The organism is Pseudomonas sp. B6002, assembly GCF_013385985.1.
GTDB lineage: Bacteria > Pseudomonadota > Gammaproteobacteria > Pseudomonadales > Pseudomonadaceae > Aquipseudomonas.
On the sequence record NZ_JACAOY010000007.1, the window covers coordinates 1 to 230,089 of the forward strand.

The window sequence follows — 230,089 nt, forward strand, 5'->3', positions numbered from 1 at the left end:
GACCCGCTGTAAGAGCGGAACCCTAAGCAGCCGTTACCGCAGCAACGGATATGTACACAGAGTCAAACCCCAAACCGCCCCCGCTCCGACTCATAAAGCGGCCGCACCAAAGCAAACTCATGATCAATCTGATCCACCAAATCCCCCAGGTCCGCCGCAGCCCCCGCCGACTCAGCCTCCAACCGCTGACACAACTGCGCCAACCGCACCGCCCCCAGGTTGCCACTGCTGCCCTTGAAGCTATGGGCAATCCGCCCCAACGCCTTGGCATCATCCCGCGCCTTGCGCAGCGCCTCGATACGTTTTTGCGAATCATCAAGAAAGGTATCGAGCAACTTGGGGTACTCGCCTTCCATGACTTCCTGCAAACCCGAAAGCACGTCCGGGTCCAGATGAATCTCAGCCACTTGCTCGCTCCTTGATCAAGAATCGGCGGATTATGCCAGAGCCCCCCAGCAAAACTCCACGCAGACACTGCGCCCACCATCGGACCAGCGTACATCGCTGCTCAGTTGACGCACCAGGCTCAAGCCCCGGCCTGACAAACGGTCAACATCCAGCGGCCGGGCCAGTACCTGTTCCACATCGAACCCGGGGCCGCTGTCTTCGATGCGCAGCGACATCCTGCCGCCCGTGGCGGTCGGCACGACCTGCACATGCACCCGCACATAACCGCTGTCCAGTTGCGCCAGCCGTTCATTGCGCTGGCGATAATAGTGGGCAAACCCCTGGGCATCGCGCTTGAGCCGGGAGTCCAGGCCCAGCACGCCGTGCTCCAGCGCATTGGAATACAACTCGGCCATGACGCTGTAGAGCGCCCCGCTCTGCTCGCGCAGGCCATGGATCTCCAGCAACAGTTGCAGCAGGTACGGCAGCGGGTTGTAGCTTTTGAGGGTCTGCCCGCGGAATTCGAAACTCACCGACCAGTCCAGCGGGCACGACTGACCGCTGTCGGCATACAACGGTTGCGCCGTGCGCAACGACTGGCCGGGCTGCAAGGTGATCTCGACCAGACTGACGTCATCGCGCACTTCACCGCGAAACGCGGCCAATGCCTGCTCGATGTCTTCGAACAGCCGGTCGGGCTCACGATTGGCGGCAAACACTTGCTGCAAGCGCTCGACACCAAACAACTGATCATTGGCGTCGGCAGTATCCAGCACGCCGTCAGACAGCAAAAACACCCGGTCGCCCAACGCCATGGGCCACACCTCGGTGCTGTCATCAAACGCTTGCGCCGACAACACCCCCAACGGCAAATGCCGCGACTCCAGCGGCGTGCGCTTGCCGGTGGCGACCTCATGCACATAGCCTTCGGGCATGCCGCCGTTCCATACCTCCACCACACGGCGCTGCACACTCAGGCATAACAGCGTGGCGCAGCAGAACATGTCCACCGGCAGGATGCGCTTGAGCTTGGCGTTCATCTCACGCAGGGTCTGCGCCAGGCCGTAGCCCTTGGCGGTCATGCCGTAGAACACTTCGGCCAAGGGCATGGCGCCGACGGCTGCCGGCAAGCCGTGGCCGGTGAAGTCGCCGAGCAATACGTGCATGTCACCGGACGGCGTATAGGCCGCCAGCAACAGGTCGCCGTTGAACAGCGCATAGGGCGATTGCAGGTAACGGATATTCGGCGCCGCGTTGATGCAGCCCGAGTGCGCGACCTTGTCGAACACTGCCTTGGCCACGCGCTGCTCGTGCAGGAGATAGTCATGGTGCTTGGCGATCAGGTCACGCTGCTGCAACACCGTGGCCTGCAAGCGCCGCAGGCGGTCCATGGCGTTGATCTTCGCCGCCAGGATCAGTTGGTTGTAGGGCTTGGGCAAGAAGTCATCGCCGCCCGCATCGAGGCAGCGGGCCAGGGCTTCGCTTTCGCGCAAGGAGGTCAGAAAAATCAGCGGCACCAGCTCTTCGCCTGCCAACTGCTTGATCCGGCGGGCCGCCTCGAAGCCGTCCATCACCGGCATCAACGCATCCATCAACACCAGTTGCGGACGCTCGCGGGTAAACACCTCTATCGCCTCAAGGCCATTGGTGGCCGTGAGCACCTGGTGGCCCTGGCGCCGCACAATCGTCGACAGCAACAGCAGGTCCGCCGCGCTGTCTTCGGCGATCAGGATCGTGAGCGGTTCCGGGACGGGGGCCAGGGCGCTCAACTGATGTCGAACAGTTTGTCGAAGTTGGAAATGGCGAGGATCTTGCGCACATCGGAATTGCTGTTGACCACCCGCACTTCCGAATCATCCCCACCCGCGTGGTCACGCAGCAGCAGGAGCATGCCCAGCGCCGAGCTGTCCATGTAGGTGGTTTCTTTCAAATCGACGACGTACAACTCCGGCACTTTGTAGAAGCGCTCGTAGGAATCGCGAAACGTCTGGTGGCTGCCGAAATCGAACCGCCCCTTGATCGCGATCGTCAACTTCTTCCCGTCCAGGGATACTTCTGATTCGACTGACATGCGACTGCTCCTTGTCATTGGCAATGACACAAGGTTTAGCAGGCGAACCGCATCTGAGCAACACAACAAATCAACTGTAGGAGCCGGCTTGCCGGCGATGGCGGTCTATCGGCCGGCTCATCAGCGCCTGATAAACCGTTATCGCCGGCAAGCCAGCTCCCACAGGTGATGGTCAGAACTGGGATTGGCGCGGGAGGCGCTGGGAGAGTTCGTCGAGCAGCTTTTGCTCGCGCTTGTCTTCGATGGCGCGGGCTTCGTCGATGTAGCGCTGCACTAATTTGCGCAGCCCTTCGACGCGGGCAAACGCGGCTTGCCAGCTTTCACGGGCTTTATCGAGGTTGTTCTGGTGCCAGGCCAGGCTCTGGCGCTGCTGGCCGACTGCGGTTTCCAGCTGATTGAGAAAGCCCTGGTAGCCCATCAACCACTGGCCGGACACGCCTTTGCTGCCGCGCTCGATCCACTGCTGCTGGTACTCGCCGCGAAAACGTTCCAGATCGCCCAGCTTGCTTTCGGCCAGGCGGACCTGACCCTGGAAATACCCCAGGCGTTGCACAGCGGTTTTCTCGGCCTTTTCGGCCATGTCCACCACTGGGGCCAGACGCGACGAACGGGTACTGGCCATGGCTTAGCCGCCTGGCGCCGGGGCGAAGATCGTACCCAGGTGCGCTTCGCTCTCGCCCATGCTGATCTTGTCGTTGAGGCCCTGGCGCAGATAGGTCACCAACTGCGGTTGCAGGGCAATCGCCAGGTCAGTCTCGCGGTCACCACCGGCCACGTAGGCGCCGACGCTGATCAAATCGCGGCTCTGCTGGTAACGCGACCACAATTGCTTGAAGTGCTGGGCACGGGTCATATGCTCCGGCGTGACCACAGCCGGCATCACCCGGCTGATGGAGGCTTCGATATCGATGGCCGGGTAGTGCCCTTCTTCAGCCAGGCGCCGCGACAGCACGATGTGGCCGTCGAGCACGCCCCGCGCCGAGTCGGCAATCGGGTCTTGCTGGTCGTCGCCCTCAGACAATACGGTGTAGAACGCGGTGATCGAGCCGCCGCCAGCCTCGGCATTACCGGCACGTTCCACCAGCTTGGGCAGCTTGGCGAACACCGACGGTGGATAGCCCTTGGTGGCGGGCGGCTCGCCGATGGCCAGGGCGATTTCCCGCTGGGCCTGGGCGAAACGGGTGAGCGAATCCATCAGCAACAGGACGTTCTTGCCCTTGTCGCGAAAATATTCGGCGATGCGCGTGCAATACATGGCAGCGCGCAGACGCATCAGCGGCGCATCATCCGCTGGCGAGGCCACCACCACCGAGCGCTTGAGGCCTTCCTCACCCAGGCTGTGCTCGATGAATTCCTTCACCTCACGGCCCCGCTCGCCGATCAGCCCCACCACGATGATGTCGGCCTCGGTAAAGCGGGTCATCATGCCCAGCAACACCGATTTACCCACGCCGGTACCGGCGAACAGGCCCAAACGCTGGCCACGGCCGACCGTCAACAATCCGTTGATGCTGCGAATGCCCACGTCCAGCGGCACGCTGATGGGGTTGCGGTTGAGCGGGTTGATGGTGGGGCCGTCCATCGGCACCCAGTCTTCGGCCTTCATGCCGCCCTTGCCGTCCAGCGCACGGCCAGCGCCGTCGAGCACGCGGCCGAGCATGCTCATACCCATCGGCAAACGGCCGGTGTCGGCCAACGGCACCACGCGCGCACCGGGGGCAATGCCCGCCAGGCTGCCCACGGGCATCAGGAAAATCTTGCTGCCGGAAAAGCCCATCACCTCGGCCTCGACCTGCACCGGGTGATAGCTGTCGTCGTTGATCACCATGCAGCGGCTGCCCATGGCGGCTCGCAGGCCTTCGGCTTCGAGGGTCAGGCCGACCATGCGCAACAGGCGCCCTTCGAGGATCGGTTGGCCGGGCAGCTCGGTGGCCTCGGCGTAACCGCTCAGGCGCTTGGCGAAACTGGTGCGATCAAGGCGCATCGGGGGCGTCCAGCTCAACGCTCAGGTCAGGCTCGGCCGGGTGCAGGGCCTGTTCGTGAAGTTGATCGAACAGCTTGGCCATGATCTGGCTGATGCGGGTTTCCACCGTGGCATCGATGCGGCTGTGTTCGGTCTCGACGCGGCAACCACCGGGCTGCAGCGAGGCGTCTTCGACGATGCGCCAGGTTTCTTCATGGCGCTCGCGCAGGGCTTTGACCTGTTCGAAATCCTGGGGGTTGATGTACAAGCGCACATTGCCGACGCCCAGGGGCAGCAGCTTGAGGGCTTCGCGCATCACGCTTTCGATATGGCTGGAATCCAGCACCAGTTCGCGCTGGATGACTTGGCGGGCGATATGCTCCACCAGGCCGACCATGGCTTTTTCGATCTGCGAATCCTGCTCGGCAATCGGGTCGAACAGCGTGCCCATCAAGCGCTCCAGGCTGGCCAGCTTGACGCTCAGCGCGGCTTCGGCCTCCTGGCGGACCTTGAGGGTGGTGCTGCGAAAACCGTCCTTTTCACCGGCAGCGAAGCCTTCGTTGTAGGCCTCCTGACGGATGGCCTCCACCTCTTCGAGGGTCAGTGGCTGGACTTCGTCCAGCGGCACTTCCTCGGACTCCGCCGGCAGCTCGGGCTCGGGTTCCGGCTCGGGTTCCGGCACATGGGGATCGAAGCTGGGCAACGACCAGATGTCGAACCCGCCGACATCCCGCGCGCGAATCAGATCGCTGGGCGCCTCATCTTTGTTCGACATCAGGGGCGCCTTAGATCATTTCTTCGCCGCCCTTCCCGCCGAGAACGATTTCTCCGGCTTCGGCCATACGGCGGGCAATGGTGAGGATTTCTTTCTGCGCGGTTTCCACGTCGCTGACGCGTACCGGGCCTTTGGCTTCCAGGTCGTCGCGCAACAGTTCCGAGGCACGCTTGGACATGTTCTTGAAGATCTTCTCTTTGACGTTTTCGTCCGACCCCTTGAGGGCCAGCACCAGCACGTCCGAGGACACTTCGCGCAGCAGCGCCTGGATGCCACGGTCGTCGACGTCGGAAAGGTTGTTGAACACGAACATGAGGTCTTCGATCTGGGTGGACAGGGTGTCGTCGATCTCGCGGATCGAGTCCATCAACTGGCCTTCGACCGAGCTGTCGAGGAAGTTCATGATGTCGGCCGCACGCTTGATACCGCCCAGGGTGGTGCGCGACGCGTTCGAGTTGCCGGAGAACTGCTTCTCCAGAATGGTGTTCAATTCTTTCAGCGCCGCCGGTTGCACGGTGTTCAACGACGAGACGCGCAGGATGATGTCCAGGCGCACCTTGTGGTCGAAATGGCCGAGCACTTCGCCGGCCTGGTCCGGGTCGAGGTACGCCACCACGATCGCCTGGATCTGCGGGTGCTCGTAGCGGATCACGTCGGCCACGGCACGCGGTTCCATCCACTTGAGGCTGTCCAGGCCGCTGGTGTTGCCACCCAGCAGGATGCGGTCGATCAGGCCGTTGGCCTTGTCTTCGCCCAGGGCCGAAGTGAGCATCTTGCGGATGTAGCTGTCGGAGCCGACGCCCAGGCTGGTCTGGTCGCCGACGATCTCGACGAACTCACTCATCACCTGCTCGACTTGCTCGCGGTGCACATTGCGCATTTGCGCCATGGCCACGCCCACCCGTTGAACCTCTTTGGGGCCCATGTGGCGCAGCACTTGGGCGGCGTCGGTTTCACCCAGGGACAGCAGCAATACAGCGGCTTTGTCGACCTTGGTGAGCTTGGCAACAGCGGCTCGATTATCACTCATCTGCGTTGATCCACTCTTTCACGACCTGGGCCACACGGCCCGGGTCTTCTGCCACCAGACTCTTGATTGCGTTCAGCTGAGCGTCATAGCCTTCGCTCGGGCTTGGCAACAGGATGCTTTGCGGGCCGCCGAGGCTGACGCGGTCGTTGGCCAGTTCGCCGTCCAGGCCGCCCATGCCACCCAACTCGACATCGCCACCTGCCAGGGCAAGCTGTTTCTTGCCGTTGCCGGTGATGTTGTTGAGCACCGGGCGCAGCACACCGAACACCAGCACCAGGATGAACAACACACCCAGCACTTGCTTGACGATGTCCCAGAACCACGGCTGGGTGTAGAACGCCGGGTCGGCGATCACTTCGCCACGCTCGGCGGAGAATGGCATGTTGATCACGCTGACGCTGTCGCCACGGCTGGCGTCGAAACCGACGGCGTCCTGCACCAGGCGGGTGAAGCGCGCCAATTCATCGGCGCTCCACGGCGCACGGGTAACCGCGCCGTCAGCCGGGTTGACCTTGACCTGGTCATCCACCACCACCGACACCGACAGGCGATTGATCTTGCCCTGTTGTTGCTTGGTGTGGCTGATGGAACGGTCGAGCTCGAAGTTCTTGGTCGACTGGTTACGCTTGTCCGACGGGTACGGCGCGAGCATTGGCTGGCCGGTGGCCGGGTCCATGATCTGCTGGCCGTTGGCGTCCAACAGTGGCTGGCCAGGCTGTACTGCACCGGCCGAAGCGGTAGCGCCACCGGTGGTCTGTGGCGCTGAAGCCGGCGACGGCGGCTGGTTGCTCAGGGCACCCGGCACACCTTGCGGGCCATTGCTGGCGGTGCGTTGTTCGTTGGTCGACTGCTCGCTGCGCAGGGCTGGCTGGTCGGGGTTGAACTGTTCGGAGGTCGACTCTACGGCGCTGAAGTCCACGTCGGCGGAGACTTCGGCTTTGTAGCGGTCGTTGCCCAACACCGGTTGCAGGATGTTATGCACGCGCTGGGTCAGCATGCTTTCCATGCGGCGGCTGTAGTCGAACTGTTTGCCGGCCTGGGTCAGTGCGGAGTTCTCGGCCTGGTCGGAGAGCAGGTTGCCCTTCTGGTCCACCACGGTAATTTGCGACTTGCTCAACTCGGGCACGCTGGTGGCGACCAGATTGATGATCGCCAATACCTGGCCAGGCTCCAGGGAGCGGCCGGCAAACAGCTCGACCAACACCGAGGCGCTTGGCTTGCGTTCGTCACGCACGAACACCGAGCTTTTCGGAATGGCCAGGTGCACGCGGGCACCCTTGACGTTGTTGAGGCTGGAGATGGTGCGCGCCAGTTCGCCTTCCAGGCCACGACGGTAGCGGGTGGCTTCCATGAACTGGCTGGTGCCCAGGCCCTGGTCCTTGTCGAGGATTTCAAAGCCGATGTTGGCATCGGACGGCGTCACGCCGGCAGCGGCCAGCTTCATGCGCGCACGGGCCACGTCGTCGGCCTTGACCAGCAACGCGCCAGAATTGGGTTCTACGGTATAGGCGATGTCGGCGGCGGCGAGGGTTTCCATGATCTGCTTGGAATCCATGCCCGCTAGGCTGCCGTACAGCGGCCGGTAATCGGGTTGCTGCGACCACAACACCACGGCAAAACCAATCGCCACGCTCGCAGCCAGGCCGACCATCAGGCCCACCTGACGCAACATGGTCATTTCGGAGAGGTTTTCCAGGAACGACAGGCCAAACAGCGGCGGCTTGCCGTCTGCCTTGGCGGGTGCGTTGTCCACGACTGCTTCTGCCATGACTTAAATCTCGTCCTTAAACCGGCATCTGCATGATGTCTTGATAAGCCTGAACCAGCTTGTTACGCACTTGCGTCAACGCCTGGAAGGAGACGCTGGCCTTTTGCGAAGCGACCATCACGTCGGTGAGGTCCACGCCGCTTTTACCGATCTCGAAGGCGGTGGCCAACTGATTGGACGCTTGCTGAGTGTCACTGACTTTATTGATTGCCTGACCGAGCATGTCGGCAAAACTGCTTTGGCCCAATTCCGGCGCTGGCGCGACGGATTTCGGTTGAGCCATGGCATCCATTTGCATGGAGCGCATATCCAACATCAACCGATTGAACTCAATACCCTGGCTCATGACCTTCTCTCTCCGACGACCCGCAATTTTTTGACACTACGCAGCGGTTACTAGGGGTGGTAGCAACAAGGGTGCCAGATCCGTGGCGACTCGTAAGAAAAGCCGACAAACCCTGTCGGCTTAAGTATTTGTCAGGTGGCGAAAAGGTAGGCTTCCACATCCATCCCCGCATCGCGCATCTGCGCCAGCTTGTAGCGCAAGGTGCGCGGGCTGATGCCCAGGCGTTCGGCGGCTTCTTTGCGGCGCCCGCGTTCGGCGCGCAGGGTGTCGATGATCATCTGGAATTCGCGGCGACGCAGGTCATCGCCCAAGGCACCGGCAGACTCGGCTTCGGCGACGACCGGCGCAGGCGCGAGGCTCGGCAACGGTGCAGCGCCGCTGCCCATGGCCAGGCAGAAGTCCTGGGGCTGGATCAGCCCGCCCTGCTGCAGAATCAGTGCGCGCTGGATCGCATTGTCCAGTTCCCGCACGTTGCCCGGCCACGGGTAGCTGATCAGGCACGCCTGGGCCTCGGCCGACAGCCGCGCCTGAGCGTGCTTCATTTTTTTGACGTGGTTGTTCAGCAGACGCTCGGCCAGCGGAATGATGTCGGCCGGCCGCTCGCGCAACGGGCGCCAGGCCAGGGGGAATACCGAGAGGCGGTAGAACAAATCTTCGCGGAAGCGCCCCGCCGCCACTTCGCCCGCCAGATCGCGGTTGGTGGTGGCGACCACGCGGATATCCAACTGGATCGGCTTGCGCGCCCCCACGCGCTCCACTTCACGCTCCTGGAGCACACGCAACAGCTTGGCTTGCAGGCCCAGAGGCATTTCAGAAATTTCGTCGAGCAGGATGGTGCCGCCGTCGGCCTGTTCGAACTTGCCGGCCTGGGCCGCGATGGCGCCGGTGAACGAACCCTTCTCGTGACCGAACAGCGTGGCTTCGAGCATGTTGTCGGGGATGGCCGCGCAGTTGATCGCGATGAACGGCTGCTTGGCGCGGCTGGATTGCTGGTGGATATAACGGGCCAGCACTTCCTTGCCGGTGCCGGACTCGCCGGAGATCAGCACCGTGGAATCACTGCGCGCAACGCGAGCGGCCAGTTCCAACAGTTGCGCACTGGCCGGCTCGAAGGCGATCGGGCCTTCGCCCTCGACGGCCGGCACCACGCCAAGGGCATGGCGGGCCACCAGTTCGATCAAGGCCTTGGGTTCGAACGGCTTGACCAGGTAATCGGCAGCGCCTTGGCGCATGGCATCTACCGCCCGCTCGACCGCACCGTGGGCGGTCATCAGCAACACCGGCAGTTGAGGCTGGCGCGCCCGCAGCAGGCCGAGCAACTGGTGACCGTCCATACCCGGCATGTTCACGTCGCTGACCACCAGGCTGAACGCCTCGTGCTCGACAGCCTCCAAGGCTTCTTCGGCAGAACCGACCGCCCGGTAGTCATGGCCCGCCAACAGCAGCGTGTCAGCCAATGCTTCACGCAGGGCGCGATCGTCTTCCACCAACAAAACCTTGATAGCCATATTCCTTTACTCCGCGCTTGCCGCGCCGGAAAACAGCGGCAAGGTCATCAATGCACAGGTGCCACGCCCCAACCGGGAATGCAGCTGCAATTCTCCCTGATGGGCACGCGCCACTGCCTTGACCACGGTCAGGCCGAGGCCGGTACCGTTGGTCTTGGTGGTGAAAAAGGGTTCGCCCAGGCGCTGCAGTACCACCGGCTCGATGCCGCTGCCGCTGTCGCTGATGCACAGGCGCAGGGTTTGCTCGCGGCTGTACAGATGCACCTTGAGGCGCGCGCCCGGGCCGCTGGCCTGGGTGGCGTTTTCGATAAGGTTGAGCAAGGCGCCGACCAACGTATCGCGATTGCACAGCAGTTCGCCGAGGTGGCTGTCGCACTGCCAGCGCACGCTGACGTCCTGGATGTGGGTGGCGGCGGCGGCCTGCAACGACTGCATCAATTCGGCCGGGGTGACGCGATCGGTCAGCGGCAATTCGCCCCGGGCGAACACCAGCATGTCGCGCACCTGATGCTCCAGTTCATGCAGGCGCTCCTTGAGGCGACCGGCAAAACGCTGGTGGGTGGCGGCTGGCAGTTGCTCATCAGTCAAATGACTGGCGTAGATCAACGCGGCCGACAGCGGCGTGCGGATCTGATGCGCCAAAGAAGCGACCATCCGGCCCAGCGACGACAAACGCTCATGGCGCGCCAGCTGGTCCTGGAGGTGACGGGTTTCAGTCAGGTCGTTGAGCAACACCAGTTGGCCGGGCTCGGCGTCCAGGGAACGGGTGGCGATGGACAGGCGGCGCCCGTCCTTGAGGGAGATTTCATGGCCGTCGTCTTCACGCGGGGCGAAGCAACGTGCGATCACGTGGCGCCACAGCTCGCCTTCCAGCGGCAGGCCGAGCATGTCGCAGGCGGCCGGGTTGGCTTCGCGCACGCGGCCCTGGTCGTCGATGACAATCACGCCACCGGGCAACAACGACAACAGGTTCTGCAGACGGTTAGCCAGGCGCTCTTTCTCGGCCAGCTCTTCCATGCGCTGGGCACTGACCACCGCCAGCTCGCCTTTGAGCTCGGAAACCCGGGCTTCCAGCAGGCTGTAGGAGTCAGTCAATTGGCTCGACATCTGGTTGAACAGCGAAAAGGCCTGTTCCAGGCCTTGGCGGCTTTGCTGCTCTACGGACGGAACGAGCCCCGAAATAGCAGGGCTGGAAGATTGCTGGGCGGCGTGGGGCATCATGCTCTCTCGCTTGGCTGACCGTCAGTTAAACGGAACGTTGCGAGGGCTGTAGCAATACTTGTGCCGAAAAAAAACCGCTGACGAATCAGCGGCTTGGAAAACAGGCGTCAATCATCCGCCTGTTCATCACCTTCTTTGCGGCTCATGCCGTACTTGCGCATCTTCTCCACCAGAGTGGTGCGACGGATGCGCAGGCGCTCGGCTGCACGGGCGACGATGCCGTTGGCGTCGTCCAGGGCCTGTTGAATCAGACCTTGTTCCAGGTTGCCGAGGTAGTCCTTCAGGTCCAGGCCTTCGGGCGGCAGCATGGCGGTGGAGCCGAAGTCCGGCGTATGGCCGTTGATGGCCACGCGTTCTTCCATGTCGCTGCGCAGGCTGTCGACCAGTTGCTCGTCTTCGTCGTCGACGTAGCGGAATTTCTTCGGCAGCTCGACCACGCCGATCACACCGTAGGGGTGCATGATTGCCATGCGCTCCACCAGGTTGGCCAGCTCGCGGACGTTGCCCGGCCAGCCATGACGGCACAGGGACATGATGGCGGCGGAGTTGAAACGGATCGAGCCGCGCTTTTCGTGTTCCATGCGCGAGATCAGTTCGTTCATCAGCAGCGGGATGTCTTCGACGCGCTCACGCAGCGGGGCCATCTCGATTGGGAACACGTTGAGGCGGTAGTACAGGTCTTCGCGGAAGCTGCCCACCTCAATCATGCTTTCGAGGTTCTTGTGGGTGGCCGCGATGATGCGCACGTCGACGCTCTGGGTCTTGTTGCTGCCCACGCGTTCGAAGGTACGCTCTTGCAGCACGCGCAGCAGCTTGACTTGCATCGGCAGCGGCATGTCGCCGATTTCATCAAGGAACAGCGTGCCGCCGTTGGCCAGCTCGAAACGCCCGGCACGGCTGGTGATCGCCCCGGTGAAGGCGCCCTTCTCGTGGCCGAACAGTTCGCTTTCGAGCAGCTCTGCCGGGATCGCCCCGCAGTTGACCGGCACAAAAGGCCCGTCGCGACGCTTGGAGTGGTAGTGCAGGTTGCGCGCGACCACTTCCTTGCCGGTACCGGACTCGCCGAGGATCAGCACGCTGGCATCGGTGTCGGCCACTTGCTGCATCATCTGGCGCACGTGCTGAATCGCACGGCTGGTGCCGACGAGGCTGCGGAACAGGTTGGGTTCGCGGTGACGTCCACGCTCGCGAGCCTGGTCGTACATCTCGCGATAGACCTGGGCACGGTGCAGGGAGTCGAGCAATTTGCTGTAGCTGGGCGGCATTTCCAGGGTGGAAAGCACGCGGCGGCGCTGGTCTTCCGGCAGGTCGATGGAAGAAATATCGCCCATTAGCAACACCGGAAGGAACTCATCCCAGGTCGACAGTGTCTTTAACAGGCCCAGAACTGCGCCAGGAGCGTTTACCGTCCCGATCAGCACACAAATGATTTCACGGCTCGACGACAATGAGCTGACCGCCTGCTGCCAATCATGGCTACCGCAGGGCAAATTTTCTTCACCGAGAAAATTTAAAATCACCGCTAAATCGCGGCGGCGGACGCTATCGTCATCAATCAGCAGAATTTTGGTTTCACGCCACATGCAATAGCAACTTCCCTAGTTAACTCAAATGCCCTCGAGTAGGGGCAATCTAGAAGGTCGTAGGCATTTTCTGCGTTACAACCGTCTGAAATCTGAAAACAGCACTAGTTAAGTCAAAAAATCGCGCGCAGTCAAATTTATGACGCGCATTCGGATTAACTGAGCCAGTTCAGCCGAACAGATGGTAAACCTTTGACGCACTTTCCGCTCGATTGATCTGCGACATCTCTTCGAAAATCGCCTGGCGCTCGCCGGTCGTCACTTCAAGCAACTGCTGATAAACCGCCAGCAGGCTTTCCAGTTTTTCCCGTAGCGCATCCTCGTCCACCGGCGCATTGGCCAGTGCTTCGTCGATCACCGCACGACAGCCCATATCCAGCTCGCCGATCGCGTCCCAGTTACGTTGGGCCAAGGCGTCGACCAACGCTTCGCGGGTCTCGTCAATCCGTTGCAGGGCGTGGCTCATAACATGATCCTCAGGCCGACAGGCCTACAGTGGTGCAATACCGTCCCAACCTTCCTTGAGCGTAATCATCAGGCCGGCAACTTCGTCAATCATGGCAACATCGCTTTTGCTGTTGGCTTCCAGCAGACGCGTGGTCATGTAGGCATACAGGTTATCCAACTGCTGCAACGCTGCCGGATCATCGGTCTTTTCCGGGTTCAGGCCGTCGCGCAGGCCGATCAGGATGTCGATCGCCTTGCCCAGCAGCAGGCCCTTTTGCGCGATATCACCACGAGCCATGGCACCCTTGGCCTGTGCCATGCGATCCAGCGCACCTTCCATCAACATCTGGACCAGACGGTGCGGGCTCGCCTCGGAGACCTGAGCGTGGGAATTGACCTTCTGGTATTGGCGAAGGGCTCGCATGGGATTCATGTTTCTACCTCGTGACAGGCAACAGCAAAATTGGATGGGCTCTGACTAATATGTCGACGGGCTCACAAAAAACTTTAACCCGACGATCTGCTGAAGGCCGCGCCCGGCGCAGAATCACCGGGCGGCTTCATGGCGGATCAACTGTCCGAATTGCTCTTGTTCAGCGCGTTCAGGGTGCTCATGACACTGGAGCGCTGGCTGGTGAGCTGGGCCACCAGGTTGTTCATCGTGGTGTACTTGGCGGTCAGGCTGGTTTTCAGGGCAGCCATACGCGCGGTCAAGTCGTTCTGCTGGGTTTGCAGATCCTTGAGGTTGTTGGTCAACGTCGTCGAGCGCGAAGCCAGCACGCCGGTGTTGCTCAACGCGTAGCTGTCGGTCGCCGACTTCATGCGCGCCAACAGGCCCGTGTCACCGTTGAAGATCCCGCCGATGTCGGTGGGGTTGGTGAGAATGGCGGCACCAAATATTTTGTCGTCGATGCTCAGCTTGCCGGTGGTCGAGTCGGTGTTCACACCAAATTGAGCCAGCGACTTCAACGTGCCCGACCCACCCAATGCGTTCAGCTCACTGCGCAGCGCCTGCTGCAACGAGCGCATGGTGGCATCGCCGGTCAGTGCAGAGGGCGTCGTGCTGCCGTCCGCATTTGTGGTGACTTTGGTCTCGGTACCAATCGCCGTCATCAAGGCGTTGTACGTGTCGACGAAACCTTTTACCGAGCTCTTGAGGGTGTCGTTGCTGCGGGTGACGGTGATGGTCGAGGCCACACGAGGAGCATCTTGGTCAGTGACACCCGACGGCAGAGGCGAAATCGCCGTCAACTTGATGCTCACACCAGAGATCGCATCGCTCAAGGTATTGCTCTTGGATTCCTGCGCCGCACCGTCAATGGTGTATTTGGCATTGACCGGCGCTCCGCCAACCACGGACGTATTGGCTTGAAGGCCGCTGTTGCCGCCCAGGGTAATGTCCGTACCAGCACCGGTATTGGATGACGTCACGACCAGGCGCGAACCATTGGAGTCAGTCAGGATGTTGGCACTCAGGCCGACGCTGCTGTATTGCGCGTTGATGGAATCACGCACTTGTTGCAGCGTGGCGCCCGGCGGAACACTGACACCATAGCTCTGACCCGACTGGGAAATTTCCAGGGTCGTCGCGGTGGTACCGCTGTTGACCACACTTTTGGCCCCAGCGGCATAGTTCTGCGTGGAGATCTTCGACGCTGTCGCCAACTGAGTCACGATCAACTGATAGCTACCGGCCGAAGCGCCGGCGCCCAGGGTGACCGTGGACACGTTGTTATCCGAAGTCGTCGCAGTCAGGCCGCCGATGCTGGCGTCCTTGGCCATGTTGTCCATGGCGCCGCGGAACGCATCGAGTGCCGCTTGAATCTTGCCGATCGAGGATAGCTGGGCGGTCTGCGTCTGCGTCTGCTTGTTGATCTGCGACTGCTTGGGCGCCTGCTCAGCGTTCACCAAGGCGGTAACGATAGACTGGGTATCGATGCCCGTTACCGGGCCGCTGACGGATATATCACCCATGATTCTTCTCCTGATCGGGGCTGGCGCTTTCTTGACGGACTACGTCTCAGACAGCTACAGCAACAAAATTCATGCCAGCTCAGACTTTGGCGTCAAATAACAAGCTGCTGGCATCATGAAGGCTTTGTGCGAGTTTCAAGGCGGTTTCCGAAGGGATCTGACGGATCACCTCGCCGCTTTCGGTCGCAATCACCTTGACCACCACCTGATGGGTGGAGTCATCAATCGAAAAATCCAGGTTGCGCTGGGCAGCCTGGACGAATTTGCGAATATCCGTGACCGCCTGTTCCAGGTCGGATGGTTTCGAGTCTTGCTGGGGTTGAGCCGCCACAGGCACAGGATCGACCTTGGCCTTCTGCGGGTCATTGCTCACGGGAGCAGGTGCGCTCTGCGGCGCCACTGCAGGATAAGACAGGTTCAACTTCACACTCATGTCCATGTCCAATCTCCTCATCACGCAAAAGACAAAAGGGCACGTAAACGCGCCCTTCCGTCATTCATCTACCGATGGCTATTACTGAAGCAGCTTCAGTACAGCGGACGGCAGTTGGTTGGCCTGGGACAGGATCGCAGTGGAAGCCTGTTGCAGGGTTTGTTGCTTGGTCAGCTGAGCAGTTTCAGCAGCGTAGTCAACGTCCTGGATCTGACCGCGAGCGGCGCTGGAGTTGTCTGCAATGCTCTGCAGGTTGGCAACGGTGTTGTCGAAACGGTTTTGAACAGCACCCAGACCAGCACGTTGGGAGTCGATGTCGGAGATCGCTTGAGTGATCACGTCGATCGAGTTCTGTGCGTTGGCAGCAGTGGTGATATCAGTGTTGTTAACGGTGGTTTTGGTGGAGTTGGCAGCAGTACCAGTCGCTGCGAACAGGCCAGTCACACCGGCGCCGCTCAGGGAGTAGCTGCTGGAGGAGTTCAGGGAAACTGCACCGGTAGCGATGATGGCAGTAGCAGCCAGAGCAACAGCAGTACCCGCGGTACCAGTACCGTCCAGAGTAGCAACCTTGACGCCTGCGATAGCACCGGCGTCGCCAGCGTTGAAGGTCAGGTTCTCACCGGTGTCGGACTTGACCGACAGCGCTTGAGTGGTCGAATCGTAGTTAACGCTGATGCCCAGTTTGGCAGCGTTGGACTTCAGTTGGTCAGCCAGGTCGGAAGTGCTGGTCACGCCGGTGAACTGCACTGCGGTACCGCTGCCTACTTGCAGGGTGAAGTTAGCGCTTGCTGGGGTTGCAGCAGCGATGGCAGCCGAGTCAACGGTGAACTGAGCAGTGGTGCTGGCAGTAGCAGCCAGGCCGCCTACAGCGCCGTTCATCTGAGCAGCGATCTGCTTGGCCGAAGCGCCAGCAGCGATGGTCACGCTCTTCGATTGGCCACCGCCGGTAACAGCGATCGCGCCGCCAGCAACGCCCGTTGCGCTTGGAGTAAGGCCTTGGCTCTTCAGTTGCTGCGAACCAATGTTGTTGGCTGCAACGTTACCGATGCTCATGTCGATAGTCTGGTTGGCGTTGGCGCCGACCTGGAAGGAAGTAGTACCGAAAGAACCGTCCAGCAGGTTCTTGCCACCGAAGGTGGTGGTGGTAGCGATACGAGTCAATTCAGCAGTCAGTGCTGCGTATTGAGCTTGGTTCGACTTACGGTCTTCAGCGCTTGGCGAGCCGTTAGCCGATTGCAGAGCCAGGGTACGCATGCTTTGCAGGATGTTGGTGGACTGCTGCATTGCGCCTTCAGCGGTCTGAGCAATCGAGCTACCGTCGTTGGCGTTTTTGATCGCAACGCCCAGGCCGTTGATCTGGCTGGTCAGACGGTTGGAGATTTGCAGGCCGGCCGCATCGTCTTTGGCGCTGTTGATACGCAGGCCGGAAGACAGACGCTGCATGGAAGTTTGCAGTGCGCCGGAGGCCTTGTTCAGGTTGTTCTGAACGGTCAACGAAGCAAGGTTAGTGTTTACTGTTAATGCCATGACGAAATCCTCGTGGGTGGTGTACTGCGGCTTCCGGCCCTGGCAACCGCCGGGTGTGGCCTAGAGAACCTTCGTAATAGTTATCGTCGTGAATGCACGTTGCTTGAGGACTTTTTTGAATATTTTTACTAGCACCGTGCCACCCCTTGTAATTCAAGCATTTACGATAGCCCAAAACCCCGCAATTGCTGGGTTTTTTGGCGCCAAATAAAAAACGCCCATGATTTTTCAATCATGGGCGTTTTTGTGTGCGTCACTCTTTGGGCATCACGGGCGATAGAGAATCGCCGAACCCCACGACAGGCCCACGCCAAATCCGCTGATAGCCACACGCTTCCAGTCGGCGTCCATCATGTGCTTTTCCAACAGCAGCGGAATGCTCGACGACACGGTGTTGCCGGTCTCGACCATGTCCTTGATGAACTTCTCCACCGGCGCCTCTTCGAAACGCCGGGCCACGGCGTCGACAATCGCCGCACTGCCCTGGTGGATGCAGAACGCGTCGATCTGGTCAGCCTTGAGGTCCGACTCATTGAGCAGCTCGTGCAAATGTGCCGGCACCTTGAGCAAGGCAAAGTTGAACACCTGGCGGCCGTTCATGAAAAACACACCATCGCTGACCTTCAAGTGCGGCGCGCCGGAACCGTCGGTGCCGAACTTCGACTTGCCAAGCAACCACGGCGCGTCTTCGCCCATCCAGGTGGCGGTGGCGGCATCGCCAAAGAGCATGGTGGTGTTGCGGTCTTCCGGGTCGACGATCTTGGAGTACGGGTCTGCGGTGATCAGCAGGCCGTTTTTCAGGCCGGTGGCTTCCATGAAGCCCTTCATCGCGTAGATCCCGTAGACGTAGCCGGAGCAGCCCAGGGAGATGTCGAACGCGGCCACGTGGGTCGGCAGGCCCAGTTTGTCCTGAACGATGGCGGCGGTATGCGGCAAGCCTTCTTCATCACCGTTCTGGGTCACGACGATCACGGCGTCGATGGACTCGCGCTTCAACTCGGGGTTGTTGGCAAACAAGGCGTTGACCGCCTCGACGCACAGATCGGAGGTTTCCTGCGCAGCATCCTTGCGCGGCAGGAACGCCGAACCGATCTTGCCGATGATGAATTCTTCATCCTTGGCGAATTTGGCACCCTGGGCGTAGTTGTCGACCCCGTCTGCCGGCACGTAACTGGCGATGCTTTTTATGCCAATCATTGTGGCTTCCCAATACTAAATAGCTGGAGAACACCCCTCGGGCTACGCCGGGGATGCTGACAATAAAAGGGGATAACCCCGTAAAAATCTCGCTGAAAGCCGCCCCGCAAGGACCCTGTGACGACTTATCCTTTTCACACGATACAGTGAAGATGCGCTTTATGACTCACAGGTCACTCAATTTTGTGCGCTTTATGCAAAACCCTGCAACATTCCTGGCGCCAGAAACGACAACGGCCCACCCTGTTGCCAGGGTGGGCCGCTTGGTTGTGCGCCCTTTACATGCGGCTGAACAGGCTCAACTGGGAGATTTTCACGAAGGCCAGCTGCGAGGCTTGCAGCATGGTTTGCTGCAAGGTCAGGTCGATAGCCGCCTGCCCCATGTCCACGTTCGCCAGTGACGACATGGTGGAGGTGTTGGCCAGGCCCAGGCTGGTGTTCTCCTGGCTCTGCACATCCAGGGCGTTCTGCCGCGCCCCGATCGAGCCGCGCACCTGATCGATCTGCGCCGTGGCATTACCCAGGTTGGCGACGGAGGTGTTCAACACGTCCTTGAGGTTGTTCTTGGCAACCTGGTCGCCATCGGCCGGTGTCAGCAGGGCCTTGCGCAAATTGCCCAGGGTATCCAGGGCATTCATGTTCTTGTTGCTGGTGGCGCCGACCGAGAATTGGTCGCCCGCCCCCGGCGTGCCGCTGATGCCGAAGGTGACGCCGGCCGTGGTGATCGACGTCGCGCCCGCCGCGATGGTGCCGCTGGCAATCGCCTTGCTGTTGGCGCTGTAAGGCTGGGCGAACACCTGGTAATCGGTGCCGCTGGTGAACTTGATGACCGCACCCGAGTTCGGGAAGGTGCTGGAGTACGCCGCCTGGTCCGTCACGCTGCCACCGGTCAACTGCGCCGTCGACGCATTGCTGGCCGTGCGCGAGACGCTGAAGCTGTCCGGCTTGCTTTCCAGCGTGAATTCCCTGCCCGCCACCAAGGCATCGGAAGGCGCGCCCGTCGAGACATTCGACCCCAGGTTCAGGGTGATATCGAACTTGACCCCGCGCAGGTTGACGCTGGAAGCGCCCTCCTTGGTGGCATCGAACGTACCGTTGCCGGTGATCTCGGAGGTCACGTCGTTGCCGTCTTTGTCGGTGACGCTGTATTGGGTGCTGCTGGCGAACGTCAGCTTGTAAGGCTGGCCATCGGCAAAATTCTTGGTGTACGCCGTGCCGGAGGTGACCAGGCCCGCCGAGATCGAGACCTTGCCGTCATTGACCGTGGGCGGAATCACCGTCGCCTGGGTGCGCCCAGCGTTGGTGGAACTCTCCAGCAACGTCTTGCCGGTGTCGCCTGCGGTGATCGACAGGTTGCTGCCCACTTGCAGGCTCAGCGGCGTCTCGTCGCCCTGATAGCTGTAGGTGCCGTCATTGTTGCGGGTGTACGGCGGCGTATCGGTCTTGGTGCCCGAGAACATGTAGTTGCCGTTGGAATCCTTGGAGTTGAGCAAGCCCAACACCTGATCCTCAATCGCGCCGACCTGGGCTGCAATTGCCTTGCGGTCATCATTGCTGAGCTGCATGTTACCAGCTTGCAACGCCAGGCCCTGGGCCGTTTGCATGGCGGTATTGATGCTTTGCAGCACGCTCTCTTCGTTGGTCAGCGAGTTTTGCAGGCTGGTGATGTTGCCGGTGTACTGGCCCAGCATGTCTTTTTGCTGTTGCAGCAACAGCAACTGAGCGGCCGCCACAGGATCGTCCGCGGCGGTCTGTACACGCACGCCGGTCGTCGCCTGGTTCTGGGCCGCGACCACGCCAGAATAGTTCTTCTGATAATCGCTGGAGCTGGTGCTGAAATATTGCTCTGTAGAGATACGCATCGTTCCAGACTCCTTTAAAGGGCGTTGATCAGTGTGCTGAAGGTTTCTTGCGCGGCCTTGATGATCTGCGACGACGCGGTGTAGTACTGCTGGAACTTGATCATGTCGCCCGCCTCCTCATCCAGGTTGACCTGGGACACGGAGTTGCTGGCCGCCTTGTTCGCCGCCAGCAACGCGCCGGTGGCCGTGCTGTCAGTGTTGGCCTGGGCCGCCTTGGAGCCCACCTGCGACACCAGTCGGCTGTTGGCGCTGACTAGGCTCATGCCCGCATTGCCATCCACCGCACCCACGGTCGCCTTGGTCTGCAGCCCCAGCAGTTCCTGGGCGTTACGGCCATCGGAGGTGGCGCCGCTGTTGAACGAGAAGGTGGTGCTGTCGTCCTTGGCTGGCGAACCGCCCACCGAGGTATCGAAACTGAAGCTCTTGCCCGGGATCAGCGCGCCGGACGCATCACGCATCGGCACGTTGATGGTGATCTTGTTGGCCTGCCCCGGGATGATGCTGCCGGTGCCGATCGGGTTGCCCTGAGCGTCGCTGATTTTGTACGACTGCGTACCATCGGCGGCCACGGCGCCATAGACCATTTTTACCGGCATCGAGTTTTCGATCCCGGTGCGCAACTGCGCGGTATCGGCGCCGCCGTTGATATCGATCGGCAGCGTCAAGGTCGGCGGCGTGAACGTGCCCGTGCCGGTGTTGGTCTTGCTGGCGTTGCCGGCCAGTGCCCCGGCGTACGCGATTTTGTTCGGGTCCTTGAGCTCAACACTGATATTGCTGGCCCCGGTGGCCGTCGGGCTGACCTTGAAGCTGTCACCAGCCGCCATTGGGCCTTTGCCATCGAGCGCCAATGTGAAACCGTCGATCACGGGTGGCGGCGTGGTCGTGGTGTCGAACGACCCCATGGCCTTGCCGTCGGAACGCACGACGTTGTATTGGTTGCCACTGGTGAAAGTGACCTTGTAGTCGAAGGTCGACAGCTTGCTGCTGTCGGCAATCGTCACGTTCAGGTTGCCGGAGCCTGCGCTGTTACCCGCGGCCGCCTGGCTGCGCTGGGAGATCGCTGCCGCACTGTTGATATCACCGAACAACGAACTGCCGAAGTCACTGTTCAGGTCCAGGCCCTGGCCCAGCTGGCGGTTGACGGTGTCAGCGGTGGCAATGGCGATGCGGCCCAAGTCGTTGATCGCCGGCATCAGCACGTCGCTGCGATAACGCAACAGGCCGCCAATGCTGCCACCGGTGACCACCGAACCGATGTCCATCGCGGTGTCGCCCATGTTCAGCTGAATGGTGTACTGGCTGTTGTCGGTCTTGCTCGGCACCGCCGAAATCGGGTTGGAAATACCACCCTCAACCAGCGACTGGCCGGTACCGGTGGTGATGCTCAGTTGGCCGTTTTTCTCGGTGGCCGTCACGCCGATCAATTCATTGAGCGAGCGCACCGCTTCGTTGCGCGCATCCAGCAGGTTGTTCGGCGCACTGTTGGAGGTACCGCTCGCCTGGGCGATCTGGTTGTTCAGCGAGGCAATCGACGACGTCAGCGAATTGACCTGATCGCTCATGGTCTTGAGCTGGCTGTTGATCGTTTCTTTCTGCTGGGTCAGCTGCGTGGAAATCGAGTTGAAACGGTTGCTCAAGGTCTGCGCGCTGGTCAGCAGCAATTGCCGGGCGGAAATGTCCGAAGGGTTGGCGGCGGACGTTTGCAGCGCTGAGAAAAACGCACTGAGGGCCGGGGACATGCCGGTGGACTTGTCCGACAGGGTCTTGTCGACCGCAGCAGCCTGGCCCGCATAGGCGGTGGCGTCGCTGTTGAGCGCGGTACTGCTCTGGTAGGCAGCACCGAGGAAATCGTTATAAATGCGGCGCACATCCGCCAGGGTCGTACCGCTGCCGATGTAGACACCGCCGTACTGGTTCGACGCACTGGTGTTCTGGGTGGTCTGCTGGCGCGAGTATCCCGGGGTGTTGACGTTGGCAATGTTGTTACTCAGGACCGACAGCGATCCTTGAGCGGCGTTGAGCCCCGACATCCCGATATTGAGCAAACTCATGATTCAGACCTTATAAATGAGTGGATGCGCCCGCGGCAGCGTAGTTCTGGTAGCTGTTCATCGTTTTTGCGATCTGCGAAATCTTGCTGGCGTAGTCCGGGTCGGTTGCATAACCGGCTTTTTGCAACTCGCGTACAAACTGTTCCGGGTTGTCGGCCGATTTCACAACTTCTTTATAGCGATCATTGCTTTGCAGCAACGTCACCAAGTCGTGGAAGCTGTCCTGATAGGAGTTGTAGGAACGGAACTGCGCCGTCTCCTTGACCATCGCCCCATCGCGAAACTCGCTGGTGATCGCGCGGGCCTGGCCGCCCTGCCAGCTCTGCCCGGCCTTGATGCCGAACAGGTTGTGGCTGCTGCTGCCATCTTCGGCACGCATCACCGATTTGCCCCAACCGGTTTCCAGGGCCGCCTGGGCCACCAGGTACTTCGGATCGACGCCGATGCGCGCCGCCGCGGCCTTGGCCATCGGCAACATGGTGGCGACGAATTCATCCTGCGAGCTGAACGCCTTCTTCGCTGGCGCCAGCGGTGGCTGGGCAATGGCGCGGCCGTAGACCTGCATCTGGCCTTTTGGCGCGACGGCAAACCCGCGCGCGGCACTGTTGATCACGTTGTCGGCCGCCGCGCTGTTACGCAGCGGCACGGCGTTGTTGACCGTGGTGGCGTCGGTGTTCGGCACGATGCCGGCCAACAGCCGATCGGTCAGCTTGCTCGGCAAGGAGATACGCCGCTGGTTCATCAGCGCCACATCGTTGATATGGGACACGCCCCCCTCGGGCACCGCCACGCGGTACGCCCACAGCGGGCGCTGGCCATTGGAGCGACCCAACGGGCCATCAGCTTTGGTGCCTGCGGCAATCGCGGTCGGCACGTCGACTTTCTTCGCCGGCTCCGCCGTTGCGGGGCCTTGCAAAGTGGCGGCCTGAGGGTCCACCGGTTTGTTCTTCTGCATCTGGCGCATCAACACGTCAGCCAGGCCGATACCGCCGCCCTCGCGTGACATGGAGACCGCCAGTTGCTGGTCGTACATTTCCTGGTACTGCTTGGCCGCCGGGGTGTTCAGCGGGTTGTCCTTGCCCAGCGCTTCGGTGGCCGAGCGCGCTGACTTGAGCATCTCGCTCAAGAACAACGATTCGAACTCCTGCGCCACCTTGCGCATGTTCGCGTCGCTGTTCTTGTCGGCACCGACCTTGAGCTGGTTCAGCCGGTTCAGGTCGGAGTAAGACCCCGAGTCCGCCGTGCTGGTCAGCCCGCTTTTGCGCATATCCATAGCCATGGCCTTAGATCACGATCAGGTCGGCTTGCAGGGCGCCGGCCTGTTTCAAGGCTTCAAGGATCGCCATCAAGTCGCCGGGCGCTGCGCCCACCTGGTTCACCGCACGGACAATCTCATCCAGGGTGGTGCCGGGGCCGAACTTGAACATCGGCTTGGCTTCTTGCTGGGCATTGACCCGTGAGCGCGGTACCACGGCAGTCTGGCCATTGGACAACGGGCCAGGCTGGCTGACGATCGGGTCTTCGGTGATGGTCACCGTCAGGCTGCCGTGGGTCACCGCGGCCGGCGACACCTTGACGTTCTGGCCGATCACGATGGTGCCGGTGCGCGAATTGATGATGACCTTGGCCACCGCTTGGCCCGGGTCGACCTCAAGGTTTTCCAGGATCGACAGGTAGTCGACACGCTGGCTTGGGTCCAGCGGTGCTGTTACGCGGATCGAACCGCCGTCGATGGCTTGCGCCACGCCAGGGCCGAGCATGTCGTTGATCTTGTCGACCACACGCTTGGCGGTGGTGAAGTCCGAACGGTTGAGGTTCAGGGTCAGGCTGTTGCCCTGGTTGAAACCGCTCGGCACGGTGCGTTCAACGGTGGCGCCGCCCGGAATACGACCGGCCGACGGCACGTTGACGGTGATCTTCGAGCCGTCACGGCCCTCGGCGTCAAAGCCGCCCACCACCAGGTTGCCCTGGGCGATGGCGTAGACGTTGCCGTCGATACCCTTGAGCGGCGTCATCAGCAAGGTGCCGCCACGCAGGCTCTTGGAGTTACCGATGGACGACACGGTAATGTCCACCACCTGACCCGGCTTGGAGAATGCCGGCAAATCAGCACTGATCGACACGGCAGCGACGTTTTTCAACTGCACGTTGCCCGATCCCGGCGGCACCTTGATGCCGAACTGCGACAGCATGTTGTTGAAGGTCTGCAAGGTGAACGGGGTCTGGGTGGTCTGGTCACCCGTACCGTTGAGCCCCACCACCAGGCCGTAGCCGATCAACTGGTTGGAGCGCACGCCCGAGATGCTGGCGATGTCTTTCAGGCGCTCGGCCTGGGCGACTGCGCTCAGGGACAACAGCAATGCCGCTGCCATCAGCTGTTTGAGGTTCAAGATGATCACCTAGAAAGGGAACAGCGGGCTAAGGAAGAAACGGTCGAACCAGCCCGGCTGACTCGCATCAGCAAACGAACCCGTACCCGAGTAGGTAATGCGCGCATCGGCAATCCGCGTGGACGGCACGGTGTTGTCGGTGGCGATGTCATCGGCGCGGACCATGCCGGCGATGCGCACCAACTCGTCGCCGGTGTTGAGGGTCATCCACTTTTCACCACGCACCGCGATGATGCCGTTGGGCAGCACGTCGGCCACGGTCACGGTGATCGAACCGGTCAAGGTGTTGCCCTGCGCCGCCGCGCTCTTGCCGTTGGTGGCACGGTCGCCGCTGTAGCCGGCGCTCAGGCTCAGATCACCGCTGCCCAACGGGTTGTTGGTGTTGGGCACGGCGCCAAACAGCGAGGTCAGGCCGATGCCGGTCTTGCTGGTCTTGTCGATCTGCGAGTTGGCGTTCTTGCTGGCCTGGGTCTTCTCGTTCAGGGTGATGGTGATGATGTCACCGACCCTGAACGCCTTGCGGTCGCTGTACAGGTTCTGTTCGAAACCGGCCTGGTAGATCGAGCCATTGTTGGCCGCCGCCGGCAACGGTGTGCGTGGCAACACCGGCGCGTAGTACGGGTCATTGGGTTTCGGCGTCGGGGCGACACAGCCCGCGAGCACGGCGATCCCACTCAATGCCAGAACAGAAACATAGCGATTCATGACCCTTACCTCACGGTGTTGCAGGCGCCAGAAAAGGCGCCCCATAGACTTGATTACAGATTCTGCGTTACGAACGAAAGCATCTGGTCGGCGGTGGAGATCACCTTGGAGTTCATCTCGTAGGCGCGCTGGGTGGTGATCATGTTGACCATCTCCTCAACCGTGCTCACGTTGGAGGTTTCCAGGGTGCTTTGCAGCGTGGTGCCGAAACCGTTCAGGCCCGGGGTGCCGATTTGCGGCGCGCCGCTGGAAGCGGTTTCGAGGAACAGGTTGTTACCGATGGCTTGCAGGCCGGCCGGGTTGATGAAGTCGGCGGTCTGCAGGTTGCCGATCACTTGCGAAGCCGGGTTGCCGGCAACGGTGATGGACACGGTGCCGTCGTTGCCGACGGTAAAGGTCTGGGCGTTGTTCGGCACGACAATGGCCGGTTCCAGGGCGAACCCGTTGGCGGTCACGACTTGGCCGTTGGCGTCCAGGTGGAAGGTACCGTCACGGGTGTAAGTGGTGGTGCCGTCCGGCTGCAGGATCTGGAAGAAGCCCTTGCCGTTGATGGCCATGTCCAGCGGCTGGCCGGTCTGTTGCAGGTTACCGGCGCTGAAGTTCTTCTGGGTGCCGACGATCTGCACGCCGGTACCCAATTGCAGGCCCGACGGCAGTTCGCTGTCCTGGGTCGATTGGGCGCCCGGCTGCTTCTTGATCTGATAGAGCAAGTCCTGGAACTCGGCACGGTCACGTTTGAAACCCGTGGTGGACACGTTGGCCAAGTTGTTGGAAATGGTGGTCAGGTTGGTGTCCTGGGCGGACAAACCGGTTTTGGCAACCCATAGAGCCGGAAGCATGCTGTTCTCCTTCGTGCGCCTGTTTGTTGGCGCTGCGCTGCAAAATTAGTGGTTCAACGAGGCCGCAATCAGCTCATCGACAGAACGCGGGTCATGGCCTGGTCGTCTTCTTTAGCGCTGTTCATCATCTTGATGTGCAGCTCAAATTGCTTGGAAAGCGCCAGTACCGCTGTCATCTCTTCAACCGCGTTCACGTTGCTCGCCTGCAGGAAACCCGAGGTCAACCGCACGTTCGCGTCGGCTTGGGCAGGCTGGCCATCCTTGGTGTGGATGGTGCCGTCCAGGCCTTTATTCAGATTCTTGGGGTCGGGCTGGACCAGCTTGATGCGGTCCACTTCAGCCATCACCCGTGGGCCTTCGCCCATGGCGCGGATGCTGACGGTGCCGTCGGCGCCCACTTCGATTTTCTGCTGGGGCGGCACGGCAATCGGGCCACCGTTGCCCATGATCGGCATGCCGTTGCCGGCCCGCAGCACGCCCAGTGCATCCACGTTCATGCTGGCGCTGCGTACGTAGGCTTCGCCGCCGTCGGGGGTTTGCACCGCCATCCAGCCATCGCCGTTGACCGCCACGTCGAGGTCGCGGCCGGTTTCAATCATCGCGCCAGGAGCAAAGTCGGTGGCCGGCCGTTCGGTCATGGCAAACGCCCGCGCCGGAAAGCTGTCACCGAACACCGGCATCGAACGCGCCTGTTCCAGGTCGCGTTGAAAACCGTTGGTGGAAATGTTCGCCAGGTTGTTGGCATGGGCCTTCTGCGCCAGAGCATTCTGGCTGGCGCCGGTCATTGCCACATAAAGGTACTTGTCCACGCTCTTTCCTCTTTCTGACGGACGCTTGCCGCCCACCGCTGTACTGAGGAGGCTTAAGCAATTTGCGAACCAACTTTTTAAAAGGCGGAGAAGTCCAGGCGGGGCGGGGGTTTGCGGGCGGGTGTGAAGATCTGATGGTCGAACGAGAGTCGAAAAAACGGCGGACTCCTGCCGCCTGCGGCAAGCCCCGTCCTTGAAAACGACAAAGATCAACTGTGGGAGCTGGCTTGCCTGCGATGGCGGTCAGTCAGTGAAGCATGCGGGGACTGACACACCGCCATCGCAGGCAAGCCAGCTCCCACAGTTTTTAACCGCGCTCAGACTTGAGGATTTCGTAATCACGCAGCTTGTTGGCGATGGTGGTGTGGGAGACCCCCAGGCGCTTGCCCAGCTGTCGGCTGCTGGGATGCTCGGCATACAAACTTTCCAGAACAGCCTTTTCGAACCGCCCGACAATCTCTTCCAATCCACCCTCAAGCGAGAAATCGCCAAGCGGCTGACGCACGCCATAATCCGGCAGGCGAATATGCTCAGCCTTGACGGTACCGCCGTCACACAGCGACACCGCCTGGAACAGCACGTTTTCCAGCTGCCGCACATTACCCGGCCAATGGTAGTGACTGAGACGCTCCATCGCCGCAGGGGCCAGCTTGGGCAGCGGGCAGCCGATCTGGCGGCTGGCCTGATCGAGGAAGTGCTCGACCAGCGGCGCCAGGCCATCCAGGCATTCGCGCAGTGGCGGGATGTGCAGCGACAGCACGTTCAGACGGTGATACAGGTCCTGGCGAAACTCACCGCGAGCGCATAGCTCAGACAAATCCATCTGAGTCGCACAAATCACCCGCACATCCAGGTACACCTCTTCATCACTGCCGACGCGGCGGAAGCAACCGTCCTGCAGAAAGCGCAGCAACTTCACCTGCAAACGCGCACTCATTTCGCCGACGCCATCGAGAAACAGCGTACCGCCTGCCGTCAGCTCCAGCAGCCCGAGCTTGCCTTCGGCCCGGGCACCTTCAAATGCACCCGGGCCATAGCCGAACAATTCGGTCTCGGCCATCGACTCCGGCAGGCCCGCGCAGTTGAGCGCCATCAGCGGCGACTGCCCACGCGGGCTGGCCAGGTGACACGCCCGCGCCAACAGTTCCTTGCCGGTGCCGGTTTCGCCTTCTATTAATAGCGGCGCATCCAGCGGTGCCATGCGCCGCGCTTCACGGACCACGGCCGCCATGACCTTGGAACTCTGGAAGATACTGTCGAAGCCGCGCAGCTCCTGCTTGCGCACGTTGTAGATACGCTCACCGACGCGGTCGGCACGGTGCAGGGTCAGTACGGCGCCGGCCATGGCTTCACTGTCATCGTGTTCGGAGGATTGCAGCGGCGCGATGTCCGCCAGGAATACGTCACCCTTGACCTTGACCCGCAGGCCGTTGATCCGCGATTTACTGGCACGTACCAGCTCGGGCAAGTCGAAATCCTCGGCGTAGCGCGACAACGGAATGCCCGGCACCTCGTCGACCCGCACGCCGAGCAACTGTGCCGCCGCACGGTTGGCAGCGACGATGGAGCCACCCATGTCGATCGACAACACCGGAAACTCCAGGGCACCGAGCAACGCATTGAGCTCCATGTGCCGCCGCTCGCTGGGCATCAGCCCTACCCGCTTGACGCCAAACACCCCGGCAATCGCCTCGAATTGCGGGCGCAACGCCTGGAACTGCATGTTCACCAGGTTCGGGCAGAACAGATAGATGGCATTGCCATGCTCGCCCCCCACCTCGCCCTTGGCGACGTTGACGCCGTACTCCACCAGCAGGTTGAGGATGTCCCGCAGGATGCCGATGCGGTTCTGGCAGTGCACTTTGATACGCATGAAAAGGCCCGAAAAGTGGGAAGGCGCCGCGTCTTTTTGCCGCTGGGCGCAGATAGTCGTCAAGATTATGTGACAGCTTGTGTGCTTTTCCCAGCCCAATCCAACGACGAGCGCCACAAACGTAACGAAAACTTTACGAATATCGGTAACTTTTCCTACGGACACACGCGGCAGGTAGATGGAATCTCTCCCACCAAGGGGTATCAATACGCTCATAGCAGGACATAACAAGAACGAATGCCTAGCAGGAGAGCCGTATGAAGCAGACGCAGTACGTGGCCCGCGAGCCCGATGCGCAAGGTTTTATCCACTACCCGCCGGAAGAACATGCGGTGTGGAACACCCTGATCACTCGCCAGTTGAAAGTGATCGAGGGACGCGCCTGCCAGGAATACCTGGACGGCATCGACAAGCTGGGCCTGCCCCTGGATCGCATCCCGCAACTGGGTGAAATCAACCAAGTGCTGGCCGAGACCACCGGCTGGCAAGTGGCCCGCGTGCCGGCGCTGATCCCCTTCCAGACCTTCTTCGAATTGCTCGCCAGCAAGCAGTTTCCGGTGGCGACCTTTATTCGCACTCGCGAGGAATTGGACTACCTGCAAGAGCCGGACATTTTCCACGAGATCTTTGGCCACTGCCCGCTGCTGACCAACCCCTGGTTCGCCGAATTCACCCACACCTACGGCAAGCTCGGCTTGGCGGCGACCAAGGAGCAACGGGTGTACCTGGCGCGCCTGTACTGGATGACCATCGAATTTGGCCTGGTGGACACGCCCCAGGGCCGGCGCATCTATGGGGGCGGCATCCTGTCGTCGCCCAAGGAGACGGTGTACAGCCTGTCGTCCGAGCCCGAGCACCAATCCTTCGACCCGCTGGAGGCGATGCGCACGCCGTATCGCATCGACATCCTGCAGCCCCTGTACTTTGTCCTGCCTGAACTCAAGCGCCTGTTCGACGTGGCGCAGGAAGACATCATGGGCATGGTGGAACGCGGCATGCATCTGGGTTTGCACGCACCAAAATTCCCGCCCAAACCCAAAGCTGCGTGAACCTTACGTTTTGCGGCCAGGTGAGTCTGTTCCCTGGCCGCGCGTTGCTTTAGGGTGACGCTACTGATCTTCATACATTCGAATTCAGGACACCTACATGACCACCTTGAACCAAGCCCACTGCGAAGCCTGCCGCGCCGACGCCCCACAAGTCAGCGATGAAGAGTTGCCGGTACTGATCAAGCAGATCCCCGACTGGAACATCGAAGTACGCGATGGCGTGATGCAGCTGGAAAAGGTTTTCCTGTTCAAGAACTTCAAGTTCGCCCTGGCCTTCACCAATGCCATGGGTGAGATCTCCGAAGCCGAAGGCCATCACCCAGGCCTGCTCACCGAATGGGGCAAGGTCACCGTGACCTGGTGGAGCCACTCCATCAAGGGCCTGCACCGCAACGACTTCATCATGGCCGCGCGCACCGACGACGTGGCCAAGGACGCCGAGGGCCGCAAGTAATGCATTTTGATGCCATTGGCCGTGTGCCCGGCGACCCGATCCTGGGCTTGATGGACCTGTATGCCCAGGACAAAAACCCGAACAAGTTCGACCTGGGCGTGGGCGTCTACAAGGACGACCAGGGCCTGACGCCTATCCCCCGCTCGGTGAAGCTCGCCGAGCAGCGCCTGGTGGACACGCAAACCACCAAGACCTACATCGGCGGCCACGGCAACGCGGCCTTCGGCTCGCTGATCAGCCAACTGGTACTGGGCGCCGATTCGCCGCTGATCCGCGACCGCCGTGCCGGTGCCAGCCAGACCCCGGGCGGCACCGGGGCCCTGCGCCTGAGTGCCGACTTCATCGCCCAGCACCTGCCGGGCCGTGGCGTGTGGTTGAGCAACCCAACGTGGCCGATCCACGAAACCATCTTTGCCAAGGCCGGGCTCAAGGTCAGCCATTACCCCTACGTGGGCACTGACAACCGCCTGGATGTGCAGGCGATGCTGGCCACGCTGTCCAAGGTGCCAGAGGGCGATGTAGTGCTGCTGCACGCCTGCTGCCATAACCCGACCGGTTTCGACCTGTCCCAGGACGACTGGCGCCAGGTGCTGCAGATCGTGCGCGAGCGCCGACTGCTGCCGCTGATCGACTTTGCCTACCAGGGCTTTGGCGACGGCCTGGAGCGGGATGCGTGGGCGGTGCGTTTGTTCGCGGCAGAATTGCCGGAAGTGCTGGTCACCAGTTCGTGCTCGAAGAATTTCGGGCTGTACAGCGACCGCGTTGGCGCGTTGATCGTGTGTGCGGCGAATGCCGAGAAGCTGACGGATGTGCGCAGCCAACTGGCAAACATCGCGCGCAACCTGTGGTCGACGCCGCCGGACCATGGCGCGGCTGTGGTCGCGACCATCCTCGGCGATGCCGAGCTCAAGGCGTTGTGGAGTGGTGAAGTCGAAGCCATGCGTTCGCGGATCGCGCAGTTGCGCTCCGGGCTGGTGGAGGCGTTGGCGCCACACGGGCTGGCCGAGCAGTTCGCACACATTGGTGCGCAACGCGGAATGTTTTCCTATACCGGCCTGAGTGCCGAACAGGTCAAGCAACTGCGTGAAAAGCACAGCGTGTACATGGTGAGTTCGGGCCGGGCCAACGTGGCAGGGGCTGATGCCACGCGGCTGGCGTTGCTGGCCGAGGCCATTGCTGACGTCTGCAACTGACGAAACTCAATCTAAATGTGGGAGCTGGCTTGCCTGCGATAGCGGTGTTTCAGTCGACATCTCTGTTGGATGTGACACCGTTATCGCAGGCAAGCCAGCTCCCACATTTTTGTCCGTGTGAATCCTTCAGCCTGTGACCATCTCGGCTTTGAGCTGCGCCTCTTTCGCCTGGGCATCCGCCAATCGATACAACTCGATACTGCCATCCCAGTGTTCGATCAACGCCGTGCACGACTCCACCCAGTCCCCGCAATTGAGGTAATCCACCTCGCCCACCTTGCGAATCTCTGCATGGTGGATATGCCCGCACACCACGCCATGCAGTTCACGCTTGGTCACTTCGTGGGCGATGGCTTCTTCGAAGTCGCTGATGAAACTCACCGCCGTCTTGACCTTGTGCTTGAGGTAAGCCGACAGCGACCAGTAACCGTAGCCATAGCGTGCGCGCCAGTGATTGAGCCAGCGATTGAGCGTGAGGGTGAACTCGTAGGCCGAGTCGCCGAGGAACGCGAGCCAACGGTGGTAGCGCGTGATGACATCGAACTGATCACCGTGGATCACCAACAGATGCCGACCATCGGCAGTCACGTGCACCGCTTCGTCCACCAACTGGATATTGCCCAGGATCAGCTTGGAATAGCGGCGCAGGAATTCGTCATGGTTGCCGGTGACGTAGATCACTTCGGTACCGCGCTTGGCCATGGTCAGCAGGCGGCGGATCACGTTGGTGTGGGCCTGGGGCCAATACATGCCGCCGCGCATTTTCCAGCCATCGATGATGTCGCCCACCAAGTACACCTTATCGGCATGGTAGCCCTTGAGGAAATGCGACAAATGTTCGGCCTGGCAATCCCGGGTGCCCAGGTGCACGTCGGAAATCCACAGGGTACGAACCCGTTGTTTGCGGCTGGGCTTGGCGAACTCGGCACTGGTCATGGGCATCCCTCGACGGTGTTTTCGCGAGCTTGCGCCACGGCGATTAATAGCCCATGACAACTGTGCGTCAGTCTGATGACAGCGCCCGGCGCCCGCGAAGCGTTGTAGACTGCGCAGATGCTGCCCAGGAGACCGTGATGGGACCGACGCTCACACTACGCCACTACATCGAAGCTCCCCTCGCCCACAGCCATGACCATGCGCAGTTGGTGTTCGGCTTGTCCGGCCACCTGGACCTGGAAGTGGACGGCCGGGGCAGCCAGGTGCACGAAAGCAGCGTGATGGTGCTGCCCTTCTCCGCTCACCATGCCTGCGGCAGCCGCGATGGCAGCCGTTGCCTAGTGCTGGATGTGCCCACCGAACACTGGGTGTTGCAATCGCTGGGTGACCACGCCGATGCCAGCCGCCGCCTGCTCGACGAACCCGCACGCCTGACCCTCGACACTCGACAAAGCCAACTGGTGCAATGGCTGGCCCACAGCCCGGTGGATGACCCGCTGATTGTCCAGCAAGGCGCGGTGCTGTTGCTCGCCAGCCTTAATCACCCGCTGGCCCAACCGGTGCAGGGTCGGCGCTTGCCCTATGCCGCGTTCAACGCCCACATCGAACGGCATGTCGCGCACCCGCTGCAAGTGGCTGACCTGGCGCGCATCGCCGACCTGTCGGTCGCACGCCTGCACGCGCGGTTTATCGTCGAATGCGGGCAGACGCCGATGGACTATATCCGCAGCCGTCGCCTGCAGATGGCCTTGAAGCTGCTGCGCGAGACGGCGTTGCCCATCGGCGAAGTCGCCGACCGCGTCGGGTACAGCTCACAGAGTGCGTTCGCAGCGGCGATGCTGCGGGAGTTCGGTGCATCACCGGGGGCGTTGCGCCGCTCACTGTAGGAAGAGTCTCGCGACAATCGGCGCGAGCCGAACGACAGACACGCCCGTTTGCAACCCTCTACACTGCGCTTCGATAAACCCGTTGGTTCAAGGATCGCAATGACTCCCCGCTCAGCCCTCGGCGCCCTGCATATCGGCGCATTGATGTTTGGCCTCACTGGCGTGTTCGGTAAGCTGGCAGCCGCCTCGCCCGCCATCATCGTGTTTGGCCGCGCCGCTTTCGCCGTGCTGGCCCTCGCGGTGTTCGCGCGCTTTGCCAGCAACACCACCTGGAAAACCCTCGAACTGCGCGACTGGCGCCGGCTGCTCATCAGCGGCGTGCTGCTCGCTGCGCACTGGGTGACCTTCTTCATTGCGGTCAAAGTGGCCGGCGTGGCCGTGGCGACCCTGGGGTTTACGGCCTTTCCGGCGTTTACGGTGATCCTTGAAGGGCTGATCTTCCGCGAGCGTATCCGCGCCAATGAAGTGGTGCTGGTGACACTTGTCAGTGTCGGCCTGGTGCTGGTGACGCCCGATTTCAACCTGGCGAGCGAAGCCACCGGCGGCTTGCTGTGGGGCATCGCGTCGGGGCTGCTGTTTTCGCTGTTGTCCCTGAACAACCGTGCCAGCTCCGGGCGCATCCCGGCCGTGCAGGCGGCGCTGTGCCAGAACGTCGTGGTTGCGGCATGCCTGCTGCCGGTGGCGGCGCCTGGTTTGGCCGATGTGCGTGCCATTGACTGGCTGTGGATTGGCCTGCTCGGCGTGTTCTGCACGGGCCTGGCCCACAGCCTGTTCGTGGCCAGCCTGGCGGTGATCAAGGCGCGCACCGCGTCGGTGGTGTTTGCCATGGAACCGGTCTACGGCATCACCGTGGCCTGGCTGCTGTTTGCCGAAACCCCGACCCTGCGCATGTTGCTGGGCGGCGCCTTGATCATCGTCGCCATCGTGCTGTCCGGCCTGATGGGCAGCGCCAGCCAGGCCAAACAGCCCGCAGCAGCGGCCTGATCTATACTTCGCGCATCCGCAACAGTCTGTCGTCGTTCAACGGATAAGGCCCCTCGACGACAGCCCTGCCTTTTGAAGTGGCTGCAAGCGAGTGGTCACTCCCATAACGCTATGCAGGGGTTTCATCATGGAAATGCTCATTAGCTTGCTGGTTCAAATCATCAGCGGTGCCGTCGGCGGAAACGTCGCCGGCATGACCAAGCAGAGCCTGGGGACCGGGCTCAATACGCTGCTCGGCGGTATTGGCGGCCTGGTCCTGGGCCAGGTTGTCGCGCAGTTCACCGGAACATCTGGCGGTGAAGCACTGGATGTGGCGGCAGTCGGCAGCAATATCGTGGGCGGCGGCGTAGGTGGCCTGGTACTCACCTGGGTCGTCGGGTTTATCAAACAAAAGATGGCGGCCAAATAGCCTTACCGGTCACCGCTGCTCTATGGCGGTGACCGTCATTGCGTCCGATCGTTGTGGCCCAGGTCGCGCGCTGGGTCGATCTGGTCGCGCACGCGCTGCTTGAGCACCTTGGCTTCCGGAAAGCCGCCATCGGCCTTGCGCTCCCAGATCTGCACGCCATCGCAGGTGATGCGAAACGCCCCGCCGGTGGCCGGCTCCAGTGCCACGCGCCCCAGGTCGTCGCAGAACGTACTCAACAGCTCCTGGGCCAACCACGCGGCACGCAGCAACCACTGGCACTGGGTGCAATAGGTAATGACGATCTCGGGTTTGTTCGTGGACATAATTTGAGAGGTTCCTGGCGTAACGGGCTCGGAGGATCGAGTGGCTATAATACCGGCCTTTACCGCCCAGCCTCGAGATTGATGATGCGCCGCCTGCTGTCCTGCCTGCTCCTGTGCCTTGTCCCCCTGCTTGCCGACGCCGTCGAGCCTCCACGGCCCAAAGTCGGCCTGGTGCTTTCCGGCGGCGCCGCCCGTGGCCTGGCCCATATCGGCGTGCTCAAGGCCCTGGAAGAACAAGGCATTCACATCGACGCCATCGCCGGCACCAGCATGGGCGCGGTGATCGGCGGGCTGTATGCCTCGGGCTACAAGATCGATGAACTGGAAAAGCTGGCACTGAGTATCGACTGGCAACAGGCCCTGTCCGATGCACCGCCCCGGGAGGACGTGCCGTTTCGACGCAAGCAGGATGACCGGGACTTCCTGGTGAAACAGAAACTCAGCTTCCGCGATGACGGCAGCCTGGGCCTGCCACTGGGCGTGATCCAGGGCCAGAACCTCGCGCTGCTGCTGGAAAGCATGTTCGCCCACAACAGCAACACGCGTAATTTCGACAAGTTGCCGATCCCGTTCCGCGCCGTGGCCACCGACATCACCACCGGCGAGAAAGTGGTATTCAGCAAGGGGCACCTGCCCCAGGTGATCCGCGCCAGCATGTCGATTCCTGCGGTCTTCGCGCCGGTAGAAATCGACGGCCGGCTGCTGGTGGACGGTGGCATGACCGACAACATCCCGCTGGATGTGGCGCGGGAGATGGGCGTGGACATTGCCATTGTGGTCGACATCGGCACCCCGCTGCGCTCGCGCAAGCAACTGGCCACGGTGGTCGATGTGCTCAACCAGTCCATCACCCTGATGACCCGGCGCAATTCCGAAGAACAACTCAAGGCCCTGCACCCCAAGGACGTGCTGATCCAGCCGCCCCTGGCCGCCTATGGCGTGACCGATTTCGGCCGCGCCAAAGACATGATCGACGCCGGCTACCGTGCCACCCGTGCACTGGACGTGCGCCTGGCCCATTTGCGCCCTACTGAGCCTGTGGACCCACAATTGGTGGCTGCCCGCACGCCAGGGGAACGGACCCCGGTGATCACCGCAATCAAGGTGGAGAACGATTCGAAAGTCAGCGAAGACGTGATCCGCTACTACATTCGCCAACCCCTGGGTGAGCCGCTGAACCTAAGTCGCCTGCAGACCGACATGGGCACGCTGTACGGCCTGGATTACTTCGAGCAGGTGCAATACCGCGTGGTGAAGAAGGGCCAGGACAACACCCTGGTGATCAGCGCGCGCGGCAAACGCGCCGGCACCGACTACCTGCGCCTGGGCCTGAACCTGTCGGATGACATGCGCGGCGACAGCGCCTTCAACCTCGGCGCCAGCTACCGCATCAACGGCATCAACCGCCTTGGTGCGGAATGGCTGACGCGGGTGCAGATCGGCGATCGCCAAGAGCTGTACAGCGAGTTCTACCAGCCGATGGACACCGGCTCACGCTACTTCGTCGCGCCCTATATCAGTGCCCAGGCGCAGAACGTTGAACTGATTCTGGACAACGACCCGATCTCCGAATACCGCCTGGAACGCTACGGTTTCGGGCTAAATGTGGGGCGCCAGATCGGCAACAGCGGCGAGATCCGCTTCGGCGTCGGCGAGGCCTGGGGCAAGGCCGACGTGCGCATCGGCGACCGCGACTCGCCGAGCGTGAGCTTCAGCGAAGGCTTCTACGAACTGAAGTACTCCTTCGACTCCCTGGACAACGTGTATTTCCCCCATGCCGGTGAGGATATCGGCCTGGCCTACCGGGAATTCGAACCGGGGCTGGGTTCGGACCAACGCTACCGCCAGTGGGAGTTCAAGCTGGACAAGGCCATGAGCAACGGCCCGGACACCCTGGTACTGGGCGGGCGCTACGGGCGCACAGTGGATAAGTCTGACGTGGTGATTTCCAGCTTCCTGCTCGGCGGGGCGCGGCAGTTGTCGGGCTTTCGCGAGGACGCGATCTCGGGCCAGAACATCAGCCTGATGCGGGCGGTGTACTACCGTCGCCTCACGCCGCGCTCCTATCTGCCGCTGGACTTCCCGCTGTACCTGGGGGCCTCGCTGGAGCGGGGTCGGGCGTGGAACAACGACAATGAGTTCGACAGCGGGTATATCAATGCCGCGAGTATTTTCCTGGGGTTCGATACGCCGCTGGGGCCGCTGAACTTCAGCTATGGCTTCAATGATGACAACCAGCAGGCGGTGTACCTCAACCTGGGCCAGACGTTCTAGAACGCCGAGTACAAGACCCAATGTGGGAGCAACTGTCTTGATGGTTTTCAAAAAACATCATCAAGACAGCCATAAAAACTCCCACAGTTGACCGAGTACACCTGCTGATCTGTCCTCACTGTAGGAGCCGGCTTGCCGGCGATAGCGATCCATCAGTGAACAGCGTTGCAGCTGACCCACCGCCATCGCTGGCAAGCCAGCTCCTACAGGTTGATCTTTGGCGTGCTTGGGGTCAGGACTTTTCCAGGTTCGCCAGGATGTGCCCATGTACACGCATGCACACGCTCAAATCGGCTTCGTCTACGCCCACAAACAGCTCATGGCGCAGGGCCGTGGCGATGGTTTCGATCTGTTCGATCAACGGACGGGCTGTGTCACACAGCAAGATGCGCTTGGCACGGCGGTCTTCCACCACGGCCTGGCGTTGCACCAGGCCTTGGCCTTCCAGGCTGTCGAGCAGCCGCGCCAGCGTCGGCCCTTCTACACCGACACTCTGTGCCAGTTCGCGCTGGGTGGGCGCCTCTTCGAAACGGGCCAGGTGCAACAGCACCAGCCAACGCGCCTGGGACAAGCCCAGCCCCGCCAAACGGCGGTCCAGTTCGGCGCGCCAACCTCGGGACATTTGCGCCAACTGCATGCCAAAGCGGTGTTGATCGGTTAACGGCATAAAAAACTCATGGTTTAGACTGAAAATAAAGTGTGGCTAATTATTAGTCAGCTAAGCATGAGCCATGCCAGTAGGCAAGAGTTGCTATGTACTGATTCGTTACATTGTCGTAATTGGCGCACTAAATTTCGAATTCAGACTGCAAAGCCGCCCTTACACAGTACAAAACGCCCTCAGGAACACGACCGGTGAACAGTGGTGCAATCTCGGCAACCGGTGGCAATTCGCCTTCTCCGTCAAGGAAGGCGTCCTGGATTTCACCGAGCAAATCCTCCGGCAAATCAAGGGCCTGTTCCAGGGAGAGCTGCTGCTTGCCGATGGATTCGGCCAACAGGGTGTAGACGTTTTTTTCCGAGCATTGCAGCTGGCCGGCGATCTGGATCGGGGTCATGCCAGCGCGCGCCAGGCTGATCAGTTCGTGGCGGATATCGGCGACTTCCTTCGGCGCTTCGGCCTGGCCGCCGAGCACCTCGAGAAACGCCTGGCCGTAGCGCTCCAGTTTGCGTGCACCCACGCCGCTGACCCGGGCCATCTCGGCCATGGTGGTGGGCTGCTCACGCAGCATTTCGAGCAAGGTGGAGTCCGGGAAAATAACGTAAGGCGGCACGCTGTGTTCCTGCGCCAGTTTGCGCCGCAGGGTGCGCAAGGCTTCCCACTGTTCGCGCTCTTCGCCTCGTACCAACTGGCTGGCCTGGCTGGTGCTGCTCTTGACGGTGGTTTGCGGCTTGAGGTCGCGGCGCAGTTCAAGACTCACTTCGCCCTTGAGCAACGGCCGGCAACTGTCGTTCAAGCGCAGCCCGCCATAACCTTCGATGTCAATGTCGACCAGATTGCGTGCAACCATCTGCCGGAACAACGAACGCCACTCGCCTTCCGCACGGGCTTTGCCAATGCCATAGACCGAGAGTTTTTCGTGGCCAAAACTGCGAATTTTTTCGTTGTCCTTGCCCAGCAACACATCCACCAGATGGCCCACCCCATAGCGCTGGCCGGTGCGGTGAATGGTCGACAACGCCTGGCGCGCCGGTTCGGTGGCGTCCCAGGTCTGCACGCCATCGGTACAGTTGTCGCAATGCCCGCAAGGCTCGGGCATGTCTTCGTCGAAATACGCCAGCAAGGTCTGGCGGCGGCAACGAGTCTCTTCACACAACGACAGCATGGCATCGAGCTTGTGCTGCTCCAGGCGCTTGTGGCGCTCGTCGCCTTCGGAGTTCTGCAGCATCTGCTTGAGCATCACCACGTCCTGCAGGCCGTAGACCATCCAGGCATCCGCCGGCAGGCCGTCACGGCCGGCACGACCGGTTTCCTGGTAGTAGGCCTCAAGGGACTTGGGCAGGTCCATGTGGGCCACAAAACGCACGTTGGACTTGTCGATCCCCATGCCGAACGCAATGGTGGCAACCATGATCAGGCCTTCCTCGTTGAGGAAACGCTTCTGATGGTAGGCCCGCAGGTCATTCGGCAAACCTGCGTGATACGGCAACGCCGGGTAGCCCTGTTCGCAGAGGAAGGCTGCTACTTCATCGACCTTTTTACGCGACAGGCAATAGACGATGCCCGCATCGCTGCGCCGTTCGGACAGGAACGCCAGCAACTGCTTGCGTGGCTGCTCCTTGGGCACGATGCGGTAGAAAATGTTCGGCCGGTCGAAGCTCGACAGAAAGCGCTCGGCATTCTGCAAATGCAGGCGCTCGACGATTTCCTCGCGGGTGCGCTTGTCGGCGGTGGCGGTCAGGGCAATACGCGGCACATCGGGAAACAGCTCCGCTAATTGCCCGAGTTGCAGGTACTCGCGACGGAAGTCATGGCCCCATTGCGAAACACAGTGGGCTTCATCAATGGCGAACAGCGCGATTTCCAGGCTCTGCAGGAACGCCAGCATGCGTGGCTGCACCAGACGCTCGGGGGCCAGGTACAGCATCTTCACTTCGCCACGCTTGATCCGTGCGGCCAGGTCGCGCTGTTGCTCCGGGCTGAGGGTGGAGTTCAAGGAGGCTGCCGCAACACCAAGCTCTTCAAGGGTGGCCACCTGGTCGTCCATCAACGCGATCAGTGGCGACACCACCACGGCCAGGCCGTTGCGCAACAGGGCCGGCACCTGGAAGCACAAGGACTTGCCGCCACCGGTAGGCATCAGTACCAGGGCATCGCCGCCACTGGCCACGCGCTCAATGATCGCACCCTGGCGGCCACGAAAACTGTCGTAGCCGAAGATGTCCTTGAGGACGCGTTGAGCCTGCTCGAGCATGTAAAACTCCAAAATGGTGCCGAAATCCCACTGTACAGGCTGGCCGAGAAAACGCGCTTTCACGGGAAATAATCCGTAAGCGAAGTTTTCCCGGTTTGGCGCGTGGCCTGCCGGGGCATCACAAAACGCGGCAGTATACCCGAGCGACACCCGGCAAAGGGCGCCGCTGACGAATAGCGACCCCTCTCTAAAACCTGGCAAATATGCAGTGCGGCTGGCCTGGACGCTCAAGAAAGCCTAGAATTCAGCATCGTTTATTCCCAAGGTAGTCCTTCAATGTCCTTCGCTGAGCAACTAACCCGCCTGCAAGCCTTCCTCGACGCCGATGAGCTGCATGACGAGGCGCTGGACTACGTGGCCGCCCACGGCTACCTGACCGCCCTGTCGATCTGCTCCGAAATCGTGCCCGACCGTGAATGGATCGACGCGCTGTTCGCCGAAGAACCACACTACACCGACGCCGCCCAGCGTGAAGAAATCGAATCCACCCTGCTCGCCCTCAAGGCCCACATCGGTCGCCAGCTGGCTTCCGACGAGGAATTCGAGCTGCCATGCGAGCTGGACCTGGGTGATGAGCCGGATGATTCCGACCTGCGCGGCTGGTGCATCGGCTTCATGGAAGGTGTGTTCCTGCGCGAGGCCGCCTGGTTCGAAACCGCCGAGGAAGAAGTCAGCGAAATGCTGCTGCCGATCATGGTCGGCTCGGGCTTGTTCGACGACCAGCCGGAGTTCTCCGACATCGCCGCCGACGCCAACCTGATGGACGACATGATCGTTCAGATCCCGGAAGCGCTGACCGCCCTGTACCTGCTGTGCAACGCTCCTGACGAAAAGCCGGCGATCCTCAAGCCTCGTCACCACTGAGTCAATTGCCCGTGACACCCATGGGCAACCGTCCTCTGCTCCTGCGTTACGCCCTGCTGGCCATTGGCTGGCTGAGCGTGGCGCTGGGGGTGATCGGCATTTTCCTGCCGGTATTGCCGACCACGCCCTTCCTGCTGCTTGCTGCCGCCTGCTTCGCCCGAAGCTCTCCGCGCTTCTACCACTGGCTGGTGGAACACCCGCGCCTGGGGCCGTGGATTCGTGATTACCTGGACGGCAACGGCATCCCCCTCAAAGGCAAGGTCTACGCTATCGGCTTGATGTGGCTGAGCATCGGCCTATCCTGCTATCTGGTGCCACTCCCCTGGGCCCGCGGCTTCATGCTGACCAGTGCGGTGCTGGTGACCATCTACATCCTGCGCCAGAAAACCCTGCCACCCCGCCAACGGTAGACACCGGCTTTCGCAGGAACTGGCTTGTGTGGGAGCTGGCTTGCCTGCGATAGCATCACCGCGGTGTAACTGCGACACCGTGCCGATGCTATCGCGGGCAAGCCCGGCTCCCACACAAGCCCTGCACACGACCTTGGTCGACACTGACTAACCCCAAGCATCATGCGAGACTGTGCAACCGGGCCTGGAATGCCTGGGTGTTTTTATGCTCGGAGTTACCATGACGCTGTCCAGCGGGCTGATCGCCGCCGTTGCCCTGGCCTATATGGCCATTATGTTTGCCATCGCCTTCTACGGTGACCGCCGCCGTGCGCCGCTGCCACCGCGTATGCGTGCCTGGGTGTACAGCCTGTCGCTGGCGGTCTACTGCACCAGCTGGACTTTCTTCGGCGCCGTAGGCCAGGCCGCCGAACAGCTGTGGGCATTTTTACCGATCTACCTCGGACCCGTGCTGTTACTGGTGTTGGCACCCTGGGTGCTGCAGAAGATGATTCTGATCAGCAAGCAGGAAAACATCACCTCCATCGCCGACTTTATCGCCGCGCGCTACGGCAAGTCCCAGTCCCTGGCCGTGGTGGTGGCGCTGATCTGCCTGGTCGGCGTGCTTCCGTATATTGCCCTGCAGCTCAAAGGCATCGTGCTGGGCGTGAACCTGTTGATCGGCTCCGGCCCCGACACCACCGGCACCCGCGCCCAGGACACCGCGCTGATCGTGTCGCTGGTGCTGGCGCTGTTCACCATTGTGTTCGGTACGCGCAACCTTGACGCCACGGAACACCACCGCGGCATGGTGCTGGCCATCGCGTTTGAATCCCTGGTCAAGCTGTTCGCGTTTCTCGCCGTCGGCGCGTTTGTGACCTACGGCCTCTATGACGGTTTCGGCGACCTGTTCAGCCAGGCCATGCTCGCACCTCGGCTGGAGGAATACTGGAAAGAGACCATCAACTGGCCCTCGATGGTGGTACAGACCGGCGTGGCGATGATGGCGATCATCTGCCTGCCCCGGCAGTTCCATGTGACGGTGGTCGAGAACATCGACCCACAGGACCTGCGCCTGGCCAAGTGGGTGTTCCCGGCGTACCTGATCCTCGCCGCACTCTTTGTGATCCCCATCGCCCTCGGCGGCAAGATGATGCTGCCGGGCTCGGTACTGCCGGACTCCTACGTGATCAGCCTGCCCATGGCCGAAGCGCACCCGGCACTCGCGGTGCTGGCGTTTATCGGCGGCGCCTCGGCGGCCACCGGCATGGTGATCGTGGCAAGCATCGCCTTGTCCACCATGGTGTCCAACGACATGCTGCTGCCGTGGCTGCTGCGCCGCTCCAGCGCCGAGCGGCCGTTCGAGGTGTTCCGCCACTGGATGCTGTCGGTACGCCGGGTCAGCATCGTGATCATCCTGCTGCTGGCCTATGTGAGTTACCGCCTGCTCGGTTCCACGGCAAGCCTGGCAACCATCGGCCAGATCGCCTTTGCCGCCGTGACCCAACTGGCGCCGGCGATGCTCGGCGCGCTGTACTGGAAGCAGGCCAACCGACGCGGCGTGTTTGCCGGGCTGGCTGCGGGAACATTCCTGTGGTTCTACACATTGGTCCTACCGGTGACGGCGAAAAGCCTGGGATGGTCTCTGAGCCTTTTCCCAGGGCTGACGTGGATGCATTCGCACCCGCTGGGCTTGTCCGTCACCTCGCTGACGCTGGGCACGGTGTTCTCCCTGGCGGGCAACTTCACGCTGTTCGTATGGGTGTCGATGCTGTCGCGCACACGGGTGTCCGAACACTGGCAGGCCGGGCGCTTCATTGGCCAGGAAATCAGCCAGCGCGCCAGTGCCCGTTCGATGTTGTCGGTGCAAATCAGCGACCTGCTCAGTCTGGCTGCCCGCTTCGTTGGCGAGGAGCGCGCCCAACAGAGCTTTATCCGTTTCGCCTATCGCCAGGGCAAAGGTTTTAACCCCAACCAGAATGCCGATAACGATTGGATCGCCCACACCGAACGCTTGCTGGCGGGTGTGCTCGGTGCGTCCTCGACCCGGGCCGTGGTGAAAGCCGCCATTGAAGGGCGGGAAATGCAGCTGGAGGACGTAGTCCGCATTGCCGACGAAGCGTCGGAAGTACTCCAGTTCAACCGCGCATTGCTGCAAGGCGCCATCGAGAACATCACCCAAGGCATCAGCGTGGTCGACCAGTCTCTCAAGCTGGTGGCGTGGAACCGCCGTTACCTGGAGCTGTTCAACTACCCCGAAGGCCTGATCAGCGTCGGCCGGCCGATTGCCGACATCATTCGCTACAACGCCGAACGTGGCCTGTGCGGGCCGGGCGAAGCCGAAGTGCATGTGGCGCGGCGCCTGCACTGGATGCGCCAGGGCCGTGCGCATACTTCCGAGCGTCTGTTTCCCAATGGCCGGGTGATCGAGCTGATTGGCAACCCGATGCCGGGCGGCGGTTTTGTCATGAGCTTCACCGACATCACCGCGTTCCGCGAAGCTGAGCAGGCACTCACCGAGGCCAACGAAGGCCTTGAGCAACGGGTGACCGAGCGCACGCACGAGCTATCGCAGCTCAATGTGGCACTCACTGACGCCAAGGGCGTGGCCGAGTCCGCCAGCCAATCCAAGACCCGTTTTCTGGCGGCCGTCAGCCATGACTTGATGCAACCGCTGAACGCGGCCCGGTTGTTCTCCGCCGCCCTCTCCCACCAGAACGACGGGATGTCCAGCGAGGCCCGGCAACTGGTGCAGCACCTGGACAGCTCGCTGCGCTCGGCCGAGGACCTGATCAGCGACCTGCTGGACATCTCACGCCTGGAGAACGGCAAGATCAATCCGCAACGCCAGCCCTTTGTGCTCAACGAGCTGTTCGACACCCTGGGCGCAGAGTTCAAGGCGCTGGCCCAGGAGCAAGGCCTGCGCTTCCGCCTGCGTGGCAGCCGCTTGCGGGTGGACAGTGACATCAAGTTGTTGCGTCGGATTCTGCAGAATTTTCTCACCAACGCCTTCCGCTATGCCGACGGCCCAGTGTTACTCGGCGTACGTCGGCGCAAGGGCGAGCTGTGCCTGGAGGTGTGGGACCGCGGCCCAGGCATCCCGCTGGATAAACAGAAGGTGATCTTCGAAGAATTCAAGCGCCTGGACAGCCACCAGACCCGTGCCGAGAAAGGCCTGGGGCTGGGTTTGGCGATTGCCGACGGCCTGTGTCGGGTGCTCGGCCATCGCTTGAGCGTACGTTCCTGGCCGGGCAAAGGCAGCGTGTTCAGCGTGCGCGTGCCGCTGGCGCGCAACCAGGCGAATCTGCAGGTCAAGGCAGCACAGGAAAACGGCCTGCCCTTGAGCGGCGCACAGGTGCTGTGCGTGGATAACGAAGAAAGTATCCTCATCGGCATGCGCAGCCTGCTCACCCGCTGGGGCTGCGAGGTCTGGACTGCCACCGACCAGGCGCAATGCGCGGCGCTGCTGGCCGAGGGTATGCGCCCACAATTGGCGCTGGTGGATTACCACCTGGACCACGGTGAGACCGGTACTGAATTGATGGGTTGGCTGCGTGCGCAACTGGCGGAGCCGATTCCGGGCGTGGTGATCAGTGCCGACGGCCGCCCGGAAATGGTCGCTGAAGTGCACGCCGCAGGTTTGGATTACCTCGCCAAGCCCGTCAAACCCGCGGCGTTGCGTGCGTTGTTGAGTCGGCATTTACCCCTATAGGCCGGTCCGAATCGGTCAAATGTGGGAGCTGGCTTGCCTGCGATAGCGGTCGTGACAGATCCACCGCTATCGCAGGCAAGCCAGCTCCCACATCGACCGCATTGTTTATTCGGGGAGATGGGCGACGCCGTCGGCGTCGGTCATGGCACGTTCCAGCAGATCGGCGGGAAGGCTTTTGCTGGCACGGGCGCCCAGCAAGCGCAATTGCTCGGTGCGACTGACCAGGTTTCCGCGCCCATCTGTCAGCTTGTTTCGCGCAGCGCTGTAGGCCTTGTCCAACTGCTGCAGGCGGTTGCCCACTTCATCCAGATCCTGGATAAACAGCACGAACTTGTCATACAGCCAGCCGGCACGCTCGGCAATTTCGCGGGCATTCTGGCTTTGGCGCTCCTGCTTCCACAGGCTGTCGATTACCCGTAGCGTGGCGAGCAAGGTGGTGGGGCTGACGATCACGATGTGGCGGTCGAACGCTTCCTGGAACAGATTGGGCTCGGCTTGCAACGCAGCGGAGAACGCAGCCTCGATAGGCACGAACAGCAACACGAAATCCAGGCTGTGCAGGCCTTCCAGGCGTTTGTAATCCTTGCCGGCCAGGCCTTTGACGTGATTGCGCAGGGACAGGACGTGCTGCTTGAGCGCTGCCTGGCCAATCACCTCATCGTCTGCCCCTACATACTGTTGATAGGCCGTGAGGCTGACCTTGGAGTCGACCACCACCTGCTTGTCGCCCGGCAGCATGATCAGCACATCCGGCTGGAAACGCTCGCCATCCGGGCCCTTGAGGCTGACCTGGGTCTGGTACTCGCGGCCCTTCTCCAGGCCGGCGTGCTCCAGCACGCGCTCAAGGATCAGCTCGCCCCAGTTGCCCTGGGTTTTCTGGCCCTTGAGGGCACGGGTCAGGTTGGTGGCTTCGTCCGACAGGCGCAGGTTCAGTTGTTGCAGGCGTTCAAGTTCCTTGGCCAGGGAAAAGCGCTCGCGGGCTTCGTTCTGATAGCTCTCTTCGACGCGCTTTTCAAAGGATTGAATGCGCTCCTTCAGAGGGTCCAACAACTGCCCGAGGCGTTCCTGGCTGGTTTCGGCGAAACGCTGCTCGCGCTCATCGAAGATCTTGCCGGCCAGTTCAGCGAACTGCGCGCGCAGCTCGTCCCGTGAACCTTGCAGGTCGGCGAGGCGTTGTTGATGGCTTTCCTGCTGCTCGCGCAGTTCGGCGCTCAGGGCCGCGGCCAGCGCGTCGAGGCGGCGCAGTTCGATGTCCTTGGCGCTGCGGTCGAGGTTCCAGGCATGGGCGGCGTCGCGGGCGTTATCGCGGTCGATCTGCAACAGCTCGACCTCGCGGCGCACAGCGGCCAGGTCAGCCTGCTTGGCGGCATTGGCCTGGCTCAGGTCGCTGATCTCGTCACGGCTGGCATCCAACTGGGCCGCCAGCCCTTCCTGGGCCATTTGCGCCATGGCCAGACGCTCTTCGAGCAACTCCCAACCGCTCATGCGTGCGCTCAGGCGTTGCTGGAGCTGCCAGCACAGGGCCAACAACGGCACCGCTGCGCCAGCAAGACCCAAGGCAATACTGGTCCAGTCAAAAGCCATAGCCATTTCTGCCATTACCGAAAAAGTGCAAGGTTAACCAAGCGCGGGGCGGGAGGACAGCTCAGTCTTCGACTTGGCCCAGCTCGCGTTGGGCGCGGCGATCACCGGCGCGGGCGGCCAGGCGCAGCAGGTCGTGGCCGATGCGGCGGTCGCGGGCGTTGCCGCATTCACGGCACATCAATTGGCCCAGGCGGCTTTGGGCTGCCACCACGCCTTCACGGGCCGGCTGCTTGAGCAAGCGCCCGGCGAAGTGTTTGACGTTGGGGTTATGGCCCAGGCGCGGGCTGTCGAGCAACCACAAGGCAACTTTCAAGGAGAATCGCTTGGGGGCGGTAACAGTTTGAGGAGTGTCGGTAACAGAAGGTGATACTGAGCGAAACTTCATAAAGCACTGTGGGACAGAACGGAAGGCGCGCCACTCTACTCTTTTTTTCGTACAGGTAAAGCTGAAAAAACCCTGCACGCCCGTTCTAGAGCAAGCGCTCGGGACAATCCACAGAAGCTGTGGATAACTCAGTGGACAACCCCCCTTTAACTCTCGCAAAGGCCCATGGAATGGGGGCCGCAGTCAAACTGACGATTTTTTCACCAATAAAAAAAAGCGAGATTTTTCATTGACTTAAATTTCCATTGCAGGCAATTGGCGGCACTTCATCGCACTTGACAGCTTGGTTACACACGCCGCAACTAATGTGCACAAGTACCCACCTGATGGTTATATCGTCGGCGTTTTTTGATCCGACACGGTGGAAAAATGTTACCGGCGGACCAAACCGAGGTGCTTTTCAAATTCGCGCCGGCTCGCCACACTGCTTCACCCACCACACAACCCTGTGCGACTCAATGAAAGGAATTCTGCTATTCGCCCTGCTGCTGCTGGCGGTCTGTGTGATCTCGCTGGGCATCAATGCCGTGCTGCCTTCCCCGGACGGCGCATTGTTCGCCATCGCCATCCTGCTGTCGGCGGCCTTTACTGCCGTGAGCCTGTGCATCGAGCTGGGTGAAGGCAGGATCAACGACATGCGCGATGTGATGAAGGTGGTCGAAACCGGCCAATCCCTGCGCCTGACCCTGGCCGCCTACGGGCTGGGTTGCTCGTTGGCCGCGGCGATCACGGTACTGGTCTATCGCGGGTTGCTGGGCGCCTGATTGAATTATTTTGACTACCACACTTCCTTTCCTTGTTTCAATCCGTTACCATCCGCCGCGTTAGTACCAAGCTGAAAGTCAATTCTGGTCGAACAAGTCCCCTGAACAACACGGGATCGACCACCTCGATGGTTTCCAGGTATGCCTTGCGACGACACAGCCTTTGAACAAGCAAAGGGTGTCGCGAAGTCTCAATACTCTGACCGAACCAACCTGCAAATTGATCAGGATCTTCACCCCGGGCCCAGAACCTTTGCCCCTGTTGTGTTGCCTGCCCTCCTAAGTACCTACCTGCCAGCCCAAGCGCGCCTAACTTATCAGCGCTTCAAACTGGCTGCTTTGTTCCAGTCGGGTTCTTCGTTTGATCAATGGTGATCAACGTTACTGGAACGTTTTAACGTTGCACGGTTCTTAATCCGTGTCATTTGTAGGAACACCCATAACATGAACGCTCAAATCCACACTCAGGATGCCATTCGCACCCTCACCAACGCTTTTGCACCAATGAACTGCCTGATCATGGCCGCTCGCAAAGGCTGCTTCAGCTTCACCCTGGTCAACGAACACGGCATCGCTCGTCACAGCGAACGCCTGTACCCCGATCAATACTCCAGCGCAGAACCGCTGCAGGCCGTGATCGAGCGTACCCGTCAGGCCCTGACTGCCTGACTGACCCGAGTCGCTGAAACCCAAAAACCCTGCCTGAAAAGCAGGGTTTTTTATTGCCCAGAATTCAAGGTTTGAGTTTCTTTACTAAGGCCAAATAGATATAAACGTTATAACTAAATGAAGAAGATGTTTTAAAAACAGTCCTTTACATCGCAAATATGACACTACACTTCAACTCAAGCGGCATGATCCGCTTGCGACGGGCCTGAGATCCGATCCACTGCTGCCAAGCCCCCTCTCTCAGGCCTCGTCGACCACTTTCACGGATTGAGGCTTGTATGGGTATCGCTGCCAGCGAATTGTGTCGTTATGTGATCAGGCCCACGCTGAAGTACCTGGGTCGGGATGATCAAGCGGCCGAATCCTTGCTGCTGGGCATTGCTGCCAGCCAATCGGAACTGGGCTCGGCCCTGCACGATCGGCGCGGCCATGGCCTGTACAGCATCACCGAACCTCGTCACCGCGCACTCTGGGACGACTACCTGGCCCTGGACCCCGAACGCGCCAGCCTGGTGCGGGGGCTGGCCAGCCAGCATGCCTTTCTCAGCGCGCCGCAACTTGAGCTCACCGTCAACCTGCGTTACGCCACCGCCATCGCCTGGCTGCTGGTCGAACAGCACACACGTGCATTGCCTGCGCCTGGAGATGTTCTGGCGATGGCGCGTATCTGGAAAGAAATTTTTCATCCACAAGGAAGGCTGCGCGATTTCACTCAAGCCTGGCAAACCTGTGTTTCACCCATGAATCAGGTCACTTGTTGATCAGGCGTTTTGCAAGATTCGGCTAAAAACGTTGATTTTGGTCGGATTGTCCTACAAAACCGCTCTATCTCCTGCATTACAGCCTATAGCGCGAACTTAAATTTATTGTTACTTTCCGCAGCGGTGATCACCACGGAGTTCTAATAATGAAAAAAGTAATGCTCAAGACCACACTTAGCCTCGCCGTTACCATGGCATCCTCCCAACTGTTCGCGAGCGGCTTTGCCCTCAACGAACAAGATGTCGCCGGTATGGGTACGGGTTTCGCAGGCCGCTCTTCTTCTGCCGATAACGCAAGCACTGTCTACGGTAACCCTGCCGGTATGGCTCGCCTGGAAGGCCAGCAAATCACTGGTGGTGTTGCAGCGATCGACGCCAGCACCGACATCAAAGACGCCAGTGGCCGTTCGGCCGGTACCAACAAAGGCGACATGGTGCCCTTCACTGCCGTTCCTTTTGCCTTCTACACCAACAAGCTCAACGACCAGTGGGCTGTCGGTTTCGGCTTCTACGCCCCGTTCGGCTTGAAGACCGACTACGAACGTGGCTTCCAGGGCCGAGCTTTTGGCAGCAAGAGCGAAGTTGCGGTCATGACCTTCCAGCCAACGGTCAGCTACGCATTCAATGACAAGGTTTCCATCGGTTTTGGCCCGACCATCAACCGCATCGCCGGCACCCTGGAATCGCAGCCAAACCTGGGTTTGCTGCCGCTTCCTGGCCTCGCTGGCACCGGTGACAACAAAGTCAAAGTCAAAGGCGACGACACCGCACTCGGCTTCAACGCCGGTATCCTGGTGCAAGCCACCGACACCACCCGCGTCGGCCTGACTTATCACTCGAAAGTGAAGTACAAGCTTGAAGGCCACACCGAAGTAACCCCGGCAGCCAACGTGCCTGCAGGTTACCTCAAGCCTGGCCGCTATGACGCGTCGCTGAAAGTTGACACCCCTGAATCCTGGGACGCCTCGGTCACTCAAGACATGAACGACGCCTGGAAACTCTACGCGGGTGCAACCTGGACTCGCTGGAGCCGCTTGAAAGACATTACCGTCAACAACGAAGGCGTTACCGCAGCCGGTGGTGGTGCACTCGCACCTAGCATCGTGAGCAAGATTCAGGAGCCACAAAACTGGCACGACACCTGGGCCTACGCTGTAGGTACCTCGTACCAGCTCACCAAGCAAGTGGTGCTGCGTACCGGTCTGACCTTCGACCAGTCGCCGACCAACAACACTGACCGCTCGCCACGTATCCCTACCGGCGACCGGACCATCTTCAGTGTCGGCCTGGGCTACGCAGTGATGGATAACATGACCGTCGACCTGGCTTACTCCTACCTCAAGGAAGAGCCGGTCAAGGTCAACAAGTCCAACGCACTGGGGCAGACTTACGCCTCCAAGTACGAAAACAGCGCCAACGGTTTCGGCCTGGGCGTGACGTACAAGTTCTGATCCCTGCCGCATAAAAAAGCCCCGCTTTCCTGCAAAGGAAGCGGGGCTTTTTAGTGGCCGCTGATCAGGGTTTTGAAGCCAACGCCTGCTCAACCGCCTTGATCAGCTCCGGGCTGTCCGGCTTGGTCAGGCTGGAGAAATTGGCAATCACCTTGCCCTGGCGATCCACCACGTACTTGTAGAAATTCCACTTCGGCGCACTGGTCTGCTGCGCCAGCACCTTGAACAGGTGCACCGCATCCGGCCCCTTGACCCTCTGCGGCTCCGTCATGGTGAAGGTCACGCCGTAGTTCACGTAACAGACCTTGGCCGTCTCTTCGCCGGTCTTGGCTTCCTGCTTGAAGTCATCGGACGGCACGCCAATCACTTCCAGCCCCTGGCTCTTGTAGCGTTGGTAGAGGGCTTCGAGGCCTTTGAACTGCGGCGCGAAACCACAGAAGCTGGCGGTATTGACGATCACCAGCGGCTTGCCGGCGAAGCGCTGGCACAGGTCGATGGATTCCTTGGCGCGTAACTTGGGCAGTTGGCCTTCCAGCAAAGGCGGGCAGTCGGCCGCCATCGCGACTCCGCCAAACGCAGCCATCAGGACGGGTACAGCGAGCCAACGCTTCAGCATGTGGGATGTCCTTGCAAGAGTTCAGGCAACGAACTTAACAGATCGACATACCCAGTTGCATCAACGCCAACCCACCGTGCTGCCAGCCCCACCAAGCGAGGAGCAGCAAGAGCACGGCCGCCACCGGCAGCAGGAACCGCAACGCTACACTCATGCCGCCTCCAGTTGGGTTTGCAAACGCGCCACCGGCCGCTCACGCACCGGCCAGTTCAACGCAGCAGCGAGCAGGCTCAGCAGGATCGCCACCTGCCAGATCAGATCGTAGTTGCCGGTTCGATCATAGACCACCCCACCCAACCAGCCGCCGAGGAACGAACCCAACTGGTGGAACAGGAACACGATCCCCCCGAGCATCGAGAGGTTTCGTACACCAAACAACGTCGCAACCGTACCGTTGGTCAGCGGCACGGTGGACAGCCACAGGAAGCCCATGGCCATGCCAAACAGGTAGGCCGTGACTTCGGTCACCGGGGCCCACAGGAACAACACAATCACCACCGCGCGCAGCAGGTACAACCCGGTCAGCAAGCGCGGCTTGGACATGCGCCCGCCCAGCCAGCCGGCGGTGTAGGTGCCGAACACGTTGAACAGGCCGATCAATGCCAACACCGTGGTGCCGACAGTCGCGGGCAGGTGTTGGTCAACCAGGTACGCTGGCAGGTGCACGCCGATAAACACCACCTGGAAACCACACACGAAAAAGCCGAAGGCCAGCAGCCAGAACCCGGAATGGGAGCAGGCTTCCTTCAAGGCTTCGCGCATCGTCTGCTGACCGACCACCGCCGGCAGCGGCCGGTCCTTGAGCATGGCCACCAACGGCAGGATCAGCGCGACCATCATGCCCAGCGCCAACAGCGCCGCCGACCAGCCCAGCCAGCCGATCAAACCGAGGGTGCCCGGCACCATGGCGAACTGGCCGAAAGAACCGGCTGCGCTGGCAATACCCATGGCCATGCTGCGTTTTTCAGGAGGCACGGCGCGCCCCACCACGCCCAGAATGACCGAGAACGATGTGCCGGAAAGGCCGATACCGATCAACAAGCCGGCACTCAGGGACAACGACCACGCCGAGTCGGACATGCCCATCAACACCAGGCCTGCGGCGTACAGCACGCCCCCGACAAACACCGCCTTGGTCGCGCCAAAGCGGTCGGCCAGGGCTCCGGTGAACGGCTGCGCCAGGCCCCAGATCAGGTTCTGCAAGGCGATAGCGAAAGCAAAGGTTTCGCGGCCCCAGCCAAATTCGCTGCTCATCGGTGCCAGGAACAGGCCGAAGCCGTGCCGCACACCCAAGGACAGCGCCAGGATCAGCGCACTCCCCAAAAGAACCCAGCCACTGGTGCGCCACATCGAGGTCATTTCTTATTCTCCGCCGCGGGTATATACCCGCTTGTGTTCGAACAAACCCGCCTTCAAGCGAGTTCGTCCAGCAAGGCCAACAGGGTTTCGCGCTTTTCCGCGCCCAGTTGATCGATCAATTTCTGCTGCGCCGTTTCCCACGCCGGCAATGCCGCCGCCAGCCGTTCGATGCCAGCGTCCGTCAACAACACCAGACGGTTGCGCAAGTCATCACCTTCAACCATCTGCACCAAGCCCTCACCTTCCAGCACCCGCAGGTTTCGCCCCAGGGTGCTGCGGTCCAGGCCCATGGCTTCGGCCAGGCTGGAAATACTCGGCTGGTCGAGGCGTTGCAAGTTGCACAGCAAAGAATACTGGGCAACGTTGATCCCGAAGCCGTCGAGAGCGCCGTCGTAATGCCTGCTGACGCCACGGGCGGCGCGACGCAGGTTTGTGCATAAACATTGGGAGGCAAGCATGGAGCGTGTATATACCCGGGATTAAGGAAATGCAAGAAAGTGTTACAAGGCCAAGCCGACCAGCACCGCCACTTCCAGCAGCTCCAGCAGCGCGCCGGCTGTGTCGCCGGTGGTGCCGCCGAGGCGATTGACCATCAACTGACGCAGCCCCATGAAGCATATGGCAGCGAGCAGCACGGCGATTCCGCCACTGAAACCACCGATCAGAATGCACGCCAGGCCGCTGAGGATCAGCACCTGTTGACCGACAAGCCTGGGTAAATGATCCGACAGCGCCTGACCCAATCCGCCGGCGCGCACATAGCGTGTGGTGAGGAACAGCGCCAGCAACGATGCCCGCCCGATCAGCGGAGCCAGGATCAAAGCCGCGCCGTTGTGTTGCTCGATCAACGCCACCAACGCGGTGAATTTGAGCAGCAACACCAACCCCAGGGTGACCACAGCGATCGGGCCGCTGCGCGGGTCCTTCATGATCGTGAGCGTACGCTCGCGGTCACCGAAGCCGCCGAGCCAGGCGTCGGCGCTGTCGGCCAAACCGTCCAGGTGCAAACCACCGCTGAGCAACACCCAGGCAGTCAGCAGCAGCGCCGCGTGCAATAACAGCGGCGCGCCCATCAGCGCCGTATTCAGCCCCCACAGCAACACACCGAACAGCAAGCCGACCACCGGATAAAACAGCAGTGAACGCCCCATTTCCTGAGGCTGCGGCATGCCCGGCAGACGAATCGGCAGGCTGCTGAGAAATTGCAAGGCGATCCAGAACGGCAGCATGTCTACTCCACTTCCTTGAGTTGACCGCCTGCCGTGACCTGCAGGCGGAACAACCCACCGTGGCCGACTTCAACATTCAGCAACTGCTCACGAGGCAAACCCCGCGCCTGCGCCAACAGCAAACGCATGACTCCACCATGGCTGATCAACAACACACGCTGCCCGGCGTAGGCCTGATGCAAGCGTGCGACGGCGCCCAGAACCCGATGGGAAAAGTCACGCACCGGCTCCCCATCAGGCGGCGTGAAGCCATAAGGATCGGCCCAGAACAGCCCGAGCCCTTCAGCATCAATTTCCATCAACGCCGCAGCACTCTGCCCTTCCCAGGCGCCGAAGTGCAGCTCTTGCAGGTCCTTATCCAGACTCACCGGCAGGTTCAGGCGTTCGCCCAATTCCTCGGCGAAACGCGCACAGCGTTGCAGCGGCGAGCTGACCAAACGGTCCCACGGCCCTTGCTGCAACACGGCAGCACGCATCTGCGCCCAACCGGTGGCCGTCAACGCATCGTCCAGGCTGCCACGCAGGCCGCCACCCAATTCGGTTTCGCCGTGACGCAGCAGGTCCAGGTGCAAGGTCATGCCGGGCGGTCTGCCACGGCGGCTTCGGCGAAGGTCGCCATCTGCCCGTGCAACGCACACGCCAGGCGCAACAACGGTACCGCCAGCGCCGCACCGCTGCCTTCACCCAGGCGCAGGCCCAGGTCCAGCAGTGGCGCCGCCTCAAGGCTTTGCAGCACATGACGATGGCCCGGTTCGGCCCCACGATGGCCAAACACCAGCCACTCGCGACACGCCGGGTTCAGGCGAGTAGCGACCAACGCCGCCACGCTGCAGATAAACCCGTCCACCAGCACGACGATGCCCTCCTGGGCACAGGCCAGGTAAGCGCCAACCAACGCGGCGATTTCAAAACCGCCCAGGTTGAAGAGGGTCTGCAACGCATCGCCGCGCTGCCCCGCATGCAGGGCCAGCGCACGCTCGATCACCGCCACCTTGTGGCTCACGCCCTGGGCGTTCAAGCCGGTGCCCGGGCCTGTCAGGTCGCTGACCTGGCAGGCCAGCAATGCACAGGCCAGCGCGCTTGCCGCCGTGGTGTTGCCGATCCCCATCTCACCGCCAATAAACAGCTGGGCGCCGCTTTCCAGCGCACGGCGTGCGCTGTCGCGGCCGGCTTGCAGGGCGAGCCGTCCTTGAGCCTCGGTCATTGCCGGGCCGTTGACGAAATTGGCAGTGCCCGCACCGATGTTCAGGTGGCGCACGCCCGGCAGGTTCAGCGCAGGCGTTACCGTGCCCAGGTCGACCACTTCCAATTGCGCATCCAGTTGCCGCGCCAATACGCTGATGGCCGCACCGCCGGTGACAAAGTTGTGCAGCATCTGCCCGGTGACTTCCTGCGGGAAAGCCGACACGCCCTCCGCCACCACCCCGTGGTCACCGGCAAAGATCGCGATCCACAGTGAATCCACCGACGGCTTGACCGTGCCCTGCAAGCCGGCCAATTGCACCGCCAAGGCTTCCAGTTGGCCGAGGGAGCCGGCCGGTTTGGTCAATTGCTGCTGGCGCGCCAGCGCTTGAGCGTGCGCCGAGGCGTCGATGGTTTTGCAGGGGTTGAGCCACCAGGTGTCAGTCATAACGCAGTACCTTTCAAAGTCAGGGGCAGGCCGGCGACCGTCAGGACAACGCGCTGACACCGCTCGGCCAAGGCTTGATGCAGCCAACCGGCTTCATCCACATAGCGGCGAGTCAATTCGCCCAGCGGCACGACACCCAGACCGGTCTCGTTGCTGACAAAAATGATTTCACCCGGCAACGACGCCAGGGTGTCCAGCAGTTGGTCGCGCTCGATCGCCAGGCGCTCGCCGTCTTCGAGCATCAGCAGGTTGGTCAGCCACAGGGTCAGGCAGTCCACCAGCAGGCATTGCCCAGCGGCTGCGTTTTCCCGCAGGACGCGCGCCAGTTCAAGCGGTTCTTCGATCAGGCCCCAGTGGTCGGGGCGACGTTGGCGGTGCAGGGCGACACGCGCATTCATCTCACCATCCAGCGGCTCGCTGGTGGCGATGTAGGTGACCGGCAGGCCACTGTCGCTGGCGAGTTTTTCGGCCAGGCGGCTTTTGCCGGAGCGGGCACCACCCAAAATCAGTTGATGCATGCTGCAAACCTGTAGGAGCCGGCTTGCCGGCGATGATCGTCAACGTTAATGCACGAGGAGGTTCGCAGACGCATGGTCAGATTCCACATAGCGTGCGCAGCAACTCGGTATCCAGATGGTTTTCCACCAGGTCCGCCAGGCGCTCGATATCACGTTCGCGCAGCGCGTGGTAATCCACCTCCTGCACATCCACCAACCCGGCCCAGCGCAGCAAGGCGCTGCACGCAGCGGGCGTTTCAAACAGCCCGTGAAGGTAGGTGCCGAGGATTTGCCCGTCCGCGCTCCTGGCGCCGTCACTGCGGCCATCGTCCAGTTGCACGGCGGCGTGCAACAGGGCATCGCCCGTCGTAACGCCGGCGTGAATCTCATAGCCGCTGACCTCGGCGTCTTCAAGCAGCAAACGGCCACGAACGTTGCGCAGCTGTTTTTCTTCTTCGAGGGTCGTGCTGAACGCCAGCAGCCCCAGCCCTTCGCTGGAACCGGCAGGCCCTTCCAGGCCCAGCGGGTCGTGCACTTGCTCACCGAGCATCTGCAAGCCGCCGCAGATGCCGAGCACCTTGCCGCCGTAGCGCAGATGCCGCGCCACGGCGTTGTCCCAGCCATTGGCACGCAGATACGCCAAGTCGGCGCGCACGCTTTTGGAGCCCGGCAAAATAATCAGGTCGGCAGCCGGAATCGGCTGGCCCGGGCCGACGAACTGCAAGTCCACTTGGGGATGCAGGCGCAGCGGGTCGAAATCCGTGTGGTTGCTGATACGCGGCAACACCGGCACCACCACCTTGAGCACCTGCGCCGCCTTGTCGATCTGGCGCCGGTCGATACCGTCTTCGGCTTCCAGGTGCAGGTCCATCACATAGGGCAACACGCCCACCACCGGTTTGCCGGTGCGGGCCTCGAGCCAATCCAGGCCCGGCTGCAACAAGGCGATATCGCCACGAAAACGGTTGATGATGAAGCCCTTGACCCGCGCTTGCTCGGTGGGCGACAGCAACTCCAGCGTGCCAACCAAGTGGGCAAACACGCCGCCGCGATTGATGTCGGCGATGAGCAGCACCGGGCAGTCCACGGCTTCGGCGAAGCCCATGTTGGCGATGTCATTGGCGCGCAGGTTGATCTCTGCCGGGGAACCGGCGCCTTCCACCATCACCACCGGGTAGGCTTGGCTCAACCGCGCGTGCGAGGCCAGCACCGCCTGCATCGCGATGGCTTTGTAGTCGTGATAGGCGACCGCGTTCATGCTGGTGACCGCGCGGCCGTGGATGATCACCTGGGAGCCCGTATCGCTGTTGGGCTTGAGCAACACCGGATTCATGTCGGTGTGGGGCGCCAGGTGGGCGGCCTGGGCCTGAACGGCCTGGGCGCGGCCGATTTCACCGCCCTCGGCGGTCACCGCACTGTTGAGCGCCATGTTCTGCGGTTTGAACGGCGCGACCGCCACCCCTTGGCGGACCAGCCAGCGGCACAGGGCGGTCACCAGGGTGCTTTTACCGGCGTCGGACGTGGTGCCCTGCACCATCAATGTACTCATGAAGCTTCCTTGTAGGCGGCCAGGGCCTCGTCGAGGCGCAACCAGTCGGCCTCGGTGTCGGGCAAGCCGAAGCGCAGGCTGCTGTCATGGACAAACAGCCGCAGCAGAATGCCGCGCTGGGCCATGAATTCGTGCATGCGTTCAGCGTGAGGCGTGATCAGCCATTGAAACAACGCACAGCCGCCCTGGGGCTGGAAGCCGTGGCATTCCAGCAAGGCAAACAGACGCCGGCCCGCCTCGATGCAACGCGTGCGTTGCCGCGCCTGACCGGCAGTGTCGCGCAGGCACACCTGACCCAACACGCGCGTCGGCCCGCTGACTGCCCAGGGGCCGACCTGTTCGGCCAGCAACTTGAGCAGCTTGCGCTCGGCCAGCACAAAGCCCAGCCGCACCCCGGCCAGGCCGAAGAATTTGCCAAACGAGCGCAACACGATCAGGCCAACCTGGTGGGCCTGGCCCGCCAGGCTCAATTGAGGGGTGACGTCCATGAACGCTTCGTCCACCACCAGCCAGCCGCCGCGCTGGGCCAATCGCGAATGCCAGTCCAGCAGGCGTTGCGGGGTCAGGCTCAGGCCGGTGGGGTTGTTAGGATTGACCACCACCAACACGTCGAGGCCATCGAGAAAGAAGTCGACTTCCTGCTCCTGCACCTCGCGCACCACATAGCCGGCGCGACGCCAGGCTTCGGCGTGTTCGGCATAGCACGGCGACAACACGCCGACTTTGCCGGCACGGCGCAGGCGTGGCAGCAACTGGATGGCCGCCTGGGAACCGGGCACCGGCAACAGGTGCGCGGCGCCGTAGTATTCGCTGGCGGCCTGCTCCAGGCCGTCATCGGTTTCGGGCAAGCGGGCCCAGGCGCGCAACGGGATCTCCGGGATCGGCCACGGCCAGGGCGCGAGGCCGCTGGACAGGTCGAGCCAATCGGCCTCGGCAATCCCGTACTGAATCGCTGCCTTGCGCAGCCGGCCACCGTGTTCAAGCATAGAATTGCGCCCCCGCGCACAGGATCAGCAGCCACAACCATACGCCGCGCTGCACCAGTTGCCAGCCCCGGTCGATGGAATCGGCATCCGCCGCCGGGCCTTCGCCCAATTGCGGGCGATGGTGCACTTCACCGTGGTAGATCGCAGCGCCGCCCAACTCCACCCCCAAGGCGCCAGCACCCGCCGCCATGACCGGGCCGGCGTTGGGGCTGTCCCAGGTCGGGCCCTGGGTGCGCCAACATTTGAGGGCCAGGCGGGTCTTGCCGAGCACGGCGTAGGTCAACGCCACCAGGCGTGCGGGAATGTAGTTGAGCACGTCGTCGATCTTGGCCGCAGCCCAGCCGAAACGTTCGAAGCGTTCGTTGCGATAACCCCACATGGCATCGAGGGTGTTGCTCAAGCGGTAGAGCACCACGCCCGGCACCCCGGCCACCACAAACCAGAACAGCGCGGCAAACACCGCGTCGCTGCCGTTCTCCAGCACCGATTCGGTGGCGGCGCGGGCGACTTCGGTGCTGTCCAGCTCGCTGGTCTGGCGGCTCACCAGGTAGCTCACGCGTTTGCGTGCTTCGTCCAGGTCATCGCTGCGCAAGGCTTGCGCTACCGGAATCACATGCTCGCCGAGGCTGCGCATGCCGAGGGCGCAGTACAGCGCGAGGATTTCCAGTACCCAACCGATATACGGCGCCCACGACAGTGCAGTGGCCAGCAGGGTCAGCGGCACCACTGCGATAAACCACGCGGTCACGCCATGGCTGCGCCAACCGCGCCCACCAGTGTTGAAACGCTGCTCGATGCGCCCGGCGAAATTGCCGAACGCCACCAGCGGATGCCAGCGCCTGGGCTCGCCCAGCAGCGCATCCAGCGCCACCGCAGCGACACACAGCAAGGCCACACTCATTGACTCACTCCCCACGCATTCTCATACAACATGTCACTCAGCGGCCGAGGCTCGGTCCAGCCTTCGAGCTGCAACATCGGTGCCGGATAGAATTCGGCCACCGGCCCCAGGCACAGCACCGCCAAAGGTTTTGCGCCAGGCGGCAAGCCCAGCAGATCGGCCAGGGCCTGGGGTTCAAACAGCGAGACCCAGCCCATGCCCAAGCCTTCGGCGCGGGCGGCGAGCCACAGGTTCTGGATGGCACAGGACAGCGAGGCCATGTCCATTTCCGGCAAAGTGCGACGGCCGAAGATGTGGCGCTCGCGGTCATCCATCAACGCCGCGACCAGCACTTCGGCGCAGTCGTGAATGCCTTCGACCTTGAGCTTCATGAACTCATCGGAGCGTTCGCCCAATGCCTCGGCGGTGCGTACGCGCTCTTCTTCCACCAGTTGTTGAATCTGCCCACGCAGTTGGCGGTCGCTGATACGGATAAAGCGCCAGGGTTGCATCAGGCCGACGCTAGGGGCCTGGTGGGCGGCCTGGAGCAAACGGTGCAGCAATTCAGGGGCGACGGTGCCGCCGCTGAAATGGCGCATGTCGCGGCGTTCGGCGATGGCGCGGTAGATGGCATCGCGGTCGGCTTCGGGGAAGGCGTTGTCAGTCATGGCCTCTTCGCGGGCAAGCCCGCTCCCACATTGGATGGGGTTTCAACTCGGTACATTGTGGGAGCTGGCTTGCCTGCGATAGCAGCCTCCCGGTCTGGCGCAAACAATGCCGCAACTGCCACGGGATTGGATGGAAAATAGAAATGTACGTAAGACGCCGTCATGCGGCCTTGCCGGTAGACCGCCTCGGCACCACGCCCACCATTGGGGCTCAGGCCACGGGCAATCGGCTGCCACTCGGTGGTCGTGAGGGAGTGGTGATAGGTATGCCCACGCAGCGTGCCTTCGGGCAGCTCGACATTTTGCAGCGCCAAGGCCGCGAGTTTCTTCTGCATCACGGCATCGCCTTGCAGCAGGCCCACCAGTTCGGCGCGGGTGCCCTCGACATCGGTCAGCGAATCGAGCAGGTACAGCATGCCGCCGCACTCGGCGAGCAAGGGTTTGCCGGCTGCATGATGAGCGCGGATGGCGTCGAGCATCGGGGTGTTTTGCGACAGCGCCTGATGGTGCAACTCCGGATAGCCACCCGGCAGGTAGAGGCTGTCGGCATCAGGCAATTGGCGGTCATGGATCGGCGAGAAGAAGTGCAACTCGGCACCCATCGCGCGTAGCAGGTCGAGACTGGCGCCGTAGGTAAAGGCGAAGGCTTCGTCGCGGGCCACAGCAATACGCACACCTTCGAGCAACGGCTCGGCCACGATCACTTCGGGCGCGGCAAAGGTGACCGGAGGCGGTAAGGCGACTTCGCAGCTGCTGCCCAGTGCTTGAGCGGCGGCATCCAGGCGCACATCGAGGTCATTCAATTCGCTGGCTTGTACCAGCCCCAGGTGTCGGCTGGGCAGTTCGATGCCAGTTTCGCGGGACAAGGCGCCATACCAGCGCAGGCCTTCAGTCAGGCTACCTTCCAGCAGCTGCGCGTGACGCAAGGTGCCGACACGGTTGGCCAGCACACCGGCAAACGGCAGGTCCGGCTGATAACGCGCCAGGCCCAGGGCCAGGGCGCCGAAGGTCTGGGCCATGGCGGTGCCGTCGATCACGCCCAGCACCGGCACACCGAAGTGCCGCGCAAGGTCGGCGCTGGAGGGGGTGCCGTCGAACAGGCCCATCACGCCTTCGATGAGGATCAGGTCGGCCTCACCGGCCGCTTCCCACAATAGGCGGCGACTTTCCTGCTCGCCCACCATCCACATGTCCAGCTGATAAACCGGCGCACCACTGGCACGTTCGTGGATCATCGGATCGAGGAAGTCCGGACCGCATTTGAACACACGCACCTTGCGCCCCAGGTTGCGGTGCAAACGGGCCAGCGCGGCGGTGACGGTGGTTTTGCCCTGGCCGGACGCCGGTGCGGCGATCAAGACGGCCGGGCAATGACGGGGCTGATTCAAAGTTCGACGCCCTTCTGTGCCTTGATACCGGCCTGGAACGCGTGCTTGAGCATGCCCATTTCGGTGACGGTGTCGCCCATTTCGATCAATTCAGGCTTGGCGCCACGGCCGGTGACCACCACGTGTTGCATCGGCGGGCGGCCTTGCAGGTCGCTGAGCACCTGGTCCAGGTCGAGATAGCCGTGCTTGAGAGCGATATTCAGCTCATCCAGCACCACCAGGCCGATGGCCGGGTCTTGCAGCAGTTCGCGGGACACCGCCCAAGCGGCTTCGGCGGCGGCGATGTCGCGCTGGCGGTCCTGGGTTTCCCAGGTGAAGCCTTCGCCCATGACGTGGAAACGCACTTGCTCGGGGAAGCGGCGGAAGAACAACTCTTCACCGGTGCTGTTACGCCCTTTGATGAACTGCACCACGCCGCACTGCATGCCGTGGCCCATGGCCCGGGCCAGCATGCCGAATGCCGAGCTGCTCTTGCCTTTGCCGTTGCCGGTCAATACCAGCAGCAAACCACATTCATTGGGGGAGTTGGCGATGCGCTCGTCGATCACGGCTTTTTTGCGCAGCATGCGCGCCAGGTGGCGTTCGTCGCGGTCGGGGGAATCGGTCATGGCAGCTCTCCGTTGGGGCTGGACAAAAACGGCGGGCAGGAAAAAGAAAATACAGACAGCCAAGCATCGCCCACCGTGATGCTGTTGGATGCTCCGGGCCGGTCTCCGGGCTCATGAGTGGCGCCCTGCCCTGATGAAAAGAGCGAGCAGGCCGACGTTGCGCCTTCCCATATCGCGCGCGATACAGTGGCAAAAGGCAGCGTCTTGACTCATTTACCGTTGCGGGGGCAGCGCCGGAATCGCGGCAGCACTGTGTACAAGTGCGCTCACTCACCGGCTTCCCTGTTTCACCCTGTCGACGCATGCGCCACAGAGCACCTGGAACAAGCCGCGAAGGTTAGTGGGTTGGGGGTGGAGCGTCAATTAAAGCTGCCCTCGCACTTGAACCATCGGACCGCCGTACTCCTCTACCCTTACAGGTATTCAGGAGAACACCATGCATAAAACCAGACTCGCCTTGCTGATCATGCTCGCAGGCACCCTCGCCGCCTGCGGTGAAAGCTCAACGTTGCAGGTGTCCGACGGCACCGGCCCTTCGCCCAAGTTGCCCGAACCGAACAAGACACTGATCCCGACCGTCAACATCGCCCCGGCGATCGGCTGGCCTGATGGCGCAAAACCAACGGCGGCCGCTGGCACCCAGGTGGCCGCGTTCGCCGAAGGGCTGGACCACCCGCGCTGGCTGTATGTGCTGCCCAACGGCGATGTGCTGGTGGCCGAAACCAATGCACCGCCCAAACCGGATGACGCCAAGGGGATTCGCGGCTGGGTCATGGAGAAGGTCATGGGCCGCGCCGGTGCCGGTGTGCCGAGCCCGAACCGCATCACACTGCTGCGCGATGCCGACCACGACGGCGTTGCCGAGACGCGCACGGTGTTCCTGGAGAACCTGAACTCGCCGTTCGGCATGACCCTGGTCGGCGACGATTTGTACGTGGCGGACTCGGACCAACTGCTGCGCTTCCCCTATCAACCGGGCGAAACCGCGATCAAGGCAGCCGGCACCAAGGTGGTCGACTTGCCAGGCGGCAGCATCAACCATCACTGGACCAAGAACGTGGTGGCGAGCAAAGACGGCAGCAAGCTGTATGTGAGCGTTGGCTCCAATAGCAACGTCGGCGAAAACGGCCTGGAAGCGGAAGAAGGCCGAGCGGCGATCTGGGAAGTGGATCGCGCCTCGGGCCAGCACCGCATCTTCGCCTCCGGCCTGCGCAATCCGAATGGCATGGCGTGGGAGCCGCAGACGGGCACGTTGTGGACGGCAGTGAATGAGCGCGACGAGATTGGCAGCGATCTGGTGCCGGATTACATCACGTCGGTCAAGGATGGCGCTTTCTACGGCTGGCCTTTCAGTTATTACGGGCAGCACGTGGATGTGCGCGTTTCGCCGCAGAACCTGGACCTGGTGGCCAAGGCCATTGCACCGGACTATGCCGTGGGCCCACATACGGCATCGTTGGGGCTGACCTTCGCCGAAGGTAATAAACTACCGTCGCAGTTCAGCAACGGGGCGTTTATCGGCCAGCACGGGTCGTGGAACCGCAAGCCGCACAGTGGCTACAAGGTGATCTTCGTGCCGTTCGAGGGTGGACATCCCAAAGGGCAACCGCTGGACGTACTGACCGGGTTTCTCGATAAAGACGAGAAGGCCATGGGTCGACCGGTGGGTGTGGTAATTGATCAGCAGGGGGACTTGCTGGTGGCCGATGATGTGGGGAACAAGGTGTGGCGGGTGTCGGCCGCGAAGTGAACTGTAGGAGCCGGCTTGCCAGCGATGGCGCCCTCAAGGGCCTCATCGCCGGCAAGCCGGCTCCTACAGTTTTTTGTCAGGGGTTGCGAGCCAGGTTTGCTGGCAACACGCGCTTGGCGCTCAGGTAGGCATTCTGCCAATACGCCTTGGACAAGGTGTCCAGCTTGACCGTACCGCCGGTTTGCGGCGCATGCACAAAACGCCCTTCCCCCACGTAGATTCCGGCATGGCTGACCTGTGAACCGCCACCGGTGGCGAAGAACAGCAAGTCGCCGGTCTGCAGGTTCTCTTCGCTGACGTCCTGGGCACGCATCACGATCAGCTCGCGGGTGGTGCGCGGCAACGAGATACCTGCCGCATCGCGGTAGACGAAGCCGATCAAGCCACTGCAATCGAAACCGGAGTCCGGTGTGTTGCCGCCCCAGCGGTAGGGCGTGCCAACCAGACCCAGCGCACGGAAGAGCACGTCTTCGGCAGCAGGCGAGAAGCTCTGGCTGGAATAGTTGAACACTGGCTTGGGCTTGGCCGCCACGAACGCAGGGGGCGGTGGACGGCTTGCGCAGGCGCTGAGGAGCGCGGCGCAAACGAGAAGAATGAGGCGGGCTGAGGTCGACATGGGCAGAACAATCCTGGTCTGGATGCGGCTTTTCGCTGCCGAACGCTGAAAACCAGAACGCGCAAGCAAAGCTCGCGCGAACGGATTCCAACAATATCCAAGGATTCTAGCGGTTACACGTCAAACTTCAAGTATCACTTTAAGTTTACTTGCTAGCGGTAACCGTCGTCGGGGCCATGGCGAGTGCGCGCTTGGCTTCGATGAAGGTTCTGCTCCAGTAGCTGTCACCCAGGTTGTCGACTCGAACACCGCCACTGCGACGGCTGCTGGAGTGGATAAACTGGTTGTCGCCCAGGTAGATACCGGCATGGCTCACACGGCCACGGCCAGCAGTACTAAAGAAAAGCAGATCACCCGGCTTGAGGTTGTTGCGCGCGACCAACGGTGCATCCACGTTGATCATTTCGCGGGTGGAGCGTGGCAGGTTCATGCCCGCTTCTTCGCGAAACAGGTAGCCGATGAAGCCGCTGCAGTCGAAACCGGCTTCAGAGGTACCGCCGAAACGGTAACGGGTACCGATCAGGGACATGCCGCGTTCAAGAATGCTGTCGGCCAGAACTGGAAGCTGATAAGGCTTGTTGCCGGCGAAGTCGGCCAGTTCCTTCTCGGTTGCAACTTCTTCCTCATAAACAGTGGAAGACTGCGATGCAACGAATTTTGCCTGGGACTGCTGTTGGGTTTTCTGCTGCTCTGCCACTTGTTGAGGGTGGGAGGCGCAACCAAACAACAGGGTAACGAGTGCGAGGGGCACGAGGGGTGCGAAGCGATTTAGCATGGGCACGACCGTGGCTGATATGTAAAGAAGTCGAGACTATGCCCGCTATCAGATCGATTTGCAAATTCAATCGTGATCTATGTGACTTCTTGTTTGGACTATGACATCTAAGCCCTTAACACCCTATACGTGCCTTTTGCGTGGCCAAACCGGCCCAAACGCAGGTTTTCTGGCGCCTGTAATTTGCCAGGAGCCGCGAAACACAAGGGTTGGCTACCAGCCGAGGGTTTCCTTAAGGAAGGGAATGGTGAGCTTGCGCTGGGCCTGCAAAGAGGCCTGGTCGAGTTGCTCGAGCAAGTCGAACAACGCACTCATGCTTCGGGTGCCACGCGTGAGGATAAAGTGCCCCACTTCATCAGTGAGGTGCAGGCCGCGACGGGAAGCGCGCAGCTGCAAGGCACGCAATTTGTCCTCGTCGGACAACGGGCGCATCTGGAAGATCAGCGCCAGGGTCATGCGCGACTTGAGGTCGGCCAACTTGATCGGCAACTCGCGTGGCGAGGTGGATGCCGCGATCAACAGACGCCGCCCACTGTCACGCAGGCGGTTGAACAGGTGAAACAACGCCTCTTCCCATTCGGCCTTGCCGGCGATCGCTTGCAGATCATCCAGGCACACCAGCTCGTATTGTTCGAGATGGTCGAAGATACCGATACCGCGGTCCATCAACTCCGCCAGGGGCAGGTATACCGCCGGCTCGCCCATCTGCTCGAAGCGCAGGCACGCGGCCTGCAACAGGTGGGTACGCCCCACGCCGTGCTTGCCCCACAGGTAGATCAGGCTTTCAGTCCACCCGGCGTCGGCTTCGCAAAGCCGCTCGACATAGCCGAGTGCAGCGGCATTGGCGCCTGGGTAGTAGTTGATAAAGGTGGCGTCGTCACGCAGACGCACACCCAAGGGCAGCTGAATCGGTTTCATGCTGACTGAACGGCTCCAAACGAACCGTTAGTGGCCTCTGTGTAAAGTTTGCAAAGTTTATACCCGTGACGCCGGGCGCACAATGCAGCAGACCACAAGCAAAATCAAAGGTTTGCGTTAACTTGGGCGATTTGCGCAAATTGTTTGACGCAGTTCCCCCATAAACAACAAACCCGGCCTGGGCCGGGTTTGTGACGAAGGGGTTACAGGTCGGGGTCTTCGACCCCCGTGTATACATCCGAATCCTTGTACAGATCATGCACATGGCGCACCAGCACCATGATCACCGCCGCCACCGGCAGCGCCAGCAGGATGCCGGTAAAGCCGAACAGCTCACCGCCCGCCAGGATCGCGAAAATCACGGCCACCGGATGCAGACCGATCCGGTCGCCCACCAGCAACGGCGTCAGCACCATGCCCTCCAACGCCTGCCCCACCATGAACACCGCAACGATGCCCAGCATCGGATACAGGTCGCCACCAAACTGGAACAACCCCGCCACCAGCGCCGCGCCGATACCGATCACAAAGCCCATGTACGGCACGATAGCGGCCAGGCCGGCGATCAGACCGATCAACAGGCCCAGCTCCAGGCCGATCGCCATCAGGCCCGCTGCGTAGATAATCCCCAGCGCCAGCATCACCAGTAACTGGCCACGTACAAACGCCCCCAGCACTTCATGACACTCCTCGGCGAGAGAGACAATGCGCTCTTCACGATTGCGCGGCAGCAGGCTGCGGATCTTGGCCATCATGATGTCCCAGTCACGCAGCAGGTAGAACGCCACCACCGGGATCAGCACCAGGTTGGTCAGCCAGCCGATCAGCGCCAGGCTGGACGCCGTGGCCTGGCTGAGCACCACACCGACAATATCGGTGGTCTGGCCCATGTGTTCGCTGATGGCCGCCTTGACCTTGTCGAACTTCCAGAACCCATCCGACAGCCCCAGCTTGGCCTGGGCCCACGGCATCGCTGTGTGCTGCAGCCAGTCGAGCATCTGCGGCGCCAGTTCATAGAGGCGAAACAACTGCTTGGCCAGCATCGGCACCAGGACCAGCACCAATGCCGTGATGATCAAGGTGAACAAGGCGAACACCGCCACCACGCCCCAGGTGCGCGACAGGCCGACTTTCTCCAGGCGATCCACCACCGGATCGAACAGATAAGCCAGCAGCAACGCAACCAGGAACGGCGTCAGGATCGAATGCAGCAAAAACACAAAACCGCACAGCAGGACAATCCCGCCAAGCCACACCCAACGACGCGTATCCGCCATAAACCACTCCATCTCTAGCTGCTTCTATATAAGGAAGAACATTTACCAACGAAAACGCAGTTGCGCCTGAGGCTCGGGAGCAGGGGCCGGTTGAGTGCCCTCCACTGCCGGCTGCTGTGCAGGTGCCTCACCCGCAGGCACTTCCTGCAACTTGGCCAGGCTCAACTGGGTGCGCAACTGATCGGCACTGCCATTGACGCGATACACAATGCGATTGCCATCGACCAACTGCGGCTGCCCACCAAACGGCTCAAGCAGATGACCCAACGCGGCATACCGCTCAAGGGTCATGCCCTGCACTTCCAGCAGTTGTTCAGTACTCACGCCCGGCTTGACCGCGAAGCGTGGCGCGAGCTTCTGACTGACCGCCAGCATCACCGCATCAGCGACCGCGCCGGTATCAGCGCCTTGGGCGGTGCCCTGCTCGCTCTTGTCACCCAGCCACAAGCGCCACTTGGCTTGCCATTGGCTGCCTTCCTGGCGCGCATGCACCGCCAGCAACGCATCGGCGCCGTAACGCTCGGACGCGGCGCGCAAGGGCGTGGCATCGGCGCTTTCCAGGTTAGGCCCAGTGGCGACCACTTGCTCATCCAGGTCACCCAACGGCAGGCGCAGCGGCAAGCCACGATGTTGTGCGGCTCGGCGCAAAGCCTGGGCAACCGCCTGGCCGTCACCGACCAGGCTGCTGCCTTCGGTAGAGTCATTCAGCCACCAACCAAGGATCGACGGCCGATTGCTGCCCCAGATCGACAGGCCCGCCTCACGCAAGGCGCGGTCGGTGCTCACCGGATCGAAATCCACTTGCAGGCTTTCGGGAGGGCCGGCGTCGTAGCCGTACTGACTGATGATTTGTTGCGGATCTTTACGGACGGCCGCCAGGCCCGAGCCTTCGGCAGCCTTGGCGTCGCCGGTCAGGCGGATCACCAGGGTTTGCACGGCGCGCTGAGTGGCCTGGTCGCGCTCTTGGGGCGACTGGCTGCTAACCGGTTCAAGTACTTGGTAAAGACCATTGAGGGTTTCGGCATGACTCGCCAGGCTGACCAACGACAAGCAGCCTACAAAGAAGAATTTGCACAGACGCATGAAAGATTCCCGAACGACAAAATTAGCGGCTGGAACAGACCGTATGAATGCGGTTTGCCAAGGCTGTGACCACAGCGACTGGTAAAACATTCACAGGGTCTTGGTAAGTTTTCGTACTGTCATAACGATAGCGGGTTCAAGGCTATACCTTAATACTCGCCTTCGCAGACCCGGTCAGCATTTTTAACCGGCTTTTTTCACGGATATGGCCCTGCCCGTCGGCCCGAGGATGGCCGCTGCCCCTCAAGCCTGATAAAATCGCGCGCCTTCGCAGACCGTCAACGGCTGGGCCTTTTACAAAAAGCGCCTGCCCGCTCGGTCGTTACCCAGAAATCCCCCCTAAAGGCCTGGATCATGAGCAAGCAACCCTCCCTGAGCTACAAGGACGCCGGTGTAGACATCGACGCCGGTGAAGCATTGGTCGAACGCATCAAGAGCGTCGCCAAGCGCACTGCGCGCCCCGAAGTCATGGGCGGCCTGGGCGGTTTTGGCGCCCTCTGCGAAATCCCGGCCGGCTACAAGCAGCCTGTACTGGTCTCCGGCACCGACGGCGTGGGCACCAAGCTGCGCCTGGCACTGAACCTGAACAAACACGAGAGCATCGGCATCGACCTGGTTGCCATGTGCGTCAACGACCTGGTGGTATGCGGCGCCGAGCCGCTGTTCTTCCTGGACTACTACGCCACCGGCAAGCTGAACGTGGACACCGCGGCACAAGTGGTCACCGGTATCGGCGCTGGCTGCGAACTGTCGGGTTGCTCCCTGGTGGGCGGCGAAACCGCTGAAATGCCGGGCATGTACGAAGGCGAAGACTACGACCTGGCCGGCTTCTGCGTTGGCGTTGTAGAAAAAGCCGAAATCATCGACGGTTCCAAAGTAGCTGCGGGCGACGCCCTGCTGGCCCTGCCGTCCTCCGGCCCGCACTCCAACGGTTACTCGCTGATCCGCAAGATCATCGAAGTGTCCGGCGCCGACATCGAGAACACCCAGCTCGACGGCAAGCCGCTGACCGACCTGCTGATGGCCCCGACGCGCATCTACGTCAAGCCACTGCTCAAGCTGATCAAGGACACCGGCGCTGTCAAAGCCATGGCCCACATCACCGGTGGCGGCCTGCTGGACAACATCCCGCGCGTCCTGCCAAAAGGCGCCCAGGCCATCGTCGACGTGGCCAGCTGGCAGCGTCCTGCAGTCTTCGACTGGCTGCAAGAGAAAGGCAACGTCAACGAAACCGAGATGCACCGCGTGCTGAACTGCGGCGTGGGCATGGTGATCTGCGTGGCACAAGAACACGTTGAAACCGCGCTGAACGTGCTGCGTGAAGCGGGCGAGCAGCCTTGGGTCATCGGTCAGATCGCCACCGCCCCGGAAGGCGCAGCCCAGGTTGAACTGAAGAACCTCAAGGCTCATTAATGTCTCAGACCTGTGATGTCGTGGTGCTGCTTTCCGGCACCGGCAGTAACTTGCAGGCCCTGATCGACAGCACGCGCACCGGCGACAGCCCGGTGCGCATTGCTGCGGTGATCTCCAACCGCAGCGACGCCTACGGCCTGCAACGCGCCAGGGACGCGGGTATCGAAACCCGTTCGCTGGATCACAAGGCTTTCGAGGGCCGCGAGGCCTTCGACAGCGCCTTGGTCGAACTGATCGACGCCTTCAACCCCAAACTCGTGGTACTCGCCGGTTTCATGCGCATCCTCAGCGCTGACTTCGTGCGCCACTATGAAGGGCGCCTGCTCAACATCCACCCTTCCCTGCTCCCCAAGTACAAAGGCATGCACACGCACCAGCGTGCGCTCGATGCCGGCGACAGCGAGCACGGCTGCAGCGTGCACTTTGTCACCGAGGAACTCGATGGCGGGCCTCTGGTCGTACAGGCAGTGGTTCCGGTAGAGTCTGCAGACTCGGCGCAGACGCTTGCGCAACGGGTTCACACCCAGGAACACAGGATTTATCCGCTGGCTGTTCGCTGGTTTGCCGAGGGGCGGTTGATTCTTGGTGAACAGGGTGCATTATTGGACGGTCAGTTACTCGCGGCCAGCGGCCACTTGATTCGAACCTAGGAGATTTTATGCGTCGCGCCTTGCTCTTCGCTTTTGCGCTGTTCGCCTTGCCTGCCGTGCAAGCAGCAGACCTTCACCCTTTCTCCGCCAGCTACACCGCCGACTGGAAACAGTTGCCCATGAGTGGTTCGGCTGAACGCAGCCTGACCAAGAATGACAATGGCTCCTGGACCTTGAACTTCAAGGCTTCCATGATGATCGCCAGCCTCACCGAAACCAGCGTGATCCAGTTCGATAAGGACGCCCTGCAACCGAAGAGCTACACCTTCGAACGCGGCGGCCTGGGCAAGGCGAAGAAGATCAACCTGGACTTCGACCACTCGACCAACAAGGTCACCGGTTTCGAAAACAAGGACCCGGTCAACGTCACCCTCGAAAGTGGCATGCTCGACAAGTCGACCTACCAGCTCGCCCTGCAACGTGACGTGGCGGCCGGCAAGAAGAGCATGAGCTACCGCGTGGTCGAAGGCACCGACGTCGACACCTACGACTTCCGCGTGATCGGCCCGGAAAAGGTCCAGACCAAAGCCGGCTCCATCGATGCGATCAAGGTCGAGCGTGTACGCGACCCGTCGCAGAGCAAGCGCATCACCCAGATGTGGTTTGCCAAGGACTGGGGCGGCATCCTGGTCGCCCTGCGCCAGGTTGAAACCGACGGCAAGGAATACAACATCATGCTGCTCGACGGTACCGTTGACGGCAAAGCTGTCAAAGGCAGCTGATGGGCTGCTGAATCAAAGAAGAGCCTCGCGGAATGCGGGGCTTTTTTTCGCCTGGAGGTTTTGCGCTAGGGCCGCTAACGCTATCGCTGGCAAGCCAGCTCCTACAGGGAATGTGTTCCAAATGTAGGAGCCGGCTTGCCGGCGATGGCGTCAGCATGGCCAATACAGCCCCATAAGCCTGACCCGAACATGAAACTTCTGTCATAAAACTCAATGACCTGCGACGCAATGTCACGGTTTACGTGGCCTGCAGGATAGTTGCGTTTTATGCAAAGAATTGTTGCGCGGAAAATCGGTTTACTTAGCAAGCTAACAAAACATATAAAAGAGGCCTGCGACGACTTGCCGCAGATCAACCAGAGATTGGAGCAAGCAGATGACTGTAAAAGTAACTGAACGCGACGACGAACATATGTCCCACGAAGCAGTAGCCCACGGGATTCATATCTGGGATGTACATCAGCAAGATCAGCTGGTCGGCATGTTTCACAACGAGAACGAAGCCCACAATTATAAAAACGAGCTCGAAACTCTCGAACTGAAACGCCTGGCGCAAAGCTCCTGAGTATTCGCACGGTTCGGGTCCCTGGCCCACGCAGCCTTGATGCCTGAAAACACAAAACCCGCCTTTTGAGCGGGTTTTGTATTTAGGGGGGCCGCTATGCAGCCCGGCGCGGGGCAAGCCCGCTCACTACAACAAACCCCGCCATTGACGGGGTTTGTTGTTTTTACGGGCTTACCACATCAGATCGTCCGGGATCTGGTAGGCGGCGTATGGATCATCCTCATCCGGCACCTGGCTTTCGGTGAGGACATTGAGCTGCACGATACGCTCCGGTGCACGCTCCTGGATCTTCAGCGCCGCTTCACGCGGGATCACTTCATAGCCGCCACCGTGATGCACGATCGCCAGGGAGCCGTTGCTCAGCTTGTTGCGCATCAAGGTGTTGACCGACAGGCGCTTGACCTTCTTGTCGTCCACGAAGTTGTAGTAGTCCTCGGTGGTCAGCTTGGGCAGGCGCGAGGTCTCGATCAGTTGCTTGACCTGCGCAGTACGAGCCTTGGCCTCGGCCTTTTCCTGCTGTTGGCGGTTCAGCTCCTGGTCGCGCTTGACCTTCTCGGCCTGCGCTTCCTGGGCCAGGCGCGCCTGGGTGTCATCGGCTTCGATCTGACCTTTGTGGACCAGACGTTGCTGCTTCTGTTTCTCTTTGCCGACCTGCTTGGCCTGCTTTTGGTTGACCAGACCTGCTTTGAGCAACTGGTCGCGAAGGGAAAGGCTCATGGTGCTTACTCACTTAGGCAACTGCTCAACCGCAGCTGGACACATTCTTTTCCTGACGTTTGGCTTCACCCCACAGGGCGTCCAACTCTTCGAGGGTGCAATCTTCTATGGGTTTGTGCGTATCGCGCAACGCCTGTTCGATAAATCGGAAACGTCGTTCGAACTTGGCATTGGCGCCACGCAGCGCGGTTTCCGGGTCGACCTTGAGGTGGCGGGCCAGGTTGACGGCGGCAAACAGCAGGTCGCCGACCTCATCAGCGATGGCCGCAGAATCGTTATCAGCCATGGCTTCGAGCACTTCATCCAGCTCTTCGCGCACGTTGTCCACCACCGGCAGCGCGGATGGCCAGTCGAAACCGACCTGGCTGGCGCGCTTCTGCAATTTGGCGGCACGGGACAACGACGGCAAGGCAGTGGGCACATCATCAAGCAGGGACAATTGCTCCGGCGCGTCGGATTTTTCCGCACGCTCCTCGGCCTTGATCTGCTCCCAGCGCTCCTTGACCTGTTCCTCGCTCAATTGCGGGACGTCCAACGGCGCATACAGATCGCCCGTCGGGAACACGTGAGGGTGACGTCGGATCAGCTTGCGGGTGATGCTGTCGATCACGCCGGCGAACTCGAAACGTCCCTCCTCCCGCGCCAGCTGGCTGTAATACACCACCTGGAACAACAGGTCGCCCAACTCACCTTGCAGGTGATCGAAATCACCGCGCTCAATGGCATCGGCAACCTCGTAGGCTTCTTCCAGGGTATGGGGCACGATGGTGGCGTAGGTTTGCTTGATGTCCCACGGGCACCCGTATTGCGGGTCGCGCAGGCGGTTCATCAGGTGTAGCAGGTCTTCAAGCGAATACATCATTCAATCTCTGCGCATATTTCCAGAACACTGAAAATCAACTGTGGGAGCTGGCTTGCCTGCGATGCTGACAACTCGGTCCATCAAGCAGATCGAGGCGATGCTATCGCAGGCAAGCCAGCTCCCACACAAGCCCGGTTCCCACGGGTTGTACCGCATCAAGGGGTGCGGTTACGCCGCGTCTCGATGATGTTCGGCAACTGGGAAATGCGCCCCAGCAACCGCCCCAATGCGTCCAGCCCCGGAATCTCGATGGTCAGGGACATCAACGCGGTGTTGTCCTCTTTGTTCGAGCGGGTGTTGACCGCCAGCACGTTGATCCGCTCATTGAGCAGCACTTGCGAGACGTCACGCAGCAAACCGGAACGGTCGTAGGCGCGAATGACGATGTCCACCGGGTAGGTGAGCACCGGTACCGGCCCCCAACTGACCTGGATGATCCGCTCCGGCTCACGCCCGCCCAGCTGCAGCACCGAGGCGCAGTCCTGGCGGTGAATGCTCACGCCCCGGCCCTGGGTGATGTAGCCGACGATGGCGTCGCCCGGCAACGGCTGGCAGCAACCGGCCATTTGCGTCATCAGGTTGCCCACGCCCTGGATCTGGATGTCGCCGCGCTTGCCCGGCTTGTAGCCCGTGGCCTTGCGTGGGATCAGTTCCAACTGTTCGCTGCCGCGCTCCGGCTCGACCAGTTGCTGGGCCAGGTTGACCAGTTGCGCCAGGCGCAGGTCGCCGGCACCCAGCGCCGCGAACATGTCTTCGGCGATCTTCATGTTGGCCTTTTCGGCCAGCTTGTCGAAGTCCACCTGCGGCAGGCCCAGGCGCGCCAATTCGCGCTCGAGCAAGGTTTTGCCGGCTGCGACGTTCTGGTCGCGGGCCTGCAACTTGAACCAGTGGACGATCTTCGCCCGTGCCCGCGACGTGGTGATGTAACCCAGGTTCGGGTTCAGCCAGTCGCGGCTCGGCGTGCCGTGCTTGCTGGTGATGATCTCGACCTGCTCACCGGTTTGCAGGCTGTAGTTGAGCGGCACGATGCGCCCGTTGATCTTGGCGCCCCGGCAGTTGTGGCCGATCTCGGTGTGCACGCGGTAGGCAAAATCCAGCGGCGTGGCGCCCTTCGGCAAGTCGATGGCATGACCGTCGGGGGTAAAGATGTAGACCCGGTCCGGCTCGATATCCACGCGCAACTGTTCGGCCAGGCCACCGATGTCGCCCAGCTCTTCGTGCCATTCCAGCACTTGGCGCAGCCAGGAGATTTTCTCTTCGTACTGGTTGGACCCGGCCTTGACGTCGGTGCCCTTGTAGCGCCAATGCGCGCACACACCCAGCTCGGCCTCTTCGTGCATGGCGTGGGTGCGGATCTGCACTTCCAGTACCTTGCCTTCGGGGCCGATCACGGCGGTATGCAACGAGCGGTAGCCGTTCTCCTTGGGGTTGGCGATGTAGTCGTCAAACTCCTTGGGAATGTGCCGCCACAGGGTGTGGACGATGCCCAGCGCGGTGTAGCAGTCGCGCATTTCCGGCACCAGCACGCGCACCGCACGCACGTCGTAGATCTGGCTGAAGGCCAGGCCCTTGCGCTGCATTTTGCGCCAGATGGAATAGATGTGTTTGGCACGGCCGCTGATGTCGGCTTCAACGCCGGTGGCCTGCAATTCGGAGCGCAGCTGGTTCATCACGTCGGTGATAAAGCGCTCGCGATCCAGGCGCCGTTCATGCAGCAGCGTAGCGATCTGTTTGTATTGGTCGGGCTCAAGGTAGCGGAAGGACAGGTCCTCCAGCTCCCACTTGATGTGGCCGATACCCAGGCGGTGCGCCAGCGGCGCGTAGATATCGAAGACTTCGCGGGCAACGCGATTGCGTTTTTCGTCGTCGGCGGTCTTCACCGCACGGATCGCGCAGGTGCGCTCGGCCAGCTTGATCAGTGCAACGCGCACGTCATCGACCATGGCCACGAGCATCTTGCGCAGGTTCTCGACCTGGCCCTGGGTGCCCAGCACCATGGATTGACGCGGGCTGAGGCTGGCACTGATGGCGGCCATGCGCAGCACGCCGTCGATCAGCTTGGCCACCACGGCGCCGAAACGCTGGCTGACCAGCGGCAACGCGATATGCCCTTCACGCACACCGCGATAGAGCACGGCGGCGATCAGCGAATCCTGGTCCAACTTGAGATCGGCGAGGATCTCGGCGATTTCCAACCCGGTGCGAAAGCTTGAAGTGCCTTCGGCCCACAGGTTCTTGGCCGCATTGTTTTGCTGCTCCGACTCACGAGCGAACTCGCAAGCGGCCTTCAAGGCTTCACGGTCCAGTGCCGGGTCGACACTGACGGCATGATCCAGCCATGCCTCGAGATTGATACTGCCGTCGGTGTTGATCGGCTGGTGTGCTCTCACCTGTACCATCTTGCTTACCTTCCCTACGACGCACCTTCGATGCGCCAAAAATCATCGCTGACCTGCTTTAACTATTAAAGCTTACACACGCTCCCTGGCAGGTCACGGCCCTGGAGAATGCAGGCCAGTCGGATTAAACGGGCATCCTAGCCCGCTTCAAATAACGCCATGGCCTCGACATGCGCTGTCTGCGGAAACATGTCGAGGATCCCGGCACGCTTTAGCCGGTAGCCTTGCTTGACCAACTCAACCGTGTCCCGCGCCAGCGTGGCCGGGTTGCAGGACACATACACCAGGCGCTTGGCCTTGAGGGTCGCCAGCTTGCGCACGACCTCCAGGGCACCATCGCGAGGTGGGTCCAAGAGTACCGCAGAAAAGCCCTGTTTGGCCCATTCTGCGTCGGTCAAAGGCTGGGACAAATCGGCCTGAAAAAACTGCGCATTATGCAAATTGTTGCTGACGGCATTGAGCGCCGCCCGGTCGACCATGGTCTGTACGCCCTCCACCGCCACCACTTCACGCACCTTTTGGGCCAGTGGCAGGGCAAAGTTGCCCAGGCCGCAGAACAGGTCCAGCACGCGCTCATCGGGTAGTGGCGCCAGCCATTCCAGGGCCTGGGCGACCATCGCCTCGTTGACGCCAGCGTTGACTTGCACGAAGTCGCCCGGGCGGTAAGCCAACTCCAGATTCCACTGCTCCAACCGGAAGCCCAGCACCGCGTCGGCTTCGACCGGCTCTGGTTGCCCCTCGCCATGCAGCCACAGCTGGGCTTCATGGAAGGCACAGAATTCTTTCAACACCGCCAGGTCTGCGTCGGACAACGGCGCCATATGCCGCAGCAACACGGCGATGGACGTGCCACTGAACAACTCCACGTGCCCCAGGGCCTGTGGTTTGCTCAGGCGCCACAACATGTTTGGCAAGCGCTGCATGATCGGTTGCAAGGCCTGTACCAGCACCGGGCAATCGTCGATGGCCACAATGTCCTGGCTGGCCACGGCGCGGAAACCCACCTCCAGATGTTTGGCCTTGGCGTCCCAACGCACCGCCACACGGGCGCGGCGACGGTAGCCAAATTCCGGCCCACTGAGTGGGGCCGCCCATTCTTGCGGCTCGACACCCGCCACACGGGACAATTGTTCGGCGAGCATGCGCTGTTTCAGGGCAAGTTGTTCGGCATGGGGCAAATGCTGCACGCTGCAGCCGCCACAACGGCCGACATGGGCACACGGCGCCGGCCGGCGCAATTCACTGGCCTTGAACACCCGCTCGGTACGCGCCTCGACGATTTTGCCGTGAGCGCCCAACACCCGCGCCTCGACTTCTTCGCCGGCGAGCGCACCGTTCACAAACCAGGTACGGCCTTCGAAGAACACGATGCCCCGGCCATCATTGGCCAGGCGCTCGATGGTCAGTTTTTGCTTCTTGCCTACAGGGATCTGCGGGGCCCGGCTGCCGCCCGTCGGTTGGAAGCGCAGGCCTCTCTCGTGCTTGGCCATCAGTTGGGTTCGTCGAAGATGCCGGTCGACAGGTAGCGGTCGCCTCGGTCACAGATGATCGCGACGATCACCGCGTTTTCCACTTCTTTGGACAAACGCAACATGCCGGCCACGGCGCCGCCCGAGGACACGCCGCAGAAGATGCCTTCTTCACGCGCCAGGCGGCGGGTGGTGTCTTCGGCTTCACGCTGGGCCATGTCGATGATGCGGTCCACGCGGGTCGCGTTGTAGATCTTCGGCAGATACTCCTCGGGCCAGCGGCGGATACCGGGGATGGCCGCGCCTTCCATCGGTTGCAGACCAACGATCTGGACCGCCGGGTTCTGCTCCTTGAGGTAGCGCGAGTTACCCATGATGGTGCCGGTGGTGCCCATGGAGCTGACAAAATGGGTGATGGTGCCCCCGGTCTGGCGCCAGATTTCCGGGCCAGTGGTGGTGTAGTGCGCCTCGGGGTTATCACCGTTGGCGAACTGGTCCAGCACCAGGCCACGGCCTTCGGCGGCCAGGCGCTCGGCCAGATCACGCGCGCCTTCCATGCCTTCTTCCTGGGTGACCAGAATCAACTGGGCGCCATAGGCGGTCATCGCCGCCTTGCGTTCGGCGCTGCCGTTGTCGGGCATGATCAAAATCATCTTGTAACCCTTGATCGCGGCGGCCATGGCCAGGGCGATCCCGGTATTGCCCGAGGTGGCTTCGATCAAGGTGTCGCCGGGCTTGATCTGCCCGCGCAATTCGGCGCGGGTGATCATCGACAGCGCCGGGCGGTCCTTCACGGAACCGGCCGGGTTGTTCCCTTCGAGCTTGAGCAACAGGGTGTTGCTGGTTTCACCCGCCATGCGTTGCAAGCGGACCAGGGGCGTGTTGCCGACGCAATCGGCGATTGTAGGGTACTGCAAGGTCATGGCGTATTCGCAATCCAGACTGCGGGGCGCACATCATACCGGGAAAGGCCGGCGGGCCATATCACGCAAAGTGCGGTGCTTATGGCTTAAAGGAATAAGCCGGTCATGGGCCGGCAGGGCCATCGCCATGGTTTCTTTGAAACACCTCATCCCCCATCGCCACAATCTGGCCCTCGATCAACGCCTCGAACGGTTTGAGCAACGCTTCAAACGATCGTGGCACTTCCAATACCTGTAATGCCTGCGCAATCGCTTCAATGGTGGACAAGGCCCCCGGTGCCGGCGCCTTGCGCAGCCGATAGCGGGAAACACCGCCCTCGGCCAGGGTGACCCGAGGCAATGCGGCCAGCAGCGGGTTGAGGTGCAACATTTTGCGCGCCTTGCGCCAGGTGCCGTCGGGGACCACCAGCAGCAGCGGCTGATCGGAAGATGCGTAGGCCTGCAATGGCTGGGCATCATCGGCCGGAAACAACAGTCGCGCCTGATAGCCCGGTGGGTTGAGCAAGCTGGGCAAGTCCTCAAACACCTCGCCCACCACCAACAGCGCATTGTTCAACCCCAGCGCCGCCAACCGCGCAGTGTTGAGCGCATGGTTGACCTCGCTCGGGTGCTGCAACAGCAACACGCGGGTGCGGCTGTCGAGGCTGGGGATCAGCGGGCACAGGCAGTGGGTAACGGGCCGCAGGCAGCGGGAGCATTGGGGTCTGGACATGGTTTATCAGGCCTGGTTGAGCTGAGCTTTGAGCAAGTCGCGGAAGGTCTGGATCAGCGGCTCGCGGCTGCGGCCACGGCGCATGATCATCGAGAACGGCGCCTGGTAGCCAAAGGTCGCCGGCAGCAACACGCGCAGGTCGCCCTTGTCGGCCCACGCCTGGGCGTAGTGCTCCGGCAGGTAGCCGATATAGGCGCCGGACAGCACCAGGATCAGCTGCGCCTCCATACTTTCCACCGTGGCGGCGCTGTGCTTGAAGCCGTGGCGCGCGAGTTCTGCCTGGCTCCAGTAACCGCGCCCGACCATGCGTTGCTGGGTGATCACTTGCTCGGGGATACGCCGCTCGTTGAATAACGGATGGCGCGTGCTGCAATACAACCAGTGCTGTTCGCGGTACAGCGGCATATAGATCAGGCCGCTCATGCGGTTGGAAAAGGCGCCGATGGCCAGGTCCAGGCGATTGTCCTGCACGCCCAGCTGCAGCTCGTAAGGGCTCATTACCGACAGGTGCAGGTGAACGGCCGGGTGCTCCAGGCTGTAGGCACCGATCACTTCAGCAAAGGGCAAAGCCTTGTCGCTGACGGTGGAGTCGAGCACGCCCAGCTTGAGGGTGCCGCGCAGTTCGCCCTTGAGCGCGGCGGCGTACTGCTCGAAACCCTCAAGCTCACCCAGCAATCGCAGGGTTTCCTGATGAAACAACTCGCCCTTGCTGGTGAGGCTGAACCCACCCCGGCCGCGATGGCACAGCACCAGGCCCAACGCCGATTCCAGTTGGCTCATGTAGGTACTGATGGCCGACGTGGACAGGTTGAGTTCGTGCTGGGCGTTGGCGAACCCCTGGTGCCGCACGACGCTGACGAAGATGCGCAGGAGTTTCAGGTCGGGCAAGGCGTTGGCCATGGGGTCTCCGAAGGCACACACATAATCCTGTGGGAGCGGGCTTGCCCGCGATGGCGGTGTATCAGCAATACAGGTGCAAGCCGGCCTATCGCTATCGCAGGCAAGCCAGCTCCCACATTTGAACGGAGTTTACCTCAGGCATTAGTTTAGAAAAATCTGAACTAAGTATTTGCCCCTGCCGATTCTTTCGTATCGGCGTATTTCGCATTATCGGCCCCTAATAAACAAAACAACGATGAGGCACTCCCGTGGACAAGATTTTCCACCAACCACTGGGCGGCAACGAAATGCCGCGCTTCGCCGGCATCGCCACCATGATGCGCCTGCCCCACCTGCAAACGGCCAAGGGCCTGGACGCCGCCTTTATCGGCGTGCCCCTGGACATCGGCACCTCCCTGCGCGCCGGCACCCGCTTCGGGCCCCGTGAAATCCGCGCCGAATCCGTGATGATCCGCCCGTACAACATGGCCACCGGCGCTGCACCGTTCGACTCGCTGTCGGTGGCCGACATCGGTGACGTGGCGATCAACACCTTCAACCTGCTCGACGCCGTGCGCATCATCGAAGAAGCCTACGACGAGATCCTCGAGCACGATGTGATCCCCCTGACCCTGGGTGGCGACCACACCATCACCCTGCCGATCCTGCGGGCGATCCACAAGAAACACGGCAAGGTCGGGCTGGTGCACATCGATGCCCACGCCGACGTCAACGACCACATGTTCGGCGAGAAAATCGCCCACGGCACCACCTTCCGCCGCGCGGTGGAAGAAGGCTTGCTGGACTGCGACCGCGTCGTGCAGATCGGCCTGCGTGCCCAGGGCTACACCGCCGAAGACTTCAACTGGAGCCGCAAACAGGGCTTCCGAGTGGTCCAGGCCGAAGAATGCTGGCACCACTCGCTCGCGCCGCTGATGGCAGAAGTGCGTGAAAAAGTCGGCGGCGGCCCGGTGTACCTGAGCTTTGATATCGACGGTATCGACCCCGCGTGGGCCCCCGGCACCGGCACCCCGGAAATCGGTGGGCTGACCACCATCCAGGCCATCGAGATCATTCGTGGCTGCCAGGGCCTCGACCTGATTGGTTGTGATCTGGTAGAAGTTTCGCCGCCGTACGACACCACCGGCAACACCTCGCTGCTCGGCGCCAACCTGCTGTACGAGATGCTCTGCGTACTGCCCGGCGTGGCCCACCGCTGATGAGCGCCCACGACGTACTGAAAGCCGCGGCCGACCTGGTGTCGGCCTTCGCCCGCAATGACCGCGCCGCCTACTTCGGCGCGTTCACGGCCGATGCCAGCTTTGTGTTCTACACCCTCCCCCAGCCGCTGCTCAGCCGCGACGCCTACCAGGCGTTGTGGGACAGCTGGCGCCAGGACGAGGGGTTCGAGGTGCTGTCCTGCACCTCGAGCAATGCCGTGGTCAGCCTGCAGGGCGACGTGGCGATTTTTATTCATGACGTGGCCACCGAGCTGCGCATGAACGGGGAGCAATTTTTTAGCCAGGAACGCGAGACCATTGTCTTCAAGCGACAAGGGACGAGCGAACAACAAGAACAAGGCCTGTGGCTGGCCTGTCACGAACATTTGTCCGCAATGCCGGAAGGGCTGCCGCCCCCTTAGCCAATGTGATCGGAGCTGATCATGAATAATAAAAACAACGAAAACAGTATTCGCAAAATAGAAACCAACGGGGTCGAACAGATCCCGGACCACGAACGCACTGCCGGGCCCAAGGATCTGTTCCGACTGATCTTCGGCGGTGCCAATACCTTTGCCACCGCCGTGCTGGGTTCCTTCCCGGTGTTGTTCGGCTTGTCGTTCCAGGCCGGTGTCTGGGCGATTGTGCTGGGCGTGCTGGTGGGTGCGCTGATCCTGGCACCCATGGGCCTGTTCGGGCCGATCAACGGCACCAACAACGCCGTGTCTTCCGGTGCGCACTTTGGCGTGCACGGGCGGATTGTCGGCTCTTTCCTGTCATTGCTGACGGCGATTGCCTTCTTCTCACTGTCGGTGTGGAGTTCAGGTGACGCGCTGGTAGGCGGTGCGAAACGTCTGGTAGGCCTGCCGGAAACCGACCTGACCCTGGGCCTGGCCTATGGCCTGTTCGCCCTGCTCGTGCTCACGGTGTGCATCTACGGCTTTCGCTTCATGCTATGGGTCAACCGCATTGCGGTGTGGGCCGCGAGCCTGTTGTTCCTGCTGGGCATCTTTGCCTTCGCACCGGCGTTCGACAGCCACTTCGCCGGCACCGTCGCACTGGGCCAGACCGGCTTCTGGGCGGCGTTTATCGGTGCCGCGCTGGTGGCCATGAGCAACCCGATTTCCTTCGGGGCGTTCCTCGGTGACTGGTCGCGCTACATCCCACGTGAAACGCCGAAAATGCGCATCATGCTGGCGGTGGTGCTGGCGCAGATCGCCACCTTGATCCCGTTCCTGTTCGGCCTGGCCACCGCGACCATCGTGGCGATCAAGGCGCCGGACTACATCGCGGCCAACAACTACGTCGGCGGTTTGCTCGCCGTGGCACCGAGCTGGTTCTTCCTGCCGGTGTGCCTGATCGCGGTGATCGGCGGCATGTCCACCGGCACCACCTCGCTGTATGGCACGGGCTTGGACATGTCCAGCGTGTTCCCGCGCCTGCTGTCGCGGGTCAAGGCCACGTTGCTGATCGGGGTGATGTCGATTGCCTTCATCTTCATCGGACGTTTCGCCGCCAACCTGGTGCAGAGCGTGTCGACCTTCGCCGTACTGATCATCACCTGCACTACACCGTGGATGGTGATGATGATCATCGGCCTGATCGTGCGCCGTGGTTACTACTGCCCGGATGACCTGCAGGTGTTCACCCGTGGCGAAACCGGTGGTCGCTACTGGTTCAGCCATGGCTGGAACTGGCGCGGGCTGGGGGCCTGGATCCCGAGTGCGCTGGTGGGCCTGTGCTTCGTCAACCTGCCGGGGCAGTTTGTCGGGCCGCTGGGCAACCTCGCCGACGGCATCGACATCAGCCTGCCGGTGACGCTGGGACTGGCGTCGGTGGTGTACCTGACCTTGCTTCGCGTGTTTCCGGAACCGGCCGCTGTCTACGGCCCGGCGGACCCTCGCAGCAAGCGCACGGATGCGCGCGTTAAACCGGCGCTGCAACACGCCGCCTGATCGCTCATAAAAAAGATAATCGGAGACCCGCCGTCATGGCTTTGGATTTATTCGTCGTACTCATCTACGCCGCCGGCATGCTCGTGCTCGGCTATTACGGCATGCGCCGCGCCAAGACCCACGAAGACTACCTGGTAGCCGGTCGCAACCTGGGCCCTTCGCTGTACATGGGCACCATGGCCGCCACGGTACTGGGCGGTGCGTCCACCGTCGGCACCGTGCGCCTGGGTTATGTGCACGGCATCTCCGGCTTCTGGCTGTGCGCCGCGCTGGGCATGGGGATCATTGCGCTGAACCTGTTCCTGGCCAAGCCGCTGCTGAAGCTGAAAATCTTCACCGTGACCCAGGTGCTGGAAAAGCGTTACAACCCCATGGCCCGCCAAGCGAGTGCGGTGATCATGCTGGCCTACGCCTTGATGATCGGCGTGACCTCGATCCTGGCAATCGGCACCGTGCTGCAAGTGTTGTTCGGCCTGCCGTTCTGGATCTCGGTGCTGCTGGGCGGTGGCGTGGTGGTGGTGTATTCGACCATCGGCGGCATGTGGTCGCTGACCCTCACCGACATCGTGCAGTTCGTGATCAAGACCGTTGGCCTGATGTTTATCCTGCTGCCGATCTGCCTGTACCGCGTCGGCGGCTGGGATGAGCTGGTGGCCAAGCTGCCGGCGTCGAATTTCAGCTTCACCGAAATCGGCTGGGACACGATCATCACCTACTTCATGATCTACTTCTTCGGCATCCTGATCGGCCAGGACATCTGGCAGCGCGTGTTCACTGCCCGTGATGAAAAGGTCGCCAAGTACGCGGGCACCTTCGCCGGCTTCTACTGCATTCTCTACGGCCTGGCCTGCGCATTGATCGGCATGGCAGCGCATGTGTTGATCCCCAACCTGGACAACGTCAACAACGCCTTCGCCGCCATCGTCAAACTGTCGCTGCCGGACGGCATCCGTGGCCTGGTGATTGCGGCGGCCCTGGCCGCGATGATGTCCACCGCCAGCGCTGGCCTGTTGGCCGCCTCCACTGTCCTGACCGAAGACCTGCTGCCACGCCTGCGCGGCGGCAAGCAGTCGAGCCTGGCGATCAACCGCCTGTTCACGATGTTGACCGGTATCGCCGTACTGGGTATCGCGCTGGTGGTGAACGACGTGATCAGCGCCCTGACCCTGGCCTACAACCTGTTGGTGGGCGGCATGCTGATCCCGCTGATCGGCGCGATCTTCTGGAAGCGGGCAACCACCTCCGGCGCAATCACCTCCATGACCCTGGGCTTTGTGACCGCACTGGTGTTCATGTTCAAGGATGGCCTGGATGCGAACACGCCGATCTATTACAGCCTGGCAGTCGGGCTGGTGAGCTTCGTGCTGGTGAGCCTGTTGTCGCGCAAGCCGGAGGCAATGGCGGCGCGGGCGGTTTGATATGTAACAGGATTTAGAGCGGTTTCTTCAGCGGGCACGACGTCGGATGTCGTGCCCGTTTTTTTTGTTCTGTTGAAACGCCTCAATTCGCCTGGATGATTTCCTGGACCAGCGAGGCCCACACCAAGCCCTGGGTTGTGCCTGCGGCGTAGGTTCCACCGGCTACGATGCGATGGTGGGCAGAGCAATAGACTATCGATAGCCCATCCTGAGTGCCGGGCCTGGCACATTCGATAATATCCAAGTCGCCAATTTCGATAGCCCTGCGATAGGAGTTCGGAAAGTGCCGAGCAACCGCCATCAGACATGCAGTCAATATTTCTTCCTTGTGCTCTGACGTTGAGCCGGGCACTACTTGCCCGCCAGAGACAAGAATATAGTCCCCGTCCAAACGGCAATTCATGACGCCTATTGGCAGATCGTACTGCAACTTGAACCCACGCATTTCGGCACCTTCATTACCAACCGCGCGCAGCTTGAAAAACCAGCCAATAATCGCGACGACCTCTGGCTCCTCCACTCCCATGGCAGTGACGACGAAGACGTCCTGGCTTAATTCGGCGATTTGAGAAGTGTTCAAATGCTGGGGTACAAACTGAACTCCGGAGCCCTGCAAAAGCGCCTCGACCTCTCCCATTAAATGGACAAACTCCAAGTCGTAGCCCGACACCTCGATCGCTCGGCCAACTCCGCAGACTCCATAGCGTCCTTGGAATTGCAGTGGCGCAATATCTGTTAGTTCACCTCCTGGCTTACCACTCGGCCAAGTCCTGTTTTCAATATCGCATTGCTCACGAATCGCTCTCTCTGCGCCTGTGTCCTCGTCCCTATAGGCTCGTACAACCCGTGCCTTTGCGAATCGCGCCAGCGACGGATTGTCCGCCAGAAGCTTTTCAAACAACTCGATGCCTGCACGATTGCACTCAATGGCCAAACGCTGATTGCCAGGCAATAAATAGTCGTTTTCCAGGGGCTTTGCGGTGGTCTCCGTTGCTGACATATGGCGCATGTTTATACGCTTGTGACTGGCTCCATCGCCCTGCTGATGTCCGCCATACACCGTGACCTGATAATTCGCGAGGCGCAGCATGACCGCTTGGAGCAAGCCGTTGATGCCCCTACCGATGATTGCCACGTGCGGCGCACCGGCATCGGCAGGCCGTGGGGGGATCGTCAGTGATTGTGCGAGCTTGCGCCTGACCAAGCCGCGCAAGGCCATCAGACTCAGTTGCACCGAAACCGCATAGTCGAGGTCGCAATGGCAGCCTTCGGTCGTTGCCGCCTGAATCGTAAGTGTCGCGGGCTTGCACCACGTGCAGAGACTGCAGCCCAGTGTTTGTGTACGTATCCGAAATGCCTCCAGTGTCGTCGGCCCATAGTCCAGCACCAGTTGAACACCTTGAGCTGCCGCCAGAGTCAGTAAAGCGTCATCGCTGAAGACGTCCGGTTTAGCCACACAAACCAGGCGAGCGCTTTTGTGCAGGCATTGAATGAGGGCTCGATCAATGCGATGAATGGACTCATCGTTCAACGACAAACAGATGGCGACGGCATAAGCACCCTCCAGTGCTTCCTGCCAGTCCGTGACAAATATCACTCGGCTGTCAGAACTCGGCGCCTGATCGTGCCGAACCAACACCTTGATCCGAATATTCGGGGTTCGATCCAGTAACAACTTTACAAGCGCTTTCCCCACATTGCCGTATCCCAGCACGCTGATATCACGGGGGATGGAGCCGTCTCCTACTGTCAGCCAATGCGCAATATAGGCCGCAACGTGTGGTGCATTAACGCCGGGTAAGTTGATGACTCGAATGCTGTTGGACTCGCATAGCGCCAATGCCACCTTGTCCAAGCTCGTGCCTCTGCGAACCAAATAGAGATCGCCAAACGGGTGTGAAATACGCCATTGGGCAATGACGTCTGCATCGATCACTTGATCCCCGACGATGATCGCTGATGGATGCAAGAGTGCGATCTGTATGAGCAAGGATTGCTTGGTTAATGTCGGCGGAAAAAAGACTACGTTTTGGGGTGCGTCGGTCTTCCAGGATTTGGACACTGGCGCGATATGTAGAACAGTTTCATAAGTGGCAATCAGTGACGCGGCGACCGGCGGAACGCGAGAGGGGCGCATGGCTTTGTCTCCAACAATTCTGGCTGACCAACGCCCCAAAAACACACTCGATAAAGTTGGGCCACTAAAGAAATGCGCTTAGGTTCTACTCGGTCTTTAAAGGGCGTCAGGGCGGACCTTTCCTGGCAGAGTTCAACCTAGGCGCATCGATGGGATTAAATAAGTGCCCTGCTTCTGACAATGAGGTAGTCCGTTTCTGACGCTAAAACGTCAAGTCCGGGCGGGCCCGCGCTAAGGCATGCCCCCTCCAAACAGGTCGTCGCACGTCGTGCAGCCAAAATACTGCTGTACCCCCGGGCAGACGATTTCGCCCGTGTGTCCTGCGCGTACGTGCCAGGTACAGGCCTTTCCCTGATACGTCAGGGTGCCCTCAAGGTGACAAGGCGCCCAATTGTATTCGTCATGCAGCGTGCGCCCATCAATGCGCTCGGCACGCTTGAAGAAAGAGGCGATTTGCCGCTCATCGAGTGCAACGTCCGATGCTCGGCACGACTCAGGCTCCGTGGATTCAAAACGCGTAATCGACACGTCGCTGACAGGCGAACAGCCCACGAGTAACACCGCAAACGTCCCTGGCCAAAACCTCATTGCCACACCGCACTGCCGGCTTCACCCAGATGTTTATACGAAATTTGCGGGTGGGTGTAGACGTCCTTCGACGTCAGGTTGAAATGACCGTATAGCTCAGCGACCAACCATTGCAGCGATTGATTTTGCAACGCCGTCACCTTCTCGTAATGTGTTTTGTCCAAGTGTTTTCCGACCAGCTCGATGCCTAATGAATCGGCATTCATGGGGTAACGCTCAGGGTAGTTCTTGGTGCGTTCATACCGATCCAACGCGCGGAACTGCAACTCCCAGGTGAGTGATTTAATAGCCTTCATCTGAACAGCGTCACACGTTGACTCATCCACCGCCTCGCACTTGGAGCGCAGTAGTCTCCCGACGTGATAACAGCGTTTTTTCAGGCTGGCCGTCTGGTAGATCACACCGTCCTTTTCGATCAGAAAATGCGCGCCGTTGCCCTTATTTCGGTAAGTATTGAACGTGTGCTGCGCCGTCGGGGCGTCAGTCTGGTGGACCACCAGAGCGTGCACACTACGCAGATCCCCCTGCTCGATCGCTGGAAAACGGCGGAGTTCGACCTTGCTGGAAATCAACATGCCTTCGTTATCAATGCTCGACATTCCGATGCCTTTTCATCCTTGTGAAGACGAAAATATAGAGGCTGAAATGGGGAAAAGGCGTGGATGACGGGATAAGCAGAAGGGTCTGACGATGGCACGTGCATCGTCAGACGATAAACGGGGGGAGGTGTTGCGAAAAAAGGAGGTGCGCTCAGATCACAGGGAACCGGAACTGCCCTGAAACACTACCTGTAGCATCAGCGCCCGCACGTTCAATGTCTGATCGTTTGAGCGCTTTACGCTTACCTGCGGCGTGGTCGGCGCTGCTCGTCATCCGTACGGATTGGCACCGGTTGCAGCGGAGGCTCGATCAAGCCCAGCGCAACGCCAAGGTCATGGAGCCAGTTTTGAATTTTCTCTTTCATGGTTGCCCCCTTTGAGGGTGATGCGAGCCGGCGAGATACCTGTCGACTTTTCCTACACTGATAGTAGCCCTAAGTCCTACGCAATGCTTGAACGAAACCACAACGAACTGTTACCAGATTGATGTGAATCCTGACGGATCGCTCAAGCAATCGCACGGGTGTCTTGCAGGAATTCGGCCTTGCCTTCTTGCTGCAGGTCGATCCATGCGTTGAGGTTAGCGCCGAGCATACCCTTTCGCCACATCAACCAAGTGGTCGCCATGGCATATGGCCCTGTCAGGGGATGAACGGACACGCTGTCCTTGCCCGGCAGGCTGTCGAGCATCGACTCGGACATCAACGCCACCCCGGAACCGGCAATTACACAGGCGAGCATGCCCTGGTAGGACTCGATCTCGATCGCCCGCCCCATCGCCACGTGCTCATGGGAAAACCAGGTCTCCAGCCGCGTGCGGTAAGCGCAACTGCGGCGGAACGTGAACACCGAACGCCCGGCGACATCCTGCGGGCCGCGCACCGGTGGGTGATCAGCCTCGCAAATCAGCACCAGCCGCTCTTCGCATAACGGCACGCCGTCCAGGGAAGCAATGGTGATCGGGCCATCCACAAAGGCCGCGTCGAGACGACCGGTGATCAGGCCTTCGAGCAATTCGCCGCTGGGGGCCGATTGCACCTGCAAGTTCACCATCGGGTAAGCCTTGTGATAACGCGCCAGCAACTTCGGCAAATGGACGGCCGCCGTGCTGTACATGCTGCCCAGCACAAATTCACCGGCCGGCTGCCCGCCTTGAACCGCGCCATGGGCTTCGTCGTGCAGGGCCAACAGGCGCGTGCTGTAGTCCAGCAGCACTTTACCGGCAGGAGAAAGCTGTAGCCGCTGGCGTTCACGTACGAACAGTTCAACGCCGAGCTGCTCTTCCATTTGCTTGAGGCGTGTCGACAGGTTCGAAGGCACGCGATGCAGGCGATCGGCCGCGCGGGTAATGGAGCCCTCTTCCGCCACGGCCTGGAAAATGCGCAATTGACTGAACTCCATACCTTTCTCCAAAACTGAACAAGTTACTCACTATTATTCATTTTTACAGAAAGTCAATCGGCTTTAGCCTGAAGGTCATTCGCTTACCAGCAGGAACTTGACCATGTCACCCCGGATTCGCTTACTCGCCAGCTTTATCGCCCTGATGATGGCCATGGGCATTGGCCGCTTCGCCCTCACCCCGCAAATGCCCCATCTGCTCAGCGAGGGGCAGATTGACCTGACCGGCGCGGGTCTGATTGCTGCCGCCAATTACTTGGGCTACTTCGTCGGCGCGGTGGATTCGATCTTCGCCCGCAGCCATCACCACGTGCGCGGCCGTATGTACGGTGGGCTGTGGCTGTGCGTGCTGCTGACCCTGGCTTCGTACTGGGCCCACGGATTCTGGCCACATTTATTGCTGCGCTTTGGTACCGGCGTCGCCAGTGCCTGGGCGTTGGTGATGATCACCAGTTTGAGTCAGCCGCTGGCGATGAGCATCGGCCGCCCGCGCCTCGGCGCCCTGATATTTGCAGGGCCGGGGCTGGGGATTTTGTTGACCGGGCTGTTGGCCTTGGGCTCCAACCTGATGGGGCAAAGCTCAGCGACACTGTGGTTGGTGTATAGCGTGGTAGCACTGGTGATGCTGCTGGCGGTCCTGCCGTTCCTGCCGCAGCCAAGCGCGGCGGCCACTCACGCGACCCACGTGGGCAACAATGAAAGCATCGCGCACCTGTGCTGGATCTACTTCCTGTACGGCCTGGGTTACATCATCCCGGCCACCTTCCTGTCGCAGATGGCCAGTGCGCAATTTAAGGGCGCCTGGCAAGCCGACCTGTTCTGGCCGTGCTTTGGCCTGGGGGCAGCGCTGGGCGTGGTGGTGGCGAGCCTGCGCCGCAAGGACCCGCAGACCACGCGCCGTTGGCTGATGACCACACTGTGGCTGCAAGCGGCCGGAGTATTCGCCTGCCTGTTGGGCAACGGCTGGGGCTTGGCGCTGGGCGTATTGCTGTGCGGCGCGCCGTTCCTGGCGTGCATGCAACTGGTGATGGCGCGCTTGCGTGATGTGGCGCCTCACGGCTACCAGCGCAGCACCGGCCTGCTCACCGCCAGCTTTGCCATCGGCCAATTGAGCGGGCCGCTGCTGGCCTCGGTGAGCAGCCACTTGAGCGGTGGGCTGCAGCCAGCGTTGATAGTGGCCGGCTGCGGGTTGGTGTTGGCGGGTGCGGTGCTGGTCAACCGGCAACCAGCGGCGCGGGCAGACGCACTTGCTCTCGCCGAGCAAGCACCAGGAAAAACAGCCCTCCCAGGAAACACCCGGTAAACCAGGCAAAGTTGGCCATGCCCTGCAACGCCGGTGTGAAGGTAATGGCGACGCCCACCAGCGTCGCCGGCACCAGCGCCTTGACCGCCGTCCAGTTCACGCCGCCGTCGAAGTAGTAACGCCCACTTGGGCTGTCATCGAACAAGGCGTCCACGTCGATCTTCTGCTTTTTGATCAGGTAGAAGTCCACCAGCAGGATCCCGAACAGCGGCCCGATGAAGGCGGCGAGGATATCCAGGGTGTAGTGGATCATCAGCGGGTTGTTGAACAGGTTCCATGGGGTGATGAAGATGGAGGCCACGGCAGCGATCATCCCGCCGGCGCGCCAGCTGATCTTGCTCGGCGCGACATTGGCGAAGTCAAAGGCGGGCGAGACGAAGTTGGCCACGATATTGATGCCGATGGTGGCGGTGACGAAGGCAAAGGCGCCAAGCAATACGGCCATGCTGTTGTCGATGCGCGACACCGTGGCGATCGGGTCGTGGAGCATTTCGCCGAACACCGGCAAGGTGCCCGAGACGATCACCACGGTGACCAGCGAGAACGCCAGGAAATTCACCGGCAGCCCCCAGAAGTTGCCGCGTCGCACGTCCTGCATACTGCGGCAGTACCGGCTGAAATCACCGAAATTCAGCGTCGGGCCAGAGAAGTACGACACCACCAACGCAGTCGCCACGATCACTTGGCCGAACGCTTGCCAACCCGACAAGGATTTTTCCGCCAGGGTGAAGCTGATGTTGGCCCAACCCGCCTTCCACACGATCCAGCCCGCCAAGGCAAACATGACCGCGTAGACCACCGGACCCGCCCAATCGATAAAACGGCGGATGGACTCCATGCCCGCCCAGAACACCGCAGCCTGCAATACCCACAGGCTGAGGAAACCAAACCAGCCCAGGTAGGAAAGGCCAGCGAAATGCGGCTCGGCATACACCGCCATCTGTGGGAAAAACCGCAGCACCACAATGATCAAGGCACTCGACGCCAGATACGTCTGAATCCCATACCAGGCCACGGCGATCAAGCCGCGAATCACCGCAGGAATATTCGCCCCGAACACCCCAAAGGCCAGTCGGCAAATCACCGGGTAGGGCACCGCGGCCTGCTGGCTCGGCTTGGCCACGAGGTTGGCGATCAATTGCACGATGCAGATGCCGGCGAGCAACGCGATCAGTACCTGCCAACTGGCCAGCCCAAGGGCAAACAGGCTGGCGGCGAATACATAGCCCCCGACGCTGTGCACGTCGCTCATCCAGAAGGCGAAGATGTTGTACCAGGTCCATTTCTGCGGCAGTGGCCCCAGGTCCTTGTTGTACAGGCGCGGGCTGTAGCCTTTGGGCAATTGTTCGGTCATCGCTGGGCTCCTCGAAATACCGGCCTGCCCCGCCGTAGCAGTGTGCATACGGGAGGCGGCAGAGTTTGTATACGAGGCATTCAGCAGATTGCGTGCCAATAGCACACAATCCCCAATGGCACGGCGTTTCAAAGCAGGCTATAGCGCTTTAAATATGGGAGATATGCTCAGCAACGGTGCATACAAATCCTGTACACAATCAACCTTGCACTCGTTGTGCACACAGATAGCCAACCGTGCAACAGACCGCGGTGAGGAACGTGCCCCATGCCATGTCCATGACGGCCAGCCCGCTGGACCAACCGTGCAGGGTGGCCCAGTTGCTCAGGTCGTAAGTGCCATAGGCGACCAAGCCCAGCAAGGCACCCAGGCGAGCCGCGCGTTGCCAGCTGGCGCTGGGCAACACCACGAACACCACGCAACCGAGGGCATATAGGAGATAAAACAGAATGGCGGGCAAAAGCCGTGGCTGATCAAGCATCAGCGGCCCGAGCAGGGCTTTGTAGGTAGGCCCCATGAGGACGCCCAGCCAGAGCCCGTCGAGCACCAGGAAGGCGAGCAGTGTGCCTAGGTAGGTGTAAATAACTTTCCTGGACATGGCACACCCTCTGTAGGAGCCGGCTTGCCGGCGATGAGGCCTACGGCTTTGGCGGTGCTCTCGAGAACACCATCACCGGCAAGTCGGCTCCTACAGAAGAGCAAAGCGTGGTCAGCTTAGTTCAATGCGATCGGCATGAATCACAATCTGGCCCTGCTTGTAGAGCGCACCAATGGCCTTCTTGAAGTTGCCCTTGCTCACGCCGAACAAGTTGCTGATCACGGCGGGGTCGCTCTTGTCGCTGACCGGCAGAGTGCCGTTGTTTTCGCGCAACTTGGCAAGGATCTTCGAGTTGAGGCTGGAGGCCGCTTCCTGGCCGACCGGTTGCAGGCTCAGGCTGATGTTGCCATCGGCGCGGATCTCTTTGATAAAGCCCTTCTCTTCCTTGCCTGGGCGCAGGAACTTGAACACTTCGTTCTTGTGGATCAGGCCCCAGTGCTTGTTGTTGATGATCGCCTTGAAGCCCATGTCCGTGGCCTCGGCCACCAACAGGTCGACTTCCTGGCCCACCTGGTAGTTGGCCGGGGTCTTGTCCAGGTAGCGGTCCAGGCGCGCGGTGGCGGTGATGCGCTTGGTGTGCTTGTCGAGGTAGACGTGCACCACGCAGTATTCACCGGCGCTCAACTGGCGCTTCTCTTCCGAGTACGGCAGCAACAGGTCCTTGGGCAGGCCCCAGTCGAGGAATACACCAATACTGTTGACTTCCACTACTTTCAAACTGGCAAATTCGCCCACTTGAACTTTGGGCTTTTCAGTCGTCGCGATAAGTTTGTCATCGCTGTCCAAATAAATGAAAACGTTAAGCCAGTCTTCATCTTCACTGGGAATATCTTTGGGGATATACCGATTAGGCAAGAGGATTTCACCGTCTTGCGCACCGTCCAGGTACAAACCAAAGTTAGTATGTTTAACCACTTGCAAGCTGTTGTAGCGACCGACTAAAGCCATTTCCAGATACCCTCGTTACGTGGGCGGCATTCTACCCGAGTTGCGCCCGGTACGCGCGTGCGCCTGAAAAATCGCGGGCCGGCGTGGCGTTTTACTAGCACCGCCCCGCTCGTCCGATCATCTGGCCCAATTGCACGACGACAAAACCGCCGAATGCCCCCATGGTTTCGAGTTAAAACAGTAAGTTAGGGGCTTATTTCAAAGATGAACTTGGGTTATTTCCAACGCCGCGCGTTATTCCCCGGGGATATTTACCAAGCAATTGTCAAGTCATTCCTGTACGATGCCTGGCCAAGTTAATTTTCTACAGGTTAGTGGCCGCCATGCGCGTAAAAGCATCCAACAGCAAAGCAAAGCCAGCTCCCGCCGTTGAAACCAGCGAATCGATCAACAGCCAGATCGCTGCTTTCCTCAAGTCCGGCGGCGAAATCCAGCAAATTGCCAAGGGCGTGAGCGGCCAGACTTTCGGCCCGTCCAAGCAGATCAGCCTGGGCAAAAAGTAATACCTGCGCATTGCACCTGGTCCCTAAGCGCCTTGCCTTCAAGGCGCTAGGACTAGAGCCCGAAACACCCTCCTGCTTAATCCCCTGGATGCACTAATCGACGAACGGGCCTCAACGCTACGCATTCGCCGGTATGCTTGCACACGTCTAGCACGGGCATCTGCTCGATTTCCTCCGTTACTGCTCCTCGCTTTTTCATGGAGTGAAGCATGTTCAAACCCTGCATTTTCCTGGTCACTGCCCTGGCAGCCAGCCCCCTCGCCGAAGCGCAGATTTTCCAGCGTGAACTGGGTGACTTCGACCTGAAATTGGGTACCACCCCAAGCCGTAGCATGGCCCAAGGCCTGGTCAAACCCACTTCGCCGGGCAGCGATTCATTCCATGGCGGGCTGGACCTGAGCCACGACAGCGGCCTGTACATCGGCCAGTTTTCGCCGAACATGGGGTTGTCTTCCACCAGCAACCTGGAAGTCGACTCGTACATGGGCTTCAAACATCCCTTCGACCAGACCCTGGGCTATGAAGTCGGGTTGATTCACTACAGCTACCCCAAGCTCAGCCCCCTCGACAGCCAGGAGTTCTACGGCGGCCTCAACCTGCTGGGCAATCGTTTCGGCGCCTCATTCAGCAACGACCCGGATCGCCAGGACAGCACCCTGTTTGCCGACTTAGGCGGCACTCAGCCATTCGGCATCGGCGTCAGCATGAAGTACACCACCCATCAGTTGGGCACCCCGGTTTCGGTAGACGGCGGCTCCATTCGCAGCTTCAGCGACTGGTCGGTGCAGTTCTCCCGGGAGTGGATGGGCGTAGACCTGAACCTGATCTACAGCGACTCCAGCCTCAGCGGCGGCGACTGCTCGGCCTACTCCGGACACAATTCGCAATGCGATGGGCTGTTGACCCTGAAGGCCGCACGGTCGTTTTATTGAGGATCTGAACTGTCGCGCCCGACGCGGGTTCACATGCATTAACTTCCTCTGCGCAAGGACCCGCTCATGCTGCGTCGGCTCAAACTACTGGTGATCTTGCTGACCCTGAGCCTGGCGCTCACCGCCTGCAGCCGCGTGGGCCTGGCTTACCGCAACCTCGATGTGATCATCCCCTGGACCCTCAGCGACTACCTGGACATGCATGCCGGGCAGAAGAGCTGGTTCAACGACAAACTCAAGGAACACCTCGCCTGGCATTGCACCACGCAATTGCCGGGCTACCTGGACTGGCTCGACCGCCTGCAACAGATGGTCGATGACAACCAGGTCACTGATGCAGCCTTGCAGACCCGCACCGCCGAAGCCAAGCAAGCCATTGCCGACGTCGCCCGTGAAATTACCCCGTCGGCCATTGAGTTGTTGCAGGGGCTGGACGATCAGCAGGTCAAGGAAATGAACGAAGCGCTGGCCAAGGACCTACGCAAGCGCCAGGACGAATACCTCAAGCCTCCGCTGGCCAAACAGGTCCAGGAACGCGCCGAGCGCATGAATAAACGCCTGGACGCGTGGATGGGGCCGTTGAGCGACAGCCAGAAAAACCGTGTCACAGCCTGGTCCATCAGCCTGGGAGAACAAAACCAGCAATGGATCGGCAACCGCGCCCGCTGGCAGGCGCAATTCATCGACGCAGTGAAACAGCGTAAGAGCGCGGACTTCCCGCAGAAAATGCAGCAATTGCTGGTGGATCGTGAAAGCCTCTGGACGCCGGAATACAAAATCGCCTATGCACAAACCGAGGCGGCGGCGCGCAGCTTGATCGTGGACCTGATGGCCGAAAGCACCGCACAACAGCGCGTGAAACTGACGCAGAAAATCGACGGTGTGCGCAGCGACTTCAAGGCACTCAAGTGTATGAGGCCCACGACTGATGGCGCAATTATCAACGCCGGGCCCAAATAAACATTCTGTATAAAAATAAAGCAAACTGAATCACGTTTAATCATGTTTATGCGAAAGGTGCGAAGTACATTTCCTCGAAAAACAACAAGAGGAATGCTTCATGCCCCCCCGCCCCCTGCTGATCATCACCACCGCGCTCCTAAGCCTTCAGGCAGCGGCCACGCCCGTCCTCCTCAAGGACATCAGTTCCTTTCACATCGGAGGTCAAACCGTCTCGCTCGAAGGGCTCCCGGTGTCACAAATATCAGCCATTGCAGGCACACAACGTACTTCGAACCCCAACGGTGACTACCAGGTAGGCCAGATGTATGTTCAGTCTTATCAACTTGAAGAGCCGCGGGCGCGCTATCCCTTACTGATGTGGCACGGTGGGGGGCTGACAGGCGTTACTTGGGAAACCCGCCCGGATGGCCAACCCGGGTGGCAGAATTTCTTTATGCGCCGCGGCCATTCGACCTATGTGTCCGATGCCTATGAACGAGGTCGCGCCTCCTGGCCGCGCACCCCAGAGCTGATCGACACTGAACCTGAACATCGCACACTGAACCAGGCCTGGTCGATGTTTCGCTTTGGCCCTGACAACGCCTATCCACAGCGGCGAACCTTCCCCGGCGCCCAATTCCCTGTCGATCATGCTGACCAGTTTGCCAAGCAATTTGTCGCTCGCTGGGCATCGCCCCAAGCCACTCAACGTGCCCAGGCCGCCTACGACCAATTGGTGGAGAAAGTCTGCCCGTGCGTAATCCTTGCCCATAGCCAGGGTAACGTCTTTGCTTTCAACGCGGCGTTGAAGTATCCCGATAAGATCAAGGCCATCGTTGCCTTGGAGCCCGCCGCCGGGCCGGACCCGTTGCGGGTTGATATCACCCCCGCAACAAAGGTTCCTCACTTGGTAATCTGGGGCGACTTCATCGATCAGTCCCCCTTATGGCAACGGTATCGAGCCCAATCCAACACCTTCCTCAACGCAGTACGGGACGCAGGCGGACAAGTGGACCTGATTGATCTGCCACAGCAGGGTATCCGGGGCAATTCCCATATGGCGATGATGGAAAAAAACGCGGACCAGGTTGCAGCCATGATTCAACAATGGTTCGATTCGAACGGCCTCATGCTGCCAATAGCCCGCTGATGAACAACCCGCATTGGCGCTGTTTCCGGCGAGCGGCCATCGCCAATGCGGGCAGATACCTCAGGCAATTTGCGCCTTCTTGGCCAACGCCTTGAATGTTTCCGGGTCCAGCGCATCCGCCTGTTCATCCAGCACCTGACGCGGGTGATCATTGCCGGGAATCGAGCTGTCGATCAGCGCCAACAATTGCGCACCGAGTGCCGTCAGGATGAAATTCTCGCCATTGCCGCCCTCTTCCTCGGGCCGCGACTCGATGAAGCCGCGCTTGAACAGCAGCGCTTCATAATCCGCAGCGGTCTTCTTGAGCGCGTCCAGGTTACCGGTGGACTCTCCCGCCGTGGCCTTCTCGGCCGCTTCCTGCTCGGCGTATTTGCGCGGCGCAAAGCTGCCTTCGCCGTTCTGCACTTCATGCAACAGTCGTTCGATCAGATCCCAGTTGTAAGTCGTCATCCTGATTCCTCCTGCAGGCCGATGGAAAAGTGGCCCGTCAAAGGGTGGACAGGCTACGTCGCTGGCCGTTCAGCCGAATAGACGGACGTCATTTCTCTGAACTTTCCAGACGTTCGCGGCCTCAACAGCACATAACCGCCAAGGAGGTCTGCCAATGAAAACCCTGATGAACCTGGCCATCATCGCCACGCTAACCGCCGCCCTGCCCGCTTGGGCCTGCACGCCCGATGAGGCGACGGCCAAGCGCGAGGAGCTGGCCCAGGAAGTGGCGAAGCTGACCGAACAGAACCCGACCAAGGCCAAGGAGATGAACGACGAACTGCAGAAGATGGACCTGGACACCGAAAGCGCGGAGTTCCCCGACAAGTGCCAGCTGATCGACGCACGCCTGAAAGAACTCAAGGAAGCAGCGGCCAAGGCCAAAAGCTGAGGCCATAAAAAAACCGGACAATCGTCCGGTTTTTTTATTTCACCCCTGCCTTACTCGGCAGCGGGTGCCTCTGGCTTGCGGCGCTTGAGCGGGGCCATGCCGTCCTTGCTGACGAGCGACAGGTTGTCGGTCTTCGGACGGTTGGCGATCTTGCGCTTGGTCGGCGACTTGGCGCCGGTTTTCTTCTTGTCACCCTTGGCGTCGGTCTTTTTCTTCTTCACGCCAACGGCCTTGCCCGATGCCTTGACCTTCTTCGGCCCGGTGTAGGTGCCTTTGACTTCCTTGATGGTGCGGCGCTCGAACGACTGCTTGAGGTAGCGCTCGATGCTCGACATCAGGTTCCAGTCGCCGTGGCAGATCAGCGAGATGGCCAGGCCATCGTTGCCGGCACGCCCGGTACGGCCGATACGGTGCACGTATTCGTCACCGCTGCGGGGCATGTCGAAGTTGATCACCAGGTCCAGGCCATCAACGTCCAGGCCACGCGCAGCCACGTCGGTGGCCACCAGGATCTTCACGCCACCGGCCTTCAGGCGGTCGATGGCCAGCTTGCGATCCTTTTGGTCTTTCTCGCCGTGCAGCACGAACGCCTTGTATTCCTGGGCCACGAGGCGGCCGTAGATGCGGTCGGCGGCAGCGCGGGTGTTGGTGAACACGATGGCCTTCTGATAGGTCTCGTTGGCCAACAGCCAGTTGAGGATCTGCTCTTTGTGCACGTTGTGGTCGGCGGTCACGATCTGCTGACGCGTGGTCTCGTTCAGGTCGCTGACGTTGTTGACCTGCAAGTGCTCAGGGTTGTTCAGGACCTTGGCGACCATGTCGCGCAGGGTCGAGCCACCGGTGGTGGCGGAGAACAGCATGGTCTGCTGGCGGTTGACGCATTCGCCCACCAGGCGCTGCACGTCGTCGGCAAAGCCCATGTCGAGCATCCGGTCGGCTTCGTCGAGCACCAGCACTTCGACTTCCTTGAGGTCCAGGTTGCCGGCGTTGAGCTGCTCGATCATGCGGCCCGGGGTGCCGATCAGGATGTCCGGCACTTTGCGCAGCATGGCCGCCTGCACCTTGAAGTCTTCACCGCCGGTGATGATGCCGGACTTGATGAAGGTGAACTGAGAGAAACGCTCGACTTCCTTCAGGGTCTGCTGGGCCAGCTCGCGGGTCGGCAGCAGGATCAGGGTCTTGATGCTGACACGAACCTTGGCCGGGCCGATCAGGCGGTTCAGCACAGGCAGGACGAAAGCCGCCGTCTTGCCGCTACCGGTTTGAGCTGTCACCCGCAGGTCACGCCCTTGGAGCGCGAGCGGGATGGCCGCTGCTTGCACAGGCGTAGGCTCGACAAATTTAAGCTCGGCCACGGCTTTGAGCAGGCGTTCGTGCAGGGCGAATTGGGAAAACACGGGTGCTACCTCGAAGAAATACAAAATATCAGCGGCATAGGTTACCGGTTTCGGGCGTTCAAACCGAGTTTCTTTACGCGAACGGTGCTAATCAGCTGCTTTTTTGTCAGTGCATTTGTCCTCAGCATCAACTTTGTTGCACTTAAATGCTCTAATCGCCCCGTCTTGTCCTACAGAAGAATCGGTTTCACCCATGGATATCAAACAGCTCTGGCTCAACGTCCAAGACCTCTGGGGCGCCCTCGATGAACACCCCCTGCTGCATTCCAGCCTGGGCTTGCTGGTGTTGCTGGTGGTGGCGCTGCTGCTCGGACGGGTAGCGCGCTACCTCATTCTCCACGCCGTCAAACTGCTCGGCCGGCAACCGCCCCTGCACTGGCTCAACGACCTGCGGCACAACAAGGTGTTTCACCGCCTGGCGCAGATGACGCCATCCCTGGTGATTCAATTCGGCCTGTACCTTGTGCCGGACCTGAGCAAGACCGCCACCCTGTTCATCGGCAACGTGGCCCTGGCGTTCACCATCCTGTTCATGACCCTGGCCGTGAGCGCCCTGCTCAATGCCCTGCTGGACATCTACGCGCGTACCGAACACGCACGCACGCGCTCGATCAAGGGCTACGTGCAACTGGCCAAAATGGTGCTGTTCGTGTTTGCCGCGATCATCATCGTTGCCACCCTGATCGACCGCTCACCGCTGTTGCTGCTGTCGGGCCTGGGTGCGATGTCGGCGGTGATTTTGTTGGTGTACAAGGACACCCTGTTGTCGTTCGTCGCCAGCGTGCAGCTGACCAGCAACGACATGCTGCGGGTGGGCGACTGGATCGAAATGCACCAGGTCGGCGCCGATGGCGATGTGGTGGACATCACCCTGCACACGGTCAAGGTGCAGAACTTCGACAAGACCATCGTCTCCATCCCCACCTGGCGCCTGATGTCTGAGTCGTTCAAGAACTGGCGCGGCATGCAGGCCTCGGGCGGGCGACGGATCAAGCGCAGCCTGTTCATCGACGCCAGTGGCGTGCGCTTTCTGCGCGACGATGAAGAACTGCGCATGACCCAGGTGCACCTGCTCACCGACTACATCGGGCGCAAGCAGGCCGAACTCAAGGCCTGGAACGAAGCCCAGGGCCACAGTGCGCAACTGTCGGCCAACCGCCGCCGCATGACCAACCTCGGCACCTTCCGCGCCTACGCCCTGGCCTACCTGAAGAGCCATCCGGACATCCAGCCGAACATGACCTGCATGGTGCGCCAGATGCAAACCACCGCCCAGGGCGTGCCGCTGGAGATCTACTGCTTCACGCGCACCACCGCCTGGGCCGATTACGAGCGCATTCAGGGGGATATTTTTGACTATCTGCTGGCGGTGTTGCCGGAGTTTGGCTTGAGCTTGTATCAGCAGCCGAGTGGCAATGATTGGCGTGCGGGGGTGTTGCCCGCGGTATTGGGCGCCAGCCATTTGCCGTCCCTGGAAAACAAATCAGCCTGACGCCACCAAGCCCACTGTCGGCGCGGGCTTGTGTGGGAGCGGCGGTGCGACGGTTCGACTTGCCCGCGAAGGCGGTGTATCAGTCAGCACATCCTTCTCTGACATACCGCATTCGCGAGCAAGCCCGCTCCCACAGGGGGTCAGTGTGGCGCTGGCTGCTTGCGTGCACCCAACCGACTGATCCACACCGCCCCCACAATCACCAACCCGCCCAATGCCAATCTCCCCAACGGCTCATGCTGGTTCCAGATCAGCAGGTTCAGCAGCAACCCCACCGGCACATGCAGGTTGTTCATCACCGCCAGGGTGCCGCCTTGCACCAGGCACGCGCCTTTGTTCCACCAGTACATGCCCAGCGCAGTGCTGACCAAGCCGAGGAACACCAGCACGCCCCATTGCAACGGGGCTTCGGGCAGGAAGTTGGCTTTGCCGAACATCAGGAATGCCGGCAGCACCACGATCAAGGCGCCCAGGTAGAAATAGCCGAAGCGCCGATAATGCGGCAGGTCGCTCGGGTAACGCGCCACCAGGTGCTTGTACATCACCTGGCCTGCGGCATAGGTGAAGTTGGCCAGTTGCAGCAGCAGGAAGCCGCCGAGGAAGTTCGGGGTGATCTGGTCGAAGCGAATCACTGCCGCCCCCGTGACGGCCACCAGTGCTGCCACCAGCGCCCAGGGGTTGAAGCGCCGGTTGAGGGCGTCTTCGATCAGCGTCACGTGCAACGGCGTGAGGATGGTGAACAGCAACACCTCCGGCACCGTCAACACGCGAAAGCTCAGGTACAGGCACACATAGGTCACGCCAAATTGCAGCGCGCCGATCATCAGCATGCCGCGCATGAAGGCCGGTTCCACCGAACGCCAACGGGTCAGGGGGATAAATACCAGGCCGGCCAGCACCACGCGCACCAGCACGGCGAAGTAACTGTCGACGTGACCGGCGAGGTATTCGCCGATCAAGCTGAAGGAAAATGCCTGAATCAGGGTGACAACCAGTAGATAGCCCATGCGCGCCTCGTTTCGAATGGGCGGGACATTAAAGGTTTTCGGCGTTGCACGAAACTCGGGGCAAAAAAAACCCGACCTCGCTATAGCGTCAGTCGGGCAGGAGCACTCAGGAGCAACAAGTGCAAAGGGAGGTTCTTACGCGTACTTGAAGGGTTTGCGTGGGCTTAGATAAACACCGCGCGATTATCTGACGATTAAAGGATCACGCGACCTGCGCCAACAGTGCCTTGGCGTGGTTGATGCCCTTCTCCTGGAAGTCGCCGCTCAGGTTCACCCCTTCGGCGTGAATGAAGGTGACGTCGTGAATACCGATAAAGGCCATGACCTGGCGCAGGTACGGTTCCTGGTGATCGGAGCTGGCGCCGGTGTGGATGCCGCCGCGAGCTGTCAGCACGATGGCACGCTTGCCGGTGAGCAAGCCCTGGGGCCCGGTGGCGGTGTATTTGAAGGTGACGCCGGCGCGCAAAACGTGGTCCAGCCAGGCCTTGAGGGTGCTGGGAATGGCGAAGTTGTACATCGGCGCCGCCATCACCAGCACGTCGGCAGCCAGCAGCTCGTCGGTCAATTCGTTGGAGCGGTCCAGGGAAGCCTGTTCCACAGCGCTGCGCTGTTCAGTCGGTTTCATCCAGCCGCCGAGCAGGTTGGCGTCCAGGTGTGGAACCGGGTTGAGGGCCACGTCACGCACGGTGATCTGATCCGCCGGGTGGGCGACCTGCCATTGGCTGATGAACTGCTGGGTCAGTTGGCGGGAGATCGAATCCTGCTGGCGGGCGCTGCTTTCGATGATCAGAACGTTGGACATGGCTACGTAGGCTCCATCTGTAATTGCTGTAAGTCGATGGAGAAAAGATTAACCAGGGCCTATTCGATAAAAAAGCGCAAAGAACTGCTATAACCCATCTATAAATTTGTTTATAAGCGGAGTATTGCTGTAGGCATGCTCCGCCATTGCTTTATTTCGGTGCGCAGGCCAGGGCGATCCGCATCTTGATAATGGCGCGGCTGAACTTGACCGTGGTGTTGGTGCTTTTACCGGCGGGCACCGTGACCTTGCGGTTACGTGGCGACTCCGGGCCATTGGTGAAGGTTACCGAGCACACCGCATCGTTGGTGCCGTAGTTATTGAGCTGGATCGAGCTGATGTCGCCGTCCACGTCGGAAGCGGTGTAGTCCACTTTCACGCCGTCGATCTTTTTCGTCACGTCGATGGGGTAGGCAAAGGCGCTCAGCGGCAGCATCGCCAGCAACACACAACAGAATTTTCTCATTCGGCAGTCTCCAATAAGGACCGCCAGCTTAGGACAAGAGGAGCTCATCTTGAAAGCGCCCCGCGTTACCCTTGATCAATGGCGCACGCTGCAAGCCGTGGTCGACCACGGTGGCTTCGCCCAGGCGGCCGAAGCGCTGCACCGTTCGCAGTCCTCGGTGAGCTACACCGTGGCCCGCATGCAAGACCAGCTCGGCGTGCCGCTACTGCGCATCGACGGGCGCAAGGCCGTGCTGACCGATGCCGGTGAGGTGCTGTTGCGCCGCTCCCGGCAACTGGTGAAGAACGCCAGCCAGCTGGAAGACCTTGCCCACCATATGGAACAAGGCTGGGAGGCCGAAGTACGCCTGGTGGTGGACGCCGCCTATCCCAACGCACGCCTGGTGCGCGCGCTCACCGCCTTCATGCCGCAAAGCCGGGGCTGCCGTGTGCGCTTGCGTGAAGAGGTGCTGTCGGGTGTCGAGGAGTTGTTGCTCGATGGCATGGCCGACCTGGCCATTAGCGGGTTCATCATCCCGGGTTACCTGGGCACGGAAATGAGCGATGTGGAATTTATCGCCGTGGCCCATCCCGACCATTCGTTGCACCGCCTGAACCGCGAGCTGAGCTTCCAGGACCTGGAAAGCCAGATGCAGGTGGTGATCCGTGACTCCGGCCGCCAGCAGCCGCGCGATGTAGGCTGGCTCGGCGCCGAGCAACGCTGGACCGTCGGCAGCCTGCCCACCGCCGCCACGTTCGTCAGCAGCGGCCTGGGCTTTGCCTGGTTGCCCCGGCACATGATCGAGCGCGAACTCCGCGAGGGCCTGCTCAAGCAGCTACCCTTGGAAAAGGGCGGCAGCCGCAACCCGACCTTCTACCTGTATTCGAACAAGGACAAACCCCTGGGCCCGGCCACGCAGATCCTGATCGATCTGCTGCGCACCTTTGACACCGCGCCCCTGGATGCACCTTTCGCCGCGCCACAACAAGCCTGAAACGGAGTTCACCCATGGCCTGGTTCGACCATGAAGGCTGCAGCCTGCACTACGAGGAATACGGCCACGGCACACCGCTGATCCTGATCCACGGCCTGGGCTCCAGCAGCCAGGACTGGGAACTGCAGATCCCCGTACTGGCCAGGCACTACCGCCTGATCGTGGTGGACGTGCGTGGCCATGGGCGCTCCGACAAACCCCGCGAACGCTACAGCATCCAGGGTTTTACCTTTGACCTGCTCGCGCTGATCGAACACCTGAACCTGCCGCCCGCCCATGTGGTGGGCTTGTCCATGGGCGGCATGATCGCCTTCCAGTTGGCGGTGGACGAACCGAGCCAGGTCAAGAGCCTGTGCATCGTCAACAGCGCCCCCGAGGTCAAGGTGCGCAGCGCCGATGATTATTGGCAATGGGCCAAGCGTTGGAGCCTGGCACGGCTGCTCAGCCTGGCCACCATTGGCAAGGCTCTGGGCGATCGGCTATTTCCCAAACCCGAGCAGGCCGACCTGCGCCGCAAGATGGCCGAACGCTGGGCAAAAAACGACAAACGTGCTTATCTCGCCAGCTTCGATGCGATTGTGGGCTGGGGCGTGCAGGAACAACTTTCCCGAATTGCCTGTCCTACGCTGGTCATCAGCGCCGACCACGACTACACCCCCGTGGCGCAGAAAGAAAACTATGTAAAACTGCTGCCCGATGCGCGGCTGGTGGTCATCGAGGATTCCCGCCATGCCACACCCTTGGATCAACCCGAAGTCTTTAACGCTACCCTGCTCGATTTTCTAAAGACAGTCGAAACCACTACCCAGGATCACTGACCCATGTTGAAAAAAATCGCCTTCTTTGCCGGTTCCGTTCTGTTCGCTGCCAACCTGATGGCGGCCGAGCCAGCCAAGGCTCAGCACGTGCTGATCAGCACCACCAACGGTGACATCGAAATCGAACTGGACCCGGTCAAGGCGCCGATCAGCACCAAGAACTTCCTGGCCTACGTCGACAAGGGCTTTTACACCAACACGATTTTCCACCGTGTGATCCCGGGCTTCATGGTCCAGGGCGGCGGTTTCACCGCGCAGATGTCGCAAAAGCCGACCGATGCGCCGATCAAGAACGAGGCCAGCAACGGCCTGCATAACGTGCGTGGCACCCTGTCCATGGCGCGCACCAATGACCCGAACTCGGCCACCAGCCAGTTCTTCATCAACGTGGCTGACAATGCCTTCCTCGACCCGGGCCGCGACGCCGGCTATGCCGTGTTCGCCAAGGTTGTCAAAGGCATGGACGTGGTCGACATCATCGTCAACTCCCAGACCACCACCAAGCAGGGCATGCAGAACGTGCCAATCGATCCTGTCGTGATCAAGTCGGCCAAGCGCATCGACTGAGGTCTGCAGGTAGCTTCGCGTGGTGCCCACAAGGCACCGCGCGCATTTGAACAGGAGAGCCCGCCAGGCGGGCGTCAACCCTAATGCTCTATCGTCGTTTTGAACAACTGATCGATATCTTCCGCGACGCTCCCAGCGCGGCCCCTCCCGATAAAGTCCTGCCCTTCTACCTCTACTACCTGCGCCAGGTGTGGCCACATTTTGCCGCCTTGCTGGTGGTGGGCCTGATCGGCGCGCTGATCGAAGTGGCGCTGTTCAGCTACCTGAGCCGCATCATCGACCTGGCCCAGGGCACGCCGCCCGCAGACTTTTTCCAGATCCACAGCGGCGAGCTGATCTGGATGGCCGTGGTCGCCCTGTTGTTGCGCCCGATCTTCGGCGCCCTGCACGACCTGCTGGTGCACCAGACCATCAGCCCGGGCATGACCAGCCTGATTCGTTGGCAAAACCACAGTTACGTGCTCAAGCAGAGCCTGAATTTCTTCCAGAATGACTTCGCCGGGCGTATCGCCCAGCGAATCATGCAAACCGGCAACTCCCTGCGCGATTCTGCCGTGGCGGCCGTGGACGCGATCTGGCACGTGGCGATCTACGCCATCAGCGCCCTTGTGCTGTTTGCCGAAGCCGATTGGCGCCTGATGATCCCGCTGGTGACCTGGATCATCTGCTACAGCCTGGCGCTGCGTTACTTCGTGCCACGGGTGAAGGAACGCTCGGTGATTTCCTCCGAGGCGCGTTCCAAGCTGATGGGCCGCATCGTCGACGGCTACACCAACATCACCACCCTGAAGCTGTTTGCTCATACGAGCTACGAGCAGGAGTACGCCAAGGAAGCGATCGTCGAACAGACCGAGAAAACCCAGTTGGCCAGCCGCGTGGTGACCAGCATGGACATTGTGATCACCAGCATGAACGGCCTGCTGATCGTGACTACTACCGGCCTGGCCCTGTGGTTGTGGACGCAGTCGCTGATCTCCGTGGGCGCCATCGCCCTGGCCACCGGCTTGGTGATTCGTATCGTCAACATGTCCGGCTGGATCATGTGGGTGGTCAACGGCATTTTCGAAAACATCGGCCAGGTGCAGGACGGCCTGAAAACCATCGCCCAGCCGTTGGCCGTGATCGACCGCGAGAACGCCCCGCGCCTGAGTGTGCCCCACGGCGAAGTGCGTTTTGAGCAGGTGGATTTCCACTACGGCAAGAAGAGCGGGATCATTGGCGGCCTGAACCTTGAGATCAAGGCCGGCGAAAAGATCGGCTTGATCGGCCCGTCGGGCGCCGGTAAATCAACCCTGGTCAACCTGCTGCTGCGCCTTTACGACCTGCAAGGCGGGCGTATCCTGATCGACGGCCAGAACATTGTCGAAGTCGCCCAGGAGTCGTTGCGCGAACAGATCGGCATGATCACCCAGGACACCTCGCTGCTGCACCGTTCAATCCGCGACAACCTGTTGTACGGCAAGCCGGACGCCACCGACGAAGAGCTTTGGGCTGCCGTGCACAAGGCGCGGGCCGATGAGTTCATCCCCTTGCTGTCGGACGCCGAAGGCCGCACCGGGCTGGACGCGCATGTGGGAGAGCGCGGGGTGAAACTCTCCGGCGGGCAACGCCAACGCATCGCCATCGCCCGCGTGCTGCTCAAGGACGCGCCGATCCTGATCATGGACGAAGCCACCTCGGCCCTGGACTCGGAAGTGGAAGCGGCGATCCAGGAGAGCCTGGAAACCCTGATGCAAGGCAAGACGGTGATTGCGATTGCGCACCGGTTGTCGACCATTGCGCGCATGGACCGCCTGGTGGTGCTGGAGAAAGGCCAGATCGCCGAGAGTGGCAGCCATGCCGAGCTGCTGGCCCATGGCGGGCTGTATGCGCGGTTGTGGCATCACCAGACCGGGGGGTTCGTCGGTATCGACTGACCCAACACCGCCCCCACTGTGGGAGCCGGCTTGCCGGCGATGAGGCCCGGAAGATCACCGCATTGTTCCAGGCCGCCATCGCCGGCAAGCCGGCTCCTACAGTTTGAATAGCGCCAGGTCCCGATTTTAAAGGGGCCTGGCGCTTTTTTATGGCCTGGAATTGTGGCGCAACCGTGCTGTACTCACAGCAGTGCCCAGACGGGCGCTGTAGTAAATCTGCAGGGAGCATCACTGATTTACTGATTCGGTAGAGCGATCTATCAAGGACGGGCTTCATGTCTTTGTTCAAACGTTCAGTGACGGAGGGGTTAGGTACGTTTTGGCTGGTGTTGGGCGGTTGCGGGAGCGCGGTGTTGGCCGCAGCATTCCCCGCAGTCGGGATCGGGTTGCTGGGTGTGGCCCTGGCGTTCGGGCTCACGGTGCTGACCATGGCGTTTGCCATCGGCCATATCAGCGGTTGTCACCTCAACCCGGCGGTCTCGGTGGGGCTGGTCGTGGGCGGAAGGTTTCCGGCCAGGGAGTTACCGGCGTACATCATCGCGCAGGTCATCGGCGGCACCGTCGCTGCTGCGCTGCTGTACTTCATCGCCAGCGGCAAACCAGGCTTCGAACTGGCGAGCGGCCTGGCGTCCAACGGCTACGGCGAGCATTCGCCGGGAGGTTATTCCCTGGCAGCGGGGTTTGTCTGTGAGCTGGTGATGACGGCGATGTTCGTGCTGATCATCCTCGGCGCCACCGACCGTCGTGCCCCACCGGGCCTAGCGCCCATCGCCATCGGCCTGGCCCTCACGTTGATCCACCTGATCTCCATTCCCGTGACCAACACCTCAGTCAACCCGGCCCGCAGTACGGGCCCGGCGCTGATCGTCGGCGGGTGGGCGATCCAGCAGTTGTGGATGTTCTGGCTCGCGCCGATCCTGGGCGCGGTGATTGGCGGCGTGACCTATCGATGGCTCGGCAAGGAGGAGCCGGCCTGAGCGAGACGGGTTCAGCCCTGCCGCTACGGCAGGGCTGCCTTCAATGGGGCCTGGTTCAGCCTTGATGAGCCTGCATGTACTGACGCAATAGCTGATTGATTCGCGTCTGGTAGCCAGTCCCTTGACCTTTGAACCACTCCAGAACATCCGCATCAAGCCGAATAGTCACCGCCTGCTTCACTGGAACACGCAGTTCGGCACGCCGGAAGAACTCGGCATCCAACTCAGGAATATCGCTGGTATCAATCTCTTCATCATTCATCTTGGCCAAGCGCTCCCAATCAGTTTTCGATGTTTGCGTCATAGTATTTGGCCTCCTTCTTGGTTGCTTTGCGGGCGGAGATGATACGGATCACATCACCACTCCGTTCGGTGTATACGACCACACCCATTAACAATTTGATCCAGCCAATACTGACCCATCGTTCTTCGTCATAATCCGCTCGATCATCGCGCATGGCCAGCATTGGGTGCCGAAAGATATCTGGAACGTCATTAAAATCGATGCCGTGCTTAACAATATTGGCCTTATTTTTGGATTCATCCCACTCAAATAGCATGGCACATCCTGTATGTACTTTTGTACATACAGGATAGCGATTCAAGTGTGTCTTGCCCGGGTTGCCAGACCGGCGGTTCAGCCCTGTCGGTAGGGCAGCGCTGCCCGCGCCTCTTCGGCATAGGCCTGAATGCCCACGCGTTCACGCTCGAGAAAATCCTCCACGGCATTCTTCAACCCGGGATGGCGCAGGTAATGCCACGAACGAGTGATCACCGGTTCGAACCCGCGAATCAACTTGTGCTCGCCCTGGGCCCCGGCGTCGAAGCGCTGCAAGCCTTCGGCGATGGCGTAGTCCATGCCCTGGTAGAAACAGGTTTCGAAATGCAGGCGGTCAAACTCCGCCAGGCAACCCCAATAGCGGCCGTAGAAGCTGTCGCCACCGATCAGGCTGAACGCCATCGCCACCGGGCGTGAGCCTTGTTTGGCCAGCACCACGCGGATCGCTTCGGGCATGCGCTCGGCCAGCAGGCTGAAAAACGCGCGGGTCAGGTAGGGAGACTGGCGACGTACCGCGTAGGTATTGGCGTAGCAGGCGTAGACAAAGTCCCATTGCGCCTCGCTCAGTTCATGGCCTTGCAGCCATTCGAACGCGATGCCCTGCCCCGCCACTTGCTCGCGCTCTTTGCGCATCTGTTTGCGCTTGCGTGAACTCAAGGCGTCGAGAAAATCCTGAAAGTCGCGATACCCACGGTTCTGCCAGTGAAACTGACAACCCAGGCGCTGCAACCAGCCCGGCTGTTGTGCCAGCGCTTCGTCGGCCAATGGATCGGTGAAGTTGATATGAGCGCTGGAAAGCCCTTCGATTTCCAGGTAGCCCGGCAACGCCTTGAGCAACTCGAAACCGTCCTGAGCATTCGCCGCCAGCAGACGCGGCCCGCTGACCGGGCTGAACGGCACCGCCGTGAGCAGCTTGGGGTAGTAGTCGATACCGGCGCGCTCACAGGCGTCCGCCCAGCCATGGTCGAACACGTACTCGCCATAGGAATGCCACTTGCGGTAACTGGGCAACGCCGCCACCAGGCGTTCGCCCTCCCAATGCAGCAAATGCTCCGGCTGCCAGCCCGATTGCGGGCCCAGGCTGGCGCTGTCTTCCAGCGCGCTCAGGAACGCATGCCGCACAAACGGCTGGGCCTGCGGCACCAGGGCATCCCAGGCCTGCGGGGCGATTTCGGACAGGCTGTCCAGGCGTTGCAACGGCATCGGCATCCTCACTACGTCGGGGCGTGAAAGCCTGGCGAGTATCGCTTATCGCCGAACTTCGCACACCTTCAAATGCCGCGACAAAACCCATGCCAGTTAGTTCCTTCTTAAATTATTTGTCATCTACATGACATCACTTAGCCACTGCTCCGTCATAAACGATCGTGATACTGACGCCTGTTTTTAGAGCGCCCGGTTATACCGAGCGGCTACTTGTCCGTCCGAAATCGGTCGGTTGTGTCCTGGATGGTTTGCCATCCCTCCTCACTTTCGGAGATTGATATGCGTCTTGCTTCCACTAAAACTGCGGCGCTCCTGTGTGGCGGCCTGCTACTGGCCCTGAGCATTCCGGCCAACGCCGCAGTCGACGCTAAATTGCTCGACATGCTCAAGGCCAACGGCCAGATCACCGCTTCGCAGTACACCGAGCTGCAAGCGGAATTGGCCAAAGACCAGAAAGAAAAGCAGATCGCACAGCAAGCTCAACAAGAGACCAACGAGCAGATCGCGGCCACCGCGAAGAAAACCACCGAGCTGAGCAGCTTCGACCAGAAGCTTGCCTGGGCTGCCAAGACTCAGTTCAAGGGCGACGTTCGCGTACGTCACGAAACCGTGAAGATCGACGGCGAACAAGGCGTCAATGGCGGGCGTGACAAGGACCGTGACCGTATCCGTGCGCGTCTGGGGGCTTACACCGAGATCAACTCACAAGTGGACACCGGCATCCGCATCGCCACCGGCGGCAGCGACGACGCGCGTTCCACCAACCAGGACCAGGATAACTACTTCGACAAGAAGCAAATCTGGCTGGACCTCGGTTACATCGACTACCACCCCGACCAAATCAAGAACCTGCACGTGATCGGCGGCAAGATGCTGCAACCCTGGGTGAGCATGGGCGACGTGATCTGGGATAGCGACATCAACCCGGAAGGTCTGGCAGTAACTTACAAATACCCATTGGGTGGCAGCGCCGAGCTGTTTGGTAGCCTCGGTAACTACAACCTCAAGGACAACGTCGACGGCGACGGCGTGCAATTTCGTCACGACCTGCGCCTGACTTCTGGCCAGTTGGGTACTCGCTTCTCCGTCACCGACAACCTGAAACTGACCCTGGGCGGTAGCGTCTACGCCTACCAGAACGACAAGGACAGCCGTTGCCCAACCAGCGGTACCGTGACTACGCCGTGTGCACTGGCGGTCAACGGCAACTCGGCTGACAACCAGTTCCGCCTGTATGAAGGCTTTGCCCAGGCTGACATCGGTGGCCTGGCCGTACCGCTGGCGTTCTACGGCCAGTACGTGAAGAACAACGACGCCGTGACCGACCAGGACACCGCCTGGTTGGTGGGCGCCAAGTCCAAAGTGTTCGGTTTCAACCTGGACTACAACTACCGCGATATTCAACGTAACGCGGTCGTGGGTGCCTTCACCGACTCGGACTTCGCCAACGGCACCACCGGTTCCCGTGGCCACAAGTTCAAAGTGGGTTACGACATCGACAAGAACTTCGCCCTGGGCGCCACGTACTTCCTGACCAAGGCTGACTTCTCCAGCCGTACTCAACGCGACGCCAACACCAACACCCTGCAGTTGGATGCTGAAGCCAAGTTCTGATTCAGCACGTAATACGCCTTGGGCCAGGACGGCCCGAGGCGCCTTTCACAGCCTCGCGTGGGTGAGTCGGTCCCCATCATCCGTTCGACTCAATCACGCGAGTCTGCCTTTACCCCGCCTTTACTGATCCTTCAGTCGTTCCGCCGCCAGGCGTTCAGCCAGCGCATCCACATCCTTGAGCGGTTCCTCCGGCATGATCTTCAGCGTCGCCTGCATCAGGCGCATCTGGCGGATAAAACGCCGGCAGTTGGGGCAGAACATCAAATGATGACGCACCAGCAAACGCTCGCGAAAGGTCAATTGCCCGTCGAGATAATCACTGGACCGCGCCACTTGTTCTTTACAGGTCAACATTCGCCCGTTTCCTCAAAATGCTCCACCGTGGCGAAGACTTTAAGCCGTGCTCGATGCAACAGCACACGGACATTGGAGAGCGAGAGCGTCAGAAGATTACAGATTTCTTCCAATTCCAGCCCCTGGCGTTCACGCAACACCAGCACGCTACTTTGCAATTCGGACAAACTCAGAATCGTATGTTCCAGGCATTTGCGCAGTTCATCTTCGGTCAACAGGGCTTCGGGCGTGTCCTGGTGCCAGGCATACGGGGCGACCGCCCAATGGCCATCGTCCGGCACGAAGCGGTCATCGCCGATGGTGCCGTGGGGCGACGGCAAGTCATCAAGCAGCACTTCGCGCCGGTTCTGCTTGTAGCGGCCCTTGGCGGAGTTGGCGGTGATGGTCAGCAGCCAGGTCTTGAGGCTGGAACGCCCTTCGAACTTGGCCAGGTTGCGCACCACCGACAGCCAGGCGTCCTGCACCACTTCATCGGCATGGCGCTGGCCGACGATGGCGTAGGCCACTGCACGCATGGCGCTTTGGTAGGTGGTGACCAGCTCCTTGTAGGCGCGTTGCTCACCCTTGAGCAGCCGTTCAAGCAGGTGCGTGTCGTCCGCTGCTGCCATTGTCTACCTCAATCCCACAGTGGAAATCCGATACCTGTCTGTGGGAGCTGGCTTGCCTGCGATAGCGGCGGTGAATTCACCCTCGTCATCGCAGGCAAGCCAGCTCCCACATTGGCCAGCAGATCAGCGTTTGCGCAGGATCACGCTACCGATCGAATAACCCGCACCGAAGGAGCTCAGTACCGCGACGGAGCCCTTGGGCAGGTCGTCCTGGTAGGTGTGGAAGGCAATCACCGAACCGGCCGAGCTGGTATTGGCGTAAGTATCGAGAATCACCGGCGCTTCTTCCACTGTGGCTTCGCGACCCAGCAGTTTCTTCACAATCAGGTGGTTCATGCTCAGGTTGGCCTGGTGCAGCCAGAAGCGCTTCACGTCGGCCACGTTCAGCTGGTTTTCCGCCAGGTGCACGCCGATCAGTTCGGCCACCATCGGGCACACGTCGCGGAAAACTTTGCGGCCTTCCTGCACGAACAGCTTGTCGGGCGCGCCGATGCCCTCTTCCGCGGTGCGGTTGAGGAAGCCGAAGTTGTTGCGGATGTTATTGGAGAACTTGGTCAGCAGCTTGGTGCTTACCACGTCGAACTGGTGCTCGGAGGTCGCCAGGTCGGCACGCTCCAGGACCACGGCGGTGGCCGCGTCGCCAAAGATGAAATGGCTGTCGCGGTCGCGGAAGTTCAAGTGGCCGGTGCAGACTTCCGGGTTGACCATCAGGATCGCCCGGGCCTGGCCCAGCTGGATGCTGTTGGCGGCGTTCTGGATGCCGAAGGTGGCCGACGAGCACGCCACGTTCATGTCGAAGCCGAAGCCTTCGATGCCCAGGGCTTCCTGGACTTCAATGGCGATGGCCGGGTAGGCACGCTGCAGGTTGGAGCAGGCGACGATCACGCCGTCGATGTCGGCCGCGGTCTTGCCGGCACGTTGCAGGGCCTGTTCGGCAGCGCCGACGGCCATCTGGCAGAGCACCGACCACTCGTCGTTGCTGCGCTCGGGCAGGCGCGGGGCCATGCGCTGCGGGTCGAGAATGCCGTCCTTGTCCATCACGAAGCGGCTCTTGATACCCGATGCTTTTTCAATGAACGCCGCGCTGGATTCGGTCAGCGCCTGCACATCACCGCGCTCGATGGCGGCGGCGTTGTCGCTGTTGAACTGTTGCACGTAAGCATTGAAAGACTGCACCAGCTCTTCGTTGGAGATGCTGTTGGCCGGGGTGTACAGGCCGGTGCCGCTGATGACGACGTTATGCACGGTCGTTCCTCTAAATCTGTCAGGCAGAAGATATTGGTACCGTCGTACCAAACTTTAAGTCGTTCGATGCCGTCCAGCGGGCATCAAACTGGCAACGCTTTATTCCATCGCGCCGTGGCTGCGCACCAGCCTGTCACGACGATCCCGGCATTTATAGGCGCGAAGTTTGCCACAAACCTCGATATTTGGCGCTATCTGCGGACAAACACCGGTTTGCCTTGGAATGCATTCAAAATGTGGGAGCTGGCTTGTGTGGGAGCTGGCTTGCCTGCGATAGCATCACCGCGGTGTGACCAACACACCGAGGTGTCTGCATCGCGGGCAAGCCCGGCTCCCACACAAGCCGGCGCCTACAGGGGATGTATCAGGCTTCGACCAAAGACCATTGCTTGCTCAGGCGCTTGTCGGAAATCGGCACTTTGGTGCCCAACTGCTGGGCAAACAACGACACCCGGTATTCCTCCAGCCACCAGCGGTACAGCTCCAGCTGGGGGTCGCGCTTACCTTCCTGGGCATGCTTTTTCAGGCGGTTTTCGTACTGGGTCCACAGGCCCGCCAGCTCTGCGCTCCACACCCGGTCCTTTTGCACCTGGCTCGGCAGCTTCTCCAGGCGCAGTTCGATGGCCTTGAGAAAGCGCGGCAATTCCTTGAACCATTGTGCCGGGGTTTCCCGCACAAAACCGGGATAGACCAGGTGGCTGAGCTGCTGCTTGATATCGTTCAAGGCCACGGCCTGGGCCAGGTCGATCTTGCCCTTGAAGCGTTTTTGCAGGCCATGCCAGAGTTTCAGCACCTCCAGGGTCAGGCGCGCCAGGCGCTCGGCGTGTTCGGTCCAGCTGCCGCGCTTGCGCTCGGCCAACGCCGCCAAACCGGCGCCATCACGTGGCAGGCTGGCTTCGCCCTCGAGCACGCAGGTGTCGAGGCTGGCCAGCAGGATGTCCTCCACCAGCGCATCAATGCGCCCCAGTTCGCGGTACATCAGGCCAAGTTCGGTCAAGCCCGGCAACTTGCCGCGCAGGAATTTGGCCGGTTCCGCCAGTTGCTGCATCAACAAACGTTGCAACGCACGACGGTGCTGGAACTCGGCCTCGGCGGCCGTAGAGAAACGCCCTTCCTTGACCGTGCCGTTTTCTTCAACCAATGCCGGGTACACCGTCATCGACAGGCCGGCGATCTTTTGCTGGGTCTTCTCGGCCACTGCCGCGAACACCTTGGCCTCCACCGGTTGCTGGCTCTTTGCGGTTTGCGGCACGGCCAACGCAGCCTGGCTGGCCTCGGCGAACCGCGCGGTCAGCTCGGCCAGGTCGCGGCCTTCGCCGAGGAACTTGCCCTGGCCGTCGACCACTTCCAGGTTCATCTTCAGGTGGTTTTCCACCTGTTGCGCCGCCTCGGCCCAGGCTTCATCGCTGACCCGAGCGCCAGTCATGCGCAATAACTCGCGACCCAGTGCCTGGGGCAGCGAGCCCTGGCCGAATTCGATGCGTTGCAGCGCAGCCTTGACGAAGTCCGGCACCGGCACGAAGTTCTTGCGTAGGGCCTTGGGCAAGTTGCGCACCAGGGCGATGCACTTGGCTTCGATCACCCCGGGCACCAACCATTCGAGGCGCTCTGGCGGCAAGGCTGGCAGGAGGGGCGCCGGCACGCGCAAGGTCACACCATCGCGGGGGTGGTTGGGTTCGAAGTGGTAACTCAACGCCAGTTCCAGGTCACCCAAGTGCAGGGTGTCCGGGTAATGCAGGGCAGTGACTTCACTGGCCTCGCGGGCCAACACGTCTTCTTCGCGCATGATCAACAGCTGCGGGTTCTTCTGGCTGTTGACCTTGTACCAGCTGTCGAACGTGGCGGTCTGGTGGATCTCGGCCGGCAGCCGCGCGTCGTAGAAGGCGTAGAGGGTTTCTTCGTCGGCCAGGATGTCGCGGCGGCGCGCCTTGGCTTCCAGCTCATCCAGCTGTTCCAGCAGTTGCTGGTTGGCCGTCAGGCACTTGGCGCGGGACTGAATCTCACCCCGCACCAGGCCTTCACGGATAAACAACTCGCGGGACACCACCGGGTCGACCGGCCCGTAATGCACCGGCCGGCGCCCGACCACAATCAACCCGAACAAGGTGATCTGTTCAAACGCCACGACCTGGCCGCGCTTCTTCTCCCAGTGGGGCTCGAAGTGGTTTTTCTTGATCAGGTGCCCGGCCAGCGGTTCGATCCAGTCGGCATCGATCTTGGCCACCATGCGCGCATAGAGCTTGGTGGTTTCCACCAGTTCGGCGGTCATCAGCCATTGCGGACGCTTCTTGCCGATGCCCGACGACGGGTGAATCCAGAAGCGCCGCTGACGCGCGCCCAGGTAGTCACCGTCTTCGGCTTTCTGGCCGATCTGGCTGAGCAGGCCGGAGAGCACCGCCTTGTGCAGTTTCGGGTAGTCGGCCGGGTCTTTGTTGATCGCAAGCTGCATGTCACGGCAGATCAGGCTCAACTGACGATGGGAGTCACGCCATTCGCGCAGGCGCAAATAGTTGAGGAAGTTCTTGCGGCACCAATTGCGCAGCGGGCTGGCGGTCAACGCCTGGCGTTGTTCTTCAAAACCGCGCCACAAATTGACCAGCCCGGCGAAGTCCGAGTCTGCGTCTTTCCACTGCGCGTGGGCCTGGTCGGCGGCCTGTTGACGCTCCGGTGGGCGCTCGCGCGGATCCTGAATCGACATGGCACTGGCCACGATCAGCACTTCCTGCAAGCTGCCGAGCTTGGCCGCTTCGAGCAGCATGCGGCCCATGCGCGGGTCCACCGGCAGGCGCGCCAGTTGGCGGCCCAACGGCGTGAGCTGGCTGTTGCGGTCAACGGCTGACAGCTCTTGCAGCAGGTTGAAACCGTCGCTGATGGCCTTGCCATCCGGTGGTTCGATAAACGGGAAGTCGGTGATCTCGCCGAGGCGCAAATGGAGCATCTGCAGGATTACGGCGGCGAGGTTGGTGCGCAGGATCTCGGGGTCGGTGAATTCAGGGCGCCCGATAAAATCCTCTTCGCTGTACAGGCGCACGCAGATGCCCGGCTCAACCCGGCCACAACGGCCTTTACGCTGGTTGGCACTGGCCTGGGAAATCGCCTCGATCGGCAGGCGCTGCACCTTGGCGCGGTAGCTGTAGCGGCTGATGCGCGCGGTACCGCTGTCGATCACATAACGAATGCCCGGCACCGTCAGCGAGGTTTCCGCAACGTTGGTGGCCAGCACCACACGGCGGCCCGGGTGGGATTGGAAAATGCGCTGCTGTTCGGCCGGCGACAGGCGTGCGTACAGCGGCAAAATTTCGGTGTGCTTGAGCTGGGCCTTGCGCAGCATGTCGGCGGCGTCGCGGATCTCGCGCTCGCCGGGCAGGAACACCAACACGTCACCGGGGCTGCGCCGTTCGCTGCGCTCATAGGCGGCGATTTCATCAAGGGTGGCGAGGATCGCCTGGTCGACGGTGAGGTCGTCCTCGACACGGTTGCCCTCCTCATCCTGTTCCAGGGTCAGCGGGCGGTACCAGGTGTCGACCGGGAAGGTACGGCCCGACACTTCGACAATCGGCGCATCGTCAAAATGCTTGGAGAAGCGCTCCAGGTCGATGGTCGCCGAGGTGATGATGACTTTGAGGTCCGGGCGACGCGGCAGCAGGGTCTTCAGGTAGCCCAGCAGGAAGTCGATGTTCAGGCTGCGTTCGTGGGCTTCGTCAACGATGATCGTGTCGTAGCGTTCCAGGTAGCGGTCGTTCTGGGTTTCCGCCAGCAGGATGCCGTCGGTCATCAGCTTGATCAGCGTGTTGGAATCGCTCTGGTCTTCGAAGCGCACCTGGTAGCCGACCAGCGCGCCCAGCGGCGTGCCCAGTTCTTCGGCGACCCGGCTGGCCACGCTGCGCGCCGCGATCCGGCGTGGCTGGGTGTGGCCGATCAGGCCGAACTGGCCGCGACCGATTTCCAGGCAGATCTTCGGCAACTGGGTGGTTTTGCCCGAGCCGGTTTCGCCGGCAATGATCAGCACCTGGTGCTTGTTCAAGGCTTCTTTGATTTCATCGCGCTTGGCGGCAATCGGCAGGCTGTCGTCATAACGGATCACCGGCAGGCTGGCACGCCGCGCCGTAACCTGGGCGCAGGAGGCCTGCATGCGCGCCACCCATTGCGCCAACTTGTCCTCGTCGGGCTTTTTGCGCAGCTCAAGCAATTGCCGCCGCAAGCGGTGGCGGTCGGCGAGCATGGCGTGATCGAGGGTTTTGAGCAGTTGGTCGATAGTGGGCGCTTGGTCAGTCATCAGCTACTTGACGGTCATCTGTATAGGCACGGCCGGCAAGTGTGGCAGAAAAGCGTCTCGTCTGGCAGGCGGCTGAGTGGCATCAAGGATAAACCCAATCAAATGTGGGAGCGGGCTTGCCCGCGATTACGATCTGTCAGCAACACCTCTACCGCCTGATACACCGCTATCGCGGGCAAGCCCGCTCCCACACAAGCCCTCCCACAAGGAGCAGGCGTTAGAGCGGGTCTTTGCGCCGGTATGGGAACACATCGATGACCTTGCCGGCGCGAATCGCCTCCTGCAGGCCCTTCCAGTAGTCCGCGTTGTACAACTCGCCGTGCAGCTCATCGAACAGCTGGCGCTGGCTGGCGTCGGCGAACAGGAACGGCGGGAATTCCTCGGGGAACACGTCCAGCGGGCCAATGGAGTACCAGGGCTCGGAGGCCATTTCGTCCTCGGGGGTGCGCGGCGCGGGGATATGGCGGAAGTTGGCCTCGGTCAGAAAGCAGATTTCGTCGTAGTCGTAGAACACCACGCGACCGTGGCGGGTGACGCCGAAGTTTTTCAGCAGCATGTCACCGGGAAAGATATTCGCCGCCGCCAGCTGCTTGATGGCCTGGCCATAGTCTTCCAGGGCTTCGCGCACCTGGGCGGGGTTGGCGTTATCGAGGTAGAGGTTGAGCGGGGTCATGCGCCGCTCGGTCCAGCAGTGGCGGATAAGCACCGTATCGCCTTCCACTTCGACGGTGCCGGCCGCGACTTCCAACAGTTCTGCCAGGCAGTCGGGTTCGAACTTGCTCAGGGGGAAACGAAAATCGGCGAACTCCTGGGTATCGGCCATGCGCCCGACCCTGTCGACGCTTTTGACCAGCCGGTACTTCTCGATCACCGTGGCGCGGTTGACGTTTTTTGACGGCGAAAAGCGGTCCTTGATGATCTTGAACACGGTGTTGAAGCCCGGCAGGGTAAACACGCTCATGACCATGCCACGCACGCCCGGGGCCATGATGAAGCGATCATCGGTGGTGGCCAGGTGGTTAATCAGCGCGCGATAGAACTCCGACTTGCCGTGCTTGTAGAAGCCGATGGAGGTGTACAGCTCGGCGATGTGCTTGCCCGGCAGGATGCGCCTGAGAAAGCCGATGAATTCCGCCGGCACCGGCACGTCGACCATGAAGTAGGAACGGGTGAACGAGAAGATGATCGACACGTCGGCTTCGTCGGTGATCAGCGCATCGATCTGGATGCCGCGCCCCTCGCGGTGCAGCAACGGGATCGCCAGCGGCCACTGTTCGTCGCGGGTGTAGAGGCGGCCCACGAGGTAGGCGCCTTTGTTGCGATAGAGCACCGAGGAAAACAACTCGACATTGAGGTCCGGGTCTTTGCACACCCAGTCCGGCAGGTTTTCCCGTAGCTGGGCTTCAAGGCGACGCAGATCAGCTGGCAGGTCGGCGTAGGGTTCGCTGAAGCGGTAGTCGGCAAACACCTGCGCCAGCATCTGGGCAATCTTGCCATTTGGCGTGTAGGTGCGGGTTTGCGCTGCCCGCGCCCGGCGCAGGCTGGGCCGGGTGGTGTGGATGAACATGCAGCCGTCGCTGATCAGGTCGTGGCTGAACAGGCCGCAGAAGATCGAGTTGTACCAGGTCTCGGACAGCTCATCGTCAAAGCGCAGGTCGATCAAGCCGATGTAGGCGCTTTTGACCAGGGGCCAGGCATCCACCTCCAACAGCACCGCGTCATCGAAGCTGGCTCGCAAGCGCGCCGTGACTTCGCCGACCTTTTCTTCATACAGGTTGATCCGCGCCGCCGACGCCGCCTGCCCAAGTTGCCACTGCGCCTTCTCGAACCGCTCGCGGGCACCGTCGGTGATCTGGCGGAAATGCTCACGGTAGTCGTCGAAGCCATCGAGGATCATCCGGGCGATGGCGGGGGCGGATTGCGACATGCGGGAAACCTCTGGCGGGCATCTGGATGCCCTGAGCTTAGCCAGTGAATAGAAGCAGGAGAAGGAGGATTTTTCGCGGCAGGTTGTACAGCTTTGCGCACTTCGTACATTTATTTTCAATTTTCACAATTCGACCAATCGGTCAGTAAACGCACCAAAAAGTCGCACGAATCGCTACCCGCCCTCACCTGCACGCCTGAATCGGCGGGGCTTGGCGCTTTTGCACGGTAAAACCCGCTATGTCACTGAAGTTCACCGTTTGTAACCATCTTGATACAGCGTAAGGGAAACCCTGATTACCACCTTAGTGGCACTTTGATATATAGCGCGCCCTCTCCCACCCTAACAAGGTCTGAAGACCGATCCGGGAACAGGTTCTAATCGCCCAAGGAGCATTGAGATGTCATTGAGGAACATGAGGATCGGATTGCGTGCCAGTCTGAGTTTTGGGGTTTTGGCCAGCATGTTGGTGATTGTCGGCCTGTTTGGCTTGGGGCAGATGGCCAAGCTGCGCGAAAGTGCACTGGTCATCGAAGATTCGTGGATGCCGAGCATCGAGAGTATCCACGACGCCGCCGCCTGTATCGCCAGCATCCGCCTGGAGGCCTTGCGCCTGGCGACCACCGACGAGTCGCGGGTGCGGGATAACAGCAAAAGCCTGATCACTCGCCAGCGCAGCGAACTGCAAACGTTGCTCGATCACCACCAAGACCTGCTCAGCGGCGATGAAGAACGCGAGATGCTCATGCAACTCAAGGCCAACGTGAACACCTACGTGACCATCGTCGGGCAGATGGTCGCGCTGGTCGACAAGGACCAGCAGCAAGACGCCATCGACTTGCTCACCAGCCGCCTGGCGCCCCAGGGCACCGTCCTCAATAAAAGCCTGGAGGACATGATCACCTTCAACCAGAAAGGCGTGGAAGACGCCGCCGGCCTGGCCGCACAGATGTACACCAACGCCCAGTGGGTGGTCGGCCTGATCATCCTGTGTGCCCTGATCGCCACGCTGCTGTTGGCCTGGCTGTTGACCCGCAGCATCACGGCGCCCATCGGCCAGGCCTTGGCCGTGGCCCGCACCATCGCCGGTGGCGACTTGAGCCAGCCGATCGTGGTGCACGGGCGGGACGAACCGGCGCAATTGCTGGCTGCCCTCTCCACCATGCAGGTGCAACTGCAAACCACCATCCGTGGCATCAGCGAGTCGGCGCAGCAACTGGCCTCTGCCGCCGAAGAGATGAGTTCGGTGATGGAACAGAGCACCCGTGGCCTGCAGGCGCAGAACGATGAAATCGAACAAGCCGCCACGGCCGTGAACGAGATGAGCGCAGCGGTGGACGAGGTGGCAGGCAATGCGGTGTCCAGTGCCGAGGCGTCCAAGGCCTCTGATGAGGACAGCAAGCACGGCCACTACCAGATCAGCGAAACCATCAGCTCGATCCAGAACCTGGTGGACGAAGTGCTCGGTGCCTCGACCAAGGCCGAAGGCCTGGCCGTGCAAGCCCAGGACATCAGCAAGGTGCTGGAAGTGATCCGCGGCATCGCCGGGCAAACCAACCTGCTGGCACTGAACGCTGCCATCGAAGCCGCCCGCGCCGGTGAAGCCGGGCGCGGTTTTGCGGTGGTCGCCGATGAGGTGCGTTCCCTGGCACAACGTACCCAGGACTCCACCGAAGAAATCGAGCAGATGATCACCGGTATCCAGCAAGGCACCCAAGGCACCGTCGAGGCGCTCAACAGCAGCGCCGAACACGCCGGCCAGACCCTGCAACGGGCCAACAGCGCCGGCAGCGCGCTGGAAAAAATCACCGCCGCCATCTCGCAGATCAGCCAGCGCAACCTGGTGATCGCCAGCGCCGCCGAGCAGCAGGCGCTGGTCGCCCGCGAAGTGGACCGCAGCCTGGTGAACATCCGTGACCTGTCCACCCAAACAGCGGCGGGGGCCACTCAGACCTCAGCCGCCAGCCAGGAATTGTCGCGCCTGGCGGTGGACCTGAATGGGCTGGTCACACGGTTTGTCCTGTAATCCCTCAAGGCGTCGTGCAACACTCGCCGCCTGATGGATGTAGGAGTATTTCGTGAGACCTGTCGACACCTTGTACCTGCTGGGGCTGGCTGCTATCTGGGGCGCCAGCTTCCTGTTCATGCGCATCATTGCGCCGGAGATCGGCACGGTGCCGACGGCGTTTTTTCGCGTGTCGATTGCCGCCGCCGGTTTGCTGGTGATTTTGGCGGTGATGCGGGTGAACTGGGATTTCCAGGGCAAATTCAAGACGGTGTTGCTGCTGGGGGTGATCAACTCCGGGATCCCCGCGACCATGTACTCGGTGGCGGCCCAGGTGCTGCCAGCGGGTTACTCGGCGATCTTCAACGCCACCACGCCGTTGATGGGTGTGTTGATCGGCGGGCTGTTCTTCAGCGAGCGCCTCACCCCGTCGAAAATCGCCGGCGTGACCCTGGGACTGTTTGGCGTGGGCGTACTGACCCGCGCCGGACCGGTGGCGTTTGACCTGCAATTGTTGATGGGGGCGCTGGCCTGCCTGTTGGCGACCACCTGCTACGGCTTCGCCGGGTTCCTGGCGCGGCGTTGGCTGGATCAACGCGGGGGCCTGGACAGTCGCCTGTCAGCGTTGGGCAGTATGCTCGGCGCAACGTTGTTCCTGCTGCCGTTCTTTGCCTACAGCGCCATCAGCCATCCGCCCGCCAGTTGGGGTGGGTGGCAAGTGTGGTTGTCGTTGCTGGGGCTTGGGCTGGTGTGCACGGCGTTTGCCTACATTCTTTACTTCCGGTTGCTGTCGTCCATCGGGCCGGTCAAGTCGATGACCGTGACCTTCATGATTCCGCCGTTTGGCGTGTTGTGGGGGGCGTTGCTGCTGGATGAGCCGTTGTCGATGGCGCATCTGTATGGCGGGGTGTTGATTGCAGGAGCGTTGTGGTTGGTGCTGCGGCCTCGAAAACTGACACGCCCCCTGTAGGAGCCCGGCTTGCCGGCGATGGCGTCATTGAGATCGCCATCGCCGGCAAGCCGGGCTCCTACCGAGGTGTGTTGCATCAGGTTTTACGGAAGACGAACACCAGGCCGATGATGATCAACCCCATCCCCAGCAGGCTCAGCATTGCCAGCCTGTTGCCGAAGATCAGGTAGTCCATCACCGCCGTCACGGCCGGCACCAGGTAGAACAGGCTGGTGACATTCACCAGGTTGCCCCGGGCGATCAGGCGGTACAGCAACAGCGTTGCCAGCAAAGACACCACCAACCCCATCCACAGCACCGGCACGAAAAAACCCGTGCTGTGTTCAAAGTGGAACGGTTGGAACGGCACGAATACCGCGCACAACAGCAACCCGGCCAGGTATTGCACCGGCAGTGTGCCCAGGGGGTTATCGGTGATGCGCTTTTGCATGATCGAACCAAAGGTCATGCTGGCCAATGCCAGCAGCCCGAACAGCATCCCCGCCAGGGACATGCCCGACAGGCCGATGCCTTGGTAGACCACCATGATCAACCCCGCCAGGCCCAGCCCCAAACCGAACATCCGGCGCCACGAACGCTGGCGCTCCATCAGCACCACGGTGAGGATCGGCTGCACGCCCATGATGGTTGCCATCACGCCGGGCGTGACTTTGAGGTCGAGGGCCAGCAGATAAAAAATCTGATAAGCCCCCAGCAACACCAGCCCGGTCGCCGCCGCATACAGCAGGGGTTTGCCGGGGCGCGGCAACTTCAACTTGAGGACCGGCACCAGGATCACCAGGCCCGCGAGGGCGATGGCAAAGCGGATCAGCAGGAAGGCAAAGAGTGACGCATGGGCCAGGCCCCATTTGGAGAAGATCGCCCCGCTGCTCCACAGCAGGACAAACAGGCTCGTCGAGGCCGCCGCGGCCACGGATTGTTTCGAAAGAACAGACATGGTTACCACCTGTCATCAGGCAAAAAAAGCCGATTCAGCAGACGCTGAAATGCATTAGGTTTTTTTCAGGCGGGCAGACGGGAGCAGCGAAGCTGATCAGCCCGAAATGCCAACACCCGGCGGTGATACGACTGCGTACACCGGCGTGCTGCTGACAGGAGGGGGGTAGTGACTGATCTGCGCAGGCTGCTTTTCCCCGCACGGCACGACCACAGCGTTGACCGCTGAATCGACTACCGCTATGCGCTGGGAAGCTGGCATGTGCTGATCTTTTTGAAGGAAGGAATACCGGCCGACTATAACCAGCCGCAAACATATTTTGCAATAACTCCTCCGGGTCTTTTTGCGTGGAGGAGTTTTCATGCGGCGGCAAAAGACCGGTCGCTATAATGCCGCCGGGTTTTTCCAAGGATTTCACATGATCGCTCTGCCCTGGCTGTACCTGGTGCTTCTCTCCATTGGCTACTCAGTGGCCTTGATCTACGGGCAACTGGGCCTGCTCGCGGCCGTCTCGGTCGGCCTGTTGCTGATCGCCGGTTACGCGGTGCGCCAGCAACGCACGCCTTGGGCGCGCTACCTCGGCCACGGCTTGTTCATCGTCCTGGCGCTGGGCCTGGCGATGCACTGGTTGCCGGGTTTCTACAACGGGCGCGGCATCGACCCGCAACGGTTGACCCCGGACGCCGTGCCGTTCTCGATGTACCTGAACCAGGACAAACCCCTGATCGGTTTCTGGCTGCTGCTGGCCTGCCCGTGGATCGTTGCGCGACGGACGTTGCGGCTGTCGATTTGCGTGGCGGCACTGGCGTTGGCCCTGACGGCTGTTGCAGCGTTAGGCGGGGCGACATTGCTGGGAATTATCAGTTGGGCACCAAAGTGGCCGGAACAGGCGTGGTTATGGGTGTTGAACAACCTGTTGCTAGTGACTTTGGTGGAAGAGGCACTGTTTCGCGGTTACATCCAGGGCGGCTTGAGCCAACGTTTCAAACACCTGCCGTATGGGGAGAACCTCGCACTCTTGCTCGCCTCACTGCTGTTCGGCCTGGTGCACCTCGGCGCGGGCTGGCATTGGGTGCTGCTGGCGAGCATCGCCGGGGTCGGTTATGGCCTGGCGTACCGGTTTGGCGGGCTGGGTGCAGCGATTGCCACGCATTTTGGCTTGAATCTGCTTCACTTCGGGTTGTTTACCTACCCAATGCTGGCCGGCTGATTGCCCTCTGTAGGAGCGAGCTTGCTCGCGAAAAGCCCGTGAACGCCGCGTTTAACCATAAACCCTGCGTTATCGTTGGCGACCTTCGCGGGCAAGCCCGCTCCTACAGGGGTTATGTACCCAATGCTGGCCAGTCGATTGTTGCAAAAATAAGTTAAATAAACGCCTGACCCTGCCGATACCCCTTGAAAGCCTTGCGGATTGAACAATCATGCGTAATAACCAACCCGTTACCCAGCGCGAACGTACCTTCCCCGCTCAGCAACGGTTGATCTCCACCACAGATGCCAAGGGTGTCATCACTTACTGCAACGACGCGTTTGTCGAAATCAGTGGGTTCACCCGTGACGAGCTGATTCGTGCGCCGCACAATCTGGTGCGTCACCCGGACGTTCCGGCGGCTGTGTTCGCGCACATGTGGTCGACGCTCAAACAAGGCTTGCCATGGATGGGCATTGTCAAGAATCGCTGCAAGAGCGGTGATCACTATTGGGTTAACGCCTATGTGACCCCCGTTTTCGACGGCAACCAGGTGATCGGCTACGAATCGGTGCGCATCAAGCCCACCGCCGAGCAGATCCGCCGGGCCGAAGCGCTCTACCAACGCATCAACCAGGGCAAGTCTGCCGTTCCCCAGCGGGACAAGTGGCTGCCGGTGCTGCAGGACTGGCTGCCGTTTATCCTGGTCAGCCAACTGAGCTTCATGATCGGCGCGTCGTTGAACTCCCATTGGGGCTTTGCCCTGGCGGCAGGGTTGTCGGTGCCCTTGGGCCTGCTGGGCCTGAGCTGGCAGCAGCGCGGCCTCAAGCGCTTGTTGCGCTTGGCCGAGCAGACCACCTCCGACCCGTTGATCGCACAGATGTACACCGACAGCCGTGGCGCACAAGCGCGCCTGGAGATGTCGATCCTCAGCCAGGAGGCACGCCTGAAGACCTGCCTCACACGCTTGCAGGACACGGCCGAGCACCTGAACGATCAAGCCGCGCAGTCCAACACCCTGGCGCACAACAGCTCCAGCGGCCTGGAGCGCCAGCGCGTTGAGACCGAGCAAGTGGCCACCGCCGTCAACCAGATGGCCGCGACCACCCAGGAAGTCGCCAGCCACGTACAGCGCACAGCCGATGCGACCCAGGAGGCCAACCGCCTGACTGGCCGCGGTCGTGATATCGCCGGAGAAACCCGCGAGGCGATTCAGCGCCTGTCGGTTGCCGTGGGTGAAACCGGCGTGACCGTCACACAGCTGGCCAAGGACAGTGATGAGATCGGCGGCGTGGTCGACGTGATCAAAGGCATTGCCGACCAGACCAACCTGCTGGCCCTCAACGCCGCCATCGAAGCGGCCCGTGCCGGTGAGATGGGCCGTGGCTTTGCGGTGGTGGCGGACGAAGTGCGCCAACTGGCGCAGCGCACCGCCGAATCCACCGGTCAGATCCACGCCCTGATCGCCAAGCTGCAGCAGACCGCCGCCGCCGCCGTGCAAACCATGGACGCCGGGCATCGGCAGGCCGAAGAAGGTGTGGCGCGGGTGATGGAGGCGGACCAGGCATTGGTGGGCATCAGTGAAGCAGTGGCGCATATCACCGACATGACCACCCAGATCGCGGCAGCGACCGAAGAGCAAAGCTCGGTGGCCGAAGAGATCAGCCGCAACATCAGCACCATTGCGCTGTTGGCGGACCAGACATCGGAGCAGGCGCTGAACTCGGCGCAGTTGAGTGAAGAGCTGACGCATACCGCGAATACCCAATATTCGCTGGTAGAGCGGTTCAACCGGTAAATTGCTATCGCCGGCAAGCCGGCTCCTACAGGTTACGCGATCCTCTGTAGGAGCCGGCTTGCCGGCGATGACGGCCTAAAGGGCAGCGAGAAACCCAGCCACTTTCACCGCCGCGGCCTCCAGATGCTGCTCATGACTAAACCCCGACGCCTTCAACGGCTTCAAGTCATGATCCCCCGCCACCCGCCACATCACCTCGATACTCGGCGACAGCTCATACCCTTCCACCGCCGCCCGATTGCCCAGGGCATCCCGCTCACCCTGCACAATCAAAGTACGCGTCTTCAGCGCCGCCAGATGCTCGACCCGTGGTTTCTCCGGTTTACCCACGGCATAAAACGGATACCCCAGGCACACCAGCCCATCGGCACCCAGCTCATCCGCCAACAAACTGGCCATGCGCCCGCCCATGGACTTGCCGCCAATCGCCAGTTTCCCAGCGACATGACGTCGCACCTGCGCATACACCTCACGCCAGGTTTCCAGCAGTTTCGGCGCCGGATTCGGTGGGCGCTTGCCACCGTCCAAACGCCGCTGGGCCATGTAGGGAAACTCGAAGCGCACCACGTTGACGCCGTGCCCCGCAAGGCGTGCAACCATGTCGTTCATAAAGGATGAGTCCATCGGCGCGCCGGCGCCGTGGGCCAAAATCAGCGTCACAGGCTCACGTCCCGCAACGGGCGGGGCGACATCCCATAACCACCCGTGTTCCCGCACACACTGCGCCCATTGATCCCCGTCAATACTGGCCTTGTGCTCTTCTCCCATGCTTGCCTCGCTTTTTAGTCTGCCTATAACTCCAGCCCAAGTGCCGCATCTGCTTGGGTTGAACCGTGGATGGGGAACCATGAACACTACTTTAAGTACCGCCTATAACTACAAGGTGGTCCGCCAATTCGCCATTATGACGGTGGTGTGGGGCATCGTCGGCATGGGGCTCGGGGTTTTTCTCGCTGCCCAATTGGTCTGGCCTGCACTCAACTTCGATCTGCCGTGGACCAGCTTCGGCCGCCTGCGTCCGTTGCACACCAACGCGGTGATCTTCGCTTTCGGTGGCTGCGCGCTGTTCGCCAGCTCCTTCTACTCGGTGCAACGCACCTGCCAGACCCAGTTGTTCGCGCCGAAAGTCGCCGCGTTCTGCTTCTGGGGCTGGCAACTGGTCATCCTGTTGGCCGCGATCACCTTGCCACTGGGCTACACCAGCTCCAAGGAATACGCCGAGCTGGAATGGCCGATCGACATCCTGATCACCATCGTCTGGGTGGCCTACGCCATTGTGTTCTTCGGCACGGTGATGAAGCGCACCACCAAGCACATCTACGTCGGCAACTGGTTCTTCGGTGCATTCATCATCACCGTGGCCATCCTGCATATCGTCAATAACCTGGAAATCCCGGTCAGCCTGACCAAGTCCTACTCCCTCTACGGCGGTGCGACGGATGCCATGGTGCAGTGGTGGTACGGGCACAACGCGGTAGGCTTTTTCCTCACCGCCGGTTTCCTGGGGATGATGTACTACTTCGTGCCCAAGCAGGCCGAGCGCCCGGTGTACTCCTATCGCTTGTCCATCGTGCACTTCTGGGCGCTGATCACCCTGTACATCTGGGCCGGCCCGCACCACCTGCACTACACCGCGCTGCCGGACTGGGCGCAGTCCCTGGGCATGGTGATGTCGCTGGTGCTGCTGGCACCGAGCTGGGGCGGCATGATCAACGGCATGATGACCCTGTCGGGCGCCTGGCATAAGTTGCGCAGCGACCCGATCCTGCGCTTCCTCGTCGTCTCCCTGGCCTTCTACGGCATGTCGACCTTCGAAGGCCCGATGATGGCGATCAAGACCGTCAACGCCCTCTCCCACTACACCGACTGGACCATCGGCCACGTACACGCCGGCGCGCTCGGCTGGGTGGCGATGATCTCCATCGGCGCGCTGTACCACATGATCCCCAAAGTCTTCGGGCGCGAGCAGATGTACAGCCTCGGCCTGATCAACGCGCACTTCTGGCTGGCCACCATCGGCACCGTGCTCTACATCGCCTCGATGTGGGTCAACGGCATCGCCCAAGGCCTGATGTGGCGTGCGGTCAACGAAGACGGCACCTTGACCTACTCCTTCGTCGAAACCCTGGTGGCCAGCCACCCTGGCTTTATCGTGCGGCTGGTGGGCGGCGCCATCTTCCTCAGCGGCATGTTCCTGATGGCTTACAACACGTGGCGCACCGTGCGTTCGGCGCAACCGGCCGAAGTCACCGCTGCAGCGCAGCTGGCCTGAGGAGTCTGTGATGAAACACGAAACGATTGAAAAGAACGTCGGCCTGTTGATGCTGCTGATGGTGCTCGCCGTGAGCATCGGCGGCCTGACCCAGATCGTCCCGCTGTTCTTCCAGGACGTGACCAACAAGCCGGTGGAAGGCATGAAGCCCTACACCGCGTTGCAACTGGAAGGCCGCGACATCTACATCCGCGAAGGCTGCGTGCAGTGCCATTCGCAAATGATCCGCCCGTTCCGCGCCGAGACCGAGCGCTACGGCCACTACTCGGTGGCGGGCGAAAGCGTGTGGGACCACCCGTTCCTGTGGGGTTCCAAGCGCACCGGCCCGGACCTGGCCCGCGTCGGCGCACGCTACTCGGACGACTGGCACCGCGCCCACTTGTACAACCCGCGCAACGTGGTGCCCGAGTCGAAAATGCCGGCCTACCCGTGGCTGGTCACCGCCCCAGTCGACAGCAGCCACACCGAGACCAAGTTGAAAGTGATGCGCACCCTCGGCGTGCCGTACACCGACGACGACATCAGTGGCGCCGTGGCCAGCCTCAAAGGCAAGACCGAGATGGACGCGCTGGTTTCTTACCTGCAAGTGCTCGGCACTGCCATCAAGAGCAAGAGGTGAGCCATGGGATTTGAATTCGATGCAGGCACCATCCGCGGCCTCGGCACGCTGGTGGTCGCCATCGCCTTTATCGGCCTGTCGCTGTGGGTGTTCAACAACCGGCGCAATGCGGAATTCGAGCAGGCCCGCCTGCTGCCCTTCGCCGATGAACCTTCTCCATCCGACGCTCAAGAAGAGCCTGCAACAAGGAGCACTCGGCCATGACCCTATTCTGGAGTACATGGATCTGCGTACTGACCCTCGGCAGCCTGATCGGCCTGACTTGGCTGTTGATCGGCACCCGCAAGGGCGAGACCAAGGGCAGCGTGGACCAGACCATGGGCCACGCCTTCGACGGTATCGAGGAATACGACAACCCACTGCCCCAGTGGTGGTTCATGCTGTTCGCCGGCACCCTGGTGTTTGCGGTCGGCTACCTGATCCTCTACCCGGGTCTGGGCAACTGGAAAGGCGTGCTGCCGGGCTATGAAGACGGCTGGACCCAGACCAAGGAATGGGACAAGGAAATGGCCAAGGCCGACGCCAAGTTCGGGCCGATCTTCGCCAAATTCTCGGCCATGCCCCTGGAAGAAGTCGCCAAGGACCCGCAAGCGCTGAAGATGGGCGGGCGCCTGTTCGCCTCCAACTGCGCGGTGTGCCATGGCTCGGATGCCAAGGGCGCGTTTGGCTTCCCGAACCTGGCGGACGACATCTGGCGCTGGGGCGGTTCCGCCGAGGCAATCAAGACCACCATCCTCAACGGCCGCCACGCGGCGATGCCGGCCTGGGGTGACATGCTTGGCGACGAGGGTGTGAAGAACGTCGCCGCCTATGTGCGTCACGACCTGGCCAAGCTGCCTCTGCCGGCCGACAACACGGCCGATCTGGGCGCGGGTAAAACTGCATTCAACACCACTTGCGTGGCTTGCCATGGCCCTGAAGGCCACGGCATGGAAGCCATGGGCGCCCCGGACCTGACCAAGCCGGCCGGCTACATCTACGGCACCAGCCTGGCGCAGTTGCAGCAAACCATCCGCCACGGCCGCCAAGGCCAGATGCCGGCGCAGGAAGCGTTGCAGGGCAATGACAAGGTGCACTTGTTGGCGGCTTATGTTTACAGCCTGTCCCATGGGGACAAGCAGGTTGCAGAAGAGTAAACCTCGTCAACCAACAAGCCCCGCCCGGTGAAAACTGGCGGGGCTTTTTTGTGAGCCATCGCCTTGCAGACGACCGTTCGCGCCCCTGCAGTTGCCGCTCGCCACACCAAGGTAGTAACGTGGCTACATTCAGCTAGATGAAGGGAGCGCTCCCATGACCATCACCACCATTTCCAGTCGCGAATTCAACCAGGACACAAGCGGTGCCAAAAAAGCCACCCGCCAAGGGCCGGTTTTCATCACTGATCGCGGCAAGCCTGCTCATGTGCTGCTAAGCATTGAGGACTACCAGAAATTGACCGGCCTGAACGCCGACATCGTTGATCTTCTGGTCATGCCGGAAGCGGCCGATATCGACTTCGAAACCGAACGCGCCGTGATCACTCATCGCCCTGTGGACCTCTCTTGATGTACCTACTCGATACCAACGTAATCTCGGAGCTTCGTAAACCCCAGGCAGACGTAAACGTAGTCGCCTGGGCCAGAAGCGTCATCGCGCCGCGCATGTTCATCTCGGCGATTACCCTGAAAGAGTTGGAGACCGGGGTGTTACGCATCGAGCGGCGCGATCCGGCTCAGGGAAAGATATTGCGCACCTGGCTCAAGCGCCACGTGATGCCAGCGTTCGACGCCAGGATTCTGCCGGTGGACGCTGCCGTCGCGCTGCGCTGCGCTCACCTGCATGTTCCCGACAAGGCTAACGAAAGTGACGCACTGATCGCCGCGACGGCATTGGTCCACGGGCTGACGGTCGTCACGCGCAACGTCAGCGACTTCAAGTCCAGTGGCGTTGCCGTGATCAATCCGTGGGACGCGTGAACGGCCATCCTGCAAAAATCCCCCCTGCTTCACGCGTGAACTGATCCGGGTGCTTGAAGCTTTCACCACGCGACCTGTTGTCACACCCTTCACGCCCCCAACTTTCCCCTCCTGCCATTCGGGTCTACGCTTGTTCCCACAGTGGATCGGTATTGGCCGGTCGACGGCCGACTTGCACTCAATGGGTTGAACATTTCTGCTCGATGACAGGCGCAAAGGCTGGCAGTGACAGGCTGTCGTGCCACTGACCCCTTGTCACCCGAACAGCGTGTTTACACACACCAAGTTACAAGTCCCGCCTACCCGCAAATTTTCTTGTCCACTCGATCAGCTTTCTATTTTTGATTTTGTCCCTACTCAAAACATGGAAAGGGCGCAGAATCAGGCGTGGAACGCATTGATACAGGTCAGCCATTGCGTTGCAAAGGCCCCTCGCTTTCTACATACTTGCGGCCGATTTTACCTATAAAAAAACCTAAACCGTGGAACCTTAGAATGAGCACAGCAATCAGTCCGACTGCTTATAACTATAAGGTAGTCCGCCAGTTCGCCATCATGACGGTGGTCTGGGGGATCCTTGGCATGGGGCTCGGGGTGTTCATCGCCTCGCAACTGGTTTGGCCGGAATTGAATTTCGGTTTGCCATGGACGACCTTTGGCCGCCTGCGCCCACTGCACACCAACCTGGTGATTTTCGCCTTCGGTGGATGTGCATTGTTTGCCACCTCCTACTATGTCGTGCAGCGAACCTGCCAGACGCGACTGATCTCCGACGGCCTCGCCGCCTTCACCTTCTGGGGCTGGCAAGCGGTCATCGTCGGCGCGGTAGTCACCCTGCCGCTGGGCTACACCACCACCAAGGAATACGCCGAGCTGGAATGGCCCATCGCCATTTTGCTCGCCATCGTGTGGGTGACCTATGCCGTGGTGTTCTTCGGCACCATCGTCAAGCGCAAGACCAAACACATCTATGTCGGCAACTGGTTCTACGGGGCCTTCATCCTCGTGACGGCGATGCTGCACATCGTCAACCACGCCTCCCTGCCGGTCAGCCTGTTCAAGTCCTACTCGGCCTACGCCGGGGCGACGGATGCGATGATCCAGTGGTGGTACGGCCACAACGCCGTGGGGTTCTTCCTCACCACCGGTTTCCTGGGGATGATGTACTACTTCGTGCCCAAGCAGGCCGAGCGTCCTATCTACTCCTATCGCCTGTCCATCGTGCACTTCTGGGCACTGATCACCCTGTACATCTGGGCCGGTCCGCACCACCTGCACTACACCGCGCTGCCGGACTGGGCGCAGTCCCTGGGCATGGCGATGTCGATCATCCTGCTGGCCCCGAGCTGGGGCGGCATGATCAACGGCATGATGACCCTGTCGGGCGCCTGGCATAAATTGCGCACCGACCCGATCCTGCGCTTCCTCGTGGTGTCCCTGGCGTTCTACGGCATGTCGACCTTCGAAGGGCCGATGATGGCGATCAAGACCGTCAACTCGCTGTCCCACTACACCGACTGGACCATCGGCCATGTACACGCCGGCGCCCTCGGTTGGGTGGCGATGATCTCCATCGGCGCGCTGTACCACATGATCCCCAAACTGTTCGGTCGCCCACAGATGCACAGCGTCGGCCTGATCAACGCGCACTTCTGGCTGGCCACCATCGGCACCGTGCTCTACATCGCCTCGATGTGGGTCAACGGCATCACCCAGGGCCTGATGTGGCGTGCGATCAACGATGACGGCACCCTCACCTACTCCTTCGTCGAAGCGCTGCAAGCCAGCCATCCGGGCTACATCGTGCGCGCCCTGGGCGGTGCATTCTTTGCCTCCGGCATGTTCCTGATGGCCTACAACGTGTGGCGCACCGTGCGTGCCGCCGACCCGGTAGAAGCCGAAGCCGCCGCCAAGATCGCCGTTGTGGGAGCTCACTGATGAAGCATGAAGTAGTCGAGAAGAATATCGGCCTGCTGGCCTTCTTCATGGTCATCGCCGTGAGCATCGGCGGCCTGACCCAGATCGTCCCGTTGTTTTTCCAGGACGTGACCAACAAGCCGGTCGAAGGCATGAAGCCGCGCACCGCCCTTGAGGTTGAAGGCCGTGACGTCTACATCGCCAACGGCTGCGTGGGTTGCCACTCGCAAATGATCCGTCCGTTCCGCGCCGAAACCGAACGCTATGGCCACTACTCGGTCGCCGGTGAAAGCGTGTGGGACCACCCGTTCCTGTGGGGCTCCAAGCGCACCGGCCCGGACCTGGCCCGTGTCGGCGGACGCTACTCCGATGACTGGCAGCGTGCGCACTTGTACAACCCGCGCAACGTGGTGCCTGAGTCGAAAATGCCGGCCTACCCGTTCCTCGTGGAAAACAAGCTCGACGGCAAGGACACCGCGAAGAAACTCGAAGTCTTGCGCACCCTGGGCGTGCCTTACACCGATGAAGACATCGCCGGTGCAGCCGCCGCCGTGAAGGGCAAGACCGAAATGGACGCACTGGTGGCCTACCTGCAAGGCCTGGGCACCATCATCAAAAGCAAACGGTGATCTTCATGGATATCGGGATGATTCGTGGCCTGGGCACCGTTGTGGTGATGGTGGCCTTTGTCGGCCTGGCGTTGTGGGTGTTCAGCCCCAAGCGCAAGTCGGAGTTTGAAGACGCGACCTTGCTGCCCTTTGCGGATGATCCCGAAGCCATCAAGCACGTCGAGCAAGCTTCTAGGAGTAACAAAGAATGACTACGTTCTGGAGTCTGTACGTCACAGTCCTCAGTCTGGGTACCATTTTCGCCCTGACCTGGCTGCTGCTGTCGACCCGCCGGGGGCAGCGTGCCGAACAAACGGACGAAACCGTCGGCCACTCGTTCGATGGCATCGAGGAGTACGACAACCCGCTGCCCAAGTGGTGGTTCATGCTGTTCGTTGCCACCATTATCTTTGCCCTCGGCTACCTGGCGTTGTACCCGGGCCTGGGCAACTGGAAAGGCCTGCTGCCGGGCTACAACTACCTCGACAACGACAAGCAAACCCCGTTTGCCAATGGCCAGACCGGCTGGACCGGCGTGCACGAATGGGAAAAGGAAATGGCCAAGTCGGACGCCAAGTTCGGCCCGATCTTCGCCAAGTTCGCCTCGATGCCGATTGAAGACGTTGCCAAGGACCCGCAAGCCTTGAAGATGGGTGGCCGCCTGTTCGCCTCCAACTGCTCGGTGTGCCATGGTTCCGACGCCAAGGGGGCCTATGGCTTTCCCAACCTGACTGACGCCGACTGGCGCTGGGGGGGCGAGCCGGCCACCATCAAGGAAACCATCATGAAGGGTCGCCATGCAGTGATGCCGGCCTGGCTGGATATCCTCAAGGAACAAGGCGTCAGTGATGTGGCCGCGTTCGTGGTGACCAACCTTGATGGGCGCAAGTTGCCCGAAGGCGCCAAAGCAGACGTGGCCAACGGCGAGAAACTCTTCGCCGCCAACTGCGTGGCCTGCCACGGCCCGCAAGGCAAAGGCACCCCCGCCATGGGCGCACCTGACCTGACCCACCCGGGTGCGTTCATCTACGGTTCCAGCTTCGCCCAACTGCAGCAGACCATCCGCTACGGCCGCCAGGGCCAGATGCCTGCGCAGGAACAATTGCAGGGTAACGACAAGGTGCACTTGCTGGCGGCGTATGTTTACAGTTTGTCCCATGGGGATAAGAAGGCTGAGGAGCAGTAAGGCCAGCCTGGATTTTGGAACCACAGCAATCCCCATGTGGGAGGGGGCTTGCCCCCGATTGCAGTGTGTCAGTCAGTGCATCTGTCACTGATCCACCGCCATCGGGGGCAAGCCCCCTCCCACATTGGATCCGCAGTGTTTCAGAGGACCGAGCCAGCCAAAATCAACCCTACTTGCCAGATCAATTGATCCAGGTCACGTAGGTCGCCCCCTTTCAGCACCACCGGAGGCGTATTATTACGCCACTGCAACACCCCCAAATTTGACCCCGGTTGGCACGTACTGGCCGAGGCAAATCTCCACCGCCGTGGGATGCAATGATGAGCGACCAGATACCGGTACACGACGTTACCCCCCCAGCCAAGACCGTCGACCTCTACGCCTCGCGCGAGAAAATCTACACCCGTGCCTTCACCGGCCTGTTCCGCAACCTGCGCATGCTCGGCGGCGCTGCGTTGTTCCTGCTCTACTTCGGCACGGTGTGGCTGAACTGGGGCGGCCACCAGGCGGTTTGGTGGAACCTGCCGGAGCGTAAATTCTTCATTTTTGGCGCAACCTTCTGGCCCCAGGACTTCATCCTGCTCTCGGGCATTCTGATCGTGGCAGCCTTTGGCCTGTTCTTTATCACCGTGTACGCCGGGCGCGTGTGGTGCGGCTATACCTGCCCGCAAAGCGTGTGGACGTGGATCTTCATGTGGTGCGAAAAGGTCACCGAAGGCGACCGCAACCAACGCATCAAACTCGACAAGGCGCCCATGGGCGCCAATAAATTCCTGCGCAAGTTCAGCAAGCACACCCTGTGGTTGTTGATCGGTTTTGTCACCGGCATGACCTTCGTCGGTTACTTCTCCCCCATCCGCGAATTGGTGTTCGACTTCTTCACCGGCCAGGCCGATGGCTGGTCGTATTTCTGGGTCGGTTTCTTCACCCTCGCCACCTACGGCAACGCCGGCTGGCTACGTGAGCAGGTGTGCATCTACATGTGCCCGTACGCACGTTTCCAGAGCGTGATGTTCGACAAGGACACCCTGATCGTCTCCTACGACCCGCGCCGTGGCGAACTGCGTGGCCCGCGTAAAAAAGGCGTGGACTACAAGGCCCAGGGCCTGGGGGATTGCATCGACTGCACGATGTGCGTGCAGGTGTGCCCCACCGGTATCGACATCCGTGACGGCCTGCAAATCGAGTGCATCGGCTGCGCCGCGTGCATCGACGCCTGCGACAACATCATGGACAAGATGGAATACCCGCGCGGCCTGATCAGCTACACCACCGAGCACAACCTGTCGGGGCAGAAAACCCACAAGCTGCGCCCGCGCCTGATCGGTTACGCGCTGGTGCTGCTGGCGATGATCAGCCTGCTGGTGGCGGCGTTCTTCATGCGCTCGCTGGTGGGCTTCGATGTGAGCAAGGACCGCGTGCTGTACCGCGAAAACGCCGAAGGCCGCATCGAGAACGTCTACAGCCTGAAGATCATGAACAAGGACCAGCGCGACCACACCTACGTGCTCGACGCCACGGGCCTGCCAGACCTCAAGCTGCAAGGCCGGCGTGAGATCAAGGTGGCGGCCGGCGATATCGTCAGCATGCCGGTGGAGCTGTCGAGTGCGCCGGAGCAATTGCCATCGAGCACCAACGAGGTCAAGTTCATCCTCACCGACGCCGATGACGCCAGCGTTCATATTGAAGCCAAGAGCCGATTCATCGGCCCCCAAGTTCGTTGACTTATAGAGAGCAGAACAATGTCCGTAGCGACTGCCACAAGCCCCTGGTACAAGCACCTCTGGCCCTGGATCATCATCGGGATCCTGGCCTGCTCGGTGACCTTGACCCTGTCCATGGTAACCATCGCGGTGAACAACCCGGACAACCTGGTCAACGACAACTACTACGAGGCCGGCAAAGGCATCAACCGCTCCCTGGACCGCGAGCTGCTGGCCCAGACCCTGCAACTGCGCGCCAAGGTGCACCTGGACGAACTGACCGGTGAAGTCGACGTGCACCTGACCGGCAACAGCAACCCGGCCACCCTGGAACTCAACCTGATTTCCCCGACCCAGCCGGAAAAGGACCGCAAGATCAACCTGGCCCGCAGCGACACCGAACACGGCCGCTACATCGGTCAAGTCACCGACAAGGTCGAAGGCCGCCGCTTCGTGGAACTGCTGGGCGTCGAGGGCGACAAGACCTGGCGCATGTTCGAGGAAGAACAGGTCAGCCACGACAAGGACTTGTTGCTGGGCGATGAGCCATTACAGGGTGCTGAAGACCTGAAAAAGTAAAAAGCTTGCGCTTCGCGCATCGCGGGCAAGCCCGCTCCCACATTGGATCGCGGTCCCCCTGTGGGAGCGGGCTTGCCCGCGATGGGGCCCCCCAGCCGACTAAGATCTCTACCCATGACCACCCCCTGCTACCACTGCGCCCTCCCCGTCCCCGCGGGCAGCCGGTTCACCGCCATCATCCTCGGTGAGCGCCGCGAACTCTGCTGCCCAGGCTGCCAGGCCGTGGCCGAGGCGATTGTCGCCGGTGGCCTGGAAAGCTATTACCAGCACCGCAGCGAAGCCTCGGCGAACCCCGACGCACTGCCGGTGCAGTTGGTGGACGAACTGGCGCTGTATGACCGTGCCGACGTGCAAAAACCCTTCGTGCGCCACGCGGGCGATCTCGCCGAAACCACCCTGCTGATGGAAGGCATCAGCTGCGCCGCCTGTGGCTGGCTGATCGAAAAACACCTGCGCCGCCTGCCCGCCGTGGCCGAGGTACGGCTGAACCTATCCAACCACCGTTTGCATGTGCAGTGGGCCGACGGCCAATTGCCGTTGAGCCAATTGCTCAGCGAGTTGCGCCATATCGGTTACGCCGCCCATCCCTATCAGGCCGACCGCGCCGCCGAACAACTGGCCAGCGACAACCGCCGCGCCTTGCGCCAACTGGGCGTCGCCGGGTTGCTGTGGTTCCAGGCCATGATGGCGACCATGGCCACTTGGCCCGAATTCAATATCGACCTGAGCCCGGAACTGCACGTCATCCTGCGCTGGGTGGCGATGTTCCTGACAACGCCCATCGTGTTCTACAGCTGCGCGCCGTTTTTCAAAGGCGCCCTGCGCGACCTGCGCACCCGCCACCTGACCATGGATGTCTCGGTGTCCCTGGCCATCGGCGGCGCTTACCTGGCGGGTATCTGGACCGCCATCACCGGCGTGGGCGAGCTGTATTTCGACGCGGTCGGCATGTTTGCGCTGTTCCTGCTGGCGGGCCGCTACCTGGAACGACGAGCCAGGGAACGCACCGCCGCCGCGACCGCACAGTTGGTTAATCTGCTGCCCGCCTCATGCCTGCGTTTGAAGGGCGATGGCCAGAGCGAACGCATCCTGCTGAGCGAACTGGCCCTGGGTGATCGCGTGCTGGTGCACCCCGGCGCTGTGCTGCCGGCCGATGGCGTGATCCTCGATGGTCAATCGAGCATCGACGAATCCCTGCTCACCGGCGAATACCTGCCGCAACCCCGAGACGTTGGCGACAGCGTCACGGCGGGCACCCTCAATGTCGAAGGCGCGTTGACCGTTGAAGTACGCGCCCTGGGCCATGACACGCGCCTGTCCGCCATCGTGCGCCTGCTGGATCGGGCTCAGGCCGAAAAACCGCGCCTGGCTCAAATCGCCGACCGCGCTGCGCAATGGTTCCTGTTGTGTTCGCTGATTGCGGCGGCCGTGATCGGCCTGGTGTGGTGGGAGCTGGACTCATCACGCGCCTTCTGGATCGTGCTGGCCATGCTGGTGGCAACCTGCCCTTGCGCGTTGTCCCTGGCCACGCCCACCGCGCTCACCGCTGCCACTGGCACCCTGCACAAACTCGGGCTGTTGCTGACCCGTGGCCATGTGCTGGAAGGCCTGAACCAGATCGACACGGTGATCTTCGACAAGACTGGCACCCTCACCGAAGGCCGCCTGGCATTACGCGCGATTCGTCCCTTGGGTGCGTTGGGCAGCGATGACTGCCTGAGCCTCGCCGCCGCCCTGGAAAACCGCTCCGAACACCCCATCGCCCGTGCGTTTGGCCGTGCGCCACTGGCCGCCGACGAAGTGCTCAGCGCGCCAGGCCTGGGGCTGGAAGGACGTGTGGGTGAGCGCCTGCTGCGCATCGGCCAGCCGGGCTATGTGTGTGAGCTCAGCGGTTGCCCCCTGCCTGATTCACCCGATGAAGCCGGCCAATGGCTGCTGCTGGGTGATCGCAGCGGCGCCCTCGCCTGGTTCGTGCTCGATGACCGCCTGCGCAGTGATGCGCCCGCGCTGCTGGCCGCGTGCAAGGCCCGTGGCTGGCGCACGTTGCTGCTGTCGGGGGACAGCTCGCCGATGGTCGCCAGCGTGGCCCTTGAGCTGGGCATCGATGAAGCCCGTGGCGGCCTGCGCCCGGACGACAAGTTGCAGGTGCTGCAACAGCTGCACCGCGAAGGCCGCAAGGTGCTGATGCTCGGCGATGGCGTCAACGATGTGCCGGTGCTGGCCGCTGCCGACATCAGCGTGGCGATGGGCTCGGCCACGGACCTGGCCAAAACCAGCGCTGACGCGGTGCTGCTGTCCAACCGACTCGATGCCTTGGTGCAGGCATTTACCCTGGCGCGGCGCACCCGTCGGGTGATCATTGAAAACCTGCTGTGGGCCGGGCTGTACAATGGCCTTATGCTGCCGTTTGCGGCCCTCGGTTGGGTCACGCCGATCTGGGCGGCGGTCGGCATGTCCCTCAGTTCGTTGACCGTGGTGTTGAACGCCTTGCGCCTGACTCGCCTACCGAGCGCGCCGGCTGCCAGCGCCCCCCTGAAAACCCGCCCGCTGCCGGCCTGAGCCGTGCGGGCATGGAGTGCAGATGCCAGCTCTATACGTGATGATCCCGGCGGCGCTGCTGTTAGTGGGTGTCGCCATTTACATCTTCTTCTGGGCCGTGGACAGCGGCCAGTACGACGACCTCGACGGCCCGGCCCACAGCGTGCTGTTCGACGACCAGGACCCGAACCACCTGGCTGGCGTCGAAGAGGCCAATAGCCCCGAACAACCGCCCAAAGATCCACCCCATGCTTGAATTGGCGCCACTGCTGGTCTCTGCGCTGATCCTCGGCTTGCTCGGTGGTGGCCATTGCCTGGGCATGTGCGGCGGACTGATGGGCGCCCTCACCCTGGCGATCCCCAAGGAGCAACGCAGCCGCCGTTTCAGGCTGCTGCTGGCGTACAACCTGGGGCGCATCCTCAGCTATGCGGCTGCCGGCGTGCTGATCGGCCTGGCCGGCTGGGCCGTGGCGAACAGCCCGGCCGCGATGTTCATGCGTGTGCTGGCCGGGTTGCTGCTGATCAGCATGGGCCTGTACCTGGCCGGATGGTGGAGCGGCCTGACCCGCATCGAAGCCCTGGGGCGGGGCCTGTGGCGGCATATCCAGCCGGTGGCCAGCCGCTTGCTGCCAGTGTCCAGCCTGCCCCGCGCCTTGCTGCTGGGCGCGCTGTGGGGTTGGTTGCCCTGCGGGTTGGTCTACAGCACCTTGCTGTGGGCGGCGAGCCAGGGCAATGCGCTGGACAGCGGCTTGTTGATGTTGGCGTTTGGAGTGGGCACGTGGCCGGTGCTATTGGCCACGGGGTTGGCCGCCGAACGCGTCACGGCGCTGCTGCGCAAACGCAGTGTGCGGATGGCGGGCGGTTTGCTCGTGATCCTGTTTGGCATCTGGACGTTGCCGGGTCCACACCAGCACTGGCTAATGGGCCATTAAATCGCCATGTGGCATAGCGCCGCTCCCCGTTGATGCAAATCAAGATGCCATCTCCACCGCGCCCCTAGACTCGGCCCATTAGCCTATTCCGGGGAGCGCCCGCATGCTCGACGCCATTCGTTGGGACACAGACCTGATTCACCGCTACGACCTGGCGGGGCCGCGCTACACGTCCTACCCCACCGCCGTGCAATTCGACAGCCAGGTGGGCACCTTCGATCTGCTGCACGCCCTGCGCGACAGCCGCAAGGCCGCACGGCCGTTGTCGCTGTATGTGCATGTGCCGTTCTGCGCGAATATTTGCTACTACTGCGCCTGCAACAAGGTCATCACCAAGGACCGTGGCCGCGCCGCGGCTTACCTGCAACGCCTGGAGCAGGAAATCCAATTGATAGCCTGCCACCTCGACCCGAAACAGCCGGTGGAGCAACTGCACTTCGGCGGCGGTACGCCCACGTTTCTCAGCCATGACGAGCTGCGCCAGGTGATGACCCGCCTGCGCCAGCACTTCAATTTGCTGGATGATGATTCCGGCGACTACGGCATCGAGATCGACCCCCGCGAAGCGGACTGGGCCACCATGGGCCTGCTGCGTGAATTGGGCTTCAACCGCGTGAGCATCGGCCTGCAAGACCTCGACCCCGAGGTGCAACGCGCGGTCAACCGCCTGCAGAGCCTGGAAGAAACCCGCGCCGTGATCGACGCAGCACGCACCCTGCAATTTCGCTCGATCAATATCGACCTGATCTACGGCTTGCCCAAGCAGACGCCAATCAACTTTGCGCGCACCGTGGAGGAAGTGATCAGCCTGCAGCCAGATCGCCTGTCGGTGTTCAACTACGCGCACCTGCCGGAACGTTTCATGCCCCAGCGGCGCATCAACACCGACGACTTGCCCTCCCCGGCGGCCAAACTGCTGATGCTGCAAACCACCATCGAGCAGTTGACCCAGGCCGGTTATCGCTACATTGGCATGGACCACTTCGCCCTGCCGGATGACGAATTGGCCATCGCCCAGGAAGAAGGCACCTTGCAGCGCAATTTCCAGGGCTACACCACCCATGGGCATTGCGACTTGATCGGGCTGGGCGTGTCGGCGATCAGCCAGATCGGCGACCTGTACTGCCAGAACAGCAGTGACCTGAACGGCTACCAGAACGCACTGGCCGGCGCGCAACTGGCCACCAGCCGTGGCCTGGTCTGCACCACGGACGATCGTTTGCGGCGGGAAGTGATTCAGCAGTTGATCTGCAATTTCAGCCTGGCATTCGAGGCGATCGAACAGGCCTTCAACATCGATTTTCGCGGTTACTTCGACGACATTTGGCCGCAGTTGGAAACCATGGCCGCTGACGGCCTGATTGAGCTGGACGCCCAGGGCATTCGTGTACTGCCGGCCGGGCGTTTGTTGGTGCGTTCGGTGTGCATGGTGTTCGATGCCTACCTGGAGCACCAGAACAGGCAGCGATTCTCGCGGGTGATCTGAGGCCTGTGTTACTTCGCCAAAAGGGCCATCGCTTGCATGTTGGCCTCAGGCGATTCGTTTTTCAGGGCCTTGGCCAGTTGGGCCTGGGCGTTCATCAAACCGGCCTGGATAGAGGCTACATCACCCTGCAAACCGGCCACTTTCGCCTGGCGGGCTTCCGGGGACAGCGCGGTGTCATTCATGGCCGCTGAGATCTGGGCCATCTTCTGGGCCAGCTGTTTTCTCAGCTCGCGGATCATCTTCAGCAACTCTTTGATGTTGTCTTTCAGGCCGCTGTCGTCGATGTCTTTGTTGGGGTTACCCGCCTGGGACGCTTTGAGCCCCGCCCCGGAGATGACCACCTTCACGCCTTCGCCGGGAGTAGGTGGCGGCGCTGGCTTGTCATCGACCTTTTTGCCGGCAAGCGCGTCAGCCGCTGTCAGAATCTGAGGCTTCTTGGTGGTCACGACAGCGTTATTGAAAGGGAGTACCGACATGGTCTGAGCTCCAGCTCATAAGGATTCACACTGTGTATCGGCGCCGTTACATAAAGCTTTATACCGTCGCCTGTTTTTTGTACAGGCTGGCCTCACCTACCCCCGGTGCGTTACCCTTACGTCTTATGTGTGTTTTCCCACAAGGATTTAAGAAATGTCCGAGCCAGTTAAACTGCGCGCTCACAGCCAGGCTCATTGCAAGGATTGCAGCCTGGCCCCCCTCTGCCTGCCACTTTCGTTGAATCTGGAAGACATGGATGCGCTGGACGACATCGTTAAACGCGGCCGCCCACTGAAAAAGGGTGAATTTCTGTTTCGCCAGGGTGACAAGTTCGATTCCGTCTATGCGGTACGTTCAGGCGCGCTGAAGACGTTCAGCCTGAGCGACAGCGGCGAAGAGCAGATCACCGGTTTCCACCTGCCCAGCGAGCTGGTCGGGTTGTCGGGGATGGACACCGAGATCCACCCGGTGTCGGCCCAGGCCCTGGAGACGACGTCGGTGTGCGAAATCCCCTTCGAACGCCTGGATGAGTTGGCCCTGCAACTGCCTCAGTTGCGCCGCCAGTTGATGCGGGTGATGAGCCGTGAGATCCGTGACGACCAGCAGATGATGCTGCTGCTGTCGAAGAAAACCGCGGACGAGCGTATCGCGACGTTCCTGGTCAACCTGTCGGCGCGGTTCCGCGCCCGGGGTTTCTCGGCCAACCAGTTCCGCCTGAGCATGTCGCGCAATGAAATCGGCAATTACCTGGGCCTTGCGGTGGAAACCGTGTCCCGCGTATTCACCCGTTTCCAGCAGAACGAACTGATCGCCGCCGAGGGCAAGGAAGTGCATATCCTCGACCCGATCCAGCTGTGCGCGCTGGCCGGTGGTTCGCTGGAAGGCTGACGCAAACGCTTGCGGCCGCGCCAACCGGCGAGGCCGCAGGTATACTTCGAGTCCGTTTACAGCCCCAGGACTCTTCGACGATGACCTTTGATTCGTTCGACATCAAATCCCTGATCCGCCCCGTCATCGACTTCCCCAAGCCTGGGGTGATCTTCCGTGATATCACGCCGCTGTTCCAATCGCCCCGCGCCCTACGCCTGGTGGCCGACAGCTTTGCCCATCGCTATGTCGAAGCCGACTTCACCCATATCGGCGCGATGGACGCCCGGGGCTTCCTGATCGGTTCGATCATCGCCTACCAATTGAACAAACCGCTGATCCTGTTCCGCAAACAGGGCAAGCTGCCAGCCGACGTGCTGGCCGAGGGTTACCAGACCGAGTACGGCGAAGCCTTCCTGGAAGTGCACGCCGACAGCCTGTGCGAGGGCGATTCGGTGCTGATGTTCGATGACCTGATCGCCACCGGTGGCACCTTGATTGCGGCCGCGAACCTGGTACGGCGCATGGGGGCGAAGATCTTTGAAGCCGCGGCGATCATTGACCTGCCGGAGCTGGGTGGGTCGCAGCGGTTGGAGGATATGGGCATCCCGACCTTCTGCCTGACGCAGTTTGGGCTGACTGAAAAATAACCGCTGCCTGAACCGGCCTCATCGCAGGCAAGCCAGCTCCCACAGGGGAATGCATTCCAAATGTGGGAGCTGGCTTGCCTGCGATGAGGCCCGACAGAACACTAAAGATTAAAGTCCCATCTGCTTACTGATGATTTCATTCATCACCTCCCGCGTCCCCCCACCAATCGACAGAATGCGATTGTCGCGGTACAGCCGCTCCACCAGGCTGCCACGCATGTAACCTTGGCCGCCAAGGATCTGCACCGCGTCATAAGTGACCCGATCGGCAGTGTCAGTGGCCAGGTTCTTGGCCATGGAAATTTCCTTGATCACACTTTTGCCGGCCGCCATCTTCGCCGCCTGGCGGTAGGTGAACTCGCGGGAGACTTCCACCGCCGTGGCCATTTCCGCCAGGCGATGCTTGAGCACCTGGAATTTGCCGATGGGTTTGCCAAACGCCTCGCGCTGGGCGGCCCAGGCCAGGCTTTCTTCCAGCGCCAGTTGCGCGGTCATGTTGGCCATCAAGGCCAGGGCCAGGCGCTCGCTCTGGAAGTTGCCCATGATGCAGGCAAACCCCAGGTTCTCGGTGCCGATCAGGTTGCCCACAGGCACGCGGCAATCATCAAAGAACAACTCAGCCGTGTCCGACGCCCACCAGCCCATTTTCTTCAGGGGTTTACCGACGGTAAAACCCGGCGTGCTCTTTTCGATGAGCAACAGGCTGATGCCGCCGAACCCCGGGCCGCCTGTGCGCACGGCGACTGTATAGAAATCGGCACGAATGCCACTGGTGATAAAGGTTTTGCTGCCGCTGACACGGTAATGTTCGCCATCGCGCACGGCGCGGGTTTGCAGGTTGGCCACATCGGAGCCGCCACCGGGCTCGGTGACGGCCAGGGCGATGATTTTTTCGCCGGCCAGTACCAAGGGCGCCACACGTTCGCGCACCTCCGGCCGGGCCCATTTGACGACGGGCGGCAGGCCGATATCCAACGAACCAAGCCCGGCCACCACGCCGCCTGAGCCGCAGCGCATCAACTCTTCGCTGGCCGCGACCTTGGCAAACAGGTCGCCCTCATGGCTGCCGCCCAGGGCTTCGGGGTAGCCAATGCCGAGGATGCCCGCCGCGCCAGCCTTGAGGTACAGCTCGCGGGGGAAGGTTTCGGCCTCTTCCCAGTGTTCAATGCCTGGCAACAACTCGCGCTCGACAAAACGGCGCACGCTGTCGCGGACCAATTGGTGGCTGGGGTCGAAGTAATCCTGATAGGCAGACATCGGCAAGCTCCACACAGAGGGTGGAGCGAACTTACCAAGCGCTTGCTTGGTTATCAAGCCAGATGCAAATTTCACCGGCAACACAAAATAAATGTGGGAGCTGGCTTGCCTGCGATACAGGCACCGAGGTGTGTCAGGTACACCTCGGCGATGTTATCGCAGGCAAGCCAGCTCCCACATTTTGATCTGTGTCGCTCTTTAGAGGGCGATGGGTTTGCGGCCGGCGAAGGAATGCGCCAGGGTGCCGCCGTCTACCAGTTCCAGCTCGCCACCCAGCGGTACGCCATGAGCGATGCGCGAGGTGATCAGGCCTTTGTTGGTCAGCAGCTGGGCAATGTAATGCGCGGTCGCTTCACCTTCCACGGTGGGGTTGGTGGCCAGGATCACTTCCGTAAACGTGCCCTGCTCTTCGATACGTGCTACCAGTTGCGGGATGCCGATGGCTTCCGGCCCCAGACCGTCCAGCGGCGACAGGTGGCCCTTGAGCACGAAGTAGCGCCCGCGATAACCGGTCTGCTCCACGGCGTACACGTCCATCGGCCCTTCCACCACGCACAGCAACGTGTCGTCGCGGCGTGGGTCGGCGCACTGCGGGCAGAGTTCTTCTTCGGTGAGGGTGCGGCACTGGCGACAGTGGCCAACCCCCTCCATGGCCTGGCTCAAAGCCTGGGCCAACCGGGCGCCGCCGCTGCGGTCGCGCTCCAGCAGTTGCAGCGCCATGCGCTGTGCAGTTTTCTGGCCCACGCCCGGCAGAATGCGCAGGGCGTCGATCAGTTGGCGAATCAGGGGGCTGAAGCTCATGGGCGAAAGGTCCGACAAAACAACGAGACGCGGTTTATACCCGCGCCCCGGATTAGCGTCAAATGGTCAATCCTGTGCGACCCGCACCACCAACTTGCCGAAGTTGCGCCCCTCGAGCAAACCGATAAAGGCTTCGGGCGCCTGCTCCAGGCCGTCGACCACGTCCTCGCGGAACTTGATTTTGCCGTCACGTACCCAGGGCGCCATCGCACTGAGGAACTCGGGCTGGCGATCGCCGTAGTCGTCGAACACGATAAAGCCCTGGATGCGCACGCGCTTGGTCAGCAAGGTGCGTTGCAGTGCCGGCAACCGGTCAGGACCGCTCGGTGGCTGGTGGGCGTTGTAACCCGCGATCAGGCCGCACAACGGGATACGTGCCTTGGGGTTGAGCAAGGGCACCACCGCATCGAAGACCTTGCCGCCGACGTTCTCAAAGTAGATGTCCACGCCTTTGAAGCACGCCAGGGCCAGTTCATTGGCAAAGTCTGCACTCTTGTGGTCGATGCAGGCATCGAAACCCAACTCCTCCACCACATAGCGGCACTTGTCAGCGCCCCCTGCGATCCCCACCACGCGCAAGCCCTTGAGCTTGGCCACTTGGCCGACCACCGAGCCCACGGCACCGGACGCCGCCGCCACCACCAGGGTTTCCCCGGCCTTGGGCTGGCCGATGTCCATCAGGCCCATGTAGGCGGTCATGCCCGGCATACCCAGCACACCCAGCGCCATGGAGGGACTGGCCAAACCCTTGGGCACCGGAATCAGGTTGCGGCCGTCGGAAATACTGTGGCTTTGCCAGCCGGTGGAGCCGACCACCAGATCGCCCACTTCGAATTTGGGATTACGTGATTGTTCGATACGGCTGACAGCTCCGCCGGTCATCACCTCGTCGATTTCCACCGGCGCGGCGTAGGACGGCGCGTCACTCATGCGCCCGCGCATGTAGGGATCGAGGGACAGGTACAGCGTCTTCAGCAAGACCTGGCCGTCTGCCAGTTCGGGCAACGCCACCCGTTCCAGGCGGAAGTTTTCCGGGGTGGGGGCGCCCTGAGGGCGAGAGACCAGCACGATGCGCTGGTTCAGAGTCAGTTCTTGAGGCATCAGGAGGCTCCTTGATCGAATCCATCGGTACAGGGTGCAGACCATGGTCGAGGGGCTGGGGTTCGATTGGATCGGCACAAACAAAAATGCCAGGCACGAGGCCTGGCATTGGAGTCTAGCTAAAGCTCGCCGATCAGAACGGCAGCTTCATGCCCGGTGGCAGTTGCATGCCAGCGGTCACACCACCCATTTTTTCCTGGCTGTTGGCTTCGATCTTGCGCACCGCGTCGTTCACGGCAGCAGCGAACAGCGCTTCGAGCATTTCCAGGTCATCTTCGCCCACACCCGGCAATACGCTTGGGTCGATGCTCACGCGCTTGATGTCGTGACGACCGGTCATCACCACGCTGACCATATCGCCACCGGCTTTACCGGTGACTTCGGCGTTGGCCAGTTCTTCCTGCATCTTGGCCATTTTTTCCTGCATCTGCTGCGCCTGCTTCATCAGGCCGGCCATGCCACCTTTCATCATGGGAATCACCTCAAAGTACGTGGATCAAGTTAGTAGCCCGGTGTCAGGATGCCTGGGGCACCGGGGCATCGACAGGTTCAATTGTATCGTGACGAACGACTGCACCGAACTGTTGCATCATCTGCTGGATGAGCGGGTCGGCGTGGATCGAGCTTTCGGCGTCACGCTGGCGGTTGATACGCCGACGGGTCGCGGCCTGGGCCGGGGTTTCCTGCTCGGGCTTGATCAGTTCGATGGCGATGGTCAGCGTGCGCTCATGGTACTGGTTCAGTGCGTCATTCAGGCGACGTTGCTGGGTGGCGTTGAACAGGGCGCTGTGGGCCGGGTCCAGGTGCAGCAGCCAGTGGTCGCCATCGATGGAAATCAGGGTGCAGTTGGCGGCGATGCTGCCGGTCATGCCCGAGATCGGCAATTTCGGGAACAGCTCCAGCCATTGCAGGGCCAGGCCGGTGGCCGGGGCCGCCGCAGGCTCCACTTCGGGTTCCGGCGCAGGCTCGGCGGTGTGTTCGCTGGCCAGGTCGTCCAGGTAGCTGTAGGCCGAATCCATGTCCGGCTCGATGTAATCTTCGTCCAGCGGCGGTTCATCGTCGAGGTCGATGCCGGGCGTGGCCGCATCAACCTGGGCGACCGTCGGCTCGGGAACCGGCGCAGACACCCACTCCGGCGCGTCCGGCACCACGCTGTCCGGTGTCGGCGTGGGCATTGGTGTCAGTTCGGGCTGCTCACCGATGGTTTCCAGCACGGGCTCCACGGCAGGCTGTAGCTCGACTTCCACCGGATCGTTCCACGGCAGGTCGACAACGGGCTCGGGCTCGATGACCGGCTCAGGTTCGGGCTGCGGTTCAACCACCGGCGCAACGGCCACCGGTTCAGGCGCTGGCGCAACTGGCGCAGGCGCAGCAACCACTGGCGCGACGACTGCCGCGCCAGCCACTGGTTTGGCGGAATCAACTGTGGCCTGGCTGATCCCCACTGGCTTTAGCGGCTGTCTCGGTGCGTCTGCCGAGTCGGCGGGCCGGAAGGCCAGCATCCGCAGCAGGACCATTTCAAAGCCACCACGCGGGTCCGGCGCCAGCGGCAAGTCCCGGCGACCGATCAGGCCCATCTGGTAGTAGAACTGCACATCTTCGGCCGGCAACGCCTGGGCCAGGGCCAACACGCGATCGCGGTCGCCGTGGCCGTTGTCGACGCCCTCAGGCAGGGCCTGGGCGATGGCGACACGGTGCAGCACATTGAGAATTTCAGACAGCACGCCGTTCCAGTCCGGGCCTTGCTCCGACAGGTGACGCACCGCTTCGAGCAACGCCTTGGCGTCACCCTCGATCAGCGCATGCAGCACGTCGAATACCTGGCCGTGGTCCAGGGTGCCGAGCATGGCGCGCACATCGGCGGCCATGACCTTGCCTTCACCAAAGGCGATGGCCTGGTCGGTGAGGCTCATGGCATCCCGCATCGAGCCATCGGCGGCGCGGCCGAGCAGCCACAGTGCGTCGTCTTCGAACGGTACGTTCTCGACGCCCAGCACGTGGGTCAGGTGCTCGACCACCCGCTCGGGGGTCATGTTCTTCAGGGAGAACTGCAGGCACCGCGACAAGATCGTTGCAGGAAGTTTCTGCGGGTCGGTGGTGGCCAGGATGAATTTGACGTAGGGCGGCGGCTCTTCCAGGGTTTTCAACAGGGCGTTGAAGGAATGGCTGGACAGCATGTGCACTTCGTCGATCAGGTAGACCTTGAAGCGGCCACGGCTCGGCGCGTACTGCACGTTGTCGAGCAGCTCGCGGGTGTCTTCAACCTTGGTGCGGCTCGCGGCGTCGATCTCGATCAGGTCGACAAAGCGCCCTTCGTCGATTTCCCGGCACACCGAGCAGGTGCCGCACGGCGTGGAAGTGATACCGGTTTCACAGTTCAGGCATTTAGCAATGATGCGCGCAATGGTGGTCTTGCCCACGCCGCGCGTGCCAGTGAACAGGTAGGCGTGGTGCAGCCGCTGGCTGTCCAAGGCATTGATCAGAGCCTTGAGCACATGGGTCTGGCCGACCATTTCGCGGAACGAGCGCGGACGCCATTTACGTGCAAGAACCTGATAACTCATCGAAAACCGTCGCAACTGGGAAGCAGAAGCCGGTAATGCTAGCGGAGCAGGGGGGAAATTGCATCCGGCACGCTCGCCTAATCTGACTAAGCTCTCCTGACTGGCCCCACAAAGGCCTGAACCCGGAGAACCTATGCGCGTAGTCCTGGGCGCTTTATGGATGATGTCCCTCGCCAGCCTCGCGGCCCCCGCGCCGTTGCGCTTCTCGGTTTCCGACAGCTGGGCGATGCCCATGGCACAAGTGGAGGACGACCAGCCCACCCAGGGCATCCTGTATGACCTGATGCTCAGCCTGGCCACCCAGGTCGGGCGCCCGGCCGAGTTCCACGTGCTGGCCCGGGCGCGCATCGCAGGCGCCATGGAACACGGCGACATCGATGTGCGCTGTTATGTCGCCCAGGCCTGGGTCGACAACCTATCGGGCGACTTCACCTGGAGCGTGCCGCTGATGGTGCAGCGCAACGTGCTGGTGAGCCGCCACGCCACGCCGCCATTGGTACAGGTCGACAAGCTCGCGCCACAGTCAATCGGCACGGTGCTCAACTACCGCTACGCCGCCCTCGCCCCGCTGTTCGCCAGCGGCCAACTGACCCGCGACGATTCGCGCAGCGAAGACCTGGTCCTGCACAAGCTGGTGGCCGGGCGTTTTACCTACGCGGTGATCAATGAGTGGATCCTGGACCGTTTCAACCTGAGCCTGGCGCCAGGCCATCGCTTGCACAAGGTCGCGATCATTGAGGAGCAAAGCCTGGGCTGCATCGTACGCAACGACCCCGGCGTGCCGGTGCAGCGAATCCTGCGCACACTGTTGCGCATGAAGATGTCGGGCGAGATTGACGACATCATCCAACTCTATACCGGAGAAAATCCGCCGCCCCTGCCGACTCCTGACAAAAACTGACAGTTCGGGCTTTTAGACTGGGCCCCGCTAACCGCCCACTCTCAAGGAACTTGAATGAACACCATCGCCCATTACTTCCTGCTGTACGTCGACAGCCCGGCCACCAGCGCCAACTTCTACAGCCGCTTGCTGGACAAGCCACCGGTGGAGTTGAACCCGACGTTCGCCCTGTTCATTCTCGACAATGGCGTAAAACTCGGGCTGTGGTCGCGGCACACGGTTGAACCGGCGGCCCAGCACACGGGCGGCGGCGGTGAAGTCGGCTTCTCCCTGCCCGACAAGGCCGCCATCGATGCCCTGCACGACCAGTGGGTTGAGCGCGGCGCAACCATCATTCAATCACCGACCACCCTGGACTTCGGCTACACCTTTGTCGCCCAGGACCTCGACGGCCACCGGTTGCGTGCGTTCTGCCTGAGCGATTGATCGCCAGCGCCCTTCCAGGCTGATGGCCGCCACGCTCGCCAGCACGATCACACCGCCAAGCACCACCTGCATGGCAATGTGCTCACCCAGCAGCGTCGCGGCCATTGTCATGGCCACGGGCGGGATCAGGTACATCGCCACCGAAGCGCGGCTGACCTCAACATGCTTGAGCACATACCCCCAGGCCAGGTATGCCAGGGCGCTGGGGAAAATCCCGAGCACCAGCACCGCCAGGTTCTCCGGCAACGGTGCCTGCACCACGGCGGCCGACAGCCCCGGCAGGTTCACGCAGAGCATCAGCGTGCCCGCCCACACCATGTAGCACGCCATGGTCAGCGGGCTGTAGCGGTGGGCGTAATGCTTCTGGATGGCGAAGTACACACTCCACGAAAGCGCCGCCAGCAGTATCAGCAGGCCACGCGGGTCGATGTCGCCCACGCCCTGATCGCCCCAGATCACCACCAGCACACCCAGCAAGCCGAGCAACACGCAGCCCCAGCGCCAGAGACTCACCCGTTCCTTCAAGCAGAAAAACGCAATCAACACGCTGAACAGCGGCGCCGATTGCGCCAGCACGCTGGACGCCGCCGCCGTCACGAATTGCTGCCCGTAGTTAAGGCTGGTGTGATGCAGGAACACCCCGAAAAAACTCAGTACCAGCAGCCACGGCACGTCCCGCAGGCGCGGCCGACCGATGCCCATCAGCAGCGCCACGCCGCCCATGAACACCGACGCGATCAGAAACCGCAGCAACGCTAGTTGGCCCGGGCTGTAGCTGTGCAAGCCCATGTGCACACCAATGGGCGAATACGCCCAACAGAGGATGACGCTGGCGATGACTAGCGTAAGCTTTACGGGTGACGGGGTATTCATCGACGGCGTCCGGCAACAGGAAGGAATGCCGTCAGTCTTGGCCCGGGCAAGGCGCAGGACAATTAACCGTTTCTGACTTCTGAAATCACTGGAACTGAGCAATGGAACTGGCCCAACTGAAAATGGTGCGAGCCGTGGCGCAAACCGGCAGCGTGGCCCAGGCCGCCCTGCAACTGCACTGCGTGCCGTCCAACATCACCACGCGTATCAAGCAGCTGGAAAGCGAGTTGGGCACGCCACTGTTTATCCGCGCCGGACGCGGCTTGGCGATCAGTGCGGCCGGCGAGATCTTCCTGGACTATTGCGAGCGCATCCTGGCGCTGGTGGACGAGTCCAAGCGTGCCGTCGATGCCAATGCCATTCCTCGGGGCACCCTGCGCATCGGCGCCGTCGAGTCCAGCGCCAGCGGCCGTTTGCCACCGCTGTTGGCGGAGTACCACCGGCGCTACCCCGACGTGACCCTCGAACTGGTGACCGGCGCATGGGCGCAACTGCTGGACGACCTGCAACACCACCGCATCGACGTGGCGCTGGTAGCCTCCGGGGGCAAACGCGCAAAGCTCGAACACAGCGTGGTCTACAGCGAGCGCCTGGTGCTGATCGCCAGCGCGTCCAGCGCACCGATTCACAGCGCCGCCGACCTGGCCGAGCGCACCCTGCTCGTCTGGCCAGCCGGCTGCCCCTATCGCGCCGCGTTGGAAAACTGGGTCAAGCCCCACGACTTCAAGCCGAGCATCGCCAGCTATGCCAGTTGGGGCACGATTATCGGCTGCGTGAGTGCCGGGATCGGCGTGGCGCTGGCGCCGGAAGGCATCCTGGCGCGCTACGAGCAGGCCAACCAATTGGCGTCTTATCGGTTCGACGAACTGCAAGCCGTGGACAATCTGCTGTTCTGGCACAAGGACACCCAACGGCACTTGGCACGGGACGCATTTGCCGGGCTGTTGCGGGAGACTTTCGGCTAACCCGTAACATGATGTTTCAGGTATCCTCCCGCGCAATTAATTCAAATTGTAAGGGACTACCATGAATTACTTCCGCCTGCTAATGGTGGCGGCCGCCTTGAGCCTGCCTGTCGCACCCGCTTTTGCTGCCACCCCGCCCGCCCCTGTCGAAGCCAGTGCCCCTGCCGAAACGGCCGAGCACTTTCTTGCGTCGCTCAAGCAGAAGACCGGCACCATCACCCTGCCGAGCGGCATTGCCACCCTCAAGCTCAACGACAACTTCTACTACCTCGACCCGTCCGACACCGAACGCTTGCTGACCGATGGCTGGGGCAACCCGCCGGGCTTCAAGACACTCGGCATGATCGTGCCCAAGGCCGTCAGCCCGCTGTCGGAACGCGGCTGGGGCGTGATCGTCAGCTACAAGAATGACGGGCACATTTCTGACGAAGATGCGGCAAAAATCGACTACGCCGACCTGCTCAAGTCGATGCAGGAAGAAGACGAAGCCGACAACAAGGAACGCCGTAAACAAGGCTACGCCGGCCTGCACCTGCTGGGCTGGGCCGAGCCGCCGCGCTACGACGACACCACCCACAAGATGTATTGGGCTCGCGAGCTGAAAGCCGACGACGCGCAACAGAACACCCTCAACTACAGCATCCGCGTCCTGGGCCGTGAAGGCGTCCTGGAACTCAACGCCGTCGCTGCCATGGCCGACCTGCCGACCATCAAGCAGGAACTGCCTCAAGTGCTGGCCTTCACCAACTTCACCGACGGCAACCTGTACACCGACTTCAACCCGAAAACCGACAAGCTGGCCGCTTATGGCTTGGCGGCCCTGGTCGCGGGCGGTATCGCGGCCAAGGCCGGGCTGTTCGCCAAGATCGGCATCTTCCTGCTGGCGGCGAAGAAGTTCCTGGTGATCGGCGTCGTGGCATTGCTTGCCTTCGTTCGCAAGCTGTTCAATCGCAACAAGGCCTGATTACGGGCACAAAAAAACGCCGCAATGTGCATGGCGCATTGCGGCGTTTTTTATGGGCTCAGTTCTTCGCGACGGGCGCCGCCAGGCGACGGTATTGATCCGAGCTGATCCAGCCGGTGAACGAACGGTCGTCCGCGTTGATGAACTCGACCTGGGCCCAGCCATCCTTGAACGCCAGCACACCGACGACATCATTCTTGACGATATACGGGCGCTTGGCGGCTTTGACGCCGGGGTTCTTCAGCAGGTAAGCCTTGTCGGCAGACACCGTCACCAGGCCGATCCATTTTTTGTTGGCGGTCTGGGTCAGCTCCAGGCCAGTGGCGATCTCGGGCATCAGCACATTGATGCAACCGGGGTGCTGGCGGCCCTGCTCCACGGTCAGGGTCACGCCGTCGGATGAGGCGGCGACCTTGCCGGGATAGGCTTGATCGAGCCAAGTGGTCAGTGCCGCAGGCTTGCCTTGCAGGTAGAACGCGCAACCGCGGGTAACGCCCTCGCCCAGGGTTTCGGCGTAGTAACCTTCAACCTGATGGTCTGGCGTCACCGCCAGCATCAGCCCTTCATACTTGCCCGAATGCAACGGGGCGCTGCCCGCCAACGCAGGCATTGCGGCACACAACGACAACACACCCATCGCCAGAAAACGGATCATCTTATTTCTTCCCTTCAAGTTTTTCGTAGGCTTGTTTCATCAGGACGTCGTAGTTGCCGTAGTCCTCGCCGTTATAGTTGTAGGCCATACCGGTGAAGTCCTTGGACTTCATCGCCTTCATCAACGCCGGGCTCTTGCTGCAAAAACCGAGGAAGGCTTTTAGTTGATTGCCGGCATTCACTTTTAGTGCGGCGGCAAACTCAAACACGGTCTTGTAACCGCAAGAACCATAGTTGAAGCCCATGATCTGGAACATGCCCCAGGACGCCGACATCAACGCCGCTTCCTGGTCCAGGGCAAAAGCAGTGGCCATGGTTTCCCACGCCTTGACCTGATCCTTGTTGTTGACCTGCCACTGCGGCCCGGCCTTTTTCTTGTAGGGGTAGGACAGCAACGGGTGCGCCTGGTCGTAGATGTGCTTGGTGTACTTGCGGAACAAGTGCCCTTCAAACGCGATCACCGGCAACTTGGCCGGACCAAACCCCGAACGCCCACCGGACTCCACGGTGGCAAACGCCTTGACGATATTCACCGAGATGCCATTGCCCAACTGCGTGGCGGCGTTCTGAAAGTCGGCTTCGCTCAGGGTCATGCCGCCGTCGCACGTGGGCTGAAGCATCAGCTGCCGGTTGCGCCGCTCGGCCTCGATCATTGCGCGCATGCGGTCCAGGTACACATTGACCGTGGCCTGCACGGCATCACCCTGGTTCGTCGCGAACACATTCAAGAAGCTGGGAATACGCACGCTCGGAAAGGCTTTAACCGGTACTTTCACCGCTTCTTCGATCAGGCTGTTGAAGGTACGCCCGGTGGGGTCGATCACGCCGTCGGGGTGGGCGTACTTGAGATGACGGAACTGGTATTGGCTGATGCACTGCACCAACTGGCCGTCGCACTTGCCGTTTTCGGCCAGCGGAAAACCCAGCTTGGGAATGATCAAATTGAACAGATACTGGATGCACTGCACATCGGCGGGCAAGTTACGGGCTTTTCCAGGCGCGCCAACCGACGCACTGAGAAGACGGGGCAACCCTTCCAGGCTTTTCATCACAGACATCCTTGTTAGTTAAAGAAGTGATAGCACTTCAATATCAACTTTCAGCCCTTGTCATACTCTGAAACAAGTGGCTGGCGGAAACTAACAAGGTGGTTTGGGGTTGTCCAGAGTGAGTATTAAAACCTGTGAAAGACCCCTCACAGGCAACGCGTTAAAAAGTATCGATTTTAATTAAGCGAGGCTTTCGCCCACTCGTTGCGCTACTGTCACGCTCGCAAGACGCACGCATCTGAAAACATTCAAGGATTGAAATGAAAGCTCCCCTATTGATCCTGGCGGTCCTGGCCCTGCTGTCCGGCTGCGCTTCTTCTCCCACCCCAGACTTCTCCCGCCCCGCTATCACCCAAACCAAATCGCTGGTGTTTGCCGGCAAGACGTTCGTGCTGAAATTCCAGAAGGATGGCTTGTGGGAATACTTCCCGGAGAACGAAAGCGTCGATGCCTGGACTGAAATGCTCGACTTCACCGTCGTCTCGCGCGGGCTGAGCTGGCAGGAACCCCTCGACCTGGGCAAACGTACCGTCCAGCTTCACCAGCTGGAAAACCCGAACATGCCGGCGATCCTGACCACAGACAACCGCACCGGGATCCTGTACCTGATGCTGTTTTATCCCAAGTCCCTCCGTAAGGACGGGGACTTTTCCGAGATCAGCTTCTTCAAGTACTACCGCGACAGCGTCACGGGCCAGATCATCATCTTTCACTTCGCCAGGAATATTCCCACGCCGGCTAACCCGGTGGAGAGCACGCAAGAGATGGGCGCAGAACTGGTGCCGACGTTCAAGGCTTTTCCGTTGTATCGGCAGTAATGCCGTTTCGCGGGCAGCAAAAAACCATTCGCAGGCAGTGATTGCCAGCAAAGCATCGATAAACAATAGGATTTGGGAGGGTGTTGCAGGAAGAGCGTTATGGAGGCAACCCCACCAGCCACACCCCGGCACACAATGTTCCCGCTGTGGCTGCTGCCTTCCGGCTCTGACCAGGTTCACGGGTAATCGTTGCGGGGGGACCGATGGGGTCACCATAACGACGCCTGCCTCTCGGCAAGCGGGGCCATTGTACCGATCTCATCGGAAGTTACAACCGTTCGCGGCGGATTAAAAATATTCGATGGTTCAAGCACTTGCCCGCCCCCTGTGGGAGCCGGGCTTGCCCGCGATGACATCAACGCGGAACCCATGAAACACCGAGTCGCCTGCATCGCGGGCAAGCCCGGCTCCCACACAGAACGATTTAATACGCCTGAACAGCTTCGTCTGCCCGGCCGCCTTCTTCCTGGATGACCAGGTGGATGAAGTGCAACTTGGCGATCACCGGCGGCGGCAGCACGAAGGGGTAGAAATCCGGCTGGCCCATGCTGCGGGACAGTTCGTTGAGCATACCGGCCAGTTCGATCCAGGCGTTGACGAACGACAGGAACGCCACGCCACCCGGGTGTTCGGGGTCGTAGAGGGTGGTGAGAGGGAACGGCTGGTAGTCCAGGTCCATCTCGCGGGCGCTCATGCCAAACCCCAGGGCGGTGTCGACGGCGTCCATCATGTGCAGGTAGTGGGCCCAGGTTTCGGCCCAGTCTTCCCAGGGGTGCATGGTGGCGTAGGCGCTGACGCAGGTCTGTTGCCAGTCGGGGCGCGGGCCATTCTGATAGTGATGGTCCAGCGCATCGGCGTAGCTGGCGCGTTCGTCGCCGAACAGGTGGCGAAACGGTTCGATCCAGTGGGTATTGGCGATCAGGCGGTCCCAATAGTAATGGCCAACTTCATGGCGAAAATGCCCGAGCAAGGTGCGGTAAGGCTCGCGCATTTGCACGCGGACTTTTTCCCGATGGGCGTCGTCGGCTTCCTTGATATCGAGGGTGATCAGGCCGTTGGCATGGCCGGTCATGGGCGCATTGCCTTCCAGGTCGATGCCGACGAAGTCGAACGCCAAACCGTTGTCTTCATCGATGCTCTTGGGCACCACCTGCAAGCCCAAGCTGATCAGTTGCGCCACCAGCCGGCGCTTGGCGGTTTCGACCTTGCGCCAGCGTTCGGGGTTTTCCGGGACCGACAGGTCGGGAATGGTGCGATTGAGGCTGCAGGCCACACACAACGGCGCGGTGCTGTGAGCAGGAATCAGCCAGTTGCACGCGGCGGGTGTGTCGAGGTTGGCGCAGCGGCGGAAGGCACCGGCGTCGAGGTTATCGTCTTGCAGCCAAGTGCCAGCAACGGGGCCGGGCTGCAAGGACGCCAGTCGGCTTTGTTGCGGCTGATAGCCCAGCAACGCCTGGCAGGCCAGGCATTGGCTGTTGCGAAAGAACAGCGACTGGCCGCACCGGCATTGCCACACCTTGCTGTTACGCGAGGATCCGGCCACGAACGGTGCAGCGATACGCGAACTGAGTTGCTCGAAGTAACGGAACATGGCGATCTCTCCCTGGAAGACAGAGACTAGATCAATTCCCTTCGAAGATCGTTCCGAAAATAAACGTCGCCTCCTGTAGGAGCCCGGCTTGCCGGCGATGGCGCATTCAAAATCGCCATCGCCGGCAAGCCGGGCTCCTACAGTGAGGTGTGTTAGTCGACGGTGATATTGTGCTTGGCCAGGAAGGCGACGAAGGTTTCTTCGTCCAGCACCTTCAGACCCAGCTCGCTGGCCTTGGCCAACTTGGAGCCCGCGCCCGGCCCGGCGACCACGCAGTGGGTTTTCGCCGAAACGGAACCGGCCACCTTGGCGCCGAGACTTTCCAGTTTGTCCTTGGCCACGTCACGGCTCATCAGCTCCAGGGAGCCAGTAAGCACCCAGGTATGCCCTGCTTCGGGCAAGCCTTCGACGACTTTTTTCTCGCTCTGCCAATGCATGCCGAAGTCGCGGAGCTGCTGCTCGATGGCCAGGGCACGGTTAGCGTTGTCGGCATTATCGAAGAACTCGCGCACGGCCCTGGCCTGCTTCTCGGGCAGCGCCTGACGCATGTCGAGCCAGTCGGCCTTGATCACGCCTTCGAGGCTGCCAAATTTGTCCGCCAGTTTCTGCGCCGCGCCCGGGCCAACGCTCGGCACATGCAACTTGTCGAGCAAGCCGCCCAACGTGGCGCTGGCCGCGAACTCGGCGCTCAAGTCGCCCTGATCCTGCAATTGAAGCCCGCACTCTTCAGGCGAAAGCAATGCACCGATCACTTCCTGGTTATGGCTGTCTTCAAAGAAGCTGTGAATCTCATGCGCCACTTCCAGGCCCACGTCAGGCAAGTACGTCAGCACTTCCGGCAAGGCCTTCTGCACGCGCTCCAGCGACGCCAGGGACCTTGCCAGCACTTTGGCGGTCTCCTCGCCCACATCGGGAATACCCAGGGCGTAGATAAACCGCGCCAGGGTCGGCGTCTTGCTGTTTTCGATAGCCGTGATCAGCTTCTTGCTGGAGATATCGGCAAAGCCCTCCAGGTCGATGATCTGTTCGTACTTGAGTTTGTAGAGATCCGCCGGCGAGCCGATGAGTTTCTCGTCCACCAATTGCTCGATGGTCTTGTCGCCCAGGCCGTCGATGTCCATGGCGCGGCGCGAGACGAAGTGAATGATCGCCTGCTTGAGCTGCGCCCCACACGCCAGGCGCCCGACGCAGCGGTACACCGCGCCTTCGCTGACGGTTTCCTTGCCCTTGCTGCGCTTGACCAGTTGGGTGCGCTCCACATGGGAACCGCACACCGGGCAGCTCTCGGGAATAGGCACCGCGCGGGCGTTTTCCGGACGGCGCTCAAGCACCACGGAGACGACTTGCGGGATCACATCACCGGCACGGCGGATGATCACGGTATCGCCGATCATCACACCCAGGCGCGCCACTTCGTCCATGTTGTGCAAGGTGGCATTGGACACGGTGACACCCGCGACCTTGACCGGCTTGAGGCGCGCCACCGGGGTGACGGCGCCCGTGCGGCCGACCTGGAACTCCACGTCGAGCAGTTCGGTCAGCTCTTCCAGGGCCGGGAATTTATGGGCGATGGCCCAACGCGGCTCGCGGGCACGGAAGCCCAGTTCACGCTGGGAAGCAATGCTGTTGACCTTGAACACCACGCCGTCGATCTCGTACGGCAGGCTGTTACGCCGTTCGCCGATATCGCGGTAGTACTCGAGGCAGTCCTGGATGCCCTTGGCCAGCTTCAGCTCGTGACTGATGGGCATGCCCCACTTCTGCAACTGTTGCAGGTTGCCGATGTGGGTGTCGCTGATGTCCGTGGTCACACCGTAGCAGCAGAACTCAAGCGGGCGGCTGGCGGTGATCTTCGAATCCAGCTGACGCAGGCTGCCCGCAGCGGCGTTGCGCGGGTTGGCGAAGGTCTTGCCGCCGACTTCCAGTTGCGAAGCATTGAGCCGCTCGAAACCGGCCTTGGACATGAACACTTCACCGCGTACTTCCAGGGTCGCCGGCCAGCCGCTGCCGTGCAGTTTTAACGGAATATTGCGCACGGTGCGCACGTTAACGCTGATGTCCTCGCCAGTGGTGCCGTCGCCACGGGTGGCGCCGCGTACCAACTCGCCATCCTGGTACAACAGGCTGACCGCCAGGCCGTCCAGTTTCGGCTCGCAGCTGTATTCCACCGCCGCGCCACCGCCGAACAGGTCGCCCACCGGCAGGTCGAGACCTTCGGTAACCCGACGATCGAATTCCAGCATAGTGGTTTCATCGAATGCGTTGCCAAGGCTGAGCATGGGGATCTCATGCTTGACCTGGGTGAACGCCGACAGCGCCGCACTGCCCACCCGCTGCGTCGGTGAATCCCGCGTGACCAGCTCCGGATGCTCGGCCTCCAGGGCCTTGAGCTCGTGGAACAGCCGGTCGTACTCGGCGTCCGGGATGCTCGGCTCGTCGAGGACGTGGTAGCGGTAGTTGTGCTGATCCAGTTCAGCGCGCAGTTCGAGGATGCGGGTGTGGGCGGCGGTCATGGGTGTTCTCTCATAAAGCAAAAGAGCAGCCGAAGCTGCTCAATATGTTAGTGCACGGATTCTACAGACAACGCTTAAGATCGAACCTCAGCGTTTCTGTGTCAGGGCGCGACGCTCGAACTCGACGATGCGCTGACGGTAGTGTTCGATGGTCTGGGCGGTCAGGACGCTGCGTTGATCGTCCTTGAGTTCGCCATTGAGCTCCTGGGACAGCTTGCGGGCTGCCGCCACCATCACGTCGAACGCTTGTTTCGGGTGACGCGGGCCTGGCAAACCGAGGAAGAAGCTCACGGCCGGGGTGCTGAACAGGTCGATGTCGTCCAGATCGAACGTGCCCGGCTTGACCGCGTTGGCCATGGAGAACAGCACTTCGCCGTTACCCGCCATGCTTTCGTGACGGTGGAAGATGTCCATCTCACCAAAACGCAGGCCGCTTTCCAGGATGTTCTGCAACAGCGCCGGGCCCTTGAAGCCGGCCGCGTCGCGGCAAATCACGCTGATCACCAGCACTTCTTCAGCGGCCGGCTGGTCGTTTACCGACTGACGCGGCGCGGTGCTCTTGCCAATGTTCTCGTCCGGGAAATCATCGTCGCGGCTGCTGAAGCTCGGGCCTTCATCGACGTCGAGGTTCAGGTCGCCCTGATGCGGCTCGGCGACCGCCGCGCTGTTGCGCTTGCCTCGCTTGGAAGACGGCTCACGGGCTTCACGCAGTGGCGCGCTCATCGACGGCAGGTCGTGCTCGTCCAGTTGCGGTTCTTTATGGGTATCCAGCACACGGGGCGGCCCCAGCAGCTCGGCACTGCCGTCGTCGTCCGGCAGGTTGGACAGGTTTCGGTCCAGGCGGAACTTGAGCTTGCCCTTGCCGCCGCGCATCCGGCGCCAGCCATCAAAAAGAATACCGGCAATGACAATAATGCCGATGACGATCAGCCACTCGCGCAGACCGATTTCCATGTAATCCCGTGCCTCTAATAAAAAATGCTGAAAAATAAGGGGTTTAGCACCGTGCAAACCGCTTTAAAACGTGGCGCCAACTCTATGTTCTGACTGACGTTTTGCCCACGCACACGAAAAATTGACATTAAACTAGCACGACCAAAGATAACTTTACACCGTCTGTCAAAATGCCTTGAACAAATATGTCCATTTGCCATATTTCACAGCCGGTTCCATCACCTTACATCCTGCTGAAAATTCTCTTTCAAAGCGTGGTTCAGGATTCCACCATCGCCATCGCTTCTTCCACGTCCACCGCCACCAGCCGCGAACAGCCCGGTTCGTGCATCGTCACACCCATCAGTTGATCAGCCATTTCCATGGCGATCTTGTTGTGGGTGATATAGATGAACTGCACCGTCTGGGACATCTCTTTAACCAAGCGTGCGTACCGTCCAACGTTAGCGTCATCCAGCGGGGCGTCAACTTCATCGAGCATGCAGAACGGCGCCGGGTTCAACTTGAAGATGGCAAATACCAGGGCCAATGCGGTCAGGGCCTTCTCGCCGCCGGACAACAAATGGATGGTGCTGTTCTTCTTGCCCGGAGGCCGCGCCATGATCGTTACCCCAGTATCGAGTAGATCTTCGCCCGTCAGTTCCAAGTAAGCGCTGCCTCCACCGAAAACTTTCGGGAATAAGGCCTGTAAACCGCCATTAATCTGATCAAAGGTATCTTTGAAACGATTACGGGTTTCCTTGTCGATCTTGCGGATCACGTTTTCCAAGGTGTCCAGGGCCTCGACCAGGTCGGCGTCCTGGGCGTCCAGGTAACGCTTACGCTCGGACTGTTGCTGGTATTCGTCGATAGCCGCGAGGTTGATCGCGCCGAGGCGTTGGATACGTGCAGCAATGCGCTCAAGTTCTTCTTCGGCGTCTTTCTCGTTGGCCTGGGCGGTCAGCGTATTGAGCACGCCGTGCAGGTCGTAGCCGTCTACGAGCAACTGGTCCTGCAAGGTCTTGCGGCGCACGGTCAGGGCTTGCCATTCCATGCGCTGTTGCTCGAGCTGGCCGCGGATCAGTTGGGATTGTTGCTCGGCCTGGGTGCGGCGCTTTTCGGCATCACGCAGTTCGCGGTCGGCGTCTTCCAGGGCGATTTGCGCGGTCTTGAGTTCTTCATCGACGGTCATGCGCTTGTCGAGCAGCTCTTCGAGCTTGAGGCGCAACTCTTCCAGTGGCGCTTCGCCCTCTTCCAAGTTGAGGCTCAGTTGCTCGCGCTTTTCGGTGAGGCGTTCGGACTGCATCTCCAAACGCTCGAGGGCCTGGGCCGTGGACGCGTGCTGAGCCTTGAGCGAACCCAAACGCACCGCCAACTGGTGGGCGTGATCTTTATGCTGACGGGCTTCCTGGCGCACGCGGTCAAGGCGCTCGCGCAGGCTGTCGCGCTGGGCCAGCAGCAGTTCGCGCTGCTCGGTGTCCAGCGCCATGCTGTCGAGGGCTTCCTGCAAATGCAGGCGCGCCTCGCCAATCTGTTCGTGTTCCAGGGCGCGCTGCTCGCCCATCTCGGCGACTTCTTCGTCGAGACGGGTACGGCGCAGGGTCAGTTGCTCGACCTTGGCTTTGCTCGCGGACAGCTGGGCTTTCAGCTCGCCTTGCTGGCGCGCTTCGTCCTGCAACAGGCGGCGCAGGTGTTCGCGGCCGGTCTCTTGCTGGCGCTGGGTGGCGCGCAGGGTTTGCAGCTGGGTTTCCAGGCCTTCAAGGGTGGCTTCGCGCTCTTCACGCTCGGCGATCAGGTTGACGATTTCCTGGCCGCGAGCCAACACGCCGCTTTCCGCTTCACTGGCGCGACGCACCCGCAAGAAGTGCCGGCCGACCCAATAGCCGTCGCGGCTGATCAGGCTTTCACCGGCACCCAGTTGACCGCGCTGGGCCAGCGCCTGCTCCAGCGAATCCACCGGTTTGACCTGGCCCAGCCACGGCGACAGGTCAATCGCCGCCTCGACTTTATCCAGCAAGCTGCCCGGTACTCGCGTGCCGTCCGCTGCCGGGCTGAGCAAACGCAAGTCACCCTGGGCAAAACCCGACAGGTCGAACCCGCCAAAATCATCCACCAGCACCGCTTGCAGGTCGGCGCCCAGCACGGTTTCCACCGCCAGCTCCCAACCGGCTTCCACTTTCAAGCCTTCGGCCAGGCGCGGGCGCTCGGCCAGGTGCTGGTCGCGCAGCCATTCGGCGGTGCCGGTGCCCGGGTCCAACGCGGCTTGCTGCAAGGCTTCAAGGGACGCCAGGCGCCCGTTCAAGCGCTGCAAATCACCCTGGGCCTGCTGCTGCGCCTGGGTCGCCTGCTGCAGTTGCTGACGCAATTGCTCCAGGCGCTCCACTTGTTGTTCTTCGCTGGCTTCCAGCTCTTCCAGCGTCATTTCGCTTTCGGCCAGTTGCTCGCTCAACTCCATGATCGCCGCGTCTTCCGGGTCGGCAGACAGCAACGCGCGCTCTTCCTGCATGCGGCGCTGGCGCTCGGCCAGGCGCTCCATGCTGGTTTCCAGTTGCTGGATGCGCGACTGTTGCACCTCGGCCTGACGGCGCGGCTCGGCGGATTGCAGGTTGAAGGTGTCCCACTGCTCCTGCCAGCCGTGCATGGTGGTTTCGGATTCTTCCAGGGCGGCGGCGGCCTCTTCGGCGGCGGCGCTGGTGACCTCCTGCTCGGGGGTGAGCATGTCCAGCTCTTCGCCGAGGGTCAGCAGCAAGGTGCGGTCATGGCCCAGGTGGGATTCGGTTTCCAGGCGCGCGCGTTCGGCTTCTTTCAAATCATCCTGCAACTGGCGCAGGCGCTGCTGGCCGTGCTGGATGCTTTGCTCGACGCGGGCGATGTCACCGCCCACCGAATAAAAGCGGCCCTGCACCAGATTGAAGCGCTCGGACAGGTCATGGTGACCGTCACGCAGGCGCTCGATGCTGGCGTCGGCATTGCGCTGCTCGGCCACCAGGGCCTCAAAGCTGATTTCCTGGGTGCCGATGATCGCTTCGCGCTGGCCAACCTGATCATTCAGCGCCTGCCAGCGCAGGGCCGACAGTTGTGCCTTGAGCTGGCGCTCTTCGCCCTTGTATTCCTGATACTTCTCGGCGGCCTGGGCCTGGCGGTGCAGGCGCTCCAACTGGCGCTCCAGCTCTTCGCGCAGGTCGGTGAGGCGGGCGAGGTTTTCATGGGTACGGCGAATGCGGTTTTCGGTCTCGCGGCGGCGCTCCTTGTACTTGGAAATGCCGGCTGCTTCCTCGATAAAGTTGCGCAGGTCTTCGGGCTTGGCTTCGATCAGCTTGGAGATCATGCCCTGCTCGATGATCGAGTAGCTGCGCGGGCCCAGGCCGGTGCCGAGGAAAATATCGGTGATGTCCCGACGGCGACACTTGGTGCCGTTGAGGAAGTAGCTGTTCTGGCTGTCGCGGGTCACTTTGCGGCGGATCGAGATTTCCGCGTAGGCCGCGTACTCGCCGATCAGGGTGCCATCGGAGTTGTCGAACACCAGCTCGATGCTGGCCTGGCTCACGGGCTTGCGGCTGGTGGAGCCGTTGAAGATGACGTCGGTCATCGACTCGCCACGCAGGTTTTTCGCCGAGCTCTCGCCCATCACCCAGCGTACGGCGTCGATGATGTTCGACTTGCCGCAACCATTGGGCCCGACCACTGCCGCCATGTTACTGGGGAAGTTTACCGTGGTCGGGTCGACGAAGGATTTGAACCCCGCCAGTTTGATGCACTTGAGCCGCACGTTTAGGCGTCCGCCAACGCAGCGATGACCAGCGAGCAACTGCGCTGGCCATAGGCCGAAAGCACTTGGCGGATTTGCACCAGGTCACGGGCGAGTACGGCGGCGAGTAGTTGCTCGAACAGCGTCAGGTACTCGCTCATCGACGCCTTGCGCTGATCCAGCGCCAGGTAATAAGCGCGGTTCATCGCCGGTTGCAGGTTCTCGACGGTTTCCTGCAGGTACGGGTTATTGGCGAAGGGGTACGCGGCGCGCATCACGTTGAAGCTTTCTTCGACGAAGGCGCGGATGTCCTGGCGCTCGAAACTCGCCACCAGGCGCTGTTGGATCTGCAGGAACGGGCCCATGTCAGCCTGGGTCTGCCAGCCTTGGGCCACGGCGTTGCCCAGCAGGATGTACAGCTCGCCCATCAAGGTGCACAGGCTCTGCACCTTGTGCGCGGTGAGCTCGGTGACGTGGGCACCACGGCGCGGCAGGATCGCGATCAGGTGGCGGCGTTCGAGGATCAGCAAGGCTTCACGCACGGAACCACGGCTGACATTGAGTGCCAGCGTGACCTTCTGTTCCTGGATCCGCTCCCCAGGCTTGAGATCGCCGCGAATGATACGTTCGGCGAGGTGGTGAGCAATTTGCTCGGCGAGACTGTCCGGCGCCTTGAACGTCATGTTTTCCCTTCAAAATCTTCTATCGGTACAAGCGCGGCAGTGTAGCGCATTGGCCCGCTGATGGCGCTACGCCCACCGTGGCGAATTTGGCATGAAATAAGCAGCGCTGAAAAGCCAAAAGCCCCTGAAAACGCCGGTTCCAGAAGACTGGACCATAATTGAAAGTGTTGCGACTGCATTTTCTTGACCTTCTGGTCAGAAAATCATTGACCGAAAAGTCAGAGATGACTAGATTCGGCGCAAAGCGGTTAACAACAATAATGAGTCTGCGAGGCCTTCCGTGATCCAGTTTTTACTTAACAGGGAACTCCGTAGCGAGCACGCCCTGGACCCCAACCTGACGGTGCTCAACTACCTGCGCGAGCACCTGGGCAAACCCGGTACCAAGGAAGGCTGCGCCAGCGGCGATTGCGGTGCGTGCACCGTGGTGGTCGGCGAGCTGCAGACCGATGCACAAGGCGTCGAGCAGATCCGTTATCGCAGCCTCAACTCGTGCCTGACCTTTGTGTCTTCCCTGCACGGCAAGCAACTGATCAGCGTCGAAGACCTCAAGCACCAGGGCCAATTGCACAGCGTGCAACAGGCCATGGTCGAGTGCCACGGTTCGCAATGCGGCTTTTGCACCCCAGGTTTTGTGATGTCGCTATTCGCGCTGCAAAAGAACAGCGATGCCCCCGACAGCCAAAAGGCCCACGAAGCCCTGGCCGGCAACCTGTGCCGCTGCACCGGCTACCGCCCAATCCTGGCCGCCGCCGAACAGGCGTGCTGCAACAAACCCCAAGACCAGTTCGACAGCCGCCAGGCCGAGACTATCGCCCAGCTCAAAGCCATCGCGCCGACGCAAACCGGTGAACTCAACAGCGGCGACAAACGCTGCCTGGTGCCGCTGACCGTCGCCGACCTGGCTGACCTCTATGACGCCTACCCCCAAGCCCGCCTGCTGGCCGGCGGCACCGACCTGGCGCTGGAAGTCACCCAGTTCCACCGCACTCTGCCGGTGATGATCTACGTCGGCAATATCGACGAGATGAAGCGCATCGAAGACTTCGACGATCGTCTGGAAATCGGCGCCGCCACCGCCCTCTCCGACTGCTACGCCGCGCTGCACCACGCCTATCCGGACTTTGGCGACCTGCTGCACCGCTTCGCCTCCCTGCAGATCCGCAACCAGGGCACCCTGGGCGGCAACATTGGCAACGCTTCGCCCATCGGCGATTCGCCGCCGCTGCTGATCGCCCTGGGTGCGCAGATCGTGCTGTGCAAAGGCAACACCCGCCGCACCCTGGCGCTGGAAGACTACTTCATCGACTACCGCATCACCGCCCGCCAGGACAGCGAGTTCATCGAGAAGATCATTGTGCCCAAGGGCCACGCGCTGTTCCGGGCGTACAAGGTTTCCAAGCGCCTGGACGATGACATTTCCGCGGTCTGCGCCGCGTTCAACCTCAAGCTCGACAACGGCGTAATCAGCGATGCCCGCGTGGCCTTCGGCGGCATGGCCGCCATCCCCAAACGTGCGAAGCACTGCGAAACCGTGCTGATCGGCGCGACCTGGAACGCTGCCACCGTGGAAAAAGCCTGCGCCGCCCTGGCCGAAGACTTCACCCCGCTTTCTGACTTCCGCGCCAGCAAGGAATACCGCCTGCTCAGCGCCCAGAACCTGCTGCGCAAATACTTCATCGAGCTGCAAACGCCACACATCGAGACTCGGGTGACCGCTTATGTCTAACCATCACGCCGTCGTTAAAACCCAGGCTGAACTGGCCGAGCTGTTCGCCCAGGACCTCACCTCAGGTGTGGGCCGCAGCGTCAAGCATGACAGCGCCGCCAAGCATGTGTCCGGTGAAGCGCAGTACATCGATGACCGCCTGGAATTCCCCAACCAGTTGCACCTGTATGCACGCATGTCCGACCGCGCCCATGCGCGCATCATCAGCATCGACACCGCGCCTTGCTACGCCTTTGAAGGCGTGCGCATTGCCATCACCCACGAAGACGTGCCGGGCCTGAAAGACATCGGCCCGCTGATGCCCGGCGACCCGTTGCTGGCCATCGACACCGTGCAGTTCGTTGGCCAAGTGGTGCTGGCGGTGGCGGCCCGCGACCTGGAAACCGCACGCAAAGCAGCGATGGCTGCCGTGATCGAATACGAAGACCTGGAGCCGGTGCTGGACGTGGTCGAGGCGTTTCGCAAGAAGCACTTTGTGCTCGACAGCCACACCCACCAGCGCGGCGACTCGGTTGGCGCATTGGCCACGGCAAAACACCGTATCCAGGGCACCTTGCACATCGGCGGCCAGGAACACTTCTACCTGGAAACCCAGATCTCTTCGGTGATGCCCACTGAAGACGGCGGCATGATCGTCTACTGCTCCACCCAGAACCCCACCGAAGTGCAAAAGCTGGTGGCCGAAGTGCTGGACGTGTCGATGAACAAGATCGTCGTGGACATGCGCCGCATGGGCGGCGGCTTTGGCGGCAAGGAAACCCAGGCCGCCAGCCCCGCGTGCCTGTGCGCGGTGGTCGCGCGCATCACCGGCCAGCCGACCAAGATGCGCCTGCCGCGCGTCGAAGACATGCTGATGACCGGCAAGCGCCACCCCTTCTATATCGAATACGACGTGGGCTTTGACGACAGCGGCCGCTTGCACGGGATCAACCTGGAATTGGCGGGCAACTGCGGCTGCTCGCCAGACCTGTCCAACTCGATTGTCGACCGCGCCATGTTCCACTCCGACAACTCGTATTACCTGGGCGACGCCACGGTCAACGGCCATCGCTGCAAGACCAACACCGCGTCCAATACCGCCTATCGCGGCTTCGGCGGCCCGCAGGGCATGGTTGCCATCGAAGAAGTGATGGACGCCATCGCCCGCCACCTGGCGCTGGACCCGCTGGCGGTGCGCAAGGCCAACTACTACGGCAAGACCGAGCGCAACGTCACCCACTACTACCAGACTGTCGAGCACAACATGCTCGAAGAGATGACCGCCGAGCTGGAAGCCAGCAGCCAATACGCCGAGCGCCGCGAAGCCATCCGCCTGTACAACGCCCACAGCCCGATCCTGAAAAAAGGCCTGGCGCTGACCCCGGTGAAGTTCGGCATTTCGTTTACCGCCAGCTTCCTCAACCAGGCCGGTGCGCTGATTCACATCTACACCGACGGCAGCATCCACCTGAACCACGGCGGCACCGAGATGGGCCAGGGCTTGAACACCAAGGTCGCGCAAGTGGTTGCCGAAGTGTTCCAGGTGGAAATCGACCGCGTGCAGATCACCGCGACCAACACCGACAAGGTGCCCAACACCTCACCAACCGCCGCTTCCAGCGGTGCCGACCTGAACGGCAAGGCCGCGCAGAATGCCGCCGAAACCATCAAGCAGCGCCTGGTGGAATTCGCTGCACGCAAGTACGACGTGAGCGAAGCGGACGTGGAGTTCCACAACGGCCACGTGCGGGTGCGCGATCAGATCCTGACGTTCGAGGCGTTGATCCAGCAGGCGTATTTCGCCCAGGTCTCGCTGTCGAGCACCGGCTTCTACAAGACCCCGAAAATCTACTACGACCGCAGCCAGTCACGGGGTCGGCCGTTTTACTACTTCGCCTTTGGCGCGGCCTGCTGCGAAGTGATCGTCGACACCCTGACCGGCGAATACAAGATGCTGCGCACCGACATCCTGCATGACGTGGGAGCCTCGCTGAACCCGGCTATCGACATTGGCCAGGTGGAAGGCGGCTTCATCCAGGGCATGGGCTGGCTGACCATGGAAGAGCTGGTGTGGAACAACAAGGGCAAGCTGATGACCAACGGCCCGGCCAGCTACAAGATCCCGGCCGTGGCCGACATGCCCCTGGACCTGCGAGTGAAGCTGGTGGAGAACCGCAAGAACCCGGAAGACACGGTGTTCCATTCCAAGGCCGTGGGCGAGCCGCCATTCATGCTCGGAATTGCCTCGTGGTGTGCGATCAAGGATGCGGTGGCGAGCCTGGGTGACTATCGCCATCAGCCGAAGATCGATGCGCCGGCGACGCCGGAGCGGGTGTTGTGGGGATGTGAGCAGATGCGGCAGTTGAGTGCGGCGAAGGCTGTTGAGACTGAAACCGAGCTGGCTTCGCTTTAGGACCGAGGTGCTGCTATCGCCGGCAAGCCGGCTCCTACAGGGAACGCGATCAACTGTAGGAGCTGGCTTGCCAGCGATAGCGGTCTCACAGACACCACAAGAGGTGACTATGAATTATTGGATCAGCGCCCTCGCCGACCTGCAAAACCGCGGTGAACCCTGCGTACTCGTCACCATCATCGAAGAGCTCGGCTCCACGCCACGCAACGCCGGTTCCAAGATGGTGATCAGCGCCGCGCAAACCTTCGACACCATCGGCGGCGGCCACCTGGAATACAAGGCGATGCAGATCGCCCGGGACATGCTCGTGCGTGGCCAGCAGAAAACCCACCTGGAGCGCTTTAGCCTCGGTGCCAGCCTGGGCCAGTGCTGCGGCGGTGTGACCGTGTTGCTGTTCGAACCGATGGGCCAAGTGCAAGCGCAGATCGCCGTGTTTGGTGCCGGCCACGTGGGGCGTGCACTGGTGCCGTTGCTGGCCAGCCTGCCGTGCCGGGTGCGCTGGATCGATTCCCGTGACCAGGAGTTTCCGGAACATATCCCGCAAGGCGTGCGTAAAATCGTCAGCGAAGAGCCGGTCGACGAAATTGCCGACCTGCCGGTGGGCAGTTACTGCATCGTGATGACCCACAATCACGCGCTGGACCTGGAACTCACCGCCGCCCTGCTCAAGCGCAACGACTTCGCCTACTTCGGCCTGATCGGTTCGAAGACCAAACGCGTCAAGTTCGAACACCGCCTGCGTGATCGCGGCTTCGACGCCGCGCAACTGCAACGCATGCGCTGCCCCATGGGCCTCACCGAGGTGAAGGGCAAATTGCCGGTGGAGATCGCGATCTCCATCGCCGGCGAAATCATCGCCACCTATAACGCCAATTTCGGCCAGCACACCGCCAGCGCCGAACCCATCGCCAAACTGCTGCCGGCGTCACGCCGCAGCCAAGCCATTTGAATTGAGATCACCATGCCTTTGACTCGCAAAGCCTACCGTGCCGCCCTCCTGCACAGCATCGCCGACCCTGCGCAAGTGGGGATCGAAGCCTCCTATGAGTACTTTGAAGACGGCCTGCTGGTGATCGAAAACGGCCAGATCAGCGCCATCGGCCATGCAGGTGACTTGTTGCCGACGCTGCCCGCCGACATCGAAGTCACCCATTACCAAGATGCGCTGATTACCCCCGGCCTGATCGACACCCACATCCACCTGCCGCAAACCGGCATGGTCGGCGCCTACGGCGAGCAGTTGCTGGATTGGCTCAACACCTACACCTTCCCGTGTGAAAGCCAGTTCGCCGACAAGGCCCATGCCGAAGAAGTCGCGGATATTTTCATCAAGGAACTGCTGCGCAACGGCACCACCACCGCACTGGTGTTCGGCAGCGTGCACCCGCAGTCGGTGAATGCCTTTTTCGAAGCGGCCGAGAAGCTCGACCTGCGTATGATCGCCGGCAAGGTGATGATGGACCGCAACGCGCCGGACTACCTCACCGACACCGCCGAAAGCGGCTACCAGGAAAGCAAGGCGCTGATCGAGCGCTGGCACGGCAAAGGCCGCCTGCACTACGCGGTCACCCCACGCTTTGCACCGACCAGTACGCCGGAACAACTGGCACTCGCCGGGCAATTGCTGGGCGAATACCCGGACCTGTACATGCAGACTCACATCAGTGAGAACAAGCAGGAAGTGGAGTGGGTGAAAGAGCTGTTCCCGGAGCGCAACGGCTACCTGGATGTGTACGACCACTACAAATTGCTCGGCGAACGCTCGGTGTTTGCCCATGGCGTGCACCTGTGTGATGACGAGTGCGCGCGCCTGGCAGAAACCGGCTCGGCGGTTGCGTTCTGCCCTACGTCAAACTTCTTCCTCGGCAGTGGCTTGTTTAACCTGCCAATGGCGGAAAAACACAAATTGAACGTAGGCCTGGGCACCGACGTGGGCGGCGGCACCAGCTTCTCGCTGCTGCAAACCCTGAACGAAGCCTACAAAGTCATGCAGTTGCAGGGCGCGCGGTTGAGCCCGTTCAAGTCGCTGTACCTGGCAACCCTGGGCGGTGCGCGTGCGCTGCGCCTGGAAGACAAGATCGGCACGCTGCAGCCAGGCACCGATGCGGACTTCCTGGTGCTGGACTACAACGCCACGCCGTTGCTGAGCTATCGCCTGAAGCAGGCGAACACCATTGCCGAGACGTTGTTTGTACTGATGACGCTGGGGGATGATCGGACTGTGTTGCAGACGTATGCGGCGGGGCAGCTCGTGCACCAACGCTAATTTCAGGTACACCACAAAACCAAATGTGGGAGCGGGTTTATGTGGGAGCTAGCTTGCCTGCTCCCACACAAGCCGGCCCCCACATTTTTATTGGGATCAGAGTTTGATCGAGGAGCGCCCTGGCTTCTTGGTCTGCAACAGGTGCGAAAACACCGCATGCAAATCATCCGACGCGCTCTCTTCATCGAGGTTGAGCTTGCTGTCGATGTGATCCATGTGATGCATCATCAAATCCACCGCCAGCACCGCGTCCCGCGCTTCGATCGCATCGATCAACTGGGTGTGTTCATCGTAGGAGCAGTGCGAGCGGTTGCCGCTTTCGTACTGCGCGATGATCAACGAGGTCTGGGACACCAGGCTGCGCTGGAAGCTGATCAACGGCGCGTTCTTCGCCGCTTCGGCCAGCTTGAGGTGGAACTCGCCGGAAAGGCGGATACCCGCACCGCGATCGCCCCGGGAGAAACTGTCGCGCTCGTCGTTGACCATCTGGCGCAGTTCGGCCAGTTGCTCGGCCGTGGCGTGCTGCACTGCCAGCTCGGTGATCGCCCGCTCCACCAGACGCCGCGCCATGAACACCTGGCGGGCCTCTTCGACACTCGGGCTGGCCACCACGGCACCGCGATTGGGCCGCAGCAACACCACGCCTTCATGGGCCAGGCGCGACAGCGCACGGCGAATGATGGTGCGGCTGACGCCAAAGATTTCGCCCAGTGCCTCTTCACTCAATTTGGTACCGGGTGCCAGGCGTTGTTCGAGGATCGCCTCGAAGATATGCGCGTAGACGATATCGTCCTGGGTTCCGCTGCGACCGGCCTTGCCAGCTCGCGGTTGTTTCTTGAGAGGTTGCAACTGTTCGTTCATGGGCACTCGGGTTTGGAGAACGGCGGCGAATTAACGGTAATACGGCAACAGCGTGTCGCTGGCAAGTATCGCCTAAAAACAGGGCACATTGTACACAACCGAATGCGCCAACACACTGTACGGCTGTTTGCGGCCTCGTCTGTATTGCAATGACTGGTTACGTTTGAGTTTAGGCTTGAATTCGCGCCTTCATCGGTAAAAAGCCTCAGGTAAAAGGAACACCTCGCCATGACACACGCCACCCAAGCGCCGTTGCGCCCGTTGGCCGACACTTCGCCGTCCGCGGTCGTCGCCGGTTTCATCGCCATGATGACCGGCTACACCAGCTCCCTGGTGCTGATGTTCCAGGCCGGCCAGGCAGCCGGCTTGACCACGGCGCAGATTTCCTCGTGGATCTGGGCGATCTCCATCGGCATGGCGGTGTGCAGCATCGGCCTGTCCCTGCGCTATCGCACGCCGATCACCATTGCCTGGTCCACCCCCGGCGCGGCGCTGTTGATCACCAGCCTCGGCGGCGTGAGTTATGGCGAAGCCATCGGCGCCTACATCACTTGCGCGGTGCTGGTGACGATTTGCGGGCTGACCGGCAGCTTTGAAAAACTGGTCAAGCGTATTCCGGCATCGCTGGCGGCGGCCTTGCTCGCCGGCATCCTGTTCAAGATCGGCAGCGAGATCTTCGTCGCCACGCAGCATCGCACCGGCCTGGTGCTGGGGATGTTTTTCACTTACCTGGTGATCAAGCGCCTGTCGCCGCGCTACGCGGTGCTGGCCGCATTGGTGATTGGCACCGCGCTGTCAGGGTTGATGGGGTTGCTGGATTTCAGCGGCTTTCACCTGGAAGTGGCCACGCCGGTGTGGACCACCCCGCACTTCTCCCTGGCCGCCACCATCAGCATCGGCATCCCGCTGTTTGTGGTGGCGATGACCTCGCAGAACATGCCCGGTGTTGCCGTGCTACGCGCCGATGGCTACAACGTGCCAGCCTCGCCGCTGATCACGGCCACCGGCCTGGCTTCCCTGGTGCTGTCGCCCTTCGGCTCCCACGGCATCAACCTGGCAGCGATCAGCGCGGCCATCTGCACCGGCCCCCATGCCCATGAAGACCGCAACAAACGCTACACGGCGGCGGTGTGGTGTGGCGTGTTCTACGGGATTGCCGGGGTGTTTGGCGCTACCTTGGCGGCATTGTTCGCCGCCTTGCCCAAGGAACTGGTGCTGTCGATTGCAGCCCTGGCGCTGTTTGGCTCGATCATCAATGGCTTGAGCATTGCCATGAATGAGCCGAAGGAACGGGAAGCGGCGCTGATCACCTTTATGGTCACCGCGTCTGGCTTGACGCTGTTTTCCATCGGCTCGGCGTTCTGGGGGATTGTGGCGGGGGTGTTGACGCTGCTGATTCTGAACTGGCGCAAGGCATAAAAAAACGGCGACCCTCAGGTCGCCGTTTTTTTCAGTATCACTTAGCCGCGTTGATCGGCTTTTCCGGATACCACACGTCCAGCAGCGGGCTGACTTCAGCCTTGGTCAGCTCGGAACGGGTTTTCAGCCAGGCTTCAACAGCAGCACGTTGCTCTTCGGACACCGAGCCGCGCTTCTGCAGGCAAACCAGACCGAAGTCGTCGCCGCCCACGTAGCCCAGGCCGTTGGCTTCCATGGCTTCTTTGATGAATGCTTCGAGGAAAGCGTCGATAGCTTCTTCACTCAGGCCTTCGTTGAAGTCCAGGTTCAGTTCGAAACCCAGCTCTTGAAATTCATCAACGCACAGTTTTTTGCGCAGACGCTGGGAACGGTTAGTCGCCATTGGAACAATCCTCTTAAGTAATAACGGGCGGCACTTTAGCAGTTTAAGGCGGCGATTGCCCGACTCTCTGGGACAGGCGGCCATTGGCCCGCAAAAAAAACGCCCAATACCAGCTATCGTTCAGCTACAAGTGGATCCACCTTGGGGCATAATGCCGACACTTTCATGACCATTGAGGGATTTTTCCTATTTACCCCTCGCCTTTTTCACCCTCCTCAGCAGTAGGGTTTTACTTCTTATGATCAAATCTTTGCGTCCATTTCTGCTTGCCAGCGTTCTCCTGCCACTGGCCTTTTCCGTCACCGCCGCCCCGATCAACAACACCCTGCCGCCGAATGTCCAACAGGCTCTGCAGAAAGCCAAGATTCCCAATACCTCGCTGTCCCTGGTGATGCTGCCGCTCAACGGCCCCGGTACACCGACCGTGTTCAACGCCGACGTGTCGGTCAACCCCGCCTCCACCATGAAGCTGGTGACCACCTACGCCGCCCTGGAAATGCTCGGCCCCAACCACCAGTGGAAAACCGAGTTCTACACTGACGGCACCCTCAGCGGCGGCGTGTTGCACGGCAACCTGTACCTCAAGGGCGGCGGCGACCCCAAGCTGAACATGGAAAAGCTCTGGCTGCTGATGCGTGACCTGCGTGCCAATGGCGTGCAGCAAGTCACCGGCGACCTGGTGCTGGACCGCAGCTTCTTCAACCAACCGCAATTGCCCGAGTTCAACGACGACGGCAATGACGAGAACAAGCCGTTCCTGGTCAAGCCGGACGCTCTGTTGGTCAACCTCAAGGCCCTGCGCTTCGTGACCCGCAACGATTCGGGCCGGGTGATCGTATCGGTAGAGCCACCGATCGCCAGCATTCGCATCGACAACCAAGTGAAAGTCTCCAACGCCAAGCAGTGCACCGGCGACGTGCGCTACAACCCGGTCACGGCGGCCGATGGCAGCGTGACCGTCACCGTCAGCGGCCAGTTGGGCGATGGCTGCAGCTCGCAGACCTACCTGTCGCTGCTGGACCACGCCACCTACACCGCCGGCGCCGTGCGTGCGATCTGGCAGGAACTGGGCGGCACCATCCAGGGCCGTGATATCCAGGCGCCGGTACCCAAAGACGCCAAGGTGCTGGCCCGCGCATTCTCGCCGGACCTGGCGGAGATCATCCGCGACATCAACAAATACAGTAACAACACCATGGCCCAGCAGCTGTTCCTGAGCCTGGGCGCGCAGTTCCGCAACGATGCCGACGGCGACGATGCCAAGGCCGCGCAACGCGTGGTGCGTCAATGGCTGGCGAAAAAAGGCATCACGGCACCGCACCTGGTGATGGAGAACGGCTCCGGCCTGTCCCGCGCCGAACGGGTCAGCGCCCGTGAGATGGCGGCCATGCTGCAAGCGGCCTGGAAAGGACCTTACGCGGCCGAATACATCAGCTCGCTGCCGATTGCCGGCACCGACGGCACCATGCGTAAACGCCTGAAAACCACGGCCATGCGCGGCGAAGCCCACGTGAAGACCGGCACCTTGAATACCGTGCGCGCCATCGCCGGGTTCAGCCGCGACAACAACGGCAACAGCTGGGTAGTGGTGGCGATCCTCAACGACTCGAAACCGTGGGGCGCTTCGTCTGTGTTGGACCAGGTGTTGCTGGACCTGTATCGCCAGCCCAAAGCCGTGGCTGCCGCCCCGGTCTTATAAGCCTTTGTAGGAGCCGGCTTGCCGGCGATGGCACCCGAAAGATCACCCTTGAACTTTCGGGCCTCATCGCCGGCAAGCCGGCTCCTACACGGAGAATCAGGCGCTCAGGCGTTCAGCCTCCACACGGTCCCGGCCCGCCTGTTTAGCCACATACACCGCCGAGTCCGCACGCAGCAGCAGCCCATCGATGCCTTCATCGATACGCCAACTGGCCACGCCAAAGCTGGCGGTCACCACCCCCACCGACTCCATCGGCGCACCGCGCAACGCTTGCCACAGCTCCATCGCCAGGCTGTAGGCCTGGCCTGCATCGGTGTTGGGGCACAGCACCACAAACTCTTCGCCCCCCAGGCGGCAGAACACGTCGGTGCGGCGCAGGCGCTGGCTGATGCGTTTGCACACTTCCTGCAACACGCCGTCGCCCACACCGTGGCCGTGCTGATCGTTGATGCGCTTGAAGTGATCGATATCGAGCATGATCAGCGACAGCGCCCCCGACGTGCGATTGAGCCGGATCATCTCGGCCTTGAGGCGATCCTGGAAATAGCGCCGGTTATGGATGCCGGTCAGGGCGTCGGTAATCGAGAGCGCACGCAGCTCCTCCTCCACCCGCTTGAGGTCGGAAATGTCCGACACATAGCCATGCCACAACGTACCGCCGCCCGGCAGTTCTTCTGGCGTCGCTTCACCCCGAATCCAGCGCAGGCCGCGTTGCGGCAACAGCACGCGATACTCTTCGCGCCAATGACTCAACTGCAACGCTGACAGGCGAATCGACACCCGCACCCGCTCTGCGTCCAGCGGGTGAATGCGCTCGAACACCTTGCTCGCGTCCTGCTGCAGCACGCCCGGCTCGATTTCATAGATATCGCGCATGCCATCGCTGGCGTAGATGAAACGCCACTGGTCCTGGGGTTCCAGGGTGAACTGGAAGATCCCGCCGGGCACATGGGCGCTGAGCTTTTTCAGCAGGCGGTCGCGCGCGGCCAAGGCTTCGTAGGCGCGCTTTTGCTCGGTGACATCCAGGTAGATCGCCAGGTGCCCGATCCACAGACCATGGTCATCCAGCAACACGGTGCCAAGCATGTTCACGGTCAACGGGCTGCCGTCCTGGCGCAGCAGGGTCCATTCCCGGGCCTCGTGCAGGTTGTCCGGGCTTTCCACCAGCATCGCCTGGCTGGGGGGAATGCGCTTGCCCAAGGTCACGCTCAAGCTGGCGGCGCGTGCGTCCAGCTCCGATGCCAGGTGCAGGCTTTCCAGGGTCATGCGCCCCAGCACCGCGTCAGCCTTGAACCCCAGCATTTGCTCGGCACCGGCGTTAAAGGTGTTGATGACCCCGCGCAAGTCCGTGGCGATGATCGCGACCTGGGTGGCGGCATTCAGCACACTGCGCAATTGCCCATGGGCGCCGCGCAATTCCTGCTCACGCAAACGCAACTGCTCGGTACGCTGCTCGACCATTTTCAGGGCCCGCTGGCGCTGGCTGACCAACACATAGAGCAAGGCGCTGAGCAACAGGCTGAGCAGCCCGCCCATGGTCAAGATGGTGCTCAGGGAAGAATGGTTGGCCAGGTCAAAAACCTTGCTTGCCCGCAGGTTCAGCGCGTAGACATGGTCGCCCAGGCTGAGACGACGCGCAGCAGCAAGGTCGCTGTCACCCACGGCATTGCTGGAGGCGTACAGCACCCGTTGCTGGGTGTCGGAGGTGTCGATTATCTGCATCACCAGGTTGTCACGGTTCGGCTTGGGCAAGCCGTCGGCGACCAGTTGGCGCATGCTGATCACCGCCATCACAAAACCGAAAGGTTCGGTTTCCGACAGCTTGCTGACCGGCGCCACCAGCAACACGCCGGCAGCATAAGCGGGCTCAACGCCCACCAGTTGCATGGGTTGGGACACCGCAGGCTTGCCGGTCTTCTGTGCACGTTCAAGGGCCGAACGCCGCAGGGGCTGGGCCAGCAGGTCAAAGCCCAGGGGCGAGCCGAGCAAGCTCTGGGTCTGGCTGTACAGCACCGGCACGTATTCATCCCGTTCGGCAGCGGGAGCCAGGTCGCCCGACGAATTCAGCTCCCGAATGCTGAAGGGCGTGCCGCGCTGACGGGAGATTTCCTGTTCAAACTGGCTGCGCTGGTCGCGAAAAATCCGAGGGGCCCAGGCGTAGGCCCGGGCGCGCAACAATAGGGGCTGGGCGAAGCCGTCAAACTCTTCGCGGGAGACATCATCGGAGTTGACGAAGAAACGCCGCAGGCTGCCCAGGCGTTGTTCCTGGTCCTCGAAGCGCTCTTGAAGGCGGGTGTAGCGTTCGTTGACGAGCAGCTGGAAACGCTGGCGAACTTGCTGTTGATAGAGGTCGGCAGCCGCCCAGGCGATGATGGCCGTCAGCGCGCAACCGGCCAATAACACCACCAATGCCACCAGCCAAGCCGACGCCTGCTCACTGATAAAGCCAAGGATTTTCGGGCGGACGGCTTGCATCGGCATAGGCAACACTCACAACGCCAGCGTGCGGGGGGGTGTCACTTTGGCTAGGCCTTAGTTATAGCGAGCGGCCCAAGGTTTGACCAGCGTAAAAAAGCCGCAAACCCGGAATAATCAGGCGTGCGGCTTTTGTGTCACGGCGATCAGCGCGCGGTGATTTTCCACGCGCGATGGATCTTGGCGTTGCGCGCAAAATCCGGGTCGATGGTCTTGTCGCTGATTTCCTCGACCGCGTAGCGTTCGCTGAGGTTGTCCTCCAGCGCGAACTTGCGGAAGTTGTTCGAGAAGTACAGCACGCCGCCCGGCGCCAGGCGCGCCATGGCCAGGTCGAGCAACTGCACGTGATCGCGCTGCACGTCGAATATGCCTTCCATGCGCTTGGAGTTGGAGAAGGTTGGCGGGTCGATGAAGATCAGGTCGAACTCATCGCGGCTGGCCTCCAGCCAGGCCATCACATCACCCTGCTCCAGGCGGTTCTTGTCGGAGAAACCGTTGAGGGAGAAGTTGCGACGGGCCCAGTCCAGGTAGGTCTTGGACAGGTCGACGCTGGTGGTGCTGCGTGCGCCGCCCTTGGCTGCGTGCACACTGGCGGTCGCGGTGTAGCAGTACAGGTTGAGGAAGCGCTTGCCGGCCGCTTCTTTCTGGATGCGCAGGCGCATCGGGCGGTGGTCGAGGAACAGGCCGGTGTCCAGGTAGTCGGTGAGGTTGACCAGCAGCTTCACGCCGCCTTCGCTGACTTCGGTGAACTTGCCCTGGGCGCTCTGACGCTCGTACTGCTTGGTGCCACTCTGACGCTCGCGGCGCTTGACCACCACGCGGCTCTTGTCGATGTTCAGCGCCTGGGGAATCGCGGCCAGGGCATCGAACATGCGTGCGGAGGCTTTTTCCGGGTCGATGGACTTCGGCGCCGCATATTCCTGCACGTGCACCCAATCGTGGTACAGGTCGATGGCCATGGAGTATTCCGGCATATCGGCGTCGTACACACGGTAGCAATCCACGCCTTCACGCTTGGCCCACTTGCCCAGCAACTTGAGGTTCTTCTGCAGGCGGTTGGCGAACATCTGCCCGCCCTCGCTCAGCCGCGCTTGCTCGACCACAGGTGCCGGTGCGGGTTTGATCGGGTTGCCGTTCTTGTTGTACTGGCGCTCTTGTGGTGCGGCCGGGGCTTGATCATAAGCGGCTTGCTCACGCTCGGCCTGACGCTGTTCCGGGGTACGGCGCTCGCCGGTGACGAACTGATCCGGGTTGACCTTGATCAGCAGCAACTTGCACGGCAACGCACCGTTCCAGAATGAATACTGCTTGTGGCTGCGGATGCCCATGCGCTTGCCCAGGTCCGGCGCGCCGGTGAACACCGCGGCTTCCCAGCCCATGCACGCCTGGCGCAGACGCTCGCCGAGGTTCTGGTAGAGGTACAACAGGCTGGCTTCGTCACCCAGGCGCTCGCCGTACGGCGGGTTGCAGATGACCAGGCCTTTCTGGTTCTGGTCCGGGCGCGGCTCAAAAGTACCGACTTCGCCCTGGTACACCTTGATCCAGTGGCTCAGGCCGGCACGTTCGATGTTGTTGCGCGCGGGCTGGATCAGGCGCGGGTCGGCTTCGTAGCCACGGATCCACAGCGGCGGCTTGTTCATGCCGATGGAGGCACGTTCGGTGGCCTCGGCGTGCAGCTTCTTCCACAACGCCGGGACGTGGCCGAGCCAAGTGGTGAAGCCCCACAGTTCGCGGTTCAGGTTGGGCGCCATGTCGGCGGCGATCATCGCGCCTTCGACCAGGAAGGTGCCCACGCCGCACATCGGGTCGCTCAGCGCACCGCCCTCAGCAGCAATACGCGGCCAGCCGGCGCGGATCAGGATCGCGGCGGCCAGGTTTTCCTTCAACGGTGCCGCGCCCTGCTGCAGGCGATAGCCGCGCTGGTGCAGGCTGTGCCCGGACAGGTCGAGGGAGAGGATGGCTTCGCCACGGTCCAGGCGCAGGTGGATGCGCAGGTCCGGGTTGATTTTGTCGATGGACGGGCGCTCACCGGTCGGCGTGCGCAGCTTGTCGACGATGGCGTCCTTGACCTTCAAGGCGCCGAAGTGGGTGTTGTCGATGCCCGAACCGTGGCCGCTGAATTCCACCGCGAGGGTGCCGTCAGGGACCATGTGGTCGGCCCATTCGATATCCAGCACGCCGTGGTAGAGGTCTTCGGCATCCTTCATCGGGAAGCGCTTGAGGACCAGCAACACGCGGTTGGCCAGGCGTGACCAGAGGCACAGGCGGTAGGCGGTTTCCATGTCGGCCATGCCGCGCACGGCCGAGGTGTGCTCGCGGGCTTCCTCAAGGCCAAGCCCGACGGCTTCCTCGATCAGCAGGCCTTCGAGGCCCTTGGGGCAGGTGAGGAAGAGTTCAAAACGGTCCGACATGGGGCATTCCAGGCTTTTCAGCAATAAATGAACGGGCGACGCATCGCCGGTTCGGTTTTCAATCAAGCACTTTTCTTGAAGAGCGCTCGCGTGGCACGAATGTACCGTCCCACCCCGGCTGCCGGGCCTTTGGGCCGTGATTGCCGGGGCAGATAAATAAATAGTTGCAACAAAAAGAAATATTCCGACCCTTCGTCGAATAATAACCGACTGCAACGAGCGGGCATTCTCACTAAAGGATTAAACCCATCCTCTATGCAGGGTGCATCATAGCTGGCTTTGCCAGACAAATGGGGCGAAAAGCCAGCCCAGCTTATGGCTATAGCATCGTTATCGTTACGTGCTTATGACAAAACGGTCATTGAATCCATGTGACCTATTGGTTAGAACTCAACACAGGTTGGCGCCGTAACGACGCCGACACATTGGCTCGCCACGCCGGCAGCGAGCCCACCAACGGCAGAAAAACTCTGCCCGGCCTCGGACGAGGCCGAAGGATATCTAGACAGTCAACAAGTGAGGGAAACACCCTATGAGAAGACTTAAGCGTGATCCGTTGGAAAGAGCATTTTTACGCGGATATCAATATGGCGTTCATGGAAAATCCCGTGAGCTTTGCCCATTTACTCTACCGTCGGTACGCCAAGCCTGGATCAACGGCTGGCGAGAAGGACGCGGCGACAACTGGGACGGTATGACTGGCACTGCGGGCATCCACAGACTCAACGAACTTCACGCCGTCGGCTAATCAGGGCACTTAATTCCGACACACCACCTTTGGATTTGTAACGACTTACCACGCACGCCCCATCCGGGCGGCGGGCTTCGGCCCAGGGGCTCCTTTATGGAGCCCTTTTTATTGGCTGGAAAAAACTACCCGACGTACTCGGACTCAGGGTGGGAGCGGGCGTGTGTGGGAGCCGGGCTTGCCCGCGATGCAGCCACCTCGGTGTGTCAGTCACACCGCAGTGATGCCATCGCAGGCAAGCCAGCTCCCACACAAGCCTGCTCCTGCAATAAAAGTGTCAGCGCAGTGCAGCGATCGCATCCACCGACTGGCGAATCAGTTCCGGGCCCTTGTAGATAAAGCCCGAGTACAACTGCACCAGGCTGGCACCGGCCGCGATTTTCTCGGCCGCATGCTTGCCTTCGGTGATGCCACCCACGGCGATGATCGGCAGGCGCCCTGCCAGTTCGGTCGCCAGCACCTTGACGATATGGGTACTCTTGTCACGCACCGGCGCGCCCGACAGACCGCCCGCCTCGTCACCATGGGCGAGCCCTTCGACGCCAATACGGCTGAGGGTGGTGTTGGTGGCGATCACTGCGTCCATGCCCGAGTCCACCAGGGCCTGGGCCACCAACACGGTTTCCTCATCGCTCATGTCCGGAGCAATCTTGATGGCCAGCGGCACGCGCTTACCGTGGCGCACGGCCAGGTCTTCCTGGCGCTGGCGCAGGGCTTCAAGCAGTTGCTTGAGGGAATCACCAAACTGCAGGCTGCGCAGGCCCGGGGTATTCGGCGAGCTGACGTTGACGGTGACGTAGCTGGCATGGGCGTAGACCTTGTCCAGGCAGATCAGGTAGTCATCCACCGCACGTTCAACCGGGGTGTCGAAGTTCTTGCCGATATTGATCCCGAGAATGCCGGTGTACTTCGCCGCCTGCACCCGTGACAGCAGGTGATCAACCCCCAGGTTGTTGAAGCCCATGCGGTTGATGATCGCCTCGGCTTCCGGCAAGCGGAAGATGCGTGGCTTGGGGTTGCCCGGTTGTGGCCGTGGGGTCACGGTGCCGATTTCGACAAAACCGAACCCCAACTGTGCAAAACCATCGATGGCCGCGCCGTTCTTGTCCAGGCCGGCAGCCAGGCCGACCGGGTTGGGGAAGTCCAGCCCCATTACCGACACCGGCATTTTCGCCGGGGCCTTGCATACCAGGCCATTGAGCCCCAGTCGGCCACCGGCACCGATCAGGTCCAGGGACAGATCGTGGGAGGTTTCCGGGGAGAGTTTGAACAACAGCTGGCGGGCCAGGGTATACATGGGCGGGCTAGACTCGGATGGCGGTAAAGGTGGCGGCGATTATAGCCGGGGTGGCCGTGTACACGCGAGGCATGCCGTCCAATCGTCAATAGCGCTGCGCGACCAGCGCCTCATAGTGCGCCCAGATTTTCTGCGCGTAGCGCATGCGCAAGGTCTCACGCTGCGGCCCCGGGCCTGCGCCGATGTTGTAGGAACCCACCGCCGTCCAGTTGTAGCCGAAACGCTGGACGAACTCGGCGAGAATCGAAGCGCCCACCTCCACCGACAGGCAAGGCTCGCTCAACAAGCGTTCCTCGGTGATACCCTGCTTGAGCAGGCGCGGCAAGTGAATGCTGTTGATCTGCATCAAGCCGATGTCACGCGTGCCGTTGCGGTTGGCGTGGTTTACCGCTTGCGTGCGATAACCCGACTCCACGGCAGCGATGGCCTGTAGCAGCTCGGGCTCAAGGTCATAGCGGCTGGCAGCCTCGTTCCAGCAGTTGGCCAGCGCTTGATTGCCGCCCAGGCACGCCACCAGCAACAGGCTTTTGCTCCAGGTACTAGCCATTGCTGGCTTGCCCACAGGCGGAACACACACCCCGCTTTTCAGCCTGCACCGGGCAGGTAAAGCGATAACCCCGGCCGTAGATCGTCTTGATAAACCCCTTGTCGGTCTTCAAGTGCTTGCGCAACGCGTAAATGCACCGCGTCAGCGACTCCTCGGCCACTTCGCCCCGAGGCCACGCCTGCTCCAGCAAACGGTCCTTGGTCATCAGCGCGCCACCGGAGCCCAATAATAGACGCAGAACCTGGCCCTCCTTGGGAGGCAACTGAATATCCGCGCCCACTCCCGTCAACCGCCCATCGCCGTGCAAGGTCCAGCGATCAAACACGAGGGACGTCGACACTCCATCACTTGCGACGGCCATGCACACCTCTGTATTCGACTTTCGACATTGAAACCCTCATTGCCACTACTGGCTGCCCAATCAACGCCATGACTATAAAAACCTGTTCCGCAACCCACGCCAGGACAAAGCCGATTTACCCGTCGATTTTCAGAAGTACCCGGTAAGAAAATTCTCCACCCACGCCAAGGCTCACCACTGCTCATTCATTTGCCCGCCAATACATCGAACGAATTCAGGGGGGCGCTGGCTCGTTCGCCTGCTGGGGTACGTCCAACTCCGCCACCCATTGCTTGATCAACTTGACCTGCGCCGGTGTGCCCCTGACCAGCAAACTGTTGATGTCGGGATAGGCAATGACGGCGAACCCCTTGTCGGCCAAAAGGTGCTTGCGGTTACGCACCAGCAAGGTCTCGATCATGGAGTTCATCCCCGGCACCGTAGGTTCATCTGCACCGGCCCCGGACTTACGGTCCGCCACAAAGTGATGGAGCACTGCCACCACCCCAAACGCCTGCTCGGGCACCTTTGCAGGCTGGCGATCCATCAATTGCGCCAACCGCAGCACGCGGTCGACATAGCTCGGCGGCCCGGACACATAGAACATGCGCTGCCCGCTCTCACGCAGAGGGAAGCGGGACTCATCCAGCCCTGTCCCTTGCATGAGGCTGCGCAGCCTGCTGACGGAAATATGCCGGAGCACGACGGCCGAACGTCTAATCTCGGCAGCCTCGTAGAGGTACAGCGCTTGTCGGTCACGGTGCCAGATCAGCCCCTCCTGCCTGGCCAGAGCCTCCAACACCTGCTCGGGCGCAGCAAAATCGAACGATCCACTGACGCGCTTGCGATCCACCTGCCGGCTGACCACAACCGCAACCCCCAGAGGCCCGGACAACGCGTTGAGTACGCTGCCCAGGCTTGCATCCTGCGTCTGATAGACCTCGCCCCAGGCCGCCGCGCAACAGAGCAGCAACACAGCACACAACACCCACCGGCATAGCCAGTGACAGGTCAACGTTGCGGCGGAGTCAGCGTGCAAAGTGGGTTTACCTCGGCGGTCTGGCGTAGAGAAGCGGCCATACTGAAAGGCAAGCGGCGCTCAATCTTGATGAAAAGCTGATGACATTGCGTGGCATGTGCCTTGCTACACACTTGGCATCAGGGCCCACACCAACGTCGGAGCGGGCCTACGGACAAAGGCGTCGTTACCCTCCAATGGCCCATAGCGCCCGCCGAGGGAACGACGCTTTTTTTTGAGAGAAAAGGTAGGTGTTGATGAACGATTCGGTCGGCAACAGCCCGGTGAATAATCCACTGGCGTGGGTCAACGGCAGTGATGCTCCGGAAAAGAGCAGCCTGGACCTGGGTTTCATGGCGCTGACCGATTGCGCATCGCTGGTGGTCGCCGCCACCCAGGGTTTCGCCCAACCCTACGGGCTGACACTGAACCTCAAGCGCCAGTCCTCCTGGGCCAACCTGCGCGACAAACTGGTCAGCGGTGAGCTGGACGCCGCCCATAGCCTGTACGGGCTGATCTACGCCGTACACCTGGGTATTGGCGGTGTAGCGCCCACCGAGATGGCGGTGCTGATGGGGCTCAATCAAAACGGCCAGAGCATCAACCTGTCCCACGGTTTGCAACAGCAGGGCGTGACCACTCCCGAGGCACTGGATCGCCACGTGCACCAAAGCCGAACAAAACTGACCTTCGCCCAGACATTTCCCACGGGCACCCACGCCATGTGGCTGTATTACTGGCTGGCGAGCCAGGGCATCCACCCCTTGCAGGACGTGGACAGTGTGGTGGTCCCGCCGCCGCAGATGGTCGCGCACCTGCAGGCCGGGCGCATCGACGGTTTTTGTGTCGGTGAGCCCTGGTGTGCCAGCGCAGTCAAGCAACAACAGGGCTTCACCCTGGCGACCACCCAGGCGATCTGGCCCGACCATCCGGAAAAGGTACTCGGCTGTACCCAGGCGTTCGTCGAGCAATACCCCAACACGGCGCGGGTGCTGGTGATGGCCATTCTTGAAGCCAGCCGTTTTATTGAAGAAAGCCAGGAAAACCGTCGCTCTACCGCACAACTGCTCAGCGCCCGCGACTACCTGGATGCCCCGCTCGACTGCATCGAACCCCGACTGCTGGGCACCTATGACGATGGCCTGGGCAACCAATGGCAAGACCCTCACGCACTGCGCTTTTTTGCCGATGGCGAGGTAAACCTGCCCTACCTGTCGGACGGCATGTGGTTCATGACCCAGTTCCGCCGCTGGGGTCTGTTGCGCGAAGACCCGGACTACCTGGGCGTCGCCCGCCATGTCCAGCAACTGGACCTGTACCGTCAGGCCGCCAGCGCGGTGGGCGTTTCAAGCAACCCCCAGGACATGCGCAGCAGCCAACTGATCGACGGCAAGGTCTGGGACGGCAGTAACCCCGCCGCCTATGCGCGCAGCTTCCGCCTGCACGCCATGGCCGACCACGCCAGCCGCCAAGCCTTGCGCTGACAGGAGCACGGATATGTTGCGAATCCTGTTGATCAACGACACACCGCGTAAAGTCGGCCGGCTCCGGGCCGCGCTGATTGAGGCAGGGTTCGAGGTCATTGATGAGTCGGGCCTGACCATCGACCTGCCGGCACGCGTCGAAACGGTGCGACCGGACGTGATCCTGATCGATACCGAGTCACCCGGGCGCGATGTGATGGAGCAAGTGGTGCTGGTCAGCCGCGACCAGCCACGGCCGATCGTGATGTTTACCGACGAGCACGACCCGAATGTGATGCGCCAGGCGATCAAGTCGGGCGTCAGCGCCTACATTGTCGAAGGCATTCAGGCCCAGCGCCTGCAGCCGATTCTCGACGTGGCCATGGCGCGCTTCGAGAGCGACCAGGCCCTGCGCGCCCAGCTCCAGGCGCGGGACCAGCAACTGGCCGAGCGCAAACGCATCGAGCTGGCCAAGGGCATGCTGATGAAAATGAAGAGCTGCAATGAGGAAGAGGCCTACACCCTGATGCGCCGCCAGGCCATGAGCCGCCAGCAGAAACTGATCCAGGTGGCCGAGCAGATTATCGCCATGAGTGAGCTGCTCGGCTGATTTGGCTCAGCTCTTGCTAAGCATTCATCACAGGTAACCAACGGCGGTTGCCCCTCCACGACAAAGACGTCGCACATCCGGTTTGCCCCCGCAAACCCGGTGGCGGCGTTTTTTCGTTTTGGCCCCAGTGCATGGGGCCGGTGGGGCAGCCTTCGCCGGCTGTTCCATCACCCGGCCTTCTTACAAGACTCCCAACCGTTGAGGTGCGTGATGAAATCAAGCTTCTGGAAATCCGGGCACACCCCGACCCTGTTTGCCGCGTTCCTGTATTTCGACCTGAGTTTCATGGTCTGGTACCTGCTGGGCCCGCTGGCGGTGCAGATCGCCGCCGACCTGCACCTGACCACCCAGCAGCGCGGCCTGGTGGTGGCGACGCCGATCCTGGCGGGCGCCGTCTTGCGCTTCCTGATGGGCATGCTGGCTGACAAGCTGTCGCCCAAAACCGCCGGGCTGATCGGCCAGGTGATCGTGATCGCCGCGCTGTTCGGCGCCTGGAAGCTGGGCATCCACAGCTATGAACAAGCCCTGTTGCTGGGCGTGTTCCTGGGCATGGCCGGTGCGTCATTTGCCGTCGCCCTGCCGCTGGCGTCCCAATGGTACCCGGCCGAACACCAGGGCAAGGCCATGGGCATCGCCGGCGCCGGCAACTCCGGTACCGTATTTGCCGCCTTGCTCGCACCCGTGCTGGCCGCAGCGTTTGGCTGGAGCAATGTGTTTGGCTTCGCGCTGATCCCGCTGGTGCTCACCCTGATCGTCTTTGCCTGGCTGGCGCGCAATGCACCGGAACGCCCGAAGGCCAAATCCATGGCCGACTACTTCAAGGCCCTGGGCGACCGCGACAGCTGGTGGTTCATGTTCTTCTACAGCGTGACGTTTGGCGGTTTCATCGGCCTGGCCAGCGCCCTGCCCGGCTACTTCAACGACCAGTACGGCCTGAGCCCGGTCACGGCCGGCTACTACACCGCAGCCTGCGTGTTTGGCGGCAGCCTGATGCGCCCGCTGGGCGGCGCCCTGGCCGACCGTTTCGGCGGCATCCGCACCCTGCTCGGCATGTACAGCGTGGCGGCGATCTGCATCGCGGCGGTGGGTTTCAACCTGCCCAGTTCCTACGCGGCATTGGCGCTGTTCGTCTGCACCATGTTCGGCCTCGGCGCGGGCAATGGCGCGGTGTTCCAACTGGTACCGCAGCGCTTTCGCCGTGAGATCGGCGTGATGACCGGCCTGATCGGCATGGCCGGTGGGATCGGCGGTTTTGCCCTGGCGGCCGGCATGGGCGCGATCAAGCAAAGCACCGGCAGTTACCAGATGGCGCTGTGGTTGTTCGCCAGCCTTGGCGTGCTGGCCTGGTTCGGCCTGCACGGGGTGAAACGCCGCTGGAGAACCACTTGGGGTTCGGCCGCCGTGACCGCTGCCCGCGTCTGATGAGCCTGCAACTGAGCGTCGCCCACGCCAGCGCCATCGGCCCACGGGCAGAAAACCAGGACGCCCTGCGCGTGGTCACGCCGGTCGCGGAACTGGCCGCCAGCAAAGGCTACCTGTGTGCATTGGCCGACGGTGTGAGCCAATGCGCCGATGGCGGGTTGGCTGCACGCTCGACCTTGCAGGCCCTGGCCTTGGACTATTACGCCACGCCGCAAACCTGGGGCGTGGCCCAGGCCCTGGAACGCCTGCTGCTCGCACAAAACCGCTGGCTGCAGGCCAATGGCGGTGGCCAGCCGTTGCTGACCACCCTCAGCGCCCTGGTGTTTCGCGGCCAGCGCTTCACCCTGGCGCACGTCGGCGATTGCCGGGTTTATCGCTGGCTGGACGGCGAGCTGCAGCGCATCAGCGAAGACCATGTGTGGGAGCAACCGGGCATGCAGCATGTGCTCAAGCGCGCACTCGGCCTGGATCAGCACCTGGTACTGGATTTTCTCGACGGCGAACTGCGTTCGGGCGAATGCTTTCTGCTGCTCAGCGATGGTGTGTGGGCCACCCTGGGCGATCACAGCATCAGCACGATCCTGCGTGAACAAACCGACCTCGACCTGGCAGTGAACACGCTGGTCAACGCCGCTCATTTGGCCGGCAGCCAGGACAACGCCAGTGCCCTGCTGGTGCGCATCGACGCACTGGGCGCCGCCACCCTCGGCGATGCCTTGGTGCAGTTGCAGCAATGGCCCTTGCCGCCGCCGCTGAAACCCGGGCAACGCTTTGAGGGCTGGCAGGTGGAGTGCGTGCTGGCGCAGAGCCGACAGTCGTTGCTGTACCGGGTACGCGATGCCCAGCAACAAGCCTGGCTGTTGAAAACCTTGCCGCTCAACCGTGACGACGACAACGATGCCGGCCAGGCCTTGCTCTCGGAAGAGTGGTTTTTGCGACGGGTGGCCGGGCGCGCGTTTCCGGAAGTGCATGCCGCCAGCGGGCGTCAGCACTTGTACTACGTGATGCGCGAATATCCCGGGCAAACCCTGGCTGCGCTGTTCGAGCAGCAAGGCCCGCTGCCCTTGGCGCAATGGCAGTCCATCGCCGAGCGATTGCTGCGTGCCGTGGGCCTGCTGCATCGACGGCAGATCCTGCACCGCGACATCAAACCGGAAAACCTGCTGCTGGGGGACGACGGCGAACTGCGCGTGCTGGATTTCGGCCTGGCTTATTGCCCGGGCCTTTCTGAAGACCGTGCCCACTTGCTGCCCGGCACCCCGAGTTTTATCGCGCCGGAGGCCTTTGCCGGTGACCGTCCTACAGCACAGCAGGATTTGTACAGCGTCGGCGTCACCTTGTATTACCTGCTCACCGGGCAGTACCCCTGCGGTGAAATCGAGGCTTTCCAACGGCCGCGTTTCACCCAAGCTGTCAGCGCCAGCCGCTACCGCCCGGACCTGCCGGATTGGCTGCCACTCAGCTTGGAACGCGCGGTGGCCGCTCAACCCGCGCAGCGTTATGAAACCGCCGAAGAATGGCTGCTGGTGCTGGAGCAGGCGGACCGTCGCGAGCTGAGCGTGCGGCCACGGCCGTTGCTGGAGCGTGAACCGCTGAAGGTCTGGCAGACCCTGGCGGTGGCGTCGCTGCTGATCAATCTGGTGCTGCTGTATTGGTTACTGCACCACTAGGGAGCAAATCTCAACTCCAGTTTTTGCGCAAGCCCCGTAAACCCGGGTACAAGGCAACTTGGCACAACCGCTGCATTAGCGGACACAACACCCCACATATAGCCGCCCCTTCAACGTCGAAGGGGCGAGCTTCCCGAGAGAACGGGACCAGGACAAAGGCGTCCTCTCTAGGTAACTAGCGGGGACGCCTTTTTTTGTTTGCGCGTGATTGGTCGAGCCATTGCGGAGAACGACATGAAAAAACTCAAATTGGTGATGATCGGCAACGGCATGGCCGGGGTTCGCACCCTTGAAGAATTGCTCAAGCTGAGCAGCGACCTGTACGACATCACCGTGTTTGGCGCCGAGCCGCACACCAACTACAACCGCATCCTGTTGTCGCCGGTGCTGGCCGGCGAGCAAACCTTCGAAGAGATCGTGCTCAACGACTTGAGCTGGTACCTGGACAACAACATCAAGCTGCTGCTCAACCGCAAAGTGGTGCAGATCGACCGCGTCAAACGCGTGGTCATCGCCGAAGACGGCACCGAGGCGGAATACGACCGCCTGCTGATCGCCACCGGTTCTACGCCTTTTATCCTGCCAATTCCCGGCAATACGTTGCAGGGTGTGATCGGCTACCGCGACATCGCCGACACCCAAGCCATGATCGACACCGCCAAGACCCACACCCACGCCGTGGTCATCGGCGGTGGCCTGCTGGGCCTGGAGGCCGCCAACGGACTGATGCTGCGCGGCATGCACGTCACCGTGGTGCATATCGGCGAGTGGCTGCTGGAGCGTCAGCTGGACAAGACCAGCGGCCAATTGTTGCAGACCGAGCTGGAAAGCCGTGGCCTGGTGTTTCGGCTGTGCGAGCAGACCCAGGCGCTGCATGACGCGGGCAACGGTCGCGTCGGCTCGGTACAGTTCAAGAACGGCGACATCATCCCCGCCGACCTGGTGGTGATGGCGGCAGGTATCCGGCCCAACACCGAGCTGGCGGAAAAATCCGGCATTCCCTGCAACCGTGGGATTCTGGTCAACGACACCCTGCAAACCTACGACCCGCGCATCTACGCCATCGGCGAGTGCGCCAGCCATCGCGGCATCGCCTATGGCCTGGTGGCGCCGCTGTTCGAGCAGGCCAAGGTCTGCGCCAACCACCTCGCACAGTTGGGCTTTGCCACCTACAAAGGCTCGGTCACCTCGACCAAGTTGAAGGTCACCGGCATCGACCTGTTCTCGGCCGGCGACTTCATGGGCGGCGAAGGCACCGAGACCATCACCCTCTCCGACCCGATTGGCGGCGTGTACAAGAAACTGGTGATCAAGGACGACATCCTGGTCGGCGCCTGCCTGTACGGCGACACCGCCGACGGCGGTTGGTATTTCCGTCAGATCCGTGAGAACCACGCCATCGGCGAGATCCGCGATCACTTGATGTTCGGCGAAAACGCCTTGGGCGATGTCGGCCATCAAGGCCAGGACAAAGCCATGAGCATGGCCGACAACGCCGAGGTCTGCGGTTGTAACGGCGTGTGCAAGGGCACCATCGTCAAGGCGATCCAGGAACAGGGGCTGTTCAGCGTCGACGAAGTGAAAAAACACACCAAGGCTGCCAGCTCCTGCGGCTCCTGTGTCGGCCTGGTCGAGCAGATTTTGATCAACACCGTGGGCGGCGCGGCCGACGTCAAGCCGAAAAGCGAAAAAGCCATCTGCGGCTGCAGCGACCTCAACCACGGGCAGATCCGCCAGGCCATCCGCGACCAGCACTTGCTGACCATCGCCGGCACCATGAGCTACCTGAACTGGCGCACGCCCAACGGCTGCGCCACCTGCCGCCCGGCCTTGAACTACTACCTGATTTCCACCTGGCCCGGCGAAGCCAAGGACGACCCGCAATCGCGCCTGATCAATGAACGGGCTCACGCCAATATCCAGAAAGACGGCACCTATTCCGTGGTCCCACGGATGTGGGGCGGCGTGACCAACCCGTCGGAGTTGCGGCGCATCGCCGATGTGGCCGACAAGTACAACGTGCCGATGGTCAAGGTCACCGGCGGCCAGCGCATCGATCTGCTGGGGATCAAAAAGCAGGACTTGCCTGGCGTGTGGAAAGACCTGGACATGCCGTCCGGCCATGCCTATGGCAAATCCATCCGCACCGTGAAGACCTGCGTCGGCAGCGAGTTCTGCCGCTTCGGCACGCAGAACTCCACGCAACTGGGCATCGAGTTGGAGCATGACCTGTTCAACATGTGGTCGCCGCACAAGGTCAAGTTGGCGGTGTCCGGTTGCCCACGCAATTGCTCGGAAGCAGGCATCAAGGACGTAGGCATTATCGGTGTCGACTCCGGTTGGGAGATGTACATCGGTGGCAACGGCGGCATCAAGACCGAAGTCGCGGAGTTCTTCGTCAAGCTGAAAACCGCCGAAGAAGTGCGCGAGTACAACGGCGCCTTCCTACAGCTGTACCGCGAAGAAGCCTTCTACCTTGAGCGCACCGTGCACTACCTGCAACGGGTGGGCATGGAACACATCAAGAAGGCCGTGCTGGAAGACCCGGCCCGCCGTCAGGCCCTTAACGAGCGCCTGCAATTCTCGCTGTCGTTCGAGCAGGACCCGTGGAAGGAGCGCCTGGAACAACCGCTGCTGAAGAAGGAGTTCGAGGTTATCCCCGTCAAACAACTGGAGGTGCTGGTATGAACTGGCTGGATATCTGCGCCCTCGACGACATCAACACCCTGGGATCACGCATCATCCACGGGCCCAAGGGTGATATCGCGATTTTTCGTACCAGTGACGATGAAGTCTTCGCACTCGATGACCGTTGCCCGCACAAAGGTGGCCCGCTGTCCCAAGGCCTGATCTACGGCAAGCGCGTGGCCTGCCCGTTGCACAACTGGCAGATCGACCTCGCCTCCGGCGAAGCCCAGGCGCCGGATATCGGTTGCGCTCACCATCACCCGGCCCGCGTGGAAAACGGCCGCGTGATGCTGGCCCTGCGGGACGCGGTGTGATGAACCGCCAGACCACCGCCTCTACCTGCTGCTACTGCGGCGTAGGTTGCGGCGTGTTGATCGAACATGACGGCGAGCAAATCATTGGCGTGCAAGGCGACCCCGACCACCCGGCGAACTTCGGCAAGCTGTGCAGCAAGGGCTCCAGCCTGCACCTGACCGGTGATTTATCCGCCCGCGCCTTGTACCCCGAGTTGCGCCTGGGCAAAGGCCTGGCGCGCACCCGCACCGATTGGGACACCGCGCTGGAGCACGCGGCCAACGTGTTCGCCCAGACCATCGCCGAACACGGGCCGGACAGTGTGGCGTTCTATATCTCCGGGCAATTGCTCACCGAGGACTACTACAGCTTCAACAAGCTGGCGCGGGCGCTGGTGGGCACCAACAACATCGATAGCAACTCGCGGCTGTGCATGTCTTCGGCGGTGGTCGGCTACAAGCGCAGCCTGGGCGCCGACGCACCGCCGTGCAGCTATGAAGACCTGGAGAGCAGCGACTGCGTGATGATCGTCGGCAGCAACATGGCCTACGCGCACCCGGTGTTGTTCCGACGCCTGGAAGAAGCCAAGGCGCAGCGCCCACAGATGAAAGTGGTGGTGATTGATCCACGTCGCACAGACACCTGCGACTTGGCTGACCTGCACCTGGCGATCCTGCCGGGGACGGACGTCGCGCTGTTCCATGGGATCCTGCACCTGCTGCTGTGGGAAGACTGGATCGACCGTGCGTTTATCCAGGCGCATACCGAGGGGCTGGCCGAGCTGAAACGCCTGGTGCATGACTACACGCCGCAGATGGTCACGCAGCTGTGTGGCATCAGCGTCGAGCAACTGCGCTTGTGTGCGGAATGGGTCGGCACCTCCAGCAGTTTTCTGTCGTTGTGGTGCATGGGGCTTAACCAGTCCACGGCGGGCAGCGCTAAAAACAGTGCACTGATCAACTTGCACCTGGCCACCGGTACGATTGGCCGGCCCGGCTGCGGGCCGTTTTCCCTGACCGGCCAGCCGAATGCCATGGGTGGGCGCGAGACGGGCAGTTTGTCGAACCTGTTGCCCGGGCATCGTGAGGCCGCCAACCCTGAACATCGCGAACAAGTCGCGAGGTATTGGGGAATTGATTCGTTGCCGGCGTCTACCGGGTTCACGGCTGTCGAGCTGTTCGAGCAGGTCCAAGCCGGCAAGGTCAAGGCACTGTGGATCGCCTGCACCAACCCGGCGCAATCACTGCCAGACCAGAACCGTGTGCGCGAAGCCTTGGCCGCCTGCCCCTTCGTGGTGTTGCAGGAGGCGTTTCGCACCACCGAGACCGCCGCCTACGCCGACCTGCTGTTGCCCGCCGCCAGTTGGGGGGAGAAGGAAGGCACGGTGACCAACTCCGAGCGGCGTATTTCCCACGTGCGCCGCGCTATCGTCCCACCGGGAGAAGCGCGGCCGGACTGGGCGATTACCGTGGATTTCGCCCAGCGCCTGGAGCGCCGCCTGCGTCCGGAAATGAGCAGCTTGTTTGCCTTTGAACAGCCCGCTCAGATTTTTGACGAATACAAAATGCTGACCCGTGGCCGTGACCTGGACTTGTCGGGCATCAGCCACGCCTTGCTTGATTGTATCGGCCCGCAGCAATGGCCGTTCCCCCAGGGCGCCGAGGGCGGCACCCCACGCCTGTATACCGACGGTGTGTTCCCGACCGAGAGCGGGCGGGCACACTTTATCGCCGATCCTTACCGCGCCGCCAAAGAGCAGCGCGATTCACGCTTCCCGCTGACGCTGATTACCGGTCGCTTGCGTGACCAGTGGCATGGCATGAGCCGCACCGGCACGGCGGCGCAGTTATTCGGGCATGTCAGCGAAGCGCTGTTGAGCCTGCACCCGGATGAGTTGCGGCGGCACCGCTTCAAAGAAGGCGACTTGGTCAACCTGAAAAGCCGTCGCGGCCAGGTGATCGTGGCGGTCAGCAGTGATGACAGCGTGCGCCCGGGGCAGGCATTTCTGCCCATGCATTGGGGTGATCGTTTTCTCAAGGGCGGCGTGAATGCGCTGACCCAGCCGGCGTTTGATCCCCTGTCCAAACAACCGGAACTCAAGCACAGCGGCGTGCGCCTGGAGGCGGTGCAACTACCGTGGCAGCTGTTTGCGTTGATCGAAGGCGATGTGCAGCAACACTTCGAAGCCCTGCGCCCGCTGTGCGAGGGTTTTGCCTACGTCAGCCTCAGCCTGGCCGGGCGGGAGCGGCCCGCATTGTTGATACGCGCAGCCCATAGCGAGGCGCCCGACCTGCAACTGTTGACCCGAATCGATGAACTGCTGGGCCTCAACGACGGGCCGGTGATGGCGTACGACGACCCGCGCCGCTCGATCGGCAAGCGCGTGAAGATCGAAAAAGGCCGCATCACCGCCTTGCGTCTGGCCGGAGAAACCTTGGCCCGGCATTGGTTGCAAAGCCTGTGGCTGGAAGGCCGCGCCGACGATCAACTGCGGCGCTGGCTGTTGGCACCGTTGAGCGCGCCTCCGGGTGGGGCGGCGGCAAGCAGCAAGGTGTTGTGCAACTGCAAGAACGTCAGCGAAAACGCCGTGTGTGCCGGTGTCGCCCGTGGCCTGAGCCTGGACGGGCTCAAGCGGGAACTGGGGTGTGGTACGCAATGCGGCTCCTGTGTACCGGAAATCAAACGTCTTTTGGCCAGCAGCCCGCAGCCAATCGCGATCAGTGTGTAAGGGGAACAACATGAGTGCAAAAGTCTGGTTGGTGGGCGCAGGCCCCGGTGACCCCGAGCTGTTGACCCTCAAGGCGGTGCGCGCCCTGCGTGAGGCCGATGTGGTGCTGATCGATGACCTGGTCAACCCGGCCGTGCTGGAGCACTGTGCCGGTGCGCGGGTGATCACCGTTGGCAAGCGCGGTGGTTGCCGCTCGACCCCGCAGGATTTTATCCATCGCCTGATGCTGCGCTATGCCCGCCAAGGCAAGTGCGTGGTGCGGCTTAAAGGGGGTGATCCGTGCATTTTTGGCCGGGGTGGCGAAGAAGCGACCTGGCTGCGTGAACACGGGGTGGAGGTGGAGCTGGTCAACGGCATTACCGCCGGCCTGGCGGGGGCAACCAATTGCGCTGTTCCACTGACCTTGCGCGGTGTGAGCCGTGGCGTGACGCTGGTGACGGCGCACACCCAGGATGACAGCCGCCTGAACTGGCGTGCACTCGCAGAAGGCGGCACGACATTGGTGGTGTACATGGGGGTGGCCAAGCTTGAGGAGATTCGCCAGCAATTGCTCGACGGCGGAATGGCCGCCGATATGCCGGTGGCGATGATCGAGAATGCATCACTGCCCCAGCAACGGGAATGCCGTAGCAACCTGTTGCATCTGCATGAAGATGCGCAGGCATTTGCCCTGAAGAGCCCGGCGATCCTGGTGATCGGCCGCGTTGCCGCTTCTGCTCAAGCCGCTTGCACCGTTGCGGTCGCCAGCGCCTGAGGCAAATTCAAGGCGAAAAAAAGCCCGGCCTAAGCCGGGCTTTTTTCTACCACTCAGTAATTACTGAGCAGCTTGAGCTTCTACCGAGGCTTCTACGCGACGGTTGATAGCACGGCCTGCTTCAGTTGCGTTGTCAGCAACTGGACGGGATTTACCGTAGCCAACCGAGCTAACGCGGTTAGGAGCGATACCGTCTTTGACCAGAACTTGCTTAACAGCGTCAGCACGACGCTGGGACAGCTTCTGGTTGTAAGCGTCTGGACCTACGGAGTCAGTGTGACCTTCAACCACGGTGGTGGTTTGTGGGTACTGCTTCATGAAGTCGGCCAGGTTTTTCACGTCGCCGTAGCTGTTAGGCTTAACAACGGACTTGTCGAAGTCGAACTTAACGTCCAGCTCAACACGAACAACCTGAGCAACTGGAGCTTCTGGCTCTGGAGTTGGCTCTGGAGCTGGTGCTGGGGTAGGAGCTGGAGCAACTGCGCCAGCGTTGCCGCCGAAGTTCACACCCAGGCCAACCAGTGCGGAGTAGTCCCACTTGCCGTTGTCCAGGTTGTAGTCAGACTCAACACCAGCACGGGCGAACAGGTTGTTGGTGAAGTAGTACTTCACACCAGCGCCAGCGATAGCCAGGGTCGACTGGTCGCGACCGCTGTGGCCGTCAGCCTGTACGTTGGTACGGGATTGGTGACCGAAACCACCTTCTACGTATGGACGCAGGGAATCAACACCGGCCTGACCGAAGTGGTACTGAGCAGTCACGCTGCCAGTGTCACCTTTGATCTTCTGGTTGCCAGTACCGTCGTTCGAACGGGTGTGGTTGGTGGTGTCGTAGTTCAGGTTGATCGACACGTCGTCGGTCAAGAAGTAACCGATGCTTGCGCCAGGGTTGAAGCCGTCTTCGATGTGCTTGACGCTATCGTTGTACTGCTTCTTGTAGAACAGCTGGCCTTCAACTGCGCCTTGGCCTTGTGCCAGAGCGCCGAAAGAAGTGGCAGCAATAAGAGAACCAATGGCAAAGCCCAAGGTGTTTTTCAGTTTCATCCGTTAAATCCCCATCTGGTGATTGTAAAGCAGTCCCACAAACCGGGGGACAACTCGGCGACAAGTCTAACAGAACTTGCCTACACGTAAGAGATATTTGCCACGCACTAAGTTTCAGTCTCGCCCGCAAATTTCTCACGTAATTTATCAAGAGCACGTTTGTAACGCATTTTTGTAGCACTCAAACCCATATGCATGATGTCAGCGATTTCCTGAAACTCCAGTTCTGCGACAAATCGTAGCACCAGAATTTCGCGGTCAATCGGGTTCACATGCACCAACCAGCGATCAAGTCCGCCCTTTTCCTCGGGTGCTGGCGCCTTCTCTTCAGACGCTTCCTCGAGGGGGTCAAGACTCAACGCGTCCATCAAGCGACGCTTTCGCCGTTCCTTGCGATACTGCGTGATGCACTCGTTGTACGTGATGCTATATAGCCATGTCTTGAACTTCGATTTGCCCTCGAAGTTCTTCAGGCCATACAGCACCTTGAGCATCACTTCCTGACAGACATCATCCGCATCTCTATCGTTCCCTAAATACCTTGAACAAACGTTGAACAGAGTGCGTTGATATCTGCGCATCAATTCTTCGTACGCGCGTGTTACGTGAAACAGCTCCGTGTGCGAGCGCGCGACCAACTCCTCATCAGAGAGCTCACGGGGGTCATAGCGCGTGGACAGCGTTTGGGCTTTATTCAAAACAAGTCGTGCCGACAGTCAGGTCAATGTCCGCTACAGCCCGGCTACCCGGGTTTGCGGCGGCGTACATTAGCAGGGTTTGCCGGGTTAGCGGCTACTGACCTGCTGCTCCAGGAGGATCCGGTTGGACAGCGACACCAGGTCGCCGTCATCGGTCAGCACCGTCGTCTTGACTGTGCCGATCTCCTCGATCTGTCCTTCGACCTCGCCTATACGCACCTGTTGCCCAACCTGATACAGCTCACGCACATAGATTCCCGCAAGAATCTGCCCGGCAATTTCCCGGCTTCCCAACCCCATGGCCAGCGCAACGGCCAGACCAACGGTAATCAAAACGATCACGATCACGTGGTTGAGCAGGTCAGTCTTGACCTCCAACTGGCTGATCGCGACCGAAATACTGATGATGATGACCAACCCCTGGGCAATTCGCCCAAGGCCGGCAGCATAGTCCAACCCCACGCCTTCAGCGGCGCCGCGCACCAGCCCATTGGCCAGTTGCGCCAGCAAAACACCTACCAGCAGTACCAGCGCGCCGCCGAAAACCTTCGGCAAATACAGTGCCAGCATGTCGAGCGTAGCTGAAACTCGCTCAAGTCCAAGGGATTGAGCCGCAGAAACCAGAAAAATAAGTAGAACGAACCAATAGACGATCTTGCCGATCAAGGTGGAAATCGGCACTTGCAGGCCGGCACGTCCCAGCAGCTTGGTCAGGCCGGTGCCTGCCATCAAGCGATCCAGGCCGAGTTTTGCAAGCAATTTGGACAGCAGGGTGTCGAGCAGCTTGGCCACGACAAAGCCCAGCAGTACCAGGACCAAGGCACCAAACAGGTTGGGAATGAAGTTCGCCACCTTGGTCCACAATGCGGTCATCGCGGTGACCAGGCTCTGGGTCCAGAGATCAAGTTCCATATTCAATCAGCCTTATCAGCAGTGCGAGCAAGAGGTTTACGACGGGACACCGGCGATACGTGGGCCGAACCATTGTTCAGGGCCATCATCAACGCCGGCAGCCAACGACCGAGCAGGCCGAACAGGTCACCCGCCCCTACCTGACGGTTGGCGGTTTTCAACACGCGGCCCAGGCAGGCATCGTCATCCCGGTTGGATGGCGAGGCATTGAGCATGTCACGCAAAGACTGTTCGAACGGATCGTGCATAAAGACCTCTCGCAAGTGATTTAAAAGACGAGGGTAAAATTCTTGGGGTCACATGGGACCTTTCCTACGTTCAGGTCATATTCAGGTCAAACCCAGCGTAATCGTCGAAAAAGCCACCATTGTCCGAGCGCAACTGCCACCATCATCAGGCAGGCAATCACGAATCCGTAGGGGCTGGCGGAGAACGGAATACCGCCCACATTGATGCCCAGCAAGCCGGTGAGAAAACTCATCGGCAGGAAGATCCCGGTAATGATGCCGAAGCGGTACATGGTGCGGTTCATGCGCACGCTCAAGCGCCGGTCTTCAGCCTCCAGCACAAGCCCCACGCGCTCCCGGGTCAATTCAAGCTCTTCCAGGTAGCGGGTCAGGCTGTTGTTCAATTCGTTCCAATAGTCGGCATCGTCGTCACAAAACCACGGCAATTTGATTCGCGTCAGCTGGGCAAAAATATCCCGCTGCGGCGCGAGGAATCGCTTCAGCCCAGCGGCTCGCCGACGGATCTGCAAAACGTTGCCATGCTCCGGGGTATACCGTTCGTCGGCATCGAGTTTTTCTTCTTCGGAATCGACGATTTCAGACAGCTCAGTGACCAGGTCCTGCACTTTATGGGTCAGGTACTGCGCCATATAAAGGATGAGTTCCGAAGCGGTTTTCGGCCCTTTGCCGTCCGCCAGCTGCACCAGCAGCTCGTCAGTGGCGCGCAAGGGGCGCAGACGCAGGGAAATCACACGATTGGCCGCCGCAAAGATCCGCACCGAGACCATGTCTTCCGGCTCGGCGCCCGGGTTGAGGTTGATCCCGCGCAGAAACAGCAGCAATTCGTCATCCGGCAGCGGCAACAAGCGCGGGCGGGTGTTTTCTTCCAGCAGCAGGTCACAGGCGAACTCGCTCAAGCCACTGGACCGGCGCAGCCAGGTCTGGGTCTGCGGATGGCTGCGATCCCAATGCAGCCACAGGCTTTCCTGCGGTTGCAGTTGCAGGTCGTCTAGCTCAGTCCGGGCAATCGAACGCGCGCCGCCTTTACCGTCCAGCACCAGGGCATGCACCAGCCCCCATTGCGCGTTTTCTTCCTCGAACATCCTCACCCCTTTGGTCTGCAGCGGTTTATTCAGGCATTTTCAGCGGGCTTGGCGACACGATCACGCCGTTATTGTCGGCATACACGTACTCACCCGGACGGAATGTCACGCCGGCAAAGGTCACGACCACGTTCAGGTCGCCAATGCCGCGCTTGTCGGTCTTCATCGGATGCGTCGCCAGTGCCTGCACCCCCAGGTCGGTCTGGGCAATGACATCAACATCGCGGATGCAACCGTAGATCACCATCCCTTCCCAGCCGTTTTTCGCGGCTTTCTCGGCGATCATGTCACCCAGCAACGCGCGGCGCAGGGAGCCGCCACCGTCCACCACCAGCACTTTGCCGGCGCCCGGCAGGTCGGCTTGCGACTTGACCAGGGAGTTGTCTTCGAAGCACTTGATGGTGACGATCTCGCCACCAAAGGAATCTCGGCCGCCGAAATTGCTGAACATCGGCTCAAGCACCTGCACCAGTTCAGGGTAGGCGTCGCACAGGTCGGGGGTCACGTAATGGTTCATTGAAAAATTCCTTTCTGGCAAAGAGGTGTCTTTCGAAAGAAGCGCCAGGCACAGCGGGGGCAGACCTTCCCATCCCCAACGACGCAACGCAATAGCCACTGCGCGACTGAATATGACCAGAAGCGTTTAACGCGTCATATCTTAGCCGCAACCACACACGAGTGAAACGCCCTTGGCAGAGCGCTTCGTCAAACCGTTGCCGCCACCTCCGATTGTGCCCCGAATAAAGGTGTCAGTGGATCTTTCAACCACTGCGCCACCAATGGCCAGACTTCGGCTTGGGCAGCCTTGCTGACGAGCATCTCCACATGGCCGAAATCCCCGGTAAACCCTTGCTGGCGACCCAGGCACAGGTATTGACGGTGCTCTGAACCGACTTGCTCGAACAACTTGCGACACGCCCAGTCCGGGTCTTGCTGGTCACCCGCAGCGCTCACCGCCAGCAGCGGCACATCGACCTCTGCCAAGCCTTTCCACCAATCGTTCTTGCCTTCGCCAAAGCGGCCAAACAGGCCGTTCCAGCGCATGGCCTCGATCATCACGCCGGCCGGTTCATCCTCCGGGCCGCGCTTGAGGCGTGAGCCGGACACCTCGCCAAAGCGCTTCAACAACAAGCGGCCCGTCCACTCCACCGGCGGCAGTTTCAACGGCCAATGGGTGCGGCTGACCTGGCTGCCAAACAACGCCACCGACGCCACTGCCGGCGCACCCAAGTGCTGCCCACCAAGGGCTGCTGCCAGGCTGATGCCGCCCAGGGAATGGCCGATCCAATGGGGCACCTGCGCACTTTGCTCGCGCACAAACGCGCCGATCGCCGGCAAATCGTAACGCGCGTAGTCGGCCACGCGGTTGCGGGCGTAGTCATGATTGCGCTTGGACAGGCCATGGCCGCGCATTTCCGGGATCCAGACATCAAACCCCAACCGCGCCAGGTAAGCGCCCAGGCCGATGCCTTTAGGCGAGTACCAGAAGCGCCGGTTGGAAAAACTGCCGTGCAATAAAATAACCGGGATGCCCCGGTTTTCCGGGACATCGGCCAGGCCCAAGCGGGTCACGGCCAACTCGACGGTACCGTCGGGGCTGTTACCGGGCTTGAGGCGGTACACATCTTCACTCAGGTCGCCACGACGTTCAGCGCTGATCAAGGCGACGGGAAACAGGTTGCTGCTGCTTTGCATAATGCTCTTGCACAAAAAAGGGCGGCGTCCGCAAGGATTCCCGCCCTGTACAGATAAGAATGCCGGTCACCCTGTGAGAGTGACCGGCACTTTTGACGTAACGACCTTAGACGGACGCTTGGCCTTCTGCCAGGAAGAACCAGGTCTCCAGCACGGAGTCGGGGTTCAGCGAGACGCTTTCGATGCCCTGCTCCATCAGCCATTTGGCCAGGTCAGGGTGGTCGGAAGGGCCTTGGCCGCAGATGCCGATGTACTTGCCGGCCTTGTTGCAGGCCTGGATGGCATTGGCCAGCAGCTTCTTGACCGCAGGGTTACGCTCGTCGAACAAGTGGGCAATGATCCCCGAGTCGCGGTCCAGGCCCAGGGTCAGCTGGGTCAGGTCGTTGGAGCCGATGGAGAAACCGTCGAAGAATTCCAGGAACTCTTCGGCCAGGATCGCGTTGGACGGCAGCTCGCACATCATGATCACGCGCAGGCCGTTTTCACCACGGGTCAGGCCATTTTCGGCCAGCAAGTCCACCACCTGGCTCGCCTCGCCCAGGGTGCGCACGAACGGCACCATGATCTCGACGTTGGTCAGGCCCATCTCGTTGCGCACGCGCTTGAGGGCACGGCACTCGAGTTCGAAGCAATCGCGGAACGATTCGCTGATGTAACGCGAAGCACCACGGAAGCCCAGCATCGGGTTTTCTTCTTCCGGCTCGTAGAGCTTGCCGCCGATCAGGTTGGCGTATTCGTTGGACTTGAAGTCCGACAGACGCACGATGACCTTTTTCGGGTAGAACGCCGCCGCCAGGGTGCTGATGCCTTCGACCAGTTTCTCGACATAGAAGCCGACAGGGTCGTTGTAGCCAGCAATGCGCTTGTCGACGCTTTCCTTGAGGTCCAGCGGCAGGCCGTCGTAGTTCAGCAAGGCCTTGGGGTGCACGCCGATCATGCGGTTGATGATGAACTCCAGGCGGGCCAGGCCCACACCGGCGTTCGGCAACTGTGCGAAATCAAAGGCGCGGTCCGGGTTGCCGACGTTCATCATGATCTTGAACGGCAGGTCCGGCATGGCATCGATGGAGTTTTGCTTGATATCAAAGCCCAACTCGCCTTCGAAGATGAAACCGGTGTCGCCTTCTGCGCAGGAGACGGTAACGCCCTGGCCATCTTTGAGCAGTTGGGTGGCGTTGCCGCAGCCCACGACCGCCGGGATGCCCAGTTCACGGGCGATGATCGCCGCGTGGCAAGTACGCCCGCCACGGTTGGTGACGATGGCGCTGGCGCGCTTCATCACCGGTTCCCAGTCCGGGTCGGTCATGTCGGAGACCAGTACGTCACCTGGCTGGACTTTGTCCATTTCGGACACGTCCTTGATGATCCGCACCTTGCCGGCGCCGATGCGCTGGCCAATGGCGCGACCTTCCACCAGCACGGTGCCGGTTTCTTTCAGCAGGTAGCGTTCCATGACGTTGGCCGAGGTGCGGCTCTTCACGGTTTCAGGACGGGCCTGCACGATGTACAGCTTGCCGTCGTCACCGTCCTTGGCCCATTCGATGTCCATCGGGCACTTGTAGTGCTTTTCGATGATCATCGCTTGCTTGGCCAATTCGCTGACTTCAGCGTCAGTCAGGCAGAAACGCGCGCGTTCGGCCTTGTCGACTTCAACGGTTTTTACCGAGCGACCGGCCTTGGCCTCGTCGCCGTAGATCATCTTGATTGCCTTGCTGCCCAGGTTACGGCGCAGGATGGCCGGGCGACCGGCCTCAAGGGTGTGCTTATGCACATAGAATTCGTCGGGGTTGACCGCGCCTTGTACGACGGTTTCGCCCAGGCCGTAGGCGCCGGTGATGAACACCACGTCACGGAAGCCCGATTCAGTATCCAGGGTGAACATCACGCCGGCCGTACCGGTTTCCGAACGCACCATGCGCTGCACACCAGCAGACAAGGCCACCAGCTTGTGGTCGAAACCCTGGTGTACGCGGTAGGAAATGGCGCGGTCGTTGAACAGCGAGGCGAACACTTCCTTAGCCGCACGGATGACGTTTTCCACACCGCGGATGTTGAGGAAGGTTTCCTGCTGGCCGGCGAAGGAGGCGTCCGGCAAGTCTTCGGCGGTGGCCGAAGAGCGCACGGCAACGGCCATGTCCGGGTTGCCAGCCGATAAAGTGGCGAAGGCGGTACGGATTTCTTCGTTGAGCTTCTCGGGGAACTCGGCTTCCATGATCCATTGGCGGATCTGGCTGCCGGTCTTGGCCAGGGCGTTGACGTCGTCGACGTCCAGGGCGTCCAGCGCGGCGTGGATCTGGGCGTTGAGGCCGCTCAGCTCGAGGAAGTCGCGGTAGGCCTGGGCCGTGGTGGCGAAACCACCGGGGACCGAGACCCCAGCGCCTGCAAGATTACTGATCATCTCGCCGAGGGATGCGTTCTTGCCCCCCACATGCTCTACATCATGGACGCCGAGCTTATCGAGGGAAACTACGTACTCTACCAAGGTGATCTCTCCACTTTCTGTGTTGGAAAAGCTCAGGACGCCGGCTGCTCAGTAGGAGCGTTCGCCAGCGTTTGTGGCCTGGACCTGGAAAATAAGTGAGAATGCGGCCCACTGCGGGACGGCAAAATCGCGCCTATCATATCCAAGATTCGTCATCAGCTTAAGGCCCAGGGCTCAAATGAAACGATCTGCTTTCTTTATCTCCGACGGCACCGGCATTACAGCCGAAACATTGGGTCAAAGCCTGCTCGCGCAGTTCGAAAACATTACCTTCGCCAAATTCACACGGCCCTATATCGACAGCGTGGATAAAGCGCGGGCCATGGTACAACAAATCAATCTGGCGGCCGAAAAAGACGGTTTTCGTCCGATCATTTTCGACACCATCGTCAACCAGGACATTCGTGAGATTCTCGCAACGTCGAATGGTTTCATGATCGACATCTTCTCCACGTTCCTGGCGCCACTGGAACAGGAGCTGAGCGAACACTCCTCCTACTCCGTAGGAAAGTCCCATTCCATTGGCCACAACTCCAACTATATGGAGCGGATCGAGGCGGTGAACTTCGCCCTCGACAACGACGACGGAGCCCGCACCCATTATTACGACAAGGCTGATTTGATCCTGGTGGGCGTGTCGCGCTGCGGCAAAACGCCCACCTGCCTGTACATGGCCATGCAGTTCGGTATTCGTGCGGCCAACTACCCGCTGACCGAAGACGACATGGAGCACCTGACGCTGCCATCGGCCCTGCGCTCGCACCGGCACAAGCTGTTTGGCCTGACCATCGACCCGGATCGCCTCACCTCCATTCGCAACGAACGCAAGCCCAACAGCCGCTACTCCAGCTACGCCCAGTGCGAATTCGAAGTGCGCGAAGTGGAAAATCTGTTCCGTCGCGAGAACATTGCGCACATCAATTCCACGCATTTTTCGGTGGAAGAGATTTCGGCGAAGATTTTGGTGGAGAAGGGTGTGGAGCGCAGGTTCAAATAATTATGTTGCCCGGGCTGGCCTCTTCGCAGGCAAGCCAGCTCCCACATTTGACTGCATTCCAGAGTTGGATCTCGGTCAAATGTGGGAGCGGGCTTGCTCGCGAAGAACGATAACGCGGTGAGCCTGTCGATTACAGGTGAAACCGCCCGCCCCCCTGCCCCAGCGCGGTGGCCAACGCATCAAACCCCGCCCGCAGCAACTGATCATCCCCGGACGTATTGCAGATGCTCGCCCGAATAAACTGCGGCACCGCCGTCTGCCCCACGGCAAATGCCTCGGCAGTGGCGATCAGGTAATTATTCTGCTTGAGCTCCGCCTCGATTTCCGACGCGCGCCAGGGCTCCGGCACTTCAATCCAGAAGTGCGGGCTGTTGAGGTGGGTGCGGTATTGCAGGCCGTTCAACAGGTCTTTCACCAATGCCTTGCGCCGGCTGATCTCATTGATCTGCTGGCGCAGCAGGTATTCCGCCGTGCCGTTTTCGATCCACTGGGTAGCCAGTTCGAGGGTCACCGGGGTGGCCATCCAGCACGTCGAGCGCAGCGCTGCCGAGATACGGCTGACCAGTGCCGGCGGCGCATGCACGTACCCCACGCGCAACCCGGCTGACACCGCCTTGCTCAAGCTGCTGATCAGAATCGTACGCTCGGGCGCGAAAAAGCTCAGGGGTGGCGGGCGATCCTCCACCAGCACCCCGTGGGCTTCGTCTTCCAATATCAGCAGGTTGTGCTCACGGCAGACCTTGGCCAGGGCCTCCCGACGCGGGATCGACAGCACTGCCGTGGTCGGGTTCTGGATGGTCGGTGTGCAGTACAGCGCCGACACCCGGTGATTGCGGCAAACCTCATCCAGCGCGCCCGGCAGCACGCCCTCTTCGTCCATCTCCAGGCCGATCAGGCGCACGCCGAGCATACGCGCAGCGGTGATCAACCCGGGGTAAGTCAGTTGTTCGGTGACCACCGTATCGCCCGCCCGCAACAACGCCATCATGGCGCACAACAAACCGTGCTGGCCGCCATTGACGCAGATGACCTGCTCGGGAATCGGGTGAAAGTCGCTCTGCACCAGCCACTGCGCGCCCGCCTCACGGTAGCGCGGCAAACCGGCGTCCGGGGTGTAGGCGCTGATGTCCTGGAGGAATTTGGCGTTGGTCGACAGGGTTTGGAAGCTCTGGGCCAGGAACACCGTTTCCTGACCCGGGATATGCATGTTGCGGCTCATGTCGAAGTATTGGCGCGGCTCCTCGCTGAAATTGCGAAAGCCTTCGTCGCGCTGGCGCTCCATCCCACGCTTGCGCACGAATGTGCCGTCACCCACCCGCGCCACCACCAACCCCAGGCGTTCCAGCTCGCCGTAGGCCCGGCTGATGGTGCCGATCGTCACACCCAGATTGTCGGAAAGCACCCGATGGGGCGGCAGTTTTCTTCCCGGTTCAATCAAGCCTTCGAGGATGCCCCGTTCCATGACATCGGACAGGCGCTTGTACTTCACGCCCTGCCCGCTGGACAACCCCTCACGCATAATTGACACCATGTCAATATTTGTTTTGACAGCCATCTTTCGCCCTAATAGTGTGCTTTTACGGGTTCAATCGCCGAATTTTACAACTCATTACAAGCTCAATATAGAGTTCAATTCCGGCTCAGGGAAGCAATAAACGATGCCAATGTCCGCCGTTCTCGAAAACACAACAAAAACAAATTCCCGGAAACAGTGGCTGGCTGGCCTCGTGACCAGTGTGATGTTTCTTATCGTGTGCCTGAGTTGGGGCACCACCTGGCTGGGCATCAAGATCGCCGTCGAAAGCGTGCCACCGCTGACGTCCGCAGGCTTGCGCTTCCTCATCGCCTTCCCGCTGTTTCTGTGTTTTGCCCTGGTGCGTCGCGAGCCGATCCTGTTTCCCCGTGAGAGCCGCTGGTTCTTCGTATTCGTGACCCTGTCCTACTTCAGCGTTCCCTATTACCTGCTCAACTACGGCGAGATGCATGTCTCGTCCGGCCTCACCGCCCTGCTGTTCAGCTGCATGCCGGTGTTCATCCTGATCTTCTCGGCGCTGTTCCTGCGCGAGCGCATCTACTTCTCCCAGGTCGTCGGCATCGGCATCGGTTTCGGCAGCCTCTACATGATCATCAAGAGCCAGGGCCTGCACCTGGACCACGCCGAGTTCTTCGGGGTGCTGGCAATCCTGACCGCCGCGATCATGCATGCCCTGTGCTACGTCATTACCAAGCAGAAAGGCAGCGCCATCAGCGTGATCACCTACAACACCCTGCCCATCGGCATCGCCGGGCTGATGCTGTTCGTGGCTGGCCTGTGGTTCGAAACCCCGGCCTTCGACACCATCACCCTGCGCTCCTGGAGTGCGCTGTTCTACCTGGGGCTGGTGGCGTCGGTCGGCGGGTTTATCGTGTACTTCATGCTGCTCAAGCGCCTGAGCCCGATCATCCTGTCGTTCGTGTTCATCATCTTCCCGGTGTTCGCGGTGATCATCGGCGCCTGGTACGAAGGCGTGGCGATTTCCCGTGACCTGATGCTGTACTCGGCCATCCTGCTGGCCGGTTTTGCGATCACCAAGTTGCCGATTGAAAAGCTCCTGGCCAAGAAACCTTGACCCCCTCACCACCACGCGAGAGAAACATGGACGTCCTCCGCCCAAAAGCCCTTGAACAGATCTACGCCCACGCCAACCGCAGTTACCCCGAGGAATGCTGCGGCTTCATCTTCGCCGACGGCAGCGTGTACCTGGGCAGCAATATCCAGAATGAGCTGCACCGCAAGAACCCCGAGATGTACCCGCGCAGCGCGGCCAACGGCTACACGTTTTCGGTGGCCGACACCCTGCTGATGAACAAGGCGTTTCGCAGCGACAACCCGGTGGTGGTGATCTACCACTCGCACCCGGATGTCGGCGCCTATTTCAGCGATGAAGACCAGGACAAGGCCTTATTCATGGGCGAACCGATCTACCCCGTCAGCTACCTGGTGGTGGACGTTCGCCAGGGCCAGACCCTGGGCTCAAAGCTGTTTGCCTGGGACGGCAGGCATTTCGCCCTCAACCCTTTCAACGACCTGCACACGGAGTTGTCCATGAACGCTGTCTCTTTCCCCGACATTCTGGTTCGCGTGGCCAAGCTGCCGGAATCGACCCTTGAGGGCACCGGATCGACATTGCGCGAAGTCATTGAAAACCTCTGCAGCAGTCACCCTCAGTTACGCCCGCACCTGTTCCACGAGAAGAACAACCAGCTCAAGGAACACTTCCTGTTCACCGCCGAGGAAGAACTGATCGGCGCCGACGATGCACTGCCGGAAAAAGCCCGGATCGAAGTGCTGCTCGCCACCTCGGGCGGCATGGACGTTGACGCGTTGAGTAATGAAGAGGTACAGCGCTACGTGCGCCACATCACCCTGCCCGGCGTTGGCCGCGAAGGCCAGTTGAACCTGAAGAAAGCCAAGGTGCTGATCATCGGCACCGGTGGCCTGGGCTCGCCCATCAGCCTGTACCTGGCGGCGGCCGGCGTCGGCACCCTGGGCCTGGTGGACTTCGACGTGGTGGAAAGCAGCAACCTGCAACGCCAGATCGTCCACGGCAACAGCACCCTGGGCCTGCCCAAAGTCGAGTCCGCCAAGGCGCGCCTGCAGGACCTCAACCGCCATATCCAGATCAACGCCCACGACACCGCCTTGAACGCTGACAATGCCCTGGAACTGGTGGGCGCCTACGACCTGGTGATCGACGGCACCGATAACTTCGACACCCGCTACCTCGTCAACGACGCCTGCGTACAGCTCGGCAAACCCTTGGTGTACGGCGCCATCTACCGCTTCGACGGGCAGATCAGCGTACTCAACTACAAAGGCGGGCCCTGCTATCGCTGCCTGTTTCCCTCGGCCCCTCCCGCCGAACTGGCGCCCAATTGCAGCGCCGGTGGCGTGATCGGCGTGCTGCCCGGCGTGGTCGGGATGATCCAGGCCACCGAGGCCATCAAGTTGCTGATTGGCATTGGCGAGCCGCTGTCCGGTCGCCTGATGCGCTTCGACGCACTGGCGATGAAGTTCAGCGAAATCCGCTTCAAGCGCCGCGCCGACTGCCCTTGCTGTTCCGCGCTGCGCCACAGCGAACCGTTCACGTCGGCGGTTTGCGCCGACGCCGTACCCGTCCAACCGTCCCTGGCCGAAGAGCGCTACATCAAGCCCCGCGTGCTCAAGCAATTGCTCGAGCACCCGCGCAGTGCAGACGTGCTGGTGGATGTGCGCGACGCCAGCGAACTGGAGGTGTGCAAATTGCCAGGGGTGGTGCACATCCCCTTGGCCGAGCTGGATGGGCAACTCGACAGCCTCAGCCGCGACAACACCCATTACCTGATCTGCTACGCCGGGACCCGCGCCGAGCAAGCCGCCAGCACCTTGCTGGCGGCCGGCTTCGCCAACACCAAGGTCTTGCAGGGTGGCATGAAGCACTGGGTGCGCGACGTCGAACCCGACATGCCGTTGTACTGACCCGAGGGCTGAGCAATGTTGCATAACTCGATTCTCGACGTGATCGGCCATACGCCGATCGTGCGCCTGGCACAGTTTTCCGAAGACCTCGGCATCGAGGTCTACGCCAAGCTCGAATCCCTTAACCCGGGCGGCAGCCACAAGGCGCGCGTCGCCCTGGGCATGATCCTCGACGCCGAGCGTCGCGGCGTGCTGATCCGTGATTCGGGGCAGACCATCATCGAACCCAGCGGCGGCAACACCGGCATCGGCCTGGTGATGGCCGGCAACGTGCTGGGCTACAAAGTGGTGCTGGTGATTCCCGACAACTACAGCCCCGAAAAACAGAAACTGCTGCGCCTGTACGGGGCCAAGGTGGTGCTGTCGGACAGCCGCCTGGGCAACAATTCCCACGGCGAAAAGTGCATGGAGCTGCAGCTGGAAAACCCCAGCTACGTGATGCTCAACCAGCAGCGCAACGGCGCCAACCCCCAGACCCACCGCGACACCACCGCGCCGGAGATCCTCCGTGCGTTCGGCGAACAGCGCGTGGACTACTTCGTCAGCGGCATCGGCACCGGGGGTCATATCACCGGCATCGGCGAAACCCTCAAGGCGGCCTGGCCGGCGCTGCGCGTGATGGGCGTGGAGCCGGAGGAATGCGACCTGCTGAAAAACCAGCACGCGCCGCACCATATCCAGGGCCTGTCGATCGGCCTGATCCCGAGCATTCTCAACGTGGATGTGCTCGACGGCATGCTCAAGGTGTCGCGCCAGGCATGCATCGACATGATGAAACGCATCATGCGCACCGACGCCATCAGCCTTGGCCTGTCCTCCGCCGCCAACATGGTTGCCATCGCCCAGTTGGCACCCGAACTGCCGCCTGAAACGGTGGTGCTGACCATGGTCTACGACAATGCCGACAGTTACCTGCCCAGTTTCGAATAACCGGTTTTCCAACCATTCAGAATGCGGGGGTGCCTCCATGGGGGGCTTTATCGACATGCAACAGCTGCACGATGAGCTGCTCACCCACCTCATCAAAACCCTGACGCCGACGCAGATGAAGCAGCTGGAACCACACCTGGCCCCGCTGATCCAGAATGCCGCCCAGGCCGTGGCCGAGGACCTGATCGCCTACGCCTACCGCGACCCGGCGTCACGCGGGCGCGGCGAGTTGATCCTGGAGTCCTACGCTTCATTTAAAGCCGTGCTGTTCTATCGCCTGGCGCACCTGGTGTGGAACTTCCCCGACCAGACCAACGGCGTGTTTTCGCGCATCGCCCTCAAGCTCAGTAACCAGGGCAAGGTGCTCTCCGGTGCCGAAATCCACCCGGCAGCCCGCATCGGTCGGCGCTTCGTGCTGGACCACGGCTACGGCACGGTGATCGGCGAGACCTGCGAGATCGGCAACGACTGCTACATCCTCTGCGGCGTCACCCTCGGCGCACGCGGCATCGCCAACAACCCGGATGGCAAGCGCCACCCGCGCCTGGGCAATAACGTCGAGGTCGGCTCCGGCGCCCGTGTGCTGGGCTATGTGCTGATTGGCGATAACGTGTTCATCAGCCCGTCCTGCGTGATCACCCAGGACGTGCCGGCGGGCACCAAGGTCAAGGTGGTCAACCAGATCCAGCTGCAAAAAAATGATGAATCGGACCACAGCAATTATTTGGGCGCCTTTGCCCTGGATGAGCGCTTGCACGTGGTAGGCGAGGTCAATGCCAGCCATAAAGTCACGGTGCTGGACGCCGACTTCCACCCCTTGCCGGGGTTGATGCTCGAACCCACGGTAAAAGAGCGCCATCACCTGCAATTTCGCCTGCGCCGCCTTGAATTCGGCAACCACCTGCCACGCCTGCCGCTGAACCTCAAAGTCAGCGGGCCGGAATTCGAAATCACCCTGCTCTCTCCCCCTGGCTTGAGCGCAATGGTGCGTCACCTGTTGCAAGCCAGCCCACTGATTGTCGGAGGTTGAACATGTCTGTGCACACCATGGAGACCCTGGCGCTGTTCGACAGCGCGCCCTACCAGAACACCTTCAGCGCCCGAGTGATTGCGGTCGGCGAGCACGGCATTGCCCTTGAGCACACGCTGTTCTACCCCACGGGTGGTGGCCAGCCAGGAGACACTGGCTACTTCACCCTGGCGGATGGCACGCGGGTCGAGGTGGTGGGAACGGTCCGCGACCCCGTGATGCGTTCGATCATCTGGCACCAGGTGGAACATTGCCCTGGGCAATTGACCGTTGGAGCACAGGTGGACGCGGGCCTGGACTGGGAGCGCCGCTACCAGCACATGAAGATGCACACTTGCCTGCACCTGTTGTGCTCACTGATCGATGCGCCGGTGACCGGTTGCAGCATCAGTGCCGACAAAGGCCGCCTGGATTTCGACCTGCCGGAAATGACACTCGACAAAGACAACCTCACCCACGACCTGAATGCGCTGATCCAGCAGGCTCACGCGGTCAACACCCTGTCGATGCCCGCCACGGAATACGCCACCCTGCTGCAGATCACACGCACCCAGGCGGTGGCACCGCCAGTGATCCAGGGTTCGGTACGGGTGATCGAAATTGCCGGGATCGATATCCAACCGTGCGGCGGCACCCACGTGGCCAACACCGAGGAAATCGGCCGGGTGTTCTGCGATAAGATCGAGAAGAAGAGCAAGCACAATCGTCGGGTGATCCTGCGCTTTGAGTGAGCGACCGAGGCTAGCGTGGGTGTTGCCCCACGCTAGCCAATACCCGAGGTTTACTTTTTATTGCTTGCTGACTTGCTGGGTCAGGTCGTCGAAGCGTTTTTCAAGCGTCGACATTGTCTGCTCGAAGTACTGTTCCATCCGATCGATCTGAGCCTCAAGATTCTGGTTTTCCTGCTTGAGGTAATCAATGCTGGCCGTTGCTGGCGCTGTTGGAGCATGGGTAGACGCGGCAGGCGTTTGGGCCGTTTCGTGCTCCGGTGAAGCCGTCTGGCCGGCGTCCGATTGAGCAGGAACCGTTTGGTCTTGAGGCGTACGGTTGTTGAGCAGTTGAGCCAAGTTATCCAAACGTTCCGTGAGGGTTTTCATCGCCGTATTGAAAACGTCGAGTAACCGCTTGAACTCACTTTGTAGCCTGGTGATATCTGCTGACAGTTGGCCAACCCCTTGAGCGCTCTGAGCATCAGCAACCGGGGCCTGGGTAGCCGGTGTAGCAGCGGCGTCAGACGGCGCGACTTGCCCCTCGGCTTGCCGGTTCTCTGGCTGGGTCTGCGCAGCCACGGGCGCCTGCTCAGGCTTGGGGGCCGACGTACTGAGCTGCTGAGTCAGGCCTTCTATTTTGGTATTGAGCTCAGTGATCTTCGCCGAGAACTTTGAGATCAAGGCCTTGTACTTGGCGACAAGATTTTGATTTTTCTGCGTCAGTTCTGCCAACTCGCCTTGGGGCTCCGTGCCTTGAGGCTGCTGATTGACGATGCTGTTGTGCCTGGAAAACTGGCCACGTTGCTCTGCCCCCACCGGAGGGCGGGGCGGCATGGATTCAGTCGTGGTATTGGCCGGACCGGTGTTTGCAGCGGCAGGGTCACTGGAAGACGTGGGTTGCGGTTTTGGTTGCATTTCGTAGCGATATTGGGGCGCATACTGCTGATTATTGACACTGTTCATAAAGCACCTCTCAGTTTCGCGGTTGGCCCGCGTGCAGGGTTTGTCAGACGATTTGGCTAACAAGTCATCCAACTACCTGATTGGCACGTATAGGAAACCAGTTCCCTGAGGCAGAGAAATCTACGTGGGTATTTGTTTCAGGGTAAAAAAACCGTCGATACCCAAGCCACGTTTCGTACAGGAAACTGACAGGAAATTTATGCGCTTGTAACATTCAGAAACGTACAATCCCGCCTGTGGCCATCCTCCCCTGATGCGCTGCAAACCGACCATGGAAAAGAGCGCCCGCCCATTCCCGGTGGGTCTTTCGAACAGAAGCTAAGCTCACCCCCATCGCACCTCTTTAGAACCTGAACGCTGCAGGAATGACTGCCTATGAACAAAGTGTTCCGCCACTACATCCCGGCGTCCACATTGCGCTTGCTGCCCAACCGTTGGGATTTGGTCGCCCTGCCGCTGGTAATCGGCTTCCTCCTGTTTTTCTCCATCACTGCCCGTGAAACCTGGGCGCCCATCACCACCCTGCAAAGCGAGGTCATTTCCCTCGACCCGGCCAACCTGCCGGAATACGCGATGCGCACTACCCTGCGCATGCTCGCGGCGATGGTCGCAGCGTTGGTGTTCACCTTTTTGTACGGCACCCTGGCCGCCAAAAGCCGGCGCGCCGAGAAACTGCTGGTGCCGGTGCTCGACATCCTGCAATCGGTACCGGTGCTGGGGTACATCTCGTTCACGGTGACGTTTTTCCTGCTGCTGTTTCCCGGGCGCGTGCTGGGGGCCGAGTTCGCGGCGATTTTTGCGATCTTCACCAGCCAGGCCTGGAACATGACGTTCAGCTTCTACCAGTCGCTGCGCATGCTGCCCCATGACCTGGTGGAAGTGTCCACCAACCTGCGGCTCTCCGGCTGGCAGAAGTTCTGGAAGCTCGACGTGCCGTTCGCCATGCCGGGGCTGGTGTGGAACATGATGATGAGCATGTCCGGGGGCTGGTTTTTCGTGGTTGCCTCCGAAGCCATCACCGTGGGCGACAAGACCATCACCCTGCCCGGCGTCGGCTCGTACCTGGCCTTGGCGATTGCCCAGAAAGACCTACACGCGGTGGGCTACGTGATCCTGGCAATGATCGCGGTGATCCTGATCTACGACCAGTTCCTGTTCCGCCCGCTGGTGGCCTGGGCCGACAAGTTCCGCATGGAAACCACCGCGTCCCAAGGCGACGCGCCGCAATCCTGGGTGCTGAACCTGATTCAACGCACACGCATCGTGCAGCGCATCCTGCGCCCCATCACCCGTGCGATCAGCCGTATCGGCAACAAGCGCTTCAGCCTCGCCGGCGGTGCATTCAAGGCATTGCCGGTAGAAACACCCGCCGCGTCAAAAGTGATCGACTGGGTGTGGGGCACGCTGATTGCCCTGATGGCCGCCTATGCGCTGTATCACATCGTGATGTACGTCGGCACCGAAGTGGGCCTGGCCGAAGTGGGCCACGTGCTGGTGCTGGGCCTGATTACCCTGCTGCGGGTGGCCGGGCTGATCCTGATCGCCTCGCTGATCTGGGTGCCCCTGGGCGTGATGATCGGTTTGCGCCCCAAGCTGGCAGAGAAGATCCAGCCACTTGCGCAGTTCCTCGCGGCGTTCCCGGCAAACCTGCTGTTCCCGGTGTTCGTCATCGTGATCCTGCACTACCACCTCAACCCGGATATCTGGCTGAGCCCGCTGATCGTGCTGGGCACCCAGTGGTACATCCTGTTCAACGTGATTGCCGGCGCCACCGCGTTCCCCAACGACTTCAAGGAAGCCGCTGCCAACTTCCGCATTCGCGGCTGGTTGTGGTGGCGCAAGGTGATGCTGCCGGGGATTTTCCCCTACTACGTCACCGGCGCCATCACCGCCTCGGGCGGGGCGTGGAACGCCAGCATCGTGTCCGAGTACGTGTCCTGGGGCCAGGACAATGTGGTCGCCCACGGGCTGGGCGCCTACATCGCACAAACCACGGCGGCCGGCGACTTCCCGAAGATCGCCCTGGGCGTAGTGGTGATGTCGATCTTTGTGGTGGCGTTCAACCGCGCGGTCTGGCGACCGATGTACGCCATTGCTGAAAACAAACTTCGTTTGAACTGACGGGATGCGTCGTGATGACTACCTCTACTGAACACACCGTCGACACCCCGGAAATCTACTCGCTGAAAAACGTGAACCGGGTGTTCGGCAAAGGCAAGGACGAGCTGCAAGTCCTCAGCGGCGTGGACCTGAGCCTGCACGAGGGCGAGATCGTCGGCATGCTTGGCCGTTCCGGCTCCGGCAAATCGACCTTGCTGCGCATCATCGCCGGCCTGATCCAGCCGTCGTCGGGCGAAGTCCGCTACCAGGGCGCCCCGCTCAACGGCCCGGCCGAAGGCGTGGCCATGGTGTTCCAGACCTTCGCCCTGTTCCCCTGGCTGACCGTGCTGGAAAACGTGGAAGCCGGCCTGCAAGCCCTGCAGGTCGAGCGCAAGGAAACCCGCCGCCGCGCCCTGGCGGCCATCGACCTGATCGGCCTGGACGGCTTTGAAAACGCCTACCCGCGCGAGTTGTCAGGTGGTATGCGCCAGCGTGTGGGCTTTGCCCGGGGCTTGGTGGTCAACCCGACCTTGCTGCTGATGGACGAACCCTTCTCGGCCCTCGACGTGCTCACCGCCGAAACCCTGCGCACCGACCTGCTGGACCTGTGGAGCGGCAAGCAGCTGCCGATCAAGTCGATCCTGATCGTGACCCACAACATCGAAGAAGCGGTGTTGATGTGCGACCGCATCCTGGTGCTGTCCTCCAACCCCGGCCGTGTGGTGGCCGAGATCAAGGTGCCGTTTGCCCACCCGCGCAACCGCCTCGACCCGACCTTCCGGCAGATGGTCGACGACATCTACGCACTGATGACCGACCGCCGCAGCGCCGATGCCAGCGCCGGCAAACCGGAACTGAAAATGGGCAGCCTGCTGCCGGAAGTGTCCACCAACCTGATGGCCGGCCTGATCGAAACCCTGGCCGCCGAGCCCTACAACGGCCATGCCGGTTTGCCCACCGTGGCGGAACGCCGTCTGTTGGAAGTCGACGACCTGTTCCCGGTGGCGGAGATGCTGGAGCACCTGGGCTTCGCCGAACTCAAGGGCGCCGACATCACCCTCACCGACGCCGGCAAGCTGTTCGCCGACTACGGCACCCAGGAACGCAAGACCCTGTTCGCCGAACATTTGATCCAGCACGTGCCATTAGCCGCGCGTATTCATCAGGTGTTGCTAGAGCGCAGCGGGCACCGTGCGCCACGGGTGCGTTTCGAGCAGGAACTGGAAGACTCGATGACCGAAGCCTTCGTGGAGAAAACCCTGGAAAGCGTGGTGGCCTGGGGGCGGTATGCGGAGATCTTCTCCTATGACGACCATACCGAGACGTTCAGCCTGGAAGATGTTGAAGGCAGTATGTAAAAACCCTCGACCAACACCATCCCAATGTGGGAGCTGGCTTGCCTGCGATAGCAATAGTGAATCCACTACCGCCATCGCAGGCAAGCCAGCTCCCACACAAGCCCAATTTCACAGTGGATCGGCGGTGTTTGTCAGATCACGAACAGGTCCATGAACCGGTTCACCGGCGTGGCCTCAAGCCGCGCCTGATCCTTGCACAACGCAAAAATCTCCCCACTGCGCTGCGCGGTGAACCGCGTGGCCAGGTTGGCCTTGAACTTGTCTTCCAGCAACGGAATACCGTCCACCCGGCGACGGCGATGCCCGATCGGGTATTCCACCGCCACTTGCTCGGTGCTGGACCCGTCCTTGAAAAACACCTGCACCGCGTTGGCAATGGAGCGTTTGTCTGCCTCCAGGTACTCACGGCTGTAGCGCGGGTCTTCGACGATCACCATCTTGTCGCGCAGCTCATCGATGATCGGGTGCGCCGCGTGGAAATCATCTTCGTACTGCTCGGCCACCAGGTTGCCGAACGCCAGCGGCACCGCCGTCATGTATTGCAGGCAATGGTCGCGGTCAGCCGCGTTGGCCAACGGGCCTACCTTGGAAATGATGCGGATCGCCGACTCGTGGGTGGTGATCACGATGCATTCGATTTCATGCAAACGGTTTTTCACCAACGGATGCAATGTCACCGCCGCTTCGCAGGCCGTTTGCGCGTGGAACTCGGCCGGGAAGCTGATCTTGAACAGCACGTTTTCCATCACGTAGGTGCCGTAAGGCTGGGGCAGGCTGAACGCCCGCTTGCCCTCGGGCTTCAGCGCAAGGTCCTTGTTGGTGTGGCTGAACAGCACGTCGTAGAAGCCCCATTGCGGCGCGCTCAACACACCGGGAATGCCCATCTCGCCGCGCAGGGCGATATCCGCCAGGCGCACGCCACGGCTCGACGCGTCCCCCGCTGCCCAGGATTTGCGTGAGCCGGCATTCGGTGCATGACGGTACGTGCGCAACGCCTGCCCATCGACAAACGCGTGGGACAAGGCCGCCAGCAACTGCGCGCGGTTAGCGCCCATCAGCTTGGCGGTGACGGCGGTAGAGGCGACTTTCACCAGCAGCACATGGTCGAGGCCAACACGGTTAAAGGAATTTTCCAGGGCAATCACACCCTGGATTTCGTGGGCCATGATCATCGCTTCCAGCACCGCGCGCACCGTCAGCGGGGCGTCGCCATTGGCCACGCGTTTTTGCGACAGATGATCCGCCACGGCGAGGATGCCGCCGAGGTTGTCCGAAGGGTGGCCCCATTCGGCAGCGAGCCAGGTGTCGTTGTAATCGAGCCAGCGCACGATACAGCCGATGTCCCACGCGGCCTTTACCGGGTCCAGGCGGAACGAGGTGCCCGGCACGCGAGCGCCGAACGGCACCACCGTGCCCTCGACGATCGGCCCCAGGTGCTTGGTGCACTCGGGGAAGCGCAGGGCCAGCAGGCCGCAACCGAGGGTGTCCATCAGGCAGTTGCGGGCGGTGTCCAGTGCCTCACGGGAATCGATCCGGTAGTTGAGGACGTAATCGGCAATGTCCTGCAGGACCTGGTCGTAGTCCGGGCGGTTGTTCTGGTCGACGTTGGCGCTCATGGCAGTACTCCAAGAAAGTTAGGGGTTGTTCCATCCTCAGGGTCAGGGTTGATGTTCCAGGGTGGGTCTGATTGCCCACCTTATGTGTAGGAGCCGGCTTGCCGGCGATGAGGCCCTTTAGGCATGCGCCCCCTTCAAGGCCGCCATCGCCGGCAAGCCGGCTCCTACAGGTTTGGATCGGTGTAACGCATTAGAAGGCGTCGCCGGGCACGCGCACGAAGCCTTCCATCAGCACGCGGGCACTGCGGCTCATGATGGCTTTCTTCACCACCCATTCACCGTCGACCTGGCTGGCTTCGGCGCCGACGCGCAACGTGCCGGACGGGTGCCCGAAGCGCACCGCGTTGCGCTCCACGCCACCGGCCGCCAGGTTGACCAAGGTGCCGGAAATCGCCGCCGCCGTGCCAATCGCCACGGCCGCCGTGCCCATCATGGCGTGGTGCAACTTGCCCATGGACAACGCGCGTACCAGCAGGTCGACATCCCCCGCCTTGATCGCTTTACCGCTGGACGCCACGTAATCCAAAGGCTTAGCCACAAACGCCACCTTCGGCGTGTGCTGGCGCTGGGCCGCTTCGTCCAGGTGCTGGATCAAGCCCATGCGCAACGCGCCGTAGGCCCGCACGGTTTCGAACATCGCCAGGGCCTTGGGATCGCTGTTGATCGCGCCCTGCAGCTCGGTGCCGGTGTAGCCAAGGTCTTCGGCGTTGATGAAGATGGTCGGGATGCCGGCGTTGATGAGCGTGGCCTTGAAGGTGCCCACACCGGGTACTTCGAGGTCGTCCACCAGGTTGCCGGTGGGGAACATCGAGCCACCGCCGCCCTCTTCTTCCGCTGCCGGGTCCATGAACTCCAGCTGCACTTCGGCGGCCGGAAAGGTCACGCCGTCCAGTTCGAAGTCGCCGGTTTCCTGCACCGCGCCCTCAGTGATCGGCACGTGGGCGATGATGGTCTTGCCGATATTGGCCTGCCACACGCGCACCACGGCCACGCCGTTGTGGGGCACGCGAGCAGGGTCGACCAGACCGGCGCTGATGGCGAACGAACCGACCGCCGCCGACAGGTTGCCGCAGTTGCCGCTCCAGTCCACGAAGGGCTTGTCGATGGAGACCTGCCCGAACAGGTAATCCACGTCGTGGTCGGCGCGGGTGCTCTTGGCCAGGATCACCGTCTTGCTGGTGCTCGAGGTGGCGCCGCCCATGCCGTCGATCTGCTTGTCGTAGGGGTCGGGGCTGCCGATCACCCGCAACAGCAAGGCGTCACGGGCAGCCCCCGGCACCTGCGCCGACGGCGGCAGGTCCGTGAGGCTGAAGAACACGCCCTTGCTGGTGCCGCCACGCATGTAGGTGGCGGGGATCTTGATTTGCGCTACGTGTGCCATGGTGTCCTCTCAGGCTGTTGCCGCCGATTCCAGGAAGTCCTGGGCAAAACGTTGCAACACGCCGCCCGCCTCGTAGATCGACACTTCTTCAGCGGTGTCCAGGCGGCAGGTCACCGGCACTTCGACACGTTCGCCATTCTTGCGGTTGATCACCAGGGTCAGCTGCGCACGCGGGGTACGCGCGCCGACCACGTCATAGGTTTCGCTGCCGTCGATCTTCAAGGTGTGGCGGTCGGTGCCCGGCAGGAACTCCAGCGGCAACACGCCCATGCCCACCAGGTTGGTGCGGTGGATGCGCTCGAAACCTTCGGCGGCAATCGCTTCCACACCGGCCAGGCGCACGCCCTTGGCCGCCCAGTCGCGGGACGAACCCTGGCCGTAGTCGGCGCCGGCAATGATGATCAGCGGCTGCTTGCGCTCCATGTAGGTTTCGATGGCTTCCCACATCCGCGTCACCTGGCCCTCAGGCTCGATACGCGCCAGGGAGCCCTGCTTGACCTTGCCGTTTTCCTGCACCATTTCGTTGAACAGTTTCGGGTTGGCAAAGGTGGCGCGCTGCGCGGTCAGGTGATCGCCACGGTGGGTGGCGTAGGAGTTGAAGTCGACTTCCGGCAGGCCCATTTTCGCCAGGTATTCGCCGGCAGCGCTGTCGAGCATGATCGCGTTGGACGGCGACAGGTGATCCGTGGTGATGTTGTCCGGCAGCACCGCCAGCGGGCGCATGCCCTTGAGCGGTCGCGCACCGGCCAGTGCGCCTTCCCAGTACGGCGGGCGACGGATATAGGTGCTTTGCGGGCGCCAGTCATACAGCGGCGCGACTTTGGGGCCGGTGTCTTCGTGGATGGCAAACATCGGGATGTAGACCTTGCGGAATTGCTCCGGCTTGACCGACGCCTTGACCACCGCGTCGATTTCTTCGTCGCTCGGCCAGATGTCCTGCAGGCGGATTTCCTTGCCGTTGGCGTCCAGGCCCAGCACGTCTTTTTCGATGTCGAAACGGATGGTGCCGGCAATCGCGTAGGCCACTACCAGCGGCGGTGACGCCAGGAAGGCCTGCTTGGCATACGGGTGGATACGCCCGTCGAAGTTGCGGTTGCCGGACAGCACGGCGGTGGCGTACAGGTCGCGGTCGATGATCTCCTGCTGGATCACCGGGTCCAGCGCGCCAGACATCCCATTACAGGTGGTGCAGGCAAACGCCACCACGCCGAAGCCGAGTTTTTCCAGCTCGTGGCCCAGGCCGGCTTCTTCGAGGTACATGGCCACGGTTTTCGAACCCGGGGCCAGGGACGATTTGACCCACGGCTTGCGGGTCAAACCGAGCTTGTTGGCATTGCGCGCCAACAGGCCTGCGGCGATCACGTTGCGCGGGTTGCTGGTGTTGGTGCAACTGGTGATGGCCGCGATGATCACCGCGCCGTCAGGCATCTGGCCGGGCACTTCGTCCCACTGGCCGCTGATGCCTTTGGACGCCAGGTCACTGGTGGCGACGCGGGCGTGCGGGTTGCTCGGGCCGGCCATGTTGCGCACGACGCTGGACAGGTCGAAGGTGAGGCCGCGTTCGTATCGCGCACCTTTGAGGTCATCGGCCCACAGGCCGGTGTGGCGGGCGTATTGCTCGACCAGGGTGACTTGTTCGTCTTCGCGGCCGGTGAGTTTCAGGTAGGCGATGGTTTGCTGATCGATGTAGAACATCGCCGCCGTGGCGCCGTATTCCGGGGCCATGTTGGAGATGGTTGCACGGTCGCCCAAGGTGAGCGCCGAGGCGCCTTCACCGAAGAATTCCAGCCAGGCGCCAACCACTTTCTGTTTGCGCAGGAACTCGGTCAGCGCCAGCACCATGTCGGTGGCGGTGATGCCCGGCAACAGCTTGCCGGTGAGTTCCACGCCAACGCTTTCTGGCAGGCGCATCCATGAGGCGCGGCCGAGCATCACGCTCTCGGCTTCCAGGCCTCCGACACCAATGGCGATCACGCCCAGCGCATCGACGTGCGGGGTATGGCTGTCGGTGCCGACACAGGTGTCAGGGAAGGCCACACCGTCACGCACCTGGATCACCGGCGACATTTTCTCCAGGTTGATCTGGTGCATGATGCCGTTGCCCGGCGGGATCACGTCGACGTTTTTGAAGGCCTTTTTGGTCCACTCGATAAAGTGAAAACGGTCTTCGTTGCGGCGGTCTTCGATGGCGCGGTTTTTCTCGAACGCGTCCGGGTCGAAACCACCGGCTTCGACGGCCAGGGAGTGGTCGACGATCAGCTGAGTCGGCACCACCGGGTTGACCTGCGCCGGGTCACCGCCTTGCTGGGCGATCGCATCACGCAGGCCGGCAAGGTCGACCAGGGCGGTCTGGCCGAGGATGTCGTGGCACACCACGCGCGCCGGGAACCAGGGGAAGTCGAGGTCGCGCTTGCGCTCGATCAGTTGGCTCAGGGACGCGTTGAGGGTGGCCGGGTCGCAGCGACGCACCAGGTTTTCGGCGAGTACGCGGGAGGTGTAGGGCAAGGTGGCGTAGGCGCCGGGGGTGATGGCCTCGACCGCCGCACGGGCGTCGAAGAAATCCAGGCGGCTGCCGGGGAGCGGTTTGCGAAATTCAGTGTTCATCGTCAGGACTCGGTCACGGTAGTTACAAAAGGAGAACTGTCGACACTGGCTTTGCTTTCTGTGGGAGCTGGCTTGCCTGCGATGGCATCACTGCGGTGTGACAGGTACACCGAGTTGATCCCATCGCAGGCAAGCCAGCTCCCACAGAAAAGCACATTTGCCCGTGTGCTCAGCTCATCCCACTCAGCGACGTTCGATTGGCACGAACTTGCGCTGTTCTACGCCGGTGTATTCGGCGCTTGGACGGATGATGCGGTTGTTGGCGCGCTGCTCGAACACGTGCGCGGCCCAGCCAGTCAGGCGCGAGCACACGAAGATCGGCGTGAACAGCTTGGTCGGGATGCCCATGAAGTGGTACGCCGAGGCGTGGTAGAAGTCGGCGTTGGGGAACAGCTTCTTCTGCTCCCACATGGTCTTGTCGATGGCTTCGGAGACCGGGAACAGCACCTTGTCACCCACTTCGTCGGCGAGCTTTTTCGACCAGCCCTTGATCACTTCATTGCGCGGGTCGCTGTCTTTGTAGATCGCGTGGCCAAAACCCATAATCTTGTCTTTGCGCGCCAGCATGCCGAGGGTGCCTTCGACGGCTTCTTCAGCCGAACCGAAACGCTCGATCATCTCCATTGCCGCTTCGTTGGCACCGCCGTGCAGCGGGCCACGCAGGGAGCCGATGGCGGCGGTCACGCAGGAATACAGGTCGGACAGGGTCGACGCACACACCCGGGCGGTGAAGGTGGAAGCGTTGAATTCGTGCTCGGCGTAGAGGATCAGCGAGACGTTCATCACTTTCACGTGCAGTTCGCTTGGTTTCTTGCCGTGCAGCAGGTGCAGGAAATGGCCGCCAATGCTGGGCTCGTCGGTCACGCAGTCGATGCGCTTGCCGTCGTGGCTGAAGCGGTACCAGTAGCACATGATTGCCGGGAAAGCAGCGAGCAGACGGTCGGTCACATCGCGCTGCACGCTGAAGTCTTTCTCGGGCTCGATATTGCCCAGGAACGAGCAACCGGTGCGCATCACGTCCATCGGGTGGGCGTCGGCAGGAATGCGTTCCAGCACTTCCTTCAGCGCTTGGGGCAGGTCGCGCAGTTTGCTCAGCTTGGCGCTGTAGGCGGCCAGTTCGGCCTGGGTCGGCAGTTCGCCGTACAAGAGCAGGTAGGCGACTTCTTCAAATTGCGCATCGGCGGCCAGTTCGCGCACGTCGTAGCCGCGATAGGTCAAGCCGGCACCGGCCTGGCCCACGGTGGACAGTGCGGTCTGCCCGGCGACCTGGCCACGCAGGCCGGCGCCACTCAGTACTTTTGCTTCAGCCATGTCTGTTCTCCAATCTTGTATTTATAAGGAGGCCTTCGGTAATCGCGGCCCTGTAGGAGCCGGCTTGCCGGCGATTGGCCCTTGAAGGCTGCGCCCATTTCGAGGGCGCCATCGCCGGCAAGCCGGCTCCTACAGTTATGGGTAAGGCGTTTATTTCTTGGCGGCAAACAACGCGTCGAGCTTTTGCTCGAAGGTGTGGTAGTCGATGCGATCGTAAAGCTCCATGCGGGTCTGCATGGTGTCGATCACGTTCTGTTGGGTGCCATCGCGACGGATCGCGGTGTAGACATTCTCGGCCGCCTTGTTCATGGCGCGGAAGGCCGAGAGCGGGTACAGCACGATGGAAACATCGGCAGATTTCAACTGTTCGGTGGTGTACAGCGGCGTCGCGCCGAACTCGGTGATGTTGGCCAGGATCGGTGCTTTCACACGGGAGGCGAACAGCTTGTACATCTCCAGTTCAGTGATGGCTTCCGGGAACACCATGTCGGCGCCGGCCTCAATGCAGGCGGCGGCACGTTCCAGGGCCGATTCCAAACCTTCCACGGCCAGGGCGTCGGTGCGCGCCATGATCACGAAGCTGTCGTCGGTGCGCGCATCCACGGCGGCCTTGATGCGGTCGACCATTTCCTGCTGGGACACGATTTCTTTATTCGGGCGATGGCCGCAACGCTTGGCGCCCACCTGGTCTTCGATATGGATGGCGGCTGCGCCGAACTTGATCATCGACTTGACGGTGCGCGCCACGTTGAAGGCCGAGGAGCCGAAACCGGTGTCCACGTCCACCAGCAGCGGCAGGTCGCACACATCGGTGATGCGGCGCACGTCGGTCAGCACATCATCCAGGCCGGTGATGCCCAGGTCCGGCACCCCGAGGGAACCCGCCGCCACCCCGCCACCCGACAGGTAGATCGCCTTGAACCCGGCACGCTTGGCCAGCAGCGCATGGTTGGCGTTGATCGCGCCGACCACCTGCAAAGGGTGCTCGCTGGCGACCGCATCACGGAAACGCTGGCCGGGTGTGCTTTTATTGTAGGAACTCATGACTCACCTCTTTCAGGGGCGCCGCCGGGGAAATGACGGGCAATGTTGCGTTTGGACGCGCCGATATGACGGCGCATCAGCAGTTCGGCCAGTTCACCGTCGCGATCGGCGATCGCGTCCAGTATGCGGTGGTGCTCGGCAAAGGCCTGGCGTGGACGATTGGGGGTGGCGGAGAACTGGATGCGGTACATGCGCACCAACTGGTACAGCTCGCCGCAGAGCATTTGGGTGAGGGTACGGTTACCTGCGCCCTGGATGATCCGGTAATGAAAGTCGAAGTCGCCTTCCTGCTGGTAGTAACCGAGGCCGGCCTGGAACGCCTCGTCGCGCTCATGGGTGTGCAACACCTGGCGCAATTCTTCGATTTCGGCGTCGGTCATGCGCTCGGCGGCCAGGCGGCAGGCCATGCCTTCGAGGGATTCGCGGATTTCGTAGAGTTCGATCAGCTCGGCATGGCTGAGCGACACCACCCGCGCGCCAACATGGGGGACGCGTACCAGCAGGCGCTGGCCTTCCAGGCGGTGGATCGCCTCGCGCAGCGGGCCACGGCTGATGCCGTAAGTACGCGCTAACTCCGGCTCGGAGATCTTGCTGCCGGGGGCGATCTCTCCCTTGACGATGGCGGCCTGGATACGGCGGAAGACGTTCTCGGACATGGTCTGGGATTCGTCCGTCGTCGCCACCAAGGCTTCCGATTGATCCAGCATATTGTCGACACCTTCAAAAGCAATTCCGCAAAAACTAGCCAATAAGCGGTTGCGAGTCAAAGAATAAATCCACATTGTCGACAATCGTCTAATAACCCCTGCTGCACTTTATCGGGGCATGGCCGCCTGCCAGCGCTGGCGCCAAAAAAGCATCATGTTAGAATGCGGCCGCTTTTGCCTGACATCACTGGATGAAACGGCGCACAAGAGATTGCGCAGCAATGCCAGTCGCCATGAATTGAACATTGCACTGCACTGCCTCAGGATTTATGACACTCAAGCCCCTCCTTCTATTATTTTGCCTGCTGGCCCTCCCGAGCCTTGGCCTTGCTGCCGAGAAGACCGTGTATGGCCTGAACGAATACGCCCAGCTGGCGGGCATCGACCTGGAAGTGGCCGCCAAACTCGATACCGGCGCCAAGACCGCCTCGCTGAGCGCCCGCGACATCAAGCGCTTCAAGCGCAACGGCGAGTCCTGGGTGCGCTTCTACCTGGCCATCGACACCGCCCATTCCCACCCCATCGAACGCCCCCTGGCCCGCGTCAGCAAGATCAAGCGCCGCGCCGGTGACTACGACCCCGATGAGGACAAGAACTACACCGCCCGCCCCGTGATTGCGCTGGATATCTGCATGGGCACCGCTTTACGCAGCATCGAAGTGAACTTGACTGACCGTAGCGCATTCCAATACCCGCTGCTGATCGGCTCCGAAGCGCTCAAACGCTTTGATGCGCTGGTCGACCCCAGTCTTAAATACGCAGCAGGCAAACCTGCCTGCGCCGCCGACGCTCATACCGCCGAGTAAACCGAATGCGCTCTCTGACCCTGCACCTGAAAATCCTCATCACCATCCTGGTGGTGCTGGGTATTTCGGTCACCGCCTATCAGATCTTCGTGCTGGGGATCCCCGTTACCGAGGACGCCACTGACGACTTGTGGAACATCGACGCCAAGGTCGAGTTCGTCGCCAACCCGAAAGACCCGGTGAAGATCCAGATGTTCGTGCCGCCCCTGAGCCGCGACTTCGTCAGCCTCAACGAGAGCTTCATCTCCAACAACTACGGCGTGAGCGTCAACCGCACCGACGGCAACCGCAAAGTCACCTGGTCGGCACGCCGTGCCAAGGGCAACCAGACCCTGTATTACCGCCTGGTGCTGACCAAGCGTTACAGCGGTGAAAAGATCAAGGTCAAGGGCCCGACCTTCCGCGACAGCATCGCCGTGGAAGGCCCCGAGAAGATCGCCGCCGAAGCCCTGCTGGCGCCGATCCGCCAGCACTCGGCCGACGTCGAGACCTTTATCAGCGAAGCCATCAAGCGCACCAACAACCTCAACGACGACAACGTGAAGCTGCTGCTGGCGGGCGACCCGTCCACGCCGCACAAGGCCAAGATCGTCGAGTTGCTGCTGTCCATCGCCCACGTACCGGTGGAAAAAGTCCACACCATCCGCCTGGTCGCCGACCAGCCGCAAACCCCGGAACTGTGGCTGCGCAGCTTCAACGGCAACGATTGGCTGTACTTCAACCCGGAAACCGGCGAGCAAGGCCTGCCGGCCGACCGCCTGCTGTGGTGGACCGGCGATGAAAACCTGATCACGGTGGACGGTGGCAAAAAGGCCATGGTGACCTTCAGCCTGAACAACAGCGAGATGAACGCCATCCGCCTGGCCAAGCTGACCGACGAGAACACCGACGCCAACTTCCTCGAATACTCGCTGTACGGCCTGCCGCTGCAGACCCAGCAGACCTTCATGATCATGGTGATGATCCCGATTGGCGTGCTGGTGATCCTGATCCTGCGCAACCTGATCGGCCTGCAGACCCTGGGCACGTTTACCCCGGTGCTGATCGCCCTGGCGTTCCGCGAGACGCAACTGGGCTTCGGGATTGTGCTGTTCACCATCATCACGGCGCTGGGCTTATCGCTGCGTTCGTACCTGGAACACTTGAAGTTGCAGATGCTGCCGAGGTTGTCGGTGGTGCTGACCTTCGTGGTGGTGCTGATCGCGGCTATCAGCCTGTTCAGCCACAAGCTGGGCCTGGAGCGCGGGTTGTCGGTGGCGCTGTTCCCGATGGTGATCCTGACCATGACCATCGAACGCCTGTCGATCACCTGGGAAGAACGCGGCGCCAACCATGCGCTGAAAGTGGCGATTGGTACGCTGTTCGCGGCATCGCTGGCGCACATCATCATGAGCGTGCCGGAGCTGATCTACTTCGTGTTCACCTTCCCGGCGATCCTGCTGATCCTGGTGGGCTTCATGCTGGCCATGGGGCGTTATCGCGGCTACCGCCTGACCGAGCTGGTGCGTTTCAAGGCCTTCCTCAAAAGGGCTGACCAGTAATGTTCGGCTTCTGGAAGACCTGGAAGGCCCTGGAAGCGCGGGGGATCATGGGCATCAACCGGCGTAACGCCGACTACGTGCTCAAGTACAACAAGCGCAGCCTGTACCCGATCGTGGATGACAAGATCATCACCAAGGAACGGGCCATGGCGGCGGGCATCCACGTACCGGAAATGTACGGGGTGATCAGCACCGAGAAGGAAATCGACAAGCTCGACGACATCATCGGCGGGCGCAGCGATTTCGTGATCAAGCCGGCCCAGGGCGCCGGGGGTGACGGCATCCTGGTGGTGGCCGACCGTTTTGAAGGGCGCTATCGCACGGTGTCTGGCAAGATCATCAGCCATGAAGAGATCGAACATCAGATCTCCAGCATCCTCACCGGCTTGTATTCCCTGGGCGGCCACCGCGACCGTGCGCTGATCGAATACCGCGTGGTGCCCGACCAGATCTTCAAGAGCATCAGCTACGAAGGCGTGCCGGACATCCGCATCATCGTGCTGATGGGCTACCCGGTGATGGCCATGCTGCGTTTGCCGACGCGCCAGTCGGGCGG

The 230,089-nt window shown here is 61.3% G+C and carries 206 protein-coding genes, 1 other RNA gene and 1 riboswitch (1 of these 208 cut by a window edge); of the genes, 89 read left to right on the forward strand and 118 right to left on the reverse strand.

Going from position 1 to position 230,089, the window contains the following annotated elements; all coding sequences use genetic code 11:
- Positions 1-62: 62 nt before the first annotated feature.
- The 26 genes from HX792_RS11260 to HX792_RS11385 all read right to left on the reverse strand — a co-directional run bounded on the left by HX792_RS11260 (position 63) and on the right by HX792_RS11385 (position 28,759).
- Positions 63-407, reverse strand: coding sequence for an Hpt domain-containing protein (locus HX792_RS11260; protein WP_176996186.1), 345 nt, complete (start codon positions 405-407; stop codon positions 63-65).
- A gap of 30 nt (positions 408-437) precedes the next feature.
- Positions 438-2,156, reverse strand: a complete 1,719-nt coding sequence (locus HX792_RS11265) for a fused response regulator/phosphatase (protein ID WP_176996187.1) — start codon at positions 2,154-2,156, stop codon at positions 438-440.
- Positions 2,153-2,458: an STAS domain-containing protein gene (locus HX792_RS11270; protein WP_176996188.1), complete on the reverse strand. Its 306-nt coding sequence runs from the start codon at positions 2,456-2,458 to the stop codon at positions 2,153-2,155. Before HX792_RS11270 ends, HX792_RS11265 begins: the two co-directional genes overlap by 4 nt.
- Positions 2,459-2,630: 172 nt before the next feature.
- On the reverse strand, positions 2,631-3,080 hold the full coding sequence (gene fliJ / locus HX792_RS11275; protein ID WP_176996189.1) for a flagellar export protein FliJ: 450 nt from the start codon (positions 3,078-3,080) through the stop codon (positions 2,631-2,633).
- Positions 3,081-3,083: 3 nt separating this feature from the next.
- Positions 3,084-4,442, reverse strand: a complete 1,359-nt coding sequence (fliI, locus tag HX792_RS11280; RefSeq protein ID WP_176996190.1) for a flagellar protein export ATPase FliI — start codon at positions 4,440-4,442, stop codon at positions 3,084-3,086.
- On the reverse strand, positions 4,432-5,196 hold the full coding sequence (fliH, locus tag HX792_RS11285; protein ID WP_176996191.1) for a flagellar assembly protein FliH: 765 nt from the start codon (positions 5,194-5,196) through the stop codon (positions 4,432-4,434). Before fliH ends, fliI begins: the two co-directional genes overlap by 11 nt.
- Positions 5,197-5,206: 10 nt before the next feature.
- On the reverse strand, positions 5,207-6,226 hold the full coding sequence (gene fliG, locus HX792_RS11290; RefSeq protein WP_016972027.1) for a flagellar motor switch protein FliG: 1,020 nt from the start codon (positions 6,224-6,226) through the stop codon (positions 5,207-5,209).
- On the reverse strand, positions 6,219-7,994 hold the full coding sequence (gene fliF / locus HX792_RS11295; protein WP_176996192.1) for a flagellar basal-body MS-ring/collar protein FliF: 1,776 nt from the start codon (positions 7,992-7,994) through the stop codon (positions 6,219-6,221). The genes fliG and fliF overlap by 8 nt, the downstream gene beginning before the upstream one ends.
- Positions 7,995-8,010: 16 nt before the next feature.
- Complete coding sequence (gene fliE / locus HX792_RS11300; protein ID WP_016972029.1) at positions 8,011-8,340, reverse strand: flagellar hook-basal body complex protein FliE; 330 nt, start codon at positions 8,338-8,340, stop codon at positions 8,011-8,013.
- A 131-nt stretch (positions 8,341-8,471) separates the two neighbouring features.
- Positions 8,472-9,848 carry a sigma-54 dependent transcriptional regulator gene (locus HX792_RS11305; protein ID WP_176996193.1) on the reverse strand — a complete coding sequence of 459 codons (1,377 nt, stop codon included), beginning with the start codon at positions 9,846-9,848 and terminating at the stop codon, positions 8,472-8,474.
- A 6-nt stretch (positions 9,849-9,854) separates the two neighbouring features.
- The gene (locus HX792_RS11310) at positions 9,855-11,066 is read right to left on the reverse strand and encodes a PAS domain-containing sensor histidine kinase (RefSeq protein ID WP_218172648.1); all 1,212 of its coding nucleotides are present in this window, start codon (positions 11,064-11,066) and stop codon (positions 9,855-9,857) included.
- 110 nt (positions 11,067-11,176) lie between these two features.
- The gene (locus HX792_RS11315; protein ID WP_135310053.1) at positions 11,177-12,652 is read right to left on the reverse strand and encodes a sigma-54 dependent transcriptional regulator; all 1,476 of its coding nucleotides are present in this window, start codon (positions 12,650-12,652) and stop codon (positions 11,177-11,179) included.
- A gap of 169 nt (positions 12,653-12,821) precedes the next feature.
- Complete coding sequence (locus HX792_RS11320) at positions 12,822-13,118, reverse strand: flagellar protein FliT (protein ID WP_176996194.1); 297 nt, start codon at positions 13,116-13,118, stop codon at positions 12,822-12,824.
- 24 nt (positions 13,119-13,142) lie between these two features.
- Positions 13,143-13,532: a flagellar export chaperone FliS gene (gene fliS, locus HX792_RS11325; protein ID WP_176996195.1), complete on the reverse strand. Its 390-nt coding sequence runs from the start codon at positions 13,530-13,532 to the stop codon at positions 13,143-13,145.
- A gap of 137 nt (positions 13,533-13,669) precedes the next feature.
- Positions 13,670-15,073 carry a flagellar filament capping protein FliD gene (fliD, locus tag HX792_RS11330; protein WP_176996196.1) on the reverse strand — a complete coding sequence of 468 codons (1,404 nt, stop codon included), beginning with the start codon at positions 15,071-15,073 and terminating at the stop codon, positions 13,670-13,672.
- Between the two features lie 79 nt (positions 15,074-15,152).
- On the reverse strand, positions 15,153-15,512 hold the full coding sequence (locus HX792_RS11335; RefSeq protein ID WP_176996197.1) for a flagellar protein FlaG: 360 nt from the start codon (positions 15,510-15,512) through the stop codon (positions 15,153-15,155).
- A 75-nt stretch (positions 15,513-15,587) separates the two neighbouring features.
- Positions 15,588-17,033 carry a flagellin gene (locus HX792_RS11340; protein WP_176996198.1) on the reverse strand — a complete coding sequence of 482 codons (1,446 nt, stop codon included), beginning with the start codon at positions 17,031-17,033 and terminating at the stop codon, positions 15,588-15,590.
- Between the two features lie 267 nt (positions 17,034-17,300).
- On the reverse strand, positions 17,301-18,230 hold the full coding sequence (locus tag HX792_RS11345) for a ketoacyl-ACP synthase III (protein ID WP_176996199.1): 930 nt from the start codon (positions 18,228-18,230) through the stop codon (positions 17,301-17,303).
- Positions 18,231-18,508: 278 nt separating this feature from the next.
- On the reverse strand, positions 18,509-20,092 hold the full coding sequence (locus HX792_RS11350; RefSeq protein WP_176996200.1) for a flagellar hook-associated protein 3: 1,584 nt from the start codon (positions 20,090-20,092) through the stop codon (positions 18,509-18,511).
- A gap of 14 nt (positions 20,093-20,106) precedes the next feature.
- Positions 20,107-22,143: a flagellar hook-associated protein FlgK gene (gene flgK, locus HX792_RS11355; protein WP_176996201.1), complete on the reverse strand. Its 2,037-nt coding sequence runs from the start codon at positions 22,141-22,143 to the stop codon at positions 20,107-20,109.
- 10 nt (positions 22,144-22,153) lie between these two features.
- A complete protein-coding gene (gene flgJ, locus HX792_RS11360) occupies positions 22,154-23,422 on the reverse strand; it encodes a flagellar assembly peptidoglycan hydrolase FlgJ (protein ID WP_176996202.1) in 1,269 nt (422 codons plus the stop codon).
- Between the two features lie 4 nt (positions 23,423-23,426).
- Complete coding sequence (locus HX792_RS11365; protein ID WP_176996377.1) at positions 23,427-24,515, reverse strand: flagellar basal body P-ring protein FlgI; 1,089 nt, start codon at positions 24,513-24,515, stop codon at positions 23,427-23,429.
- A 27-nt stretch (positions 24,516-24,542) separates the two neighbouring features.
- On the reverse strand, positions 24,543-25,238 hold the full coding sequence (flgH, locus tag HX792_RS11370) for a flagellar basal body L-ring protein FlgH (RefSeq protein ID WP_176996203.1): 696 nt from the start codon (positions 25,236-25,238) through the stop codon (positions 24,543-24,545).
- Between the two features lie 53 nt (positions 25,239-25,291).
- Positions 25,292-26,077, reverse strand: a complete 786-nt coding sequence (gene flgG / locus HX792_RS11375; protein WP_176996204.1) for a flagellar basal-body rod protein FlgG — start codon at positions 26,075-26,077, stop codon at positions 25,292-25,294.
- Positions 26,078-26,145: 68 nt separating this feature from the next.
- Positions 26,146-26,886 (reverse strand): flagellar basal body rod protein FlgF, encoded by a 741-nt coding sequence (locus HX792_RS11380; RefSeq protein ID WP_176996205.1) that lies wholly within the window; start codon positions 26,884-26,886, stop codon positions 26,146-26,148.
- Between the two features lie 307 nt (positions 26,887-27,193).
- Complete coding sequence (locus HX792_RS11385) at positions 27,194-28,759, reverse strand: sigma-54-dependent transcriptional regulator (RefSeq protein ID WP_176996206.1); 1,566 nt, start codon at positions 28,757-28,759, stop codon at positions 27,194-27,196.
- 257 nt (positions 28,760-29,016) lie between these two features.
- Here HX792_RS11385 and phhA point away from each other — a divergent pair, with 257 nt between their 5' ends.
- The 3 genes from phhA (at position 29,017) to HX792_RS11400 (ending at position 31,455) form a co-directional block, all read left to right on the forward strand.
- Complete coding sequence (gene phhA / locus HX792_RS11390; protein WP_176996207.1) at positions 29,017-29,808, forward strand: phenylalanine 4-monooxygenase; 792 nt, start codon at positions 29,017-29,019, stop codon at positions 29,806-29,808.
- A gap of 97 nt (positions 29,809-29,905) precedes the next feature.
- Positions 29,906-30,262: a 4a-hydroxytetrahydrobiopterin dehydratase gene (locus HX792_RS11395; protein ID WP_105523117.1), complete on the forward strand. Its 357-nt coding sequence runs from the start codon at positions 29,906-29,908 to the stop codon at positions 30,260-30,262.
- Positions 30,262-31,455, forward strand: a complete 1,194-nt coding sequence (locus tag HX792_RS11400) for an amino acid aminotransferase (RefSeq protein ID WP_176996208.1) — start codon at positions 30,262-30,264, stop codon at positions 31,453-31,455. The genes HX792_RS11395 and HX792_RS11400 overlap by 1 nt, the downstream gene beginning before the upstream one ends.
- Before the next feature lie 126 nt (positions 31,456-31,581).
- Here HX792_RS11400 and HX792_RS11405 read toward each other — a convergent pair whose 3' ends face one another.
- Complete coding sequence (locus HX792_RS11405) at positions 31,582-32,391, reverse strand: UDP-2,3-diacylglucosamine diphosphatase (RefSeq protein ID WP_176996209.1); 810 nt, start codon at positions 32,389-32,391, stop codon at positions 31,582-31,584.
- Between the two features lie 137 nt (positions 32,392-32,528).
- Between HX792_RS11405 and HX792_RS11410 the strand changes: the two genes are divergently transcribed.
- The 3 genes from HX792_RS11410 (at position 32,529) to HX792_RS11420 (ending at position 34,671) form a co-directional block, all read left to right on the forward strand.
- A complete protein-coding gene (locus HX792_RS11410) occupies positions 32,529-33,278 on the forward strand; it encodes an AraC family transcriptional regulator (RefSeq protein ID WP_176996210.1) in 750 nt (249 codons plus the stop codon).
- Positions 33,279-33,377: 99 nt separating this feature from the next.
- Complete coding sequence (locus tag HX792_RS11415; protein WP_176996211.1) at positions 33,378-34,262, forward strand: DMT family transporter; 885 nt, start codon at positions 33,378-33,380, stop codon at positions 34,260-34,262.
- 127 nt (positions 34,263-34,389) lie between these two features.
- Complete coding sequence (locus HX792_RS11420; protein WP_176996212.1) at positions 34,390-34,671, forward strand: hypothetical protein; 282 nt, start codon at positions 34,390-34,392, stop codon at positions 34,669-34,671.
- A 35-nt stretch (positions 34,672-34,706) separates the two neighbouring features.
- Here the strand turns inward: HX792_RS11420 and HX792_RS11425 are convergent, their stop codons facing one another.
- Positions 34,707-34,994: a SelT/SelW/SelH family protein gene (locus tag HX792_RS11425; RefSeq protein WP_176996213.1), complete on the reverse strand. Its 288-nt coding sequence runs from the start codon at positions 34,992-34,994 to the stop codon at positions 34,707-34,709.
- Positions 34,995-35,078: 84 nt separating this feature from the next.
- Here HX792_RS11425 and HX792_RS11430 point away from each other — a divergent pair, with 84 nt between their 5' ends.
- A complete protein-coding gene (locus HX792_RS11430) occupies positions 35,079-37,268 on the forward strand; it encodes a patatin-like phospholipase family protein (protein ID WP_176996214.1) in 2,190 nt (729 codons plus the stop codon).
- A 232-nt stretch (positions 37,269-37,500) separates the two neighbouring features.
- Here HX792_RS11430 and HX792_RS11435 read toward each other — a convergent pair whose 3' ends face one another.
- Positions 37,501-37,935, reverse strand: coding sequence for a MarR family transcriptional regulator (locus HX792_RS11435; RefSeq protein WP_028617350.1), 435 nt, complete (start codon positions 37,933-37,935; stop codon positions 37,501-37,503).
- A 121-nt stretch (positions 37,936-38,056) separates the two neighbouring features.
- Entirely contained in the window at positions 38,057-40,183 is a 2,127-nt protein-coding gene (gene recQ, locus HX792_RS11440) for a DNA helicase RecQ (protein ID WP_176996215.1), read from the reverse strand.
- Positions 40,184-40,459: 276 nt separating this feature from the next.
- On the opposite strand from recQ, the gene HX792_RS11445 reads away from it, so the two are divergent.
- The 3 genes from HX792_RS11445 to HX792_RS11455 all read left to right on the forward strand — a co-directional run bounded on the left by HX792_RS11445 (position 40,460) and on the right by HX792_RS11455 (position 45,148).
- Positions 40,460-41,047, forward strand: a complete 588-nt coding sequence (locus tag HX792_RS11445; protein WP_176996216.1) for a YecA family protein — start codon at positions 40,460-40,462, stop codon at positions 41,045-41,047.
- A gap of 20 nt (positions 41,048-41,067) precedes the next feature.
- Positions 41,068-41,457: a YbaN family protein gene (locus HX792_RS11450; RefSeq protein WP_176996217.1), complete on the forward strand. Its 390-nt coding sequence runs from the start codon at positions 41,068-41,070 to the stop codon at positions 41,455-41,457.
- Positions 41,458-41,677: 220 nt separating this feature from the next.
- Positions 41,678-45,148: a PAS domain-containing hybrid sensor histidine kinase/response regulator gene (locus tag HX792_RS11455; RefSeq protein ID WP_176996218.1), complete on the forward strand. Its 3,471-nt coding sequence runs from the start codon at positions 41,678-41,680 to the stop codon at positions 45,146-45,148.
- 105 nt (positions 45,149-45,253) lie between these two features.
- Here the strand turns inward: HX792_RS11455 and rmuC are convergent, their stop codons facing one another.
- On the reverse strand, positions 45,254-46,732 hold the full coding sequence (rmuC, locus tag HX792_RS11460; RefSeq protein WP_371319345.1) for a DNA recombination protein RmuC: 1,479 nt from the start codon (positions 46,730-46,732) through the stop codon (positions 45,254-45,256).
- A gap of 61 nt (positions 46,733-46,793) precedes the next feature.
- On the reverse strand, positions 46,794-47,117 hold the full coding sequence (locus HX792_RS11465; protein WP_176996219.1) for a sel1 repeat family protein: 324 nt from the start codon (positions 47,115-47,117) through the stop codon (positions 46,794-46,796).
- Between the two features lie 458 nt (positions 47,118-47,575).
- On the opposite strand from HX792_RS11465, the gene HX792_RS11470 reads away from it, so the two are divergent.
- The 4 genes from HX792_RS11470 (at position 47,576) to HX792_RS11485 (ending at position 50,762) form a co-directional block, all read left to right on the forward strand.
- Positions 47,576-47,881, forward strand: a complete 306-nt coding sequence (locus HX792_RS11470; protein ID WP_176996220.1) for a hypothetical protein — start codon at positions 47,576-47,578, stop codon at positions 47,879-47,881.
- 444 nt (positions 47,882-48,325) lie between these two features.
- The gene (locus HX792_RS11475) at positions 48,326-48,550 is read left to right on the forward strand and encodes a hypothetical protein (protein ID WP_005790139.1); all 225 of its coding nucleotides are present in this window, start codon (positions 48,326-48,328) and stop codon (positions 48,548-48,550) included.
- A 278-nt stretch (positions 48,551-48,828) separates the two neighbouring features.
- Positions 48,829-49,311, forward strand: coding sequence for a hypothetical protein (locus HX792_RS11480; protein ID WP_176996221.1), 483 nt, complete (start codon positions 48,829-48,831; stop codon positions 49,309-49,311).
- Between the two features lie 146 nt (positions 49,312-49,457).
- The gene (locus HX792_RS11485; protein ID WP_176996222.1) at positions 49,458-50,762 is read left to right on the forward strand and encodes an OmpP1/FadL family transporter; all 1,305 of its coding nucleotides are present in this window, start codon (positions 49,458-49,460) and stop codon (positions 50,760-50,762) included.
- A 64-nt stretch (positions 50,763-50,826) separates the two neighbouring features.
- Here HX792_RS11485 and HX792_RS11490 read toward each other — a convergent pair whose 3' ends face one another.
- The 13 genes from HX792_RS11490 to cobO form a co-directional block, all read right to left on the reverse strand.
- On the reverse strand, positions 50,827-51,378 hold the full coding sequence (locus HX792_RS11490) for a glutathione peroxidase (protein ID WP_176996223.1): 552 nt from the start codon (positions 51,376-51,378) through the stop codon (positions 50,827-50,829).
- Positions 51,379-51,528: 150 nt separating this feature from the next.
- Positions 51,529-52,737: an MFS transporter gene (locus tag HX792_RS11495; RefSeq protein ID WP_371319346.1), complete on the reverse strand. Its 1,209-nt coding sequence runs from the start codon at positions 52,735-52,737 to the stop codon at positions 51,529-51,531.
- A 53-nt stretch (positions 52,738-52,790) separates the two neighbouring features.
- The gene (locus HX792_RS11500; protein WP_176996224.1) at positions 52,791-53,195 is read right to left on the reverse strand and encodes a MarR family winged helix-turn-helix transcriptional regulator; all 405 of its coding nucleotides are present in this window, start codon (positions 53,193-53,195) and stop codon (positions 52,791-52,793) included.
- 42 nt (positions 53,196-53,237) lie between these two features.
- The gene (locus tag HX792_RS11505) at positions 53,238-53,966 is read right to left on the reverse strand and encodes an adenosylcobinamide-GDP ribazoletransferase (protein WP_176996225.1); all 729 of its coding nucleotides are present in this window, start codon (positions 53,964-53,966) and stop codon (positions 53,238-53,240) included.
- Between the two features lie 2 nt (positions 53,967-53,968).
- Positions 53,969-54,544 carry an alpha-ribazole phosphatase family protein gene (gene cobC, locus HX792_RS11510; RefSeq protein WP_176996226.1) on the reverse strand — a complete coding sequence of 192 codons (576 nt, stop codon included), beginning with the start codon at positions 54,542-54,544 and terminating at the stop codon, positions 53,969-53,971.
- Positions 54,541-55,596 carry a nicotinate-nucleotide--dimethylbenzimidazole phosphoribosyltransferase gene (cobT, locus tag HX792_RS11515; protein ID WP_176996227.1) on the reverse strand — a complete coding sequence of 352 codons (1,056 nt, stop codon included), beginning with the start codon at positions 55,594-55,596 and terminating at the stop codon, positions 54,541-54,543. Before cobT ends, cobC begins: the two co-directional genes overlap by 4 nt.
- Positions 55,593-56,114: a bifunctional adenosylcobinamide kinase/adenosylcobinamide-phosphate guanylyltransferase gene (gene cobU, locus HX792_RS11520; protein WP_176996228.1), complete on the reverse strand. Its 522-nt coding sequence runs from the start codon at positions 56,112-56,114 to the stop codon at positions 55,593-55,595. Before cobU ends, cobT begins: the two co-directional genes overlap by 4 nt.
- 76 nt (positions 56,115-56,190) lie before the next feature.
- Entirely contained in the window at positions 56,191-57,642 is a 1,452-nt protein-coding gene (locus HX792_RS11525; RefSeq protein WP_176996229.1) for a cobyric acid synthase, read from the reverse strand.
- Positions 57,639-58,628, reverse strand: a complete 990-nt coding sequence (gene cobD, locus HX792_RS11530; RefSeq protein WP_176996230.1) for a threonine-phosphate decarboxylase CobD — start codon at positions 58,626-58,628, stop codon at positions 57,639-57,641. The genes HX792_RS11525 and cobD overlap by 4 nt, the downstream gene beginning before the upstream one ends.
- Positions 58,621-59,529, reverse strand: coding sequence for an adenosylcobinamide-phosphate synthase CbiB (gene cbiB / locus HX792_RS11535; RefSeq protein ID WP_176996231.1), 909 nt, complete (start codon positions 59,527-59,529; stop codon positions 58,621-58,623). Before cbiB ends, cobD begins: the two co-directional genes overlap by 8 nt.
- Positions 59,526-60,176 (reverse strand): 5,6-dimethylbenzimidazole synthase, encoded by a 651-nt coding sequence (gene bluB, locus HX792_RS11540; protein ID WP_176996232.1) that lies wholly within the window; start codon positions 60,174-60,176, stop codon positions 59,526-59,528. Before bluB ends, cbiB begins: the two co-directional genes overlap by 4 nt.
- Complete coding sequence (locus HX792_RS11545) at positions 60,173-61,564, reverse strand: cobyrinate a,c-diamide synthase (RefSeq protein ID WP_176996233.1); 1,392 nt, start codon at positions 61,562-61,564, stop codon at positions 60,173-60,175. Before HX792_RS11545 ends, bluB begins: the two co-directional genes overlap by 4 nt.
- Positions 61,561-62,172, reverse strand: a complete 612-nt coding sequence (gene cobO, locus HX792_RS11550; RefSeq protein ID WP_176996234.1) for a cob(I)yrinic acid a,c-diamide adenosyltransferase — start codon at positions 62,170-62,172, stop codon at positions 61,561-61,563. The genes HX792_RS11545 and cobO overlap by 4 nt, the downstream gene beginning before the upstream one ends.
- A gap of 78 nt (positions 62,173-62,250) precedes the next feature.
- Positions 62,251-62,509, reverse strand: a riboswitch (cobalamin riboswitch).
- Positions 62,510-62,608: 99 nt separating this feature from the next.
- On the opposite strand from cobO, the gene HX792_RS11555 reads away from it, so the two are divergent.
- On the forward strand, positions 62,609-63,922 hold the full coding sequence (locus HX792_RS11555; RefSeq protein WP_176996235.1) for a sorbosone dehydrogenase family protein: 1,314 nt from the start codon (positions 62,609-62,611) through the stop codon (positions 63,920-63,922).
- A gap of 76 nt (positions 63,923-63,998) precedes the next feature.
- Here the strand turns inward: HX792_RS11555 and HX792_RS11560 are convergent, their stop codons facing one another.
- From HX792_RS11560 to HX792_RS11580, 5 genes are all read right to left on the reverse strand, one after another.
- Complete coding sequence (locus HX792_RS11560) at positions 63,999-64,538, reverse strand: C40 family peptidase (protein WP_176996236.1); 540 nt, start codon at positions 64,536-64,538, stop codon at positions 63,999-64,001.
- A gap of 145 nt (positions 64,539-64,683) precedes the next feature.
- A complete protein-coding gene (locus HX792_RS11565) occupies positions 64,684-65,313 on the reverse strand; it encodes a C40 family peptidase (RefSeq protein WP_176996237.1) in 630 nt (209 codons plus the stop codon).
- A gap of 213 nt (positions 65,314-65,526) precedes the next feature.
- Complete coding sequence (gene hda / locus HX792_RS11570) at positions 65,527-66,231, reverse strand: DnaA regulatory inactivator Hda (RefSeq protein WP_010208669.1); 705 nt, start codon at positions 66,229-66,231, stop codon at positions 65,527-65,529.
- A 203-nt stretch (positions 66,232-66,434) separates the two neighbouring features.
- Entirely contained in the window at positions 66,435-67,508 is a 1,074-nt protein-coding gene (locus tag HX792_RS11575) for an AI-2E family transporter (RefSeq protein WP_176996238.1), read from the reverse strand.
- A 42-nt stretch (positions 67,509-67,550) separates the two neighbouring features.
- A complete protein-coding gene (locus tag HX792_RS11580; RefSeq protein ID WP_176996239.1) occupies positions 67,551-68,591 on the reverse strand; it encodes a DUF2066 domain-containing protein in 1,041 nt (346 codons plus the stop codon).
- Between the two features lie 354 nt (positions 68,592-68,945).
- Here HX792_RS11580 and purM point away from each other — a divergent pair, with 354 nt between their 5' ends.
- From purM to HX792_RS11600, 4 genes are all read left to right on the forward strand, one after another.
- Positions 68,946-70,004, forward strand: a complete 1,059-nt coding sequence (purM, locus tag HX792_RS11585; protein ID WP_176996240.1) for a phosphoribosylformylglycinamidine cyclo-ligase — start codon at positions 68,946-68,948, stop codon at positions 70,002-70,004.
- Positions 70,004-70,654 carry a phosphoribosylglycinamide formyltransferase gene (purN, locus tag HX792_RS11590; protein WP_071482945.1) on the forward strand — a complete coding sequence of 217 codons (651 nt, stop codon included), beginning with the start codon at positions 70,004-70,006 and terminating at the stop codon, positions 70,652-70,654. The genes purM and purN overlap by 1 nt, the downstream gene beginning before the upstream one ends.
- Positions 70,655-70,662: 8 nt before the next feature.
- Positions 70,663-71,376 (forward strand): DUF3108 domain-containing protein, encoded by a 714-nt coding sequence (locus HX792_RS11595; protein ID WP_176996241.1) that lies wholly within the window; start codon positions 70,663-70,665, stop codon positions 71,374-71,376.
- 376 nt (positions 71,377-71,752) lie between these two features.
- Positions 71,753-71,941, forward strand: coding sequence for a hypothetical protein (locus tag HX792_RS11600; protein WP_176996242.1), 189 nt, complete (start codon positions 71,753-71,755; stop codon positions 71,939-71,941).
- Positions 71,942-72,112: 171 nt separating this feature from the next.
- Here the strand turns inward: HX792_RS11600 and HX792_RS11605 are convergent, their stop codons facing one another.
- From HX792_RS11605 to HX792_RS11635, 7 genes are all read right to left on the reverse strand, one after another.
- Positions 72,113-72,658, reverse strand: a complete 546-nt coding sequence (locus HX792_RS11605; protein ID WP_176996243.1) for a DUF2058 domain-containing protein — start codon at positions 72,656-72,658, stop codon at positions 72,113-72,115.
- A 25-nt stretch (positions 72,659-72,683) separates the two neighbouring features.
- Entirely contained in the window at positions 72,684-73,517 is an 834-nt protein-coding gene (gene mazG / locus HX792_RS11610) for a nucleoside triphosphate pyrophosphohydrolase (protein WP_176996380.1), read from the reverse strand.
- A 158-nt stretch (positions 73,518-73,675) separates the two neighbouring features.
- Entirely contained in the window at positions 73,676-75,919 is a 2,244-nt protein-coding gene (relA, locus tag HX792_RS11615) for a GTP diphosphokinase (protein WP_176996244.1), read from the reverse strand.
- 137 nt (positions 75,920-76,056) lie between these two features.
- Positions 76,057-77,409, reverse strand: a complete 1,353-nt coding sequence (rlmD, locus tag HX792_RS11620; protein WP_176996245.1) for a 23S rRNA (uracil(1939)-C(5))-methyltransferase RlmD — start codon at positions 77,407-77,409, stop codon at positions 76,057-76,059.
- Complete coding sequence (cysM, locus tag HX792_RS11625) at positions 77,409-78,311, reverse strand: cysteine synthase CysM (protein ID WP_176996246.1); 903 nt, start codon at positions 78,309-78,311, stop codon at positions 77,409-77,411. The genes rlmD and cysM overlap by 1 nt, the downstream gene beginning before the upstream one ends.
- Before the next feature lie 103 nt (positions 78,312-78,414).
- A complete protein-coding gene (locus tag HX792_RS11630; protein ID WP_176996247.1) occupies positions 78,415-79,023 on the reverse strand; it encodes a tRNA-uridine aminocarboxypropyltransferase in 609 nt (202 codons plus the stop codon).
- A 6-nt stretch (positions 79,024-79,029) separates the two neighbouring features.
- The gene (locus tag HX792_RS11635; protein WP_017134867.1) at positions 79,030-79,923 is read right to left on the reverse strand and encodes a LysR family transcriptional regulator; all 894 of its coding nucleotides are present in this window, start codon (positions 79,921-79,923) and stop codon (positions 79,030-79,032) included.
- A 248-nt stretch (positions 79,924-80,171) separates the two neighbouring features.
- On the opposite strand from HX792_RS11635, the gene speB reads away from it, so the two are divergent.
- The 4 genes from speB to HX792_RS11655 are packed head-to-tail and all read left to right on the forward strand — an operon-like array spanning position 80,172 to position 84,495.
- Positions 80,172-81,122, forward strand: coding sequence for an agmatinase (speB, locus tag HX792_RS11640; protein ID WP_021490873.1), 951 nt, complete (start codon positions 80,172-80,174; stop codon positions 81,120-81,122).
- Positions 81,122-81,544 carry a nuclear transport factor 2 family protein gene (locus tag HX792_RS11645; RefSeq protein ID WP_176996248.1) on the forward strand — a complete coding sequence of 141 codons (423 nt, stop codon included), beginning with the start codon at positions 81,122-81,124 and terminating at the stop codon, positions 81,542-81,544. Before speB ends, HX792_RS11645 begins: the two co-directional genes overlap by 1 nt.
- Positions 81,545-81,565: 21 nt before the next feature.
- Positions 81,566-83,077, forward strand: a complete 1,512-nt coding sequence (locus HX792_RS11650) for a cytosine permease (protein ID WP_176996249.1) — start codon at positions 81,566-81,568, stop codon at positions 83,075-83,077.
- A 35-nt stretch (positions 83,078-83,112) separates the two neighbouring features.
- Positions 83,113-84,495, forward strand: coding sequence for a sodium:solute symporter (locus HX792_RS11655; RefSeq protein ID WP_176996250.1), 1,383 nt, complete (start codon positions 83,113-83,115; stop codon positions 84,493-84,495).
- Between the two features lie 82 nt (positions 84,496-84,577).
- On the opposite strand, the gene HX792_RS11660 is transcribed toward HX792_RS11655, so the two are convergent.
- The 4 genes from HX792_RS11660 to HX792_RS11670 all read right to left on the reverse strand — a co-directional run bounded on the left by HX792_RS11660 (position 84,578) and on the right by HX792_RS11670 (position 89,220).
- The gene (locus HX792_RS11660; protein WP_176996251.1) at positions 84,578-86,632 is read right to left on the reverse strand and encodes an FAD-dependent oxidoreductase; all 2,055 of its coding nucleotides are present in this window, start codon (positions 86,630-86,632) and stop codon (positions 84,578-84,580) included.
- Positions 86,633-87,216: 584 nt separating this feature from the next.
- Positions 87,217-87,819: a peptidoglycan recognition family protein gene (locus HX792_RS11665; protein WP_176996252.1), complete on the reverse strand. Its 603-nt coding sequence runs from the start codon at positions 87,817-87,819 to the stop codon at positions 87,217-87,219.
- Between the two features lie 242 nt (positions 87,820-88,061).
- Positions 88,062-88,184, reverse strand: a complete 123-nt coding sequence (locus HX792_RS30370) for a PA1414 family protein (RefSeq protein WP_003193089.1) — start codon at positions 88,182-88,184, stop codon at positions 88,062-88,064.
- 142 nt (positions 88,185-88,326) lie between these two features.
- Positions 88,327-89,220 (reverse strand): LysR family transcriptional regulator, encoded by an 894-nt coding sequence (locus tag HX792_RS11670; RefSeq protein ID WP_176996253.1) that lies wholly within the window; start codon positions 89,218-89,220, stop codon positions 88,327-88,329.
- 103 nt (positions 89,221-89,323) lie between these two features.
- On the opposite strand from HX792_RS11670, the gene HX792_RS11675 reads away from it, so the two are divergent.
- Positions 89,324-90,523 carry an MFS transporter gene (locus HX792_RS11675; RefSeq protein WP_176996254.1) on the forward strand — a complete coding sequence of 400 codons (1,200 nt, stop codon included), beginning with the start codon at positions 89,324-89,326 and terminating at the stop codon, positions 90,521-90,523.
- Here HX792_RS11675 and HX792_RS11680 read toward each other — a convergent pair.
- The 3 genes from HX792_RS11680 to HX792_RS11690 all read right to left on the reverse strand — a co-directional run bounded on the left by HX792_RS11680 (position 90,435) and on the right by HX792_RS11690 (position 93,423).
- Positions 90,435-91,877 (reverse strand): NCS1 family nucleobase:cation symporter-1, encoded by a 1,443-nt coding sequence (locus HX792_RS11680; RefSeq protein WP_176996255.1) that lies wholly within the window; start codon positions 91,875-91,877, stop codon positions 90,435-90,437. The genes HX792_RS11675 and HX792_RS11680 overlap by 89 nt on opposite strands.
- 199 nt (positions 91,878-92,076) lie before the next feature.
- A complete protein-coding gene (locus HX792_RS11685) occupies positions 92,077-92,475 on the reverse strand; it encodes a DUF2177 family protein (protein WP_176996256.1) in 399 nt (132 codons plus the stop codon).
- Positions 92,476-92,586: 111 nt separating this feature from the next.
- A complete protein-coding gene (locus tag HX792_RS11690) occupies positions 92,587-93,423 on the reverse strand; it encodes a S1 RNA-binding domain-containing protein (RefSeq protein ID WP_034099624.1) in 837 nt (278 codons plus the stop codon).
- 323 nt (positions 93,424-93,746) lie between these two features.
- On the opposite strand from HX792_RS11690, the gene HX792_RS11695 reads away from it, so the two are divergent.
- The 4 genes from HX792_RS11695 to HX792_RS11710 all read left to right on the forward strand — a co-directional run bounded on the left by HX792_RS11695 (position 93,747) and on the right by HX792_RS11710 (position 96,950).
- Positions 93,747-93,926 (forward strand): hypothetical protein, encoded by a 180-nt coding sequence (locus HX792_RS11695; RefSeq protein ID WP_003193095.1) that lies wholly within the window; start codon positions 93,747-93,749, stop codon positions 93,924-93,926.
- Positions 93,927-94,135: 209 nt separating this feature from the next.
- Complete coding sequence (locus tag HX792_RS11700) at positions 94,136-94,858, forward strand: TorF family putative porin (protein WP_176996257.1); 723 nt, start codon at positions 94,136-94,138, stop codon at positions 94,856-94,858.
- 66 nt (positions 94,859-94,924) lie between these two features.
- Entirely contained in the window at positions 94,925-95,818 is an 894-nt protein-coding gene (locus tag HX792_RS11705; RefSeq protein ID WP_176996258.1) for a DUF6279 family lipoprotein, read from the forward strand.
- Positions 95,819-95,918: 100 nt separating this feature from the next.
- Positions 95,919-96,950: an esterase gene (locus HX792_RS11710; protein ID WP_176996259.1), complete on the forward strand. Its 1,032-nt coding sequence runs from the start codon at positions 95,919-95,921 to the stop codon at positions 96,948-96,950.
- A 60-nt stretch (positions 96,951-97,010) separates the two neighbouring features.
- Here HX792_RS11710 and HX792_RS11715 read toward each other — a convergent pair whose 3' ends face one another.
- Positions 97,011-97,400, reverse strand: a complete 390-nt coding sequence (locus tag HX792_RS11715; RefSeq protein WP_176996260.1) for a transcriptional regulator — start codon at positions 97,398-97,400, stop codon at positions 97,011-97,013.
- A gap of 154 nt (positions 97,401-97,554) precedes the next feature.
- Here HX792_RS11715 and HX792_RS11720 point away from each other — a divergent pair, with 154 nt between their 5' ends.
- A complete protein-coding gene (locus HX792_RS11720) occupies positions 97,555-97,830 on the forward strand; it encodes a hypothetical protein (RefSeq protein ID WP_176996261.1) in 276 nt (91 codons plus the stop codon).
- 50 nt (positions 97,831-97,880) lie between these two features.
- On the opposite strand, the gene HX792_RS11725 is transcribed toward HX792_RS11720, so the two are convergent.
- Entirely contained in the window at positions 97,881-99,227 is a 1,347-nt protein-coding gene (locus HX792_RS11725; RefSeq protein WP_176996262.1) for a DEAD/DEAH box helicase, read from the reverse strand.
- A gap of 193 nt (positions 99,228-99,420) precedes the next feature.
- On the opposite strand from HX792_RS11725, the gene HX792_RS11730 reads away from it, so the two are divergent.
- Positions 99,421-100,719: a mechanosensitive ion channel family protein gene (locus HX792_RS11730; RefSeq protein WP_176996263.1), complete on the forward strand. Its 1,299-nt coding sequence runs from the start codon at positions 99,421-99,423 to the stop codon at positions 100,717-100,719.
- A 140-nt stretch (positions 100,720-100,859) separates the two neighbouring features.
- Here the strand turns inward: HX792_RS11730 and HX792_RS11735 are convergent, their stop codons facing one another.
- The 3 genes from HX792_RS11735 to HX792_RS11745 all read right to left on the reverse strand — a co-directional run bounded on the left by HX792_RS11735 (position 100,860) and on the right by HX792_RS11745 (position 102,994).
- Positions 100,860-101,726 carry a carboxylate/amino acid/amine transporter gene (locus HX792_RS11735; RefSeq protein ID WP_176996264.1) on the reverse strand — a complete coding sequence of 289 codons (867 nt, stop codon included), beginning with the start codon at positions 101,724-101,726 and terminating at the stop codon, positions 100,860-100,862.
- A 202-nt stretch (positions 101,727-101,928) separates the two neighbouring features.
- Entirely contained in the window at positions 101,929-102,528 is a 600-nt protein-coding gene (locus tag HX792_RS11740; protein WP_176996265.1) for an FMN-dependent NADH-azoreductase, read from the reverse strand.
- A gap of 151 nt (positions 102,529-102,679) precedes the next feature.
- Positions 102,680-102,994: a 3-phosphoglycerate kinase gene (locus tag HX792_RS11745; RefSeq protein WP_176996266.1), complete on the reverse strand. Its 315-nt coding sequence runs from the start codon at positions 102,992-102,994 to the stop codon at positions 102,680-102,682.
- Between the two features lie 49 nt (positions 102,995-103,043).
- Between HX792_RS11745 and HX792_RS11750 the strand changes: the two genes are divergently transcribed.
- The 5 genes from HX792_RS11750 to aqpZ all read left to right on the forward strand — a co-directional run bounded on the left by HX792_RS11750 (position 103,044) and on the right by aqpZ (position 108,245).
- Positions 103,044-103,967, forward strand: a complete 924-nt coding sequence (locus HX792_RS11750) for a LysR family transcriptional regulator (RefSeq protein WP_176996267.1) — start codon at positions 103,044-103,046, stop codon at positions 103,965-103,967.
- A 14-nt stretch (positions 103,968-103,981) separates the two neighbouring features.
- A complete protein-coding gene (locus tag HX792_RS11755) occupies positions 103,982-104,785 on the forward strand; it encodes an alpha/beta fold hydrolase (protein ID WP_176996268.1) in 804 nt (267 codons plus the stop codon).
- 3 nt (positions 104,786-104,788) lie between these two features.
- Positions 104,789-105,352 (forward strand): peptidylprolyl isomerase, encoded by a 564-nt coding sequence (locus HX792_RS11760; RefSeq protein ID WP_176996269.1) that lies wholly within the window; start codon positions 104,789-104,791, stop codon positions 105,350-105,352.
- Between the two features lie 83 nt (positions 105,353-105,435).
- Positions 105,436-107,268: an ABC transporter ATP-binding protein gene (locus HX792_RS11765; protein WP_176996270.1), complete on the forward strand. Its 1,833-nt coding sequence runs from the start codon at positions 105,436-105,438 to the stop codon at positions 107,266-107,268.
- A 275-nt stretch (positions 107,269-107,543) separates the two neighbouring features.
- Positions 107,544-108,245, forward strand: a complete 702-nt coding sequence (aqpZ, locus tag HX792_RS11770; RefSeq protein WP_176996271.1) for an aquaporin Z — start codon at positions 107,544-107,546, stop codon at positions 108,243-108,245.
- A gap of 55 nt (positions 108,246-108,300) precedes the next feature.
- Here the strand turns inward: aqpZ and HX792_RS11775 are convergent, their stop codons facing one another.
- The 3 genes from HX792_RS11775 to HX792_RS11785 form a co-directional block, all read right to left on the reverse strand.
- Positions 108,301-108,549, reverse strand: coding sequence for a BrnA antitoxin family protein (locus tag HX792_RS11775; RefSeq protein WP_176996272.1), 249 nt, complete (start codon positions 108,547-108,549; stop codon positions 108,301-108,303).
- Positions 108,527-108,805, reverse strand: a complete 279-nt coding sequence (locus tag HX792_RS11780; protein ID WP_176996273.1) for a BrnT family toxin — start codon at positions 108,803-108,805, stop codon at positions 108,527-108,529. The genes HX792_RS11775 and HX792_RS11780 overlap by 23 nt, the downstream gene beginning before the upstream one ends.
- A 77-nt stretch (positions 108,806-108,882) precedes the next feature.
- Entirely contained in the window at positions 108,883-110,007 is a 1,125-nt protein-coding gene (locus HX792_RS11785; RefSeq protein WP_176996274.1) for a GNAT family N-acetyltransferase, read from the reverse strand.
- Positions 110,008-110,289: 282 nt separating this feature from the next.
- Here HX792_RS11785 and HX792_RS11790 point away from each other — a divergent pair, with 282 nt between their 5' ends.
- The gene (locus HX792_RS11790; RefSeq protein ID WP_176996275.1) at positions 110,290-111,624 is read left to right on the forward strand and encodes a putative porin; all 1,335 of its coding nucleotides are present in this window, start codon (positions 110,290-110,292) and stop codon (positions 111,622-111,624) included.
- 120 nt (positions 111,625-111,744) lie between these two features.
- On the opposite strand, the gene HX792_RS11795 is transcribed toward HX792_RS11790, so the two are convergent.
- From HX792_RS11795 to aceK, 5 genes are all read right to left on the reverse strand, one after another.
- A complete protein-coding gene (locus tag HX792_RS11795) occupies positions 111,745-111,978 on the reverse strand; it encodes an anti-sigma factor (protein WP_176996276.1) in 234 nt (77 codons plus the stop codon).
- Positions 111,972-112,586, reverse strand: a complete 615-nt coding sequence (locus tag HX792_RS11800; RefSeq protein WP_176996277.1) for an RNA polymerase sigma factor — start codon at positions 112,584-112,586, stop codon at positions 111,972-111,974. Before HX792_RS11800 ends, HX792_RS11795 begins: the two co-directional genes overlap by 7 nt.
- Before the next feature lie 123 nt (positions 112,587-112,709).
- The gene (locus tag HX792_RS11805) at positions 112,710-113,831 is read right to left on the reverse strand and encodes a beta-ketoacyl-ACP synthase III (protein WP_176996278.1); all 1,122 of its coding nucleotides are present in this window, start codon (positions 113,829-113,831) and stop codon (positions 112,710-112,712) included.
- Between the two features lie 364 nt (positions 113,832-114,195).
- Positions 114,196-118,107 (reverse strand): ATP-dependent RNA helicase HrpA, encoded by a 3,912-nt coding sequence (gene hrpA / locus HX792_RS11810; RefSeq protein ID WP_176996279.1) that lies wholly within the window; start codon positions 118,105-118,107, stop codon positions 114,196-114,198.
- 217 nt (positions 118,108-118,324) lie between these two features.
- Positions 118,325-120,034: a bifunctional isocitrate dehydrogenase kinase/phosphatase gene (aceK, locus tag HX792_RS11815; protein ID WP_176996280.1), complete on the reverse strand. Its 1,710-nt coding sequence runs from the start codon at positions 120,032-120,034 to the stop codon at positions 118,325-118,327.
- Between the two features lie 463 nt (positions 120,035-120,497).
- Between aceK and HX792_RS11820 the strand changes: the two genes are divergently transcribed.
- Entirely contained in the window at positions 120,498-122,060 is a 1,563-nt protein-coding gene (locus HX792_RS11820) for a methyl-accepting chemotaxis protein (protein ID WP_371319349.1), read from the forward strand.
- A gap of 52 nt (positions 122,061-122,112) precedes the next feature.
- Positions 122,113-123,009, forward strand: a complete 897-nt coding sequence (locus HX792_RS11825; RefSeq protein ID WP_176996282.1) for a DMT family transporter — start codon at positions 122,113-122,115, stop codon at positions 123,007-123,009.
- A 76-nt stretch (positions 123,010-123,085) separates the two neighbouring features.
- Here the strand turns inward: HX792_RS11825 and HX792_RS11830 are convergent, their stop codons facing one another.
- On the reverse strand, positions 123,086-123,946 hold the full coding sequence (locus HX792_RS11830; RefSeq protein WP_176996283.1) for a DMT family transporter: 861 nt from the start codon (positions 123,944-123,946) through the stop codon (positions 123,086-123,088).
- 418 nt (positions 123,947-124,364) lie between these two features.
- Here HX792_RS11830 and HX792_RS11835 point away from each other — a divergent pair, with 418 nt between their 5' ends.
- Both HX792_RS11835 and HX792_RS11840 read left to right on the forward strand, forming a co-directional pair.
- Positions 124,365-125,156 (forward strand): CPBP family intramembrane glutamic endopeptidase, encoded by a 792-nt coding sequence (locus HX792_RS11835; RefSeq protein WP_176996284.1) that lies wholly within the window; start codon positions 124,365-124,367, stop codon positions 125,154-125,156.
- 211 nt (positions 125,157-125,367) lie between these two features.
- Positions 125,368-126,933, forward strand: coding sequence for a PAS domain-containing methyl-accepting chemotaxis protein (locus HX792_RS11840; RefSeq protein ID WP_176996285.1), 1,566 nt, complete (start codon positions 125,368-125,370; stop codon positions 126,931-126,933).
- A gap of 75 nt (positions 126,934-127,008) precedes the next feature.
- Here HX792_RS11840 and HX792_RS11845 read toward each other — a convergent pair whose 3' ends face one another.
- Positions 127,009-127,701 (reverse strand): alpha/beta family hydrolase, encoded by a 693-nt coding sequence (locus tag HX792_RS11845; protein ID WP_176996286.1) that lies wholly within the window; start codon positions 127,699-127,701, stop codon positions 127,009-127,011.
- Between the two features lie 79 nt (positions 127,702-127,780).
- On the opposite strand from HX792_RS11845, the gene ccoN (HX792_RS11850) reads away from it, so the two are divergent.
- From ccoN (HX792_RS11850) to hemN, 16 genes are all read left to right on the forward strand, one after another.
- Positions 127,781-129,205 carry a cytochrome-c oxidase, cbb3-type subunit I gene (gene ccoN, locus HX792_RS11850; protein ID WP_176996287.1) on the forward strand — a complete coding sequence of 475 codons (1,425 nt, stop codon included), beginning with the start codon at positions 127,781-127,783 and terminating at the stop codon, positions 129,203-129,205.
- Between the two features lie 10 nt (positions 129,206-129,215).
- Positions 129,216-129,824 carry a cytochrome-c oxidase, cbb3-type subunit II gene (gene ccoO, locus HX792_RS11855; RefSeq protein WP_017134815.1) on the forward strand — a complete coding sequence of 203 codons (609 nt, stop codon included), beginning with the start codon at positions 129,216-129,218 and terminating at the stop codon, positions 129,822-129,824.
- 3 nt (positions 129,825-129,827) lie between these two features.
- Positions 129,828-130,028, forward strand: coding sequence for a cbb3-type cytochrome c oxidase subunit 3 (locus tag HX792_RS11860; RefSeq protein ID WP_071483007.1), 201 nt, complete (start codon positions 129,828-129,830; stop codon positions 130,026-130,028).
- Positions 130,025-130,960 carry a cytochrome-c oxidase, cbb3-type subunit III gene (gene ccoP, locus HX792_RS11865; RefSeq protein ID WP_176996288.1) on the forward strand — a complete coding sequence of 312 codons (936 nt, stop codon included), beginning with the start codon at positions 130,025-130,027 and terminating at the stop codon, positions 130,958-130,960. The genes HX792_RS11860 and ccoP (HX792_RS11865) overlap by 4 nt, the downstream gene beginning before the upstream one ends.
- Before the next feature lie 154 nt (positions 130,961-131,114).
- The gene (locus tag HX792_RS11870; RefSeq protein WP_105694760.1) at positions 131,115-131,369 is read left to right on the forward strand and encodes a type II toxin-antitoxin system Phd/YefM family antitoxin; all 255 of its coding nucleotides are present in this window, start codon (positions 131,115-131,117) and stop codon (positions 131,367-131,369) included.
- Complete coding sequence (locus HX792_RS11875) at positions 131,369-131,779, forward strand: type II toxin-antitoxin system VapC family toxin (RefSeq protein ID WP_176996289.1); 411 nt, start codon at positions 131,369-131,371, stop codon at positions 131,777-131,779. Before HX792_RS11870 ends, HX792_RS11875 begins: the two co-directional genes overlap by 1 nt.
- A 495-nt stretch (positions 131,780-132,274) precedes the next feature.
- Positions 132,275-133,717 carry a cytochrome-c oxidase, cbb3-type subunit I gene (gene ccoN, locus HX792_RS11880; protein ID WP_176996290.1) on the forward strand — a complete coding sequence of 481 codons (1,443 nt, stop codon included), beginning with the start codon at positions 132,275-132,277 and terminating at the stop codon, positions 133,715-133,717.
- A complete protein-coding gene (gene ccoO / locus HX792_RS11885) occupies positions 133,717-134,325 on the forward strand; it encodes a cytochrome-c oxidase, cbb3-type subunit II (protein WP_056861521.1) in 609 nt (202 codons plus the stop codon). The genes ccoN (HX792_RS11880) and ccoO (HX792_RS11885) overlap by 1 nt, the downstream gene beginning before the upstream one ends.
- A 5-nt stretch (positions 134,326-134,330) precedes the next feature.
- Positions 134,331-134,516, forward strand: a complete 186-nt coding sequence (locus HX792_RS11890; protein ID WP_032831505.1) for a CcoQ/FixQ family Cbb3-type cytochrome c oxidase assembly chaperone — start codon at positions 134,331-134,333, stop codon at positions 134,514-134,516.
- Positions 134,513-135,490, forward strand: a complete 978-nt coding sequence (ccoP, locus tag HX792_RS11895; RefSeq protein ID WP_176996291.1) for a cytochrome-c oxidase, cbb3-type subunit III — start codon at positions 134,513-134,515, stop codon at positions 135,488-135,490. The genes HX792_RS11890 and ccoP (HX792_RS11895) overlap by 4 nt, the downstream gene beginning before the upstream one ends.
- Before the next feature lie 320 nt (positions 135,491-135,810).
- On the forward strand, positions 135,811-137,214 hold the full coding sequence (ccoG, locus tag HX792_RS11900; RefSeq protein ID WP_176996292.1) for a cytochrome c oxidase accessory protein CcoG: 1,404 nt from the start codon (positions 135,811-135,813) through the stop codon (positions 137,212-137,214).
- 18 nt (positions 137,215-137,232) lie between these two features.
- Complete coding sequence (locus HX792_RS11905) at positions 137,233-137,772, forward strand: FixH family protein (protein WP_176996293.1); 540 nt, start codon at positions 137,233-137,235, stop codon at positions 137,770-137,772.
- Between the two features lie 114 nt (positions 137,773-137,886).
- Complete coding sequence (locus HX792_RS11910) at positions 137,887-140,331, forward strand: heavy metal translocating P-type ATPase (protein ID WP_371319347.1); 2,445 nt, start codon at positions 137,887-137,889, stop codon at positions 140,329-140,331.
- A 22-nt stretch (positions 140,332-140,353) separates the two neighbouring features.
- On the forward strand, positions 140,354-140,566 hold the full coding sequence (gene ccoS / locus HX792_RS11915) for a cbb3-type cytochrome oxidase assembly protein CcoS (protein WP_176996295.1): 213 nt from the start codon (positions 140,354-140,356) through the stop codon (positions 140,564-140,566).
- Positions 140,559-141,242 carry a sulfite exporter TauE/SafE family protein gene (locus tag HX792_RS11920; RefSeq protein WP_176996296.1) on the forward strand — a complete coding sequence of 228 codons (684 nt, stop codon included), beginning with the start codon at positions 140,559-140,561 and terminating at the stop codon, positions 141,240-141,242. The genes ccoS and HX792_RS11920 overlap by 8 nt, the downstream gene beginning before the upstream one ends.
- Before the next feature lie 103 nt (positions 141,243-141,345).
- Positions 141,346-142,728 (forward strand): oxygen-independent coproporphyrinogen III oxidase, encoded by a 1,383-nt coding sequence (hemN, locus tag HX792_RS11925; RefSeq protein ID WP_176996297.1) that lies wholly within the window; start codon positions 141,346-141,348, stop codon positions 142,726-142,728.
- Between the two features lie 8 nt (positions 142,729-142,736).
- Here hemN and HX792_RS11930 read toward each other — a convergent pair whose 3' ends face one another.
- On the reverse strand, positions 142,737-143,204 hold the full coding sequence (locus HX792_RS11930; RefSeq protein WP_176996298.1) for a hypothetical protein: 468 nt from the start codon (positions 143,202-143,204) through the stop codon (positions 142,737-142,739).
- 154 nt (positions 143,205-143,358) lie between these two features.
- Here HX792_RS11930 and fnr point away from each other — a divergent pair, with 154 nt between their 5' ends.
- Complete coding sequence (gene fnr / locus HX792_RS11935; protein ID WP_016979302.1) at positions 143,359-144,093, forward strand: fumarate/nitrate reduction transcriptional regulator Fnr; 735 nt, start codon at positions 143,359-143,361, stop codon at positions 144,091-144,093.
- A gap of 80 nt (positions 144,094-144,173) precedes the next feature.
- Positions 144,174-144,722 (forward strand): adenine phosphoribosyltransferase, encoded by a 549-nt coding sequence (locus tag HX792_RS11940; protein WP_016973177.1) that lies wholly within the window; start codon positions 144,174-144,176, stop codon positions 144,720-144,722.
- Between the two features lie 108 nt (positions 144,723-144,830).
- Here the strand turns inward: HX792_RS11940 and HX792_RS11945 are convergent, their stop codons facing one another.
- The 5 genes from HX792_RS11945 to dnaX all read right to left on the reverse strand — a co-directional run bounded on the left by HX792_RS11945 (position 144,831) and on the right by dnaX (position 150,445).
- Positions 144,831-145,979 carry an acyl-CoA dehydrogenase family protein gene (locus HX792_RS11945; protein WP_176996299.1) on the reverse strand — a complete coding sequence of 383 codons (1,149 nt, stop codon included), beginning with the start codon at positions 145,977-145,979 and terminating at the stop codon, positions 144,831-144,833.
- 198 nt (positions 145,980-146,177) lie between these two features.
- The gene (gene recR / locus HX792_RS11950; protein WP_176996300.1) at positions 146,178-146,780 is read right to left on the reverse strand and encodes a recombination mediator RecR; all 603 of its coding nucleotides are present in this window, start codon (positions 146,778-146,780) and stop codon (positions 146,178-146,180) included.
- Between the two features lie 66 nt (positions 146,781-146,846).
- Positions 146,847-147,881 carry an NADP-dependent oxidoreductase gene (locus HX792_RS11955; RefSeq protein ID WP_176996301.1) on the reverse strand — a complete coding sequence of 345 codons (1,035 nt, stop codon included), beginning with the start codon at positions 147,879-147,881 and terminating at the stop codon, positions 146,847-146,849.
- A gap of 133 nt (positions 147,882-148,014) precedes the next feature.
- Entirely contained in the window at positions 148,015-148,353 is a 339-nt protein-coding gene (locus HX792_RS11960) for a YbaB/EbfC family nucleoid-associated protein (RefSeq protein ID WP_003175481.1), read from the reverse strand.
- 43 nt (positions 148,354-148,396) lie between these two features.
- Positions 148,397-150,445: a DNA polymerase III subunit gamma/tau gene (gene dnaX / locus HX792_RS11965; protein WP_176996302.1), complete on the reverse strand. Its 2,049-nt coding sequence runs from the start codon at positions 150,443-150,445 to the stop codon at positions 148,397-148,399.
- A gap of 133 nt (positions 150,446-150,578) precedes the next feature.
- Here dnaX and HX792_RS11970 point away from each other — a divergent pair, with 133 nt between their 5' ends.
- Positions 150,579-151,346: an ABC transporter substrate-binding protein gene (locus HX792_RS11970; RefSeq protein ID WP_176996303.1), complete on the forward strand. Its 768-nt coding sequence runs from the start codon at positions 150,579-150,581 to the stop codon at positions 151,344-151,346.
- Positions 151,347-151,400: 54 nt separating this feature from the next.
- On the forward strand, positions 151,401-151,772 hold the full coding sequence (locus tag HX792_RS11975; protein ID WP_176996304.1) for a VOC family protein: 372 nt from the start codon (positions 151,401-151,403) through the stop codon (positions 151,770-151,772).
- Here HX792_RS11975 and HX792_RS11980 read toward each other — a convergent pair.
- Positions 151,686-152,645: a DMT family transporter gene (locus HX792_RS11980; protein WP_176996305.1), complete on the reverse strand. Its 960-nt coding sequence runs from the start codon at positions 152,643-152,645 to the stop codon at positions 151,686-151,688. The genes HX792_RS11975 and HX792_RS11980 overlap by 87 nt on opposite strands.
- Positions 152,646-152,746: 101 nt before the next feature.
- Here HX792_RS11980 and HX792_RS11985 point away from each other — a divergent pair, with 101 nt between their 5' ends.
- On the forward strand, positions 152,747-153,610 hold the full coding sequence (locus HX792_RS11985; protein ID WP_176996306.1) for a LysR family transcriptional regulator: 864 nt from the start codon (positions 152,747-152,749) through the stop codon (positions 153,608-153,610).
- Positions 153,611-153,671: 61 nt separating this feature from the next.
- Positions 153,672-154,574 carry a DUF2167 domain-containing protein gene (locus tag HX792_RS11990; RefSeq protein WP_176996307.1) on the forward strand — a complete coding sequence of 301 codons (903 nt, stop codon included), beginning with the start codon at positions 153,672-153,674 and terminating at the stop codon, positions 154,572-154,574.
- A 58-nt stretch (positions 154,575-154,632) separates the two neighbouring features.
- On the opposite strand, the gene HX792_RS11995 is transcribed toward HX792_RS11990, so the two are convergent.
- Both HX792_RS11995 and HX792_RS12000 read right to left on the reverse strand, forming a co-directional pair.
- A complete protein-coding gene (locus tag HX792_RS11995) occupies positions 154,633-155,229 on the reverse strand; it encodes a hypothetical protein (protein WP_176996308.1) in 597 nt (198 codons plus the stop codon).
- A gap of 1 nt (position 155,230) precedes the next feature.
- On the reverse strand, positions 155,231-156,277 hold the full coding sequence (locus HX792_RS12000) for an N-acetylmuramidase family protein (RefSeq protein WP_176996309.1): 1,047 nt from the start codon (positions 156,275-156,277) through the stop codon (positions 155,231-155,233).
- A 260-nt stretch (positions 156,278-156,537) separates the two neighbouring features.
- Between HX792_RS12000 and HX792_RS12005 the strand changes: the two genes are divergently transcribed.
- Entirely contained in the window at positions 156,538-157,095 is a 558-nt protein-coding gene (locus HX792_RS12005) for a hypothetical protein (protein ID WP_176996310.1), read from the forward strand.
- A 109-nt stretch (positions 157,096-157,204) separates the two neighbouring features.
- Here HX792_RS12005 and ffs read toward each other — a convergent pair.
- The 6 genes from ffs to HX792_RS12035 all read right to left on the reverse strand — a co-directional run bounded on the left by ffs (position 157,205) and on the right by HX792_RS12035 (position 166,563).
- Positions 157,205-157,301, reverse strand: an RNA gene (gene ffs, locus HX792_RS12010) — signal recognition particle sRNA small type.
- Positions 157,302-157,519: 218 nt separating this feature from the next.
- Positions 157,520-158,686, reverse strand: a complete 1,167-nt coding sequence (locus HX792_RS12015) for a putative zinc-binding metallopeptidase (RefSeq protein ID WP_176996311.1) — start codon at positions 158,684-158,686, stop codon at positions 157,520-157,522.
- A 152-nt stretch (positions 158,687-158,838) separates the two neighbouring features.
- On the reverse strand, positions 158,839-161,199 hold the full coding sequence (gene ligA / locus HX792_RS12020; protein WP_176996312.1) for an NAD-dependent DNA ligase LigA: 2,361 nt from the start codon (positions 161,197-161,199) through the stop codon (positions 158,839-158,841).
- Between the two features lie 87 nt (positions 161,200-161,286).
- A complete protein-coding gene (zipA, locus tag HX792_RS12025) occupies positions 161,287-162,153 on the reverse strand; it encodes a cell division protein ZipA (protein ID WP_176996313.1) in 867 nt (288 codons plus the stop codon).
- Between the two features lie 259 nt (positions 162,154-162,412).
- On the reverse strand, positions 162,413-165,901 hold the full coding sequence (gene smc, locus HX792_RS12030) for a chromosome segregation protein SMC (RefSeq protein WP_176996314.1): 3,489 nt from the start codon (positions 165,899-165,901) through the stop codon (positions 162,413-162,415).
- A 2-nt stretch (positions 165,902-165,903) separates the two neighbouring features.
- Positions 165,904-166,563, reverse strand: coding sequence for a GntR family transcriptional regulator (locus HX792_RS12035; RefSeq protein WP_176996315.1), 660 nt, complete (start codon positions 166,561-166,563; stop codon positions 165,904-165,906).
- A 280-nt stretch (positions 166,564-166,843) separates the two neighbouring features.
- Here HX792_RS12035 and xdhA point away from each other — a divergent pair, with 280 nt between their 5' ends.
- The 4 genes from xdhA (at position 166,844) to guaD (ending at position 172,950) form a co-directional block, all read left to right on the forward strand.
- Positions 166,844-168,292, forward strand: coding sequence for a xanthine dehydrogenase small subunit (gene xdhA / locus HX792_RS12040; protein ID WP_176996316.1), 1,449 nt, complete (start codon positions 166,844-166,846; stop codon positions 168,290-168,292).
- The gene (gene xdhB / locus HX792_RS12045; RefSeq protein WP_176996317.1) at positions 168,285-170,684 is read left to right on the forward strand and encodes a xanthine dehydrogenase molybdopterin binding subunit; all 2,400 of its coding nucleotides are present in this window, start codon (positions 168,285-168,287) and stop codon (positions 170,682-170,684) included. The genes xdhA and xdhB overlap by 8 nt, the downstream gene beginning before the upstream one ends.
- A gap of 109 nt (positions 170,685-170,793) precedes the next feature.
- A complete protein-coding gene (xdhC, locus tag HX792_RS12050; RefSeq protein WP_176996318.1) occupies positions 170,794-171,633 on the forward strand; it encodes a xanthine dehydrogenase accessory protein XdhC in 840 nt (279 codons plus the stop codon).
- 12 nt (positions 171,634-171,645) lie between these two features.
- Positions 171,646-172,950 (forward strand): guanine deaminase, encoded by a 1,305-nt coding sequence (gene guaD, locus HX792_RS12055; RefSeq protein ID WP_176996319.1) that lies wholly within the window; start codon positions 171,646-171,648, stop codon positions 172,948-172,950.
- Positions 172,951-173,046: 96 nt separating this feature from the next.
- Here guaD and HX792_RS12060 read toward each other — a convergent pair whose 3' ends face one another.
- Positions 173,047-173,811 (reverse strand): GntR family transcriptional regulator, encoded by a 765-nt coding sequence (locus HX792_RS12060; protein ID WP_176996320.1) that lies wholly within the window; start codon positions 173,809-173,811, stop codon positions 173,047-173,049.
- Between the two features lie 228 nt (positions 173,812-174,039).
- On the opposite strand from HX792_RS12060, the gene HX792_RS12065 reads away from it, so the two are divergent.
- Positions 174,040-175,230 (forward strand): benzoate/H(+) symporter BenE family transporter, encoded by a 1,191-nt coding sequence (locus tag HX792_RS12065; protein ID WP_176996321.1) that lies wholly within the window; start codon positions 174,040-174,042, stop codon positions 175,228-175,230.
- Between the two features lie 37 nt (positions 175,231-175,267).
- Here the strand turns inward: HX792_RS12065 and HX792_RS12070 are convergent, their stop codons facing one another.
- Positions 175,268-175,612: a YggL family protein gene (locus HX792_RS12070; RefSeq protein WP_016979277.1), complete on the reverse strand. Its 345-nt coding sequence runs from the start codon at positions 175,610-175,612 to the stop codon at positions 175,268-175,270.
- Between the two features lie 238 nt (positions 175,613-175,850).
- On the opposite strand from HX792_RS12070, the gene dacB reads away from it, so the two are divergent.
- A complete protein-coding gene (gene dacB / locus HX792_RS12075; protein WP_176996322.1) occupies positions 175,851-177,311 on the forward strand; it encodes a D-alanyl-D-alanine carboxypeptidase/D-alanyl-D-alanine-endopeptidase in 1,461 nt (486 codons plus the stop codon).
- Positions 177,312-177,407: 96 nt separating this feature from the next.
- Here the strand turns inward: dacB and HX792_RS12080 are convergent, their stop codons facing one another.
- Both HX792_RS12080 and rlmKL read right to left on the reverse strand, forming a co-directional pair.
- Positions 177,408-179,792, reverse strand: a complete 2,385-nt coding sequence (locus HX792_RS12080; protein WP_176996323.1) for a GGDEF domain-containing protein — start codon at positions 179,790-179,792, stop codon at positions 177,408-177,410.
- A 140-nt stretch (positions 179,793-179,932) separates the two neighbouring features.
- Positions 179,933-182,197: a bifunctional 23S rRNA (guanine(2069)-N(7))-methyltransferase RlmK/23S rRNA (guanine(2445)-N(2))-methyltransferase RlmL gene (gene rlmKL / locus HX792_RS12085; RefSeq protein ID WP_176996324.1), complete on the reverse strand. Its 2,265-nt coding sequence runs from the start codon at positions 182,195-182,197 to the stop codon at positions 179,933-179,935.
- 532 nt (positions 182,198-182,729) lie between these two features.
- Between rlmKL and rmf the strand changes: the two genes are divergently transcribed.
- Positions 182,730-182,945: a ribosome modulation factor gene (gene rmf / locus HX792_RS12090; RefSeq protein ID WP_002553055.1), complete on the forward strand. Its 216-nt coding sequence runs from the start codon at positions 182,730-182,732 to the stop codon at positions 182,943-182,945.
- Between the two features lie 277 nt (positions 182,946-183,222).
- Here the strand turns inward: rmf and HX792_RS12095 are convergent, their stop codons facing one another.
- From HX792_RS12095 to HX792_RS12110, 4 genes are all read right to left on the reverse strand, one after another.
- Entirely contained in the window at positions 183,223-184,242 is a 1,020-nt protein-coding gene (locus HX792_RS12095; RefSeq protein ID WP_176996325.1) for a quinone-dependent dihydroorotate dehydrogenase, read from the reverse strand.
- An 85-nt stretch (positions 184,243-184,327) separates the two neighbouring features.
- Complete coding sequence (locus HX792_RS12100; RefSeq protein ID WP_176996326.1) at positions 184,328-184,789, reverse strand: transglycosylase SLT domain-containing protein; 462 nt, start codon at positions 184,787-184,789, stop codon at positions 184,328-184,330.
- Positions 184,782-185,150 (reverse strand): winged helix-turn-helix domain-containing protein, encoded by a 369-nt coding sequence (locus HX792_RS12105; RefSeq protein WP_176996327.1) that lies wholly within the window; start codon positions 185,148-185,150, stop codon positions 184,782-184,784. Before HX792_RS12105 ends, HX792_RS12100 begins: the two co-directional genes overlap by 8 nt.
- A 214-nt stretch (positions 185,151-185,364) precedes the next feature.
- A complete protein-coding gene (locus tag HX792_RS12110; protein WP_371319348.1) occupies positions 185,365-186,105 on the reverse strand; it encodes a secretin N-terminal domain-containing protein in 741 nt (246 codons plus the stop codon).
- A gap of 299 nt (positions 186,106-186,404) precedes the next feature.
- On the opposite strand from HX792_RS12110, the gene HX792_RS12115 reads away from it, so the two are divergent.
- The 8 genes from HX792_RS12115 (at position 186,405) to cobA (ending at position 197,776) form a co-directional block, all read left to right on the forward strand.
- On the forward strand, positions 186,405-187,631 hold the full coding sequence (locus HX792_RS12115; protein WP_176996328.1) for a CmpA/NrtA family ABC transporter substrate-binding protein: 1,227 nt from the start codon (positions 186,405-186,407) through the stop codon (positions 187,629-187,631).
- Between the two features lie 13 nt (positions 187,632-187,644).
- On the forward strand, positions 187,645-188,220 hold the full coding sequence (locus tag HX792_RS12120; RefSeq protein WP_176996329.1) for an ANTAR domain-containing response regulator: 576 nt from the start codon (positions 187,645-187,647) through the stop codon (positions 188,218-188,220).
- Between the two features lie 210 nt (positions 188,221-188,430).
- On the forward strand, positions 188,431-189,642 hold the full coding sequence (locus tag HX792_RS12125) for a NarK/NasA family nitrate transporter (RefSeq protein WP_176996330.1): 1,212 nt from the start codon (positions 188,431-188,433) through the stop codon (positions 189,640-189,642).
- Positions 189,642-191,312 carry a bifunctional protein-serine/threonine kinase/phosphatase gene (locus HX792_RS12130; RefSeq protein ID WP_176996382.1) on the forward strand — a complete coding sequence of 557 codons (1,671 nt, stop codon included), beginning with the start codon at positions 189,642-189,644 and terminating at the stop codon, positions 191,310-191,312. Before HX792_RS12125 ends, HX792_RS12130 begins: the two co-directional genes overlap by 1 nt.
- A 234-nt stretch (positions 191,313-191,546) precedes the next feature.
- Complete coding sequence (gene nirB, locus HX792_RS12135; protein ID WP_176996331.1) at positions 191,547-194,000, forward strand: nitrite reductase large subunit NirB; 2,454 nt, start codon at positions 191,547-191,549, stop codon at positions 193,998-194,000.
- On the forward strand, positions 193,997-194,314 hold the full coding sequence (nirD, locus tag HX792_RS12140; protein ID WP_176996332.1) for a nitrite reductase small subunit NirD: 318 nt from the start codon (positions 193,997-193,999) through the stop codon (positions 194,312-194,314). The genes nirB and nirD overlap by 4 nt, the downstream gene beginning before the upstream one ends.
- Positions 194,314-197,022: a nitrate reductase gene (locus HX792_RS12145; protein ID WP_176996333.1), complete on the forward strand. Its 2,709-nt coding sequence runs from the start codon at positions 194,314-194,316 to the stop codon at positions 197,020-197,022. Before nirD ends, HX792_RS12145 begins: the two co-directional genes overlap by 1 nt.
- A gap of 10 nt (positions 197,023-197,032) precedes the next feature.
- Positions 197,033-197,776, forward strand: coding sequence for a uroporphyrinogen-III C-methyltransferase (gene cobA / locus HX792_RS12150; protein WP_176996334.1), 744 nt, complete (start codon positions 197,033-197,035; stop codon positions 197,774-197,776).
- Between the two features lie 60 nt (positions 197,777-197,836).
- On the opposite strand, the gene HX792_RS12155 is transcribed toward cobA, so the two are convergent.
- The 8 genes from HX792_RS12155 to ppsA all read right to left on the reverse strand — a co-directional run bounded on the left by HX792_RS12155 (position 197,837) and on the right by ppsA (position 205,937).
- Entirely contained in the window at positions 197,837-198,820 is a 984-nt protein-coding gene (locus tag HX792_RS12155; protein ID WP_176996335.1) for an OmpA family protein, read from the reverse strand.
- 107 nt (positions 198,821-198,927) lie between these two features.
- Positions 198,928-199,518 carry an RNA polymerase sigma factor SigX gene (gene sigX, locus HX792_RS12160; protein ID WP_003193286.1) on the reverse strand — a complete coding sequence of 197 codons (591 nt, stop codon included), beginning with the start codon at positions 199,516-199,518 and terminating at the stop codon, positions 198,928-198,930.
- A gap of 87 nt (positions 199,519-199,605) precedes the next feature.
- Complete coding sequence (locus HX792_RS12165; RefSeq protein ID WP_122717981.1) at positions 199,606-200,430, reverse strand: mechanosensitive ion channel domain-containing protein; 825 nt, start codon at positions 200,428-200,430, stop codon at positions 199,606-199,608.
- Positions 200,431-200,432: 2 nt separating this feature from the next.
- On the reverse strand, positions 200,433-200,678 hold the full coding sequence (locus tag HX792_RS12170; protein ID WP_005790375.1) for a hypothetical protein: 246 nt from the start codon (positions 200,676-200,678) through the stop codon (positions 200,433-200,435).
- 86 nt (positions 200,679-200,764) lie between these two features.
- Positions 200,765-201,760 carry a zinc transporter ZntB gene (locus tag HX792_RS12175; protein WP_176996336.1) on the reverse strand — a complete coding sequence of 332 codons (996 nt, stop codon included), beginning with the start codon at positions 201,758-201,760 and terminating at the stop codon, positions 200,765-200,767.
- A gap of 25 nt (positions 201,761-201,785) precedes the next feature.
- Complete coding sequence (gene rraA / locus HX792_RS12180; protein WP_176996337.1) at positions 201,786-202,277, reverse strand: ribonuclease E activity regulator RraA; 492 nt, start codon at positions 202,275-202,277, stop codon at positions 201,786-201,788.
- A gap of 188 nt (positions 202,278-202,465) precedes the next feature.
- Positions 202,466-203,455: an alpha/beta fold hydrolase gene (locus HX792_RS12185; RefSeq protein ID WP_176996338.1), complete on the reverse strand. Its 990-nt coding sequence runs from the start codon at positions 203,453-203,455 to the stop codon at positions 202,466-202,468.
- A 106-nt stretch (positions 203,456-203,561) separates the two neighbouring features.
- Positions 203,562-205,937 (reverse strand): phosphoenolpyruvate synthase, encoded by a 2,376-nt coding sequence (gene ppsA / locus HX792_RS12190; protein ID WP_176996339.1) that lies wholly within the window; start codon positions 205,935-205,937, stop codon positions 203,562-203,564.
- Between the two features lie 178 nt (positions 205,938-206,115).
- Between ppsA and HX792_RS12195 the strand changes: the two genes are divergently transcribed.
- Positions 206,116-206,934, forward strand: coding sequence for a pyruvate, water dikinase regulatory protein (locus HX792_RS12195; RefSeq protein WP_176996340.1), 819 nt, complete (start codon positions 206,116-206,118; stop codon positions 206,932-206,934).
- 130 nt (positions 206,935-207,064) lie between these two features.
- Here HX792_RS12195 and HX792_RS12200 read toward each other — a convergent pair whose 3' ends face one another.
- Complete coding sequence (locus HX792_RS12200; RefSeq protein ID WP_176996341.1) at positions 207,065-208,489, reverse strand: PLP-dependent aminotransferase family protein; 1,425 nt, start codon at positions 208,487-208,489, stop codon at positions 207,065-207,067.
- A gap of 160 nt (positions 208,490-208,649) precedes the next feature.
- Here HX792_RS12200 and HX792_RS12205 point away from each other — a divergent pair, with 160 nt between their 5' ends.
- From HX792_RS12205 to HX792_RS12225, 5 genes are read left to right on the forward strand one after another with little or no spacing between them, the layout of a single operon-like run.
- Positions 208,650-209,543 carry a DMT family transporter gene (locus tag HX792_RS12205; protein WP_176996383.1) on the forward strand — a complete coding sequence of 298 codons (894 nt, stop codon included), beginning with the start codon at positions 208,650-208,652 and terminating at the stop codon, positions 209,541-209,543.
- A gap of 26 nt (positions 209,544-209,569) precedes the next feature.
- Entirely contained in the window at positions 209,570-211,432 is a 1,863-nt protein-coding gene (gene moeB, locus HX792_RS12210) for a molybdopterin-synthase adenylyltransferase MoeB (protein ID WP_176996342.1), read from the forward strand.
- A gap of 15 nt (positions 211,433-211,447) precedes the next feature.
- Positions 211,448-212,362 (forward strand): PLP-dependent cysteine synthase family protein, encoded by a 915-nt coding sequence (locus HX792_RS12215; protein ID WP_176996343.1) that lies wholly within the window; start codon positions 211,448-211,450, stop codon positions 212,360-212,362.
- A 37-nt stretch (positions 212,363-212,399) separates the two neighbouring features.
- Complete coding sequence (locus HX792_RS12220; protein WP_176996344.1) at positions 212,400-213,392, forward strand: serine O-acetyltransferase; 993 nt, start codon at positions 212,400-212,402, stop codon at positions 213,390-213,392.
- Positions 213,393-213,394: 2 nt separating this feature from the next.
- A complete protein-coding gene (locus HX792_RS12225) occupies positions 213,395-214,123 on the forward strand; it encodes an alanyl-tRNA editing protein (RefSeq protein WP_176996345.1) in 729 nt (242 codons plus the stop codon).
- A 57-nt stretch (positions 214,124-214,180) separates the two neighbouring features.
- Here HX792_RS12225 and HX792_RS12230 read toward each other — a convergent pair whose 3' ends face one another.
- Entirely contained in the window at positions 214,181-215,065 is an 885-nt protein-coding gene (locus HX792_RS12230) for a hypothetical protein (RefSeq protein ID WP_176996346.1), read from the reverse strand.
- Between the two features lie 375 nt (positions 215,066-215,440).
- Here HX792_RS12230 and HX792_RS12235 point away from each other — a divergent pair, with 375 nt between their 5' ends.
- Together HX792_RS12235 and HX792_RS12240 are read left to right on the forward strand one after the other, a co-directional pair.
- A complete protein-coding gene (locus tag HX792_RS12235; RefSeq protein WP_176996347.1) occupies positions 215,441-217,186 on the forward strand; it encodes an ABC transporter permease subunit in 1,746 nt (581 codons plus the stop codon).
- A 14-nt stretch (positions 217,187-217,200) separates the two neighbouring features.
- Positions 217,201-218,523, forward strand: coding sequence for an AAA-associated domain-containing protein (locus HX792_RS12240; protein ID WP_176996348.1), 1,323 nt, complete (start codon positions 217,201-217,203; stop codon positions 218,521-218,523).
- 131 nt (positions 218,524-218,654) lie between these two features.
- On the opposite strand, the gene prpD is transcribed toward HX792_RS12240, so the two are convergent.
- From prpD to HX792_RS12270, 6 genes are all read right to left on the reverse strand, one after another.
- The gene (gene prpD / locus HX792_RS12245; RefSeq protein ID WP_176996349.1) at positions 218,655-220,139 is read right to left on the reverse strand and encodes a 2-methylcitrate dehydratase; all 1,485 of its coding nucleotides are present in this window, start codon (positions 220,137-220,139) and stop codon (positions 218,655-218,657) included.
- Between the two features lie 190 nt (positions 220,140-220,329).
- Positions 220,330-221,520: a 2-methylaconitate cis-trans isomerase PrpF gene (gene prpF / locus HX792_RS12250; RefSeq protein ID WP_176996350.1), complete on the reverse strand. Its 1,191-nt coding sequence runs from the start codon at positions 221,518-221,520 to the stop codon at positions 220,330-220,332.
- Positions 221,521-221,529: 9 nt separating this feature from the next.
- On the reverse strand, positions 221,530-224,124 hold the full coding sequence (gene acnD / locus HX792_RS12255) for a Fe/S-dependent 2-methylisocitrate dehydratase AcnD (protein ID WP_176996351.1): 2,595 nt from the start codon (positions 224,122-224,124) through the stop codon (positions 221,530-221,532).
- A gap of 183 nt (positions 224,125-224,307) precedes the next feature.
- A complete protein-coding gene (gene prpC, locus HX792_RS12260; protein ID WP_176996352.1) occupies positions 224,308-225,435 on the reverse strand; it encodes a 2-methylcitrate synthase in 1,128 nt (375 codons plus the stop codon).
- Between the two features lie 150 nt (positions 225,436-225,585).
- Positions 225,586-226,479, reverse strand: coding sequence for a methylisocitrate lyase (gene prpB / locus HX792_RS12265; RefSeq protein ID WP_176996353.1), 894 nt, complete (start codon positions 226,477-226,479; stop codon positions 225,586-225,588).
- Entirely contained in the window at positions 226,476-227,186 is a 711-nt protein-coding gene (locus HX792_RS12270) for a GntR family transcriptional regulator (RefSeq protein WP_176996354.1), read from the reverse strand. Before HX792_RS12270 ends, prpB begins: the two co-directional genes overlap by 4 nt.
- A 269-nt stretch (positions 227,187-227,455) precedes the next feature.
- Between HX792_RS12270 and HX792_RS12275 the strand changes: the two genes are divergently transcribed.
- The 3 genes in view from HX792_RS12275 to HX792_RS12285 are tightly spaced (at most 5 nt apart) and all read left to right on the forward strand, a layout consistent with a single transcriptional unit that may run on beyond the window.
- A complete protein-coding gene (locus HX792_RS12275; protein WP_176996355.1) occupies positions 227,456-227,992 on the forward strand; it encodes an ATP-dependent zinc protease in 537 nt (178 codons plus the stop codon).
- Between the two features lie 5 nt (positions 227,993-227,997).
- Positions 227,998-229,533, forward strand: a complete 1,536-nt coding sequence (locus HX792_RS12280; protein WP_176996356.1) for an inactive transglutaminase family protein — start codon at positions 227,998-228,000, stop codon at positions 229,531-229,533.
- A protein-coding gene (locus tag HX792_RS12285; RefSeq protein WP_176996357.1) for an alpha-L-glutamate ligase-like protein crosses the window boundary here: on the forward strand, positions 229,533-230,089 show its 5' portion. 430 nt of this gene lie beyond the right edge of the window; 557 of the gene's 987 nt are visible here — the first part of the coding sequence; the start codon lies at positions 229,533-229,535; its stop codon lies beyond the right edge, outside the window. Before HX792_RS12280 ends, HX792_RS12285 begins: the two co-directional genes overlap by 1 nt.

Coding starts and splice junctions, on each gene's coding strand:
- HX792_RS11785 (WP_176996274.1), bottom strand. CDS start 110,007: ATGCCGTTGCAACGCCTGGACAGCCTGTCCGAAATCGCCCCGCAGGCC.
- cysM (WP_176996246.1), bottom strand. CDS start 78,311: ATGACCTTGCAGTACCCTACAATCGCCGATTGCGTCGGCAACACGCCC.
- HX792_RS11430 (WP_176996214.1), top strand. CDS start 35,079: ATGCGCCGCCTGCTGTCCTGCCTGCTCCTGTGCCTTGTCCCCCTGCTT.
- HX792_RS12095 (WP_176996325.1), bottom strand. CDS start 184,242: ATGTATACCCTGGCCCGCCAGCTGTTGTTCAAACTCTCCCCGGAAACC.
- rlmD (WP_176996245.1), bottom strand. CDS start 77,409: ATGGCCAAGCACGAGAGAGGCCTGCGCTTCCAACCGACGGGCGGCAGC.
- fliE (WP_016972029.1), bottom strand. CDS start 8,340: ATGAGCCAGGGTATTGAGTTCAATCGGTTGATGTTGGATATGCGCTCC.
- prpF (WP_176996350.1), bottom strand. CDS start 221,520: ATGGCACACGTAGCGCAAATCAAGATCCCCGCCACCTACATGCGTGGC.
- HX792_RS12105 (WP_176996327.1), bottom strand. CDS start 185,150: ATGGCCGTCGCAAGTGATGGAGTGTCGACGTCCCTCGTGTTTGATCGC.
- HX792_RS11405 (WP_176996209.1), bottom strand. CDS start 32,391: ATGACCAGTGCCGAGTTCGCCAAGCCCAGCCGCAAACAACGGGTTCGT.
- HX792_RS11990 (WP_176996307.1), top strand. CDS start 153,672: ATGAATTACTTCCGCCTGCTAATGGTGGCGGCCGCCTTGAGCCTGCCT.
- xdhC (WP_176996318.1), top strand. CDS start 170,794: ATGAATTATTGGATCAGCGCCCTCGCCGACCTGCAAAACCGCGGTGAA.
- HX792_RS11420 (WP_176996212.1), top strand. CDS start 34,390: ATGGAAATGCTCATTAGCTTGCTGGTTCAAATCATCAGCGGTGCCGTC.
- HX792_RS11500 (WP_176996224.1), bottom strand. CDS start 53,195: ATGCTTGCCTCCCAATGTTTATGCACAAACCTGCGTCGCGCCGCCCGT.
- HX792_RS11690 (WP_034099624.1), bottom strand. CDS start 93,423: ATGGCTTTAGTCGGTCGCTACAACAGCTTGCAAGTGGTTAAACATACT.
- mazG (WP_176996380.1), bottom strand. CDS start 73,517: ATGTATTCGCTTGAAGACCTGCTACACCTGATGAACCGCCTGCGCGAC.
- ccoG (WP_176996292.1), top strand. CDS start 135,811: ATGAGCGACCAGATACCGGTACACGACGTTACCCCCCCAGCCAAGACC.
- HX792_RS11800 (WP_176996277.1), bottom strand. CDS start 112,586: ATGGCAGCAGCGGACGACACGCACCTGCTTGAACGGCTGCTCAAGGGT.
- rraA (WP_176996337.1), bottom strand. CDS start 202,277: ATGAACCATTACGTGACCCCCGACCTGTGCGACGCCTACCCTGAACTG.
- hrpA (WP_176996279.1), bottom strand. CDS start 118,107: ATGACTGACCAAGCGCCCACTATCGACCAACTGCTCAAAACCCTCGAT.
- ligA (WP_176996312.1), bottom strand. CDS start 161,199: ATGACCGCCGCCCACACCCGCATCCTCGAACTGCGCGCTGAACTGGAT.
- nirD (WP_176996332.1), top strand. CDS start 193,997: ATGAACTGGCTGGATATCTGCGCCCTCGACGACATCAACACCCTGGGA.
- HX792_RS11905 (WP_176996293.1), top strand. CDS start 137,233: ATGTCCGTAGCGACTGCCACAAGCCCCTGGTACAAGCACCTCTGGCCC.
- HX792_RS11945 (WP_176996299.1), bottom strand. CDS start 145,979: ATGTCTGCCTATCAGGATTACTTCGACCCCAGCCACCAATTGGTCCGC.
- HX792_RS11450 (WP_176996217.1), top strand. CDS start 41,068: ATGGGCAACCGTCCTCTGCTCCTGCGTTACGCCCTGCTGGCCATTGGC.
- acnD (WP_176996351.1), bottom strand. CDS start 224,124: ATGAACACTGAATTTCGCAAACCGCTCCCCGGCAGCCGCCTGGATTTC.
- aqpZ (WP_176996271.1), top strand. CDS start 107,544: ATGTCTTTGTTCAAACGTTCAGTGACGGAGGGGTTAGGTACGTTTTGG.
- HX792_RS11655 (WP_176996250.1), top strand. CDS start 83,113: ATGGCTTTGGATTTATTCGTCGTACTCATCTACGCCGCCGGCATGCTC.
- nirB (WP_176996331.1), top strand. CDS start 191,547: ATGAAAAAACTCAAATTGGTGATGATCGGCAACGGCATGGCCGGGGTT.
- relA (WP_176996244.1), bottom strand. CDS start 75,919: ATGGTACAGGTGAGAGCACACCAGCCGATCAACACCGACGGCAGTATC.
- HX792_RS12240 (WP_176996348.1), top strand. CDS start 217,201: ATGACTACCTCTACTGAACACACCGTCGACACCCCGGAAATCTACTCG.
- HX792_RS11930 (WP_176996298.1), bottom strand. CDS start 143,204: ATGTCGGTACTCCCTTTCAATAACGCTGTCGTGACCACCAAGAAGCCT.
- HX792_RS11415 (WP_176996211.1), top strand. CDS start 33,378: ATGACTCCCCGCTCAGCCCTCGGCGCCCTGCATATCGGCGCATTGATG.
- HX792_RS11630 (WP_176996247.1), bottom strand. CDS start 79,023: ATGTCCAGACCCCAATGCTCCCGCTGCCTGCGGCCCGTTACCCACTGC.
- HX792_RS11680 (WP_176996255.1), bottom strand. CDS start 91,877: ATGACCGAACAATTGCCCAAAGGCTACAGCCCGCGCCTGTACAACAAG.
- cobC (WP_176996226.1), bottom strand. CDS start 54,544: ATGACCTTGCACCTGGACCTGCTGCGTCACGGCGAAACCGAATTGGGT.
- HX792_RS11670 (WP_176996253.1), bottom strand. CDS start 89,220: ATGGAGTTCAGTCAATTGCGCATTTTCCAGGCCGTGGCGGAAGAGGGC.
- HX792_RS11485 (WP_176996222.1), top strand. CDS start 49,458: ATGAAAAAAGTAATGCTCAAGACCACACTTAGCCTCGCCGTTACCATG.
- HX792_RS11795 (WP_176996276.1), bottom strand. CDS start 111,978: ATGTTGACCTGTAAAGAACAAGTGGCGCGGTCCAGTGATTATCTCGAC.
- HX792_RS11710 (WP_176996259.1), top strand. CDS start 95,919: ATGCCCCCCCGCCCCCTGCTGATCATCACCACCGCGCTCCTAAGCCTT.
- HX792_RS11475 (WP_005790139.1), top strand. CDS start 48,326: ATGAACGCTCAAATCCACACTCAGGATGCCATTCGCACCCTCACCAAC.
- HX792_RS11840 (WP_176996285.1), top strand. CDS start 125,368: ATGCGTAATAACCAACCCGTTACCCAGCGCGAACGTACCTTCCCCGCT.
- HX792_RS12270 (WP_176996354.1), bottom strand. CDS start 227,186: ATGCTGGATCAATCGGAAGCCTTGGTGGCGACGACGGACGAATCCCAG.
- rmf (WP_002553055.1), top strand. CDS start 182,730: ATGAGAAGACTTAAGCGTGATCCGTTGGAAAGAGCATTTTTACGCGGA.
- HX792_RS11775 (WP_176996272.1), bottom strand. CDS start 108,549: ATGACGCAAACATCGAAAACTGATTGGGAGCGCTTGGCCAAGATGAAT.
- recQ (WP_176996215.1), bottom strand. CDS start 40,183: ATGCTCGAGCAGGCTCAACGCGTCCTCAAGGACATCTTCGGCTACGAC.
- HX792_RS12225 (WP_176996345.1), top strand. CDS start 213,395: ATGTCTGTGCACACCATGGAGACCCTGGCGCTGTTCGACAGCGCGCCC.
- cobD (WP_176996230.1), bottom strand. CDS start 58,628: ATGCTTGAACACGGTGGCCGGCTGCGCAAGGCAGCGATTCAGTACGGG.
- ccoN (WP_176996290.1), top strand. CDS start 132,275: ATGAGCACAGCAATCAGTCCGACTGCTTATAACTATAAGGTAGTCCGC.
- HX792_RS12165 (WP_122717981.1), bottom strand. CDS start 200,430: ATGGAACTTGATCTCTGGACCCAGAGCCTGGTCACCGCGATGACCGCA.
- HX792_RS12035 (WP_176996315.1), bottom strand. CDS start 166,563: ATGACGTTCAAGGCGCCGGACAGTCTCGCCGAGCAAATTGCTCACCAC.
- HX792_RS11410 (WP_176996210.1), top strand. CDS start 32,529: ATGGGACCGACGCTCACACTACGCCACTACATCGAAGCTCCCCTCGCC.
- HX792_RS11490 (WP_176996223.1), bottom strand. CDS start 51,378: ATGCTGAAGCGTTGGCTCGCTGTACCCGTCCTGATGGCTGCGTTTGGC.
- dnaX (WP_176996302.1), bottom strand. CDS start 150,445: ATGAGTTATCAGGTTCTTGCACGTAAATGGCGTCCGCGCTCGTTCCGC.
- cobU (WP_176996228.1), bottom strand. CDS start 56,114: ATGCATCAACTGATTTTGGGTGGTGCCCGCTCCGGCAAAAGCCGCCTG.
- HX792_RS11305 (WP_176996193.1), bottom strand. CDS start 9,848: ATGGCTATCAAGGTTTTGTTGGTGGAAGACGATCGCGCCCTGCGTGAA.
- HX792_RS11845 (WP_176996286.1), bottom strand. CDS start 127,701: ATGGGAGAAGAGCACAAGGCCAGTATTGACGGGGATCAATGGGCGCAG.
- HX792_RS11425 (WP_176996213.1), bottom strand. CDS start 34,994: ATGTCCACGAACAAACCCGAGATCGTCATTACCTATTGCACCCAGTGC.
- HX792_RS11820 (WP_371319349.1), top strand. CDS start 120,498: ATGTTGGTGATTGTCGGCCTGTTTGGCTTGGGGCAGATGGCCAAGCTG.
- bluB (WP_176996232.1), bottom strand. CDS start 60,176: ATGACTGACAACGCCTTCCCCGAAGCCGACCGCGATGCCATCTACCGC.
- HX792_RS11565 (WP_176996237.1), bottom strand. CDS start 65,313: ATGCTAAATCGCTTCGCACCCCTCGTGCCCCTCGCACTCGTTACCCTG.
- HX792_RS11790 (WP_176996275.1), top strand. CDS start 110,290: ATGCGTCTTGCTTCCACTAAAACTGCGGCGCTCCTGTGTGGCGGCCTG.
- fliF (WP_176996192.1), bottom strand. CDS start 7,994: ATGGCAGAAGCAGTCGTGGACAACGCACCCGCCAAGGCAGACGGCAAG.
- moeB (WP_176996342.1), top strand. CDS start 209,570: ATGGACGTCCTCCGCCCAAAAGCCCTTGAACAGATCTACGCCCACGCC.
- HX792_RS11780 (WP_176996273.1), bottom strand. CDS start 108,805: ATGCTATTTGAGTGGGATGAATCCAAAAATAAGGCCAATATTGTTAAG.
- purM (WP_176996240.1), top strand. CDS start 68,946: ATGAGCAAGCAACCCTCCCTGAGCTACAAGGACGCCGGTGTAGACATC.
- HX792_RS11560 (WP_176996236.1), bottom strand. CDS start 64,538: ATGTCGACCTCAGCCCGCCTCATTCTTCTCGTTTGCGCCGCGCTCCTC.
- HX792_RS11575 (WP_176996238.1), bottom strand. CDS start 67,508: ATGGCGGATACGCGTCGTTGGGTGTGGCTTGGCGGGATTGTCCTGCTG.
- HX792_RS11525 (WP_176996229.1), bottom strand. CDS start 57,642: ATGAGTACATTGATGGTGCAGGGCACCACGTCCGACGCCGGTAAAAGC.
- HX792_RS12215 (WP_176996343.1), top strand. CDS start 211,448: ATGTTGCATAACTCGATTCTCGACGTGATCGGCCATACGCCGATCGTG.
- HX792_RS12065 (WP_176996321.1), top strand. CDS start 174,040: ATGACACACGCCACCCAAGCGCCGTTGCGCCCGTTGGCCGACACTTCG.
- HX792_RS11735 (WP_176996264.1), bottom strand. CDS start 101,726: ATGGGCTATCTACTGGTTGTCACCCTGATTCAGGCATTTTCCTTCAGC.
- prpC (WP_176996352.1), bottom strand. CDS start 225,435: ATGGCTGAAGCAAAAGTACTGAGTGGCGCCGGCCTGCGTGGCCAGGTC.
- HX792_RS11395 (WP_105523117.1), top strand. CDS start 29,906: ATGACCACCTTGAACCAAGCCCACTGCGAAGCCTGCCGCGCCGACGCC.
- HX792_RS11505 (WP_176996225.1), bottom strand. CDS start 53,966: ATGCTGCCGTTCTGGATCGCCTTGCAATTTCTCAGCAGCCTGCCGATT.
- ccoO (WP_056861521.1), top strand. CDS start 133,717: ATGAAGCATGAAGTAGTCGAGAAGAATATCGGCCTGCTGGCCTTCTTC.
- HX792_RS11980 (WP_176996305.1), bottom strand. CDS start 152,645: ATGAATACCCCGTCACCCGTAAAGCTTACGCTAGTCATCGCCAGCGTC.
- HX792_RS12005 (WP_176996310.1), top strand. CDS start 156,538: ATGAAAGCTCCCCTATTGATCCTGGCGGTCCTGGCCCTGCTGTCCGGC.
- HX792_RS11870 (WP_105694760.1), top strand. CDS start 131,115: ATGACCATCACCACCATTTCCAGTCGCGAATTCAACCAGGACACAAGC.
- HX792_RS11345 (WP_176996199.1), bottom strand. CDS start 18,230: ATGATTGGCATAAAAAGCATCGCCAGTTACGTGCCGGCAGACGGGGTC.
- prpB (WP_176996353.1), bottom strand. CDS start 226,479: ATGAGTTCCTACAATAAAAGCACACCCGGCCAGCGTTTCCGTGATGCG.
- flgJ (WP_176996202.1), bottom strand. CDS start 23,422: ATGGCTATGGATATGCGCAAAAGCGGGCTGACCAGCACGGCGGACTCG.
- HX792_RS11700 (WP_176996257.1), top strand. CDS start 94,136: ATGTTCAAACCCTGCATTTTCCTGGTCACTGCCCTGGCAGCCAGCCCC.
- ccoN (WP_176996287.1), top strand. CDS start 127,781: ATGAACACTACTTTAAGTACCGCCTATAACTACAAGGTGGTCCGCCAA.
- fnr (WP_016979302.1), top strand. CDS start 143,359: ATGTCCGAGCCAGTTAAACTGCGCGCTCACAGCCAGGCTCATTGCAAG.
- HX792_RS11910 (WP_371319347.1), top strand. CDS start 137,887: ATGACCACCCCCTGCTACCACTGCGCCCTCCCCGTCCCCGCGGGCAGC.
- HX792_RS12175 (WP_176996336.1), bottom strand. CDS start 201,760: ATGTTCGAGGAAGAAAACGCGCAATGGGGGCTGGTGCATGCCCTGGTG.
- HX792_RS12275 (WP_176996355.1), top strand. CDS start 227,456: ATGACACTCAAGCCCCTCCTTCTATTATTTTGCCTGCTGGCCCTCCCG.
- cobT (WP_176996227.1), bottom strand. CDS start 55,596: ATGACTGACACCTGGTGGCTCAACCCCTGCAAAACCATCGACGCCTCG.
- HX792_RS12235 (WP_176996347.1), top strand. CDS start 215,441: ATGAACAAAGTGTTCCGCCACTACATCCCGGCGTCCACATTGCGCTTG.
- HX792_RS12015 (WP_176996311.1), bottom strand. CDS start 158,686: ATGTTCCGTTACTTCGAGCAACTCAGTTCGCGTATCGCTGCACCGTTC.
- HX792_RS11695 (WP_003193095.1), top strand. CDS start 93,747: ATGCGCGTAAAAGCATCCAACAGCAAAGCAAAGCCAGCTCCCGCCGTT.
- purN (WP_071482945.1), top strand. CDS start 70,004: ATGTCTCAGACCTGTGATGTCGTGGTGCTGCTTTCCGGCACCGGCAGT.
- HX792_RS11890 (WP_032831505.1), top strand. CDS start 134,331: ATGGATATCGGGATGATTCGTGGCCTGGGCACCGTTGTGGTGATGGTG.
- HX792_RS11470 (WP_176996220.1), top strand. CDS start 47,576: ATGAAAGGAATTCTGCTATTCGCCCTGCTGCTGCTGGCGGTCTGTGTG.
- phhA (WP_176996207.1), top strand. CDS start 29,017: ATGAAGCAGACGCAGTACGTGGCCCGCGAGCCCGATGCGCAAGGTTTT.
- HX792_RS11645 (WP_176996248.1), top strand. CDS start 81,122: ATGAGCGCCCACGACGTACTGAAAGCCGCGGCCGACCTGGTGTCGGCC.
- HX792_RS11740 (WP_176996265.1), bottom strand. CDS start 102,528: ATGTCCAACGTTCTGATCATCGAAAGCAGCGCCCGCCAGCAGGATTCG.
- cobO (WP_176996234.1), bottom strand. CDS start 62,172: ATGACCGATTCCCCCGACCGCGACGAACGCCACCTGGCGCGCATGCTG.
- HX792_RS12060 (WP_176996320.1), bottom strand. CDS start 173,811: ATGAACGAACAGTTGCAACCTCTCAAGAAACAACCGCGAGCTGGCAAG.
- xdhB (WP_176996317.1), top strand. CDS start 168,285: ATGTCTAACCATCACGCCGTCGTTAAAACCCAGGCTGAACTGGCCGAG.
- HX792_RS12120 (WP_176996329.1), top strand. CDS start 187,645: ATGTTGCGAATCCTGTTGATCAACGACACACCGCGTAAAGTCGGCCGG.
- zipA (WP_176996313.1), bottom strand. CDS start 162,153: ATGGAAATCGGTCTGCGCGAGTGGCTGATCGTCATCGGCATTATTGTC.
- HX792_RS11705 (WP_176996258.1), top strand. CDS start 94,925: ATGCTGCGTCGGCTCAAACTACTGGTGATCTTGCTGACCCTGAGCCTG.
- HX792_RS11675 (WP_176996254.1), top strand. CDS start 89,324: ATGTCACCCCGGATTCGCTTACTCGCCAGCTTTATCGCCCTGATGATG.
- hemN (WP_176996297.1), top strand. CDS start 141,346: ATGCTCGACGCCATTCGTTGGGACACAGACCTGATTCACCGCTACGAC.
- HX792_RS11830 (WP_176996283.1), bottom strand. CDS start 123,946: ATGTCTGTTCTTTCGAAACAATCCGTGGCCGCGGCGGCCTCGACGAGC.
- HX792_RS11635 (WP_017134867.1), bottom strand. CDS start 79,923: ATGGCCAACGCCTTGCCCGACCTGAAACTCCTGCGCATCTTCGTCAGC.
- fliG (WP_016972027.1), bottom strand. CDS start 6,226: ATGAGTGATAATCGAGCCGCTGTTGCCAAGCTCACCAAGGTCGACAAA.
- HX792_RS11720 (WP_176996261.1), top strand. CDS start 97,555: ATGAAAACCCTGATGAACCTGGCCATCATCGCCACGCTAACCGCCGCC.
- HX792_RS11465 (WP_176996219.1), bottom strand. CDS start 47,117: ATGAAGTTTCGCTCAGTATCACCTTCTGTTACCGACACTCCTCAAACT.
- dacB (WP_176996322.1), top strand. CDS start 175,851: ATGATCAAATCTTTGCGTCCATTTCTGCTTGCCAGCGTTCTCCTGCCA.
- HX792_RS11310 (WP_218172648.1), bottom strand. CDS start 11,066: ATGCCCCACGCCGCCCAGCAATCTTCCAGCCCTGCTATTTCGGGGCTC.
- HX792_RS11730 (WP_176996263.1), top strand. CDS start 99,421: ATGGATATCAAACAGCTCTGGCTCAACGTCCAAGACCTCTGGGGCGCC.
- HX792_RS11650 (WP_176996249.1), top strand. CDS start 81,566: ATGAATAATAAAAACAACGAAAACAGTATTCGCAAAATAGAAACCAAC.
- HX792_RS12100 (WP_176996326.1), bottom strand. CDS start 184,789: ATGGCTAGTACCTGGAGCAAAAGCCTGTTGCTGGTGGCGTGCCTGGGC.
- hda (WP_010208669.1), bottom strand. CDS start 66,231: ATGAAACCGATTCAGCTGCCCTTGGGTGTGCGTCTGCGTGACGACGCC.
- ccoO (WP_017134815.1), top strand. CDS start 129,216: ATGAAACACGAAACGATTGAAAAGAACGTCGGCCTGTTGATGCTGCTG.
- HX792_RS12000 (WP_176996309.1), bottom strand. CDS start 156,277: ATGAAAAGCCTGGAAGGGTTGCCCCGTCTTCTCAGTGCGTCGGTTGGC.
- HX792_RS30370 (WP_003193089.1), bottom strand. CDS start 88,184: ATGAAAGAGAAAATTCAAAACTGGCTCCATGACCTTGGCGTTGCGCTG.
- cobA (WP_176996334.1), top strand. CDS start 197,033: ATGAGTGCAAAAGTCTGGTTGGTGGGCGCAGGCCCCGGTGACCCCGAG.
- HX792_RS11350 (WP_176996200.1), bottom strand. CDS start 20,092: ATGCGTATCTCTACAGAGCAATATTTCAGCACCAGCTCCAGCGATTAT.
- HX792_RS11495 (WP_371319346.1), bottom strand. CDS start 52,737: ATGACCTCGATGTGGCGCACCAGTGGCTGGGTTCTTTTGGGGAGTGCG.
- HX792_RS11995 (WP_176996308.1), bottom strand. CDS start 155,229: ATGATCCGTTTTCTGGCGATGGGTGTGTTGTCGTTGTGTGCCGCAATG.
- HX792_RS11955 (WP_176996301.1), bottom strand. CDS start 147,881: ATGCCTCAAGAACTGACTCTGAACCAGCGCATCGTGCTGGTCTCTCGC.
- recR (WP_176996300.1), bottom strand. CDS start 146,780: ATGAGCTTCAGCCCCCTGATTCGCCAACTGATCGACGCCCTGCGCATT.
- HX792_RS12080 (WP_176996323.1), bottom strand. CDS start 179,792: ATGCCGATGCAAGCCGTCCGCCCGAAAATCCTTGGCTTTATCAGTGAG.
- HX792_RS11335 (WP_176996197.1), bottom strand. CDS start 15,512: ATGGACATGAGTGTGAAGTTGAACCTGTCTTATCCTGCAGTGGCGCCG.
- HX792_RS11940 (WP_016973177.1), top strand. CDS start 144,174: ATGACCTTTGATTCGTTCGACATCAAATCCCTGATCCGCCCCGTCATC.
- aceK (WP_176996280.1), bottom strand. CDS start 120,034: ATGTCGCAATCCGCCCCCGCCATCGCCCGGATGATCCTCGATGGCTTC.
- rlmKL (WP_176996324.1), bottom strand. CDS start 182,197: ATGTCGGACCGTTTTGAACTCTTCCTCACCTGCCCCAAGGGCCTCGAA.
- HX792_RS12130 (WP_176996382.1), top strand. CDS start 189,642: ATGAGCCTGCAACTGAGCGTCGCCCACGCCAGCGCCATCGGCCCACGG.
- HX792_RS11860 (WP_071483007.1), top strand. CDS start 129,828: ATGGGATTTGAATTCGATGCAGGCACCATCCGCGGCCTCGGCACGCTG.
- HX792_RS11600 (WP_176996242.1), top strand. CDS start 71,753: ATGACTGTAAAAGTAACTGAACGCGACGACGAACATATGTCCCACGAA.
- HX792_RS11755 (WP_176996268.1), top strand. CDS start 103,982: ATGGCCTGGTTCGACCATGAAGGCTGCAGCCTGCACTACGAGGAATAC.
- HX792_RS11595 (WP_176996241.1), top strand. CDS start 70,663: ATGCGTCGCGCCTTGCTCTTCGCTTTTGCGCTGTTCGCCTTGCCTGCC.
- HX792_RS11555 (WP_176996235.1), top strand. CDS start 62,609: ATGCATAAAACCAGACTCGCCTTGCTGATCATGCTCGCAGGCACCCTC.
- HX792_RS11400 (WP_176996208.1), top strand. CDS start 30,262: ATGCATTTTGATGCCATTGGCCGTGTGCCCGGCGACCCGATCCTGGGC.
- ccoP (WP_176996288.1), top strand. CDS start 130,025: ATGACCCTATTCTGGAGTACATGGATCTGCGTACTGACCCTCGGCAGC.
- prpD (WP_176996349.1), bottom strand. CDS start 220,139: ATGAGCGCCAACGTCGACCAGAACAACCGCCCGGACTACGACCAGGTC.
- flgK (WP_176996201.1), bottom strand. CDS start 22,143: ATGAGTTTGCTCAATATCGGGATGTCGGGGCTCAACGCCGCTCAAGGA.
- HX792_RS11875 (WP_176996289.1), top strand. CDS start 131,369: ATGTACCTACTCGATACCAACGTAATCTCGGAGCTTCGTAAACCCCAG.
- HX792_RS11480 (WP_176996221.1), top strand. CDS start 48,829: ATGGGTATCGCTGCCAGCGAATTGTGTCGTTATGTGATCAGGCCCACG.
- HX792_RS11365 (WP_176996377.1), bottom strand. CDS start 24,515: ATGGCAGCGGCATTGCTGTTGTCCCTGAGCGCAGTCGCCCAGGCCGAG.
- HX792_RS11985 (WP_176996306.1), top strand. CDS start 152,747: ATGGAACTGGCCCAACTGAAAATGGTGCGAGCCGTGGCGCAAACCGGC.
- fliH (WP_176996191.1), bottom strand. CDS start 5,196: ATGTCGAACAAAGATGAGGCGCCCAGCGATCTGATTCGCGCGCGGGAT.
- HX792_RS11315 (WP_135310053.1), bottom strand. CDS start 12,652: ATGTGGCGTGAAACCAAAATTCTGCTGATTGATGACGATAGCGTCCGC.
- HX792_RS11580 (WP_176996239.1), bottom strand. CDS start 68,591: ATGCGTCTGTGCAAATTCTTCTTTGTAGGCTGCTTGTCGTTGGTCAGC.
- HX792_RS11385 (WP_176996206.1), bottom strand. CDS start 28,759: ATGCGTATCAAAGTGCACTGCCAGAACCGCATCGGCATCCTGCGGGAC.
- HX792_RS11715 (WP_176996260.1), bottom strand. CDS start 97,400: ATGACGACTTACAACTGGGATCTGATCGAACGACTGTTGCATGAAGTG.
- ccoP (WP_176996291.1), top strand. CDS start 134,513: ATGACTACGTTCTGGAGTCTGTACGTCACAGTCCTCAGTCTGGGTACC.
- HX792_RS11745 (WP_176996266.1), bottom strand. CDS start 102,994: ATGAGAAAATTCTGTTGTGTGTTGCTGGCGATGCTGCCGCTGAGCGCC.
- HX792_RS12125 (WP_176996330.1), top strand. CDS start 188,431: ATGAAATCAAGCTTCTGGAAATCCGGGCACACCCCGACCCTGTTTGCC.
- HX792_RS12185 (WP_176996338.1), bottom strand. CDS start 203,455: ATGCAAAGCAGCAGCAACCTGTTTCCCGTCGCCTTGATCAGCGCTGAA.
- HX792_RS11340 (WP_176996198.1), bottom strand. CDS start 17,033: ATGGCATTAACAGTAAACACTAACCTTGCTTCGTTGACCGTTCAGAAC.
- fliD (WP_176996196.1), bottom strand. CDS start 15,073: ATGGGTGATATATCCGTCAGCGGCCCGGTAACGGGCATCGATACCCAG.
- HX792_RS11270 (WP_176996188.1), bottom strand. CDS start 2,458: ATGTCAGTCGAATCAGAAGTATCCCTGGACGGGAAGAAGTTGACGATC.
- guaD (WP_176996319.1), top strand. CDS start 171,646: ATGCCTTTGACTCGCAAAGCCTACCGTGCCGCCCTCCTGCACAGCATC.
- HX792_RS11435 (WP_028617350.1), bottom strand. CDS start 37,935: ATGCCGTTAACCGATCAACACCGCTTTGGCATGCAGTTGGCGCAAATG.
- HX792_RS11960 (WP_003175481.1), bottom strand. CDS start 148,353: ATGATGAAAGGTGGCATGGCCGGCCTGATGAAGCAGGCGCAGCAGATG.
- HX792_RS12170 (WP_005790375.1), bottom strand. CDS start 200,678: ATGCACGATCCGTTCGAACAGTCTTTGCGTGACATGCTCAATGCCTCG.
- ccoS (WP_176996295.1), top strand. CDS start 140,354: ATGCCAGCTCTATACGTGATGATCCCGGCGGCGCTGCTGTTAGTGGGT.
- HX792_RS11660 (WP_176996251.1), bottom strand. CDS start 86,632: ATGCGCCCCTCTCGCGTTCCGCCGGTCGCCGCGTCACTGATTGCCACT.
- HX792_RS12230 (WP_176996346.1), bottom strand. CDS start 215,065: ATGAACAGTGTCAATAATCAGCAGTATGCGCCCCAATATCGCTACGAA.
- HX792_RS12195 (WP_176996340.1), top strand. CDS start 206,116: ATGAAACGATCTGCTTTCTTTATCTCCGACGGCACCGGCATTACAGCC.
- HX792_RS12220 (WP_176996344.1), top strand. CDS start 212,400: ATGGGGGGCTTTATCGACATGCAACAGCTGCACGATGAGCTGCTCACC.
- HX792_RS12200 (WP_176996341.1), bottom strand. CDS start 208,489: ATGGCTGTCAAAACAAATATTGACATGGTGTCAATTATGCGTGAGGGG.
- HX792_RS12115 (WP_176996328.1), top strand. CDS start 186,405: ATGAACGATTCGGTCGGCAACAGCCCGGTGAATAATCCACTGGCGTGG.
- HX792_RS11920 (WP_176996296.1), top strand. CDS start 140,559: ATGCTTGAATTGGCGCCACTGCTGGTCTCTGCGCTGATCCTCGGCTTG.
- HX792_RS11970 (WP_176996303.1), top strand. CDS start 150,579: ATGCGCGTAGTCCTGGGCGCTTTATGGATGATGTCCCTCGCCAGCCTC.
- HX792_RS11975 (WP_176996304.1), top strand. CDS start 151,401: ATGAACACCATCGCCCATTACTTCCTGCTGTACGTCGACAGCCCGGCC.
- HX792_RS11320 (WP_176996194.1), bottom strand. CDS start 13,118: ATGAGCCACGCCCTGCAACGGATTGACGAGACCCGCGAAGCGTTGGTC.
- cbiB (WP_176996231.1), bottom strand. CDS start 59,529: ATGAGTGTGGCCTTGCTGTGTGTCGCTGCGGTGGCGCTGGATGCGCTG.
- HX792_RS12145 (WP_176996333.1), top strand. CDS start 194,314: ATGAACCGCCAGACCACCGCCTCTACCTGCTGCTACTGCGGCGTAGGT.
- flgH (WP_176996203.1), bottom strand. CDS start 25,238: ATGAATCGCTATGTTTCTGTTCTGGCATTGAGTGGGATCGCCGTGCTC.
- fliJ (WP_176996189.1), bottom strand. CDS start 3,080: ATGGCCAGTACCCGTTCGTCGCGTCTGGCCCCAGTGGTGGACATGGCC.
- HX792_RS11605 (WP_176996243.1), bottom strand. CDS start 72,658: ATGAGCCTTTCCCTTCGCGACCAGTTGCTCAAAGCAGGTCTGGTCAAC.
- rmuC (WP_371319345.1), bottom strand. CDS start 46,732: ATGGCTTTTGACTGGACCAGTATTGCCTTGGGTCTTGCTGGCGCAGCG.
- HX792_RS11665 (WP_176996252.1), bottom strand. CDS start 87,819: ATGTCGAGCATTGATAACGAAGGCATGTTGATTTCCAGCAAGGTCGAA.
- HX792_RS11685 (WP_176996256.1), bottom strand. CDS start 92,475: ATGTCCAGGAAAGTTATTTACACCTACCTAGGCACACTGCTCGCCTTC.
- HX792_RS11765 (WP_176996270.1), top strand. CDS start 105,436: ATGCTCTATCGTCGTTTTGAACAACTGATCGATATCTTCCGCGACGCT.
- fliI (WP_176996190.1), bottom strand. CDS start 4,442: ATGCGCCTTGATCGCACCAGTTTCGCCAAGCGCCTGAGCGGTTACGCC.
- HX792_RS11445 (WP_176996216.1), top strand. CDS start 40,460: ATGTCCTTCGCTGAGCAACTAACCCGCCTGCAAGCCTTCCTCGACGCC.
- HX792_RS12155 (WP_176996335.1), bottom strand. CDS start 198,820: ATGAAACTGAAAAACACCTTGGGCTTTGCCATTGGTTCTCTTATTGCT.
- flgG (WP_176996204.1), bottom strand. CDS start 26,077: ATGCTTCCGGCTCTATGGGTTGCCAAAACCGGTTTGTCCGCCCAGGAC.
- HX792_RS11455 (WP_176996218.1), top strand. CDS start 41,678: ATGACGCTGTCCAGCGGGCTGATCGCCGCCGTTGCCCTGGCCTATATG.
- fliS (WP_176996195.1), bottom strand. CDS start 13,532: ATGAATCCCATGCGAGCCCTTCGCCAATACCAGAAGGTCAATTCCCAC.
- HX792_RS11835 (WP_176996284.1), top strand. CDS start 124,365: ATGATCGCTCTGCCCTGGCTGTACCTGGTGCTTCTCTCCATTGGCTAC.
- HX792_RS12070 (WP_016979277.1), bottom strand. CDS start 175,612: ATGGCGACTAACCGTTCCCAGCGTCTGCGCAAAAAACTGTGCGTTGAT.
- HX792_RS12280 (WP_176996356.1), top strand. CDS start 227,998: ATGCGCTCTCTGACCCTGCACCTGAAAATCCTCATCACCATCCTGGTG.
- HX792_RS11760 (WP_176996269.1), top strand. CDS start 104,789: ATGTTGAAAAAAATCGCCTTCTTTGCCGGTTCCGTTCTGTTCGCTGCC.